Genomic DNA, 230,686 nt, shown 5'->3' on the forward strand with positions numbered 1-230,686 from the left:
CATGCGGCGCGCGCTAGTTGTACAAGATTCAAACGATGCTGCGGCGGGTGTCCGGTGCAGCATCGGCAGGTTTCGGAACGGTGTCCAGGCAAATGGGCGCCGATTCCTGAAAAGCGGCCGCCAGCAGCATCGGTGGTCTGCATACCAAGTGGAGTGGGTTTCGAAGGGCGGGTTGTGGCCATCTGGCCGACCGCACACCCATATCCATCTAATAATGGAGTTGTCATGCCGAAGATGAAGACCAAGAAGAGTGCTGCAAAGCGCTTCGTGGTGCGTCCGGGCGGTACCGTTAAGCGCGGTCAAGCCTTCAAGCGCCACATTCTTACCAAGAAAACCACCAAGAACAAACGCCATTTGCGCGGTTCGACGGCAGTTCATGATGCAGATATGAACTCCGTGCGCGCAATGCTGCCGTTCGCTTAACCCTTAACCGAAACTCATAGGAGCGAAACATGCCTCGAGTAAAACGTGGGGTTACCGCACGGGCCCGTCACAAGAAGATCATCAAGCTGGCCAAGGGTTACCGCGGCCGTCGCAATAACGTCTATCGCATCGCCAAGCAGGCGGTCATGCGCGCAGGTCAATACGCCTACCGCGATCGCCGCAACAAGAAGCGTGTGTTCCGTGCATTGTGGATCACGCGTATCAACGCGGCGGTGCGTCAGCACGACATGACGTACAGCGTGTTCATCAACGGCCTGAAGAAGGCCTCGATCGAACTCGACCGCAAGGTGCTGGCCGACATGGCTGTGTTCGACAAGGCTGCTTTTGCTGCGATCGTTCAGCAGGTGAAAGCCGCCGTTGCAGCCTGATTGCGCTTTTGGCAATTAAAACTGCGTGGTTCGTTGCAGCGAACATCCGGTAGTCTCGGTGACGCTGCAGCAAAAACGGGGCTCCTCACCGAGCCCCGTTTTTGTTGGTAGAACCAGTTTTGCTTCGATTGAACACTGACGTTGAAATGATGGGATCAATGGATCTGGACCAGATTGTCGCCGACGCGCAAAAAGCCTTCGCAGAAGCCTCCGACGTCACCACCCTCGAGAACGAGAAAGCCCGCTTTCTCGGCAAATCGGGTGCGCTGACCGAGCTGTTGAAGGGCCTTGGCAAACTCGATCCCGAAACGCGCAAGACCGAAGGCGCACGGATCAACCTCGTCAAGCAACAAGTGGAAGCCGCGTTGACGGCCCGCCGTCAGGCGCTGGCCGACGCGTTGCTGAACCAGCGCCTCGCCGCTGAAGCCATCGACGTCACGCTGCCCGGCCGCGGCACCGGTGCAGGTAGCCTGCACCCGGTGATGCGCACATGGGAGCGCGTCGAACAGATTTTCCGTACGATCGGATTCGACGTGGCCGACGGCCCCGAAATCGAAACCGACTGGTACAACTTCACCTCGCTGAACAGCCCGGAAAACCATCCGGCGCGTTCGATGCAGGACACCTTCTACGTTGACGGCAAAGATGCCGACGGCCGCCAGCTGCTGCTGCGTACGCATACCAGCCCGATGCAGGTGCGCTACGCGCGGACCAACACGCCGCCGATCAAGGTGATCGTGCCGGGCCGCACGTATCGCGTGGACAGCGACGCGACCCACTCGCCGATGTTCAATCAGGTTGAAGGCCTGTGGATCGACGAGAACATCAGCTTCGCGGACCTGAAGGGCGTCTATACCGACTTCCTCAAGAAATTCTTCGAGCGCGACGATATTCTCGTGCGCTTCCGTCCGTCCTACTTTCCGTTCACCGAACCGTCGGCCGAGATCGACATGCAGTTCGAATCGGGCAAGAACGCCGGCAAGTGGCTCGAAATTTCGGGTTCCGGCCAGGTTCACCCCACGGTGATCCGCAACATGGGCCTCGATCCCGAGCGCTACATCGGTTTTGCTTTCGGCAGCGGCCTCGAACGGCTCACGATGTTGCGATACGGCGTGCAAGACCTGCGTCTGTTCTTCGAAAACGACCTGCGTTTCCTGCGTCAATTCGCGTGAACTGACGCGTACGAACGCGACAAGCATAGAGCGCAGCACTGCACGCAGTGCCGCCAGCAGCGTCCCCGGCAGTGCCTGGTGCATCACTAGTACCGCAGCACGTAAAGCACCGCCGGACGTGGACCTAACCTGATCAGAACGTACACAGAACCATGCAATTCCCGGAATCCTGGCTGAGAACCTTTGTCGATCCGCAACTGACGACCGATGAACTGTCGCACGCGTTGACGATGGCGGGTCTCGAAGTTGAAGACCTGCGGCCGGCCGCGCCGCCGACCTCGAAGATCGTCGTGGGCCAGGTGCTGGAAGTCGTCAAGCACCCGGACGCGGACAAGCTCAACGTGTGTCAGGTCGACGCCGGCACGGGCGCCACGCTGAACATCGTGTGCGGTGCGCCGAATGTCGCGCCGGGCATCAAGGTGCCGGTCGCGCTGGTCGGCGCGCAACTGCCGCCGGCCGAAGAGGGCGGCGCGCCGTTCGCGATCAAGCTCTCGAAGCTGCGCGGCGTGGAAAGCCAGGGGATGCTGTGCTCGGCACGTGAACTGAAGCTTTCCGAAGATCATAGCGGCCTGATGATCCTGCCGGAAGATACGCCGATCGGCCAGGACATCCGCGCAACGCTAAACCTCGACGACACCATCTTCGAAATCAAGCTGACGCCGAACAAGGCGGACTGCCTGTCGGTGTTCGGTGTGGCGCGCGAAGCCTCGGCGATTACCGGTGCGCCGTTGCGTCCGCTCGAGATCAAGCCGGCCGAAGTCAAGCTCAACGAAACGTTGCCCGTCAAAATCTCGGCCCCCGATCTGTGCGGCCGTTTTTCGGGCCGCGTGATTCGCGGCGTGAACGCGCGCGCGAAGTCGCCGCAATGGATGGTTCAGCGTCTCGAGCGTTCGGGTCAGCGCAGCATTTCAGCACTTGTCGATATCTCGAACTATGTGATGCTCGAACTCGGCCGCCCGTCGCACGTGTTCGATCTCGACAAGATCCACGGCGGCATGGACGTGCGTTGGGGCCGCAAAGGCGAAACGCTCAAACTGCTGAACGGCAACACTGTCGAACTCGATGAAACCGTCGGCGTCATAGCCGATGACCGGCACATCGAGAGCCTCGCCGGCATCATGGGCGGCGACAGCACTGCCGTCACGCTCGATACCACCAACATCTATCTCGAAGCCGCGTTCTGGTGGCCAGATAGCATTCGCGGCCGCTCGCGCAAGTACAACTTCTCGACCGATGCCGGCCATCGTTTTGAGCGCGGCGTCGACTATGCGACCACCGTCGAGCATATCGAGCGCATCACGCAGCTGATCCTCGATATCTGCGGCGGCGAAGCCGGCCCGGTCGACGATCAGACCGTCAACGTGCCGCAACGCGCGCCGGTGAAAATGCGTGTCGCGCGTGCGAACCGCATTATCGGCATCAAGATCGATGCGGACGAAATCGCACAGATCTTCACGCGCCTCGGCCTCACGTTCGAACGCGACGGCGATACCTTCTCGGTGATGCCGCCGTCTTACCGCTTCGACATCGAAATCGAAGAAGACCTGATCGAAGAAGTCGCGCGTATCTACGGCTTCGAAAAGATCCCGGCACGTCCGCCGGTCGCGACCAGCGAAATGCGCGCGACCAACGAAACGCAGCGCTCGATCCACGTGATTCGTCACGCGCTCGCCGCGCGCGATTATGCGGAAACGGTCAACTTCAGTTTCGTCGATGCGCAGTGGGAGCAGGACTTCGCGGGCAACGACAAGCCGGTTCGTCTGTTGAATCCGATCGCCAGCCAGTATTCGGTGATGCGCACCACGCTGTTCGGCAGTCTGCTCGACGTGCTGCGCACGAACCTGAACCGTCGCGCGGCCGATCGCGTGCGCGTATTCGAAGCCGGCCGCGTCTTCCTGCACGATCCGTCGATCAAGGCAGGTGAGTTGACGGTCGAAGGTTTCGCACAGCCGAAGATGATCGGTGCGCTCGCCTACGGTCCCGCGCTCGAAGAGCAGTGGGGCGCGCAAACCCGTACGGTCGACTACTTCGATGTGAAGGGCGATCTGGAGGCGGTGCTCGCGCCGGCGGTGGCGCGTTTCACGAAAGCGGCGCATCCGGCACTGCATCCGGGCCGCAGCGCACGGATTGAACTGGATGGTCGCGCAGTCGGCTGGATTGGCGAATTGCATCCGCGCTGGATGCAGAAATATGATTTGCCGCATGCACCGATTCTTTTTGAAATCGAAGCGGAAGCATTAATGCAGCGCGTATTGCCGACTCCGGCGGAAGTGTCCAAATTCCCGCCGGTGCGTCGCGATATTGCTGTGGTCGTCGATCAAAAAATCGAGGTTCAGGCACTGCTGGACGAGCTGCAAAAGGCCCAGTCCGAAGAGGCCTGCAAGACTGTTCAGAGGGTTGCGCTTTTTGACGAATTCCGTCCAAAATCAAACACTTCCGGTGGTCTGGCCGCGCACGAGAAAAGCCTTGCGTTCCGTGTGACCTTGCAAGATACTGGCGGAACCCTTCAGGATGAAACGGTCGATCTGGCTATTCAAACTCTGGTGGAACGTCTGGCTCGAGTATATGGCGCACGGTTGCGTGGATAACCCGCATTTAACATTTGCACGGCAATTTTTCGCAACCTCCGTTTCTGCTTGGCGCGCCATTTGATAGATATGAATGAAATGAACTCGAGTGATTTCGAAGCCCTTCTTACGGCGCAACGCAGCGCCATGATTCGCGATATTCCGACATCACCCGCCGCCGTTTCCACCGAAACGCCGACGCTCACCAAGGCTGAACTTGCCGAGTTGCTGTTCGACAATGTCGGGCTCAACAAGCGGGAAGCGAAAGACATGGTCGAAGCGTTCTTCGAGGTGATCCGCGATGCGCTGGAGAGTGGCGATAGCGTGAAGCTGTCGGGGTTCGGCAACTTCCAGTTGCGCGACAAACCCCAGCGTCCCGGTAGAAATCCGAAGACCGGCGAGGCGATCCCAATCGCCGCGCGCCGCGTTGTGACGTTCCATGCAAGTCAAAAGCTGAAGGCACTGGTCGAGAACGGCGCTGAAGCGAGCTTCTCGCGCTGATCGACTGGCGCGTTCCTGCGCAACCCACCACGACGGCTAACTGACGATGACAGCGACGATCGAAAAAGTCGTCTTGCCTCCGATTCCGGCGAAGCGCTACTTCACGATTGGTGAGGTCAGCGAACTGTGCGGCGTGAAGCCGCATGTGCTGCGCTATTGGGAACAGGAGTTCACGCAGTTGAGGCCGGTCAAGCGGCGCGGCAATCGCCGGTACTACCAGCATCACGAGGTGCTGTTGATCCGGCGGATTCGTGAGTTGTTGTATGAACAGGGCTTCACGATCAACGGTGCGCGCAATCGGCTTGATTCACCTGGCGGCGGTGCGCACGGAGCGCCGGCTGATGTGGTCGAAGAAGGCGAGGGCGTGGCGGCGCCGGCTGCGTCGACGGCTGTTGTCGATGTCGACCAGTTACGTAAAGAGTTGCTGCATGTGATCGATTTGTTGAGCCACTAAGTTTGCTTTGTTGGTGTGCGGCGGTTCTAATCGAATGAAGTATCTGTTATAATTTTGTGCTGTTCGGGGCGTAGCGCAGCCTGGTAGCGTACCTGCATGGGGTGCAGGTGGTCGGAGGTTCAAATCCTCTCGCCCCGACCAGGAAATTCAACGGGTTACAGATTCGCGTCTGTAGCCCGTTTTCTATTTCTGGCTCTCCTACCCGAAATCTACCCGACATTGCGCGGGCTGCAACCGCATGGCATGAGCGCGTGGCAGGTGTCTTGAACGCGGGACACCAACTGTTCTTGTCGCAGCAGACGGCATCAGTGTCTCGCAGGCGCATTGCTCTCGAGTCATGTTCACCTTTGACGGCGGCATGCCCGGGATGGCACACTTTGGCCAGCCGTTCACTCGGCATTCACTCTTAGACGCCCAGGCCCGCGATGCAGGGCTCCTTCACGGGAGCGCGTCATGCTCCGGCACTCCCGATGATCCTGCACGTGTCACGCAGGCTCCTGGCGAGCGCCGCGGCTTGGTAGCCGTTGCGCCGTGCTCGCTACGGGCGGCGATTCCCTTCCGAAATTCCCGTCAAACAAAAACGCTGGTTCGACCATCCGTTCGCCGCGAGACCAGTGCTCGCATTGGCGTTGTCACATTAAAGTGTTGGAGCCGCAGTAGTTCGATAAACTGACCGTTCCTCAAAAGCCAGGCGGATTTTGGCTAAGCTCGGTGAAACGATGCCACGCGGCAAAGCGTTCTCCGAGTTGTTTGCGGTAGAGCGACGCACGCAGTAGATGTCGCTTCAGTGCGAAGTGCTGCCGGATCGGTCCAAAGCTCGACAAGAACGCCTGCGTGCGTTCGGGATCACGAAAGCCACGCATGCGTCGCTCGCGTTCGCGCGTCGGTTGATGACTGTTTTCGGCCCTGTTGTTCACCCGCGCGCTGGCTTTGACGGATACATGCTTGACGTGAGCCAGTTCGGGAATCTCGGCCTTTGCCGCCGGATAGCTACGCAGTTGGTCAGTCACGATCTTGCGCGGCTGCTGAGCACACGAGGCAAGCAAGCGCTTGAAGAAGCGTTTGGCTGCAGCCTTGTCACGGCGCTTCTGCGGCAGAATATCGAGCTCAACACCGTGCTGATCGACTGCCAGCCACAGCAGGTATGGCTCGCCGCGCAGCGTCATGAACACTTCGTCAAGATGCCATGTTGTGCTGGGTTTGCGCCGAGCTGCTTTGGCACGCTGTGCAAAACCAGCGCCGAATTTCTCGCACCAGCGCCGTATCGTCTCGTAGCTGACGGTCACGCCGCGCTCGAACAGCAACTCCTCGATGTCGCGCAAGCTTAACTGGAAACGGAAATACCAGCGCACTGCACAACTGATGACCGCCGCCGGAAAACGGTGGCCGTGATAAAGCGATTTAGAATTCTTCATCGCACGATCTTACGCGACGGCTCAGGTAATGTGACAAAGCCTCCCGAACTGAACCTGATCGAAATCGTCTGGAAACGCGCCAAGTATCACTGGCGGCGCTTCGTCACATGGACGAAGGAAATCATCGATACAGAGATCGCGAAGCTGCTCGGCGGCTATGGCTCGGAATTTGAAATTCGTTTCACCTGAACACTCACCATTTATGCCGGAGTCCGATCACCGCTGAGACTTGCGACTTGGTGGTGGACGGGGAAAGCGAATAGATCTGCGCGTACTGCGCGTCACCCGCCGCTTTCTGATAGATGCCGACGAGGAAGAGATCGGTGCGCTTGCTGAGCAGGTAGTCCACGCCGGTATTCACCTGATGCCATTTTGGACCGTTGTCCTGCGGGTGGTATTGCCCCGTGGTGAAGATATACGCGGCGCCAAGAATGAGTTGCGGCGTCACGTAGTCGGTCAGCGAAACCTCAAAATTCTGAAGCGTCAGACGCGACGTGTCGAGATAGTCGAATCGCGCGTTGGTATAAAGCAGCGATAGCTTCGCCGTCCCGAACGCGTAGGCGCCGCCCGCTCCATACATCCTCTGCTTGCTTACGCCTGCGTGGGTCGCCGGATTCGTGATGAACGGTGACGTGAAGCCATAGTCGTTGACCACCGCGCCGTTCGTGTTATTGGCGTCGTTCGGTGTATTGACCTGAAGGAACGCCAGGCCGGCTGATAGCGGCCCGTTGCGATACTGCACCGCGGCGCTATAGGCATTGTTGTCGGAGAAGCCGCCCGCCTTATTCGAAAAGCCGTAGAGCCCTTCAAACTGAAGACCTTTGTAGTCGATGCTCTTGTACTGGACCGCGTTGTTGATCCGGAACGAGTCGAACACGTTATCACTGTCGCCAATGTGCGCACCGTACGCCGCGAACTGACAAGCCGACGAGAAGACACACAGTGTGACTGCCTCGTCGTATTGACGGCCTAGTGTCACCGTCCCGAGAGTATCCGACGACAAGCCGACAAAAGCCTGCCGGCCAAACTCCCGGCCGCCTTGCGACAGTGCGCCAGTAGCGAGGCTGTAGCCATTTTCCAGCGTGAAGATGGCTTGCAGGCCCCCACCCAGATCCTCTACGCCCCTCATCCCCCAGCGAGGCGTCTGCATCGGGCCGCTCGCGAATTGCCACGTCGCGTGGCCTTGCTTGTCGGCTCCTTTCTGGTTGTTCGCATAGACGATGCCCGTCGAGATCAGGCCGTACAGGGTCACGCTGCTTTGGGCGGATGCCATCTGGCAGAACAGGGCCATGGCGGCGAGAACAAAGATGCGTCGGTTCATGATTTCCTTTGAACGCTTGTTTGGGGAAAGTGAAAGCGAATGCTTGAAGCTGTGTTGTAGTTAGGATGGCGAAGCAAATGCATTGTGCAGCTGAGTCTTTTTGCCGCCGATAACGGTCTCAGCTTTCTCTGCTGAATGGACAGCTCAGCAATGCGTTTGCGCATTGAGATCGCCCGCCATTACAACCGCCTTTCGGCAATCGCCCTGCGCGCTGATGCGAATCTGGTGCGATTGCTGGCGATTCTTGCGGAACAAAATTCGCGGCAGCTAGCACCGAATTTGACTCCCAGTGATCGAATTTTTAGTGCGTCGAGCCCGAACTGGTGCACGAATCGCGCACGCTTATGGGCATCTCGTCTGAAAGCTCGCACCGGTTCAGTGCTCTAATTTCGGCATCACTCATCTTCAAAATTGATGCTTGCGGGGACACTTTTGGCTTTTAATAATCGATTCGACCGGCAGCACTGAGCGTTAGACGACCGGCCCCTTGTATCCAGGAAGGACCAACGGAGAAGATGATGTCAGTAATCGAAAATGCCGGACGTCGGCGTTTGCTGCAGATGACACTCGCGGCGGGCGGCATGGCTGCAACGGGCGCACTGCTCTCGGTGCGCGCCTTTGCGGGCGAGAGGACAACCGTCAACATGCAACTGGGCTGGATTCCCGGCGGCAACCAGGTCGGGGAGGTCACGGCGAAGCGGCTCGGCTATTACGAGCAGGAAGGAATCGATTTTCACATTCAGCCAGGCGGCCCGAGCATTGACGGCGTCGCGATTGTCGCCTCGGGGCGATTCGAGGCCGGTGAGATTTCGTCGAGCCCGTCGATCATGCTTGCGGTCTCGGAAGGCCTGCCGATTAAGTGCATCGCGGTCGGGCTGCAGCAGCATCCTTACGCTTTCTTTTCGCTCAAGAAGAATCCCGTGCGCACACCGCACGACATGATCGGCAAGCGTATCGGTATCCAGTCGACGGGCATGGTGCTGCTCAAGGCGCTGCTCGCGAAGAATAAAATTCCGGAAAGCCAGGTCAACATTGTGCCGATCGGCGCCGACATGATGCCGCTTCTGAGTGGTCAGGTCGATGCGGTGACCGGCTGGCAAACCAACACCACGGCACTCAAGCCGCTCGGGGCAGATCGCGTCGACCTGCGCCTGTGGGACACCGGCGTGCGCCTCTACGCGCTGCCGTACTACGCGAACACCGCGACACTCAAGGAGCATCCCGACGTCATTACGCGTTTCATGCGCGCAACCGCGCGTGGCTGGCTCTACGCGAACGCGAATCGCGACCAGGCTGTCGATCTGCTCATCAAGGAATATCCGAACCTGAACCGCGCCGATGAGCGTGTCGCGATCGATTCGCTGATGGGCTACGCGTTCGATCAGACCACGCAGACCCAGGGCTGGGGCACGATGGACGCGAAGGTCTGGGAAGAGCAGATCTCGATGTACGGTCAATTGGGCCAGTTCCGCGGAAGTCAGCCAAAGGTCGATGACGTGATGACGATGGACGTTCTCAACGCTACCCGCTCCTCTCGCCTCAAGGTGTAATCCATGCATGCTGCCACTATCAATCCGCCGCACGCGGAAGGGGCCGGCCCGTCCGTCGCCTCGCTGCGAGACACGGATCTGTCTATTAGCTGCCGCAATATCAACGTGCGCTTCTTCACCGACCGGCGCAGCGTCACCGCGATCGAAGGTTTGAGCCTTGACGTCGCGGACGGTGAATTCCTCACGCTCCTCGGTCCCTCGGGCTGTGGGAAGTCGACGTTCCTGCGAGTCGTCGCGGACCTCATCAAACCGAGTCGCGGCGACATCAGCGTCCTCGGCGCGGCGCCCCGCGTCGCTCGTGAGCATCGGGACATTGGCTTCGTGTTTCAGGATGCGGCGTTGCTGCCGTGGCGCACGGCCATCCAGAACGTGCAGTTGCCGCTTGAAGTCGCGGGTGGCAAGGCGCGTGCGGGCCGCGCAACACCGCGCGAACTGCTCGAACTCGTCGGTCTCAAGGGTCGCGAGGACGCTTACCCGCACGAGATGTCAGGTGGGATGCGCCAGCGTGTCGCGATTGCGCGTGCCCTCGTCAGCGACCCGAAAGTCCTGCTGATGGACGAGCCTTTTGGCGCGCTCGACGAAATCACGCGTGACCGTCTGAACGAAGAATTGCGCCGCGTCTGGAAAGAGATGGGCCTCACGACGCTCTTCGTTACCCACAGCATCTATGAGGCTGCGTATCTCGGCCAGCGCGTACTGATGCTGGCCGCCAACCCTGGGCGTGTGAAAGAGATCGTCCCGGTCCGGCTGCCAGAAGATCGAACGCTCGATATCCGCGAGACCCGCGAATTCGTCGAACTCGCTGCCTATCTGCGACGCGTACTGGAGACCTGCTGATGACCACGTCCGAAATGCAATTGAGCCTGTCGTCGCAAGCGGCGGACCCTGAAGCGCAGGCCTGGCTTGCGCGTCGACGTCAGCGCCTGTGGCGCGCGCGCCTCTTGCCGGTACTTGGCGTCGCGGGCTTGCTGTTCGCGTGGTGGGCGGTCGTGGCGGGCTTTCATGTGAAGCCGTTTATCGCGCCGTCGCCGCTCCTGGTTCTGGAGACGCTTTTCCGCAAGAGCGATGTGCTGCTGCAGAACCTTGTGCCGACCGCGATCGAGGCCGCAGGAGGCTTCCTGCTCGGCAACCTTGCGGCGATCCTGATCGCCACCGTCTTCGTGCACAACAAGACGCTGCAGGACATCTTCTATCCGGTCGCCGTGATGATCAACTCGATTCCGGTGGTCGCGAAGGCGCCGATCCTCGTTCTCATCATGGGGAACGGTCTTGAGCCGAAGATCACGATCGCGGCGATTGTCTGTTTCTTCCCGACGCTCGTAAACATGGTTCGCGGGCTGCAGGCGGTGAACCCGCAGGCGATGGAGCTGATGCAGATCCTGTCGGCGAGCAAGCGCGAAATCTTCTTCAAGCTGCGCCTCTACGCTTCGCTGCCGTATCTCTTCTCCGCATTGCGCATTGCCGCGTCGATGTCGGTGATTGGCGCGGTGGTCGGCGAATGGATCGGCGCCACGCAAGGTATCGGCGCAATGATCATTCAGGCGACCTATAGCTTCGATTCGGCCCTGCTGTATACGGCGATCATCATGAGCGCCGTGTTGTCCGGCCTGTTTTTCCTGGTGATCGCGATCATCGAGCGCATGGTGGTCAGATGGCAGCCCGAAAGCACGCATTGAACCGAACACGAAACACCCGAATTCTCAGAGGCGAAAAATGAACATGATCAGCGATTGGATTCAGGAAAGTGCGCGCGATGTGCGCGTCGCGGCCAAGGCAAACGTCGTGGTGGTCGGCGGCGGCCCCGCAGGCCTGTCGGCAGCGATTGGGGCGGCGCGCAACGGCGCCGAGGTGATTCTGCTGGAGCGTTACAACCACCTGGGTGGCTTGGCATCCGGCGGCATGGTGCTGGTACTCGACGACATGTGGGACAACCACCTGCAGGAAATTTCGGTGCGCGGCGTCTGCATGACCTTCATCGAACGGATGGCGGCGCGCAAGCTGGCGATGTTCCCGCGCTCGGATGAATGGGGCGAGGATCCCGCGGCGTATCGCAAGTGGGGGCGCTGGGGCACGTTCGATTTTCACAGCCAGAAGACGCCCCACCCGGTGTGTTTCGCCGCAGCGTTCGATCCGGATGCGATGAAGCGCGTCGCGCTTGAGATGGTGGAATCGCTCGGCATCAAGTTGCGTCTGCACTCATGGTTCTCGCGCACGCTGGTCGAAGACGGTCAGGTGAAGGGCGTGATCTGCGAGACGAAGAGCGGCCGTGAAGCGATCCTCGCCGACGTGGTGATCGACGCGACGGGAGATCTGGATGTCGCAGCATCGGCGGGTGTGCCGCATGTCGGCGGCACCTATATCACGACGACCGTATTTCGACTCGGCGGTGTCGATACGGAGGCGGCCGAGCGTTTCGAAGCCGAAGAACCCGAGGCGTTTGCGGCACTGGATCGTCAGATCAAGCGCATTCTCGGCGGCTCGTGGGGCTACTGGTGGCTGAAGACACCGTTGCCCGGTGTGGTGTGGTGCAACTGCCCGCACATGGCCGGTCTCGATGGCCTCAAGCCTGAGGACCTGACACGTGCGGAAGTGCAGGGCCGGCAGCACATTCACGCGGTGGTCGAATTCGTGCGCGACAAGCTGCCGGGCTTCGAGCAGTGTTACGTGATCGATGTCGCGCCGCAAACCGGCGTGCGCCAGACGCGCCTGCTCGAAGGCGAGTATGTGATGACGAAGGATGACCTCGCGCAGCGTACCCGTTTCGACGACAGCATCGCGCGTGGTCGTGACTACTACATGCCGTATCGGGTGTTGCTGCCGAAGCAGATCGACAACCTGCTGGTCGCCGGCCGCCACTATTCGGCGACCTCGCAGGCGCAGAAGATGTCGCGCGAAATCCCGCCTTGCATGGCGATGGGCGAAGCCGCCGGTGTGGCTGCCGCGCTTGCGCTCGATGCGGGCGTGCGGGTGCGCGACGTCGACGTGCACGCGCTGCAGAAGACCTTGCGCGCGCAAGGCGCCGATCCGGGCGACCAGACCGGCTGCAACGCCGACGTGCCGCCGCTTGCCGCGCACATCGAGAAGCGGGAGGCCGCATGAGCGTCGTCGACAACGTTGCAAAGACGCCTGACCTGCCGCTTGCCGGCGTGCGTGTCGTCGATCTCACGCAGGTCATGATGGGCCCGGTCTGCACGCAGATGCTCGCCGACTACGGCGCCGACGTGATCAAGGTCGAGAGGAAGGGCGCGGGCGACTTGAGCCGCTCGACGTTCGAGCCGGTGGCCGGCGCGGACAATCCGATCTTCTGCAGTCTGAATCGCAACAAGCGCAGCGTGGCACTCGACCTGCGCGACGCGCAGCAGCTGGCTGATTTGAAGGCGCTGATCGCGGAGGCGGATGTGGTCGTCAGTAATTTCCGCGCGGGTGTGATGGACCGCATGGGCGTCGGCTATGAAGACTGCCGCCGGTTGAATTCGCGGATCATCTACGCGGTGGGCACGGGCTTCGGCGAAACCGGACCCTATGCGCACAAGGGCGGCCAGGACGTGCTCGCCCAGGCGATGAGCGGTGTGATGGCGCGCCGCGCCGATGAGTCGCTGCCGATTTCCGTTTACCCGACAGCACTCGCCGACTATTCGGCGGGCATGCACATGGTGCAGGGCATCCTGCTTGCGTTGCTGCATCGTGAACGCACGGGCGAGGGGCAGAAGGTCAACGTGTCGCTGTACAACTCGATGCTCGCAATGCAGATGCAGGAAGCCGCCATGATCATGATGGCCGACTCGGAAGTGAACTGGGCTGCGATGCCGCTTTCGGGTGTCTTCGAAACCCAGGATGGTGCGCTGGTACTCGTGGGTGCGTTCAAGGCGAATCCGCTGCGCGACATCTGCGCCGCACTGGACATCGAAGACCTGTCGCTTGACGCGCGCTTTTGCAATCTCAATCAGCAGTTCGTTCACAAGACCGAATTGCAGCGGATCTTCCGGGAGCGCTTTGCGAGCAACACGCGCGACTTCTGGCTCGCTCGCCTCGAAGAGCAGGACCTGTTGTGTGCGCCGGTGCGTGATCTGCGTGAAGCGCTGGTCGACCCGCAGACCCTGCATAACCAGCTGATTCTGGAAGGCGAGGGCGAAGGCCAGCCGGTGCGCTTCATCGGCAGCCCGATTGAGCTCTCGCTCGCACCGGTTGGCTTGCGGCGTGGGCCGCCGCGCCTCGGCCAGCATACCGAAGAGGTCCTTCAGCAATTGCGAAGCAAGGTCGCCACGGAGGCTGTATGAGCGTACGTCTTGCCATCGACCAGCACGTTGCCACGGTGACGCTGGCGCGGCCGGAAGCGCTCAACGCCGTGGACCTTGCCACCGAAGCCGAACTGCAACGCGTGTGGACCGAACTCGAGCGTAACTGTGACGTGCGCGTCGTGGTCCTGACCGGCGAGGGCGAGCGCGCGTTCTGCGTCGGCGCGGACCTGAAGAATCCGTCGGCGAGCGGCCTTGAATACTGGGCGGCGCCGCGCCCGGGTGGCTTTGGCGGTATTGCGCTTCGCGAGACGCTGAACGTGCCGGTAATCGCGCGGGTCAACGGCTATGCGCTGGGTGGCGGCTTCGAAATGGTGCTGGGGTGTGATCTGGTGGTCGCCTGTGACGAGGCGAGCTTCGGGCTGCCCGAGGCGCTGGTCGGGCGCATGCCGCTCGACGGCGGCATGACCCTGCTGCAACGCCAGATTCCGTACCGCCAGGCGATGGCGATGCTGATGACCGGCTGCCGGATTTCGGCACGCGAGGGGCTCGACATGGGCCTCGTCAACGAAGTCGTGCCACGTGCCGAACTGGACGCCGCCGTCGAGCGCTGGGTTCAGGCGCTGCTCGCGTGCGCCCCGCTGTCGCTGCGGGCGATCAAGCAGGTGGTCAAGCGCACGTCCACACTCTCGCCGGCGGACGCCCAGGCGTTGCGACTGCCCGCCGTAGTGGCCGCGCTGCAATCAGAGGACGCGAATGAAGGCGTGCGCGCGTTCCAGGAGAAGCGCAAACCGGTCTGGAGCGGACGCTGATGGCCTACGTCATCACTTCGCCCTGCATCGATGTCAAAGACGGCGCGTGTGTGCAATGCTGCCCGGTTGACTGTATCTACGAGGGCGAGCGCACGCTCTACATCCACCCCGAGGAATGCATCAACTGCGGGGTGTGTGTATCAGTGTGTCCGACCGAGGCGATCTTTCACGATGAAGAACTCCCGCAATCGGAGGCCATGTTCGCCGCCGTGAACCGGGATTTCTTCGGGCCGGATGCCAGCGCGCTCGGTTCCCCCGGTGGCGCATGCGACGTGGGTAAGGTAGCCTGCGATCATCCCGTGGTCGCGGCCTGGACGGTGCGGCCGATGAACTGAGAAAACACGATGCATGCGAATGTCCTGAAGTATTTTGTCGAAGTGGCTCGATGCAGTTCGATCCGCAAGGCCGCGCAGAACCTCTATGTCGCGTCGAGCGCGGTCAACCGGCAGATCCTGAAGCTCGAAGCGGAGATGGGGACTGAACTGTTCGACCGGCTGCCGAATGGCATCCGGTTAAACGCGGCCGGTGAGCGCATGCTGCAACACATTCGCGCGACGCTGAACGACTTCCACTTGATGCGCAGTGAACTTGACGACCTGAAGGGCGAACGCAAGGGACACGTGTCGGTGACGGCCATGGATTCGCTTTTCGTCGATTTTCTGCCGGCGACCGTCGAGGAGTTTTCGGACGCCTATCCGGCGGTCACCTATTCGATCGCCGCGGTGCCGCCGCACGACGTTCCGGCGCGGCTCGTCAGTGGCGAGTATGACGTCGGCATTTCGTATATTACGAAGCTGCCCGCCGGTCTCGATGTCGTGACCGAGGTCTCGTTGCCGCCGGGTGTGGTCATGGCATCGTCGCATCCGTTAGCGAAGACGGAGCGCATCAGCTTCGACGAATGCCGCAATCACGCGTTTCTGCGGCTCGAAGGACGATCGCCGATTCAGGGCGTCGTCACGACCGACTTTCCCGAGTACTGGGAGTCGCTGCAGCCGAGCGTCACCTGTAATTCGACGACATTGCTCAAGCGGTTGATTGCGTCAGGGCGGGGCATTTCATTTTTCTCCAAACTGGCTTTCCTCGATGAGCTGGCGCGTGGTGACGTGGTATGGAGGCCGCTCGACGACGTGAATGTCAACGCGCTGACCGTCGGCGTCATCACACCCAACCAGCGCGTGCTGCCTCACGTTACGCTGGAGTTCGTCGAACGTATTGTGCGGCGCCTGAAACACGTTGAACTGGCACTGCGCGACGTCTGATCTCTGCGTTGCCGCTGACTGCACTTTGCGGGGGAGCGCGGCGGGGCCGCATTCGGTTGCCTTCGCGCGCCTTCGTTGCGGGTGCTTTCCAGTAATCCTAAATGATTGACCGCGGTGTGGCAGTCCATTCTTGACCGCCCGCCAACATCCGGACTACGGTTGATCGTCTTCCAATCATCAGGAACACAACATGGTCACATCAGGCTATACCGATACCCGACTTCTGATCAACGGCGAGTGGTGCGACGCCGCCAGCGGCATGACCCTCGACGTCGTCAACCCCGCCACCGGCAAAGCCATCGGCAAGGTGGCCCACGCCGGCATCGCCGACCTGGACCGGGCGCTGGCCGCCGCGCAAAGCGGCTTCGAAGCCTGGCGCAAGATTCCCGCCAACGAACGCGCAACCACGATGCGTAAAGCCGCGGCGCTGGTGCGCGAGCGCGCGTCGGACATCGCCCGCCTGATGACCCAGGAACAGGGCAAGCCGTTCGCCGAAGCACGTGTCGAGGTGCTGTCCGCCGCGGACATCATCGAGTGGTTCGCCGACGAAGGCCGCCGCGTCTACGGCCGGGTCGTGCCGTCACGCAATCTGGCAGCGCAGCAACTGGTTTTCAAGGAGCCGATCGGCCCGGTGGCGGCGTTCACGCCGTGGAATTTCCCGATCAACCAGGTCGTACGCAAGCTGAGCGCGGCGCTCGCGAGCGGCTGCTCGTTCCTCGTCAAGGCGCCGGAAGAAACCCCGGCGTCGCCGGCGGCGCTGCTGCAGGCCTTCGTCGAAGCCGGTGTGCCGGCGGGTACGGTCGGCCTCGTGTTCGGCGACCCGGCCGAGATTTCGAGCTATCTGATCCCGCATCCGGTAATCCGCAAGGTCACGTTCACGGGCTCGACGCCGGTCGGCAAGCAATTGGCCGCGTTGGCAGGCGCGCACATGAAGCGCGCGACGATGGAACTGGGCGGTCATGCGCCCGTCATCGTGGCCGAAGACGCGGACGTCGCGCTGGCAGTCAAGGCGGCGGGCGGCGCGAAGTTCCGCAACGCCGGCCAGGTGTGCATCTCGCCCACGCGCTTTCTCGTGCACAACAGCATCCGCGAAGAGTTCGCGGCGGCGCTCGTCAAGCATGCGGAAGGCCTCAAGCTCGGCGACGGTCTTGCGGAAGGCACGACCCTGGGGCCGCTCGCCAACGCGCGCCGTCTCACCGCGATGGCCAAGGTGCTCGACGATGCGCGCAAGACCGGCGCCAAGGTCGAAACGGGTGGCGAACGCGTGGGCTCGGAAGGCAACTTCTTCGCGCCGACCGTGCTGACCAACGTGTCGCTCGAGGCAGATGTATTCAACAACGAGCCGTTCGGCCCGATCGCCGCGATCCGTGGTTTCGACAAGCTCGAAGAAGCGATCGCCGAAGCAAACCGTCTGCCGTACGGGCTCGCCGGTTATGCGTTCACGAAGTCGTTCAGCAACGTGCATCAGCTGTCGCAACAGCTTGAAGTCGGCATGCTGTGGATCAATCAGCCTGCCACCCCCACGCCGGAAATGCCGTTTGGCGGCGTGAAAGATTCCGGCTACGGCTCGGAAGGCGGACCGGAAGCCATGGAAGCTTATCTGGTCACCAAGGCCGTGTCGATCACGGCCGTGTAGTCGGAGCCAACCGCAGGCGTTGTCGCGCAAAACACGACCTCTTTGAATGGGATTGACTGCATGAGGCACCGGCGGTATGTTTTCTGGCGGGGTATCACGTCCCCTGCGCCGCCTCACAGTCCCTTTCGATTCCGCGCCGGCTGCGGAGGTTCGTCGACACAAAAACTCGGGCCGAATTCATGCGTATCTACTTCCAGAGCGCGTCTATCCCGACGCGAGCCGCCAATCGGCTCAAATACCGCCTTTCGCTAAAGGAATCCCAGGCGCGACAGGTAACGTCCAAAGTCTTCGGCTATAGAGACTGGACCGAGCTCCACAGCGAGCTGGGCAGCAATGCAGCTTCCGCGCTCGACGAGTCGTGTGACAGCGCGACACTAACCGAGCGACGCGTATATCAGGCGTCGCAATTGGTCGCATCGTCAGTTGATCTTCACGGTGAATCCGCGGACGACTTTATTCGATGGTGGCAACCATCGGCCGCGCATCCGCAAGAAGAGGGCGGGGGCTCGACAGAAACGCCGTTTGCCGGCTCAAAGGAAGATCTGAGTTTTCAAGAGGCGCTAAGCACGTTGGCTCACGCCGTGCACCATCCCGTTGGCCACTTCGAACAAGCGCTCATGACTGGCATACGTAGAACGAAAAGCGAAACGTCGCTGAGCTTTGCTGAAGCGATTACTGATGAGTTGCTAAGCGGCAACCGAAACCGAGAACCCGAAGTGGCGCGTCACCCCCTTGAGGCTTTGGCCTCGCGAGGGCTACCTCGGTCGATACTTAACCTGTCGACGAGTTTGGCGCTTGGCGATGGTGGACCGAAAGACGAAAAGAGAGCCACGGACTTGCTCGAGCAGTTGGCTGAATCTACTTCAACTCCCGATGATCTGAAGCGGATTGCCGAATCACGCCTAGGCGCCGCCTAGCAGGCTGTTGGGCTTTGTCAACTTGCCGTAGTCAGTCGGACTTCAGGATAACTTGCAATCGCTCAGAACAGCGATTTTGATTTCTTCATCGCCCTATCTTACGCGACGACCCAAACAACCTGACAACGCCCCCCAAACGCTTCAGATTGAGGCGTTTGCAGTCGGTGGCAATCAAAGATGGGGCTCGCTTCGCGGTAGCCTGAGATAATGAATGGCTGCGCCCGGGTGCCCGGCGAGACTCTTCGTCGTACCCGGACGATATACTCTACCAAACCATAAGTCGTCATGTGAAGACGTATTTTTAAAAGCGATGGACACAGGAGCGTCATGAAGGCCAAACCTAGGGATGTTGCAGAGCCGGACAGCAAGACCGTAGCGGGTCGCGGGCCGATCAAGCGGCCGATGAAGAAAGCACCTCAGCGTCTGCCACGCGCCGAGCGTCAGGCACGCGTGCTGGAGAAGGCCGCCGAATATTTCGCCGAACACGGCCTGAACGCGCAGACTCGCGCAATTGCCGAGGCTTGTGGCGTGTCACAACGTTTGCTGTATAGCCTGTTCCCTAGCAAGGCTGCGTTGATCGACGAAGTTTACAAGCGCGAAATTGTGGGGACCTTCAAGGCGATGTGGTTTGTTCAACTGAAAGACCGCAGTGTGCCCATTGAAAGCAGGCTCAATACTTTTTATCGCGAGTACTACGACACCCTCCTGACTCGGCAGTGGCTTCGCCTGTTCCTCTACTCTTCGCTTGAGGATCTGCAAATGGCGCCGACGTACACGAATGCCGTCGTGACGCATGCGCTTGAGATCATTGTCACTGAGACGGCGCACGAATTGGGACGCGGCGTGCCGGCCGATCCGGCTCATCTGACCGAGGTGGGCTGGCTGCTGCACGGCGCGGTATCCCACCTTGCGATTCGCCGCCGTATTTATTCGAACGACAACACAACGCCCAGCGACGCGGTGATTGCGATGCACGTGCGCGCCTTCCTCACGAGCGCGCCAGCGCTGCTTCCGGCGCTGGAAGGCACCTGAGCGTGACGCGCTAGCGGCCTTGTCCAGCGCGGAAGATAACCATCAACCGACGCGCGAACGCGCGCGTCGTGGACCGCTTCGCCGCACGGTACGAATTGACCGAAGTCGCCCGGAATCCATCAACTGGTTTCCAGGCGGTCGCCGCTGACGCTTCTTCAAGCGGGTGCTGCGCTCGAGCCGCAAGGGGTTTCGTGTTCAGTCACCGATCGCTTCGGCGTCCTGCTCCCGGTTCGTTTGCCCGCGCATCAGCAGGAGCAGCGCGATAAGAACAAGGACTATCGTCAAGCCGACAAAGAGCAGCGTCGCGCGTTGAATGTCGGCGAGTTGCACGGCGATGCCAAGGCCGATCACAGGTAGTGAGATCGCCACATAAAGCACGACGAAAAAGCTGGACGTGACTTCCGCTCGCCGGTGCACGGGCGCCGCGGACGCGATCTCGCCCAACCCTGCGCGGAAGCTGATGCCTTGCCCGATTCCTGCCAGGGCGGTGCCGAGCAAAAGCGTGCCGAGCGAGCGCTCCGGCACGCACAGGCCGACACACATCAGTCCCACGACGAGTCCAATGCAGCCGGCCGCTTGCCGCCACCGGGCAGCGATAATCGTCTGCACGATCTGCCCGAGGGCGGAGCACGCGAACAGCAGAAACACAATAGAGCCGGTCACGATGCCGCTGTGAAAGCCGAGCACGACCCGAATCAGTTGAGGGGCGACCGCCGCAAAGAAGCCCACCACGACGAAACCGGCAAACCCCGCTAGCGCGGCAGGAATGAACGCATGGCGTACCTCAGCAGGAAGCGAAATTTTCTGGATGCGGAGCTTCACTCGCGCAGGAATCGAGGCGGTCTCCGGCACGCCAAGGACGACTAGTGCGGCGACGCCCACCAGCGCGAGATGCGCCGCATAGGGCAAGCGCATCGGCCAGGGGAATAGTTCGACGAGGATGCCGCTTAGCAACGGACCGCAACCCAGCCCCAGCATATTGGAGGCGGTAGCCGCGAGCATGGCCTTGCCGCGCCACGCAGGCGGCGCGAGTTCGATCACGGCTACTGTGGCGGTTCCTGTGAAGATGCCGGCGGAAATTCCCGACAGCAGGCGGCCCAGCATGAGAAGCGCTAACCCGTCGCTGAGCATGAAGGTCAGCGCGGATGCGGCGGATGCACACAGGCCTGCCAGCAGCATGTGACGACGCCCTAGCTGATCGGACCAGTTGCCGATCAGCAGCAGCGCACCCAGCACCCCGATTGCATATGAGGCGTAGATCACCGTGATGGCGGTCGGTGTAAAACCGTACTGCAGTTGGTAGTACCGATAGATTGCCGTCGGTAGCGTTGTACCCATCATGTTGATCGCGAACGCCAACGCGACAGCCAGAAATGCGATCGGGGATTGCGGTGCGGCAGAAGCTGCTTTCATGAAACGTCCCAACGGTTGCTCGAAGACTGCGCGCAATTATGGGCAATTTCTCACGGCCTTGCTGGCAACTTGACGATCGTCCTCAGCGTCGATTTCGTCTTGCGGCGACTGCGCTACGCGATGGGCACATCACGCGGACGCAGATGATCGATCCGCTTTTCGCCGTGGTCGAACTCGCGTCGCGCCTGTTCCATTTCGCTCATGTGGACTTCGACCCAGTCCCATATTCCGCAGATCTTATCGAGCAGGCTACGCCCCAGTGGCGTCAGCTGATAGTCGACCCGCGGCGGGATCACCGGATGCACGTAGCGCGTAACGAGGCCGTCACGCTCGAGCTGCCGCAACGTCTTGGTGAGCATTTTCTGGCTCACGCCCTCAACCACTTCGCGCAGCCGCGAAAATCGCATCTCGCCGTGCGTGCCGAGCGCATCGATGACAAGGATCGTCCACTTGTCCGCGATCTGTTCGATGATGTTCCGCGCCAGGTCGTCGGTTCTTTTTTGCGGGTTGTCGTGCGCGTAAGCGCCGTCGTAGCAATTAGTTTCCATGGGGAAAGTATGAAACCTTCAGGTGCCTTCTTGTGATCGCCGGATGCCGCTGAAATAATCGGCTCGCCTGTCCGTCCAATGGGCGCGTCGCCGTTAGTCAGATCGCATTCGACCCGGATGCGGTGCTTTACGTAGTGCTTTGATTAGAGAGCTTCACATGACTATTGAAACAATCGCAATTGAAGGTTTAACGACCCCAGTCTCACGCATCGGCCTTGGCACCTGGGCGATCGGCGGTTGGATGTGGGGTGGCACCGACGAGAAAGACTCGATCGCGGTGATCCGCCGGGCGCTCGACAGCGGTGTCAATCTGATCGACACAGCGCCGGTGTATGGCTTCGGCGCTTCGGAGGAGATTGTCGGCAAGGCGCTGGCCGATGGATATCGACACAAGGCGGTCATCGCGACCAAGGTCGCATTGGAATGGCGCGACGGCGCAGTGTTCCGCAATTCGTCGCCAGAGCGCATTCGTCAAGAAGTAGAGGATACGCTTCGGCGCTTGCGGACAGATTACATCGACCTGTATCAGGTCCACTGGCCCGATCCACTGGTGCCGATCGAAGAGACCGCCGCGGTGCTCGACGATCTGCGCAAGGAAGGCAAGGTACGGGCGCTGGGCGTCAGCAACTTCTCGCCTGCGCAAATGGACGCGTTCCGCCGCGTGGCGCCGCTGTCGGCCACGCAGCCGCCGTACAACCTGTTCGAGCGCGATATCGACCGTGACGTGCTGCCGTACGTAAAACAGCATGGGCTCGTTGCGCTTGCCTATGGGGCGTTATGCCGCGGGCTGCTGGCGGGTCGGATCGGCGTCGAGACGCGCTTCGAGGGTGACGATCTGCGCCAGCGCGACCCGAAGTTTCGCGAGCCGCGTCGCGAGCAGTATGTCGCGGCGGTGAAGGCACTGAACGTGTTCGCGCGCGATAACTTCGACAAGTCGGTGCTCGCGCTGGCGGTGCGCTGGGTGCTCGACCGCGGCCCGACGATCGCGCTGTGGGGCGCACGCCGTCCGGCGCAACTGGACGGGATCGAGGATGTGTTCGGCTGGCGCCTCGACGGGAAGGCGTTCGAGCAGATCGACGCGATTGTCGCGCAGTTCGTCAAGGATCCCGTTGGGCCGGAATTCATGGCGCCGCCGCAACGCGTGCTCGTAGCGTGACAGGGAGCCATCGAACATGCGAACCCATCGACGCACCTTCATGCTTCGCTCAATCGGTGCCGCAGCGCTCGCGATTACCGGACGCTCTGTCTGGGCGGCGCCCCCGCAGCTTCAGGAGAGCGATCCCGCTGCGCAGGCGCTTGGGTACAAGACCGACGCAACCCATGTCGACCGCTCGAAATATCCCCATTTCAGCGTCAACCAGCGCTGCTCGAACTGCTGGTTCTTCCAGGGCAAGCCAGCCGACGCCAGCGCGCTCTGTGCGTTGTTCGGTGCAAAGCAGGCGAACGGCGCAGGATGGTGCAACGCCTATCAGGCAAGAGCATGAACAGCGTGCGCCGGTAAGGCGATGCCAATGCAGCGCCGACAGGTGCGGCGTGCGTCGACAACAAGGAGTGAACGGATGGAACTGATTGTATGGCGTGCATCACAACGTCGACGCCGATGCGAACATGCCGCTGCTGTGGGCGGTGCGGGACCTGTTGGGACTGCATGGCACCAAGTTCGGTTGCGGCGTGGGCGCATGCGGCGCGTGCACCGTCGATCTGGATGGCGTGGCAGTGCGCTCGTGCGTCACGTCGCTTGCGGATGTACAGGGCAAGTCCGTGACGACGATCAAAGGCTTGGGCAAAGGCGGCGAGCATGTCGTGCAGCGAGCGTGGAAAGCCGCGAACGTGCCGCAGTGCGGCTATTATCGCGTGATCGCGCAGTTCGAAGGGGCGGTGGTGATGGCGCTCGGCAACACGCTATACAGCGAACTGACGTGCAGTCAGGGTGCGGTCGAGCAGTCGAACTTCACCGACTGCCGGGTCGCCCGCCGCGACTCCGTGCCGGAAACTCATGTGTATATCGTGCCGAGCGCTGCGCCGCCCGGCGGTGTTGGCGAACCAGGTGTGCCGCCGACAACGGCTGCGATTTGCAACGCGATTTTCAATGTGACAGGCACGCGGATTCGGGCGTTACCGGTCGATAGCGCGCTATTGAAGCGGGCGTGATCAGCACAGGGGATAAGGGCCAGGTTGTGCGGGTATCGCGATCACTTGGTCTGCTGATGGTCGACGCGGCATAAGTGCTTGCCGCCAACATTTCCCGCCCCGCTGTCACCGGCCATGGAAACCCAGGCTACCTCCCGGCGCGCACTCGCCTTAGCGTCTTCAGTCGACGATACAGCGTGCGCTCACTCATCCCGAGGTACGCAGCGAGCGCGCTGCGTGTCCCTGTAAATCCCTCCACCAGCCGTACAAGCTCACGATCGGTGAGCTCGCCGGGCACCGAAAGCGACGTCGAGCCCGCGCTGCTTTCCAGATGCGCCGACTCTCCCGCCACCATGTCACCTGGCAGATGTTCGATCCGGATCACCCCGTCGTCGGCCAGCAGGCACGCCCGGTCGAGCACGTTGCGCAGTTCCCGGATATTGCCCGGCCAGGAATAGGCATGGAGCCTCGCGAGAGCGTCCGGCGTAACGCTGAACTTGCTGCCTGCCGCACCTCGCGCGCTACCAATACGCTGCAGTATCGAGTCGACAAGCAGCGCGATGTCATCTGGGCGCTCGCGCACCGCCGGCAAGTGAATCGGAAATGCGCTGATGCGGTAGTAGAGGTCCTGGCGGAATCGGCCGTCGTCGATCATTTCCCGCACGGGTTTGTGCGTCGCCGCCACCAGTCGGAAATCCGCGCGTAAGGTCTCGATGCCGCCGACCCGGCGGAACGTGCCGGATTCGATGAGGCGTAGCAGCTTGACCTGCATCGACAGTGGCACATCGCCGATTTCGTCGAGAAAAAGCGTTCCCCCTTGCGCGGTCTCGACCAGACCGGGTTTGCGCGCGGCTGCGCCCGTGAACGCGCCCTTTTCATAGCCGAAGAGTTCGCTCTCGAACAAGGTATCCGTGATGCCGGAGCAGTCGACGACGACAAAAGGGTGTTGCGCGCGCTCGCTTGCCTCATGAACGGCGCGCGCGAACAGTTCCTTGCCGGTTCCAGATTCTCCGAGCAGCAGGACCGGCAGCATCGAAGGCGCGACGCGATGCAGCGCCGAGATCGCCGCGTTGAACGCCGTCGAACGCCCGACCAGACCTTCCGCGCTCGGCTTGGCGGACGCGCCGCGCACCGTGGAGAGCCGCTCGACGTAAGCCACCACCTCCTGCTGCGCATTGAATATCGGCCGCAACTCGACATCGACATGCTCAGGCCCGCGAGGCGTGTGATGAATGTGGAGCACGCGGTCTGGGCCGCGCAGTTCAAACGCCCGCCTCATTGGGCAATGCTCGCCCGCCTGGTCGCACGGCACGTCGTAGTGATGCGAGACCTGGTAGCACTTGCGTCCGACATGAGGCTGGCTGGCGACGCCGAACTGACGTTGATAAGCGGTGTTGGCGGCAAGGATGCGGTACTCGGGATCGAGCACGATCATCGGTTGAGCGTCGTGCTCCAGATACGACACGAGGGCGTCGACATCCGGCGCTTGAGGCGACCCGGCCGAGGTCGTTGCGACGGGTGTGACGGATATGGACGGCTTTGGGGATTTCACGGTGGCGGCTCCAGTAGACCTCACTATACGTCGGCACTGCCACAACTGCCACCTGACTGCCAGAAATGGCAGCCTTCGCTCCCGGACGTCTTGGCGCGAGTGTGCGATTCAATCCGGCAGGACAGAAATTTTGATAAAAATCAAAGTGTTATGTAACAGAAATCAAATCAGACTGCGATGGCACGGTTCTTGTGTTGATTGGCCGGCCTTGCCGCTTCGCAAGATCCATTCGTTTGAGGAGAGGATGTTGAATACCACGAGCCCCATGCTGGTCGAAGGTTTCTTCGACCCCGGTACCTGGACGATCAGCTATCTGTTGCTGGATGTCCGCACCGGCGACTGTGCACTGATCGACAGCGTCCTCGACTATGACCCGAAGTCAGGCCGTACCTCCACGACGACCGCCGACAAACTCGTCTCTCGCGTCCAGGAGCTTGGCGTGAAGGTCCAGTGGCTTCTCGAAACCCACGTGCACGCCGACCATCTGTCTGCCGCGCCCTACCTCAAGGAAAGACTCGGCGGAACGATTGCGATCGGCGCGCAGGTGACGCACGTACAAGATGTGTTCGGCAAGCTTTTCAACGCCGGCTCGAGATTCGCGCACGATGGCAGCCAGTTCGATCACCTGCTCTCCGACGGCGAAACATTCGCCGTCGGAGCGTTGCAGGCGCGCGCCATCCATACCCCGGGCCATACGCCGGCCTGCATGACCTTTGTGGTCAGCGACGGCGTGCAGACCGCAGCCTTTGTCGGGGACACCCTGTTCATGCCCGACTACGGCACCGCGCGCTGCGACTTTCCCGGCGGCGACGCCCGTACGCTCTACCGGTCAATCAACAAGGTGTTGAGCCTGCCGGCGGACACGAAGCTGTACATGTGCCACGACTACCAGCCCGGCGGGCGGCCTTTGCAGTTTGTCAGCACGGTAGCCGAGGAACGCGAACACAACGTCCATATACGCAACGGTATCAGCGAGGAATCCTTCGTTGCGATGCGCACCGCGCGCGACGCGACGCTCAACATGCCGGTGCTGATGCTGCCGTCGGTGCAGGTCAACATGCGCGCCGGACATATGCCCGATCCGGAAGATAACGGAGTGCCGTATCTCAAGATTCCCCTCAACGCAATCTGAGCCGGCGCACGTAGTTAGTAGAAGCAACAGGAGAAGTCGATGGACATCAAGAAACTGACGGCTGAACTGGCGGTATCACAACAGATTGCCGCATCCGACCTGCGTGCGATCGCGGACGCTGGCTTTCGCGCTGTCGTCTGCAATCGCCCCGACGGCGAAGGTTCCGACCAGCCCAACTTTAGCGAGATCGAGGCGGCGGCCCGTGAACAGGGCATCGAGACCCGCTACCTGCCAATCGAGTCCGGCAAGGTCGGCGATGGCGAGGCTGCACAGTTCGGCGAACTGATGCAGGGACTGCCGAAACCGGTGCTCGCCTATTGCCGCACCGGGATGCGTGCCGCGACGCTGTGGGCGCTGTCCGAAGCGCCCCGCCGGGCGTTGCCGGACATCGTCGCCGCTGCCAAGGCAGCAGGCTACGATTTGTCTGCGCTGGCGCGGCGTATCGCCAACGGCGGCAAGGTGCCCGTCGAAATCGCCGTGGCCAGTCACGATGTTGTGATCATCGGCGCGGGCGCCGCCGGCGTGGCGGCAGCCGCGAGCTTGCTCGCGCGCGACCGCAACCTCGACATCGCGATCATCGACCCCGCCGACGTCCACTATTACCAGCCAGGTTGGACCATGGTCGGAGCCGGTGTGTTCGATCCCGAGACCACCGCCCGCGAGATGGCCGCCGTGCTCCCGCGCAAGGTGCACTGGATCAAGGCCGCGGTGGCTGCGTTCGAGCCGGAAAAGAATTCGGTTGTTCTCGAAGGATGCCGGGTGGTGAGCTACAGGCAGCTCATCGTTTGTCCGGGACTGAAGCTGGACTGGCATGCTATCGACGGGTTGCCGGAAACCCTTGGTCAGAACGGCGTGACGTCCAACTATCGCTACGATCTTGCGCCCTATACCTGGCAGCTCGTGCGCAAGCTCAGGGGAGGGCGCGCGCTGTTCACCCAGCCGCCGATGCCGATCAAATGCGCCGGGGCGCCGCAAAAGGCGATGTATCTGTCCTCGGATCACTGGCGGCGTTCAGGCCGGCTCGAGCAGATAGATGTCCAGTTCTTCAATGCCGGGGCTGTGTTGTTCGGCGTGGCCGACTATGTCCCGGCATTGATGGAGTACGTCAGGCGTTACGACATCGCGCTGAACTTCGGCTTCAACCTGAGTGCGATAGACGGGCCGGCCAAGCGCGCGATATTCAGGCGCACACTCGAGAACGGCAGCGTGGAATCGGTGACCAGTGAGTTCGACATGATCCACGTGGTACCACCACAGAAGGCACCGGACTTCATCCGCGTCAGTTCGCTGGCCGATAAGGCGGGCTGGGTCGACGTCGACCAGGCGACGCTGCGCCACAAGACCTACTCAAACGTCTTCGCGCTCGGCGATGCCGCGAACACGCCAAATGCGAAAACCGCCGCCGCCGCGCGCAAGCAGGCACCAGTCGTCGCCCATAACGTGCTTGCCGCTCTCGGGAAGGTCCGGGGCGAGGCAGCATACGACGGTTATGGATCATGCCCGCTGACCGTCGAACGCGGCAAGATCGTGCTCGCGGAATTCCTCTATGGCGGGAAGGTCGCGCCGACGCTGCCGTCCTGGCTGATCGACGGCAAGCACCCGTCGCGCCTTGCGTGGTTGCTGAAGGAGCGCATCCTGCCGCCGCTTTACTGGCAGGGGATGCTCAAGGGGCGCGAGTGGATGGCGCAGCCTGAACTCGTGGGCTAACGCAGCGGTGGCTCACAACCTATCGGATTCCTCATGCTAACTTCACTTATCCTCGGTGCCATCGTTGGCGCGGTGCTCGGCCTGACCGGCGCGGGTGGCGGCATCCTCGCAGTTCCGGCACTGGTGGCCGGCATGGGCTGGCCGATGCAGCAGGCGACGCCGGTTGCGCTGGTTGCCGTGGCGGGCAGCGCTGCGATCGGCGCGCTTGAAGCATTCCGGCAGCGGCTCGTCCGTTACCGCGCTGCGCTGTTCATGGCCGCAGCGGGTGTGCCGCTGACCTCGCTTGGCGTGCGCCTTGCCCACGCGTTACCGCAACGCGTGCTATTGGCGCTGTTTGCCACCGTCATGCTGGTGGTGGCCGGAAGGCTGTTATCACAGGCTTTGCGGCGCGCACGCCCGGACAGCGCGGACTCGCGGTTTTGCGTTGGCCACATCAATCCCGATACCGGGCGGCTGATCTGGTCGTGGACGACTGGGGCCGCGCTTGCGGCGACCGGCGCGTTGACCGGGCTAATGACGGGACTGCTCGGGGTGGGCGGCGGCTTCATCATCGTGCCAATGCTGCGCAAGCTGACCAACGTGTCGATGCATGGGATCGTCGCCACGTCGCTGATGGTGATCGCTCTGGTCGGCAGCGGCGGTGTTGTCGCGACGGTCCTGCACGGCGCGCCGCTGCCGCTCGAGCTGACGCTCTGGTTCAGCCTGGCGACGGCCGCCGGCATGGTGACCGGGCGGCTGGCCTCACACCGTCTCTCGGCGCTGCATGTGCAGGTGGGTTTCGCGGGGGTGTTGATCTGCGTGGCGCTCGGGATGATGGCAAAGGCCGCGCTAGGCGGGTGACTCTCGTTGGCAACACCTCGCACGGCATGTGCGTGGTCAACGCGGATCACGTCAACGCCGATCCATGCACGATTCAAACGGCAGCGGCTCACATGCTGGCTCGTTGTCATCCTGCCGCCCGGCCTGCTGACTGTGCCAATACCGGCTCCGCCGCGGTTCTGAAACGAGACCCATGCAATGTTCTGAATGAGGAACAGTCATATCTATCTAAATCAGGGCTTTACCATCTCTGATTACAACCCTTGCGCGACTGTAGTGAAGTCGCAATCAACCATGTACAAAGTTAAAACTTTCGCAGCTACCGCAGCGCTCGCTGCCGCTTCATTGTCCGCCCACGCAGGCACGATGGATTCACCCGACTTCTGGAACACACCGACCGTGCACGACTACGGCAAGATGCATTTTTTGCCGAACAGCGCTTTCAAGCCACAACCGGGTCATACCTACAAAGTTGTCTTCGCCTTGACGCAAGGGGGCCAGAAACCCGACGAGGTGAGTCCGGCGCTTGATCACGTTGCGCGCGCGGTGAATCTCTACGTGGCGTCGGGCGTGCCTTTGAGCAAACTCAAATTCGTCGCGGTCGCCTCTGGCTCAGCCACGTCGCTGGTGCTCGACGACGCGCACTACCGTGCGCAGTTCGGTGTGGCCAACCCCAATCTGCCGTTGATCGCGGAACTCAAGAAGGACGGCATCACGATCGCGGTGTGTGGCCAGGCCATGGCAGAACACCACTTCGAGGATGACTGGATCGCCCCTGGAGTAACGCTGTCGTTGTCCGCACTGACCACCGTGACAACCCTGCAGCAAGCAGGTTACGCGCTAATGCCGCTCTGACCGCCCAGCGCGCGGGATATGCCAGGGGCAGCACATCGCTCGATGTCGTTGTTCTCTGATTCCGACACCCTGGACTCCCCGCGAATCCTGCGTCCGAGGTCGACACCGTACCAACCCCCGACGGCGTATGCGCGCCGTGGACTGTCTCCATCCAGGAATCTGGAAATACATCGACATGGCAACCCTCCCACTAGATGCGACGACTGTCGGTGCTCAGCATAACGACGGATTTCGAAGCTGGCGACTGGCCGGTATCGTTAAGCCGCGATGTCGATCGAAGGGCGTTCATGCCTCTTCTGCTCGTGCAGAAAGAAAATGAAGCCGACGGCAGAGGCGAGGCCAATCGGGATATTGAGCATGACGCCGATAGCAGCCTCGGACTCTACATTGCGCGCATCACGGGCGGGATGCTTTCGTCGCGGACGTGCTCAAGGGTTGCTTGCGAACGCTTGGGTAGCGGACCAATATTTCAAGTTGGTAATCCATTCGTCACCGTGTGGTTGGGAACTGTGCGGTAGCGTGTCATTTTGAGTTCCGCTCCCTACCTACCCGACAAAAATGATGCCGACCACCGCCCGTCTACTTGCCCTTGCATGCCTCTGCTTTGCGTCGATATCCTTTGCAGCAAAACCATCAACCGGCCCCCTGACGGTTCTCTCGACCACGCTGCTGCCAGACGTCACCGGCGGCGACTTCGACCACTTTGCAGTCGATCTGGCTCATTCCCGTCTGTACGTGTCAGCCGAGAAGTATGGGTCCATTGAGGTTTTCAGATTGCCGGACGGCCAGCACCTTGCAAGTGTAAAGACGGTCGCGAGGGCTCCGCACAAGATAGTATTGGCGAACGACGGTAAGGAACTGCTTATAGCGGATGCGGGCGACGCGAACGTCAAGGTTGTCGACACGAAAACCTTCAAAGTCAAGAAAGTCGTTCCGCTCGAGCCGCAGCCGGATTCCGGCATCGCGGATCGACAGAGCGGCATTTTCTACGTCGGCAACGGAGGTGTGCAATCGCATAAGGGCAATGCCTACATCAGCTTGATTTCGCTTGCCGACGATTCCGTCGTCGGGAGAATCGATGTTCCTGCGGGACAACTGAAGGCGATGGTCATCGACCGTTCCACCCACCGCCTGTTCGTGAACATGCGCGAGAAAAACGAAATCGGCGTTATCGATCTGAATACCCGCAAATTGGCGAGTATCTGGCATGTTCCCGGCCCAAGCCTCAATTCGGCCATGGCATTCGATCCGACAACCAGGCGCCTGTTCATCGGGTCACGTAACCCCGGCAAGCTGTTCGTCATGGACACGAGTAACGGCTCGGTCATACAGTCTCTCGATATCGTGAACATCTCGGACGACATGACGTTCGACGCGCTGCATCATCGCCTCTACGTGACTGGCGCCGGCGGCCTCGATGTCGTTAAACAGGTCGATTCGAACCATTACGCCATTGAGCAGCATATCGACACTCTCGGTGGCAAGACCTCGATCTATATTCCGTCGCTACAGAGGCTGTACGTCGTTCACACGAAGGGCCCTCAGGCAGCGGAGGCCGGACTCCAGGTGCTCAGCGTCCGCTGACACGTGCGACATGAGGCGTCGAAGGCGGCGAGGATTCGTCGGTAGCGGCCGTGGCGCGGCGCTACATTCAAGGTTTCATGAAAGGCCCCGTCAGAAGCTCGATACCAGCGTTCGCTCGGCCGCTTGCTCATCCCGAGGTACGCAGCGAGGGCGCTACGTGTTCCTGAAAATCCCCACTACACCGCAAAAACGTCAGGATGAAACGCGTACCGTTTGCGTCGCTTTTGGCGTGAACGGTGCCGCCATGCAGTTCCATGACCGTGCGAACGATCGCGAGCCCAAGTCCGGCCGATCCGCTGTGGCAGCCCGACCCCGGCGATTGCGGCGGATTGGTGCGCGACGGGTCGACCCGATAGAAGCGGTCGAAGATCCGCTCGAGATGTGTGGCATCGATGGGCGTCCCCTGGTTCGCGACGAGGACGCGCAGTTCGTCGTTTGCATCCTTGGCTTCGAGCACGATCTCGCCGCCGCGCGGCGTATGGCGCAATGCGTTGGCGAGGAGATTGCTGACCGCGCGCCGGAACAGTTCGATGTCGGCAGTTAGCCGGCCGCCGCCGACCACCCGCACGATAACGCCTGCGTCTTCGGCGGGACCTTCGAAGTATTCGGCGATGCGCGTCAACTCCTGCCCGACGTTGAACACGCGCGTATTCTTGACAAACTGCGGATGCTCCGCGCGCGCGAGAAAGAGCACGTTTTCGATCATCCGAGAAAGGCGGTCGCATTCCTCGAGGTTCGACTCGAGCAGCGTCTGATATTCGTCGCTCGATCGTGGCCGCGCGAGCGCGACCTCGGTCGCGCCTCGCAAATTGCCGAGCGGCGTGCGCATATCGTGGGCAAGATCTGCCGTGAACTGGGACAGGTGCCGGAAGCCGCTGTCCAGCCGCGCGAGCATCTCGTTCAGCGAAGCCACTAGCATCTCGAGTTCCCGCGGCACGGATTCGGCGGCAATCCGAGTATCCAGGCGGTCGACGGTCACCCGACCCGCACTCGCCGCGATGTCGCGCAGCGGTCGCAACAAGGCGCGGATCAGCAGATAGCTCAAGAGAAAGACCAGTAGCACACCCAAGGCGCCGGCGACGTGGAGGTTGTCACGATAGTGATCCAGCAGAAGCCAGCGGTCCCTCATGTTACGCGCGACGAGCACGGTCGCTACTTCGCCGTCGCTCAACAGTACGTCCGCGACCACTCCGCGAATCGGCTCTCCGTTGCGGGCATGCCATTCGGCGATCGCCCCATCGGTGATGCGCTCCGACGCCGGGACTCGCTTGACGTTGGCGGCCGCGTTGCCGCGCGCGGTCGATGCTGCTGCAGCGCCGATCGTGTCCGCTGTGTTGTGTTCGATCAGGACCCGTCCACTGGAGTCTTTCATCTCCATCGCCATCGCCTGATTCCCGAGCACGATGCTGGTCAGGCGATCGGCATGCTCGCGGATGCCAGCGATGGTGTCGATTTCCTGCGCGAGTCGTCGCGTGTGACGCGCGGCGAGCACTATATCGAGATCGTCCTGCGCCTTGACCTGACGATCGAGCGCAATATACACAAAGCTGCCCACCAGCACGAACACCGCGAGCGTCGTGCCGCCGAACGCGAGAGAGAGCATCGCGGTAAGCGAGCGGCCCCGCATCAGGTCACGTCCTTCGACTCGAGCGCGTAACCGGCCCTGCGTACAGAATAGATCAGCTTCACGGGATAATTGTCGTCAAGTTTTGTCCGCAGCCGTCGAGTGGCGACTTCGACCACGTTAGTGTCGCTGTCGAAGTTCATGTTCCAAACGCAGGACGCGATTTTCTAGTCTGTCTGGGTGAAATCAAAGGACTGTTCGACGACAACCTGATCGTTGCCGTCGACCTTGCATTGGTACTGAGTCATCGCGCGTCGTACCGACTCGTCAAAAACCCCCGGGGGCGTCGACTTGACGATGTCGACACGGACGACCTTGCCGCCTTTGATCGTGGCGCGCGCCGTTACTGCGCCGACAATTCCCTCAGCGAGCGCTCGCGGCGGCATCTCCGGCTTGGCCTGGACGGGGCAAACGATTGCAATGTCGGCCGGCTCCGCAGGAGCAGCCGTCGTGTTGCCGGACGCCGCGGCTGTGGGGCCGGGCATGCTTGGCGCAGCCTGCGTATTGGAGGGCGCGTCCTGCGTTGCGACCGCGACCGGTGCGACGGTTGGCGAAGCAACGTGCTGTTGTGCTGGCGCGGCCGGTCGTGCAATGGGTCTGGGCGCCGGCACGTCCGATTGCTGCCTCACGATCTTCTTGATGACTGGCGGCGGTGGGGGGGGCGGAGGCGGTGTAACGGCTTTTACGAACCGCATTTGCATAACGGGCGTCGCGGGTGCTGGCGTAGGCGTCGGCACCCGCATCGACATCACGGCCGCTACTAGCGCGCCCTCGATCGCAAGCGCAGCGACTATCGCGATCGCCATTGCGTTGCTGGCTCGTGGCCGTGACGTCTCGGTCGGCCACAGCGCGCCGCGGGCTTTCCCGGGGATACTCATGTTCATTCTGATTGACTCCGGAGGCTAGTCCACATCGGTCGCGAGCGCGACTGAACTGATTCCCGCAGAGCGCACCAGATCCATGGTTTTGATGATCGTTTCATATTCGACCCCCTTGTCGCCTGCGATCGTGACATTGACCTGCTTTGTGGCCTCCATGTCCTTGAGGCGAGCGGTCAGTTGCGGCGCAGAGATGTCATTCCGGTCGAGGTGCAATTCTCCGTCCTTTTCCACGCCCACGGTCACGGTGACCGTGTCGAGTCGCGCAGCCGTGGACGATTGCGGCAATTCCAGTTTGAGGCCAGTGCCCTGGATCATCCTGAGCATGACCAGCATGAAGAAGACCAGCAGGAACATCATGATGTCGATCATCGGAATGATCTCGATCCGCGGTTTTTCGTCATTGCCAAAGTAGTGAGCCCGATGGTTCCTCACGGTGTTCTCCTGTATGTGGGGTGGTCGCGGTTCACGCGGCGAGCCGCGAGACGAGCATGGACTTGATGAGATCCATCTGCAGAAGAACCATCCGTACCCGCTTGTTCAGGTAGTTCAGCGCCACGACGCCCACGAGCGCAATCGTCAGCCCACAGGCAGTGGCGATCAGTGCGTGGGCAATGCCGCCGGACACAGCCATCGGGTCGCTGGTACCCGACGCGCCCAGAATGTTGAACGAACCGATCATGCCGATGATGGTGCCCAGCAGGCCCAGCAACGGCCCGAGCGTCACAGCGGTATCCAGCACCCACAGATTGCGGTCAAGCTTTCTCATCTGGAACATGATGCTTTCTTCGACTTCGCGCTCGAAGTGTTCGGCCGGTTGGCCCTGCAACTCGATCGCGGACTTCATCAGTTCGCTTTGTACCGATCCCTGGTAATGGTGAATCAGTTTCTGGACGTCGTCGGCCCTTGCCCGGCCGACCTGCTTGAGGTCGTATTCCAGGCTGCTGCCTCTGCGCACGGAGGTGCTAAAGAAAATCAGGCGCTCGATGATGATGGCGAGCGCGGCCAGAAAGATCAGTGCCATCAAAGGCAACAAGCCGAATGACTGAACCGATGAATCGATAATGCTGCGAAGCATGGTGCTACCCTCTACGTTGTGTCTTGAATGTGTCACCTTCCGACGTTACCGGCGGTATCGCCGTTGCGATGCCGCCGGTGGCGCGGTTGAGGCGGTGGCTATACGTTAGTTGCCGGCGCTCTGCGGCTTGCGTTGTGCGACCAGTACGTTGAACGTGTCGGGTACGACGCTCGCATGCGGATGCGGATTGTCGGCCGTCGCAGCGGGGGCCGAACCGAATTTCGAAGACACCAGGAATACGCGGTGAGTGTCGTCGTCGAGCGCCATCGACTTCGCGCCCACTTGTGTCGGCACGTTCTGCAGCACGGTGTAGTGATCCGCGTCGTCTTCATGCACCACGGTCAGCGTTCCATCCGCGCCGTTCGAACTGAACGCGGTTTTGAGCACCGGGTCGAAGGCGGCGGCATCTGGATGGCCGCCAATTGGCAACTGGGCCACCTGACGCCCCGAGCGAGCATCGATTACCATCATCCGGTTGTTGGCGCAGACGGTGAACAGCCGTTCGGTCTTCGTATCGATTGCGAGTCCGGACGGCCCTTCGCAAGGCGCGATCGACCAATGAGCGAGCACCTTGTTCGCTTTGCCGTCCATTGCCACGATCTCGCCCCTGTCTTCGACGTTGACGAAGATTCGACCGTCGTTGTCGACCGCGAGCGATTCAGGCTTGCCGCCGACAGGCAACGTCGCGACGACCTTGCGAGTGGCGGGGTCGATGGCGCTGACACTGTTGTCATGGCCATTGCTGACATAGAGGCGCTTCAGGTTGAGCGCATACATGATGCCGTCAGGGTCCGGGCCACCCGCTTTGATCGTGTCGATGGTTCGCAACGTGTTGAGGTCGACCACCGTAATGGTGTCGGCACGGCCGTTGGTGATGAAACCGAGCTTCTGGTCCTGGACAAACGCGAAGCCATGCACGCCGTCGGTGTTTTCGATCTCGCCGACCAGCCTGCCCGTGTCGGTATCAACGACCTGGACATGGCTGGCGCGGCTGATAAACAGGTGATGGCGAACCGGGTCATACCCCACGTAGTCCCAGCCGTCGGTGCCACCCAACGTATAGTGCTTCGCGACTTCGAACTGCGCGTGCTCGGCGACCGGTGCAGCGTGCAGCGCGCCGCACAACAACGTCGACGAAAGACCGACTGCCATTGCTGCTCGCAAAAAAGTTTTACGTTTCATTATTTTCAACCGTTTTAAGAAAGTTATTCGCGGATCGTCATGCCGACCATCACGGTCGGGCCGTAGAACTCGCGCTGGATCGGACGGTCCGGCGAGCCCTCGTAGAACTTCAACGGCGTGTTCAGGATGTTGCGCACATCGAGATAGATGCCCACATCCTTTCTGATCTGGTAGCTGCCGCCGAAGTCGAGCGAGAAGCGCGACGCGGTGTAGACGTCGGTTGCAGCAGAACTGCCCACTGCCCACAGGCTCTTGCCCACATAGGAGGCCGACAGGCGCATGTCCAACGGACCACGCTCGTAGAACACGCTGGCGTTATACGAATTGCGCGGAGCGGATGGCAGCGTGTGGTCGTCACCCGGGCGAATGTCCAGGTGTGAATTGGTCCATGTCCAGTTCGCGTCTGCGCCCAGGCCGCTCAGGAACCCCGGCAACTGCGTGAAGTGCTGCTCATAGTTGGCGGTGATACCTCGTACACGTGCCGACGAGACATTGGCAAAGCTTACGAGCTTGATGGGGCCCGAATACCCCGGAAGATACGGCGAGCTGAAGACGGTGGATGACTGGCCCACGACGTAGTCGGTCATCGACTTGTCGAACGCGCCGAGCGAAATGATCCCGCCATGCGGCAAATACTTCTCGAACTGAATATCGAAGTTCTGTGAAGTGGTCGGCTTGAGGTTCGGGTTGCCGGTGGTCACGGTTCCCGTTCCCGCATCGGCCAAGACCGACGCACTGCTCTGGGCAAAGCCCGGACGCGCGATCGTACTCGAATAGATCGCGCGACCCACCAGCGTCGGCGTGAAGTCGTAGCGCAACTGCACGGACGGAAACAGGTTGAAGTAGTTGTTCGCTGTCTGGTTTGGCGTGACGGAGCTGCCGTTGATCAGATTGCCGCTGAACGTATCCTGCGTCCATTCGCCGCGCAGACCCGCGAGCACGCCCAGGCGGCCCCAGCCGAACTGATACTGGCCATACATGCTGTAGATGTTCTCGTTGATCGCCGAGAACGCGGCGGCGTCCTTCAACGGGTTACCCGTTACGTTGCCGTTGGCCGCAGCGGCGCCGTAGAGGCCGCTCATGACGCCATCGCTGATGGACGGCCCGATGTTGTACATGCCGTTGTAGAAGACGTTCGGCGCGCCGAACACCGCCTGCGACAGCGGGATTCCCGCGGCCGGCGAGTACGTGTGGGTGCTCTGCGCGCTGGCGAAGGTCATTCGGCGCAGGCCAGCACCGAACTTGAACTGTTCGTCTTCGGCACTCGTGAAGTGAGCCGGCAGCGTGTAGTTGACGTTGGCCGACCACTCATTGGTCTTGACATACTGCGACGAGTTGACGATCTGGCCCAGCGTGTAGCCGGCGGGATCAGACGGGTTCGGACCGGACACGATCGATTGCGTCGCGTAGTCAAAGCCGGGGTAATACGTCACCGTGGCCGGGGCGCCGTTGTTGAACGTCGAATTCAGGTCGTACGGTTTGTCGTAGGTGCCACTGGTGAAGCCGGCGCGATAATCGATCTTGCCGGGCCCGATCCTGTTTTCGCCGCCCAGCGCAAAAAGTTGCGTTCGCAGCGTCTCCTTCTCGTCGCGCAATCCCTTCGCATAGGTCGCCGTATCCGTGAGCGTGCCGTTCGCATTCTGGACCGGATTGCCAGTGAAGTTGGTCTGGAGGTCTTGCCGGTTCACGTTCTCCGTATAGCCGAAGTTGTAGTAGCGGAAGTACCACTTGTTGTCGGCGTTAGGCTGAAAGTCCAGTTCGCCGCCGTAGCCAAGGCGCTTGCGATGATAGTTGTAGAAACGCGGGTCGGTTTGCGCGTACGCCTTGTTCGGTACGCCAGCAGCATCGACATAAGCGTTTTCTTCGTCGTCGACGCCGCGGTGGTCCTGGTTGTAGGCAAAGGTACCGATGAAGGTGAACGGCGCGTCGGAATATGACGTGATGCCGGAACCGAGACCGGCAATGCCATGCGCGCCGAAGCGCGCACCCGCTGTCACCTCGACGTCCTGAGTTGTGCTACCGCGCAGCGTCTCGACACCTGAACCGAGCTTGGCGTCCAAAAACGGCTTGCCCGAAGGGGGCAACGTGCGAGGCGAAATGTCGATCGTGCCGCCGAGCGCATCGGCATCCTGTTCGGGCGTGTTGGTGTCGGTCACGACGATCTTCCCGATCATGCCGGCCGGAATCGTATCGAGCGCGACCGCACGCCCCCCGTTCTGGGCCGAAGCCGGGTTGGTCGGCGGCAAATGGATGCCGCCGAAGGTGGTGCTGTTCAGGTTGGTGTCGAGGCCGCGGATGTTGACATAGCGGCCTTCGCCGGAGTCCGTCTCGAGCGACACGCCCGGCATGCGCGCAACGGCTTCAGCGGCGCTCACGTCGGGGGCCTTGCGGATGTCGTCGGCGGTCCGGATGGTCACCATGTTCGGAGCGCTCTGCTGAGTCGCGCGTGCGACGACATTTGCGGTGCGCTGCGACGCGACGGTCACGTGGTCGAGCGAGACAACGGGTGCGTCCACGATGACGTCGTCGTTTGTGGTGTTGTCCGCGCGCGCCACCACAGTCCGTTCGACCGCGGATGAGCGGGTAGGCGTGATGACCAGTGTGTATTGGCCCGCTGGAAGCCGGGTGAAGCGAAAAGCGCCGTCAGACGAGGTGATGGTGCTCGTTCCCGTCTCGCGAATCTGAATTTTAGCGCCAGCAAGCGGACGCTTGTCCGAACTCGACAACACGTGACCCTGCAATGTCGCCATATCCGCTGCATGTGCGACGGTCATAATTGTGCTACTCATCAATCCCACCAACAACCCTGCCATATGCCTGTGCGGCATGTTGATTCTCCATCAATCGTTGCAAACATCCCGACTGGTAACCCACGTTCGTAGTGTCAGGACCGTGAAAATTTCGGTACCTTATCGAAAATTGCGCCGTGTAAACAACTAGATAGGATGACTAAAAATGGTCCAAGCCGCCTAACTAGCGCAGGTACTCATCGACGTTGATCTGATCGACATCATGAATCGCATGTCCGACGCGCTCACCTTCGACGCGGGAGACGTTTTACGGAACCACTGTGACGCTAGCGTGTCATCATGGCGATAAGGATAGAAATGTAGTCGTCATGTGACGACATTTTATTGCGCTGATGCGCACTCTGTTTGCAGGCGTCAAATCCCCGAGAAACGGTGACTGGATGTCGTTTGGATGTGACTTCAGCATGAAATATGCATAATAGTGTACGATTGATATCGTCAGATGACGATCACTGATTGGGCTGACGAATGGTAGCCGGGGTTCGACGAAAGCTTAGGCGCCGCCGTGTTCCTATCGCGCATATGCTGGCGAGAGGAAGGTGCGGATATGCATTGGTAGCGTGGGTCACACGTCATCTCAGTCGCGCTGAGATGACGAATCCGATGGAAGATGACGAACTCGTAATCGTCGCTTAACAGTCACGACACCGGTGCAAGCGAGAATGGGCGTGTTCCGTTCGAAATGCGATGCATTGGGAAACACTTCAATAGGTAGACATAGACATGATGTTCGTTCGTCGGCAATTTCCCTTGGCAACTGCACTAGCGCTTTGCCTGTCTATCTCGCTCGGAGCGTATGGTGAGACCGGCGTCACATCGAGCGTCGCAACTGCCTCGGTACCGCGGCCCCGGGATGGAGTGCAGACGGCTACCCCGATCAAACATCTTGTCGTGATATTTGGCGAGAACGTTTCGTTCGATCACTACTTTGGAACATATCCGAATGCGCTGAACCCGGCCGGTGAGCCGACCTTCAGCGCATTGCCCAATACGCGACGGATCAACGGGCTACTGGACGGGCTACTCAGGTCCAATCCGAATTCGACGAACGCCGCCAACGGCTCCGACGCCGCAGATCCATTCCGTCTCGATCGCTCGCAGGCGCTTACGGCTTCACAAGATCACGCCTACAAGCCGGAGCAATTGGCATTCGATAATGGCGCGATGGACCTGTTTCCGAAATACACCGGCCGCACCTCGGCAACAGGCGGCTCGAGTGCCTTGTACACAAAGGGGCTCGTGATGGGGTATTACGACGGCAACACCGTTACCGCGCTGTGGAACTATGCGCAACATTTCGCGCTAAACGACAACTCGTTCGACACGACGTTTGGCCCATCCACGCCTGGCGCGCTGAACCTGATCTCCGGGCAGACGAATGGGGCGACGGTGGCGACCACCATGAATACGAACAATCGGAACCTCGTCAGCGACGGCGCCGACGGCCTGACAGTCGTCGGTGACCTCGATCCGACGGGCGATGTCTGCTCCAAGGGCACGACAATCAGTATGCAGGGGAAGAATGTCGGCGACCTGCTGAACGCGAAGAATATTTCGTGGGGCTGGTTTGAAGGTGGCTTTGACCTCAGCGCGAGGAATGCGAACGGAACGACAGGCTGCGCGCGTAGCTCACATTCGCCGGTGGTGCAGGGCTATAAGGTTGACTACGTGCCGCACCATCAGCCGTTCCAGTATTACGCGTCCACCGCTAATCCGAAGCACGAGCGTCCCGCGTCCGTTGCGGCAATCGGCACCAGTAGCGACGGCGGCGCAAACCATCAATACGACATCGACGACTTCTACGCGGCGGTGAGCGCGGGGAATTTTCCTGCCGTCAGTTTTCTTAAGGCGCCGGCGTACCAGGATGCACACGCGGGCAATTCGGACCCGCTCGATGAGCAGGCGTTCGTGACGAAGGTAATCAACTTTCTCCAGCAACAGGACGACTGGAAGAGCACGGCGGTCGTGCTCGCCTACGACGATTCGGACGGCTGGTATGACCATGTATCTCACGTCGTCAACGGATCGACAAGCACGCAGGACGCCCTCAACGGTCCGAATACTTGCGGCCGAGGCACACCGCTCGATGGGCTAACAGGTGTACCGGTGCAGGGCCGCTGCGGGTATGGTCCGCGTCTCCCGCTGCTTGTGGTCTCGCCGTACGCGAAGGCAAACTATATCGATCATACGCTGACCGACCAAACTTCCGTTCTTCGCTTCATCGAAGACAACTGGCTGAACGGGGCGCGCGTTGGGCAAGGTTCATTCGATGTCATGGCCGGCGCAATCAATAACATGTTCGACTTCGGCTCGCCTCAGAACTCCAAGTTGTTTCTTGACACAGTGACCGGCCAGCCACTGCGCTAGTCGATGGGTGTGTCGATGGCGGTTACAACGAAGCTCGCCGTAGCGTCGCCATCCCAGCGTGTTGCATGATGTCTACGAGGACACTCTCGATTCGGCAACGCGAGCCGCCACCTGACGATTGTGCGCGCCACGCTCGACCAGGCGTTCCTTCACTCTGAGTTGCGTGGCGTCGATGTGCGGGTTGCGTGGGCGCAGTTTTATCTCTCCATTTATCACGAGACTTAGCAGCACTATGAAAGTCTTGCGAAAACACCGGGGAAAGCGCGCTTGCAAAAGAAGTTGACGCGGGCGTCAGGCATTCGACCAACGCGTGTCTTTCCCGACGATGCCCGACAGCAAGATCGTCACGCCTGCGGCAAGTTGGCTGCGCCCTCAAAACGCTTAGCCACGGCTGATCCAACTCACATTTGTTGATTAGGATGGGAAACTAATGCTGCGCATCGTCGTGAGCGGAAAAGCTATCGACGACTAAAGCCAGGGAAAGCGCGATTTCTTTCTGCGCGTTGCTGTGGTGCTCGACTCCGCACGAGTGAAGGCGTGCCCGGTGGCGAGTTTAGAGATGAAGGTAGAGAGGAAGTACATGAATGGAGGGTTCCGGTTTAAATATCTGGCCTATGTGAGAAGCGGCCTGTCGGTAAGTCACTTCATCGTGCAGTAAGCAGGGCCACTCGAAACGGCGGGCACCACGGTTTCCGTGAAGCCCAGTTCCACAAAGTCGAATTGTCCTTTGCGGATGCGGTGCGCCGGCTCGGCGCCGGCAATGACCACTGTCGCGTTGCTGAACCGTTTGAAGCCGAACATGACAGACTGGCGGGTTGACAAAGACATGGGCAAAGAACCGGAAGCGGGTTGATCGACAGACCCGCAGACACCGCCGGTTGACGTGCATGCGGCCGTCAGCAGTCAAAGATGGGGCTCGCTTCGCGACAGCCTGAGACGGACTTGGCTATGCCGGGTGGCAGGCGGGGCTGCTTTTCACGCCCTGGCGATGTACTCTATCAAATCATAAGTCGTCATGTGAAGATATATTTGTTAAATGATAGGCACGGGGGAGTCATGAAGGCGACGCCCAGGCATGTTGCGGAACCCGGTCGCGGGCCGGGGAAGCTCGGGCCCCGGTCAAGCGGCCGGTGAAAGAGGCGCCGCAGGGCGTGCCGAGCGTCAAGCACGCGTGCTGGCCAAGGCTGCCGAGTATTTCGTGGAGCACTGGCTGAACGCACAAACCCGCGCGATTGTGGATGTGTGCGGTGTCTCGCGACGCTTGCTGTATAGCCTGTTCGCCAGCAAGGCCGCTTTGATCGACGTGGTTTATCGGCACGAGATCGTCGGGACCTTCAAGGTAATGTGGTTTGTTCAATTGAAAGGCCGCAGTGTGCCGATTGAAGGTAGGCTCAATACGTTTTGTCGCGAGTATTACGTCACCTTGCTGACGCGGCGTTGGCTGAGGCTGTTTCTCTATTCCTCGCTTGAAGACATGAAGATGGCGCCGACCTATGCCAACGCTGTTGTGACGCATGCGCTTGAGATCATCGTCTTGGAGGCGGCGTACGAATTGGGCCGCAGCGCGCCCTCCGATCCGGCGCACCTGACAGAGTTGGGCTGGCTGCTGCACGGGGCGGTGTCGCACCTCGCGATTCGCCACCGTATCTACTCGAACGACAATACGATGCCTTCCGGTGCCGTGATTGCGATGCACGTTCGTGCCTTTCTGACTGGCATGGGGCGTGCAACGGTACTTGCTGCGCCGCGGTCTGTTTGTGAGGTAATCAATGATTGAAGCTGATTTGGTCGACAAGATGGTGGCGTGGCGTCGTGCACTGCATGCGCACCCCGAGACCGCATTCGAAGAAGTCTCGACGGCGCGGCTGGTGGCATCGGCGCTGCGCGACTACGGTTTTGAAGTGACCGAGGGCGTCGGCAAAACCGGTGTGGTCGGTACGCTGCGAAGGGGGAGCGGTCCTGCGCTCGGATTGCGTGCGGATATGGATGCGCTGCCGATGGTGGAGTACAACGAATTCGAGCACCGTTCGCAACACAGCGGAAAAATGCATGCGTGTGGTCACGACGGCCACACCGCGATGCTGCTGGGCGCCGCCGCTTCGTTAAGCCGCGATACCGGTTGGCACGGTACGGCTCGCGCGACCGTCGGCGCGGCGAAGGTGACGTTAGGCTGTAAGCCGTCGATGGCCCCGGAAGACTTCGCGTTCATGGCGCAGGCCAAGCCGGGTGCGTATGTATGGATGAGGGTCGACGGGCCCGAGCCTGGCGCTCCGCTTCACAACCCGCACTACGACTTCAACGACGACGCATTGGCTACCGGTGCGTCGTATTGGGTGAACGTCGTGAAGGCGTTTGGCGCTGCGCGCGTGTGAACCCTCGAGACTGTCCTGTGCGGCTGCGTGGTCTGTAAGGGCTGCGCGGCGCCGAGCCCTTACGACACTATGACTTTCCGTGAGGCGGAGACTGGCCCGCCTGCTGCGACGCGGTTTCGATCGTCACTTCGCCGTGCAGCAGGAACGTTGCCAATTCCGGCGCGCCCGGTTGAGCATCGGTCACCAGGGTCCAGTCGCGCTCGAGTGGTGTCCAGTGCTGCTGGCTCGCGCGATCCAGTTTGTGCGACGTCACCAGCACGAAAACGCTGGCCGCCTGCCTGATGATGCATTCCTTCAGATAGGCCTGCTCGGCGGTCGCCTCGCAGAGCCCACGGCCGGCGACTACACCGTCCGCGCCAAGGAACGCCTTGTCGACGGACAGGCGGTTTAACGCGATCTGCGCGAGCGGCCCGAGTGTGCTCATGCTCGAGGGCCGTAGATCGCCGCCGATCAACGTGACCGGGACCTCGCTCGATGCAAGCAGGCCGATTGCCAGCAGGTTGTTAGTGACCACGCGAATATCGCGGCGGCCGGCCAGCAGCCGGGCCAATGCAGCGGTGGTGGTGCCGCCGTCGAGAAAGATGGTATCGCCGTCCTGGACGTGGCTCACCGCCACCTGCGCGATCGCATCCTTCTGCTCGCGGAAGCTTTCGCGCCGCAGATCGAGCGACTCCTCGGGTTCGTGAATCCCCACCGAGGCGGCCGCGCCCCCGTACGTGCGCACGACGAGCCGTTCGTCGGCGAGCGCGCGCAGGTCGCGACGCACGGTTGCTTCGGACATGCCGAAATGCTCGCAAAGGGCGCCTACGTCGTTCATGCCGGACAGGACGGCCTTCAGCATCGCCTCGCGGCGGTTCGTAACTTTCATGGTGATAGAGGGTAACGGGTCGTCCGAATGGTGCGCGCAATGGAGAGGAAAGGCGTCAACGGGCGTAAGTGTAATCAAACCAGTTGCCAGGGCAACGCCGGGGTGGGGCGCGCCGCACCCGCGGCGTCGTCACGGTACGCAAGTGTTTTAGCCTATTTTGATCGATTCGATCAATTTTGGCTCGCATCCCGCCTGGAACGCCGTATTGCGGCGAATCTATTAACCCCACGACTGACTGGTGATTGGATTGCACATAGTCGTTTCGTCACGTACACTCAGAATGATCGAATAAGTCAATTTTATGATTGCATCGATCATTTGCAAACAGGAGACAATGATGGCCCAACTTCCTATCAAGCGCGCGATCGAACGCGTCCCGGGCGGGATGATGATCGTCCCGCTACTGTTCGGCGCACTGATCGCCACCTTCTTGCCGAACATGCCGAAGTTCTTCGGCTCGTTCACGAATGCGCTGTTTACCGGTGCATTGCCGATCCTCGCCGTGTTCTATGTGTGCATGGGTTCGTCGATCGATGTGAAAGCAACGCCTTATCTGCTCAAGAAGGGCGGGGCGCTATTCGCGGCCAAGGTTGGGTCGGCGATTCTGGTGGGTGTCGTGCTGGGCCACTTCCTGGGTGAGCAGCCGGTTTCGTCCGGGCTGTTCGCGGGAATGTCGACGCTAGCGGTGGTCGCCGCGATGAACGACACGAACGGCGGCCTGTACATGGCGTTGATGGGTCAATATGGCAAGTCTGAAGACGTCGGCGCTTACACGATCATGTCGCTCGAATCCGGCCCGTTCCTTACGATGGTCACGCTCGGCGTGGCCGGGCTGTCGGCGTTTCCGTGGCAGACGCTGGTCGGCAGTATCCTGCCGCTCGCGGCCGGCATGCTGCTCGGCAATCTGGACCGTGAGATGCGCAACTTTCTCGGCCGCGCTGTGCCTGTGATGATTCCGTTCTTCGCCTTGGCGCTGGGCGCGAGCCTCGACCTGCACAAAGTATGGCAGGCCGGCTTGCTCGGCATGGGCCTCGGCGTCGCGGTGGTGATCGTGACCGGCATCCCCCTGTATTTGACCGATCGGCTAACCGGCGGCACGGGTGTCGCAGGCGTGGCGGCAGCCAACACGGCAGGCAACGGCGCGGCTGTGCCGGCGCTGATTGCAGCGGCCAACCCGGTCTATGCAGAGGCCGCGAAGAGCGCGACCTTGCTGGTCGCCTCGTGCGTCGTCGTGACTGCGATCGTGTCGCCGATTCTCACTGCGGCCGTCGCAAAGCGGGTCGGCAAGCACGCCGACGCCAGCCGCGCTGCTGCCTTGGAGGCAACCCGGTGAGCAACACGAGCATTCTGATCATCGCCGACGACCTGTCCGGCGCCGCCGACTGCGCGATTGCGTTTGCGGGCGCGGGGCGCAGTACGGCGGTCACGCTGAACGCGTCGCGCGCGATGGGCGCGGCGGAGGTGATCGCGGTGGACACGGACACGCGCCGCATGCCGCCGGCCGAAGCGGCGCACTGCACCCGCGCCGCGTGGCTGGCGCAGCGCCGGCCGGGGCGGCGTCTGTACAAGAAAATCGATTCGACCTTACGCGGTAACTGGGCTGCGGAAGTAGCCGCGTTGCAGCCGCTCGCGGGCCTCGCCATCGTCGCCACGGCCTTTCCTGCCACCGGGCGCACCGTGCGTGAGGGCCGCGTATTCGTGCGCGGCGTGCCGCTCGAAAACACGGAAACGTGGAAGCTCGAACATGCCGCGCGTTCCGCAGACCTCAACGCCATGGTCGAGGCGGTCGGCTTGCGTACCGCACCGTTGGGTGTCGACGCGCTGCGTGGCGATCCCGCAGCGTTGCGTGATGCCATTGCCGCGGAGGCGAGCAGCGGCGCGCAGGCGCTCATCGTCGATGCGGAAACAGATGCGGATTTGAGGGCGCTCGCGCAGGCGACGGCGTCGATGGACGAAGCCCTGTTCTGGGTTGGCTCAGGCGGTCTGGCTCGCGAACTGGCGTCGTTGAGCGACCTGTTCGATGTTGCCACGGAAGCCGCGCAAGACGTGCCGGTGGAGCCGGAGCAGCAGAGAAGCGCGATCCTGATTCTGGTGGGCAGCCTGTCGGCCGTCTCGGAACAGCAATGCGCGATGCTGCGCGAGCGTGCGGGTGTTGGGGAGCTGATCGTGCCGCCGGTCGTGCTGCGTGCGGGCGAGCTTCATCTGGAGTGGGCTGGCTGGCAAGCGCGCGTCGGCGCGCATCTGAGCGCGCACACCGACTTGCTGGTGCGAATTGGTCGCGACGATCTGTTCGATCCCGCCGAGGGCGCCCAATTGTCGGCGACGCTCGCTTCGCTCGTGGCACCGTTTTTCACGCATCTGAGCGGCTTGATCGCGACGGGCGGCGAAACCGCGCGCGCAATGCTCCGTACAGCCGGCATCGACAGCCTGCAATTGCTTTCGGAAATCGAGCCGGGCGTGGCGGTGGGCCGCCCGCACGACAACCCGCGCCTCACCGTCGTCACCAAAGCCGGCGCCTTTGGCAGCGAGCACGCGCTGTATGGCGCCTACCTTCATCTGCGGGGCACACCGGAGTTCGCTTACAGCGAGTCCGGATCGACTCACCCGAGCGGCACAACGATATCTTCGTCGGCGCGCGAAACGAACCAACGTCATTCAGGCAAAACATCATGAGCAACTATCTTCCAGTCATCGGCATCACGATGGGCGACGCAGCGGGCGTGGGTCCGGAAATCGTCGTCAAGAGCTTGACGCACGAGTCCGTCTACCGGCAGTGCCGCCCGCTTGTCATCGGCGATGCGGCGCGCCTTGAGCAGGCAAACCGGATTGTCGGCGGCAGCACGAAAGTGCGCCGCATCGCGAAGCCGTCGGATGCGCAATATGAACGGGGCACCATCGACTGCATCGACCTCGCGCTGATTCCTGCGGACTTGCCTTTCGGCGCACTGTCGGCGCTCGCAGGCGACGCCGCGTATCAGTACATCGCGCGCGCCGTCGAACTCGCTAAGGCCGACGAGATCGATGCGATCTGCACGGCGCCGCTGAACAAGGAAGCGTTGCACGCCGGCGGTCACAAGTATCCCGGCCACACTGAAATGCTCGCGCACCTCACGGGCATCGAGGAGGTGTCGATGATGCTGGTCGCGCCGAAACTGCGCGTGATCCACGTGACGACCCACATCGGCATTATCGATGCGATCCGCAAGATCGAACCGGGCCTCGTGCAGCGCACGATCGAGCGAGGTCATGCGACGCTGGTGAAGGCGGGCATCGCCAATCCGCGCATCGCCGTGTGTGGCATCAACCCGCATGCTGGCGAAAATGGCCTGTTCGGTTATGGCGAGGAAGAGGAAAAGATTGTTCCAGCCGTGCAGGTCTTGCGTGAACGCGGCTGGGACATCGAAGGCCCGCTCCCTGCCGACACGCTGTTCTTCCGTGCGGGACGCGGCGACTTCGATCTGGTGGTGGCGATGTACCACGATCAGGGCCATGGTCCGGTCAAGGTGCTTGGCCTCGAAGCCGGCGTCAACGTGACGGTCGGCCTCGATGTGATCCGTACCTCGGTCGATCACGGCACGGCGTTCGATATCGCAGGCAAAGGCATCGCTGACGAACGCAGCCTGCTCGAAGCACTGCGTCAAGGCGCCGAGCTCGCGACGCGCCGCATCTGACGCGGCTTGAGATCGATGGATGTGCACGGTGTCGCCCGCTCGCGCGTAGCGACAGCGTCGCCTTTTAGGGTTGTAGTTGTAATGCTCATGCACACACGACGCACTGAAGATTTTCGCGAAAGACTACTCGTAGCGGGTGTCGCGCTGTTCGCCGAAACGGGTTATCACGGCACCGGCGTAAAAGACATCGTCGAGCGTGCCGGCGTGCCGAAGGGGTCGTTCTACAACTACTTCGAGAGCAAAGAGGCATTCGGCGCGGCGATCCTGCACCACTACGCGCAGGAGCAGGCCGCTGAATGGAAGCAGTATTCGCTCGAAGCGGCGTCATCTGATCCGCTGCTTGCGCTTCGCGGCATCTACACGCGCATCGTTGCCGACTACGAAGACTGTGACGACCGCTACGGTTGTCTGGTCGGCAACTTTGCGGGCGAGATCGCGCAGTCGAGCGATCTGTGCCGGGTCGCTGCGCGCAGGACGGTCAACGAATGGCGTGTCGGCTGTGCCGATTATCTGCGGCGCGGCCAGGAATACGGCTGCGTGCGGCGCGATCTTTCAGCTGATGCAATGGCTGACCTTTTCTGGAGCGCGTGGGAAGGCAGCCTGCTGCGCATGAAGCTGGATGACTCGGTCGAGCCGCTTAAGGCTTGCGTGCATTCAATGTTCGATCTGTTTTTCAAATCCCGGCAGTAACGGCCGTAGCTGGTCTGAACGGCGTCTGGTTTTGATCCGGGCAACCGTTTATTCCGTTGTAAGACGACCGGTCATTTCAATGTAAGGAAACGAGATTCAATGCAGAACTTTACGTTTCATAACCCCACACGAATCATCTTCGGCGAAGGCCAGATTGCCGCACTTGATGCGCACGTCCCGCCCAACGCACGGGTGCTGATTACGTGTGGCGGCGGCAGCATCAAGAGCAACGGTGTGCTCGCGCAAGTGCAGGCGGCGCTCGGTGACCGCGCATGGCACGTGTTCGGTGGCATCGAACCGAATCCCACTTACGAAACGCTGATGGAAGCTGTTGCGCTCGCCCGCGAAAAGAACATCGATTTTCTGCTGGCGGTGGGCGGCGGCTCGGTGATCGACGGCACCAAGTTCGTCGCTGCCGCAGTGAAGTTCGACGGCGAACCGTGGGACATTCTGGCGAAGCAGGCCGAGATACACAACGCGATGCCGTTCGGCAGCGTGCTGACGCTGCCCGCCACCGGTTCGGAGATGAACAACGGCGGCGTTATCAGCCACCGCGGGAAAGGCGACAAGCTGCCGTTCCGTAGCGAGGCGACCTATCCGGTCTTCTCGGTGCTCGATCCGACCACGACCTATTCGTTGCCGCCGCGGCAGATTGCGAACGGTGTCGTCGATGCGTTCGTTCATATCGTCGAGCAGTATCTGACCTATCCGGTGGGCGCCAGGGTACAGGACCGTTTCGCCGAAGGCCTGCTGATCACGCTGACTGAAGTCGGCCCGCAAGCGCTTGCCGAGCCGCACAACTATGCGGTGCGAGCCAACCTGATGTGGACGGCAACACTGGCGCTGAACGGCCTGATCGGCGCCGGCGTGCCGCAGGACTGGGCGACCCACATGCTCGGCCACGAGATCACGGCGCTGCACGGACTCGATCATGCACAGACGCTCGCTATCGTGTTGCCGGCCATGCTGAGCGTGCGCCGCGAGTCGAAGCGCGCGAAGTTGCTGCAATACGCCGAACGCGTCTGGAACATTACCGAGGGCAGCGAGGACGAGCGTATCAGTGCGGCGATCACGGCGACCCGCGTGTTCTTCGAGCGCATGACGGTGGGAACCCGCTTGCGCGACTACCAGATTGGCGGCCAGACAATCGGCACGCTGATTGCGAAGCTCGCAGAGCACGGGATGACGGCATTGGGCGAACACGGCGACGTGACGCTCGACGTGAGCCGTCAGGTCTATCAATTTGCGGTCTGAACAGGCCCGCATTCGCGCGGCTGATCATTTGGAGTGTCGTTATGAAAATTGGATTTGTAGGGCTTGGCTCGATGGGCGCCGCGATTGCGAAGAATCTGATCGAGTCCGGGCATGACGTGCAGGTTTTCAACCGGAGTCCGGCCCGCGCCGAGCCGCTGCGCGAAGCAGGGGCGAGCGTTGCGTCGAGTCCCGCGCAGGCGGCGCTGGGGACCGACGTGGTGTTCACGATGGTGGCCGACGATGCCGCGCACGCAGCGGTCACGTTCGGCGAGGCGGGGATCGCCACCACGCTGAAGCCGGGTGCGCTGCACATCTCGATGAGCACGATCAGTGTCGCCACTGCGCAGGACCACGTAGCGAAGTACCGTGAAGCGGGTCTAGCCTTCGTGTCCGCACCAGTATTCGGCCGGCCCGATGCCGCGGCGGCGCGCAAGCTGTTCATCATGGCGGCCGGCGCGGAGGAGCACCTCAAGGTTGCCGTGCCGCTTCTCGAAACGCTCGGACAGTCGGTGGGTATTGTCGGAGAAGATGCTTCGCAGGCCAACCTGGTGAAGCTGATCGGCAATTTCATGTTGTCCGTGATCATCGAAACGCTGGGCGAAGCCTGTGCCGTAGCAGGCAAGGCCGGCATCGATCCGATGCGTCTGGTCGAGCTGTTGACGAGCGCAAACTTCAATGCGCCGCCATACAAGATCTACGGTCCGTTGATCGCATCGCAGCAATTCCAGCCGCCTGGCTTCTCGTTGCCGCTCGGCCAGAAGGACAACCGCCTGATGCTGGCAGCCGCTGAGGCACTTGGCGTTCCGCTGCCGCTGGCAAGTCTCGTCCACGACCGGTTCCTGACGTTGCGCTCGCAAGGGCTCGGCGCCGAGCATGACTGGTCGGCGGTGGCGCTTTGCGCGTTGTCCGATGCAGGCTTGAGCAAGGCGCTTCACGGCGGCTGAGCGCAATGGGGACGATGCCGCTCGCGATGAGCGGCATTCGACGTGTCGAACAGCGCGCGAGCGGGAATGTTTAGCAATCCAAGGTGCTATCCCGGGCTCAGGTACGGCCTATATTTTCGTGCTTACTCATCGCTAGTCCCTGGCTCGTCCGACGCGCGACTGTTACCGACTCGACTCGTTATTTGCACCGGAACCAACGCTTCTCCCGTGCCGTGCAGAGGCGTTCAATTAGCGCTGCGTTCCTTGGCTGTCGCGACGAGTGCAGGCGCTGCAGCCGCTTGAGCGAGTTCATCGCTCGACCATCCGCCGCCGAGCGCATGCAGGAGTTGCACATTCGCACTCAGCTGGCGTGTCTGGATATCGAGCACGCTGCGTTGTGCCTCGAGTGCGACGGTCTGCGCCTGCACGACATCGAGGTAGCCCACTGTGCCTTGGCGATATTGGCGTAACGCGAGTTCGACCGAGTACTGGGCGGCGTTTGCCGCATCCCGTTGCTCACTAAGCGCAGTGCGGAGATATGACAGCAGGGCAAGGTTGTCTTCAACCTGCTGGAATGCAGACAGCACCACGCCGCGGTAACGTTCTCGCGCTTCTTCGGTTGCCGCCTTGGCGGAGTCGAGTTGCGCACGACGATACCCGCCGTCGAACACGTACTGCACAAGCTGCGGGCCGACCGCCCAGAACAAGTTGGGCGCGCTAACCAGGCCCGCGTAGGCTGCGCTTTGCACATCACCCTGCAAGCTGAGCATGATGTCCAGGAAGTCCGGGAAGTAAGCCTCCCCGTGATTTCCATGCAGATTACGACGGTAGCGCGATCTAGGCGCGACAATGGTTGGCGGTCAGCCCCCAATATTATGTTTATATAGATCAAATAGTTACTGTTTGTGGTTCGCGCTCGGTCGCGTACTGGCGTGTTCCGACAATTGTCCGTTGATCTGCCAATTTTTTCCGGCTAGGCTGGTCGGTCCCTCTTTCGCTTCCGGAGCGGACGGCGATGGAACACTGGCGACTTGCCTATTTGGGCATGCCGCGCGATCTGAGCGAGTTCGAACTCGCCACGTTCTTTACGTTCCCCTGGCTTGGAGGAGGTACCGCTGCGCCCGCTGTCTGGAATGCCGTTCTTTCTGCATCTTGAAGCAACCCATCGACGAGCCGCGATTCCTCTCTCCCTTTTATTTGCACCACAGCCGTCACGTCCACACGCGCTGACAGTTGCGATTGCGTCTGCGGACCAAGGCGCGCGAGCGCGTCGTGGATGATGTGCGAGTTGGCGTATTCTCGTCGCTGTTCGCTCGTATCCGGCATGTCACGCCTCCGTGCTAGGATGATTTTCGCTCACCGTGCCGAGGAGACGAACATGGCAGCCCATGACTTCACCGAGTTTTCGTGGGACGAACAGGAGGACGTCAAGGCTGTCCTTGCAAGCCGTGGACTTGACCTGCGCGAATTCAAGATCACGGACAACGACGACTACCCGACGGGTGGAAGGAACGGAACTATCCGACAGATCTCCGTAACCCGTATCACCAACGGCAAGATGGCGATCTACGACACCGATCATTTCGCCCCGTGGATCACCGATTTCGACGAGGCGCTGGCAGCGGGATATTTCGACGACTGACGTTACGGTGTTCACCGCGGCACCCCTGCTGCAATAAGTGCGTGCCGAAGATCCTGAATTGCCCCGGCCAGCGTCTCGCTGAGATATCGGACGCGTATTCATCGCACACCTCGCCTTCGCGTTCACGCACATCAACCGGCGTATTCATCACGCGCAGACAGCGTTCTGAGGGAACGCAAAACACCCGCGAATCGATCTGTTTCAGCCAATGATCGGCGCGATTCGGACGTCCCGCGAGCCGCTCCTTGAGCCAGCGCATGACATAGCGGCGCTAATGTTCGGCCATCGGCACAAAGCCGAGCGCCTGATACGCGATCACCTGATGGTCGAAGAGCGTACGTTCGCGGGTTTCATAGAGGGTGCGCAGGGTGCCGAGGTCCGGCGGCTCAATCCCGAGGTGCTTGCCCAGATGGCTCCACAGGATCCGCGGCACATACTGGTAAGCATCGAGCGTGGCGCCGGTCATGCGCACGAAGCCGGTATGCAACGCGAGCGCGAGCCGGTAAAGGGGACCACGGCGCGCGTTGATCAATGCCCGCTTTTTGGACGAGACCCGCTTAGCATTAGCGGTTTGGGCCGCTTTCTTTTGCCTACTTTTCTTTGCGGCCGGCGCCCCGAAGGAAGTCCACTTGGTGGACAAAGAAAAGTAGGTGCCGCCCCGCACAGGGGCAACGCTAATAAACCAATAAGAAAAGAAAAAACCACCGCTGCAGGCACACGGACAAATGCCGCCGCCAAAGGCAAAATAATCCAGCAAAAAGCCAACGCCGCAGGCGTACTTCAACTACGCCCCAACGCGATATACCGTTCAAGATGATGATCCTCATCCCCAAGCTGATGATCGATCATCACCAGCCGCTTGGCATAGTGGGAAAGCGGCAACTCCCACGTCATACCGATACCGCCATGCAACTGAATACACTCCTCGGCAACCAGCGCGCCAATCCGCCCAATACTATATTTAGCCGCAGAAAGAGCCCGCTCCCGCACCTTGCGCTCAGCCGCAAGCCCAGCAGCGGCATTGATCACCGCTGAGCGCGCCTGTTCGATCTCGAGCAGCAGATCAGCCATCCGATGCTGCAACGCCTGGAAGCTGCCAATCGGCACACCGAACTGCTTACGGGTACGCAAATATTCGAGCGTGTACTCCTTAGCGACATCCATTGCGCCGATGGCTTCAGCACACAACGCCAGCACGCCGCAGCCAACGCCGTATTCGAGTGTCGCATAGCCTTCGCCGGCCACGCCGAGCAACGCGTTATCACCGAGCACGACATTGTCGAACGTGACCTCAGCCGCACGTCCTCCGTCGATCTTGCCGTAGCCGCGCACGCTCACGCCCGCTGCGTCGCGAGGCACGAGAAACAGCGTGATGCCGTCTTCGGCGTCGTCCGCGCTGCGCGTGCGCGCCGAGACCAAATACGACCCGGCGTGTTCGCCGTGCTGAACCACTGCTTTCGCGCCGTTCAGCCGCCATGATTCGCCGCTGCGCTCCGCACGCGTTGTCACGCGTGACAGTTCATAGTGACTATCAGGCTCGCCATGCGCGAGTGCGACGATCCGCGAGCCGTCGATCAACTCGGCAAGCGCAGCTTTCTGCGTATCGTTGCCGCTGTGTACGATGGCCTGGCCGACGATCAGCGTGTCGAGAAACGGCTCGACCACGAGGCCGCGGCCCAGGCTCTCGAACACGACGGCGATATCGAAACCGCCGCCGCCAAAGCCACCATGCGCTTCATCGAACAACGCGCCGATAATGCCAAGCTCTGCGAAGCGATTCCACAGCTCGGTACTGAATCCTTGCGCCGAGCGCGCGATCTTGTCGCGCGTCTCGAAGCCGTATTGCTCGCTGATGAAGCGATTAAGCGTATCCGCCAGCATGCGGCGGTCTTCGGTGTGCTGGAAATTCATGGAGTGCGCCCCTTACAGTCCCAGGATCATTTTGGAAATGATGTTCTTCTGGATTTCGTTGGAGCCGCCGAAGATCGACAGCTTGCGGTTGTTGAAATACAAAGAAGCGGCGCTCGCGGCCTCATCCGGGCCTACCGGCGTGCCTTCGTATCCGTCGTGCAATGCTGCCTCGATGAAGGGCTGCGCGTACGGTCCCATCGCGCGCCGCGTAAGCGACGAGATCTCCTGGCGAATCTCGGTGCCGCGAATCTTCAGCATCGAACTCTCCGCGCCCGGCACGCCGCCGCCGGCCACGGCCGCGATCACGCGCAGGTTGGTGGTCTTCATGTTCTCCAGATCGATCTCGACGCGCGCCATGCGAGCCGCGAACTGCGGGTCTTCCGCAAGCGGCCGGCCGTTGTGCAGTTGCTTCGCGGCGATCTTGCGCAGCCGATTGAGCGCGGCGACCGAGAAGCCGACGCCCGCGATATTGGTGCGCTCATACGTGAGCAGATACTTCGCGTAAGTCCAGCCCTTGTTCTCTTCGCCGACGAGGTTCTCAACCGGCACGCGCACGTCGGTGAAGAACACTTCGTTGACTTCGTGCTCGCCGTCGAGCGTGATGATCGGCCGCACTTCGACGCCAGGCGTATTCATGTCGATCAGCAGGAAGCTGATGCCTTCCTGCTTGCGCACGTCGGTGGCGCTGCGCACCAGGCAGAAGATCATGTTCGCGTAATGGCCGAGCGTGGTCCACGTCTTCTGGCCGTTGACGATGTAGTGCTCGCCTTGCGCATCGGCGCCGCGCACGGCGGTGGTCTTGACCGAGGCGAGATCGGAACCGGCGCCGGGTTCCGAGTAGCCCTGGCACCACCAGTCGGAGCCGTCGAGAATGCGCGGCAGCCAGTGGCGCTTTTGCGCTTCGTTGCCGTATTTGATCAGTACCGGCCCGAGCATGTTGACGCCGAACGGCACGACGCGCGGCGCACCCGCCAGCGCGCATTCGTTCTCGAAGATGAATTTCTGCACCGCGCTCCAACCCGGGCCGCCGTACTCTTTCGGCCAATGATTGGCGAGCCAGCCTTGCGCGTTGAGGATCGCGTGCCACTCGGCCATGTCGGCGCGCGTCAGGCGGCGGCCGCCGTGCACTTTGTCGGCGAGTCGCTGCGGGAGTTTGTCACGCAGGAAGCCGAGCACTTCAGCGCGGAAGGCTTCTTCTTCGGGGGTGAAGTTCAGATCCATAGCGGGTTCTTCCGTAGATATTGAACGGACAGACGGCGAGCGCGTCGCCGCCTGTCGATGTGTTGTCAATGACGCGTCGTCTTAACGAGCCGTCTCAAACTGTCTGATTGAGGCTCGCGAAATCGGCGCCGCGTTCGACCAGTTCCACGAGCAACGGCGACGGCTGCCAGAACAACGGGTCTTCTTTGGCGAACTCGCGGATGTCGGCGAGGATCGTCGGCAGACCCACCATGTCCGCGTATTTCATCGGACCGCCGCGATAACGCGGAAAGCCGTAGCCGTACAGGAAGGTGACGTCCACATCGAGCGGCCGTAGCGCGATGCCTTCATGCACGACGTTGGCGCCTTCGTTGATCATCGCGGCCATATAGCGGCGCATGATTTCTTCGTCGGTGAAACTGCGCGGCGCGATGCCGGCGCGTTTGCGTTCGGCGTCGATGATTGCTTCGACTTCAGGATCGGGCATGCCGCTGCGTGAACCTTCGGCATACAGATAAAAACCGCGGCCGGTCTTCTGACCGAACCAGCCGCGTTCGCACAGACGGTCGGCGATCTGCACGTAGCGAGCTTGCGGATTACGCGTGGCGGCGCGGCGCTTGCGCGTGGCCCAACCGATGTCGCCGCCCGCCAGATCGACCACTTGAAACGGTCCCATCGGAAAGCCGAAGGCGCGCACGGCCTGGTCGATCTGATAGGGCGACGCTCCGTCTTCCATCATCGCGTCGGCGGCGGCACGATACACGGCGAGCGCGCGGTTGCCGATGAAGCCGTCGCACACGCCCGCTCGCACCGGCGTCTTCTTCAGCTTTTTCGCAAGTTCGAACGCGATGGCGACCACGTCCGCGCTGACTTGTCCCGGCACCACCACTTCCAGCAGCTTCATGATGTTGGCGGGGGAGAAGAAGTGCAGACCGATCACGTCCGTGGGACGCGAGATGCTGGCAGCGAGCGTGTCGATGTCGAGGTACGACGTGTTGGTTGCAAGCACAGCACCGGCTTTGCAAACGCGGTCGAGTTCGGCGAACACAGCCTGCTTGACCGACATGTCTTCGAAGACGGCTTCGATCACCAGATCGGCGTCGGCGAGCGCGTCGTATGACGTGCTGCCGCTCCAGCGCGTCATCACGTCCGCTTTCGCCGCGGCATTCATACGACCTTTGGAAATCAGACCGTCGTAGACTTTTTCGATGTGCGCAAGGCCGCGCGCGAGCGACGCGTCGTCGCGTTCGATCATCGTCACCGGCAAGCCCGCGTCGAGCACCGCGACCGCGATGCCCGCGCCCATCGTGCCGCCGCCCACCACGCCGATCTTGCCGAGCGCACGCGGTTTCGCGTCGCGCGTTTCCGGCGCCTTGAGTACTTCACGTTCGGCAAAGAACGCGTGAATCAGACCCGCGCGCTGCGGGCTGTCGATGCACTGCAGAAAGAGCTTGCGCTCAAACCGCAGGCCGTCTTCGAAAGGCTGTTCGATGGCGGCTTCGACGGCGTCGACGATTTTCATCGGTGAGAACAGGCCGCGCGACTTCTTTGCCGTTTCCGCGCGGGCCGTCGCGACTGCGGCGAGGCCGGCGGCGCGGTCCGTCAGCGCGTTGGCGTCTCGCGTGCGTCGTGCCGGCGCGTGCGCGGCCAGCAGTTCGTGCACATAGGCGAGCCCCTCGGCGAGGATGTCGCCACTGCTGCCGAGGCGGTCGACGAGCCCCAGCGCGTGCGCTTCCTTCGCGCCGACGTGGCGGCCGCTCAAAATCAGCTCCAGCGCGGCCTGCGCGCCCACCAGACGCGGCGTGCGTTGCGTACCTCCCGCGCCGGGCAGTAGACCGAGTTGCACTTCCGGCAAACCGAGCTTCGCGCCTTCGACGGCGAGCCGATAGTGGGCTGCCAGCGCCACTTCCAGGCCACCGCCAAGCGCGGCGCCGTGAATCGCCGCCACGACCGGCTTGCTGCATGCTTCGATCCGGTTGCACACGTCCGGCAGCGAGGGCGGTACCGGCGGCTTGCCGAACTCGCGAATATCCGCACCGGCAATGAAGTTGCGGCCGGCACCGACGATCAGCACCGCCTCGACGGCTTTGTCGGCGTCCGCGGCTTCAATCGCGGCGAGCAGGCCGCGCCGCACATCGGCGGAGAGGGCATTGACCGGCGCGTGGTCGATCGTCACCAGCAGCACTTTGCCGCGCAATTCGCGCGTCACGACGTCGGCCGAAGGTGTGAGGGTCATGGTCTTGTCTCCTGACTGTTATCCAGACATGCCGGTCTGGCGAATTCTCCGATTGTCCTGATTGTCGGTTGGACAAGGTTTATTGACAATGACATGGACCGTTGACAGACTGTCAAAATTATTTTGACAAAGGCATCGTCATGGACGTCAATTCGCTGACCTTGCTGGTGGACATTCTCGATGCAGGCAACCTGAGCGAAGCTGCACGCCGGCTGAAAATGAGCCGCGCGAACGTGAGTTACCACCTGAACCAACTTGAGCGCTCGATCGGGCTGCAACTGGTGAGGCGCACCACGCGCCGGGTCGAGCCGACTGAAATCGGTCTGCAGTTGTATGAGCACGGCCGCACGATTCAAAACGCGCTGCTGGCTGCGCACGAATCGGTTACTACGCTCGGGCAAAGCTTGCAGGGGCGGGTGCGGTTAAGTGTGCCTAGCGGTTATGGGCAACTGGTGATGTCGGAGTGGCTGATTGCGTTCAAGCGTCTTTATCCGGGAATCGTGCTGGATGTGATGTTCGAGAATCGCGTCGAGGATTTGATGCGCGATGAGGTCGATATCGCTGTAAGGGTGATGTCGGAGCCGCCGCAGAACCTTGTCGCGCGCGATATGGGGTCGGTGAGTTATGTCGCTTGTGCTTCGCCGGCTTTTGCTGAGAGCCATGGCATGCCGGAGAAGCTTGACGATCTGCGGACCGCGCCGCTGATTACCGCGGCAGTCGTCGGCAAGCAGTTGCGCGTGGCGGCTTATCTGCGCGATGAGCGGCATGAGGTGCTGCTGGAGCCTGCGATTATTTCCGAGAATTTTTTGTTTTTACGGCAGGCAGTGCTTGCTGGTCTCGGTGTGGGGCTTGTGCCCGATTATGTGGTGCAGGAGGATTTGCGGCGCGGTGATGTGGTGACTGCACTCGATGAGTGGCGGTTAAGCATCTTCGGCACGAATATGTACATGCTGTATATGCCTAATCGGCATCACACTCGGGCTGCTGCGACTTTTATTGAGTTTGTGTTGGAGCAGGCGAGGGGGAGCGGGAGAGGGTGATCGTTTGAGACGCAGTGGGGAGGCGGTTTTTTGTTTGCCTGTGCGGCGCGTATGTCTGTGTGCCTGCGGCGTTGGCCTTTCCTTGTTTTCTTAGCGGTCTATTAGCGTCGCCCCTGTGCGGGGCAGGCACTTACTTTCTTTGCCGCCGCAAAGAAAGTAAGCAAAGAAAGCGGCTCAAACCGCTAACGCTTAAGCGGGTCCCTCGCGCGGTCACGGTAGTGGAGCATCTGGAATCTGTGTCATCGCACACTCCGCCTTCGTGACAAGGCAGTCATACTTCCGGCGGCGCTGCGCGCGCCGATGGGTACTTCCAAAACCGTCTGATGTTCTGCGGCTGTCTGGTTTCCCCGACTGCACCGTGTGCGTCGCGCACAGGTATGCTTGGGAAACTAATGGGGTTGTTCGTCGGGGCAGCTCGGCGTAGTACTTCAGAACATTCGGGGTGGAGGGGGCGATGAAATTGATGGTCGGATTTCTAGCGATGCTCGCACTAGCCGTCGTCGTTGTGCTGATCTCCCGCCTACCCAGCGAAGACGCTATTCGGCTCGCCGGCTATGCGGCCACCGCCGCGTTCGCGGCTCTCGTCGGGTTGCTACTTCGGTGGCGCGCCAGTCGGGCCCAACGGAACAAGCGTGCAGGGTGAAGTAGCGCCGCCTCGAACCGCCGCGCGCCTCGCACGGCGTGAGCGCGGCCGGTCCCGCATGCTACGATGCTCCGCACATTGCGCAGAACGCCGGAGACATCGATGAGTCCAGAGAGTGCCGCCCAGTTCGATCAACAGTTCGCGCCTCGCATTGCCGAGGCTATCGCGGCCTGTTTCGCCACGACTGTGCGCACCGAGGTGCTGCCTTATCGCGGGCACGGACGCCCGACGCGCGTGCGCATTCACGCCGCACCGCTCGAAGGCCTGCGCCACTATCCTCATCCGCTGAACCTGTATTTGACGTGGGATAGCGACGAGATCGAACGGCTGATGGGGACGGGAGGGCAGGCGCGCTTCGCCCGCTATCTGGCAGCGCTGCCGCGCAAGCTCGAAGCATGGCGCCATGTGCGCGAACTGGATTTTCTCTCACATACGCAGGCTGAAGCGGTGACGCTGATCGGCGGACTCGACTTCGAGTCGTAAGCGCCGCGCGAGCAACGCACGGCGCTCGAGCCTTTACGCTCTTACGCTGTTAAACCGCCGCGCCGAGCCGGAAGAAGCTCACACTCTGCACCAGACACGCTGCTTTGCCCTGCACCGCGTCAGCCGCCGCGGCGGCTTGCTCGACGAGCGCCGCATTGCTCTGCGTCACCTGATCCATCTGCGTGATCGCATCGTTGACTTCGGCAATACCGGCTGCCTGATCGACGCTGGCAGTCGCAATTGCCTCGACGATGCGCGTCACGCTGCCGGCGCTTTGCATCACGCCGTCCATCGTATGGCTGGCGTGGTTGATCAATTGCGTGCCGGCGTCGATCGTCGCAACCGACTCGCGAATCAGCGCCTTGATTTCGCGCGCTGCATCGGCCGAACGTTGCGCGAGACTGCGCACTTCGCTCGCGACCACCGCGAAGCCGCGCCCCTGGGTGCCGGCACGAGCGGCTTCAACCGCCGCGTTGAGCGCCAGAATATTGGTCTGCGCGGCGATCGCCTCGACCACGGCGATGATATCGACGATGCGTTTGGAGGCGGCGTCGATCTGTCCCATCGTGCGCACCGCGTCGGTCATCACCGCGCCACCATCACGGGCCGCTTGCGCGGCGGTCCGGGCGAGCGTGGTGGCTTCATGGGCGTTGCTGGCGTTGCGCTGAACCGAGTCGGTGAAATGCTGCATCGACGCGGCGGTTTCTTCGAGCGAGGCAGCCTGCTGTTCGGTGCGCGCCGACAAGTCGAGGTTGCCCGCGGCGATCTCCTGCGTCGCCGACGAAATCGTGTTCGCGCCTTCGCGGATTTCGCTGACGATATGCCGCAAGCGCTGGTTCATTTCGTTGAGGGCGACGAGCAGTTGACCGGTTTCATCGCGACTCACGACGCTCACGATCCTTGAGCCGCAGCACAAGCGCTGTATTCGTCTGACGATAACGTTGCCTGGCGCTAACGTCGGATCGCCTTACATCACCGGCGAATGCAGATGATGCGGATGGTCGAGCGTTTCGCCCACGATGCGCAGCGCTTCTTCGCACTCGTCGCGCGTCTTCGAGCCGCCGAGACACACGCGCATCGCGTTGGGCGGATTGCCGTCGGTAGAAAACGCCGCGCCCGCGACCGCAGCGATGCCCTGATTGCGCAGTTGCAACGCGAGTTCGGAGGCACTCCAACCGCTTTCGACCAGCACCGGCAACCATAGATGAAAGCCGTCTGGATGCGCTTCGTAAGGCCATGCTTCGAGCATGCGCGAAGCAATCGCCTGGCGTGCGCGCGATTCATTGCGGATCGCGTTGAGCATATCGAGCGCGGTCCCGTCGGCGAGCCATTGCGTCGCGAGCGTGACGGTGAATGGGCTCGCCATTACGGTTGTCGCGCGTAGCGCACCGGCCAGACGCTGCGTCTGGCGCGGCGTCGGCGCATGCAGATGCGCAACCCGCAAACCGGCGCCGAGACTTTTCGACAAACCCGTCACGTAGTAGGTGAGTTCGGGCGCGAAGCTCGCGAGCGCATCGGGCGCGCTCTGCGGCAGCATCGCGTAGGCGTCGTCTTCGATGATCGGGACGCTATAGCGCAGCGCGACATCGGCCAGCGCTTCGCGGCGTTTATGCGTGAGCGTCAGCGTGCTTGGGTTTTGCAGTGTCGGATTGCAGTAGAACGCGCTCGGTTTGTCGGTCTTGCAGAGCGCTTCGAATGCATGGGCGAGCGGACCCTCGTCGTCGCGTGGCAATGCTTGCAGACGCACGCCGAGTTGCGCGGCGATTGCCTTGATGCCGGGATAGGCGAGGGTGTCGAGGCAGATCGTGGCGCCGGGGCGCGCCAACTGCGAGACGAGCGCCACCAGTGCGCTGTGGATGCCGGGACACACCAGCACGTTCTGCGCGTCGCAATGCGGCACGCGCCGCTTCAGCCACTCGGCGCCGGCGTCCTTGTCGGCGGGCGAGCCGCCGAAGTCCTGATAGCGCAGCAACGCGTACGGATCGCTGTCGGTCATCAGCCTGGCGGCCGAGTCGCGCAAACGCGCGGCGTAGTCGGGCGGTTCGGGCGGCGTATTCATCGACATCTCGATGCTGCTGCCGCCGGTCAGCGGCAAGGTGGCCGTGCGGCCGCGCACGAAAGTGCCACTGCCGGCGCGCGAGTCGAGCAGGCCGCGCTTTCGCGCTTCGGCATACGCGCGCGCCACGGTGGTGTAGTTCAGCGCGAGTTCCAGCGCGAGATCGCGCAGGCCCGGCAAACGGTCGCGCGGACGCAGGCGTCCGGTGGCGAGATCTTCTTCGATCAGATCGGGAATCGCGAGGTAAGCCGGTTTGCGGATATCGGCGAGGCGTTTGATCCAATGGTGTGTCGGGCTGCTCATTTTTGGCTTCGGCTGGAGGTCGATAAAAGTGATCGCATGTTGAGTCGATCAATGATCGGATTGATCGTCCGTGGTGAATGAGTGCACCACGCCGACACATTCGCAGCGGCAAACCGCACCCGGCTGGTGCGATTGCGCGGTGCCAGGCGTCGTTGCTCGCGACGCCTCGGCTCCATGCAAGCTTCGCGCCCAAAAAATTTTCGAGTCGCACTTCGAATCGAGGCGGAATTGATTGCTGATTGATCGCATTGGCGTGACCGATCAATGGCACGGGCGTTGCGTTAGGAGAAGCGCGCACAGCTTGAATGGCGCGCCATCTTTTACTTAGCAAACCTGATCGGAGAGTGTCATGCCAGCCGTCAACAAACCGCTGCATCAGAAAGGCGATTACCTTGTCGACTACGAAGAGAAAGTCTTCGAAGACGTGAAGGCCGAACCGGGCGAGAAGGCGCTCGTCACGTTTCACACGGTCGCCTTCGAAGGGTCGATCGGCTTTGTCAATCTGTTGCAGGCCACGCGTCTGCAACGCAAGGGCTTCGAGACTTCAGTTCTGCTGTATGGGCCGGGCGTCACGCTCGGTCTGCAACGCGGCTTTCCGACGCTCGGCGACGAAGCGTTCCCCGGCCATCTGAACTTCAACAAGCAGTTGATGAAGTTCATGGAAGAGGGCGGCAAGGTGTACGCATGCCGCTTCGCATTGCAAGCGTTGTACGGGCACGGCGAGGCGTCGCTGATCGAAGGCATCCGTCCGATCAGTCCGCTCGACGTGCTCGACATCCAGCTTCTTCATCGCAAGGACAACGCGCTGATCATCCACACGTGGACGGTTTGACGAGAGGCGGGTGACCACTATGTCCGACAAACGCATCGTGCGTGCCGCCGCGGTCCAGATCGCACCGGACTTCGAACGCAGCGGCGGCACCCTCGACAAGGTGTGCGAGGCCATCGAGCAGGCGGCGCGCGAAGGCGTGCAACTGATCGTCTTCCCCGAAACCTTCGTGCCGTACTACCCGTACTTTTCTTTTGTGCGGCCACCGGTCGCCTCCGGCGCCGATCACATGAAGCTTTATGAGGAAGCCGTGATCGTGCCGGGTCCGGTTACGCAAGCGGTGGCCGAACGGGCGCGTTTGCACCGGATGGTGGTGGTGCTCGGCGTCAACGAGCGCGATCACGGCAGCCTCTACAACACGCAACTGATTTTCGACGTGGACGGCCAACTGCTGCTCAAGCGCCGCAAGATCACGCCGACGTTTCATGAGCGGATGATCTGGGGCCAAGGCGACGCAGCCGGTTTGAAGGTGGCGCACACGGCGGTGGCGCGCGTCGGCGCGCTAGCCTGCTGGGAGCATTACAACCCGCTCGCCCGCTATGCCTTGATGACACAGCACGAAGAGATTCATTGCAGCCAGTTTCCCGGCTCGCTGGTGGGGCCGATCTTCGCGGACCAGATCGAGGTGACGATCCGGCATCACGCGCTCGAGTCGGGCTGCTTCGTGGTCAACGCAACGGGTTGGCTGAGCGAAGCGCAGATCGCCTCGGTCACGGCAGACCCGAATCTGCAGAAGGCGCTGCGCGGCGGCTGCAATACCGCGATCGTCTCGCCGGAGGGACAGCATCTGGCTGAGCCACTGCGCGAAGGTGAGGGCATGGTGATCGCCGATCTCGACATGAGCCTGATCACCAAGCGCAAACGCATGATGGATTCGGTCGGCCATTACGCGCGGCCCGAATTGCTGAGCCTTGCGATCAACCGGCGGCCTGCGGAAACCGTGGCGCCGATGCCGTCGTGGTCCGCTACATCGAACACCGATTTCAACTCAACCGTGGAATGGCGCGATGAACTCCAGCGAGACGCTGTCGGCAGCGAGCCGGCAATTGATGACTGAATTGCAGTCGGCGGGTTTGCGGCTGGTCGCACCGGATGCGGGCGCCGCGAGCCGGCGTGGCGGCGCCGGGCCGTCGGATCACAAAGCAGTGACGGTGGACGGCGTGACGATCATGGTGCCGGTGCATACGAGTACCGCCTGGCACTCGCCGTTCGTCGCGCAGACGCCCGACGCGAATGGTTCGAGCGCGTTGCTGCGTGGCACGATTCCGATTGCCAATATCAGCTTTCCAAAAGCACCGCGCTTTTACGCCATGCAGACGCTCGACGGCGTGCCGTATTCGCACATCGCCGCGTTGCATAGCGCGGACGTGCTCGCCACCACGGTGTTGCAAACCTGCATCCGCTACGAGAGCCGTCGCAAGAGCTGCAAGTTCTGCGCGATCGGTCAGTCGCTGGCGGCGGGACGCACGATCGCGCGCAAAACGCCGGAGCAACTGGCCGAAGTGGCGCGCGCGGCGGTGCTGCTCGACGGCGTCAAGCATATGGTGCTGACCACCGGCACGCCGCCCACGCCCGATCGCGGCGCGCAGATCCTCTGTGAAAGCGCGTTCGCGATCAAGGCCGCGGTCGATCTGCCGATCCAGGCGCAATGCGAGCCACCCGACGACGACCGCTGGTTCGCACGCATGAAAGCGAGCGGCATCGATACGCTGGGCATGCATCTCGAAGTGGTGACGCCCGCGCTGCGCGAACGCATCATGCCGGGCAAAGCGGGCGTGCCGCTGTCGCGCTACATGGAAGCGTTCAAGGCCGCGGTTGCCGTGTTCGGACGTGGACAGGTCAGTACTTACATCCTCGCGGGGCTGGGCGATAGCGCGGAGGCGATTCTTGCGATGTCAGGTGAGCTGATCGAACTCGGCGTTTATCCGTTCGTGGTGCCGTTCGTGCCGATCAGCGGCACGCCGCTCGAAGATCACCCGGCGCCGACACCCGAATTCATGAAAGCCGTCTTGCAACCGCTCGGCGCGATGCTCAACGCCGCCGCGATGCGCTCGAGCGATATCAAGGCGGGCTGTGGCAAATGCGGCGCGTGTTCGTCGCTGTCATCGTACGAGGAGTGATCATGTTCGGCGAAGCGATTGCGGGCGTTGCACTGGATGGCGAGATCATTGCCACGCCCTATGCGCCCAGCGAATTCCGCATCAAGTGGACCACGCTGGATTGGGAAGCCGACGAAGCGTACAAGCTGCGGCGCGCGGTGTTCTGCATCGAGCAGGGCATTTTCGTCGGCGACGATCGCGACGACAAAGATGAACATGCGCAACAACTGGTGGCAGTGAGTTGTGTGGCCGGCCTGCCGGAGCAGGTGGTCGGCACCGTGCGCATCCATCAGGAAGAGCCGGGCGTCTGGTTTGGATCGCGGCTCGCGGTGCACGCCGCGTTTCGCCGGCACGGCAAGATCGGCGCGACGCTGATTCGTCTCGCAGTGAGCAGCGCGCATGCGCTTGGCTGCGAGACTTTTCTCGCGCACGTGCAGAGCCAGAATGTGCCGCTTTTTCGCGCGATGCATTGGGACGTGCTTGCCGAAGAAATGTTGCTCGGGCGGCCGCATCATCTGATGCAGGCGCAATTGGACCGGTATCCGCCTTGTACCGCGCCATGCAGTGGTTTTGTTACGCATGCGCACGCTTCGGCGCGGAGTGCGGCATGAGCGTGGCCGATCTTGTCGCCAGCTTGCGCGCGAGCCGAGGGTTTGGGCACAAGACCGATATCGTCGATGTCGTCAGCTCGCTGGCGCGGCGTTTGCCCGGCGGCACGCGCGATCTTGCGCAGGCGGTCGCGCTCGGCGACGATTGCGCGGCGCTTGCCGATGGTGAAGGCTATTTGCTGTTCGCGATCGAAGGCATGGTCAGCGATTTCGTGAGCGCGATGCCGTGGTTCGCCGGCTACAGCAGTGTGATGGTCAACGTCAGCGATATCTATGCGATGGGCGGCCGGCCGTTGGCGGTGGTCGACGCACTATGGAGTCGAGGAATCGAGCCGGCGCATGAGGTTCTCGCCGGCATGGCAGCGGCTTCGGTTGCATATGGCGTGCCGATCGTCGGCGGCCATACGAATACGCGCAGCGATGCGGCGCAGCTGGCGGTGTCGATTGTGGGGCGCGCGAAAGCGTTGCTGTCGAGTTTCAACGCGAAACCGGGCGACCGCCTGATGATGGCGGTCGATTTGCGCGGCCGCTTCGAAGAACCCTATCCGTTCTGGAATGCGTCGGTGGATGCGCCGGGTGAGCGTTTAAGGGCCGATCTCGAATGTTTGCCGCAATTGGCGGAAAGCGGGCTATGCGACGCCGCGAAGGATATCAGCATGGCCGGCACGCTCGGCACCGCGTTGATGTTGTTCGAGTGCTCGCAAGTCGGCGCACGGATCGATCTCGATCGCATTCCGAAACCCGTCGACGTGCCGTTGCAGCGCTGGGTCACCGCGTTTCCCAGCTTCGGGTATTTGCTGTCAGTGCGCGCAGAACATGTCGAAGCGGTGCAGTCGCTATTCGACTCGCGGTCGCTGGCTTGTGCGGTGATCGGCTCGGTCGATGCGACGCGGCGGGCGGTCGTGCACCAGCGTGATGACGCAGCGGTGTTGTGGGACTTCAATCGCGAGCCGTTCATCGCCGCGAATGGCGGTGCGCGATGAACACCTTGCGTATCGCGTTGCTGACGCATTCAGTCAACCCGCGCGGCGGGGTGGTGCATACGCTTGAACTGGCGACGGCGCTTACCGCGCTCGGACATGACGTGACGGTATTCGCGCCGGCAGCACCGGGTGAAACGCTATTTCGTTTGCCGCCATGCCGCGTGGTTTATGCGCCGATCACGCTTTCACAGGCCGATACGGTAGCCATGGTGGAAGCGCGGATTCATGCATTCAAGCATGCATTGATCGAGCACGACGCGGCGTCGTTCGATGTGCTGCATGCGCAGGACAGCATCAGCGGCAATGCGCTCGCCGAACTCAAGGCGCGAGGACTCATTCACAGCTTCATGCGCACCGTGCACCACCTCGATCATTTCGACGATCCACGTTTGGCTGCGTGGCAGCGGCGCGCGTATTGGGACGCGGACCAGGTGCTTTGCGTGAGCGAGATGTGGACGCGCGAAATGCACTTGACCCACGGCATCGATGCGATGACGGTGCCGAATGGCGTCGACGTCGCACGCTTCACACCTCGCACGGATTCGCATGATGTGCAACTGAAGCAGCGCTTCGGCATCGACGGCGGACCGATCGTGCTTTCGGTCGGCGGTATCGAAGCGCGCAAGAACACGCTGGCTTTGCTCGAAGCGTTTGCTTCCGTGCGGCGTACGTTGCCGCGTGCGCAGCTCGTGATCGCCGGCGGCGCAAGCCTGCTTGATCACGACGCCTACACCCGCCGTTTGCTTCAGCGAGCGATGGAATTGGGGCTGTCTGTCGGTCCGAATGAAAGTGTGGTGGTCACCGGGCCGCTCGAAGACGCTGCAATGCCCGCGCTATTTCGCAGCGCTGACGTGTTGTCGATGGTGTCGTTGCGGGAGGGCTTCGGTCTCGTCGTGCTGGAAGCGCTCGCGAGCGGCACAGCGGTTGTGGCGTCGGCGATCGCACCGTTTACCGAATACCTCGACGACACCACCTGCTGCTGGGCCACACCTACTGAGATCGAGTCGATCGCGTCGGCGTTGCTGCGCGCGCTGGCTGGAGGTGACGTCGATTTCGAGCACGCCGTGCCGGCTTTGCTCGCGCGCTTCAGCTGGCCGGCGAGCGCGCGGCTTCACGTCGATGCATACCGCCGCTTCCTCGCGAAGCGCGCGCCGGTTTTTCATTGATTGGGGATTTGCGATGCCTGTTATGCACTTTCGGATTCAATGGCCCGATGGCGACGAAGCGAACTGTTATTCGCCGTCGCTCGTCATCGGCGATTTCTTCACACCTGGCGAGGCCTACGCGCTGGGCGATTTCGTCGAACGTTCGAGGCAGGCGTTAGGCATCGCGTCGGAGCGCGTGCGCGAAAAATACGGCTTTGCCTGCTCGGCGGCGATGGATCAGCTGGCGCAGATCGAGCGTAACGCCGAGCGGTTTCGCGACCAGCCTGAAGCAACCGTCAAGGTTATCGAATTCAGCTAAACGCTTACCTTTTGCAGAGGATGCATCATGTCTAATCCAACACCTCACGCGAGGACTGATGGGCACTATGACGTGCTCATCGTCGGCGGCGGGCAGGCGGGCTTGTCGGTCAGCTACTACCTCAAGCACGCCGGCATCGACCATCTGGTCCTGGAGAAGAACACCGTGACGCACACGTGGCGCCAGCAACGCTGGGATGCGTTTTGTCTCGTGACGCCGAATTGGCAATGCGCGTTGCCGGACTACCCGTACAGTGGCGACGATCCACACGGCTTTATGAAAAAGGACGAAATCGTCGAGTACCTCGACGGCTTTATCGCGCACGTCGGTGCGCCGGTTATCGAACATGCGGAAGTCAAACGCGTGAAGCAGCGCGACGATGGCATCTATGCGATCGCGACCACGCAAGGCGATTTCACTGCCGATCAGGTGGTGGTCGCCTCGGGCGGTTATCACACACCGATCGTGCCGCGCCTCGCCGAGCGCCTGCCCGCGCGGATCCTGCAGTTGCAATCGTCCGCGTACCGTAATCCCCAGGCGTTGCCCGAAGGCGCGGTGCTCGTAGTCGGCACCGGGCAATCCGGCGCGCAGATCGCAGAGGACCTGCATCTCGCCGGACGCAAGGTGATCCTCGCGGTGGGCGAGGCGCCGCGTTGCGCGCGCTTCTATCGGGGCCGCGATGTGGTGGACTGGCTCGCCGATATGCGGTATTACGACATGCCGGTCGAAAAGCATCCGTTGCGTGAAGGCGTGCGCGACAACACCAATCACTACGTGACCGGCCGCGACGGTGGGCGCGATATCGATCTGCGCAAGTTCGCCGCCGAAGGTATGGAACTGTATGGCAGGCTCGACGATCTGCGCGACGGTCAATTGCGCTTTGCGCCGACGCTCGCCGCCAGTCTCGACGCCGCGGACGATACGTATAACCGCATCAACGCAAGCATCGACGGCTTTATCGAAAGGCATGGTATCGCCGCGCCGGCCGGCGGTGTCTATGAACCGCTCTGGCAGCCGGCTGAGGAACGTACGACGCTCGATGTCGACGCGAGCGGCATTTCGTCGATCATCTGGTGCATCGGTTTTACGCCGGACTTCAGCTGGCTCGACGCGCCGGTATTCAACGGCCGCGGCTATCCGGCGCATACGCGCGGCATTACGCCGATCGACGGTTTGTATTTCGTCGGCTTGCCGTGGTTGCATACGTGGGGGTCCGGGCGCTTCTCCGGCGTCGCACGCGATGCCGAGTTCATCGTGCAGGCGATTCGCGGGAAGGAGACACAACGCGCGTCGGTGACCGCAGCGGTGGCGGCTTGAGGCGGATGCCCGCCAGCGCCTGGTGAGTGAATAAAAAAACGGCCGTTGCTGTTAATCGCAACGGCCGTTCCTTTTACAGACGCGTCTTGCTGAATTAACTGCCCAGTGCCGGATCGCTCATGCTGCTATTGCCGGTTTCCACGTGTCCGGCGAGGCGCCGCGCGAACGTCGGATCCGTATCGACCGTGATCGCCAGGTCATACCAGCCATGCGCATTGCGCAGATCGAGGTACAACTGCTCGGTATCGCCGCCGCGCACCGAGTGCCTGATCACGTTGTTCGGGTCATACGCATTGACGATGTTGAACTCGCAACGCTCACTGCCCACATTCTCCAGACGCAGTTGCAGATTCCCGTTCGCGACGTCATAGCCTTCGGTGACTTCGGGCCGCGCGATACTGGACCCGTTCCACCAGCTTCTGGCAATCGGCGTGCCCGAGAAGCGCCGCAGAAAACCGTTCGGGCCGTGCACCGTGAAATCGTATGAGCCGTCGGGATTCAGCGGCAACTGGTCCTGAAGGCGCTTGCCCGCTTCGACCGTGTAGGTGCGCGGCACGTCGGGGCTATACGCCGTATAGACGAGAAACACCGCGCCGGCGCGGCCCGTGTTGACGAAACGCATCGCCAGCTTACCGGCCGCGCCCTCGCCGTGTACCCGCACGAACAGTTCGTACGGCAGCGCGCGCGCCGGGCGCACGCCGGGCTCCTGCCTGGGCACCGCCTGGACGGCCGGCGGCAGCGGAACATAGTCCGGATGCCGATTCTGATCGGGCGGCACGTAACCGCTGGTGCTCGGCAGCGTCGGGAATGCATCGTTCGGGTTACTGAAGTTGAACGCGGACATCAGGTCGCCGCACACCGCGCGACGCCACGGCGTGATGTTCGATTCGCCGAGATTGTGCTGCTGGCCGAAGCGCTTTTCGATGAAGCGGATCACCGACGTATGGTCGAACACTTCGGAGCACACGTAGCCGCCTTTCGACCACGGCGAGACGACCAGCATCGGCACGCGCGGTCCGAGACCGTACGGGCCGGCGGCCATTTTCGCATTGCCGGGATAGTGTTCATTGCTGGTATCGACCGTCGACAAACCGTTCGCACTCGATGCCGGCGCGAACGGCGGCGCCATGTGGTCGAAGAAGCCGTCGTTCTCGTCGTAATTGATCAGCAGCACCGTCTTGCTCCACACCTCCGGATTGGACGTGAGAACCTGCAAGACCTGATCGATGTACCACGCGCCGTAGTTGGCGGGCCAGTTCGGATGTTCGGAATACGCTTCCGGCGCGACGATCCACGAGACTTGCGGCAGTGCGTTGTTCTGCACGTCGCGCTTGAGGATGTCGAAATAGCCGTCCCCCTTCGCCGCGTTGGTGCCGGTGCGCGCGTTGTCGTACAGTGGATTGCCCGGCTGCGCGTTGCGGTACTGGTTGAAGTAGAGCAGCGAGTTGTCGCCGTAATTGCCGATGTACGCGTTTTGTGTCCAGCCCCACGAGCCGTTCGCGTCGAGCCCGGTGCCCATGTCCTGATAGATCTTCCACGAAATGCCTGCGTTTTGCAGCACTTCAGGATAGGTCGACCAGCCGTAGCCGAGTTCGGAGTTGTCGATCACCGGACCGCCACCGCTGCCGTCGTTGCCGACCCAGCCGCTCCACATGTAATAGCGGTTCGGATCGGTCGGGCCCATCAGCGAGCAGTGGTAGGCGTCGCAAATCGTGAAGGCGTCAGCGAGCTGGTAGTGAAACGGGATGTCGTCGCGCGTGAGGTAGGCCATCGTCGTGGCGCTCTTGGCGGGCACCCATTGATCGTAGCGGCCACCGTTCCACGCAGCGTGCGTGCTGTTCCAGTCATGCGCGAGGTCTTGCAGGAATTGCAGGCCGAGGTTCGGCGCGCTCGGGCGGAACGGCAGCACGTAGCCGAGATCCGCGGCGAGCGGCTGATACCACACGGGTTTGCCGTTGGGCAGCGTGATCGCGCGCGTATCGCCGAAGCCACGCACGCCTTTGAGCGTGCCGAAATAATGGTCGAACGAGCGGTTTTCCTGCATCAGCACGACGATGTGCTCGACGTCGCGAATGCTGCCGGTTTGATTGTTGGCGGGGATCGCAAGGGCATTGCGAATGCCCAGCGGCAGCATGCTCAACGCGGTCGCGGAACCGGCGGCGTGCGCAGCGGAGCGCAGAAAATCACGGCGATTTTTTGAGGTCATGGTTTTGGCTTTCGATCTTCAGTAGAGGAACGATACGCGTAGCGCGAGTGTGAGCCGCGCGCCGCGAGGGTCACGGAACTCAATCTACGGTGTGAATGACAGGTGTGGCGAGTGGTGCGGATGCGGCGGCCGACAGAGCAGTGTCGGCGCCTGTTGCGAGTTGCGCTGGGGTTTGAATCGTGAGAGCGGGTGACACGGGCGAGGCAGAAGACGGATTCGCCGACAAGACCTGCGCGGTACTGCTGTCGTGATCGGCGGTGCCGTTCGAACTAACGGTGTTCGTGCCGGGCGCCTTGTCGTCGTCGTTGCTGCATGCACCGATCAGCGTGCAGAAGAACACGGCAATCAGCGCGCCTGCCAAACGTTTGCGACGCGATGCGGCAACTGGCTTCGACACGACGGACATGGAATGTCTCCGGCACGGGGGACGGTGCGCCAGAGCATCCATGTGCCCAGGTCAGCGATCAGAAGAATAAACGCTTACCTGTGTAAGTTTTGTGAAGGTTCGGTGAGTTCAGCGCTGCCGCAAAACAAACGCCGCAATCGCCTCATTCAACGCCTCCGGCGCGTCGCGATGCGGGGAGTGTCCGCAAGCATCGAGTTTGACCAATTCGGCATGTGGCACGCGCTCCGCGATTCTTTCGATTTGCGCCATCGTGCCGTAGTTGTCGTCGTGGCCTTGCACCGCGAGCAAGGGCTTGCGGATACCCGTGAGTTCCCCGGCGATATTCCACTCCCTGAACGCCGGATTCAACCAGATATCGTTCCAGCCGTAGAACGCGGAATCGACGTCGGCGTGATAACGGCTGAGCTTGCTGCGCAGATCAGTGGTCTCGTACAGTTGCCTGGTTTGCGCGATGCTCTCCACTGAAATATCTTCGACGAATACGTGCGGTGCGATTGCCACTGCGCCCGCCAATGCATCCGGAAACAGCGCCGCATACAGCAGTGTGATCGAGCCGCCGTCGCTATGGCCGATCACCCACATGCGCCTGCGTTCCTGCATGTCGATATCGAGTGCATCGAGCAACGCAGGCAAGGTCTCGCGCGCTTGCGCCGTCATGAAATCGACCGGCCACTTCACATGATGCGGACGTGGCGTCGAGCGTCCATAGCCCGGACGCGAATACACCAGTCCACGCATGCCGAGCCGCTCGCACAACCGCTGAGGCCAGTCGCGCCACATTGCAATCGAACCGAGTCCTTCATGCAGGAACACGGCGATCGGGGCGCCGCTAGCCGCCTCGTTCACCCAGCGATATTCGATACTCAACGGCCCATGCGTCGCCGTAGCGGGCAGTTCAGCGAAGTCGCCAGCCGTGGTTGCGGTTGCGGGGTTCTGCATGGATCACCTTATGACTGTTCGCGCAGTTTGAAGCGTTGAATCTTGCCGGTAGCGGTCTTGGGCAGGTCGTCGACGAACACGATGTCGCGCGGATATTTATGCGGTGCGAGCCGTTCCTTGACGAAGGCCTTCAACTCATCCGCGAGTATCTCAGACGGCGCGAATTCACGCTGCAACACGACGAACGCGCGCGTCTTGACGAGTCCGCCATGATCCACGCCGACCACGGCCGCTTCCAGCACAGCATGGTGCTGCACCAGCACCATCTCCACTTCGACCGGCGACACATACTGACCGCTGACCTTCAGCATGTCGTCGCTGCGGCCCGCATACACATAGCAGCCGTTCGCGAGGCGGTAATACTTGTCGCCGCTGCGAATCCATTCGCCGAGGAAGGTGGCGCGCGACTTCTCGCGATTGCTCCAGTACATCAGCGCCGCGCTCGGCCCCTTGATATACAGGTCGCCGACTTCGCCGTCGGGCACCGGGTGGCCGGCTTCGTCGCGTAGTTCGACTTCGTAGCCGGGCACGGGGCGCCCGGTGGTGCCGTATTCGACAGCGCCTGGGCGATTGGACAGAAAGATATGCAGCATTTCGGTGGAGCCGATACCGTCGAGAATGTCGCAGCCGAAGTGCGCGGTAAAGCGCTCGCCGATTTCGCGCGGCAATGCCTCGCCCGCCGACGTGCACACGCGCATCGCGACATCGGTGCGCGCGGGCAGATTGGGCGACACGAGCATGCTGGCGTAGAGCGTCGGCACGCCATAGAACACGGTCGGGCGATGTCGCACGAGGCGCGTGAAAATCGCGTCGGGGGTGGGGCGCTCCGCCATCAGCACGGCGGTCGCGCCGACCGAAAGCGGGAACGTCAGGCCGTTGCCGAGACCGTAGGCAAAGAACAGTTTGGCCGCGGAAAACACCACATCGCTTTCCACGATGCCGAGAATCGGCTTCGCATACAACTCAGCGGTCCAGTACAGATTCGCATGCGTGTGGACCGTGCCTTTCGGCTTGCCGGTCGAGCCCGACGAGTAGAGCCAGAAGGCGATGTCGTCGCAACCGCTCGCGGCCGTTTTGGCGGCGGGCGTGGCGGCGTCGAGCAGATCTTTCAGTAACGGTGCCGGTATAGGCTCGCCTGCGGGCGGCTGTGAGACGATCAGCTGACAGCCGTCGTGTTCGGCGGTATCCAGCGCTTCCTTGACAGTCGGCAACAGCGCGCCTGATGCGATTACCGCACGCGCATGACTATGCGTGAGCATGTAGACGTAATCGGCGGCGGTGAGCAGCGTGTTCGCCACCACCGGCACGACGCCCGCATACAGCGCGCCGAGAAAGGCGATCGGCAGCTCGACGGTATCGAGCATCACCAGCAGGACGCGTTCTTCCGGATGCACGCCGAGCGTGCGCAACGCACTCGCGAAGCGCCGGGCGCGTTCTTCGAGTTCGCCGTAGGTCGTGGTGCCGGTGTCGTCGATATAAGCGACCTTGGCCGCGCGCGCTTCATTCAGGTGAAACAGCCGGGCTGCGAAATTGAATTGCGCGGGCGGTGGCTCGACCGTCGGGGCGGGCCGACCCGCAGCGGGTTCCAGCAGGGCTTCCATATGTCTCCTCCATCGGGTGAGGGCGGTCCGGCTGTTATGTGCTCGTGATCCGCTCGATGCTTGCTTGCCGCTTGTGTGTATCTCGTGCCACTAGGCTGTCGGCAAATTCGTTGTTTGCGTCAGTGCGTCGATTGCCGCGCTCGATGCCTGAACCGCCGAGCGCCTGTGATAGAAACCCAGCGCGCGCAAGCCGCCGAGTTCTTCGCCGCCGCCCGCGCGCCCCGGGCCGCCGTGCAGCGACATCGGCATCACGTTGCCGTGACCGGTCTGACTCTGCTGGACGACTGGCGAGATCGCATGCACGCGGCCGTGCGAATCGGCGAGCTCCAGTGCGAGGCGGCCGAGATGGGCGTCGTCGTTCGAATAGATCGAGGCGACGAGCGAACCCTGGCCGCGTCGCGCGAGCGCGATGGCGTGGGCCTCGGGCAGGGCGTTGCCGGCGTTGGCGTTGTCATTGAGGACACGATAGGGCGCCACGGTCGCCACCGGCCCGAACACTTCGACGTCGTGCAGCAGCGTCGCGTTATCAGGATCGTTGACGACGAACAGATGCGGCGCGACGCAAGCCGCAATCGTTGCGTCCGCATCGATGAGCGGCGTGGCCGAACCGTCATAGGCGAGCACGGCTTCTTCGCGCAGTGCTGCGATGCCGGCCAGCACGTTATCGTATTGCTCGCGGCTCACCAGCGAGCCCATCCGCACCGCTTCGTTACGCGGATTGCCGACGGTGATCTTCGCGAGTTTCGCTTTGAGCGTTCCGAGCACCGCTTCGAGCGATGTCTCCGGTACGAACGCGCGCCGGATCGCCGTGCATTTCTGACCGGACTTCACGGTCATTTCGCGTACCACTTCCTTGATGAACAACTCGAACGCCGGTGTGTCAGGCGTTGCATCGGCGCAAAGAATCGCGCTATTCAAACTGTCGGCTTCGACATTCAAACGTGCGCCGCGCTGCACGAAAGCCGGATGCGCACGCAGGGTCGCGGCGGTTTCGGCGGAGCCGGTGAAGGACACCACATCGAATGCCCGCACCTGATCGAGCAGACCCGCCGAGCTGCCGCAGATCACCGACAACGCGCCGGCCGGCAGAATGCCCGCGTCGACCACGTCGGCGACCATGCGCTGCGTGAGCCACGCCGTCGCCGTGGCGGGCTTGATGATCACAGGCACACCGGACAGCAAGGCAGGCGCCGCTTTTTCCCACAAGCCCCACGACGGAAAATTGAAGGCGTTGATAAAGAGCGCCACGCCGCGCGTTGGCGTGAGCACGTGCTGCACGCTGAACGACTGGTCCTTGCTCAACGATGCGGCGTCACCGTCTCGCAGCGCATGCACGTCGCCGAGCGATGCACCGAGTTTCGCGTAATACGACAGCGTAAAAATCCCACCGTCGATATCGATTGCCGAATCGTTGCGCGTGGTGCCCGAGTTGGCGGTGGCGATCGCGTAGTAGTCGTCGCGCTTCGTTTGCAGCAGCTTGACGAGTTCGGCGAGGCGGGCAGCGCGTGCGGAGTAGGTCAGCGCACGCAACGCGGCGCCGCCATTTTCACGGGCGAAACCGAATGCTTGCGCGAGATCCAGGCCCTGGCTTGAAACACGCACGAGCGATTCGCCAGTGACCGGATCGGTCAGCGTGACGCCTTCGCCGCTGCCTGCGACCCATTGGCCTGCAACGTAGTTCTTCAATAGTTCGGTCATGGCGCGGATCTCGCGGTAGTCAGGCAGGAGTGAATTCGATGGCGCCTTGCGGCAGCAGATACAGCACCAGCGCCTCACCGTTCGCAACGGTCGGACGATGCGCGCTACCGGGGCCGTACACGCACCAGCCCGCCGGATGGCCGTCGAAGGTGGCGCCTTCGGTGAGCGGCATGATCAGATCGATCTCGCCGTTTGGATGAATGTGATGTGGACCGGCAATATCCTTCATGTCGACCACGTCGACGGAAAAGCCGTGGGTCTCGGGCAGCGCCTTGAAGATGCGGCCGTAGCGGATGCCGCCGCCTTCGCGATTGCACAGCCAGCCTTCAGCGACGCCGATGCGGCAGGCATCCGCGAGTTCGCGAAAAGTCGCGCCGCCGGCCGGATACGTGTCGTTCAGCCACGCGGCCAGCGTGCCGTCGAGCGGCCGGCCGGCGAGTTGCTCTGTGACGCCTGCAATCAGGCGTTGGAAGTCATGTGGGGACATGCGAGCCTCCAGATCAGCGCGCTCACGCACCTTGGTTCATGCGTGTTCGAGCGCCGTCTCCGTTGCGCCGCCGAACAATCTCGACGGCGTTTGTTATTGGATCAATATTTGGCGAAAATTAACCGTTCACCAAGTGCGTGTCAAGCACTATAGTACATATATCGCAGTCGATAGGTAGTTAAACATGAACCAAAATTACTCTCCCGCACCGCTGGACGAGCCGGCCAATAACGACGCAAGCCGCGCGGGCCGGGCCGACAGCGGGGCCGAGCGCGAGGAACGCGATCCTTTTCTGACTGCGATGGGCGAACGGGTGCGCCTGCTGCGCGCGCGCCGCGGCATGACCCGCAAGACGCTGGCGACCGAAACCGGCCTGTCCGAGCGGCATCTGGCGAATCTGGAATCGGGCGTGGGCAATGCGTCGGTGCTGGTGCTGCGGCAGATCGCGACGACGCTGAACTGCCCGCTGGCCGAGGTGATCGGCGATGAAACCACCGCTTCCGCCGAATGGCTGCTGATTCGCGAACTGCTGCAAGGGCGCGACCAGGCGGCGTTGCAGCGCGCCCGCGTGGCGCTTGCCGAGATGTTCGCGCAAGCGCCGCGCGACCCGCATCGCAAGGACCGGATCGCGTTGATCGGCCTGCGTGGCGCGGGTAAATCCACCTTCGGCCGGATGCTGGCGCAGGAGCGCAAGGTGCCGTTTGTCGAGCTGACGCGCGTGATCGAGCAACTCGCGGGCTGTCCGCCGTCGGAGATTCATTCGCTTTATGGAGCGAGCGCTTACCGGCGCTACGAGCACCGCGCGCTCGAGGCGGTGATTCAGGAGCATGAGCGCGCCGTGATTGCGTCGCCGGGTGGGCTGGTGTCGGAGTCGGGCACCTTCAACGCGCTGCTGTCGCACTGCTTCACGGTGTGGCTGCAGGCCACGCCGGAAGAGCATATGCGCCGGGTGGTCGCGCAAGGCGATCTGCGGCCGATGTCGGGCAACAAGGAGGCGATGGACGACCTGAAGCGCATCCTGGCGGGGCGTAGCGAACTATATGGCCGCGCCGACATGACCTTCGACACCAGCGAGAAAACGCTTGCCGACGCCTATCTGCAACTGCGCGACCGGCTTGCCGCAAGGCTCGCGGCCGAAACGCCGGACGACGCGCGGGTGCGTTGAGATGCAGTCGCGCGCTAGGGGTTTACTAGCAAACATGCACTAAAGTGCTTTACATGGGTATGACGATGCACTATTGTTCAAAAAACAAGTTTTGCTTCGTCCAGTCAGGAGACGCCCCATGTCCACAGCAGAAACCGCCGTCGCGCCGGTCGATTACCGCACCGATCCCTCGCAGTACAAGCATTGGCAATTGACCTTCAACGGTCCCGTCGCGACGCTCGGCATCGATATCGCCGAGGACGGCGGGATTCGTGACGGCTACAAGCTGAAGCTGAATTCGTACGACCTCGGCGTCGATATCGAACTGCATGACGCGATACAACGCATCCGTTTCGAGCATCCGGAAGTCAAGACAGTAGTGCTGACGAGCCTGAAGGACCGCGTGTTCTGCTCGGGCGCCAACATTTTCATGCTGGGTTTGTCGACGCATGCGTGGAAGGTCAATTTCTGCAAGTTCACCAATGAAACGCGTAACGGTCTGGAAGACTCGTCGCGGCATTCTGGTCTGAAGTTTCTCGCTGCCGTGAACGGCGCGTGCGCCGGCGGCGGTTATGAACTCGCGCTGGCTTGCGACGAAATCTATCTGGTCGATGACCGCTCGTCGTCGGTGTCGTTGCCGGAAGTGCCTTTGCTTGGTGTGCTGCCGGGTACGGGCGGCCTGACGCGCGTTACGGATAAGCGCAAGGTGCGCCACGACCGTGCCGATATCTTCTGCACGGTGGTCGAAGGGATTCGCGGTGAACGCGCGAAGGAATGGCGTCTGGTGGATGAAGTCGTGAAGCCGAACCAGTTCGATCAGGCGATCCAGGCACGCGCGCTCGAACTCGCCGCGCAAAGCGATCGTCCGTCGGACGCGCAAGGCGTGACGCTCTCGCGTATCGAACGCACCAATCGCGAAGACGGCCTCACCTACAAAACGCTCGACGTCACGATCGATCGTGCTAAACGCATCGCGACGTTCACTGCCAAAGCGCCTCAAGCAGAACAACCCAGCGACGCCGACGCAATCGTCGCCGCAGGCGCGAACTGGTGGCCGCTGCAGTTTGCCCGCGAACTCGACGACGCGATCCTGTCGATGCGCACCAACGAGCTCGAGGTCGGCACGTGGGTCTTCAAGACCGAAGGCGATGCGCGCAACGTGCTCGCGGCGGACGCGACGCTGATGCAACACAAGGACCACTGGTTCGTGCGCGAGACGATCGGGCTGCTGCGCCGCACGCTGGCGCGCATCGACGTGTCGTCGCGCTCGCTGTTCGCGTTGATCGAGCCCGGCTCGTGCTTTGCCGGCACGTTCGCGGAACTCGCGTTCGCCGCTGACCGCACGTATATGGCCGCGCTGCCGGCCAATGAAGACGAAGAGCCGGCAATCACGCTGTCGGAAGTCAACTTCGGTCTCTATCCGATGGTTACGCATCAATCGCGTCTTGCACGCCGCTTCTATGAAGAAGCCGGGCCGCTCGACGCCGTGCGCTCGAAGATCGGTCAGGCGATCAAACCGGTCGAAGCAGAACGTCTGGGTCTCGTGACCGCGTCGCCCGACGACATCGACTGGGCCGACGAAATCCGCATCGCGCTTGAAGAACGCGCGGCGATGTCGCCGGATGCGTTGACCGGTCTCGAAGCGAATCTGCGCTTCAACGGTCCGGAAACGATGGAAACACGCATCTTCGGGCGGCTTACCGCATGGCAGAACTGGATCTTCAACCGGCCGAACGCAGTGGGCGAGAAGGGCGCGCTCAAGGTGTACGGCAAGGGCAGCAAGGCGCAATTCGACGTCTCGCGCGTTTGACGCGCGTTGGGACGTGCTCAACGCGGCATAAAGAAACGCCACCTGCTCCGATACGCGCCTCTCACACTTAAGCACTGCTGTTTCCCGTCCGGGTATCGACCCAGGACTCGACCAAGGAACCGACCATGTCAACGATCAACTACAGCGAAAAGATTCCGAACAACGTCAATCTCGCCGATGACCGCGCGCTGCAACGCGCGCTCGAACAATGGCAGCCGAATTTTCTGTCGTGGTGGGGCGACATGGGCCCGGAGGGCTCCCACGGCTATGACGTGTATCTGCGCACCGCGGTGAGCGTCGATGCGGGCGGCTGGGCGCATTTCGATCATGTGAAGATGCCGGACTATCGCTGGGGCATTTTCCTCACGCCCGGCGAGCAGGACCGCAAGATTCACTTCGGCGAGCACAAGGGCGAAGCCGCGTGGCAGGACGTGCCCGGCGAGCATCGCGCGAATCTGCGCCGCATTATCGTCACGCAAGGCGACACGGAACCGGCCTCGGTCGAGCAGCAGCGGCACCTGGGCTTAACCGCGCCTTCGATGTACGACCTGCGCAACCTGTTCCAGGTGAACGTGGAAGAAGGGCGTCACCTGTGGGCGATGGTGTATCTGTTGCATCGATACTTCGGCCGTGACGGCCGTGAGGAAGCCGAAGCATTGCTCGGCCGCCGTTCGGGCGACGAAGACAATCCGCGAATTCTCGGCGCCTTCAATGAGAAAACGCCGGACTGGCTTGCGTTTTACATGTTCACGTACTTCACCGATCGCGACGGAAAATTCCAGTTGTCGGCGCTCGCCGAGTCGGGTTTCGATCCGCTCGCGCGTACGACGAAGTTCATGCTGACCGAAGAAGCGCATCATATGTTCGTCGGCGAATCGGGTGTGTCGCGCGTGATCCAGCGCACCGCGCAGGTGATGAACGAACTGGGCACGGATGACGTCGCCAGGATTCGCGCGGCGGGCGTGATCGATCTGCCGACCATCCAGCGCTATCTGAACTTCCATTACTCGGTGACGATCGACCTGTTCGGCGCCGATCATTCGTCTAATGCAGCCACGTTCTATAGCTCGGGTCTGAAGGGCCGCTATGAAGAGAACAAGCGCGACGACGATCATCAACTGAACGGCCAGAGCTACAAGCTGCTCGACGTGCAGGACGGCAAGCTGGTCGAGCGCGAAGTGCCCATGCTCAACGCCATGAACGAAGTGCTGCGCGACGATTACATCAAGGATTCGGTGGCGGGCGTCGGGCGCTGGAACAAGGTGCTCGAGAAAGCTGGTATCGACTTCCGCATGACGGTGCCGCATAAAGCGTTCAACCGGCAGATCGGCACGTTTGCGGGCACCCGTGTGTCGCCGGACGGCCGCGTGGTGAGCGAGACCGAATGGGCCGCCAACGAAGCGAAGTGGCTCGCGACACCGGAAGACCGCGCGTATGTCGCCTCGCTGATGGGCCGCGTCACGGAGCCGGGCAAGTTCGCGAACTGGATCGCACCGCCGGCGATGGGTGTGAATCGTCAGCCGATCGATTTCGAATACGTGCGCTTCAACTGAGCGTCAGCGGAAGAAGTGCGCGGCGAACGCATGCGCGGTAATACACGGTGGAGGAAGTCATGAACGGCCCAGTATCGATCGAAGTCCTCAGGCAGCATCTGATCGATCCGGAAATCTGCATTCGCTGCAATACCTGCGAAGAGACTTGCCCGGTCGATGCGATCACGCACGACGAGAACAACTATGTGGTCAAGGCGGATATCTGCAACGGCTGCATGGCGTGTGTGCCGCCGTGTCCGACCGGCGCGATCGACAACTGGCGCACCGTGTTGAAAGCCGACGCGTATTCCATCGACGAGCAGTTCACCTGGGACGTGTTGCCGGAACAGAACACGATGGCAGTACCCGCTGCCGATGAGGCGGCGGCCGGAGCATCAGGCGACACGACGGCGGAGGCGAGCGGCATCGAAGTCGATACCGTGCGCGGTTCGGTCGTGCCGCCGTGGTCCGCCGCGAAGCCGTATGTGAATCTCTACACGCATAAGGATCCGACCACGGCAACGGTGGTCGGCAACTACCGGCTCACCGACGGTTCGACCGATAGCGATATTCATCACATCGTGCTCGATTTCGGCTCGATGCCGTTTCCGGTGCTGGAAGGCCAGTCGATCGGCATTCTGCCGCCGGGCTCGACCGCCGACGGCCGCACGCATCATGCGCGGCAGTATTCGATTGCCAGCCCCCGCGACGGCGAGCGGCCCGGCTACAACAACGTCTCGCTGACCGTGAAGCGCGTGACCCAGGAGCATGGCGATGCGACCGATGGCGTGTGCTCGAACTATCTGTGCGATCTGAAGAAGGGCGACGTGGTCAAGGTGATCGGGCCGTTCGGCGGCACCTTCCTGATGCCGAATCATCCGAACTCGCATCTGTTGATGATTTGCACGGGCACCGGTTCGGCGCCGATGCGCGCGATGACCGAGTATCGCCGGCGGCGCCGTCTGAAAGGCGCGACCGGCAAACTGATGCTGTTCTTCGGCGCGCGCACGAAAGAAGAATTACCTTACTTCGGGCCGCTGACGAATCTGCCGAAGGACTTCATCGATACGAATCTGGCGTTTTCGCGCACGGTGGGGCAGCCCAGGCGGTATGTGCAGGACGCGATGCGCGAACGCGCGGTCGATGTCGCGCACATGCTCAAGGACGACAACACGCATATCTACGTGTGCGGATTAAAGGGCATGGAAGATGGCGTGTTGCAGGCGCTCAGGGAAATCGGCGAACAGCATCAGATGGATTGGGAAGCGCTGTGGGCGAAGCTGAAACGGGAGGGGCGGTTGCATCTGGAGACTTATTGAACGCCGGCGCTTTCGATCGCGTCATGTCATAGCGAAACGGCCCCGCTGCTTCCCGGAAGCAACGGGGCTGTTCTTATCTTGCCGGGTCTGCGCCGTCTTCATGCTGCGCCGGCGACACCGCCCCGCACGCCCGAATCACCAACTGCACGACTTCCTCTGTCGTCGCCTCGAACGCCTTCTGCGACAACGCGCGCTTGCCCTTGAGCGCGCGAATCTGCGCGTCGAAGTCGGCGTAATGCTGGGTGGTCGCCCAGATCATGTACATCAGCGTTTGCGCGTCCACGGGCGCCAGCAGGCCGCGCGCGATCCAGTTGTCGATCACCGTTACCCGGCTGTCGAGCCACGGCTTCACGCGCCCGGTGAGGATGTCCTGCATATGCTCCGCGCCGTGGATGATCTCGCTCGCCCACACCTTCGAGCCGAGCGGCCGGCGGCGCGACAATTCCATTTTTGCGCGCACGTACCCGCCAATCGCGACGACCGGATCGTCGTTGCATTCGAACGTATCGGCGGCGCGATACCAGTCTTCGAACAGATCTTCGAGCACGCGCCGATACAGCGCGAGCTTGGTCGGGAAGTAGTAATGCAAGTTAGCTTTCGGTAAGCCTGCACGTTCCGCGATCATTGCGGTGCTGGTGCCGTCCAGCCCGCGCTCCGCAAAAACCGCCTCGGCGCACGCCAATAAATGCGCTTCATTCGACTCGCGAATGTGCGCCTTGCGCCGCCGCAAAGGTGTGCGGGTTTCATCGTTTATTTCGTCGCTTTCTGTGATGTCGGCAGCCACGTCGTCGTCTCTCATGTTCGCCCTGAGCGGCATGTGTGCCGCGTCGCGCTTCATTCTAGTCGTTTGGACGCCGATGGACACGCGCATTCTCGACGTCCTATAAACGCATGTTGCAACGCAATGGCACGCTTCTCGCTATGTTTCCCACCGTACGAAAAGCATTGATTTGGCGGCTTTAATCGTCTACAACCTGTCCAACTGGACAGGATTGGAAGAGCGGGCGATGCCCCAGGGTTTGCCCTCTGTATAAGAGGCGATCGAAGGCATCGAGTGTGCACCGCCGCCGTGCGGCCACGCCCCAAAACCGCCGCCGATGCACCAGTTTCATGTCGGTTCACCGAAAGGAGCGAGACGAATGACCGCAGTATCCGAAGCGCTGAAGCACTCAGAACCCGCTACATCGATCAAGGTCGATGGCAAGCGGCTGTGGGACAGCCTGATGACGATGGCGAAGATCGGCGCGACGCCGAAAGGCGGTGTCTGCCGCCTGGCGCTGACCGACCTCGACAAAGAAGGGCGCGACCTGATCGTCAGTTGGGCGAAGGAAGCGGGGTGCACTGTCTCAGTCGATCAGATGGGCAACGTGTTCATGCGCCGTGCCGGGCGCAACCCCGATGCGTTGCCGGTGATGACCGGCTCGCATGCGGATTCTCAGCCTACCGGCGGCCGTTTCGACGGCATTTACGGCGTGCTGGGCGGACTCGAAGTGATCCGCAGCCTGAACGACCACGGCATCGAGACCGAGCATCCGGTCGAAGTGGTGATCTGGACCAACGAGGAAGGCTCGCGCTTCGCGCCGGCGATGGTCGCCTCAGGCGTATTCGCTGGCGTCTTCACGCTGGAATACGGCCTCTCGCGCAAGGACGTGGACGGCAAGACGATCGGCGAGGAACTCAAGCGTATCGGCTATGCAGGCGATCTTCCGTGCGGTGGCCGCCCATTGCATGCGGCGTTCGAATTGCACATCGAACAAGGGCCGATTCTCGAAGCGGAGCAGAAAACCATTGGCGTCGTGACCGATGCGCAAGGTCAGCGCTGGTACGAAATCACCCTGACGGGACAGGAAGCGCACGCGGGTCCAACGCCGATGCCGCGTCGTCGCGACGCACTGCTCGGCGCCGCGCGCGTGGTCGATCTGGTCAATCGCATCGGTCTCGACAACGCGCCGTTCGGCTGCGCGACGGTCGGCATGATGCAGGTCTATCCGAACTCGCGCAACGTGATACCGGGGCGTGTGTTTTTCACCGTCGATTTCCGTCATCCGGACGATGCGGTGCTCGCGAAGATGGATGCCGCGTTGCGCGAAGGCGTGGCGGCCATTGCGAGCGGCATCGGTCTGGACACCGAGCTTGAGCAAATCTTTTACTACGCACCGGTCGCTTTCGATGAAGCCTGCGTGAAGTCTGTGCGCGCCGCGGCAGAACGCTTCGGCTATTCGCATCGCAACATGGTGTCCGGTGCGGGACACGACGCCTGTTATCTGTCGCAAGTCGCGCCGACCTCGATGGTGTTCGTGCCTTGCATCGACGGGATCAGTCACAACGAGATCGAGGACGCCACCTTCGAATGGATCGAGGCAGGCGCCAACGTGTTGCTGCACGCGATGCTGGGGCGTGCATGCGAGCCGGTTTCATAACGCTTCGGCGGTAGCGGTCGATTCACTAGCCTCACCGTAGTGCCCATAAAACATGCCGTCCCGGCTCCGCTCCAGCGCAGCCGGCAGGTACGGCTACGTCCTCACATCGAAGAAGGAACGTGTATGGCTATCAAGCAAACCGGCGACATTGCCGCTCAGCGCCTGTCGCCCGATCAGCTCTCGTGCGAGTTTGCCGACATCGCGCCGTTGCTCGACGCGAGCGCCGCGGCCGCGGCGGCGAGCCGTTGTCACTACTGTTACGACGCGCCTTGCGTGAATGCGTGTCCGACGCAAATCGACATTCCCAGTTTCATTCGCAAGATCAGCAACGGCAATCTGAAGGGTGCGGCCGTCGACATTCTGTCGGCGAATCCTTTGGGTGGCATGTGCGCGCGCGTTTGCCCGACCGAGATTCTTTGCGAGGGCGCTTGCGTGCGTAACCATCAGGACGCGAAGCCGGTGGCGATCGGCGCGCTGCAACGTCATGCGACCGATTGGGCGATGGCGCGCGGCGAGGTGCTGTTCAAGCGCGCGGCTGAAACGGGCCGGCATGTCGCCGTGGTCGGCGCGGGGCCGGCGGGGCTCGCTTGCGCGCATCGTCTCGCTTTGGCTGGTCATCGCGTGACGATTTTCGATTCGCATGAGAAAGCGGGCGGTCTCAACGAATACGGCATCGCAGCTTATAAAACAGTCGATGATTTCGCACAGCGTGAAGTGGAATGGCTGTGCTCGGTCGGTGGCATTGAAATCAGACACGGCGTGACGTTGGGGCGTGATGTGAGCCTCGATGCGTTGCGCCACGAACATGATGCGGTGTTTCTCGCGATTGGCCTGAGTGGCGTGCGCGCGTTGGCGATGGAAGGCGAAGACCTGAGCGGCGTCATGAACGCGGTGGATTTCATCGAACAGGTGCGCAGCGCAAGCAATTTCGGCACGGTGCCGGTGGGCCGGCGCGTCGTCGTGATCGGTGGCGGCAATACCGCGGTGGATGCGGCGGTGCAGAGCCACAAGCTCGGTGCGACGTCGGTGACGATGGTGTACCGGCGCGGCGTCGAATCGATGAGCGCGACGTGGGTCGAGCGTGAATTCGCGCAAACCAATGGCGTCACGCTTATTACACATGCAAAGCCGATGCGTTTGATTGGCGAAGGCGGCGTGGTCACGGGTGTCGAATTCGAGCGCACGTCGAGCGAAGGCAATCAGGAGCGCTTTGTGGTCGAAGCCGACATGGTGCTCAAGGCGATCGGCCAGACGCTGGTGCCGGTCGGTATCGAGCGGGAGCTTTTGACGCTGGACGGCAGCCGTATCGCGGTCGATGCAAACGGGCGGACCTCGCTGCCCGATGTGTGGGCAGGCGGCGATTGCGCGGCTACGGGCGCCGTCGATCTCACGGTGCAGTCCGTGCAGGACGGCAAAGTCGCCGCTGCCGCGATCGACGCTTTGTTCGCCCGCACGGCGATCAAAGCTGCATAAGCGACCTTCACACCAAGACAGAAACTGCTGTCCCCAAGGAGCCGAACATGGCCGATTTGCGCTGTACGATTGCCGGCATCACGTCGCCGAACCCTTTCTGGCTCGCCTCCGCGCCGCCGACCGACAAAGCCTATAACGTGAACCGCGCGTTCGAAGCGGGCTGGGGCGGCGTGGTGTGGAAGACGCTGGGCCTGGACCCGAATGTAGTGAACGTCAGCTCGCGCTATGGCGCGGTGCAATGGAACGGTCAGCGCATCGCCGGGCTGAACAACATCGAACTGATTACCGACCGTCCGCTCGATATCAACTTGCGCGAGATCACGCAAGTCAAACGCGACTGGCCGGACCGCGCGATGATCGTCTCCCTGATGGTGCCGTGCAACGAACGCGACTGGAAATGGATCCTGCCGCTTGTCGAAGACACCGGCGCCGATGCGGTCGAACTGAACTTCGGCTGCCCGCACGGCATGAGCGAACGCGGCATGGGCGCGGCGGTCGGCCAGGTGCCCGAGTATGTCGAGATGGTCACGCGCTGGGTCAAGGAAGGCACCAGGCTGCCGTGCCTCGTGAAGCTCACGCCGAATATCAGCGACATTCGCCTCGGCTCGCGCGCGGCCTATAAAGGCGGCGCGGACGGCGTGTCGCTGATCAACACGATCAACTCGATCGTCGCGGTCGATCTCGACGCGATGTCGCCATTGCCGATGGTCGACGGCAAAGGCACGCACGGCGGCTACTGCGGCCCGGCGGTGAAGCCGATCGCGCTGAACATGGTCGCCGAAATCGCCCGCGACGTGGAAACGCCGAATCTGCCGATCTCCGGCATCGGCGGCATTTCGACGTGGCGCGACGCGGCCGAGTTCATGGTGCTCGGCGCGGGCAGCGTGCAGGTCTGCACGGCGGCGATGCACTACGGTTTCCGGATCGTCTCCGATCTCGCCGACGGCCTGTCGAACTGGATGGACGAAAAAGGCTACGCGACGCTCGACGACATTCGCGGCCGCGCCGTGCCGAACGTCACCGACTGGAAGTACCTGAACCTCAAGTACGACATCAAGGCGCGCATCGATCAGGACAAGTGCATCCAGTGCGGGCTGTGCCACATCGCCTGCGAAGACACGGCGCACCAGGCGATCATGAAAGAAAAAGATGGCGTCCGGCATTTTGAAGTGATGGACTCCGAATGTGTCGGCTGCAATCTGTGCATGCACGTGTGCCCTGTCGAGCAATGCATCACGATGGAGCGCGTGGACAGCGGCGAGTACGCGAACTGGACCACGCATCCGAACAACCCGTCGCGGGTGACTGCCGGCGAGAGCGACGCCGTGGAAACCGCAGAAACCGCTGAGCACGCACATGCTCACGCGGCAGCGGCGAAAGCGGCCTGAAACATGAAGTCCCTATAAAAACGATGCGCTTGTACTGAACCCTTGTTTTCCCCAAAAGGCCTGACGCGCCACCAGAAGATGCGCAGGCCTCAACGATCCAGTGGAGATCTTTCGATGAAGCAGACAGCGCAACCCGTCGAACCGCACTTTGCGGCCGGCGCGCAGGGCAGCAGTCTTTACAACGACGACCTTGCGCCGACCGGCGCCGCGCAGCGTACATGGAGGTGGTATCACTTCGCCGCGCTCTGGGTGGGGATGGTGATGAACATTGCGTCGTACATGCTCGCCGCCGGCTTGACGGAGGAGGGCATGTCGCCGTGGCAGGCAGTGGTGACCGTGCTGCTCGGCAATCTGATCGTGCTGGTGCCGATGCTGCTGATCGGCCATGCGGGCGCGAAGCACGGCATTCCGTATGCGGTGCTGGTACGCTCGTCGTTCGGCACGCAAGGGGCAAAACTACCGGCGATGCTGCGCGCGATCGTCGCGTGCGGCTGGTACGGCATTCAGACGTGGCTCGGCGGCAGCGCGATCTACACGTTGCTGAACATTCTCACCGGCAACGCGCTGCACGGCGCGGCCTTGCCGTTTCTCGACATCTCGCTCGCACAATTGGCGTGCTTTCTCGTCTTCTGGGCATTGCAGATCTACTTCATCGTGCACGGCACCGATTCGATCCGCTGGCTCGAAAGCTGGTCCGCGCCGATCAAGATCGTGATGTGTATCGCGCTGGTGTGGTGGGCGACCTCGAAAGCGGGCGGTCTCGGCACGATGCTGTCGGCGCCGTCGCAGTTCGTCGCCGGCGGGAAGAAGGAAGGACTGTTCTGGGTAACGTTCTGGCCGGGGCTCACAGCGATGGTCGGCTTCTGGGCCACGCTCGCACTGAACATTCCGGACTTCACGCGCTTTGCCAGATCGCAGCGAGACCAGATCGTCGGCCAGTCGATCGGCCTGCCGGTACCGATGGCGTTGCTCTCGGTGATTTCGGTCGTGGTGACGTCGGCTACCGTGGTGATCTACGGCAAGGCGATCTGGGACCCGATCGATCTGACGAGCCGCATGACCGGTATCGGCGTCGGCCTCGCGCTGATCATTCTGACGCTCGATACGATGTCCTGCAATCTCGCGGCGAACCTGGTCGGCCCCGCCTATGATTTTTCCAGCCTGTGGCCCAAGGGTATTTCGTATCGCGCGGGCGGCATGATTACCGCGACGATCGCCATCGTGATGATGCCGTGGAAGATTCTCGCCACCACGCAAGGCTATATCTTCACGTGGCTGGTCGGGTACTCCGCGTTGCTCGGGCCGGTGGCGGGCATTCTGATGGTCGACTACTTCCTGATTCGCGGCACCCGCCTTGATGCGCGCGAACTGTTCGACGAAAACGGCGAGTACAGCTACACGGGCGGGTGGAATATCGGCGCGGTGGTCGCGTTGCTGGTCGGTGTGCTGCCGAATCTGCCGGGCTTCCTGCACACCGCGTTTCCGGCATCGTTTCCGAATGTGCCGGCGTTCTTCAATACGCTTTATACGTATGCCTGGTTTGTCGGACTCGCGTTGGCGTCGATCGTATATAGCGCCTGGATGAAGTTCAGTAAGGGACCGAGTGCGAGAGTGGCGAGCGCATGACACGAGCGCATGAAGCAAGCGAAGTACGTAACACCGAAACCAGCAGTTGATAAGGAGGCGGCAACATGACGACCCTGATTCGCGGCGGCACGGTTATCGACGCGGAGCGCACCTATCGTGCGGACGTGTTGTGTGCGGACCCGCAAGACGGCGGCACGATCCTGCAGATCGGCGCGGACCTCGAGGCGCCGGCGGGCGCCTCGATCGTCGATGCGGGTGGGCAGTATGTGATGCCCGGCGGCATCGATCCGCATACGCATATGGAATTGCCGTTCATGGGCACCACGGCCAGCGACGATTTCTATACCGGCACGGCGGCTGGTTTATCCGGCGGTACGACCAGCATCATCGATTTCGTGATTCCGAGCCCGAAACAGCCGTTGATGGATGCGTTCAAGGAATGGCGCGGCTGGGCTGAAAAAGCGTCGGCCGATTACGGTTTTCACGTTGCGGTGACATGGTGGGACGATTCGGTCTATCGCGACATGGGTACGCTGGTGCACGAACACGGCGTATCGAGCTTCAAGCACTTCATGGCCTACAAGAACGCGATCATGGCCGACGACGAAGTGCTGGTGAACAGCTTCTCGCGTTCGCTCGAGCTCGGCGCGTTGCCCACCGTCCATGCGGAAAACGGCGAACTGGTGTTCCAGTTGCAGCGTCAGTTGCTTGCAAAAGGCTTTACAGGTCCTGAGGCGCATCCGTTATCACGGCCGCCCGAAGTGGAAGGCGAGGCGGCTAATCGCGCGATCCGCATCGCGCAAGTGTTGGGCGTGCCCGTTTATATCGTTCACGTGTCGGCTAAAGACGCGGTCGATGCCATCGCGCGTGCCCGCAGCGAAGGCCTGCGTGTGTTCGGCGAAGTGCTGCCGGGGCATCTGGTGATCGACGAGGCGGTGTATCGCGATCCCGACTGGACCCGGGCAGCGGCGCACGTGATGAGCCCGCCGTTCCGTTCCGCCGAGCATCGCGAGGCATTGTGGCGTGGTTTGCAAGCGGGCCAGTTGCACACCACGGCGACCGACCACTGCGTGTTCTGTGCGTCGCAGAAGGCAATGGGCCGTGAGGACTTCACGAAGATTCCGAACGGCTGCGGCGGTGTCGAGGACCGGATGGCGGTGCTCTGGCATCACGGCGTGAACTCGGGACGTCTCACGCCGAACGAATTCGTGCGCATCACGTCGGCCAACGCCGCGCAGATTTTCAACCTGTATCCGCGCAAAGGCGCGGTGCAGGTCGGCGCGGATGCCGATCTGGTGGTTTGGGATCCGGCGGCGAGCAAAACCATTTCGGTGAAGACGCATCATCAAAAGGTCGACTTCAATGTGTTCGAGGGCATGACGGTGCAGGGCGTGGCGATGCATACGCTCACGCGCGGTGCGCTTGCATGGACCGATGGCGAGCTGCGGGCGGTGCGCGGCGCGGGGCGTTATCTGAAGCGGCCGCCCAATCCGGCTTACTTCGATGCGATCCGGGTTGCCAACAAGCTGAAGGAACCGCATCCGGTGGAGCGGTAAGCAGTTTGCAATCAAACGGGCGGCCTTGGTGCCGCCCGTTTTTCGACGCCGTGCGCTCGCCGCGGCGACACACTTCTCGCGTTTTCCCCGATGGCGCCCGGCACGTGTTCCGTGTTGCGATGCATGCCGCATCTGTCTTATCTGCTGTAGAGTCTATTTCCGCGTCGCATAAGATGCTTTGGCTGTCCGCTTAGCACGCAAGCGCATATTGATCGGAAACCTGATCCTTTGTAAAAACACAGACCGTTTGCTACAGTCCGGCCACTCTGCCGGGCTCGACGGCCGGCGGAAAGTGCCGAACACAAGACCAAGCAACCGACGTAGCAAACTTTACGGAGCCACCTGATGAAGTCGATTCGTTCCATTCTGCTGATCGCGCTGCTGCAAGCGGTGACCCTGAGCTCGGCATTCGCCGCCGAAGGTCTCGCGCAGATCAAATCCGCCGGCGTATTCAAGATCGGCACCGAAGGCACCTATGCACCGTTCACGTATCACGACGAATCCGGCAAGCTGACGGGCTTCGACGTCGAGATCGGCACGGCGATCGCGCAGCGTCTCGGCGTCAAACCGCAATTCGTCGAAGGCAAGTGGGATGGCCTGATCGCGGGCCTCGACGTGAACCGCTACGACGCGGTGATCAACGAAGTCGCCGTCACTGACGCACGCAAGGCCAAATACGATTTCTCGGACCCGTACATCACGTCGCACGCGGCGCTGATCGTGCGTTCCGACAACGCCACGATCAAGACCTTCGACGACCTGAAGGGCAAGAAGTCGGCCAATACGCTGACCAGCAACTTCGGCAAGATCGCGGCCGCGCATGGCGCGGAAGTGATCCCCGTGCAAGGCTTTAACGAATCGATCGATCTGCTGACGTCGGGTCGAGTGGATGCCACCGTCAACGATTCGTTGTCTTTCCTCGACTTCAAGAAGCACAAGCCGGATGCGAAGGTGAAGATCGCCGCGCTCGATACGGCCTCCGACAGCAGCGACAAGTCCGCGGTGCTTATCCGCAAGGGCAACCCGGAGTTGCAGGCAGCGATCAACAAGGCGCTCGCGGACATCAAGAAGGACGGTACCTACGAGAAGATCTCGCAGAAGTATTTCGGCAAAGACGTCTCCCAATAAGCGTCATCTGCGAGTCTGAACCATGCCAGCCTGGTTGCATTTGATGGCGCAGTCGCTGTGGCCCCTGCTGTATGCGGGGCTCGTGTTCACAGTGCCGCTGACGCTGGCATCCTTCGCGATCGGGCTCGCGCTCGCGTTCATCATCGCGCTGGTCCGGTTGTTCGGACCGTCGTGGGCAGTGGCGATCGTGCGCTTCTACGTGTGGTTGTTTCGCGGCTCGCCGCTGCTCGTGCAGCTGTTCGTGATCTTCTATGGACTGCCCAACGTGGGCATCGTGCTCGATCCGCTGACGGCGGCGATCATCGGCTTTTCGCTGAACGTCGGTGCGTACAACTCCGAAGTGATTCGCGGCGTGATCGAATCGATTCCGAAAGGGCAGTGGGAGGCGGCGTATTCGATGGGGATGACGCGTGCGCAGGCGCTGCGTCGCGCGATCCTGCCGCAAGCGGCCCGCGTTGCACTGCCGCCGTTGTCGAATTCGTTTATTGCGCTGGTGAAGGACACCTCGTTAGCTGCCGTACTGACTGTGCCCGAAGTATTTCAGGCCGCGCAGCGGATTGCGTCGGTGACCTATGAACCGCTGATTCTCTATACCGAGGCCGCGCTGGTTTATCTGGTGTTCAGCTCGGTGTTGTCGACGGCGCAAGTCAGGCTCGAGCGCAAGTTCGGCCGTCACGCACTTTTCCAGGCAGGCAACTGATGATTCGACTGGAAAAAATCGACAAGTATTTCAGCGGCCACCAGGTGCTCAATTCGGTGGATTTGCATCTGGTGCAGGGCAACGTTACGGCGTTGATCGGACCGTCGGGCAGCGGCAAGAGCACGCTGTTGCGCTGCGTGAATCTGCTGGAAATTCCTGAGGCCGGCACGCTCGAACTCGGCGATCAGCGGCTCGAATTCAGCCGCGAGCACAAACCGTCACGCGAGGCAGTGCTGACGATTCGGCGCCGCACCGGCATGGTGTTTCAGAACTTCCAGCTATTTCCGCATCTGACCGTGCGGCAGAACGTGATGGAAGGCCTGTTGACCGTGCTGAAGTGGGACAAGGAAAAAGCCCGCGCACGGGCGGACGAATTGCTGGAGAAGGTCGGCATCGCGCACAAAGCGGACGTGTGGCCCGCGACGCTTTCCGGTGGGCAGCAGCAACGCGTGGCGATTGCGCGGGCGTTGGCGCCGTCGCCGGAAGTGCTGCTGTGCGACGAGCCGACGTCGGCGCTGGACCCAGGCCTCGCCGCGGAAGTGGTGGACGTGCTCAAGCAACTCGCCAAAGAAGGCATGACGATGCTGATGGCGACACACGACTTACGGCTCGCCGCGACGATTGCGCGTGACGTGGTGTTTCTGAATAACGGCGTGGTGGTGGAAGCGGGCGCTTCGCGCGACGTCTTCATGCGCCCGCGTGAGGAGGAAACGGCGCGTTTCGTTTCGACGCTCACACACAGTCTGCCTGACGAGTGGACCGCATGAAATCAACTCGTCTCCGCGAAACGCAGGCACTGAAACTGGCAGATGGCCATATGAAGTGCGGCGATCGCCGAAACCGGTAACCAGTTTAGTGAAGTACCGCCGAACGCTAAAACTGCCAGGCGGTTTTATGAAGTACCGCCACGGCGCGCGCAGCGCCGCCGGAAGTATGACTGCCTTGTCACAAGCGCGGAGTGCGCGAGAACACCGATTCCAGATGCTCCACTACCTCCTCCAAGCCAGGGGACCCGCTTAAGAGCTGGCGGTTTGAGCCGCTTTCTTTTGCCTACTTTTCTTTGCGGCCGGCAAAGAAAAGTAGGTGCCCCCCGCACAGGGGGAACGCTAATAAACCGACAAGAAAAGAAAGGCCAAAGAAGCCCGAGCAAGGAAAGGCCAACAAAAAATCAAACAACAGCCTGCTCAACTTCCCCATTCAAAGCCACATCAAAAAACCGCCCCTGCGCGGCAACATCACACCGGGCGTAGGCACGATTAACCCCACTAATAACAGCCCGAATAGAAGCAGTCACCAGATTGGCATCGATCCCAACCCCAAACGCGCTACCCGCCACATCGGCCCCGGCCATCTCAGCAACAGCCACAGCCCTAGCATCGGCGCCCTGAGCCAAAGCCCGCTCTTCATAGTGCTGAATCCGCACCGGCACGCCCATCGCATGCATCAGCGCGTCGAGAGGCCCATTGCCCTCTCCAGTGAGAACGTGCCGCGAGCCGTTAATCTCGACTGTGAGCTTGATATGCTCCCGCTCGCCGCGCTCAGAGAGGCTATGCCCAACATACCGCACCGGCGAATCGTTCTGCACATACTCCTGCTGAAACAACGCCCATATCTGGGAAGGCGTCACCTCAGAACCACTATCGTCAGTCAACCGCTGCACAGCGGAGCTGAAATCCACTTGCAAGCGCCGCGGCAACACCACCCCATAACCCTGCTCGAGCAGATAAGCAATCCCACCTTTTCCAGACTGGCTATTCACCCGAATAATCGAATCGTAGGTACGCCCAAGATCGCTGGGATCGATCGGCATATAAGGCACTTCCCAGATGGTGTCGGGTTTTTGGGCGGCAAAGCCCTTCTTGATAGCATCCTGATGCGAGCCGGAGAAAGCGGTGAACACCAGATCGCCTACATAAGGATGGCGCGGATGCACCGGCAACTGCGTGCATTCCTCAGCGGTACGCGCGACTTCGTTGATGTTCGAAAAATCGAGACCCGGATCGATACCTTGAGTGTAGAGATTCAAAGCGAGCGTCACGAGGTCCACATTGCCAGTACGCTCGCCGTTACCGAACAAACATCCTTCGACACGATCGGCGCCGGCCATCACTGCGAGTTCAGCCGCAGCCACCGCGGTGCCGCGATCGTTATGCGGATGCACGGAGACGATCAACGAATCCCGTCGTGCGAGATTGCGGTGCATCCATTCGATCTGATCCGCGTACACATTCGGCGTAGCCATTTCGACCGTAGCGGGCAAGTTGACGATCGCTTTGTGCTCGGGCGTCGGTTGCCAGATATCGAATACCGCATCGCACACTTCCTTCGCGAATTCGAGTTCGGTACCACTGAATACTTCCGGGCTGTATTGCAGCGTGAAGTGGGTTTCCGGCGCGGCGTCGGCGAGACGCTTCATCGTGCGCGCGGCATTTTGCGCGAGCTCTTTCACGCCGCTCTTTTCCAGGCCGAACACGATGCGGCGGAATTCAGGCGCGGTCGCGTTGTACAAATGGACGATTGCGCGCGGCGCACCACGCAGCGATTCGAAGGTGCGTTCGATCAGATCGTCGCGCGCTTGCGTCAAGACTTCGATGGTGACGTCGTCGGGAATATGGCCGCCTTCGATCAACTCGCGCACGAAATTGAAGTCGGTTTGCGAGGCGGACGGAAACGCGACTTCGATTTCCTTGAAACCAATCTGCACCAGCGTCTTGAACATGCGCATCTTGCGTTGCGCGTTCATCGGCTCGAACAGCGCCTGATTGCCGTCGCGCAGGTCGGTGCTCATCCAGATCGGCGCGCGCGTGATGGTGCGCGACGGCCACTGGCGGTCCGTCAAATTGACGGGTTTGAACGATCGGTATTTGGCAGCAGGGTTTTTCAACATTTTCATCATCCTGGGTTTCGACAAAGCTGGGTAGTCGACCGGACGACGAAAAAGACAAAAGCATAGCCGCCGGTCGGGAACCGGGGCTGGGTCAGTTACTGGGGAATTGAGCGGTGCTTCAGGTGTATCAGACGGAAGCGCGCAGCAGCAGACCTAGCCCGGTAGAGCGGGCTAGTAGTAGCGATAGGATGGTCTGGGCGCGGTACATAGTGCGCAATAGGACCACATTATCTGGATGGCGTCAAGCTTGGGATGCGGCAATCCCGGCTTACTTCGGTTTCATGAACCGCAAGGTCATGCGATCCGATTCGCCGATCTCCGCATATTTCGCTCGGTCGACGTCGCCACCTTCGTACGTGGGCGGCAGTGACCACACGCCGTTCGGGTAGTTCTTCGTGTCGCGCGGATTGTCGTTCACTTCGCTCTGGCCGAGCAATTCGAAGCCCGCCGCGCGCGCATGTTCGATCACATAGGTTTCGGTCACGTAACCGGTGTCGATGGTCTGCTGCAACGAGGTGCCCGGCGCCGCGCGATGTTCTTCGACGCCGAGGATGCCGCCCGGTTTCAGCGCCGCATAGAAGGCGCGCAGATTCGCGTCGATCTGGCCGTCCTTGATCCAGTTATGGATATTGCGGAACGTCAGCACCCGGTCGATGCTGTTGTCCGCCGGGAAACCGCTGAACTGGCCCGCTCGCAGCGTACCGACCACCACGTTGCCGTAGACGGCGGGCGTGGCCGCCAGCTTGCGCTCGAATGCCGCTCGTCCCGCCTGTTCTTCTTCCGCCGCGGACGCGAGCGGGCTGTCGTATTGCGCCTCGTATAGTTTGCCGTGGTCGTGCAGATAGGGTGCAAGGATGTCCGTGTACCAGCCGCCGCCCGGCGCGATCTCGAGCACGCTCTGCGACGGCGCGACCTCGAAGAATTGCAGCGTCTCCTTCGGATGACGGTACACGTCGCGTGCGCGGGCCTTATCGCTGCGCTGCGCTCCGGAAATCGCGGCGTCGAGCGAAACCGGATCAGGCGCGGCCGACGATGTCGACGCTGTCGGTGCGGCGCATGCTGCCAGCAGCAGCGCGGCGCTCAATGCCGCGAGCGTCTGACGCCGCGCGCGGGCTTTGGAGGTGGAGTGGGCGTTCATGATCCCGATTATCGGGCGCGTTCGTCCCGGAAAGAAATCGGGAATCGGTATAACGATATGCTTCAGATACCGAATACGGCCCGCAGCGTATCGTTCTGCACGATCACCGAGACGCCGATCACCAGCAGGATCAGCGGCAACAGCGCGGTGCCGTAGCGCCGGATCGGCGCGCCCAGCAGCGGATGCGCGACCAGCCATACCGCACCGGCACACCACAGGCCGATCATCGCGACGAACACCAGCGAGATCAGCGCACCATCACGGTGCGAATGGCTCGCGTACAACGGCACATAGACGGCGATATTGTCCGAGCCGTTGGCGACGGCCACGCACGCCACTGTCCACCACGACGAGCCGTTGTTCGATACAGGCGTGCAAGCGGCGGCGTGCGCTGCTTCTTCTTCGTCCCATGCGTTGCCGGGACCCAGGCGCGTCCATGCTTTGCTCAGACCCACACCGATCGGCAAGAAACCGAGCAGACCGACATAGCCAAACGGCAAACGCGTCAACAACGCGGCGAGCAGGATCGACACCACGATCAGTGCTATCGAGCCGGCGAACTGGCCGGCGATCACGCGACGCCGGCGGCCGCGCGCTTCCGCAAGGAAGGCGAGCAGCACGAACAGGTTGTCCACGTTGGTGGCGGCGTAGGCCGCGACGGCGAGCAGGGCGAGGCTGAGCATGCAGGAAAGCCGATCGGTACGGAGTGGAAGACGAAGCCGGACCGTCAAGCTGGACCCAGGCAGAGGTGGCAGCAGCACATTGAGGCAATGCGGCCGGTCAACACGATGCCGATGCGCGGCGTTGCGGTCAAGGCGTCGCGTTGTCTTGCCTGATATTCGCGCCGGCGTTTGACCTCCGTGCACGTGCGGTGCCGCGCCGCCCCGGTGCCGATGGAGCGGGCCGTAAGCTACAATTGCCGACGGCCTGAAAAACGGAACATCAATGAAGATTCGGATTCTCTCTATCGCCTGCGTCACGACCGCTGCCGCGCTGCTGGCCGCCTGCACGGCCGTCTACAAGAACTCGGACGCGTGCGAGCAGTTGATGCGAAACAAGCTGGCTGAAACGTCGTCGGATACGCTGAAGATCGCCCATACGGGCGCCGGCATCGACGGTTCGCGAGTGGTTGTCGAAGGGGCGATCGAGCATGTAATCACCGCGTCGGAAGTCGCGGCGGCCTCGGCAGCGTCCGCCGCTACGGCCGCCTCTGCCGCGCGGGTGGCGAATGCGCCTCACGCGGCGTCGGGTGCGCGCGCGGCTTCTGCGGTGTCTTCCGCTTCGGGGGCATCGGCGAGCTTGGTCGGGTCGCCGGCTTCTGCGTCCGGGGCCGAGGCTGTCTCGCTCAAACCCGCCAAGCCGAAGAAGACCATCAAGGCGGCCGCCGCCGAGTGCACGTTCCAAGGCTCGGCGCTGAACGTATTCAGCTGGCTGGCGCCGGAATCGCTGGCCGCGCCCGCCAATGGCGCCGCCAGCGAAGCCGCGGAGTAGCGTTTCCCGCTGCGCCTGGTTCTCCGGGCAGTGCTCCGCTTAGGCTCAGTGCTCAACGAGCACGGTCGAATCTGGCTAGACCCTGATCAATCTCAAGCCGCCGCCTACGCGTGGCGGCTTTTGTTTTTGCGTACCAGTTTCAGCACGCTTTCGCCGAATGCCTGCGGCCGTCCTTCGAAGCAACGGTCCACGGCCCGCGTATCGATCAGGCGCTGCCGCAACTCGGTGCGTTCATCGTGCTCGTCGATCAGCCGCACGGCTGCCGTAACGGAACGCGTGGTGGCGGGGTGGCCCAGCCCCGCGATCTACAACGGCGCGATGCGCAGGTTCGACATGAACACCGTCATCACGAATATGCCCACGCTGGGCATATACAGCACGTCCGGCTGTTCGGCCTCGGCAAAGTCGCGAATCGTTTTCAGCAATTCGCCGATATAGTCAGGCTGCTCGAACTCGATGAAGCGGTCAAAGATCGCCCGCCCGGCGTCGTCGAGCGCATAACCGAAGCCCACCACCTCGAAATGTTCGCGCGCGGCTTCGAGCGTGCGCGAGTGCGTGCGATTGATCGAGTGCGCCGCTGAACCACTCCAGCACTACCACATGAGCGGCTTCTTGCCGCGCCGCGCGCGCCCCTTGGTAGGCGCCGGCTTCGGCGCGGGCAGGTCGGTCAGACCCAGTTGCGTCAGCTTGCGGCGCACCAGCACATTGATGTCCTGCTTGATCGCATGCCGCAGCGGGGTGTCGGCGTAGCTGCAGAACATGTATGCGTTGTGCAGTAAGGCGGTCGGCAGGGCGTCGAGGTCGTCGATTTGCTGCAGCTTGCCGGGCAGCCATTCCAGCAGCGCTTCACGCTTGCCGTGCGCGCTCTGCGAACCCTTGAAGACCGGCGCCAGCAAGACGAGGGCGAGACAGGCGGCGATGGTTTTGTCGTACGCCCAAAGCGCGGCGAAGTCGAGTTCCAGCTCGGATTCGGTCGAGTAGAGCACGCAGAGCTTCTCGATGAAGCTGTCCCCGGGTAGAAACTGCGCATTCTCCGGGCCGCGGGGATTCAGGTAACGGGTGACATGATCTGCATTGCCGAACGCGGTGGTGGAGAACAGCAAGACGATCCATTCATGTGGCGTGAGGAACAATCTGAAGCACTCGGTGGACGGCCGGAAATCCAGGTCGGCGAACAACGTCGACATGGCGCTCGTCAGGCGCGTGCAGAAACGTTTACGTTGCTCGCGGGGAGGCAGATTGACCATGCCCGAAGCTTTGAAGCTGCCGTCCAGCTCGCCACGGTTGTGCTGAAGGAGCGCCAGCGCCGCGATGAAGTGTTCTCTTCGTTCAGTGTGGCGAATTTGAAATTTGATGTGGAAGTGCGATTCAGCGCCGGGCTGAGCGCGTCTTACGGCGTTGTCTATTGGAAGGTGGGTCCTGATGCCTGGCGCTCAGAACGCATAAAAAGGACCGGGCCCGGCCGACGTGACGCGCGACGCGATCGCCGTGTAGACGCGCCGTCCGAAAAAGAATGGCAGGCCCCAACCGAAGCTGTTGCTGGCAATCCCTGCCAGATTGTTGAACGCATTATTCGACGATGCGAACAGTGCGCGTGAATTGCCGACCGCAAACGACACCGTGCTCGACGCGCCATCGATGCCCATCATCGCGGCGCTCACCGTTTGCGTCGAACTCGGGCAGTACCAGTAGCCGCATTGCGGAAACTGGGTGCTGGCGAAAAACAGCCCGTTCGAGCCGCTGTCGACGTAACTTTGCGAATAGGCCTGGCCGGCGCTGGTGGTGCGCACATAGCCCGTCTGCTGATTCGCCTTGACGACGGTCGCACTGCCGAGCGTGTTGTTCGCCTGGGTGCCGATGCCGAAGATCATCGAGCCTGACACGCTGGCCGCGCCGCCGTCTGCAATCGCCGGGAGGTCGATCACGACGCCGTTGTTGTCCAGCGCGAAGCGGCTGACCGGATTGGTCACTTGTTGCGCGAGGGCATGCGCACTGGCGAGGCAGGCGCCGCTGGCGTCGCACCTGTAGTACCAGCGGGGCAGCGCCGCATTGGCGCAGCCGCTGCCGCAGTCGGCCGCGAACAGGCCGACGCCGAGAATGCCGTTGGCGCGCAGGCTGTCCACTGTCAGCATCGCCGGCCCTGAGCCCGCGCAGTCGGTGGGCACGTTCGGCAGCGCGGAGTCCGCGATCAGCTGGATCGGAAGCGACGCGGCCAACTGACCGGCCATGCGAACGTCCGCACTGCGCACCGAGCCCCACGCATAGCCGCCACCGAACACCGCGCACTCGCCGGCGATGCCGCGGCCCGACGCGACGGCCGCGAGCGACAGGCTGGCCGGCAGCGCCGACGCGAGAATCCGCAAGCCGTGCGAGCCGGTATCGACCTGAATGTTGTCGACCGTCGCGCAATTGCCGGTGCCGGGCTGGCAGACGGTGACGCTGGTCGTCAGCATGTTGCGCGTCAGGCCAGGCGCGGTGCTGACCGTGATCGGCTGGACGTTGGGCGTGGTCGACTGCGGCACGGAGGCGGACCTGCCGGTTACCGCCGTTCCGGATGATGACGAGGCGGGCGTGGCGGCCGCTGGCACGCTCGCGGCACTGGCCAGGGTTGGGGTAGCCGAGGAGCTGCTGCTGCCGCCACCGCCGCAACCCGCAAGTGCAGCGCAGATCAGGAGCAGGGTGTGGAAATGAAAGGGTGTCTTCATGGTTTTTTATAGTGTCCCTTGACGGAGCCGGCCAATCAGCGGAAGTCGTTGGACGTGATGCCGGGCGGCAGGGCCGCCGGCAGCCACGCGCGCCCGGCATAGCCGCGCATCGGCCCGCCGGATTCAACGATCACGTCCGGCCGGACCACCCGCGAAGTGTGCAGATTGCCGCCCGCCGTCAAAGCGGCAGCGCCCGCCCGGTAGGAATCGACGTACTTTCCTAGCAGCGCGCGCAGATCGGGCATCGTCGGGCCCTGCCACGTGTAAGCGATGATCTGGCCCGTGCTCGACGCGTATTCGTTGAGGGTGGTATTGCCCGCATCGGTCAGCGTGCGCATGCGCAGTGCGCCGTTCAGCAGGGTTTGCGGCGAGGCCCCGGCAACCGCCGGATCTGCCTCGTTGGGCATCGTCCCGCCCAGTTCGGCGCGCGCGTCGGCGTTGCCTAGCAGCAGAATGAGCACCGTCACACAGGCGTTGACGGTCGGTCGGAAAGAAGGGTTTGGCATGGCAGTGTGCTTCGCAGGCGGTCCGCGAATTTTTATCAAGATGGCCAATTCAAGATAACACCCAGGGTTCCTGACCTTTGTAGGGCGGAGCATGCGTCGCTTTCCGTAATCTCAAAATCGGCGGGCGGCGAGACCGGGAAGCGTCTTTTAAAATAAGGCTCTGACGACGATGTAGGGGGGGGGCTGACATGCTAAAAGGAAGTGTTGTGAACTGTTAAATTTCGCCGCTCGATGAAGCGACCGAGGTAACCGGCGAGCTCGGCATCGGACCGTTTTGGGATGCCGGCAAGGTCGCCGGACACGGCGACTCGACGGCTTGCTCGAACGCCATCACCCCGTGTGTTTCGCCCGCCTCGCGCAGTCCAATTCGCCGGCAAACCCCACTTTTTGCACATGTGCCGCCGGGATCGGTAAAATGTTGGGTTGATCCACGGAAACTTGCCGTGGCGTAGCGGAAGGATTCCCCGAACATGACTGATCTTCGTCTTACCAAGCGGTTTGCAGTAATGCTGATGGCAGGCGGGCTGGTCGCCGGCTGCGGTACCTCGTCGCCGACCAAAATCGACTACAAGAGCGACTCGAAATCGAAGCAAGTGTCACTTGCCGTACCGCCGAACATGATCGATGAGACGGCCGATCAGCGTTCGTTGCCCCCGCAAGGCGGCGAAACCTCGCTGTCCACGCTCAAGCAGGTGCAGGCACAAGCGCCGGCCGCGAACACCCTGGCCGTCGTGCCGGCCGTTACCGGCATGCATATCCAGCGCGACGGCACCGAAAGCTGGCTGGTGATCGACAACAAGGCGCCCGACCAGGCGTGGGCGCAAATCCGCCGCTTCTGGCAGGAACAGGGCTTCCTGCTGGTGGTCGACCAGCGCGACAAGGGTGTGATGGAAACCGACTGGAACGAAACTCACGCGCAAATCAACGAGGGCCTGATCCGCAGCACGCTGTCGAAGGCGATGGGCAACAGCTATGTGACCTCGGAGCGCAACAAATATCGCACGCGTCTCGAAGTGGCGCCCAACGGCGGCACCTATGTGTTCATCAGCCAGAAAGGCATGCGCGAGGCGCTTACCGGCCCGAACAACGATTCGAGCAAGTGGGAACCGAAGCCGAACGATCCCGGCCTCGAAACGGAATATCTGAAGCGCCTGATGGCTTCGCTGGCGCTCGCCGATTCGCGGGCCAAGTCGGGCGATACGCTGGCCGACCTGTCGCCGGCCGGCGCGCAAACGGCGCCGAATGCCGCCACGGCGGGGGCGAAGTCGGCGGCTGCGGCCACAGCGGCGCAAAACGTCGCGCTGTCGGCGCAGCAGCCAATGCCTGACGCAGACTCGGCGAATACCGCGGCGCAGTTCTCGTCCACCGAGTTGACGCTCGGCGAGCCGTATGACCGTGCCTGGCTGCGCGTGGGCCTCGCGCTCGATCGCAGCAACTTCACCGTCGACGATCGCGATCTCAACCGCGGGCTGTACTTCGTGCGCTACGTCGATCCGAAGGATATGACCTCGGCGGAGCAAGGCTTCTGGAGCCAGGTGTTCCACGGCAAGAAGGAAAAGGTCGCCAAGCAGTATCGCGTGAACGTGCGCGCGGTGACGCCGAACCAGACCCGTGTGGCAGTGGTCGACGACAAGGGACAGATTGATCAGAGCGCGCCGGCCAAGCAGATCATGAGTCTGATGGTCGACCAGTTGCGCTGAACGAAGCCGTAGTACGCAAAGGCGCTGTCTGAAAACCCGCCCGGAATGCAAACCGGGCGGGTTTTTTTATGCTTCGCGCCATCGGCCGTAGACGTGTGCCTTGCTGCGCACGCGTTTTGCTTCCGTGCGGGCATGCCGTTACAAACCGGCTTATCAACGGGGGGTGGCCATGTTTGACGTGATTCCTTACTGGATGTGGGTGGCGAGCTTGCTCGCCCTGGCAATCGTGTGCGGCGCAGCACTGGCGCCGCCTGAACCGCGGCGGCCGAACGGCCTGCGGATGCGGCCTCCGGCGCAGCGTACGAAATGACCGGCGCCTTGAAATCAAAGCGGTTCACAAGCGCTTAAAGCAGCGCCTCGCGGCCGCTGCGTGTGGCCGCATGTAACGTGACGTTACGCCGGTGACGTAACTCTCCAAGCGCTCGAAGCGCCTTCCATCGCTCCTCGCCAAACTCTCGGGTCGCAGGGAATTCTAATAATAATCAATGCCTTGCGAACCATTTCTCGTGGTGTTCCACAGTTGGCACGCAAGCTGCTTACTAAAGCTCATGGGGCCGGATGAGCATGCCCGACGTGAGCTTTGTGGCGAGTCTCAGCCCGGCGGTTCCCAGACCATTCCAGCACCGGCCGACGAGCCGGTGCTTAGCCCGATGACGGCCTGCGCGCGTGGCGCGCGGCCTCGGTGGCCCCGTCGCCTATCCTCGTAGGGCGACGGTTTTGCCCGCACTCCATTGGAGTGCGGGCTATTTTTTTGGGACGCGGGAATTGATGCGATCAGCAGATGGGGCGACGCTGAGGACGTCGCCGAGGCGGGAGTTCAGGTGTCGGCGCGGCGCGGTCCGACCCACGGCAGCCGTTTGACCACGCCGGTAGCGAGCGCGGTGCCGACCAGAATCACGCCGCAGCCTTCCAGCATGCCGGGCGACACGCTTTCGTTGAGGAACAGCGCGCCCCACAGAATGCCGAAGATCGGGATCACGAAGGTCACCGTGATTGCACGTGCCGGTCCGGCCACAGCGATCAGGTGGAAGAACAGCATGTACGCGACGCCGGTACACGCGACACCCAGCGCGATCACCGCTCCCCATGCATGCAGCGAGATCGGCGCGGCCGGCCAGTAGATCACGGCGAGCGGCAGCAAAACGATGGTAGCGCCGGTCATCGTGCCGGTTGCGACGGTCAATGCGTCGACGCCGGTCAGATGCCGCTTCGTGTAACTGGCGGCGACTCCATACAGCAGCGTGGCGCCGAGCGCGGCGCCGGCCGCGAGCGCGGTCGTCAGCGGCGTGGCGGCCGAGCCGTTCGGCGCGGCGATCTGATCCCACACCAGCATCAATACGCCGAGAAAGCCGATCACGAGACCGAGCGTGCGCAGCGCGCTCAGGCGATCGCGCAGCCATAGAAACGCGACGAGCGCGCCCCACAGCGGCGTGGTTGCATTGATCACCGACGTGACGCCCGCCGACAGCGTCAACTCCGCATACGCGAAGAAACAGAAGGGCGCCGCCGAATTCAGGATGCCGACTACCAGCAGCGGAAAGGCCCGCGTGCGCAGCGTCGTTGCGGACTCGCGCAGCGGCCGTCGCGCGATCAGCACGATCGCAAGGAAGGCCGCGCCGATGCCGACACGCAGCGCCATCAGCGGCGCGACACCGAAGTCGGTCACGCCGACGCGGATAAACAGAAACGACGCGCCCCATAGGGCGGCAAGGATCAGCAACTGCAACAGGTTTCTAGTATTCATTGTGGTGGCGCCGCGCGCGGTTGAGTCGAGACGCCAGCGCATCGTAGCAGCGCAATCGCACGAAACGTTTCAGGCTGGAATGAAACGGCAAGATTCGGGAGATGAAAGGCGTCTGGTGGTGTGATCGTAAGCGCGGTCGGGGCGCGCGCAAAGCGAGTAATTCTCACGCTGATGTGAGAAAAATTGCGATGAACGTGAGGCGGAGCGGCGGGCAAGGCAGGCGTGATGGGGTGGGCGCTGGGTGCGCATGAATTTTATTGCGGCAGCGCACCGCTTGCGCAAACCTTCCGGGCGAGACAAACATACGGCCCAAAACAAACCGGGCGCGCCATCCGAAAAGCCCGCCCGCCGATGAACACATGCAGCATTCAGTGCGGAATCATCCCCTGCAAGACGTTCTGCTGCAGCCAGACGAGCAGGCCGAGTATCACCGTCAACAGAATCGAATGCTTGAAGGTCTTCGCGAACACGACGCCTTCCTTGCCTTTGAGGTCCGTGGTCGCCACCCCTGTCGAGATGTTTTGCGGTGAGATCATCTTGCCCATCACGCCGCCGGACGAGTTGGTCGCCGCCATCAAAATCGGGTTGAGGTTCAACTGGTTAGCGGCCACCACTTGCAGGTTGCCGAACAGCGCGTTGCCCGACGTATCGCTGCCGGACAGGAACACGGCGACCCAGCCGAGGAAGGCGGACACCAGCGGAAAGAACGGTCCAACCGACGCGACACCGAGACCGAGTGTGTAGTTGAGGCCCGAGTAGTTCATCAGATACGCGAGCCCGACGATCGTCGCCACCGTAAGAATGGCGATGCGCGTCTGAACCCAGGTATCGACGATCGCCGCGCCGAATTCGCGCACGCCCGATCCCACCGCCAGCGACGTGATGATGGCGGCCACCAGAATCGCCGTGCCGGTGCCAAGCGGCTGGAAGTCCCACACCGCGCTGTACGGCGTGTTGTACAGCGTAATGAAGACGGCTTTGTCGAGCCCCGGCCACGGCACCTTGACGTCGCCGATCAGGAAGATCTTGGTGACGGTCCAGACGATCACCACCACCGAGACGATGATCCACGGATACCAGCCCTGGCCGCCGCTGATCTTGCCGCGCACCTCGCCGACGCGGTCGATGTTGATGGCGAATGTCGGATCGGCGGCGGGTTTCCAGACGCGCAGGAACGCGATCGTCAGGACCAGCGACACCAGTGACGACAACACATCGGTCAGGCTGTAGTTCACGTAATTCGACGCGACGAACTGCGTCAGCGCGAAGCTCGCGCCCGACACCAGCAGCACTGGCCACACGCGCAGCATGTTGCGAATGCCCGCATATATGCCGATCACATAGAACGGCAGCAGGAGGGCAAAGAACGGCAACTGGCGGCCGACCATCTTGGCGAGCGAGTCGGCCGGCAGGTGCGTGACCGCGCCGAGCACCGTGATCGGCACGCCCAGCGCGCCGAACGCGACCGGCGCCGTGTTGAAGATCAGCGTGAAGGTGAGCGCCTCGAGCGTCGGAAAGCCGAGCAGGATCAGCAGCGAACTGGTGATCGCGACCGGCGTGCCGAAGCCTGAGATTCCTTCGAGCAGCGCACCGAACGAGAAGCCGATCACCACCAGCACGACGCGCCGGTCGTTCGGCAGGTTGTCGATCATCCACATGCGGAATGCCGCGAAGCGGCCTGAGCGCTGCGAGATGTTGTAGAGCAGGATCGCCGCGAACACGATCCACATGACCGGCCAGCAGGCGAACACCGCCCCCGCGACCACCGAATCGACCGCGAGCTTCACCGGGAACTGCCAGACGAAGATCGCGACGATCAACCCGACGATCAGACCTGCGAGCGAAGCCTGCCACGCCGGCCGGCGCGCCCAGCCGAGCAACAGCAGCACGACGACGATCGGCAGTGCGGCGACGAGGAACGATGGCAATGGCGAATTGCCGACGGGCGTGAGTAGTTGGTGAAACATCGCGTCTCCTTCGTTGTTATTCGATCTCGACGCGGGACTACGCACTACCGGGCGCGTCGCTCTGGTCTGACGGATGAGCGTCGGCGGCACGTGTGAAAGGCGCGCCGGGGCGCTTATTTAAACGAATACTGCGTGTGGCAACCCCAAGCATAGAGCCCGGGCGCGGCGCGTCAAGAAGGGAAACTACGGGCGAAACGCGCTTCAGTGATGGCGGCCGTGCCCGCCCCCGTGGCCGCCCCACCAGCCGAAGCCGATCGACAGGGACGGTCCATACCAGCCGGGATAGCCGTAGTAAGCCGGATACACGGGCGGCGGATAGTAAGCGGGGTAGACCGGCGCAACGTAGACGGGCGGCGGTTGCGCGACCACATAGGCCGGCGGCCAGTATTGCGCATCGGCTTCCGCTGTCGTGCCGTTAGTTCCCACTGGCACTTCGCGTTGTGCCGCAGCGGCGGGGACGGTAGCGTAGTAAGGGTAGTAGCCGTACGGGTAATAGCCGTATGGGTAATAGCAGCCGGACAAGGTCAAAACGCAGACCGCGCCGGTAAGCGCAATGCCCATCTGTGAAAGACGTGGTGTGCGGCGGGGCAGCCGCTGGCTCATCGCGCTGAGGGTATTGATGACGCGGGACTTCATGACGCGCTCCTGTTTGCATCGGACGCCGCTGTCTGGGCGCCATGCCATGAGCTTACGCCGCGGTCGCCCGCGCAGGATTGCAGAACCGTAACGGCTTATTTCACGTCATTGCACAGCGTGTTTGAAGCGGCCGGCGTCATGCTCTCGCCAGTAGTCGCGGCGCTTGCAGCCGTTCGCGAGCCGCAACCACGAGCGCGGCTCGCTTCGCGTTATTTACTTGCCGACCTGATTGCCGATAATGCCGCCTGCCGCTGCACCGCCGAGAGTCGAAAGCGCGTTGCCGCCGATCGCCGCACCCGCCACGCCGCCGATGCCTGCGCCGATTGCCGTATCGCGCTGCCGTGTGGTCATGCCGTCACACGCCGAAAGACTCGCGACAACCGCGACGATAGCCGCGAAGGTACCGATCTGACGAATCGATTTCATGATCCCTACTCCAGTGGTTATTCAGAACAGGACAGGCTCTCGCCGTCCTTTATTTGATCTTATCGCCGCAGCCCGTATCCAGATGTGTGCGCTTGTCAGCAGACTGTCGGTTTCGTAATCAAATGTTTCCCATGGAGCAGCATGCGCCGTGCCCGCTCTTGCAGAAACGCAAAAGCCCGCCGGTGGCGGGCTTCGACGCTGCAACGCAGCGGTTCAGGTGGTTCAGGTGATTTGGGCGGTTCAGCAGCGGTCGCGCGAAACTGCGCCCGCCTTTCCGACCCTTACTGCCGCTGATAAATCTCGGCGCCTTTCTTCATGAACTCGATCGACTTCACTTCCATGCCTTTGCGCAGCGCTTCGTCGTCGGTGACACCCTGTTGCGCGGCGAACTCGCGCACGTCCTGGGTGATCTTCATCGAGCAGAAGTGCGGCCCGCACATCGAACAGAAGTGGGCGACCTTCGCCGAATCCTTCGGCAGCGTTTCGTCGTGGAATTCGCGTGCCTTGTCCGGGTCGAGACCGAGATTGAACTGGTCTTCCCAACGGAATTCGAAACGCGCCTTCGACAACGCATTGTCACGCACCTGCGCGCCCGGATGGCCCTTTGCCAGATCGGCCGCGTGCGCGGCGAGCTTGTACGTGATGATGCCGGTCTTGACGTCGTCCTTGTTCGGAAGCCCAAGGTGTTCCTTCGGCGTGACGTAACAAAGCATCGCCGTACCGAACCAGCCGATCATCGCCGCGCCGATGCCCGACGTGATGTGGTCGTAGCCGGGGGCGATATCGGTGGTCAACGGTCCCAGCGTGTAGAACGGCGCTTCGTCGCACCATTCCAGTTGCAGGTCCATGTTTTCCTTGATGAGCTGCATCGGCACGTGGCCCGGGCCTTCGATCATTGTCTGCACGTCGTGCTTCCACGCGATCTGCGTCAGTTCGCCGAGCGTCTTCAGCTCGCCGAGCTGCGCTTCGTCGTTCGCATCGTAGATCGAGCCGGGACGCAGACCGTCGCCGAGCGAGAAGGCCACGTCATACGCCTTCATGATTTCGCAGATGTCTTCGAAGTGCTCGTACAGGAAGCTTTCCTTGTGGTGCGCGAGGCACCACTTGGCCATGATCGAGCCGCCGCGCGAGACGATGCCGGTCATGCGCTTAGCCGTCAGCGGCACGTATTGCAGACGCACGCCCGCGTGGATCGTGAAGTAGTCGACGCCTTGTTCGGCCTGTTCGATCAGCGTGTCGCGGAAGATTTCCCACGTCAGATCTTCCGCCTTGCCGTTGACCTTTTCGAGCGCCTGATAGATCGGCACCGTGCCGATCGGCACCGGGCTGTTGCGGATGATCCATTCGCGCGTTTCGTGGATGTGCTTGCCGGTCGAGAGATCCATCACCGTGTCGCCGCCCCAGCGGATCGCCCAGGTCATCTTGTCGACTTCTTCGCCAATCGACGAAGTCACCGCCGAGTTGCCGATGTTCGCATTCACCTTCACGAGGAAGTTGCGGCCGATGATCATCGGCTCGCTTTCCGGGTGGTTGATGTTGTTCGGGATGATCGCGCGGCCGCGCGCGACTTCTTCGCGCACGAATTCAGGCGTGATTTCCGTGAGGCCGTTCGGACCGAACGCGCTCGCGCCGAACGCCTGGCCCGGATGCTGGCGGCCCATCATCGCCGCGAGTTTTTCGCCGTTCGGGCCGCTTGTCTTCAGGCTTTCCAGATACGCGGCGCGCTGCTGGTTCTCGCGGATCGCGATGTATTCCATTTCCGGCGTGATGATGCCGCGACGCGCGTAGTGCATCTGCGACACGTTCTTGCCGGCGATGGCGCGGCGCGGCGTGCGGTGCAGGCCCTGGAAGCGCAGATCGGCGGTGGCGATATCGGCGGCGCGTTCGCGGCTGAAGTCGCTGGAGAGGCCGGTTAGCGCTTCGGTGTCGCCGCGTTCTTCGATCCAGCGCTGACGCAGTGCCGGCAGACCCGCGCGAATGTCGATTTTTGCGTCCGGATCGGAGTAGGGGCCCGACGTATCGTAGACGAAGACCGGCGGATTCTTTTCGCCGCCGAAGCTATCCGGCGTATCGGCCTGGGAGATTTCGCGCATCGGCACGCGGATATCGGGGCGCGAGCCGCTCACGTAGACCTTGCGGGAATTCGGCAGGGGGGCGACAGCGGCTTCATCGACGTGAGCGTCGGCGGAAAGAAACTTCGGATTGGCGTTCATGCATATCTCCTGTGTCGACCCGAGTTGACGCTTTAGCGGCTTACTCGGGTCCCATGCAATTTATTGCAGTCGACCCGAGTTGATGCAAAGCACTTACTCTGGTCCCAAAGCAATGTGGGGCCGCTAAGCAGGAGACGAGATGGAAGTTGTCGGATTCGCGATGGATGAAACGGTAGACCTGGGTGCGAAATCCGTACGCTTCCCTGCGCTGGCATTATCCAGATCAGGTTCAAAGGGTATTTCTCACCCACGCAACACGGACCTCCAACCTCCGTGCGACGCAGGACCCCCGCGTTAGCAGCGCACACGATACACCGGCCGGACGCTGCTTGGCAACCTGTCTTGAAATTATGAATGGAGGATATAACTAACACACCGGCAGGCTGTGGACTATTCTTATGTTGATTGGGCTGCCAGGGTTGATGCGATGCAACAGCGGCGATGCAACAACGGCGCGCCGCGAAAGCGCGTTCGTGTTTGTCTGTGTTGGTTGCTTACAGCGTGAAATCGTCAGCGGCTTCGGGTTGAAACAGGATCTGTTCGAGTTTCAGCACTTTTTCCGTACCGCTTGGCGGCGTGAAGCGGATGCGTTCGCCGCGTTTGGCGCCGAGCAAGGCGAGGCCGACCGGCGAAAACACGTTCAGGCGGCCCTGCGCGAAATCCGCGTTGGGCGGATAGACGACCGTCCAGGTCATGTGCTCGCCGCTGGTTTCGTCGACTAGCGTGGCCTGCGAATTCATCGTGACGACATTCGCCGGAATGTCGCGCGAGTCGACGATGACGGCGCGTTCCAGGACGTCGTCGAGCATGCCTTGCAACTTGGCGTCGGCGCCGGGCGCGGCCGCGTGCTTTTCAAGGCGGGCGACGTCGAGTTCGGTGAGGTAACAGGTTTTCGTCTTTTTCATGACGGGTTCTCCAAGTCGATCTGCATGTAGGGGACAGCGTGCGGATGAGATCGGCCCGGAGCCCGACGACGAGGCTCTGGTGAAGGGGGAGCAGCGTTCAGATCGGGCGCCGGGCGGCGGGAAGCGGGAGCGTTCGGGTCGGCTGGCCGTGGTGATGCGGTGATACGTCCGCGCGTGCGCAACCGGTTGCACGGCACAGGCGCAAGCGGGTGAAGACACGGGAGATCGGAGAACGCATCGGGAACGGCGAATAAAGAAGGAAGTTCGGGTGAGCGCCGGATGTAAGCGAAATCGGCGCCTTCGAAAGGTGAATGCTAGCACGAGCTGGGACGTCTCTTTGTTCGGTGCTGGGCGCGGGCGGGGCGGTAGAGGTGTTTCTCACTGCTGCGCGTTCAAGGGCGCCGCGGCCTGTGCCGTTATCCCGCTGGTAGGGGGGGTCGCCACCCGGTAGCGCGATGGGTGGCATTGATTGGCGCGATGCCGTTTTGAGACGGCGTAAGGGGGTGCTGATGAAAACGAGAGCATGGCGGTTTGGAGCGCTGACCACGGTGGCGGTGATGGCCGCAATGTTTGCCGGACCGACTGTGGCGACGGCTTCGAGCGGTGGGACGATTGCCGTTTCGGGGGCGATTGTGGCGCCGCAGCTTGAGATTTCTGCCGCGTCGGCCGCGGGCGTTGGCTTGGCTGGTGCGCAGGTTAAGCATGGGGCGTCGGCAGTGACGCTGACTTTCAATGCGCCGCCGGGGGTGGCGAGTGGTGCTGATGTTGCGTTGCAGGTGAACGGCGGCGCGGCGGCGCGTGACGATGCGATTGCTGCGCGGTTTGTCGATCGCGCTGGACGTGTTTTTGCCGCTGCGCGGGATGGGCATTATCGGGTCGACCGCGATGGTGGGGTGCTGTCGCTTTCTGCTAAGAAGGGGAATGGGGTGGATGCGGAGACGCGGGTGATTGTGGTTGTTAGCTACGATTGATTGCCTGCGGCGGTGGTCTTTGCTTGTTCTTTTTGCCTTTGGCGGCGGTATTGTTGGTGTGCCTGCGGTGGTGGCCTTTCCTTGATTTGTTATTGGTCTATTAGCGTCGCCCCTGTGCGGGGCAGGCACTTACTTTCTTTGCCGCCGCAAAGAAAGTAAGCAAAGAAAGCGGCTTCACACCGCTAATTCTTAAGCGGATCCCCTGACTTGGAGGAGGTAGTGGAGCATCTGGAATCGGTGTTCTCGCACACTCCGCGCTGGTGACAAGGCAGTCATACTTCCGGCGGCGCTGCGCGCGCCGTGGCGGTACTTCACCAAACCGCCCGCCGGTTTTTAGCGCCGGCGTTTCGCTTGGTGCGGTGGCTCGCAGTCGCACCATCCGAAGCAGTATTCTGCGTCTCGCTGAATTAGCCGCCGGGCGCTATTTTTGCCGCAAACCGCAAACCATTTCGGCGCCTTGCCGAGGCGAAGCCGATGGCCCACACCGCGCACAGACGAAACCACTTGTGTCCCTTGCAGACCGTTCCTGCGAGCACGCAGTGCGAGGCGGGAAGCGCGTACGTCCAATTGGTTTTGAGAAGTACCGCTACGGCGCGCGCAGCGCCGCCGGAAGTATGACTGCCTTGTCACTCACGCTGAATGTGCGAGAACACAGATTCCAGATGCTCCACTGCCTCCTCCAAGCCCTCAGGATTACCCACATCTGTGCCGGGATAGCGCTTGTAAACAGCTTGAGGTGGTGTTAACTTGAGGCACCGCCACAGGAACCAGACGCAATTGCCTTCGACCGAGAATCAGGATGACCAGGACGACTGGGCCGACATCGAATTCGGTGCGGCAAATCTGGGCGATGCCCGTTTGACGAATCGGCTCGTTGCACTGGCACGCCGGCTTGCCAGCACACCGGACTGCTCGTTTCCACGCTCCATGGATGCCGCCGAACTCAAGGCGGCCTATCGCTTCTTCGATAACGACCAGGTCGATACGGACGGTGTGCTTGCACCTCACGTAGACCAGACGCTCAAGCGCATGACCCAGGTGCCAGTCGTGCTCGCGGTGCAGGACACAACCGAATTCAACCTGACGCATCTGGGCGCGACCGAAGGCCTGGGCTACGGCACGGGCAACCAGTCGCGCGGCTTCATGCTGCACAGCCTGCTGGCCGTGACACCGGAAGGCCTGCCGCTCGGCGTGCTGGGCATGAAGACGTGGGTGCGCGATGACGCAGATCTGGGCCGCAGGCGTCAACGCTCAAAGCGCGACTTCAATGACAAGGAAAGCGTTAAATGGGTTGAGGGTCTGAACCATCTGGCAGCCCTTAAGACCCGATGTCCCGATACGCGCATGGTGGGCGTGGGCGACCGCGAAAGCGACGTCTATGAAGTGTTCGTGGCCGAGCGGCCTGCTGGCGTAGACTGGCTCATTCGTGCGGCATGGGACCGTCGGACGGCGCACCCCGAGCGTTATCTCTGGGACACGGTGACGGCGAGCGCCCCCTTGGGCGAAATCGAGCTGGAGTTGCCGGCACACCGCAACATGGCCCGGCGCATTGCGCGTCTGACGCTGCGTTGCACGCAGGTCAGCCTGATTGCACCACCCAGAGCGTCGACCAAAGGCACCGGGCGCGCCCGGCTCACCCCGGTGGAGGTGTTTGCAATCCACGCACTTGAAACCGATCCGCCAGCGGGCGTCGAGCCGCTCGAGTGGATGCTGCTCAGCTCTGTGCCCACGCTCACGCTGAGCGATGCACTTGAACGACTCGAATGGTATGCACGTCGCTGGACGATCGAATCGTGGCATCGTGTGCTCAAAAGCGGCTGTCGGATCGAGGCGCGCCAGTTCGGCAATCTTGAACGGTTCGTCCGCGCGACCGCGCTATTTGCAGTGATCAGCTGGCGAATCATGTACGCCACGCTGCTGGGTCGGGCCGACCCGGATCTGTCGTGTGAAGTGCTACTTCAGCCCGACGAATGGCGCGCGCTTTACTGCCGCGCCAACCGCACCTCAAAACCACCGGTGGCAACGCCTTCGCTAGGCGAAGTCGTACTGTGGATCGCCAAACTCGGCGGTTATCTGAACCGTAAGCATGATCACCCGCCCGGGCCCACCGTCATGTGGCGAGGGTTCCTGGTCCTTCACGAAATCACCGAGATGTACCGGATCTTTAGCCAGGACGGGTGATTCACATCACGAGATGTGGGTAATCCTGAGCTCCAAGCCAGGGGACCCGCTTAAGAATTGGCGGTTTGAGCCGCTTTCTTTTGCCTACTTTTCTTTGCGGCGGCAAAGAAAAGTAGGTGCCCCCCCGCACAGGGGGAACGCTAATAAACCAATAAGAAAAGAAAAAGCCACCGCCGCAGGCGTACAGACAGAAACCGCCGCACGGGCAGAAGAAACCGAGAAAAGGTCACCGCCGAAAAAGCACAGAAGAATGCCGTCGCCAAAGACAAAAAAACAAAACCAAACCCCACAAGGCGCACAATAAACAACACCAGCCACGGAAGGTGGCAAAAACACCAAAGCTCAGGCGCTTGCCAACCACCCCGTGCAACGAGCACAAAGAAACCCCCTCCCGCACCGCACCGAAAGAAAAAAACAAAAATATTATCCAACCGGTTGTCATAACCGGCCCCCACCTTCGACAAACGTGCAGATCCAGATGGAGCACGCCATGCAAACCGCATCGACCCGCCGAGCCAATCGGCCCTTCACGCGAGCGATCGCGCTAACAATCGCGTTGGCAACACTCGCCGCCAGCGGCGGCATGGCACAAGCAGCCACCGCAATGTGCACATCCCACAGCCCATCTCACCGCGTAGCGCTAGTGGAGCTTTACAGCAGTGAAGGCTGCAGCAGTTGCCCTCCAGCCGACAACTGGCTGAGCCAATGGAAAAACAGCGGCGCCACCCAAAGCATCGTGCCCTTGGCACTACACGTCGACTACTGGAATAGCCTGGGCTGGACCGACCGCTTCTCGCAGCATCGTTTCACCGAACGTCAGCAAACCCTGACTGACCTGGCCGGCGGCCACACGATCTACACGCCCGAAATCTTCGTATCAGGCCGTGAGCTACGCAGCTGGCCGCAACAGGCCAGTTTCCAGAACCGAATCGAGAAGGTCATAGCCGAACCGGCACAGGCCAACGTCGCCCTGGAACTGAAACCACAAGCGACAGGCGCATTCAACGTCAACGCACAATTCACCGCCAAAGGGGCTAACTCCGCGACCAAACCTGCGGACACGCTAAACGCCTACATAGCAGTCTATGAAAACGCGTTGACCTCACAAGTGCGCGCCGGCGAAAACAGCGGCGTAACCCTGCATCACGAAAGAGTGGTACGGCAATGGATCGGCCCAGTGCCGCTGGTAGCCGGAACCGCGCAAATCCACCGCGACATCCGTATCGACGACGCAGACGTCAGCACCACCGCATCGGCTGACCGCTTCGGCGTCGTCGCCTTCGTCGAAAACGCCGCGACCGGCGACGTATTGCAAGTGGCCGAACTGGCCGCCTGCCATTGATCGCGTTGCGGCTGCCGCGCCTCTATTCAAGGGAGATTCTCATGGCAACCCCTCACACACCAAGCAAAACCGCGCCGCCCGCGGCGCCGCTCAGCAGCACGATTCATCCGGTGTGGGTGCGTGTCACGCATTGGCTCAACGCCTTGGCGGCCATCGTGATGATGCTGTCAGGCTGGCGCATCTACGATGCCTCGCCGATCTTTCCAGGCTTCACCTTTCCGCCGGCGATCACCCTCGGTGGCTGGCTCGGCGGCGCGCTGCAATGGCATTTCGCTGCAATGTGGCTGCTGGTCTTCAACGGCCTGCTGTACCTCGCGCTGAACCTGATAAGCGGACGCCTCGTGCGCAAGTTCCTACCGATTTCACCGCGCGCCATCCTGCACGACTTCGTCGCCGCGCTGACCGGCAAGCTCTCGCACGCGGATCTGCGCGTCTACAACGCGGTGCAGAAATTCGCCTACCTGTTTGTTGTCTGCGATCTGATCGTGCTGGTGCTGTCGGGCCTCGCGATCTGGAAGTCGGTGCAGTTCCCGCTACTGCGCGAATTGATGGGCGGCTACGACAACGCGCGCATCGTGCACTTCTGCGCGATGTCGCTGATGGCAGCTTTCATCGTCGTGCATCTGGCGATGGTGGCGCTCGTGCCGCGCTCGCTTCTCGCAATGTTGCGCGGACGCTAAGCAAAGCTTAAGGACATCCAATCATGAAACCCGCTACCAAACTCGACCGCGACTCAATCCTGATCGACGCGCGACGCGAACTCGCGATGCCGTCGCGGCGACTGTTCGGCAAACGGCTGCTGACACTCGGCGGTCTGTCGCTACTGACCGGCTGCTCGCTGACCGACGACGAATCGGTCAACAAATTTCTGATGATGGTGTCGCGCCTGAACGACCGCGCGCAAGCCGCGCTGTTCGATCCGAAGCAACTCGCGCCGACCTACACCGAAGCGCAGATCACGCGGCCGTTTCCGTTCAACGCGTTCTACAGCATCGACGAAGTACCCGACGTCGACGCTTCGGACTACAAGCTGAAGATCAGCGGCCTCGTGACCGGCCAGCGCGTCTGGACCTTGCCGGAGTTGTACGCGCTGCCGCACGCGGAGCAGATCACACGGCATATCTGCGTGGAAGGCTGGAGCGCGATCGGCCGCTGGGGCGGCACGCCGTTCGCCGACTTTTTGCGGCGCATCGGTGCGGACACCAGCGCGAAGTATGTCGGCTTCAAATGCGCCGACGATTACTACGAAAGCATCGACATGCCGACCGCGCTGCATCCGCAAACGCTGCTCACATTCTCGTACGACGGCGAGCGTCTGCCCGCGAAATACGGTTTTCCAATGAAGCTGCGCATGCCGACCAAGCTCGGCTACAAGAATCCGAAGCACATCGTCGAGATGTTCGTCACTAACACGTATCCCGGCGGCTATTGGGTCGACCAGGGCTACAACTGGTTCGGAGGCTCCTGACGCGCGCGGGTCGGGCATACGGAGTCAAATGCGCGACCCCGAGCGGCAGACGCTTCGGAAACATGCCGGCCCAGGCCGGTTCTGATACATCCACAACAAACGGAGTTACCCCATGAAAAAATTCGCAATCGCAGCAATGGCCGTCGCCCTCCTGACCAGCGGCGGCGCCGCGTTCGCGCAGGCAAGCGGCGCGATGTCCAACGATTCGATGTCGAAAGACACGATGTCCAAAGACAGCATGTCGAAGGACAACATGAAGAAGGGCACGATGAAGCACGACAAGATGAAAAAAGGTAGCGACGCGATGAAACACGAAGCGTCGGGCGCCATGGGCAATTGAGGCATCGCGCGATGCTGATCGCATAGCGCGAACGCAGCAAGTGGCAGCACGTAAAAGCCGGGGAGACGTCCCCGGTTTTTTGTTGCAAGTACGCCAAAAAGTTACGATTCTTTCAAGCAGCGCGGTGTGCGCTTACTGCATAATGCGACGTCGCGCCAGACGTTTGGCGCGGGTCAGCCGTGGATCGATTCCTGTCGAGCGCCGCGGCGTTGTGGCCCCATTGGCCATCTTTCGTCCTTCCGTTCCACCGACATGTCCGCCAGCCTCGCCCGTCAGACCGCATCGCCGATGCGGCGTCCGCCATCCCGCCACAGGGTCTTCAGCGGAGGCGCAGCGCCTCGAGCGGCATTGGCGGGCTGAACGCATGTCGCTGCAATTTCCCAGTCTCCTCTCGCGTATTTCCCTACGCCTCCCGCGTGGTTTTGGCATCCGTTTGCCGCAGTCCCGCAACGGACAGATCGCGCTCGCGCTCGCCGTCGTCTATCTCGTGTGGGGCTCGACTTATCTTGCCGTGCACGTGGCGCTCGGGTCGTTTCCTCCGTTGTTGCTCTCCGGCTTGCGCAACCTGTTTGCCGGGATAGGGCTGTTCATCTTTGCGGCGCGCCGCGACCCGGTCTGGCCGAGTTTCGCTGAAATCCGCAACGCGGGCATCGTCGGCACGATGCTGGTCGGCTTGTCGAGCGGCATGCTGGCCTACGGGATGCGTACCGTGGGCACCGGCACCGCCGCGGTGATGGTCGCCACCGTGCCGTTATTCGCGACGGTGATCGCGGCGGTGGCGGGGCGGCAGATCGCCAGGGGTGAGTGGTTCGCGATCGGTCTTGGGCTGGTTGGCATCGCGATCCTGAGTCATGGCGACAACGCGCCGGGCTCGGCGGGCGGCAGCCTCGCGATTCTGTGCGGCGCACTGTTCTGGGCCGGCGGCGCGCATCTGGCCGGGCGGTTGAAGATGCCGTCGGATCTGTTTCTATCGACGTCGTTGCAGATCGGCCTCGGCGGTGCGATGTCGACTATAGTCGCGTGGGTATCGGGCGAACGGATGCTCGAGGTGCATTTTCTGCCGGTGCTGGCGTTCATCTACCTCATGCTGATCGGGACGATGACCGCGTATGTCGCCTATGGCTTTCTGATCCGGCATACCAGTCCGATCATCGCCAGCAGCTGCATGTACGTGAATCCGGTGGTCGCGGTGGCGCTCGGCGCGCTGCTGCTCGGCGAGCCGGTCACGCATTCGACGGTGATCGCCACCGTGGTGATTCTGGCAAGCGTCGGCCTGTCTTTCTGGTTCGATTACCGGAAGAAGAGTCCCGCTTGAGTCTCGCTTGAGGCGGGCGCTAGAGCGCCGCCGCGACTTCCGCGCCTTCGCGAATCGCGCGTTTCGCATCCAGTTCGGTTGCGACCTTGGCGCCGCCGATCACGTGATAGCGCGGACCCTTTGTTGCGTTGTTCACGTTGGTCGCGTTCGCCGTTTTGGCGGCATTCTTTTGCGCCGTGACCGGAAGCAGGTCGCGCAACGATTCCTGCCCCGCGCACACGACGATCGTGTCCACCAGCAGCCATTCTTCGACGCCTTCACGCGCAATCTTCAAGCCGCGCTCGCTGATCTCCAGATACGACACGCCGCCAAGCATCTTTACGCCGTTTCGCGCCAGCGTCGCGCGATGCACCCAGCCTGAGGTCTTGCCGAGCCCCATGCCGAGCTTGCCCGCCTTGCGCTGCAACAGCCAGATCTCGCGGACCGGCTGGACCGGCGCAGGCGGCTTCAAGCCGCCGCGCTCCCGCACCGCGAGGTCGACGCCCCATTCATCGAGCCACGCATCGCGTGATATCGGCAGCGGTTCGCCCGGCCGATGCAACAGGAACTCGCTGACATCGAAGCCGATCCCGCCCGCGCCGATCACGGCGACGCGGCGTCCCACCGGCGCACCGCGCAGCACGTCCACGTACGAGAGTACGTTCGGCCCGTCGATGCCGGCGATCGCCGGCCGTCGCGGCACGATGCCTGTCGCGATGATCACATCGTCGTAAGCGCCTGCCGCGAGCAGCGCCGGATCGACGCGCGTGCCGAGCCGCACGTCGACGCGATGCCGTTGCAACTGGCTCTGAAAATAGCGGATCGTTTCGCTGAACTCTTCCTTGCCCGGCACGCGCATCGCCAGATTGAACTGGCCGCCGATCGTTGCGCTCGCATCGAACAGCGTCACGCGATGCCCGCGGGAAGCCGCGACCGTCGCCGCCGACAAGCCTGCCGGCCCCGCGCCGACCACCGCCACCGAACGCGCTGCCTGCGGGCCGGAGACCGGCCGATAGACCAACTCGGTCTCACGTCCCGCGCGTGGATTCACCAGACAGCTTGCGCGCTGGTTCTTGAACGTGTGATCGAGGCAGGCCTGATTGCAGGCGATACAGGTGTTGATTTCGTGCACGCGGTTCTCGGCGGTCCTCAGCACGAACTCGGGGTCGGCAAGCAGGGGCCTTGCCATCGAAACCAGGTCTCCCGCGCCTTGCGCAAGCAGTTCTTCCGCGACCTCGGGCGTGTTGATCCGGTTCGACACGATCACCGGCACCTTGACGGCCGCCTTCAGCCGCGCGCTCAGCGATGCGAAGGCCGCGCGCGGCACCGAGGTCACGATGGTCGGCACACGCGCCTCGTGCCAGCCGATCCCGGTGTTGAACATCGTCACGCCGGCGGCTTCGAGCGCTTGTGCGACCTGCACGGTTTCGTCCCATGTGTTGCCGCCTTCGACCAGATCGATCAGCGAGAGGCGGTAGACCACGATGAAGCGCTCGCCACATGCCGCGCGCACCTGCTCGACGATTTCGCGCGCGAGCCGCATGCGGTTTTCGATGCTGCCGCCATAGCGGTCGGTGCGCCGGTTGGTGCGCGGGCACAGGAACTGATTCAGCAGATAGCCTTCGCTGCCCATGATCTCGATGCCGTCGTAACCGGCACGCTGTGCGAGCCGTGCGCAACGTGCGTAGTCGCGCACAGTCTTTGCAATACCGGCCTCGCTGAGCGCACGTGGTTTGAACCTCGAGATCGGTGATTTGAGCGCCGACGCCGACACCACGAACGGCTGGTAGCCATAGCGTCCGGCATGCAAAATCTGCAACGCGATTTTGCCGCCTTCTGCGTGCACGGCCTCGGTCAGCAGCCGATGATTGCGCAGGTCGAACACGGAATTCAGCGTGCCGCCGAACGGCAGCAGCCAGCCTTGCCGGTTCGGCGAGATTCCACCGGTCACGATCAGCCCGACGCCTCCTTTCGCGCGCTCGCGGAAATAGGCGGCCAGTTTCGGGTAATTCCAGAAACGGTCCTCCATGCCGGTATGCATCGAACCCATCACCACGCGGTTGGAGAGGCGAGTGAAGCCGAGATCGAGTTCGGCCAGTAAGTGTTGATAGGACATGCAGAGGACCGTGGAAGTATTGGCGTTGGATGCGGACGAAACAATACACCGCTAATTGGGCCCTCCTTCCGAGGGAAAATTCTAATCCTTATGGGTTGTTGCTCCGCAAGGTATGTTTTTTTGGTTTTTCCTTGCTCTGGGTGCCTACGGCGTTGGGTTTTCCTTCTGTATGTCTGCGGTGTTGGCCTTTCCTTGATTTGATATTGGTTTATTAGCGTCGCCCCTGTGCGGGGCGGCACTTACTTTCTTTGCCGCCGCAAAGAAAGTAAGCAAAGAAAGCGGCTTCACACCGCTAATTCTGAAGCGGGTCCCCTGGCTTGGAGGAGGTAGTGGAGCATCTGGAATCGGTGTTCTCGCGCACTCCGCGCTGGTGACAAGGCAGTCATACTTCCGGCGGCGCTGCGCGCGCCGACGCGGTGCTTCACAAAACCGTCGGGCGCTTCCGGCGCCCACGGTCGTTCAAGCGTAACGGCTTGCCGTTGCTGCGCTAGGGTAACTCGTGGCCGCGTTTCGTTTGGCGAAGTGGTTTGTAATTCGCGCCTGCGTTTTGTTCATCGAAGTGGCCCGCATTTCCACAATTCAGCGCTTCGCCGAGGCGAAGCCGACGGCCCCCGCCGCCCGCAAACGAAGCCTCTGGTTTCCCAGACAGACCCGTCCGCGACGCACGCAGTGCGGAGCGGGAGGAATGATGCCGGAAACGCATACGCCCCATCGGTGTCGTGAAGTACCGCTACGGCGCGCGCAGCGCCGCCGGAAGTATGACTGCCTTGTCACTTACGCCGAATGTGCGAGGGCACAGATTCCAGATGCTCCACTACCTCCTCCAAGCCAGGGGACCCGCTTAAGAGCTGGCGGTTTGAGCCGCTTTCTTTTGCCTACTTTTCTTTGCGGCCGGCAAAGAAAAGTAGGTGCCCCCCCGCACAGGGGGAACGCTAATAAACCAATAGAAAAAGAAAAACCCACCGCCGCAGGCACACAGAAGGAAAACCCACCGCCGTGGGCACACAGAAGGAAAACCCACCGCCGCAGGCACACAGACAATAAGCGCCGTGCAGGCAAAAACCCCCAATAAAATCCCCACACCGCAGGCCCACAACCCCCGCCCACCGGGCGTCAACCCGATTGTTCGCGCTGGCAAACAAGTGACTTCGCGTTCGCAGTATTTATCCATGGCCGCCGCCTCCCTAAAATCCCTCCATCGAAACGTATTTTTCAGCGCTGCGCCGAAGCGGCGTCGTGCAACAGGAGCGGCCATGCCAGCCTTGATCAGGAACCAGCTTTATCGACCATCGGTGGTCCTGCCGATGGTCGCCCTCATGCAAGTGATGGTGTCGCAGGACTTCAATCTCGGCCAGGTCGGCTGGGTAGTCGCGACGCGCGGCGCGCAGGCCGCACTGCAACGCTCGCGCGAGCTGATCTGCGCAGCGCACTGCCACGCCTGAGCGCAACCAAGGACAATCAGAAGCAACCAGACAGCACCGCTCCCGACGGGGCAAAAACAGATCACAAGCCGGCACACGGCGGAGGTACCGGCGCGCGACAAGAAGGGCACCGATCAAGGCGCCGATAAGGGCAACACGAGACGTAAGGGTAAGATGCTACGACCTGCCCCCACGCCTCGGGAGATTTGCCATGCCACAGCACTTCGACGCAGTTGTGATCGGCACCGGACAAGGCGGCTCGCCGCTCGCGGTTCGTCTCGGTCAAAGCGGCCGTAAAACCGCCGTCATCGAACGCGCTGCGTTTGGCGGCACCTGCGTGAACGTCGGCTGCACGCCGACCAAGTCATATGTGGCAAGTGCCCGCGCGGCGCACGTGGCGCGCCACGCTGCGGCGCTGGGCGTGCAGGTGAGCGGGGCAATCGGCGTCGATCTGGCCGCCGTAAAGGCGCGCAAGGACCGGATCATCGGCCAATCGCGCGACGGCGTCGAGAAATGGCTGCGCGGCACGGATAACGTCACCGTGTTCAACGGCCACGCACACTTTACCGGCGCGCATACGCTGTCCATCGGCAGGCCGGGCGGTTCGGTGCTCGCCGAACTGAGCGCCGACGAAATCTTCCTCAATACCGGCACGCGCGCAGTCGTGCCGCCGCTCGAAGGCCTCGAGCGGATTCGCTATTACACGAATTCCTCCCTGCTCGAACTCACCGAATTGCCGGCGCATCTGGTGATTGTCGGCGGCAGTTATATCGCGCTCGAATTCGCGCAGATCTTTCGCCGCTTCGGCAGTCGCGTAACGGTGCTGGTACGCGGCGAACGCGTGCTGACCCGCGAAGATGCCGATTTCGCGCAGTCCGTCGAAAAAGTGCTGACGCGCGAGGGCGTCGAGTTCCGCTTCGGCGTCCAGCCGTCGCGAGTAGAACCGCATCCGCAACGCGAGGGCGAAGTGTGCATCGGCTTCGAGCAGAACATCCCAGTTCTCGAAGCATCGCACCTGCTGTTCGCCACCGGCCGCGTGCCGAATACCGACTCTCTCGGCCTCGCGGCCGCCGGTATCGCTGCAGACAGGCACGGTTTGATCCACGTCGACGGCCAGTTGCGCACCAATGTGCCGGGCATCTGGGCAATCGGCGACATCAACGGCCGTGGCGCTTTTACCCACACTTCATACGATGACTTCCAGATCGTCGCGGCCAATCTGCTCGACGGCGGCACGCGCAGCGTCGATACGCGAATCATGGCGTATGCGGTGTTCGTCGATCCACCACTGGCACGCGTCGGGCTCTCGGAAGACGACGTGCGCAAGTCCGGTCGTGACGCGTTGATCTCCACCATGCCGATGACGCGCGTGGGCCGCGCACGTGAACGCGGCGAGACCGACGGCTTCATGAAGGTGCTGGTCGACGCCAGGAGCAAGCAGATTCTCGGCGCGGCGATCCACGGAATCGAGGGCGACGAAGCGATACATACATTCATCGACATCATGACGGCCGGCGCGCCGTATCCGACGCTGCAGTACGCCATGCATATCCATCCGACCATCGGCGAACTGGTACCGACCCTGCTCGATGGACTGAAGCCGATGAAGTGAACGGCGAGCTCGAGTAACAACCATAAGTGACGAGCCCGGCGATGAAGCGCGCAATCAGCAGCGGCAATCTGTTCGACATCGGCAAACCGACAGGTCCCGGCGAGCAGGTCGATACGCTAGTGCAACGGGCCGGCGTCACCATCGAGCGAATCGTCTCGACGGGCCAGGCGAGTGCGCCCGGCTTCTGGTACGACAGTCCGCGCGCGGAATGGGTCGTGCTGCTGAGCGGCGCCGCGGCGCTCGAATTCGAAGGCGACCCGCAGTTGCATCCGATGAAGCCCGGCGATCACGTGCTGATCGAAGCGCATTGCCGTCATCGCGTGGCATGGACGAGCGAGGCGGAGCCGAGCGTGTGGCTCGCGGTGCATTACCCGGGCGGCGCGAGTTGACCATCCCGGCATCGGCCAGCATCGACAAAGCGCCGCGCCATCGCCGATAATCGGCAGCGGCGCGGGCCGTCGGCGGGATAACAATAGCGGATAGCGGCGAGCCGCGCGCCTAACCACATTCATCATCAGGAAACCGAGCGATGGGCAAAGGACGCGTCGAAGCCTTCAGCGATGGCGTGATCGCCATCATCATCACGATCATGGTGCTCGAATTGAAGGTGCCGGAAGGCTTCGATCTCGCCGCGCTGCGGCCGTTGATTCCGGTGTTTCTCGCCTACGTGCTGAGCTTTATCTACGTCGGCATCTACTGGAACAATCATCACCACTTGTTCCACACCGTGCAGAAGGTCAGCGGCGCGGTGCTGTGGGCCAATCTCCATCTGCTGTTCTGGTTGTCGTTGCTGCCGGCGGTCACGCATTGGGTCGGCAAAAACCATCTGGCCTCGTGGCCGACTGCGATGTACGGCGTCGTGCTGTTCATGGCGGCGATCGCGTATTTCATTCTGACCCAGGTGCTGATCCGTCACCACGGCAAGGATTCGACGCTCGCCAAAGCGGTCGGCAACGACTTCAAGGGCAAGGTCTCGGTCGTGATCTACCTCGCGGGCATCGTATTGGCGTTCGTCGCGGCGTGGGTTTCGGTGGCGCTTTATACGTTGGCCGCCGCGTGGTGGCTCGTGCCGGACCGGCGCATCGAACACCTGATCGAGGCATAAGCATGCTGCTCGCGCTCAAGCTGGCGCTGGTGCCCGCGTTTCTCGCTGCATTGACGATGGCGGGGCGCATATGGGGGCCGTCGGTGGCGGGGTGGCTGGCGGGACTGCCAGTGGTCGCTGGGCCGATCGTGTTGCTGCTCGCGCTGGAGCGCGGCCCGGCGTTCGCGGCACAGGTGTCGGCGGCGTCGATCGCGGCAATTGCCGCATCGGAAGCGTTTAATTTTGCTTACGCGTGGAGTTGCCGGCGCTTTGCGTGGCCGCTTGCTCTGGTCGCCGGGTTGGCGGGGTGGGTCGGCGTCGCAATGCGGCTCACGTATCTGCGCGGTGGACTCATGTGGGCGGTCGCGGTGGCCGGTGTGGCCGTCGCCATTTCGCAAAGCGGCTTGCCGCGTATCGCGGGGCACGTGCCGGCGACGCGGCTCGGCCTCGGCGATCTCGCATTGCGCATGCTTGCCGGTGCGCTGCTGACCGTCGCGGTGACGACGTTGTCCGCGTCGATGGGCGCAACCTGGAGCGGGCTGCTGTCGGTGTTTCCTTTGCTCGGCATCGTGCTCGCAGTCTCGGCACAGCGTGCGCACGGCGCGGACTTCGTGGCGTTGCTGATGCGCGGCATGGTGATCGGCCGCGGTTCGTTCGCCGCATTCTTCGCCGTGACCGCAATGATGCTGCCGCATGACAGCATATTGCTGAGCTTCGCGTGTGCGTCGGCGGTGTCGATGGTCGTGCAAGGCGCGACCAAACGGATGCTCGGTGCGAAGCGGCCGGTGCGGGCACTGCGGCGCGAGCTGGCCGAGCAGCCGCAAGCGGATTGAACGCGCTCAGTTGATTCAGTGGATACTGCCACCATGACTTCGCACGCGAGAACCACCCGCATCGGTTTGATCTCCGACACGCATAACCTTGTGCGTCCGGAGGCGCTGCAATTTCTCGCGGGCTGCGATGCGATCATTCACGCCGGCGATATCTGCAATCAGCCGGTGCTCGATGCACTCGCGCAGATCGCACCGGTCACGGCCGTGCGCGGCAATAACGACACCGGCGAATGGGCCGCCGCCTTGCCGGCCCACGCCAGGCTGACCGTCCAACAGGTGACGATCCTCGTCGTGCACGATATCGCCGACGTCGGTGGCTTCACCAACGATCCGCGCAGCGAAGGCATCGGCGTCGTGGTCACAGGCCACTCGCACAAACCGTCGATTGCCGAGCGCGACGGCGTACTGTTCGTCAATCCAGGCAGTGCCGGACCGCGGCGTTTCAAATTGCCGGTTTCGGCGGGCATGCTGGTCGTCGAAGGCGCGCACGCAACGGCTACGCTTGAACCGCTGCTGACATAAAAAAACGGGCCGGCAAATAGGCCGGCCCGTTTTCTAGCTTGGCGACTCCGTTGCGCAGTACAGGATCAATACAGGATCAAGCGCGCGCGGTTGCTGCCGCGGCGTAACGCTCATCCATCTCCGCCGCTTCACGTTCGCCGCGCAGCACAGCGTGCGCTTCTGCGCGCGTCGCCACACACGGACCGGAGCCGAGCAGGGGTTTCTTCGCCGTTTCGTGCAGCGCGAATACCGACACGATGCCGATCAGCGACGCACCCATCAGGTAGTACGCGGGCATCATCAGATTGCCTGTGCTGTCCACCAGCCATGCCGTGACGAGCGGCGTCGTGCCACCGAACAGCGACACGGAAATGTTGAAGCCGATCGCGAGCGCGCCGTAGCGGATCCTGGTCGGGAACAATGCCGGCAGCGCCGACGGCATCACGCCGGTAAAGCACGACAGCAGCGTGCCGAGAATCATCAGACCGCCGAACACCGGCAGCATTTCACCCGTGCGGATCAGCAGCAAGGCCGGAATCGACAGCACGAACAGACCCACACAACCGAACAGCATCACCGGCTTGCGGCCGATCGTGTCGGACAGGTGGCCCGCCGCCAGGGTCATCGGCATCATCAGCACCATCACGAGCAGCACGAGGAACAGGCCGTGCGTTTCGTTGAAGTGCAGCGTGGCCGACAGATAGCTCGGCAGATACGACAGCGCCATGTAATCGGTGACGTTGAAGATCAGCACGAGGCCGACGCATAGCAAGAGCGGCTTCCACTGTTGCACGAGCAACTGGCGGAACGATTGCTTCGGCAGCGCTTTGTCTTCGGCTTCGCGTTGTTCGGCCTGCTTCCTGAACGCAGGCGTTTCTTCGAGCTTCATCCGGATGTACAGACCCACCAGACCCAGCGGACCCGCGATCAGGAACGGTACGCGCCAGCCCCACGACAGCAGCGCGTCGTGCGACAGCGTGGCGGTCAGCAGCGCGACCGTACCGGCGCCGAGCACGTAGCCGATCAGCGTGCCGAACTCGAGGAAGCTGCCCATGAAGCCGCGGCGCTTATCCGTCGAGAATTCAGCGATGAAGGTGGCGGCGCCGCCGTATTCACCCCCGGTCGAGAAGCCTTGAACCAGACGCGCGACCAGCAGCAGCACCGGCGCGAAAATGCCGATCGTTGCGTAGCTTGGAATCAGGCCGATCGCGAAGGTGCCGATTGCCATCATGATCATGGTCATCGCCAGCACCCGCTGACGGCCGATGCGATCGCCCAGCGGCCCGAACACCATGCCGCCGATCGGCCGCACGAGGAACGCCGCGGCAAACGTGCCGAAGGTGGCGATCAGCTGGGCGGACGGGCTCGACGAGGGGAAGAACACTTTGCCGAGCGTGACAGCGATGTAGCTGTACACGCCGAAATCGAACCATTCCATTGCGTTGCCGAGCGCCATCGCGCCGACGGCCCGCTTGAGGAGAGATTTGTCGACGATCGTGATGTCGTCGGGAGAGAGGCGTTGTTCTTCTTTGTGGTGTCGCCAGAAGCCGTTGCTGGAAGCGGTCAAGGTGAAAACTCCAATGACTGCGACGAAACTCATGAATGCGCATGAACGTTCCGCCACGGGTGCTGGGGAAGTGCAGTGTCGCGAGCAGGGCGATGGCGCATTTTTTGCCCAATACCGATGGCAAAAAATCAGGGCGCAAAAAAGAAAACAGAACGCCCGTGCCTCGCGAACGATTCGCGAAAAAACACTCGTCTAGATTGTGCTGACTGTTGCATCTGCGTGGCCGTGGAAGGGGGGCAGATGCATGAGGACGCTGGGGTGGCTGAAAGCTGGCCCACGCGCCGCTGGAAGGCTCGAAACGAAAAAGGCCGGTGCTGGATCGCGGCTTATGTAGCGAGATCAAGCGGTGAAACGACCGACAAGCCTTCTTGTATAAAAACTGTTCGATCCAGTGGGCCGTACGCACGGCGCGACACAATGAACTGAACGCGAATGAAGGTGAATTACTGTTGGAACGGCGCACATAGTAGCACGATGACGGAGGATCGTGCAAATATGGTATTTTGCAAGGGGCCGGCGGCGAGCGCTCAATCCCTTGCGGGGCGGGGGATTGCGCCGATTGCGGCGGTATGTGGAGGCGGCTCGAAACGTACCGTTCGGCGAGTCGGTGGCAGGATCGGAACGGAAGGGAGGGACGAAAAAAATCCGCGCACGCGGCGCGGATTTTTGTCTGGTCGGCTTGCGGCCTAAAGCGCTTATTCAGCCGTCGGCGGCACGTAACCCTGCGCCGTGTCCGCGCCTTCGCCGAAGAAGAACTTTTCGGTTTGCTTCATCAGGTATTGGCGTGCGCGCGGATCGGCCATGTTCAGGCGGTTTTCGTTGATCAGCATGGTTTGCTGCTTCAACCAGGCCTGCCAGGCTTCCTTCGAAATGCTTTCGTAGATCCGCTTGCCGAGTTCGCCCGGCAGCGGCGGAAAATCGAGACCTTCGGCTTCCTTGCCGAGCTTCGCGCATTGAACCATCCGAGTCATGCTGTGCTTCTCCTTCCTGTAATCGATGTGGGGGCGGGCAGGCGCTTATATTGGAGCGCTTAGAGCTGTTTCATCAGCACGAGCGACTTACGCTGCCAGTTATAGAGCCGGCGGCGGTCTTCCGGCAGGTCGTCGACCGTGACCTTGACGAAGCCGCGCTTGAGGAACCAGTGTTCGGTGCGCGTGGTGAGCACGAAAATCCGCGTGAGGCCGCGTGCCCGCGCGCGTTGTTCGATGCGCTTGAGCAGGCGCTCACCGTCGCCTGTGCCTTGCGCTTCAGGGGCGACCGTCAGACACGCCATTTCGCCGATGCGCTCCTGCGTGTACGGATACAGCGCCGCGCAGCCGAACAGCACGCCGTCGTGCTCGATCACCGAGAAATGGTCGATGTCGCGTTCGATCTGGTGGCGGCCTCGCCGCACCAGCGTGCCGTCGGATTCGAGCGGCTCGATCAGCGCGAGAATGCCGCCGACGTCGTCCGGCGTGGCTTCGCGCAGGCTTTCGAGGTTCTCGTACGAGATCATCGTGCCGACGCCGTCGTGCAGGAACAGTTCGAGCAGCAGGCTGCCGTCGAGCGCATAAGGGATGATGTGCGCCCGCGCCACGCCGCCGCGGCAGGCGCGGATCGAATGTTTCAGGTAGAAACCGGCGTCGCCGGTGACTTCGCCGCTTTCATGCAGTTTGTACGCATCGTCGAGCGACAGTTCGCGGATCAACTCCGGACCGTTTTCGCCGGCTTCCATCAGGCCCGGCGTTTCGGTCAGGAACACGATCTTGTCGGCGCGCAGCGCGATCGCGGCAGCCGAGGCGACGTCTTCCATCGACAGATTGAATGCTTCGCCGGTGGGCGAGAAGCCGAGCGGCGACAGCAGCACCAGCTTGCGGCTCGCGAGCGAATGACGGATCGAATCCGCGTCGATCTTGCGCACCACGCCGGTGTGGGCGAAATCGACGCCGTCCAGAATGCCGACCGGCCGTGCCGTCACGAAGTTGCCCGACACCACGCTGATGTGCGCGTGCGCCATCGGCGTGTTCGGCAGGCCCTGGCTGATCGCGGCCTCGATGTCCAGACGCACCTCGCCGGCCGCTTCTTTCGCGGACTCCAGCGCGCGCGCATCCGTAATACGCATGCCGTGCGAAAACTCGGATTCCACGCCGTGCAGGCTCATCTGCTCTTCGACCTGCGGTCGCGAGCCGTGCACCAGAACGATCTGGATGCCCATGGCCTGCAACAGCGCGATATCCGACACGAGCGCATTCAGGAGCCCCTGATGCACCACCTCGCCGCCGAACCCGACGACGAACGTCTTGTTGCGGAACGCATGGATGTAAGGGGCGACTGAGCGCATCCAGTCGACAAATTGCGCGTGCTGTGCGAGGTCTTCCGTTGCTCCGGCGGGGGCCGGAGCGCTCGCGGGCGCGGGGACGAGGTCGGTTTGGGAATTCATGCCGGGGATTATAATGCGCCCCCATGTCGAATGTACCCAAAAGTCCCGCTACGGCGAACGAGAATGTCGTGCCGGCCGCCGATCAGGTGAACGCCGGCGACGCCGCGCGCCGTATCGTGCAGGACGCTACCCACAACACGCCGCCGGCGGCGCGTGAAGAGCGGCGTGCCGCGCAGGGCACACAGGCGTCTGCGCAGAAAAAAAATCCGCCGCGCCCGCCGCGCGTTCCGCGCGCCGTCGAACCGAACCCGATCCCGCCGATCACGTTCCCCGAAGCGCTGCCGGTCTCCGGCCGCCGCGACGAGATCGCGCGCGCCATCGCGCAGAATCAGGTGGTGATCGTCTGCGGCGAGACCGGCTCCGGCAAGACGACGCAGTTGCCGAAAATCTGCCTCGCTTTGGGGCGCGGCCTCGGCGCCGGCGGCGCCGGTCTGATCGGCCATACGCAGCCGCGCCGGATCGCCGCGTCGGCGACGGGCCGCCGCATCGCCGAAGAACTCGGCACGCCGTTCGGCGAAGTGGTCGGCTACAAGGTGCGCTTTACCGACAATCTGTCGCCGGGCGCGTCGGTCAAGCTGATGACCGACGGTATTCTGCTCGCCGAAACGCAGACCGATCCGCTGCTGAAAGCCTATGACACGCTGATCATCGACGAAGCGCACGAGCGCAGCCTGAACATCGATTTTCTGCTCGGCTATCTGAAGGAAATTCTCGTCAAGCGTCCCGATCTGAAGCTGATCGTGACCTCGGCGACGATCGACGCGGACCGCTTCGCGCGCCATTTCGGCAGCGAGGAGAAACCCGCGCCGGTGATCGAAGTGAGCGGGCGTCTCTATCCGGTCGAAGTGCGTTACCGGCCGGTGGCGGAGGACAGCCCGGCGGTGAAGGCGGCGGAAGGTTCTTCCGCATCGTCGCGTGAAAGGCCGAAAACCCAGCGCGAGACTGACCGTGATCTGATGGAAGCAATCGTCGACGCTGTCGACGAACTGTGCCGCGAAGGTCCGGGCGATGTGCTCGTCTTCCTGCCCGGCGAGCGCGAGATTCGCGACGCCGCCGAGGCGCTGCGCAAGCACCATCCGCCGCATACGGAAATTCTGCCGCTGTTCGCGCGCCTTTCCGCTGCCGAACAGGAGCGCGTGTTCCGCACCTCGAACGCGCGCCGCATCGTGCTGGCGACCAACGTCGCCGAAACCTCGCTGACGGTGCCGGGGATTCGCTATGTGGTCGATACCGGGCTCGCGCGCGTGAAGCGTTACTCGTATCGCAACAAGGTCGAGCAACTGCAGGTCGAGTCGATTTCGCAGGCTGCCGCCAATCAGCGGGCGGGGCGTTGCGGCCGCGTCGCCGATGGCGTGTGCATTCGTCTGTATGAAGAAAGCGACTATCAGGGCCGCGTGCGTTTCACCGATCCGGAAATCTTGCGCTCGTCGCTGGCGTCGGTGATTCTGCGGATGAAGTCGCTGCACCTGACCGCGATCGAAACGTTCCCGTTCATCGAGCCGCCGCCGGGCCGTGCGATCGCCGACGGCTATCAACTGCTCAACGAACTCGGCGCGGTCGACGACGACAACCAGCTCACGCCGCTTGGCCGTGAACTCGCGCGCTTGCCGCTCGATCCGCGGGTCGGCCGGATGATTCTCGCCGCGCGCGATCAGCAGGCATTGAAGGAAGTGCTGATCATCGCCAGCGCGCTGTCGGTGCAAGACCCACGCGACCGGCCGATCGAAGCGCAGGAGCAGGCCGATCAGGCGCATCGCCGCTTCGCCGACGAGCGTTCCGAATTCCTCCAGTGGCTGAAAATCTGGAACTGGTTCGAAGAAGCGATCGCGCACAAGAAGTCGAACAGGCAGTTGCAGGACGAGTGCCGCAAGAATTTTCTGTCGCAACTGCGGCTGCGTGAATGGCGCGACGTGCATTCGCAGCTGCTGACGGTAGTGCGCGAGCACGGCTGGCGTCTGAACGAGACCGAAGCGACCTTCGAGCAGATTCACCTTGCGTTGTTGACCGGCTTGCTCGGCAACATCGGCCTGAAGGCCGACGACGAACCGTATTACCTCGGCGCACGGGGCATCAAGTTCTATCTGTGGCCGGGTTCCGCGCTGGTGAAGAAGGCGGGTAAGTGGGTGATCGCCGCCGAACTGGTCGAGACGAGCCGTCTGTACGCGCGTTGTATCGCGAAGATCGAGCCGGAATGGATCGAGCGGATCGGTGCGCACTTGCTGAAAAAGTCGCTCTCCGAACCCCATTGGGAGAAGCGCGCGGCGCAGGTGTCGGCGTTCGAGCGCGCGATGCTGTACGGCCTGCCGATCTATCACCGGCGGCGCGTGAGCTTCGGCAAACAGGATCCGGCGCGCGCGCGCGAGTTGTTCATTCGCGGCGCACTGGTCGAAGGCGAATTCGATACGAAGCTCGCGTTCTTCGCGCATAACCGCAAGCTGCTCGCCGATATCGAGCAACTGGAACATAAGTCGCGCCGCCAGGACGTGCTGGTCGACGACGAACTGATCTTCGGCTTCTACGATCAGGCGTTGCCGCAGGGCATTTACACCGGCGCGTCGTTCGAGCGCTGGTATCGCGACGAGGTGAAAAAGAGCGGCCAGCCAGAGGACAAACTGCGCCTGTTGTATCTGTCGCGCGACGATCTGATGCGGCACGAAGCAGCCGGCGTGACGACCGATCTGTTTCCGAAGCGGATGACCATGGCGGGTGTCGAGATGGCGCTCACCTATCACTTCGAACCCGGTTCGCCGCGCGACGGCGTGACGCTCGCGGTGCCGCTCTATGCCCTCAATCAGGTCGATGCGCGGCGCTGTGAGTGGCTTGTGCCCGGCATGCTGAAAGAGAAGACGCAACTGCTGCTGAAGTCGCTGCCGCAGAAGCTGCGGCGTCATTGCGTGCCGCTGCCCGAGTACGCGGCAGGCTTTGTCGACCGGCATAGCGGTCCGCGTTTCGGCGCGGGCGGCGTGCTCGAGTCGCTGATCGCCGACATTCGCGAGCAGACCCAGGTCGCGATGAAGCAATCGGACTTCAAGCTCGAGACGCTGACGCCGCATCTGTTCATGAATTTCAAGGTCGTCGACGAGCATGGGCGGCAGCTCGCGATGGGCCGCAACCTGTCGCAACTGCGCGCCGAACTCGGCGGGCAGGCGCAACAGCATTTTCAGAAGATCGCCTCCAGTGCGGCTGGGGCGGCGTTGGCGGATGCGGGTGGCGGCAGTGTCGCGGCCGCGGCAGCAGGCGCTGCGCCGAGAGGCAAGGGCGCGGCACCCGGTCCGCAAACCGCGCCGCAAGATGGTGCGCCGGCCACTGCGCTGTACGAGAAGCTCACCACCTGGAATTTCGGCAAGCTTCCCGACTTGCTCGAAATTCGCCGCGGCGGGCAGACGCTGTTCGGTTATCCGGCGCTGGTGGATCGCGGCACGCACTGTGACGTCGAAGTGTTCGATTCGCCGGACGAAGCCGCGCGCATTCATCGCGCGGGACTGCGGCGCCTCTTCGCGTTGCAGTTGAAGGAGCCGATCAAGTACCTGGAAAAGAATCTGCCGGGCCTGCGCGAAATGGCGATGCAGTTCATGCCGCGCGGCACCCAGGAAGAACTGCGCGATCAACTCATCGACACCGCGCTCGACCGCGCGTGCCTGCAAGACCCGCTGCCTGCCGACGACGTCAGCTTCCACACGCGCCGCGACGAAGGCCGTAGCCGCCTGACTTTGTTGGCCCAGGAAATCGCCCGGCTGGTCGGTCAGATACTCACTGAGTACGCGACCGTGACGAAGAAGCTGGTGCAGGCAAAGTCGTTCACGGCGGCGCATGCGGACATGCAGAACCAGTTCGATGGACTGATCGGCAAGCGCTTCGTGGTCGACACACCGTATTCTCAGCTGGCGCATTTTCCGCGCTATCTGAAGGGTATCGCGCTGCGCATCGACAAGCTCAAGGCGGATTCCGCCCGCGACGCAAGGCAGTTCGCCGAATTCCAGCCGCTGTTGCAGAACTACCAGCGCGCGCTGGCGCAACGCGGCGGCGTGCTGGATCCGCGCTTGTCTGAATTCCGCTGGCTGTTGGAGGAGTTGCGGATTTCGCTATTCGTGCAGGAGTTGCGTACGCCGATGCCGGTATCGGTGAAGCGTCTCTACAAGGTGTGGGAATCGATGCAGCGCTGAGCGGCGCGTGGGGCGGGGCGCCGCGCATCCCCGTTTTTCCGCGTACCACACCCGCATCCACGTCAACCGCTGCCCCCGGCAAACGTTCTACAATGACGGCCGTTCTCCGAAGTGAGTTTTCATGCGTAAATTTCTTCTTCCCGGCGTGACTGCCACGTTCGCCGCAGGCGCTGCGCTGGTCGCCGCCGCAGGCTTTTTTTCTCCGGCCGCCCACGCCAACAGCGTGATCGTGCTCAATTCCGGCGAAGCCACGCTGAGCCTGATCGACGAGACGACTCGCCAGGTCGTCGGCACGGTGCCGACGGGCAAGGAACCGCATCACCTGATGGCCACGCCGGACAATTCGTCGCTGATCGTCGCGAATTCGGTGTCGAACAACCTGATGTTCGTCGATCCGAAGTCGGGCAAGGTGCAGCGCTGGGTCGAGAATATCGAGGATCCGTACCAGATCGGCTTTTCGCCTGACCGCAAGTGGGTCGTCACCACCGGTCTGCGTCTGGACCGCCTCGACATCTATCACTATGACGCCCAGAACAACATGACGCTGGCCTCGCGCCTGCCGCTCGCGGTCATGCCGAGCCACATGGCGTTCACCAACGACAGCAAGACGGTGTTCGTCACACTGCAGGTTTCGGGTGAGCTGGCCGCGATCGATCTGGCCACGCAAACCGTCAAATGGAAGATGAAGGTCGGCAAGGTGCCGGCCGGCCTGTGGATGACGCCCGGCGAAAAGTACCTGCTGATCGGCATGACCGGCGCGGATTACGTCGCTGTGGTCGACTGGCGCAATCAGAAGATCGTCAAGACGATCCAGACAGGCAAGGGGGCGCACAACTTCCGCTCGCTGGCTGACGGCAAGCACGTCGCGGTGTCGAACCGCGTTGCGAGCACGATCAGCATCATCGACGAAGACACGCTCACCAACGTCGGCGACATCACCGGTTTGATGCCGGGGCCGGACGACATGGAACTTTCCGCCGACAAACGCTATCTGTGGGTTACCTTCCGCTTCGCGAAGCACGTGGGCATCATCGACCTGAATTCGCGCAAGCTGATCCAGACGATTGCCGTCGGCCGTTCGCCACACGGTATCTATTTCTTCAATCGCGCGCCGGTGACGGCGCCGAACGGCGCGTAATGCAGCAGCGAGGCAGTACATCAACGGGCCGTCACGAATGAAATAACCAGGCTAGCACCATGTTCCATCTGATTTTTTCTTCCCTCGACAGCTTCGTCTCAGCCGTGCAGACGCTGCTGTACGTCGACGTGGTGCAGCCGCTGCTGTTCCGCTTCGACCTGATGGATTACGACGAAGACACTTTCGACAGCCTGTATTGGGTGCTCGTCGGCGTCTTCGAGGTGCTGGCGATGTACGCGGTGCTGCGCCCGCTCGAGGCGCTGCGCCCGGTTGAGCAGTGGGAAAACCGCAAGGCGGTACGGGTCGACGTGATCTACACCTGGATCGCCAAGCTCGGCATCCTCAACCTGTTCTTCTTTTTCGCGCTGCAGCCGTTCTTCGACAACGTGCAGGCCTGGCTGCGGCTGCACGACATCGCGAATATCGACTTCGACAATCTGTGGCCGGGCGTCACCACGCAGCCACTCGTCACGTTCGTGATGTATCTGCTGGTGCTCGATTTCGCCGGTTACTGGTATCACCGCTGGGAACATCGGTTCGGCGTGTGGTGGGAGCTGCACGCGGTGCATCACAGCCAGCAACAGATGTCGCTATGGTCGGACGACCGCAACCATCTGCTCGACGATTTGTTGCAGGCGTCGTTTTTCGCGGCGATCGCGCTGGTGATCGGCGTGCCGCCGTCACAATTCGTCGTGCTGGTGGCGATCACGAATCTCGCGCAGAGCGTGCAGCACGCGAACATCCGCCTGTACTTCGGCTGGCTCGGCGAGCGTCTGCTGGTCAGCCCGACCTTCCATCGCCGGCATCATGCGATCGGCTACGGCCACGAAGGGCTGAAGTACGGTTGCAACTTTGGAGTGCTGTTCCCGTGGTGGGACATGCTGTTTCGCAGTGTGTCGTGGAGCCGCGAAATGGAGCCCACCGGCATCCGCGATCAACTCGAAGGCCGCCGCTATGGCGACGGTTTCTGGGCGCAGCATTGGCTCGCTTTTGTGCGGATCGCCGGGCGGCTCTCGTCGAAGCGCCGCGTCGAAGGCAGCGGCTCCGCTGCAGTCTGAGTATTCTTCCTCCCGCGCCGCCGGTTTCCCCGGCGGCGCGTCGCGTGGTTTATCCTGTCCACGTTTTCGCGTGCGTTCCTGGTGCGCTTGTTGGACCGTGTCCTGGTCCGCATTCCGGTTCGTTTCGCTGTTCGGTTCCCCTTGTCCCATTGTTTTGTTCACCGGCACTGGCTCGCATGAATGATTTGTTGCGCTCGTTCGGACGCGCGCTCACAAGCGCGCTCCACCCGCGCATGCTCTGGCTGACCTTCATGCCGTTTCTCGCGGCAACGGTCGGGTGGGGCGTGATTCTCTGGTTTTCCTGGCAGACGCTGATCGGCGCGACCCGCACGTGGCTCGAAAGCTGGTCGTTTACCGTCACGCTTTATCATCTGTTCGACTGGCTCGGCTTTTCGGCGCTGCACACGGCAATCGCGCCTTTTATTGTGATTGCGATGGCGATTCCGCTGATCGTCGTCAGCGTGCTGCTGCTGATCGCCACAGTGTCGATGCCGGCGGTGATCCGCTTTCTGTCGGCACGGCAATTCGCGAGCCTTGAAATGCGCCGTGGCGGAACGTGGTACGGTAGTCTCGGCCAGGCGCTGTGGACCACGCTGGTGTGTCTGGTGCTGCTGATCGTCACGTTGCCGCTCTGGCTGGTGCCGCCGTTTTTTGCGCTGATTCCGCCGCTGCTGTGGGGCTGGCTGACCTATCGCGTGATGAGCTACGACGCGCTCGCGTTGCACGCGACGCGCGACGAACGGCGTGAGCTGGTGCGGCGTTTCCGGCTGCCGCTACTGCTGATCGGCATCGCCAGCGGTCTGCTGGGTTCGCTACCGACGCTGCTGTGGGCGTCGTCGGTATGGCTGATCGTGCTGTTCCCGGTGATCACCGCGGTGACGATCTGGATCTACGCGTTCATCCTCGTGTTTTCGGCCCTGTGGTTCGGCTACTACTGTCTGCGCGCGCTCCAGCGCATGCGCGCGGAAGAGCACGGCGCGCGGCACGCGGCGCCGGTTCCTTACTGATTAAACGGAAGAGGCGACAATGGCATTTGGCGTCATCATCATCGGCGATGAAATCCTGTCGGGCAGACGTATCGACAAGCATCTGCCGAAGGTCATCGAATTGCTGGGCGCGCGTGGGCTCTCGCTCGGCTGGGCGGAGTACATCGGCGACGATCCGGAGCGCATCACGGCGACGCTGCGCCGCACGTTCGCGTCGGGTGACATCGTGTTTTCGACGGGCGGCATCGGCGCCACGCCGGACGACCACACGCGCCAATGCGCGTCGGCCGCGTTAGGCGTGCCGCTCGAGCTGCATCCGGAAGCCGCCAGATTGATTCAGGAGCGCATCCGCGACATGCATCCGGCTAACTCGGCCACGCCGCTCGATCTCGATTCGGCGGAAAACCGCCATCGTCTGAACATGGGCACGTATCCGCAGGGCGCGTCGATCATTCCGAACGGCTACAACAAGATTCCGGGATTCTCGATCAAGGAGCACTACTTCGTGCCAGGCTTCCCGGTGATGGCGTGGCCGATGATCGAGTGGGTGCTGGACACTCAGTACGCGCACCTGCATCACGCAATGCCGCATGCGGAAAAGTCGCTGCTGGTGTTCGAGTTGCCGGAGTCACGCCTCACGCCGTTGATGGAAAAGATCGAGCACGACTTTCCGGGCGTGCGGGTATTCAGCTTGCCGAGCGTCGGCGATGCCGAGCGCGGTGGCGTGTATGCGCGGCATCACATCGATTTGGGCGTGAAGGGTGAACCCGAAGCGGTGGCGGCGGCGTTCGTCAAACTGCGCGAGGGCGTGCATCTGCTGGGCGGCGATATCGTCGAGCCGGAGGCTGCAGCTGCAGCTGCGGTTGCGGCTAAAGCGCGCGGTTGATCCACGCCACGCAAGCCATCTGCGCCGCGCGCCAAACCTCGGGCGCGCTCGCGCCCACGCCTGACCAAAGGCTCAGACGCAAGACTCGACGCATCATCGGCCTGTCACATCCAGCGCCGACGATGCGTACTTACACCGCGCGAACCACGCGCCGTCAAAAGCGATTCTGACGGACGCGAATCTTCTTTAGGCGCCAATCCACGGCAAGCCGCGAAAACACCAGCCCGACACCGTCTTCCGATGCCCCTGGCCGTCCTTGTCGCCCTCGAAGCCTTCCAGCAGGTCGTACGCCTTCGTGAAGCCAACCTGGGTGGCGGCGATCGCGGCGAGCTTGGAGCGCGCGGCGCTGCGGCACAGAAACAGCACCGGCGTATCGGGCGAGGCAGCCTGGCTCAGTTGTTCGAGGAATTCCTGGTTCGGCACGGCACCCGGGTAGCGAGTCCATTCGATATGCACGTATTGACCGTCGCCAATTACCGGCCGGCCAACCCAATCGAGTTCGGCGCGGGTGCGCACGTCGACGAGACGCGTGCGCGGGTCGAGTTGCAGCAGTTCGAACGCCTCCGCTGGCGACACCGCGCCCGCATAGGGCAACTGGTTCTCGGTGCGGCGTTTTTCCGCCTGGGCGTACAACTGTTCGAGCGTGCTCATGAGCGCAAATCTCCTTCCGTCCAAATGACCATTCTAGCGCGCGGCGTGCGGCGCGGATGCCGCCCACAGTCAGAGTCAGGGATGCGCACACGGCTGCCCATAAAATGCCCTGAACTGGTGCAAATCATTGAAAATGCACCAAAATAAAGATTAACTCGGCCTTCGCATTTGCGATGGCACTTATTTGGTGCATTGTTCCGTTCAAAGATATCGGGGCTGCATGCCATTCGGTGCGTGCATTCCCCGCAAACGCGCGCACAATATAGTTCTGCGCCTGCTTGGCGCATACGTGGCACAGAAGCTGCTTTATTGGTCCCGATCGACTTGTCCCAGCAAAATCTTTATGCCCCCTTCAACGATCCGGGGTGGACGCGCCGGGACGGGTCAGCTAGATTGGGCGGCGGCTGAACCCGCCGAATTCGTTAATCAGGAGATAGGTTATGAGTAAATCCGTGGCCGACGTCGTTCAACTCGTCAAAGACGAAGACGTCAAGTTTGTCGACTTCCGTTTCACCGACACGCGCGGCAAGGAGCAACACGTTTCGGTGCCGGTGTCGGCATTCGATGAAGACAAGTTCGAAAGCGGCCATGCGTTTGACGGTTCGTCGATTGCCGGCTGGAAGGGCATCGAAGCATCGGATATGTTGCTGGTCCCGGACGCGAACACGGCCTTCATCGACCCGTTCTACGAAGAGTCGACCCTCGTCCTGACCTGCGACGTCGTCGAACCGGCTGACGGCAAGGGCTATGAACGCGACCCGCGTTCGCTGGCAAAGCGCGCTGAAGCGTATCTGAAGAGCACCGGCCTCGGCGACACGGCCTACTTCGGTCCGGAACCGGAATTCTTCATTTTCGACTCGGTCCAGTGGAACACGGATCAGTCGGGCTGCTTCATCAAGATCGGTTCGGAAGAAGCACCGTGGTCGTCGGCGAAGGAATTCGAAGGCGGCAACACCGGCCACCGTCCGGGCACGAAGGGCGGCTACTTCCCGGTCGCTCCGGTCGACACGTTCCAGGACATCCGTTCGGAAATGTGCCTGTTGCTCGAACAGATCGGCATCCCGGTCGAAGTGCACCACCACGAAGTCGCGGGCCAGGGCCAGAACGAAATCGGCACGAAGTTCTCGACGCTGGTGCAACGCGCCGACTGGCTGCAGCAACTGAAGTACATTGTCCACAACGTCGCGCACACGTACGGCAAGACGGCAACGTTCATGCCGAAGCCGGTGGTCGGCGATAACGGTTCGGGCATGCACGTTCACCAGTCGATCTGGAAGGACGGCCAGAACCTGTTCGCAGGCAACGGTTACGCAGGTCTGTCGGAATTCGCGCTGTTCTACATCGGCGGCATCATCAAGCATGCTCGCGCGCTGAACGCGATCACGAACCCGTCGACGAACTCGTACAAGCGCCTTGTGCCGCACTTCGAAGCACCGGTGAAGCTGGCTTACTCGGCACGCAACCGTTCGGCATCGATCCGCATTCCGCACGTGTCGAACCCGAAGGGCCGCCGTATCGAAACGCGTTTCCCGGATCCGATGGCGAATCCGTACCTGTGCTTCTCCGCGCTGATGATGGCGGGTCTGGACGGCGTGCAGAACAAGATTCACCCGGGCGAAGCTGCCGACAAGAACCTGTACGACCTGCCGCCGGAAGAGGATGCAAAGATCCCGACCGTGTGTGCCGGCCTCGACCAGGCGCTGGACGCGCTGGACGCGGATCGCGAATTCCTGACGCGCGGCGGCGTGTTCACGGATGCGATGCTCGACGCGTACATCGAACTGAAGACGGGCGAGCTGCAACGCTATCGTCAGTCGGTGCACCCGATCGAGTTCGAAATGTACTACTCGCTGTAAACGGCAATGACGCTTCGCCCTTCAAACGGCGAAGCGCTTGCCCGACGCTCGCGATCGGTCACGAAGGGACGGCGGCGCCGTCCCTTTTTTGTTGAACCCGAATGAGTCGACTCGCAATGTTGGCGGCGTGCGGGCGTCGAGCAAGGCAACAAACGGTACATCTGATTTATCACCATCTCCTATCGGCCAGACTGCAAGATGGTTCTCAAGAATCTGATCAAGGCAAGGAAAGGGCACGAGCAGACGTTGTCGGATGACGCTCAGCTTGTCAGCTCCGGTTTGCTGCCCGGCTTAGAGGCGTTGCCGACGGTCGTGCTGGTGCTCGAAAAGCGCACGCTGCGCGTCGTGTTCGCGAACCCGTCGGCGGAGTCGATGCTGGAGCTCTCGCGCCGGCAACTGACGCAGATGGCGTGGCCGGACATCTTCACGAATGCGGACGAACTGCTCGCGACCATTTCCGCGATCGCCGCGCACCGTTTTCACGCGACGCATCTGGACGCCGTGCTCGAGCGTCCGGGCCACGAGCCGCTGCATGTGCATGCGATCGTCGGTTTTCTGGAAAGCGCGCAAGACTATGTGCTGCTCGAACTGTTCGAGAACGAGCGGCATTTACGCACCGACCGCGAGGAGCGCATCAACGACCTCACGGCGGTCAACAAACAACTGATCCGCAATCTCGCGCACGAGATCAAGAATCCGCTTGGCGGGATTCGCGGCGCGGCGCAATTGCTCGAATTCGAACTCGGCGAGCGCCAGCGCGACGAGTTGCGCGAGTACACGCAGGTCATCATCAAGGAATCGGACCGGCTGCAAACCTTGGTCGACCGCTTGCTCGAGCCGCACCGTCATCCGCATATCGTCGGCGACGTGAATATTCACGAGGTGTGCGAGCGCGTGCGCCAGGTGATTCTCGCGGAGTTTCCGCGCGGTCTGACGATCGAACGCGATTACGACGTGAGCGTGCCGGATTTGCGCGGCGACAAGGAGCAACTGATCCAGGCGCTCCTGAACATCGTGCGCAATGCGGCCGAAGCGTTGCGCGAACGTATTTCGCAAGGCGACGCGCGCATCGAATTGCGCACCCGCGTTGCCCGCAAGATCACGGTGTCGAAACGCTTATGTAAGCTGGCACTGGACTTGCATATCATTGATAACGGCCCAGGCATTCCCGAGGAAATCCGTGACCGCATTTTCTATCCGCTCGTGTCGGGGCGCGAGGACGGCAGCGGTCTCGGTCTGACGCTTGCGCAGACCTTCGTGCAACAACACGACGGCCTGATCGAAGTGGATAGCCGGCCGGGCCATACCGAGTTTCAGATTCTGCTGCCGCTCGACTGCTAACACCAAACGCACCTCAAGACTTCTGACCGAACTATATGAAGCCGATCTGGATAGTAGACGACGATCAATCGATTCGCTGGGTGCTCGAAAAAGCGCTCGCCCGCGAAAACTTCGCGACGCGCAGCTTCGCGAATGTGCGCGAGGCATCGGCCGCGCTCGATCACGACAGCCCACAAGTGCTGGTGTCCGACATCAGGATGCCTGGAGGCTCCGGCCTCGAATTGCTGCAAACCGTGCGTGACAAGGTTCCCGGCTTGCCGGTCATCATCATGACGGCGTTCTCGGACCTGGATAGCGCGGTCGCCGCGTTCCAGGGCGGTGCGTTCGAGTATCTCGCCAAACCGTTCGACGTCGACAAGGCGGTCGAATTGATCCGCCGCGCCGTCGACGAAAGCATGCGCGGCGAACAGACGTGGGACGACCGCGTCGCCGATGCACCGGAAATGCTCGGCCAGGCGCCGGCGATGCAGGATATGTTTCGCGCGATCGGCCGCCTGTCGCATTCGGCTGCCACCGTGCTCATTACCGGCGAATCAGGCACCGGGAAGGAACTGGTCGCGCGTGCGTTGCACCGACATAGCCCACGCGCGAACGGTCCCTTCATCGCTTTGAACACGGCGGCGATTCCGAAGGATCTGTTGGAATCCGAACTGTTCGGTCATGAGCGCGGCGCATTTACGGGCGCGCAGGCCATGCGCCAGGGGCGCTTCGAACAGGCCGAGAACGGCACGCTGTTTCTCGACGAAATCGGCGATATGCCGTTCGATTTGCAGACACGCCTGTTGCGCGTGCTGTCGGATGGGCAGTTCTATCGCGTCGGCGGCCACAATCCGTTACGCGCCAATGTGCGCGTGATCGCGGCGACGCACCAGAATCTCGAATCGCGCGTGCGCCAGGGGCTGTTCCGCGAGGACTTGTATCACCGGCTCAATGTGATCCGCTTGCGTTTGCCCGCCTTGCGCGAGCGCAGCGAAGACATTCCGCTGCTCACGCGCCACTTCCTGCAAAAGAGTGCGCGCGATCTGGGCGTCGAACCGAAACGTGTGTCGGAGGAAGCGCTCGCGTATCTGGCGTCGTTGCCGTTTCCGGGCAACGTGCGGCAACTGGAGAATCTCGCCAACTGGCTGACGGTGATGGCGCCGGCGCAGACCATCGAGATCAAGGATTTGCCGCCGGACCTCGGGCCGGCGCAAGCGGGCGTGACCGACCTCGCGGGTGGCGGCGGCGTGCTCGGCACCGGCGAAGCCGGCCTTGCCGGCGGCGCTCCGGTCAACGGGACCAGCGCGTCGACACTGCCGGCCACGGCAGGCGGCATGCCGGTCACGACACCCGTCAGCGCCTGGGAAGGCGGCTTGCGTACCGAAGTCGCGCGGATGTTGCGTGAGAACGCTGCGGATGTGATGGACGAACTCGCGCGCCGTTTCGAAGCCGCGGTGATTCGCGAAGCGCTGGATTTCACGCGTGGGCGCAAGGTCGAAGCGGCGGAACGGCTCGGCATCGGCCGCAATACGATTACCCGCAAGATTCAGGAACTCAACCTCGAGCCTTGAGGTTTGTATCGCCGGCCGGGGCGGCTCGAATGTCGCCCCGGCTGCTCGTCAAAAAGCCTTTGGGCTCCCGCAAGGCATAATCGACGCTGTTTTCATTCGACAGTTCGCGATGCCTGCTTCTCCGGTTCCCTTTTCCTGGCCGCTTTCCCCCGATCCCTTTTTGTCGCTCGAGGCGCTCGACGACCCTGACGCGCTTGCGTGGGTCGAAGCGCAGAATGCCCGCACGCGCGCGGCATGGTGCGGCAGCGCGGCGTTCGACACGCTCAAGCAAAAGCTCGCGGATGCCTATCTGCCGCGCGAGCGCCCGGTCATCCCCGATCGCTGGATGGATTGGGCCTACGATCTATGGCAGGACGAGCGCAATCCGAAAGGTATCTGGCGGCGCACGCCGTGGGCCGCCTGGCGTAGCGGCGTACCCGTCTGGCAGAACCTGCTCGACTTCGACGCGCTCGGCGCCGCGGAAGGCATGCCATGGGTTTGCGTCGAACTCGATATTCTTTATCCGGACGGCGATCGTGCGCTGATCACGCTGTCGCCGGGCGGCTCGGATGCGCTGGTGGTGCGCGAGTTCGACATCGATGCCCAGCGGTTTGTCGACGATGGTTTCGTCATCGGGAAGGCCGGCAAGCATACGGCTTCATGGATCGATCGCAATACGCTTTACGTCGGTTGGGACAATGGCCGCAAGACGCTGACGCGCTCCGGCTATCCGCGCGACGTGCGGCGCTGGACGCGGGGCAGTGCGCTGGCTGCGGCGCCGGTCGTGTTCAAAGGCACGTTCGACGATATCGGCGTCGAAGCGCACTACGATCCGGTCGAGCAGCGCCACACGGTGGTGAGCAGCGTCGATTTCTTCGATTCGCATACGTATTACCTCGCCGCCGCCGATGCTGTCGATGTCTGGCGGCAGTACGACGTGCCGTCGCACGTGGCGGTCGGCGGCTGGCAGGGCTGGTTGCTGCTGGAGCCCCGGTTCGATTGGGATTGCAATGGCGTGCGCTTTTCCGGCGGCGCGTTGCTGGCGATCCGCGAAGCCGCCTTTTTGCGCGGCGAGCGCGAGATGGTGCCGCTCTTCACGCCGACGCCGCAAACGTCCGCCTGCGAGTGGACCCATACGCGTCGCCATCTGATCGTTTCATACCTTGAGGACGTGCAGAGCAGGACCGTCTTGTGGGCCCCGTCACAATCCGCCGATGAAACGTGGCAATGGACTCAGCGCCTCTTTCCGTCGCGCGGCGACGAGCAAGCCGACGTCTCGCCGGTCGAACCGACGTTGAACGACGAAGTGTTCGTCGATACCGACGATTACCTGCAACCGCCCGCGTACTGGCTCGCCGATCTCGCCCGTGACGATCTGACCGACTGGGAATTGCTCGACCGCTGGCCGACTCAGTTCGACGCGGCGCCGTTCGCCGTGACGCGCGGCCATGCGGTGTCCGCCGACGGCACGCGGGTGCCGTACACCGTGATCGCGCCACGTGCGGCGCAACCCCATATGCAACAGCACACGCGGCCTTGCCTGCTCAACGGCTACGGTGGCTTCGCGATTCCGCTGACACCGAACTATCTGGCCGGGCCGGGCATCGGCTGGCTGGAGCGGGGCGGCGTGTATGTGGTCGCGCATATTCGCGGCGGTGGCGAGTTCGGCACGCAGTGGCACACGGCGGCGCAAGGCGAGCATCGTCAACGCGCGTTCGACGACTTCATCGCAGTCGCCGAGGCGCTGATCGACAGCGGCGTGACGAGCGCCGCGCAACTCGGCATTCAGGGCGGCAGCAACGGCGGCTTGCTGGTGGCGGCGTGTATGGTGCAGCGGCCCGAGTTGTTCGGCGCGGTGGTCTGCGAAGTGCCGCTGCTCGATATGAGCCGCTATCACCTGCTGCACGCGGGCGCGTCTTGGATCGACGAATACGGCGATCCGGACGAGCCCGACGAAGCGCGCGTGCTGGCCGCCTATTCGCCCTATCATCGCGTCGCTTCCGATGTGGCGTATCCGCCGGTGCTGTTCACGACATCGACTGCCGACGACCGCGTGCATCCGGGCCATGCGCGCAAGATGGCCGCGCGGATGCAGGCGCTCGGCGCCGACAAGGTTTGGTATCGGGAGAACACGGAAGGCGGGCACGGCGGCTCCGATGAACTGGAGCAGGCCGGGCATGATGCGATGGTGTTCGAATTCTTGTGGCGCTGTTTGAGCGGCCCGGCCGCCTGATAAGGCTCAGCCCTTGTGTCCGGCCGGGTATGGGCAGACTCGGCTGGATCAGTCGATCTGCGCCACGACCGGCGCATGGTCCGACGGCTGCTCCCACTTGCGCGGCGTCTTGTCGACTTCGCAAAGCGAGCAGGCTTGCGCAAGCGCTTTCGACAGCAGAATGTGGTCGATCCGCAACCCGGCGTTGCGGCGAAACGCCATCATCCGGTAGTCCCACCACGAGTAGATCTTTTCCGGCTGGTCGAACAGACGGAACGCATCGGCAAGACCGAGATCGATCAGCCGCACGAACTCGGCACGCTCTTCAGGCGACACCAGATTCTGGCCTTCCCATGCTTTCGGATCGTGCACGTCGCGATCTTCGGGCGCGATGTTGTAGTCGCCGAGTAATGCGAGTTTCGGAGACAACGCCATTTCGCTCGCGATCCAGTCGTGCAGCGCGGCCAGCCAGCGCAGCTTGTACGCGAATTTATCGGTGCCCGGCGCCTGGCCGTTCGGGAAGTACGCGGAGATGATGCGCACGCCTTCGACGGTCGCGGCGATCACACGTTGCTGCGGGTCTTCGAAGCCAGGAATATTGCGCACGACGCTGGTTTCGTCGACGTTCAGGCCTTCGCGCACCAGGATGCCGACGCCGTTATACGTCTTCTGGCCCGCGTACCAGCTCCGATAGCCTTTCGCCTTGAGCTCGGCGCGCGGGAATTTATCGTCGGTCAGCTTCAGTTCCTGTAGACACAGGACGTCGGTGTGACTGGTTTCGAGCCAGTCGATCACGTGCTGCTGGCGGACTTTGAGGGAATTGACGTTCCAGGTGGCGATTCGCATGTCGTTCGGTAAATTGTGTTCGCCAGGCGGCGAGAGGGTGCCGGTTAGCCGGCTTCAGCGCTGCAATCGCCGCTATCATGCACCGGTTTGCAAATTCAGGTCCAGCGCAGTGCAGCAAAACCGCTAATCCGGCGTCCCCGACAGCCCCAAAATATTTACGCGTCCGCCACTTGCCGCAGCGTATAGTGGGACCACACTCACGCGCATCGGGGAAGCATCATGGCCGAATTTTATCCAGCCCTTTATAAGGACTTCGAAGTGCATCCGTTGGTGTTTTCGCGGGAGTTCGACAAGTTCGACGGCCACAAGCGTTACGCCGAAGGTTACGACGTCGCGGTGCGTGTCTGCCGTCCGGGCGCAATCAGCGGTTCGAAGGCAAGCCGTGTGTTCCGGCTTGTGTTGCCGGCTACGTTCTCCGATTTCGGCGTCGCCAAACGCAGCGCAAGCCAGTACGGCGCGGATATCATCGACGGCAAAGTGGAAGGCGCAACAGTCTCCGATCTTTAAGCGCGCAGGCGCACTGTCTGTGTCGTTCGAAATAATTTCGCACGATTGTTTGACGCTTCGCGAACATCTCTATACAATCCGGTTTCTCTGACGCGGGGTGGAGCAGTCTGGCAGCTCGTCGGGCTCATAACCCGAAGGTCGTAGGTTCAAATCCTACCCCCGCAACCAAGCATTGTTGAAAGCCCGCTGGCGTAAGCCACGCGGGCTTTTTAACTTCTGGCATCGCTCACGTTGTCGTGTCGCTCACTCGGAATCGATCGCCCATTGCACCGCCGCTTGCGCATGCAACGCGGTCGTATCGAACACTGGCAGCGCCGAATCCTCCGGCTTGATCAGCAACGTGATTTCGGTGCAGCCGAGAATCACCGCCTGCGCGCCACGCGCGGCAAGCCCTTCGATCACACGTTGATACACCGCACGCGAGCCGCCATTCACGTTGCCGTGACATAGCTCGTCGTAAATGATGCGGTGCACGTCCGCGCGCTCGGCTTCATCGGGAATCAGCGTGTCGAGGCCATAGCGCTCGCGCAGGCGCCCCGTGTAAAACGTCTGCTCCATCGTATAGCGCGTGCCGAGCAAGCCCACTCGCTCGATGCCGGCGGCCCGCAGCGCCGTGCCGGTCGGATCGGCGATATGCAGAAACGGTACCTTGATCGCCTGTTCGATCGCTTCATACACGCGGTGCATCGTGTTGGTCGCCAGCATCACGAGATCGGCGCCGCCTCGTTCAAGGTGCCGCGCGGCATCGGCCATCTGTTCGCCGAGCGCGGCCCAGTTGCCGGCGCGCTGGTTCGCTTCGATCGACGCGAAGTCGACCGTCAGCATCAGGCTGCGTGCGTTGTGGTGGCCGCCAAGCCGCGCCTTCGCGTGGCGATTCATGAGCCGGTAATACTCGGTGGACGATTCCCAACTCATCCCGCCGATCACGCCGATCGTTTTCATCCGCTTGCTCCGCTGTTCGATGATGTGCGCCGTTGCGCGTCGAAGTCGAAGGCCGAGTATAGGCGGGCGGCAGGGTGCGCAGCCGGTACGGATTTGCAGCTGCGCGCCGGTACGGCGCCTTGATAAAACGCCGGCACGCGCATTCTGACGCCGATAGAATCGATATCAGTCAAAGAGGGTCGAAGAAGCTTAAAGGGAGCGATACATGGATCTGATCATCCGCCGCGCAATGCTGCCGCCTGGCGCCGCACTGCAGCAAAAGCAGCCGGTCGACATCGGCATCGAAGCGGACCGCATCGTCGCTGTCGAGTCGAATCTGGTAGCGGCCGCGCGCGAAGAAATCGACGCGGCCGGCTTGCTCGTCACGCCGCCGTTCGTCGATCCGCATTTCCACATGGACGCGACGCTGTCGTACGGACTGCCGCGCGTGAACGCGTCCGGTACGTTACTGGAAGGCATCGCGCTGTGGGGTGAGCTCAAACCGGACCTGACGCAGGAAGCACTGATCGAGCGCGCGTTGCAGTACTGCGACTGGGCAGTCGCGCGCGGTTTGCTGGCGATCCGCAGTCATGTGGATGTGTGCGATCCGCGTTTGCTCGCGGTCGAGGCGCTGGTCGAAGTGAAGCGCCGCGTCGCGCCGTATCTCGACTTGCAACTGGTCGCGTTTCCGCAAGATGGCCTCTTGCGCAGTGCCGGCGCATTCGAGAATCTCAAGCGTGCGATTGCGATGGGTGTCGACGTGGTCGGCGGGATTCCGCATTTCGAGCGCACGATGGCCGACGGCGCTCAGTCCGTGCGCCTGTTGTGTGAATACGCGGCGGAGCAAGGCTTGCGCGTCGACATGCATTGCGATGAGTCGGACGATCCGATGTCGCGCCATATCGAAACGCTCGCGGCCGAAACCCATCGGCTCGGTTTGCACGGGCGCGTGACCGGCTCGCATCTGACCTCGATGCATTCAATGGACAACTACTACGTCAGCAAGCTATTGCCGCTGATGCGCGAGTCGGGCGTCGCCGCGATCGCCAATCCGCTGATCAACATCACGTTGCAGGGCCGCAGCGACACGTATCCGAAACGGCGCGGCATGACGCGCGTGCCCGAGATGATGGCGGCCGGCATCAACGTCGCGTTCGGTCACGATTGCGTGATGGACCCGTGGTACAGCCTTGGCTCCGGCGACATGCTCGAAGTCGCGCACATGGGCTTGCACGTGGCGCAGATGACGGGTGTCGAGGGCATGCATGCGTGTTTCGATGCGGTCACGGTGAACGCCGCGCGCATTCTCGGCCTTGAAGGCTACGGCGTCGCGCCGGGCTGCGCGGCGAATCTCGTGCTGCTCGATGCACGCGATCCGGTCGAAGCGATTCGCTTGCGCGCCGCACGGCTCGCCGTGGTGAGTCGTGGCAAAGTGGTGAGCCGCGCGCCTGCTGCACGCGCGGCGCTGTCGCTCGAAGGGCGTCCGTCGCAGGTGGACTTCAAACTGCACCGCGGTTAGCCGCAGCGCCGAGCGCTCGACTCGAATAAAAAAAGCCGGTGCTTGCTCGCGCAAGTCACCGGCTTTTTTATCGGCGCTAACTAACAGACCAAACTCGAGACCAAACCCGAGACCCATCCCGCCGATATTTCAACTCATCAATGCGCCGCCGGCGTCATGCCGTTGTGCCGCAACAGCGCGTCGATGTTCGGCTCGCGGCCGCGGAACGCCTTGAACGATTCCATCGCCGGGCGGCTGCCGCCCACTTCCAGAATCTCCTTGCGATAACGCATGCCGGTTGCCGCATCGAGCACGCTGCCGCTGGCCGCTTGCGCCGCTTCTTCGAACGCGGCATACGCATCGGCGGACAAGACTTCGGCCCACTTGTAGCTGTAGTAGCCGGCCGCATAACCGCCCGCGAAAATATGGCTGAACGTATTCGGCCAACGCGAAAACTCGGCTTGCGGCACCACATGGAAGCGCTCGTTGATCTCGCGCGCCAGATCGGTGGCGTTCTTTGTACCTGAAGTATCGAAATCGACGTGCAGTTGCATGTCGAACATCGAGAACACGATCTGCCGCAGCGTGCCGAGACCGCTCTGGAAGTTCTTCGCCGCCAGCATCTTGTCGAACAGATCGCGCGGCAGCGGCCTGGCGGTTTCGACGTGTGACGTCATGTCGCTCAACACGTCCCACTCCCAGCAGAAGTTTTCCATGAATTGCGACGGCAACTCGACCGCGTCCCACTCGACGCCGTTGATGCCCGACACGCCCAGTTCGTCGACACGCGTGAGCATGTGATGCAGACCGTGGCCGAACTCGTGGAACAGTGTGATCACTTCGTCATGCGTGAAGCAGGCGGGCTTACCGCCAACCGGCGCCGAGAAGTTACAGGTCAGATACGCGACCGGCGATTGTACGCCGCCATGCGTGTGCTTGTGACGGCCGCGCGCATCGTCCATCCAGGCGCCGCCGCGTTTGCCTTCGCGTGCATACAGGTCGAGATAGAACTGCGCGACGAGGCCGCCGTCCTGATTCTCGACGCGGAAAAAGCGCACGTCCGGATGCCATACGGCCGCTTCGTCGCGACGGATGCGCACGCCGAACAGCGTCTCGGTCACCTTGAAGAGGCCCTTGAACACCGCGTCTTCCGGGAAGTATTGTTTGACTTCGTTCTCGGAGAACGAATAGCGCTTCTGACGCAGACGTTCGGCGGCGAACGTCATGTCCCACGGTTGCAGCTCGGTCATGCCCAGTTCGTTAGCCGCGAATTCGCGCAGTTCCTTCCAGTCCTGTTCGGCATGCGGACGCGCGCGCGTGGCGAGGTCTTCGAGGAAGGCCATCACTTGCGCGGGCGACTCGGCCATCTTCGGCGCGAGCGACACTTCGGCGAAGTTGTTGAAGCCGAGCATGTGCGCCTCTTCGGCGCGCAGCTTCAGCTGTTCGGCGAGGACCGCCGTGTTGTCCCATTCGGGTTTGCCGTTGCCGTATTGCGGGCCGAGTTCGGATGCGCGCGTCACATAGGCGCGGTACATCGCTTCGCGCATCGGACGATTTTCCGAGTACTGCATGACCGGAAAATACGAGGGGAAGTGCAGCGTGAATTTATAGCCGGTCTTGCCGTCGCGTCCGGCGGCTTCTTTCGCGGCTTCGATCACGTCTTCGGGCAGGCCGGCCAGTTCGGCCTCATTGCCGGCTCCGACGAGGTACGCGTAGGCGTTGGTCGCATCGAGCACGTGATCCGAAAACGCCTTCGACAAGGCTGCCTGGCGCTCCTGCAATTCGGCGAAATGCGGTTTCTGGTCTTCCGGCAATTCCGCGCCGGACAAACGGAAGTCGCGCAGCGCATTGCTAAGGATTTTCTTGCGCTCGCCGGTCAGCGATGCAAAATCGCCGCTCGCGTTGAGCGCCTTGTACTTCTCGTACAGCGCGAGATTTTGTCCGACGCTCGACCAGAATTCGGTCACGCGCGGCAGATTTTCGCCGTACACGGCACGCAGCTCCGGCGTATCGGCAACTGCGTTCAAATGGCCGACCACGCTCCAGGCGCGCGAGAGCGGCTCGGTGGCGCGCTCGACCGGCTCGACCACGTCGGCCCATGAGGCGGGCGTAATGGGCTGGGCGGCGCGTTCGACGGCGGCGCTCGCATCGGCAAGCAGCACGTCGAGGGCGGGCGTGACGTGTTCGGGGCGGATCTCGCCAAAGCGCGGCAGGTCGGAGAAATCGAGGAGCGGATTGTCGTGTGTCGAGGGGGTGGTGGACATAAGGCTTCCTGTCTGACGCGGGTGAACGGGTAATCTCGGTGAATCGACGCAGTGAATCGGCGGGCGCGCTGACAACCCAAGCACGCCCGATATAGCCATTATTGGGGCGGGGCGCGCCGATTCCAATCCGTCGACAGACAAATTATCAGATGTCGCGGCGCTGTGCGCGGGCGCGAGGTGTCGCGCGGGTGCTTGCGCGTCGCTTGGGTGTCGCGTGTGTGTCGTTTAGGCGTGCGGACTTGGCCGCTTCACTTTGTGCGAAAACGAACGGTGAAAATTGCTGCCGCGCCGCATTGTGGAGAGTCGCCGTCCGCCAGCAGCACTCTCTGCAAGAGGTATCGATGAATCCGCTTTCGCATGCTCTATCGCGCAACGGCAACAATTTCGACCTCGTGCGGCTGCTTGCCGCCGTCGCCGTGGTGTATGGCCATTCGTATCTGCTGCAAGCGCCCGACGGCACGACCGATTGGGTCCAGAACGCGCTCGGCTTCGACGGTTTCGGGGCGCTCGGCGTCTACGCGTTCTTTCTACTGAGCGGCATGCTGGTGACCGCCAGCTTCGACCGGCAACGCTCGGTGCCGCGCTTCGTCGCGTTGCGCATCGCGCGTCTGTGGCCGGCGGTGGCGGGCGGCTCACTGGTGACGGTGCTCCTGATTGGGCCACTCTTTACAACGCTGCCGCTGCGCGACTATTTCGCCTCCAGCGTGACGTGGGCCAACCTGGACAACTTCTCGACCATCGTGCTGAAAACAGGCTGGGTGCTGCCCGGCGTATTCGAGCACAACCGGTTTGTTTTCGACGTCTGCGCGCCGCTGTGGACGCTGCCGCTCGAAGTGCGCTGCTATCTGATCGTGCTCGTGACCGGCATGCTGGGGTTGCTGTCGAGCCCGCGCGGCGTCGTGCTGGCAGTGGCGCTCGGTTGCGCCGCGTTCGTCCTGCGTGTGCATGCGCCGCATTTGCAGGTCGGGTTGCGTGATTTCAGTGAAACGCCCGGCGGCTATTCGTTCTGGCCGGAGCCGTTTTTCATGGTCGGGATGCTGCTGTATGGCTGGCGTGAGCGGATCGACATTAATGGGCTGATGGCCTTCGCGCTGCTGATGGTCTTTCTCGTCTTCCGCGATACGGCCGGCGCACAGCCGCTGTTCTATCTGGCCTTTGTGTACGGCGTGCTGTGGGTGGGCACGACGCCGCTCCTGCGCCGCTTCGTGCCGCGCCACGATTACTCGTATGGGATCTATCTGTATGGCTTCATGATGCAGCAATGCGTCGCGAGTATCGCGCCGCACTTGAGCCATGTGACGGCCGTGCTGATTGCCGCGCCGTTTATCTTGCTGTGCGCGGCGCTGTCCTGGCACTTCGTGGAACGGCCGGTGCTGAAGTGGTGCCGGCGGCGTCTCGCGCGTTCAGACGCGCCGAGCGCCGCGGGCATCTCTCCACGTGATCACGTCGCGCGTTGAGCGTGTCGGAGGCGTTGTTGACCGGCATGATTCGATGTCGATGGATAAGGCCTAAAAAAACCGCCTTAAAAGCCGGCGAAAAGCGTTTCGCCGGCTTTGCGCTATCTTTGCAGCGTTTAAGCTTTCGCGGCTTCGCGTTCGGCGGCTTCGATCGTGTTGACGAGCAGCATCGTGATGGTCATCGGACCGACACCGCCCGGCACCGGCGTGATGTAGCCGGCTACTTCCTTGACGCCCGCGAAATCGACGTCGCCGCACAGCTTGCCGGCCTCGTCGCGATTCATGCCGACGTCGATCACGGCCGCGCCCGGTTTCACCATGTCCGCCGTGAGAATGTTGCGCAAGCCGGTGGCGGCGACCACCACGTCGGCGTGACGCGTATGGGCGGCCAGATCGCGCGTCTTGCTATGGCAGATCGTGACGGTCGCACCGGCTTCGAGCAGCAGCAGCGCCATCGGCTTGCCGACAATGTTCGAGCGGCCGATCACCACCGCATTCGCGCCTTTCAGCGGAATTTCGTAGGCGGCCAGCATCTTCATCACGCCGTACGGCGTGCACGGACGGAACAGCGGCTGGCCGGTCATCAGCGCGCCGGCATTGGCGACGTGAAAACCGTCGACATCCTTTTCCGGGGCGATCGCCTCGATCACCTTGTGGCTGTCGATATGCGGCGGCAACGGCAGTTGCACCAGAATGCCGTGGATCCGCGGATCGCGGTTCAGTTCGTCGATGCGCGCGAGCAGATCGGCTTCCGGCAAATCGGCCGGATAGCGGTCGAACGACGAGCCGAGGCCGTTGTCGTTACACGCCTTGACCTTGTTGCGCACATACACTTCGCTGGCCGGATTATCGCCGACCAGCACCACGGCGAGGCCAGGCTGATGCCCGCGGGCGGTGAGGGCGGCGGCGCGCGTGGCGACTTCGGCGCGCAGGGTCTTGGAAAGGGCTAGGCCGTCGATCAGTTTGGCAGTCATGGTCGGTCGAGATGGGCGGTTTGGAAAGCGGGACGACGCTGGCGCGCGGCACGCCCGGTGGCGCTTTTCCGCGAACCTGTCGGTTTGGGAAAAGCGCGCGGCGCGAATCGGAAAGACGCGCGCCGCTGCGAAGTCCAACATTATACCGGCGCGGCCCTCGCGCGCCGCGCGCGCCTTGCATTGCGGGAGAAAGAGCAGAAAGCGGAGGGAGATGGCGGAAGGAATGCGGGAGGGCCGGACTTTCGATAGTCCGGCCGCGCTACGCCTCAAAGACGATCAGGTGCGTACAACGCCTGTTGCACGCATCGCCTTTATTGCGCTTGCTGTGGCTTGTTCGACAACGCGAGGCGCAGCAGATCGGCGACCGTGTTGACGTTGAGCTTTTCCATAATGTTCGCGCGGTGTGCTTCGACCGTCTTGATGCTGATGCCGAGATCGTCGGCAATCTGCTTGTTCAGGCGGCCGGCGATGATGCGCTCGAGCACCTGATGCTCACGCGCGGTCAGCTTGCCCAGTCGCTCGGCGGCAGCGCGCTGTTGCTGCACGCTGCTGCTTTCGCTGCGCGCCTTGTCGAGCATGCGCTCGACCAGCTTGCGCAACTCGGCTTCGTCGAACGGCTTTTCGATGAAGTCCATCGCACCTTTTTTCATCGTCGACACGGCCATCGGCACGTCGCCGTGACCCGTCACGAAGATGATCGGCAGCGACGCGTTGTCGGCGATCAGGCGTTCCTGCAACTCGAGCCCGCTCATGCCGGACATCCGCACATCGAGAATCAGACACGCGATCTGGCCCGGATGCTGATGCGGCTGCCATGCGTCGATGAACTGCTCGGCGCTGGAGAAGCATTGCACGCGGTAGCCGTTCGCCTCCAGCAGCCAGCGCAGCGAATCTCGCACGGCCTCGTCGTCGTCGACGACAAAGACTGTTTCCTGTGTGGTGACTGGGCTGTTCATAGCTCTCCCGTAACGGTTTGTGGTGTCGGCGCCTCTGACCCGCCGTTGCTCGGGCCGTCAGGCTCTCCAATAGGCAGACTGCAATGGAACGTGGCGCCTATGACGTGGCCGTCAGATTCGACGTTGTTGACCACCCACAAGCGACCGCGGTGCGATTCGATAATCGAACGGCAGATGTTCAACCCCATGCCCATACCATCGGACTTGGTGCTGTAAAACGGTTCGAACAGCCGCTCGGCTGTCGCTTCGTCGACGCCCGGTCCCTGGTCGACGACGCTGATGCAAACAAACCCGCCTTCCAGCCGTACGACCACGCGAATCACGGGATCGACCGCATTCGGGCGCGCCTCGTGCATGGCCTCGGCGCCGTTCTTCAGCAGGTTGACCAGCACCTGCTCGATCAGCACCGGATCGACATAGATCACCGGCAGGCGCGAGCGCAGATCGGTGACGATGCGAATGCGCCGCTTGCGCGCTTCGAGTTCGGCGAGACCCACCGCGTCCGCGACGATATCGGCCACGCGCGTCGCCTGCCGTTTCGGCTCGCTGCGTTTGACGAACTCGCGAATGCGCTTGATGATCATGCCGGCCCGCACTGCCTGCTGAGCGGTTTTTTCGAGCACGGGCAGCAGGTTGTCCGGGGTCGTTCGACCGGATTTAACCAGTGCTACGGTTCCGGAGCAATAGTTATTGATCGCGGCGAGCGGCTGGTTCAGTTCGTGCGCGAGCGATGAGGCCATTTCGCCCATCGTCATCAGACGGCTGGTGAACTGCAGCTTTTCGTCCTGCTGACGCGAGAGTTCCTGAGCCCGCTTGCGCGTGGTGATGTCGGTCGCGATCTGCATCTGCGCGAGGTGGCCGTCCACCCACTGAATGTACTGGCGGCGCACTTCGAACCATTTCTGGATGCTTTGCACGTAGATTTCCTGCGCGTCGGCGGTGCTTTCGGTCAACGCGGCGGCGGGCAGGCCTGCGTATGTATCCACCATATCGATCGAATCGGACGACGCCTGTGCGCTATCGAACCCGCCGCCCGCCAACTCCAGGTGACCGTCCGGGCGGATGCCGAACAGGTGGCGGTAATAGCGGTTGGCGAACAGCAGTTCGGCCTCGTCGGCGGCCAGCACCGAGACGGCGGCGTCGAGACTTTCGAGCACGGTGGTGAAGCGCTCGTGCGCGGCCGCGAGTTCCTCGCGCGCGCGTTTCGGCTCGGTGATGTCAGTCATCGACGACATCCAGCCGGTCTGGCGGCCCGAGCTGTCGATCAGCGGCGACACGTACAGACGCGCGTGGAACAGCGAACCGTCTTTGCGGCGCACTCGCAGTTCGAAGCCCGAGGAGGGCGCCTTGCCGCGCAGCGTCATGTCGAGCTGGCGTTGCATCTCAGGGTAAGCGTCGCGCGGCCAGTAGGCGAACGGCGCGTTCTTGCCCACCAGATCGCTTTCGTCCCAGCCGGTCATGCGGCAGAACGCCGGATTGACGTGGGTAATGCGGCCGTGCATGTCGAGCACGCGCATACCGATCAGCACCGAGTTTTCCATGGCGCGCCGGAAGAACGCTTCGGCGTACAGCGCCTGCTGCGCTTCGAAACGTTGCCGGGTGTGTTTCCACAAGCTCCACAGACTCCACAACACGAAGCACGACAAGCCGGCCACCAGCCAGACCAGCGTGTTGTTCGTGAAGTTGGTCATCTGCGGGAACGCGTAGACGCGCACCGAGACGCCCTGGCCCGGCGGGTCCAACGGCAGGTCGTAGAACATGTCGCGCGGCAGGCGCGGGCGGGTCGACGTGGTGGTCAACTCGCGGTTGTTCACGTCGATGATCGAGATTTTGTATTTGGCCGACAACTCGGGCGGAATGTCGTGCTTCAGGATTCCTTCTACCGAGAACACGGCGGCAATCGTGCCGAGGAAGTCGCGGTCGCGGTACACCGGCGTCTGCAGCGTGATATAGCCGTTGTGGAGGTCGTCGTAAATGAGCGGGGAGTACACCTGGCGGCGCGTGTTGCGCGCCTCGGCGAACGCGGCTTTGACGGCCTCGTCCATTTGCGAGTCGTTCGGTTTGGCGAGCCGCTGGCCGAACACCGGCAGCGCGGTATTGGGCCAGCGCGGCAGCTGCTGGCTCGTGTACCAGTTCATGTAGAGGATCTCGGGATGCCCCTGCATGATGTCCGTGGTGGACACCTGAAACGAATGCGGATCGGCGTGGCCGGCGGCGAGGTCGCGGGCGAGCGCCTGGATCTGTTCCTGCGCGCCCGTCATGGACAGGCGGATCTGCTGCTGCGCCCACGCGACGTTGCGGTAGAGCGTGTCTTCCTGCTGCTGCTGTTCGCGCCGGTTCAAGCTCCACAGAATCAGGCTCATGACGACCAGAAAAACCAGGATCGACAGGAGCGGCGTCAGCAAATACGAGTTCGACCACCATGGTCCATGGTGCCAGCGGGAGGACGGCGTCGAATCCGCCGGCGAACCGGCGGTGCGCGCCGAGCGTGCGAAAAGCCGTTCGGTCAACATGCGTGGCATTGTAGCGCAGCGTGTCACTAGAAAATGGCGCAAAAAAGCGCTGAAAGTAGCGTTAATCGGCGCAAACTAGCCGACGTATCCGTCGCTAGGCAGTCAGATCAGGGTGCGCCGCAACAATTTTCCGCATTATGAGAAGTGATCTCGTAATTTGAAAATTATGTTGCACGGACGTCGGGACCCTTATTACAATCGGCCGAAAGCTGCCGCGGCCGTGCTTCGTCCGCGTCGTCTGTCCAAAGAGCGTTCCTCTACATCCAGGAGACGAGCATGTCCGCTGTACCCGACGAAGTCATGAAATATGTCGCCGCTGAAAAAGACGACGATCCCCAGGAAACCGGCGAATGGCTGGAAGCGCTGGATGGCGTGATTTCTGCTGTGGGCCCTGACCGCGCTCACTACCTCATCGAGAAACAGATCGAATTCGCCCGCGTGCACGGCGAACACCTGCCGTTCTCTGCCAACACTCCGTACATCAATACGATTCCCGTGTCGCGTCAGGCGCCGATCCCCGGCGACCAGGACCTCGAACACCGCATCCGCTCGTACACGCGCTGGAACGCCATCGCCATGGTGCTGCGTGCGGGCAAGGACACCAACGTCGGCGGCCACATCGCCTCGTTCGCGTCGGGCGCCACGCTGTATGACGTCGGCTACAACCACTTCTGGCACGCAGCCTCGGACAAGCATGGCGGCGACCTCGTGTTCGTGCAGGGCCACTCGTCGCCGGGTGTCTACTCGCGCGCGTTCCTGCTCGGCCGTCTGACCGAGAACCAGCTCGACAACTTCCGTCAGGAAGTGGGCGGCGAGGGCATCTCGTCGTATCCGCACCCGTGGCTGATGCCGGACTTCTGGCAATTCCCGACGGTCTCGATGGGCCTCGGCCCGATCATGGCGATCTATCAAGCCCGCTTCATGAAGTACATACAGGCGCGCGGCATCACGAAGACCGAAGGCCGCAAGGTCTGGGCCTTCCTTGGCGACGGCGAAACGGATGAGCCGGAATCGCTCGGTGCAATCGGCATGGCCGGCCGGGAACGTCTCGACAACCTGGTGTTCGTGATCAACTGTAACCTGCAGCGCCTCGACGGTCCGGTGCGCGGTAACGGCAAGATCATCCAGGAACTCGAAAGCGAATTCCGCGGCGCCGGCTGGAACGTCATCAAGGTGATCTGGGGCAGCCGCTGGGATGCGCTGTTCCAGCGCGACAAGTCGGGCGCGCTGATGCGCCGGATGATGGAAGTCGTGGACGGCGAATATCAGACGTACAAGTCGGAATCCGGCGCGTACGTGCGCGAGCACTTCTTCAATACGCCGGAACTGAAGGCGCTGGTCGCCGACTGGTCCGACGACGACGTGTGGAACCTGAATCGCGGCGGCCACGACCCGCACAAGATCTACGCAGCGTTCACCGAAGCCACGCAAGCCAAGGGCCAGCCGACCGTCATTCTCGCGAAGACGATCAAGGGCTACGGCATGGGCGAAGCCGGCCAGGCGATGAACATCACCCACCAGCAGAAGAAGATGCAGGTGGAGCAGCTGAAGAAATTCCGCGACCAGTTCCGTCTGCCGATCGCCGACGAAGACCTCGTCAACGTGCCGTACCTCAAGTTCGAAGAAGGTTCGAAGGAACTCGAGTACATGCGCGCTCGCCGTCAGGACCTCGGCGGCTATCTGCCGGCGCGCCGTCAGAAGGCCGAGTCGCTGCCGGTGCCGGATCTGGCTGCATTCGAGCCGCTGCTCAAGGGCACGGGCGAAGGCCGCGAGATCTCCACGACGATGGCGTTCGTGCGGATCCTGAACATCCTGCTGAAAGACAAGGCGCTCGGTAAGCGCGTCGTGCCGATCGTGCCGGACGAATCGCGTACCTTCGGTATGGAAGGTCTGTTCCGTCAGATCGGTATCTGGAATCAGGAAGGCCAGAAGTACGTGCCGGAAGATTCCGATCAGCTGATGTTCTACCGCGAATCGGAAACCGGTCAGATCCTGCAGGAAGGCATCAACGAAGCCGGTGGTATGTCTGACTGGATCGCAGCCGCGACGTCGTACTCGACGCACGGCGAGATCATGATCCCGTTCTACATCTTCTACTCGATGTTCGGCTTCCAGCGTATCGGCGATCTGGCATGGGCGGCGGGCGACATGCGCTCACGCGGCTTCCTGCTGGGCGGCACCGCGGGCCGCACGACGCTGAACGGCGAAGGTCTGCAACACGAAGACGGCCACTCGCTGCTGTGGGCCGCTTCGGTGCCGAACTGCATCAGCTATGACCCGACCTTCGGTTACGAACTCGCGGTCATCATGCAAGACGGTCTGCGCCGCATGGTGCAGGATCAGGAAGACGTGTACTACTACATCACGGTGATGAACGAAAACTACGAGCACCCGGCGATTCCGCAGGGCGATGCTGTAGCGGCCGACATCATCAAGGGTATGTACGCCTTCAGGAAGGCCGAAGCCGACACGAAGGCGCCGCGCGTGCAACTGATGGGCGCGGGCACGATCTTCAACGAAGTGATCGCCGCTGCCGACCTGCTGAAGAACGACTGGGGCGTTGCGGCCGATCTGTGGAGCGTGCCGAGCTTCACCGAACTCGCGCGCGAAGGCCACGAAGTGCAGCGCTGGAACCTGCTGCACCCGACCGAAGAGAAGAAGCTCTCGCACGTCGAGAAGCTCTTGAAGGACGCACAAGGTCCGGTCATCGCATCGACCGACTACGTCCGCGCGCTGACCGAGCAGATCCGCGCGTTCGTGCCGCAGAAGTTCGTCGTGCTGGGCACGGACGGCTACGGCCGTTCGGACACGCGTGAAAAGCTGCGCCACTTCTTCGAAGTCGACCGCTACTGGGTCACGGTTGCCGCGTTGAATGCACTGGCAGATGAAGGCACGATCGAACGCAAGGTCGTCGCCGAGGCGCTCAAGAAGTACAACCTTGATCCCGCCAAACCCAACCCGATGACCGTCTAAGGCATCATTCCCCGTGTGCCACGGCGTGCGCGCCTGCCCCTGATCGACAGGGGCAGGTTGCGTGCGCGGCCCAGGAGACACTAACAATGAGTCAAGCGATCGAAGTCAAGGTGCCGGACATCGGCGATTACAAGGACATCCCTGTGATCGAGGTGCTGGTGAAGGCGGGTGATACCGTCGAGAAAGAGCAGTCGCTCGTTACGCTGGAGTCCGACAAGGCGACCATGGATGTGCCGAGTTCGGCGGCCGGCGTCGTCAAGGAAGTGAAGGTCAAGGTTGGCGACAACGTGTCGGAAGGCTCGTTGATCGTCGTGCTGGATGGGGCGGCAGGCGGTGCCGCTGCTTCGCCCGCGCCGGCGCCTGCCGCCACACCAGCTCCCGCGCCGGCCCCGGCTGCAGCTCCAGCACCGGCTGCAAGCGGTGGCGGTCTGCAAGAAGTCAAAGTGCCGGATATCGGCGATTACAAAGACATTCCCGTGATCGAAGTCTCCGTGAAGGTCGGCGATCGCGTCGAGAAAGAGCAGTCGCTGGTGACGCTCGAATCCGACAAGGCGACCATGGACGTGCCGAGCTCGGCCGCCGGCGTCGTCAAGGAACTGAAGGTCAAGGTGGGCGATACCGTGTCGGAAGGCTCGGTGATCGTCGTGGTGGAAGCTGACGGTGGTGCCGCTGCACCGGCTGCCGCGCCGAAGCAGGAAGCACTTGAGAAGCCGTCGGATGCGCCGGCTGCACCGTCGCCCGCTCCGGCGTCGCCGTCAGCGCTTGCGCAAGCGCCGCTGATTCCGGCCGGCGAGGGGGGGACACGGCATGCAAGCCATGCGTCGCCGTCCGTGCGCAAGTTTGCGCGCGAACTCGGCGTCGATGTGACGCAAGTGCAGGGCACGGGTCCGAAGGGCCGTATTACGCAAGCAGACGTGACGGCCTTCATCAAGGGTGTGATGACGGGCCAACGTGCGGCACCCGCGGGCGTTGCGCCGGCTGCGGCAGGTGGCGGCGAGTTGAACCTGCTGCCGTGGCCGAAGGTCGACTTCACCAAGTTCGGTCCGGTCGATCCGAAGCCGTTGTCGCGCATCAAGAAGATTTCGGGCGCGAACCTGCATCGCAACTGGGTCATGATTCCGCACGTCACGAACAACGACGAAGCGGACATCACCGAACTCGAAGCGCTGCGCGTGCAGTTGAACAAGGAACACGAAAAAGCCGGCGTGAAGATCACGATGCTGGCGTTCGTGATCAAGGCTGTCGTCTCAGCCTTGAAACAGTTCCCGACGTTCAATGCCAGCCTCGACGGCGATAACCTCGTGTTCAAGCAGTACTTCCACATTGGGTTTGCTGCCGATACGCCGAATGGTCTGGTCGTTCCGGTGATTCGCGATGCGGACAAGAAGGGTTTGATCGATATCGCGAAGGAAATGACCGAGCTTTCCAAGGCTGCGCGGGATGGCAAGCTGAAGCCGGATCAGATGCAAGGTGGGTGCTTCTCGATTTCGTCGTTGGGTGGGATTGGCGGCACGAACTTTACGCCGATCATCAATGCGCCTGAAGTCGCCATTCTCGGGTTGTCGCGTGGCGCGATGAAGCCGGTTTGGGATGGCAAGCAGTTTGTTCCGCGTCTGATCCTGCCGTTGTCGTTGTCGTATGACCATCGGGTGATCGATGGCGCTGCGGCCGCGCGGTTCAATGCTTATCTGAGTTCGATTCTTGCCGATTTTCGGCGTGTGATTCTTTGATCTTTTGATGATTGCCTGCGGCGCGGATTTTTTTGTCTGTTATCCGCGTCTCTTCGTTGAACCTGCTTTCTTATCGGTCTATTAGCGTCGCCCCTGTGCGGGGCGGCACCTACTTTTCTTTGCCTTGCCAAAGAAAAGTAGGCAAAAGAAAGGCGCGTCCTTGGGCGGACAGCAAAGGCTGATTCTGTCCAGAGCGCTACCACCTTTTAGGCTGTATTTTTCCGGTTCTTCGCCTCATCAACGATCAATAAGAGAAGGGGACACTATGAGTCTCGTCGAAGTAAAAGTGCCGGATATCGGTGACTTCAAAGACGTCGATGTCATCGAAGTCAATATCAAAGCGGGCGACGTCATCGAGAACGAACAGGCGCTGATGACGCTCGAGTCCGATAAGGCTTCCATCGAAGTGCCGAGCGATACCGCCGGCACCGTCAAGGAAGTCCGCGTCAAAGCCGGCGACAAAGTCTCGCAAGGCACGGTCATCGCGCTGGTCGAAACGTCAGCGAGCGCAGCTCCGGCTAAAGAGCCTGAGAAAGCGCCCGCTCAAGTGGAAGCAAAACCACAGGCTGCACCTGCACCCAAGGCGGCAGGTCCTGCTCCGCAAGCCGGTAGTTTCTCCGGCAGCGCGGACATCGAGTGCGACATGCTCGTGCTCGGTTCGGGTCCCGGCGGTTATTCGGCCGCGTTCCGCTCGGCCGACCTCGGCATGAAGACGGTGCTCGTCGAACGTTATGCAACGCTTGGCGGCGTCTGTCTGAACGTCGGTTGTATCCCGTCGAAGGCGCTGCTGCACACTGCTCTCGTCATCGACGAAGCCGAAGCGCTTGGCGCTCACGGCATCACATTCGCCAAGCCGCAAATCGATCTCGACAAGCTGCGCGACTTCAAGTCGAGCGTCGTCAAGAAGCTCACCGGCGGTCTCGCCGGCATGGCGAAGATGCGCAAGGTCGAAGTCGTGACGGGCACCGGCACGTTCGTCGATCCGCATCACATGGAGGTTCAGACCGACGGCGGCAAGAAAGTCGTCAAGTTCAAGCAGGCGATCATCGCCGCGGGCTCGGAATCGGTGAAGCTGCCGTTCATTCCGGAAGATCCGCGTGTGGTCGACTCGACCGGCGCGCTCGAATTGCGTCAGATCCCGCAGCGCATGCTGGTGATCGGCGGCGGCATCATCGGTCTCGAAATGGCGACGGTGTATGCGACGCTTGGCGCGCAGATCGACGTGGTCGAAATGCTCGACGGTCTGATGAACGGTGCGGATCGCGATCTGGTCAAGGTCTGGGAGAAGTACAACAGCAAGCGTTTTGCCAACGTCATGCTGAAGACCAAAACCACCGCGGCGCAAGCGAAAGACGACGGCATCTACGTGTCGTTCGAAGGCGAAAAGGCTCCGCCCGAAGCGCAACGCTATGACCTCGTGCTGGTCTCCGTCGGCCGTACGCCGAACGGCAAGAGGATCGGCGCGGACAAGGCCGGCGTCGCGGTAACGGATCGCGGCTTCATCGACGTCGACAAGCAGATGCGCACCAACGTGCCGCACATCTTCGCAATCGGCGATATCGTCGGTCAGCCGATGCTCGCGCACAAAGCCGTGCATGAAGCGCACGTCGCCGCTGAAGTCGCACACGGCGAAAAGGCGTACTTCGACGCGCTGCAGATTCCGTCGGTCGCCTACACCGATCCGGAAGTGGCGTGGGCCGGCAAGACGGAAGACCAGTTGAAGGCGGAAGGCATCAAGTACGGCAAGGCAGTGTTCCCGTGGGCCGCGTCAGGCCGCGCGATCGCCAACGGCCGCGACGAAGGCTTCACCAAGCTGATCTTCGACGAAGAAACGCATCGCGTGATCGGCGGCGGGATCGTCGGTCTGAATGCGGGCGACCTGATCAGCGAAATCTGTCTCGCGATCGAAATGGGTGCGGACGCAACGGATATCGGTAAGACGATTCACCCGCATCCGACGCTCGGCGAATCGATCGGTATGGCCGCAGAGTTGTACGAAGGCGTCTGCACCGACTTGCCGCCGCAGAAAAAGAAGTAACGCTAAAGAAAGAACCCGTTCGAATCTGGACGGGCAACGCTCAAGCGAACGCAATAAAAAACGGCGCATCCTGTAAAGGGATGCGCCGTTTTTCTTTCTATCGCAGCAGCAGAGCAGAGCGTTCGCCGGCCAGGACGTAAAACACACATCAATCAAGCCGCGGGAAAAAAAATCCCGGCCTTGCGCCGGGCAAACGATACGCTGTTCAACGTATCGGAGCGTTCGGCCGTGCAGCGCCGCGTAAGACCACGCGGCCACCGCCCGACGCTGCTGCTTTCGATACGGGCCGGCCTCGCTCGCGCCAGGCCGGCTCGTTGTTGAAACTTAAACCGTCTTCTTGGCCGAGCGCGATGCTTGCGCAGCGGCTTGCGAAGCTGCCTTCGATGCGGCTGTAGCAGCTGCATTGAAGTTGCTTTCAGCAATTTCGACAGCTTGCTTGGTCGCCTTGTGAACCGTTTCGTACGTGGTGTTGGCGGCGGTAATAGCCGACTTCATCACGGCGACGGCGGTTTCCGAGCCGGCCGGTGCGTTCTTCGCAACGTTTTCGACGAGCGATTGGATCTTGCGGTTCTGCTCTTCGAATTGCGCTTCCGCGACGCGGGTGAATTCACCTTGCGTAGCCGAAACGATCTCATACACGTGACGGCCGTACGACAGCGCCTTTTCAGCCACCGGCTGTGCGAGGCTGGCTTGCAGCGCCAGCAGTTCCTGCGCGTCCTTTACCGACAGTGCACGTTGTGCATTTTCCTGGCTTTCCGCGAGCGTTGACTTCACGACTTGCAGGTTAAGCTCAACCAGCTTTTCGACGCCTTCAAATGCTTTGGTCGTCAGGCCGAACAACGTTTCAAAGTTGGCTTTCTGGGCTGCGGCGAATTGCTCAGGGGTCAGCAGAGTCATGGTTTACGCTCCTGGATTACGGTCTGTCTGTGCGGACCGCATTGGGTTGATGGCGAGACGCGTTAGATCGTCTCCTCCGGGCCGCGATGTTTGTGCATCGCAGCAATGGTTCCCATTTTAGAATGCTAGCGGGGAATGTCAAGCGCTTTTTGTGCGTTGCACAATATTAAAAAATTGCTTATAAAACAGGACGTTATGCGGCGCGCATGACATCCATATGACGCAAGTCAATTTGACTGCCGCACCGCACTGGTGCGCAAGGAAACCGCATTTTTTTCCGAATAAGGGGCAGATTCTGGCCGGTGCTCACGGGAAGGAGAGCAGGGTGTAGCGTCTTGTGAGGCTGACAAAAATTCACGCTGTTGCACATTCGATGTAAACCGGAAAGTGTCACGGAACGTTAGTGCTCTATGCCGGTCGAATGCGCGTCGGTTGGTCCCCAGCAGGTATTTAACAGCCTGCGGCGAGTCCCCGGCGCCGTCCCGTTGCGCCGGTAACGCTTTGCATTTCAGCGCGCCGACCGTATTTCCCCTGATCAAGGTTGTCTCGAAATTGCCGTTATGCTGAAAGGATCATGTCGATTCCGGCGTATGGCGGCAGCGGCGAGACCAGATGCGCGGCGATCGTTTTTTTCGATCGATGCGCGGCACTTATTCGTGTTTTTGCGATCGGAGCTTACAAGCCGGTTTAAGGAGCGCGTATAAGTGCTTAATATTGCTAATTTTTCGTTGTTTTACTACACTTGCGGAAACCTCTCGCCGCTCACTAACGAACACCAATGAAAACCGACATGTTTTCGTCGCTTAAAGTGATCCACGGCGCGGCCCGCAGCACCGCTCTGTCGGTGGCCATCTCCATGGTCATCGCAGCGGCGTTCGCCACGCCTGTCACCGCTTTTGCCGCAACGCCCGCCGCAACTGCAAAATCCCCTAAACACGCGAAAGCGGCCAAGAAGCCGGCAGCGGCCACCGCCAAGGTGTCGAGCCAGTCGGCGAAGGTCACCGCTGCCGCCGCCGCTGGTGACGACGCGCCGCGCGCAAGCGTCAAGCGCAAACGCGTGACTTACTCGTCGAACGGACGCCACCACTCGGTGATGCGCCGCGTCGCGTACGAACCGCGTCAACCGACCGTCGGCCAGGCTTTCGGTCTGCACGACACGCCCGACGCGCTGATGTTGCGCTCGAGCGTGGCTTACGTGATCGATCAGAACACGGGCGAGTCGCTCTTCGACAAGAACTCGCGCGCCGTGGTGCCGATCGCGTCGATCACCAAGCTGATGACGGCGATGGTGGTGCTCGACTCGAAAGAGCCGATGACCGACCAGATCGAAGTCACGGACGAAGACCGCGACTATGAGAAGAACACCGGCTCGCGTCTGTCGGTGGGCTCGGTGCTCTCGCGCGAAGACATGCTCCACATCGCGCTGATGGCGTCGGAAAACCGCGCGGCGGCGTCTTTGTCGCGTTATTTCCCGGGCGGTCGCCCGGCGTTCCTCGCGGCGATGAACGCCAAGGCCAAACAACTTGGCATGACCGACACGCACTTCGAAAACCCGACGGGCCTGACGAGCCAGAACGTGTCGAGCGCTCGCGACCTCGTGAAGATGGTCAACGCGGCGTATCAATATCCGATAATCCGCAAGTTCTCGACCGACCATAGCTACGAGGTGTACACCGGCAAGCGTTCGCTGGCGTATAACAGCACCAATGCACTGGTGCGTAATCCGACGTGGGACATCGGCCTGCAAAAGACCGGTTTCATCAACGAAGCGGGCGAGTGCCTCGTCATGCAGACGACCATTCATGGCCGTCCGATGATCATTGTCCTGCTCGACTCGTTCGGTAAGTACTCGCGCTTTGCGGACGCAACGCGTCTGCGGACGTGGCTCGATAACGGCGGCGACCAGCCGCGCATTACCAGCGCGGATGCCGGCGGCGCGGGCACCTGAAGCACCTCGGCAGCCGATTTTCGGATCGGCGCTCAGCGCCACAATCAGGGAAACAAAAAAGCCTCGCAGATGCGAGGCTTTTTTATTGATCGGAACGTCCGGCTCATGCGTGCTGCGAGTGCGGCTGCTCTTGCGGTGTTTGCGGCCGATAACCGAGCGACTCGGAAATCATCAGCGCCGTCTGGCTGAGCTGCCCGAGCCACGAATCCTGCAAACGATCCGCCGGGGCGGACAGCGACAGACCCGCAACCAGCTTGCCGGTGTCGTCATAAATGCCGGCCGCGATGCAGCGCACGCCGAGTTCCAGTTCTTCGTTGTCGCGCGCGCAGGCTTGCTGGCGCACATGCGACAGTTCGCGCTCCAGTTTGGTCAGATCGGTGATGCTGTTTTGCGTGTGACCCGACAGCCCGGTGCGGGTGGCGTAGGCCCGCACGCGGGTCGATTCGTCGGCGGCGAGGAACAGCTTGCCCACTGAGGTCAGATGCAGCGGCGCCCGGCCACCGATGGCCCGCACCACCTGCATGCCGGAGCGTTCGGAATAGGCGCGTTCTATATAGACGATCTCGTCGCCCTGGCGTACCGACAGATTGACCGTCTGGCCAGTTTGACGATGCAGCTCGCGCATCGGCGTGAGCGCCGCGTCGCGCACAGAGAGCCGCGCCTTCACCAGGTTGCCCAGTTCGAGCAGGCGCATGCCGAGGCGGTAGGTGCCGGGGTCCGACCGGTCGACCAGCCGGCACATCACCATGTCGTTCAGGATGCGGTGCGCGGTGGACGGATGCAGCTCCGTGCGGATGGCGAGTTCTTTCAGGCTGACCGGGTCGCTATGCGCAGCAAGTGCGTCGAGCAAGCGCATCATGCGTTCGATCACCTGGATCGAAGTTTTGGGATCCGGGTTCGTATCGCTCATGGGAGGAATCGGTTGACGCGTCAAACAGCGGAAATTGATTGTATCTCGTATCGTGAAAAAAGCGAACGCCGTTGGAAGGTCCGTTCCAATTTAACGTAGCGTTCGTCTTATGCCCTCCGGCCGTTGGTATTGTGCGGCAAACAGCGGATAATCAGGGACGTTTTCCCGAAGGAGGGCCCATGCGAGTCGGATTGTTCGTCACCTGCCTGATCGACCTGATGCGTCCGGAGATCGGCTTTTCGGTTATCAAGCTGATCGAGGGCGCCGGATTCGAGGTGGTGGTGCCGCCCGCGCAAACCTGTTGCGGGCAGCCCGCGTACAACTCGGGCGAACGGCGCATTGCGCGCGATCTGGCCGAAAAGACCCTGCGCGAATTCGAACAGTTCGACTATGTGGTCGTGCCGTCCGGCTCGTGCGGCGGCATGATTCGCGAGCACTACGGCGACCTGTTCGCCGACGATCCGGAGTTGATGGGCCGCTTCGGCCGGCTGCGGCCCAAGGTGTTCGAGTTGACCGATTTCCTCGTCAACGTCGCCAAGGTGCAATTGCAGCCGGGCGAGTTCGCGGGGCAGGTGACGTACCACGATTCCTGCTCCGGGCTGCGCGAACTCGGCGTCAAAACTCAACCGCGCGCGCTGCTTGCGCAGGTTGGCGTGGCGGTGACCGAAATGAAGGATTGCGAGCACTGCTGCGGCTTTGGCGGCACGTTCGCGGTCAAGTACGGCGACATCTCGACGGCGATCGTCGACGAAAAATGCGCGAATATCAGTGCGAGCGGTGCTGGCACGGTCGTGCTCGGCGACCTCGGCTGCATGCTCAACATCGAAGGCCGCTTGCGGCGCACCGGCGATACTGCCACGCGCGTGCTGCACATCGCCCAGGTGCTGGCCGGCGACGCCTGAAGGCGCTCGCCGCATTTCGTTTCGCGCACATCTCGAATAAGCACAAGGCCGCCATGCAAGTCCAATCGATGCAATTCAAGGCCCGCGCGGGTCAGAAACTCGCTGATCAGCGTCTGCAGCAGAACCTCACCAAGCTGTCGACCAAATTCGTATCGGCCCGCGCCGCGGCCATTACCGCGATCAATTTTCCCGCCACCCGCGCGGCTTTGAAGGAGCGCCGCGATCGCGCGCTGGACAATCTCGATGTCTGGCTCGAAACCTTCGAACGCGAAGCTGCCCGGCGTGGCGTCACGGTGCTGTTTGCCGAAACGACCCAGGAAGCGGCGCGTCTGGTCGGCGACATTGCGCGCCGGCACGATGTAAAAAAGGTGATCAAGACCAAGTCGATGGTCACCGAGGAAATGCGCCTGAACGAAGTGCTCGGGCAGATGGGCGTGCAGTCGATCGAAACTGACCTGGGCGAATATATTCTGCAGATCAACGGCAACGAGCCGCCAAGCCACATCATCGCGCCGGTCGTCCATAAAGATAAGGACGAGATCGCCGACCTGTTCGCGAAGACGCACGATCGGCCGCGTCTGACCGAGATCACCGACATGACTCGCGAAGCGCGCGAGATGCTGCGTCCGCACTTCATGACCGCAGATATGGGCGTGACGGGTGGCAACTTCGTGGTAGCGGAAACCGGTTCGGTGGTGCTGGTCACGAACGAGGGTAACGAGGGCATGTGTACGGTGATGCCGCGCGTGCATGTCGCGGTCACCGGTATTGAGAAAGTGCTGCCTACGCTGGAGGATCTGGCCACCGCAATGCGTCTGTTGCCGCGCTCGGCAACCGGTCAGGCGACATCGAACTATTTTTCCGTTCTGACCGGGCCGCGCGGTCCGGGCGATCAGGACGGCCCCGAGCACATGTACGTGGTGCTGGTCGACGGAGGGCGTACTGGACTGATCGGCGGTGACTTCCAGGAGATGCTGCGCTGTATCCGTTGCGGTGCGTGTATGAACCACTGTCCGGTGTATCAGAAGGTGGGCGGCCACACGTACGGCTGGGTCTATCCGGGGCCAATGGGATCGGTGTTGACGCCGAGTTATGTCGGACTCGACAAGGCGCTGGATCTGCCACAGGCCGCGACCTTGTGCGGCGAGTGCAATAGCGTTTGCCCGGTGGGGATTCCGTTATCCGATCTGTTGCGCAAGTTGCGCGAGAAGCAGGTGGAGCGGCGGCTGCGGCCTTGGCGAGAGCGGGTGGGGTTGGCTGTCTGGGGCTTCCTCGCGTTGCATCCGGATGTGTATGCGCTCTTCACGAAGCTCGCCGTGCGCGTGCTGGAGCAGATGGGCGGGCGCAATCGTTCGATTTCGAAGTTGCCGCTGGGTGGCGCGGGCTGGACTAACACGCGCGATATGCCTGCACCGGTAGGGCGCACGTTCCGTGAGCTTTATGCGGCGCAGCGCAGCCATATTGGGTGAGTCAGCGGCTCTGTTGCCGTGCGCGAGCCGAGTGGCGCGCGGCGTCACTGGAGTGCGAGGCATTGCGCCGTACTGGTGATGCTTCTATCGCGATGCCCGTCCGGCAGTGGTGCCGCGGGCTTGCGCGCCACGGCACCATGCAATGTGACGGATCAATGGTCCGTCATCCCCCCTGACTGACGGCCGGGAACGCCTCGCCTTGCATCCGTGCTGCCGCCGTTACCGCGTCCACCGCCGTTGCCTGCTTGTTGCGGCGGCGGGCTGCTCGGGCCCGGGCGTCCCGCATTCGACCCGCCAGGCCCCCCGGGACCTCCGGCAGCACCTTGCGGCGGAGGACCGCCGCGCTGGCCGCCGCCATTCGGCTGACCATGCCAGCCGCCGTTATCGCCACGGTTCCCGTGGTTGCCGTTATCCGGCCGATCCCGATCCCGGTCCCAATATCCCGGATAACCTCGATAGCCCGGACCCGGCCCATAGTAGCGGTCCGGGCCGTCGTAGTAGCCCGGACCCCAGTAGTTGCCATAGCCCATGTAGACATTGGTTTGCGGCACGACGGGCACCCCGTTGGCATAGCCGTCGTAACCGTCATAGCCGTCATAGCCGTTGTAACCGCCGCCATAACCGTTGCCATACATCGGCGTGCCGTCCGGATAGACGGCACAGCCGCCGAGCAAGGCAGCGACGGCGAGACCGACGAGGGGAGCAATGCGTTTCATTTTGTGGATCACTTGCGAAAGTGCGTGACTATAAGACAATTATTATCGCCAACCGTCGCATCAGCTTTGTATGTGTTTGTAAGGATTTATTTTCTGTGCCACGACGCATGTCAACGAGATGCGCCGCGAAACAGTCAAAGGACTGTTCCTCCCAGCGCAACGCTGTATCTCGCGCCAGTGGGTTTTTCACGATTGTTTCTTTCTATAGAATTTCGACTGGGCATAGTGGGTCACGAGCTCATGAGCCCCTAATCGGAAGAAACGACATCATGAAAAAGACAATATCGGTGTACTGGCCATTCGCCATCGTTGTGCCGCTTGCTGCGGCAGCTTACCTGCACATTTGTGGCGATGCCGCCTCGCGCGCGCCGCAAGCTCCGCTCGCTGCGGATCAATTGACTGCTGAACTCGCGCGCGCCGTCTCGTACGGGATGGTTGGCGACGCCGCGACGCTGCCGGCCAAACCCGTGCGTGCAGTCACGTCGCTGCCCCTTGCGCAAGCGTCGTAAGCGCGCCGGCGTTGCATTATCGGGTGCCGCACACGCATCGCGGCGGGCTGAGCGGGATGCTGCGCAGCGCCCGGCGCGATCCGGCCCAGCTTTGTATAATCGCGGCACCGTTTCCTAACCTGTCGATCCGCGCGAGCGTCGCGCCAGAAAGCCCCTGATGAAAACCGTGTCTATCTGCTTCGTCTGCCTCGGGAACATCTGCCGTTCGCCGACCGCGGAAGGCGTGATGCGGCATCTGGTGGCCGAGGCGAATCTCGCGGAGCGCATTTTGATCGATTCCGCCGGTACGGGCGACTGGCACATCGGCCAGCCACCGGACGACCGCGCGCAGCATGCCGCCGGCCAGCGCGGCTACCAACTGGCCGGCTTACGCGGGCGCCAGATCGCCGCGGCTGATTTCGAGCGCTTCGATCTGCTGATCGCGATGGACGACAAAAACGTCGCCGCGCTAAGCCAAATCTGCCCGCCGGCGCTGCGGGACAAAATCCGTCTGCTGATGGAATTTGTGCCGGAAACGGACAGCCGCTGGGGTGGTGCCCGCGAAGTCGTCGATCCGTATTTCGGCGGCGCGGAAGGCTTCGAGCAAGTGCTCGATCAATGCGAAGCAGCCTGCCGTGGTTTGATCGCAGCGCTCCGTCCCCAGTTGGTGCCCTGAAAGCGCACCAAGGCTTCGTTGGGCGTATCTGGTAATTAAGCAAATGACCCAAATTGCAATAGGGATACTTGACTAAATCGCTCATGTATTTATACTTGACCAAACTTGTCGAGAATTGCGGTTCCCACACCATATGAGACTCACCACGAAAGGCCGTTTCGCCGTCACGGCGATGATTGACCTGGCACTGCGCCAGGAGCAGGGCCCGGTGACGCTTGCGGGTATCAGCCAGCGCCAACATATCTCCCTGTCGTATCTCGAGCAGCTGTTTGGCAAGCTGCGTCGTCACGAAATCGTCGAGTCCGTGCGCGGACCGGGCGGTGGCTACAATCTGGCCCGCCGCGCTGAAGACGTGACTGTGGCCGACATCATCATCGCTGTCGACGAGCCGCTCGATGCCACCCAATGCGGCGGTAAGGGCTCGTGCGAGGGCACCAAACAGCATGACGGCCACTGCATGACGCACGAATTGTGGTCGACGCTGAACCAGAAAATGGTCGAGTACCTGGATTCGGTCTCCCTGAAAGATCTGGTCGATCAGCAGCGTTCGCGCGAAGGCTCCCCGGCGGTGTTGCGCGACCGGCGCAACGAGGCGCCGGCGGTCGAACCCGCGCGCGTGGTGCCGAAAGGGCCCAATTCCGTTTTCAACATGGCCGGTTCCTAGGGCGCGGCGAGTCGATTACTTGCGACCTCGCCGCAGCCTGATCAAGAATCCAGAAGCCAGAGCACATGACGTCCCCGGAGCGATAGATGAACAACGACATTCCCCACCTGCCCATTTACATGGACTACAGCGCCACGACCCCGGTCGATCCGCGCGTGGTGGACAAAATGATTCCGTACTTGCGCGAGCAGTTCGGCAACCCCGCATCGCGTAGCCACTCGTATGGCTGGGACGCGGAGCGTGCGGTCGAAGAAGCGCGCGAGAATGTCGCTGCGCTGGTGAATGCCGATCCGCGCGAAATCATCTGGACCTCGGGTGCAACTGAATCGGACAACCTCGCGATCAAGGGTGCCGCGCACTTCTACAAAAGCAAGGGCAAGCACATCGTCACGGTGAAGACCGAGCACAAGGCTGTGCTCGACACTTGCCGCGAACTCGAGCGCGAAGGTTTCGAAGTCACCTATCTGGATGTGAAGGACGACGGCCTGATCGACCTCGACGTGTTCAAGGCCGCGCTGCGTCCGGACACGATCCTTGTCTCGGTGATGTCGGTGAACAACGAGATCGGCGTGATCCAGGACATCGAGGCGATTGGCGAAATCACCCGTGAAAAGGGCATCATTTTCCACGTCGACGCGGCGCAAGCCACCGGCAAGATCGAGATCGATCTGCAAAAGCTGAAGGTCGACCTGATGTCGTTCTCGGCGCACAAGACGTACGGTCCGAAGGGTATCGGCGCGCTGTACGTGCGTCGCAAGCCGCGTATCCGTATCGAGGCGCAGATGCATGGCGGCGGTCACGAGCGCGGCATGCGTTCGGGCACGCTGGCCACGCACCAGATCGTCGGCATGGGCGAAGCGTTCCGTATCGCACGCGAAGAAATGGCGACGGAAAATGAGCGCGTCCGCATGCTGCGCGACCGCCTGCTGCGCGGCCTGTCGGAAATGGAAGAAGTGTATGTGAACGGCGACATGGAAAAGCGCGTGCCGCACAACCTGAACATCAGCTTCAATTTCGTCGAAGGCGAATCGCTGATCATGGCGGTGAAGGACGTGGCGGTGTCGTCGGGGTCGGCTTGCACGTCGGCGTCGCTGGAGCCGTCGTATGTGCTGCGCGCATTGGGTCGTAACGACGAACTGGCGCACAGTTCGATCCGCTTCACGGTGGGCCGCTTCACGGCCGAGCAGGATGTCGATTACGTGATCAACCTGCTGAAGACCAAGATTTCGAAGCTGCGCGACTTGTCGCCGCTGTGGGAAATGCACAAGGACGGGATCGATATTTCGACCATCCAGTGGGCAGCGCACTGACGCGCCAGTTTGTGGACGTCGAATTCATCGAATGCAGATTGAAACGAATCAAGGAGTGTAATCATGGCTTATAGCGACAAGGTTCTGGACCACTACGAAAACCCGCGCAACGTCGGTTCCTTCGCGAAGGACGACGATGCGGTCGGCACCGGCATGGTTGGCGCGCCGGCGTGCGGCGACGTGATGAAGCTGCAGATCCGCGTGGGCGCGGACGGCATCATTGAAGACGCGAAGTTCAAGACGTACGGCTGCGGTTCGGCCATCGCGTCGAGCTCGCTCGTCACTGAATGGGTGAAGGGCAAGACCCTCGACCAGGCCATGTCGATCAAAAACACGCAGATCGCCGAAGAACTGGCGCTGCCGCCGGTGAAGATCCACTGCTCGATTCTCGCGGAAGACGCGATCAAGGCAGCGGTCGCCGACTACAAGCAACGCCACGGCGAAGCTGTCGTCGAAGCTGACAAGCAGCACGCTTAAGCGCGCCGTTGAGTGTGAATCGAAGCGGACGGCGCAGCGCAACAACGCACCGTCCGGCATGAGCGATATTTGAAGCAGGCAGGGTAGCAGCGCGGAAGTCATCACACCGGTGATAAGCACACGAGTGACGAACACGCACTGCGCAATGAGAAACGCTATGGCAATTACGTTGACCGAAAAGGCAGCACAGCACGTCCAGAAGTATCTGATTCGTCGCGGCAAGGGTGTCGGGCTGCGGCTTGGCGTGCGCACGACCGGTTGCTCGGGTTTGGCCTACAAACTCGAGTACGTGGATGAACTCGCGCCCGAAGACGAAGTGTTCGAATGCAACGGCGTGAAGATCATTGTCGACCCGAAGAGCCTCGCCTATATCGACGGCACCGAACTCGACTTCGCACGTGAAGGGTTGAACGAAGGCTTCAAGTTCAACAACCCGAACGTGAAGGACGAGTGCGGTTGCGGCGAGTCGTTCCGCGTGTAAATAGGTTCACTTCCGCGTGCAGCGGAAAAAAGGCGGCGCGGGCCGCCTTTTTAGTTTCATCCGCGCCTATTTGATCTGCATTGATCTGCGCTTTTTGACTGCACTCCGGTGCGCTTCCTGAACGGACTCCTTCTATCCGATGGCCTCGCTGAACGACAGCCACTTCGACTTGTTCGATCTGCCCGCGCAATTCGCGCTCGACGCGTCCGCGCTCGACCACGCGTACCGCACGGTGCAGGCGCAAGTGCACCCGGACCGCTTCGCGGCGGCCGGCGACGCGCAAAAACGCATTGCGATGCAATGGGCGACGCGCACCAACGAGGCGTATCAGACGCTGCGCGATCCGCTGAAACGCGCGACCTATCTGCTGCATCTGCGCGGCATCGACGTCGGCGCGGAGAACAATACGGCGATGGAGCCGGCGTTCCTGATGCAGCAGATGGAGTGGCGCGAAGGTATTGAAGACGCGGCCGCGGCGAAGAACGTCGATGCGCTCGACGCCCTGCTCACGGAACTGTGCGACGAAGAGCGCATGCGTTTCGACAAACTCCGCGCCTTGCTCGACAGCGGCGCGAATCAGGCGGCGGGCGAGGCGGTGCGGCAGTTGATGTTCATCGAGCGGGTGGCGTCGGAAATCGGCACGCAGATCGAGCGGCTCGAAAACTAGCACCGCGCGCAGTGCTACCGACGCACGACGATACACAAACGCAGCCGTAGCATTAACATCCAGCAACGCGAAATTTCAGGACGGGGCCATGCGGCCCCGAGAAGATCCAGATGGCCTTACTGCAAATCTCCGAACCCGGCATGGCGCCGGCGCCTCATCAGCGGCGTCTCGCGGTCGGTATCGATCTCGGCACCACCAACTCCCTCGTCGCCGCCGTGCGCAGCGGCGTGCCCGACGTGCTGCCCGATGAGGACGGCCATGCGCTGCTGCCGTCGGTGGTGCGTTACCTCGAAAAGGGCGGCCGCCGTATCGGCCGCGCCGCCAAGGCAGAAGCCGCGACTGATCCGCGGAACACGATCGTGTCGGTCAAGCGCTTCATGGGCCGCGGCAAGGCGGAAGTCGAAGGCGCCGAAAACGCGCCGTACGATTTCGTCGACGCGCCTGGCATGGTGCAGATCCGTACCGTCGACGGCGTGAAGAGCCCGGTCGAAGTGTCGGCGGAAATTCTCGCCACGCTGCGCCAGCGCGCGGAAGACTCGCTCGGCGACGAGCTGGTCGGCGCGGTTATCACCGTGCCCGCGTATTTCGACGAAGCGCAGCGCCAGGCGACCAAAGACGCCGCGCGTCTGGCCGGTCTGAATGTGCTGCGCCTGTTGAACGAGCCGACCGCGGCGGCGATCGCCTACGGTCTCGATAACGGTTCCGAGGGTCTGTACGCGGTGTACGACCTCGGCGGCGGCACCTTCGATCTGTCGATTCTCAAGCTCACCAGGGGCGTTTTCGAAGTGCTCGCGGCGGGCGGCGATTCCGCGCTCGGCGGCGACGATTTCGACCACGCGCTATATCGCCATGTGCTCGAACAAGCCGGCATCGCGCCGCAGACGCTTGTTCCGGAAGATGTGCGCCTGCTGCTGGACAGCGTGCGCGCGACCAAGGAAGCTTTGTCGGACGTGCCACGTGCGAAGTTGCAGGCAACGCTCTCGAACGGCACTGCGATCGATCTGACGATCGACGAAGCCACTTTCGAAACGATCACCCAGGCGCTCGTTCAGCGCACGCTCGGTCCGACGAAGAAAGCACTGCGCGACGCCAAGGTCGCCACGAAGGACATCAAAGGCGTGGTGCTGGTCGGCGGCGCGACGCGCATGCCGGTGATCCGCCGCGCGGTCGAGTCGTTCTTCGGCCAGCCGCCGCTCACCAATCTGGATCCGGATCAGGTCGTCGCGCTCGGCGCGGCGATCCAGGCCGATCTGCTCGCGGGCAATCGCGGCGCCGACGGCGACGACTGGCTGCTGCTCGACGTGATTCCGCTGTCGCTCGGCGTCGAAACGATGGGCGGCCTGACCGAGAAAATCATCCCGCGCAATTCGACGATTCCGGTCGCGCGCGCGCAGGATTTCACGACCTTCAAGGACGGCCAGACAGCGATGGCGATCCACGTCGTGCAAGGCGAGCGCGAGCTCGTCAGTGATTGCCGCTCGCTCGCGCGTTTCGAGCTGCGCGGCATTCCGCCGATGGCCGCCGGCGCCGCGCGGATTCGCGTTACGTATCAGGTCGACGCGGACGGTTTGCTGTCCGTGTTCGCGCGTGAGCAGGGTTCGGGCGTCGAGGCGTCGGTGGTGGTCAAGCCGTCGTACGGTCTCGCCGACGACGACATTGCCAGGATGCTCGAAGACAGCTTCTCGACCGCCGAAGTCGACATGCGCGCCCGTGCGCTGCGTGAAGCGCAAGTCGAAGCGCGGCGCCTCGTCGAAGCGACCGACGCCGCGCTTGCCGCTGACGCCGAATTGCTCGACGACAGCGAACGCGCCGAACTCGACGCGCTGCTTGCCGCTTTGCGCAATATTGCGCAAAGCGACGACGTCGACGCGATCGAAGCCGCGACCAAAACGCTCGCCGAAGGCACCGACGAATTCGCTGCCCGCCGCATGAACAAGGGCATTCGCCGCGCGCTGGCCGGCCGCAAGCTCGACGAGATCTGAGCCTTGCGGTAGCGGCATGCGAGCCGGTACGCCCGCAGCCGGTCGCCCGCAGCCGGTCGCCCGCAACAAACGAATACGCGCCGCGCGTCTTAAAAACGGCACGCGGCGTTAGTAAAATGGTACGGAGCCGGACTGCGGCAGCCGTGCCTCAGACCGAAACGGAAAATGTATGCCTCAAATCGTTGTGCTGCCTCACATTGAACTGTGCCCGGAAGGCGCGGTGATCGATGCCGTGCCCGGCAAGAGCATCTGCGACAGTCTGCTCGATCACGGCATCGAAATCGAGCACGCGTGCGAGAAGTCCTGCGCGTGCACGACCTGCCACGTGATCGTGCGTGAGGGTTTCGCCGCCTTGACGCCGTCCGAGGAAGACGAGGACGATCTGCTGGACAAAGCGTGGGGGCTGGAACCGGCCTCGCGTTTGTCGTGCCAGGCGATGGTGCCGGCGGAGCAGGATCTGGTCGTCGAAATCCCGCGTTACTCGATCAATCACGCGAAGGAAAACCACTAACAGGAGGATGCAGCCATGAAGTGGACCGATACGCAAGACATCGCGATGGCCCTGACCGACAAGCACCAGGACATCGATCCGCAGCAGGTGCGCTTCACTGATTTGCACCGCTGGGTTACCGAGCTGGAAGGTTTCGACGACGACCCTAACCGGTCGAACGAGAAGATCCTCGAGGCGATTCAGGCTGCCTGGATCGAAGACGCGGATTATTGAGTTTTGTGCCCGCGGCGCGCGATTCGTTTCTGTTGCGACAAAGAAAAAGGCGATTCCAATGGAATCGCCTTTTTTAACGCCTGTGAGAATCTTCAGGCTGGCATCGGTCAGCTTGCCACCAGCGTGCCGTTTTCGACCCGCACGCGCTGACCTTGCTGGAACGGCGGCGCTTCATGGTATGTGAAGTAGCGCATCTTGCCGTTTTCCATGCGCACGCGCACCGAATACGACGTGCTGCTGCGCAGATGTTTTTCGACCGAGTTGCCGGCGAGACCACCGCCGAGCGCGCCGAGAATCGTCATTGCGGTACGGCCGTTGCCGCTACCGAACTGGTTGCCGACCACGCCGCCGGCCACTGCACCGCCGACCGCGCCGATGCCAGTGCCATGACCTTCCTGCTTCACCGCCGAGATGCTGACCACCGTGCCGCAAGTCGAGCAGTAAGCCGGTTGCGAAGGTTGCTGCTGCGCATATTGCGGGGCCGGCTGCGCTTGTTGCTGCTGGGCGTATTGCGGTTGTTGCACAGGCGCCGGGGCTGGCTGGCGTTGAACCGGTTGCTGAGCCTGCTGTTGGGCGGCCTGTTGCGCCTGTTGCTCCGCTGCTTGTTGGGCGGCCTGTTGCGCCGCCAGGTTCGCCGGAGCGGCGGAATCGACCACCGCCGGTTGCGTAGTCACTTGCGCGGCCTGGGTCTGGTCGGTTTGCACGCCGTTGCTCGAGGCCTTCGGGAACAGGCCTGTGATCGCCGCCGTCGCGGCAAGGCTGGCGATGATGAGGGCGCCCGCAGCGGTCGCTACGAGCGGGTGGAGACGGCGTTGTTCCGTGGGCTTGGTATCCGGGTTGTCCATATTGGCCTCCGTCTGAAGCAGAGTCGACTTTATTGAGACAAAGTGTCGGGCAAATTGATCTCCGGGAGGTTTCAATTTGTAACCATTTCCGGGCAATCATGTTGCACGAGAGGCGTCGAAGGGCCCGCGGACTGTGGAAGCCCTTGGTTCGCGTAGCGCCCAGCGGGGAGCGAAAAGGGCCGTCGCCGACGATGATGTGCACCTTTTACCGATGGTTACAAACTGTCAGCTTCGGGTCGCCCAGTTTTCCCGCCTGAAAATGAAAAACGCCCGGTATCGATCCGGGCGCTTTCGGGTGTTTTCTGCAGGTTAACGCAGCGAGCCAATCAGTCTTCGCGGCGCAGATGCGGAAACAGAATCACGTCGCGGATGCTCGGGCTGTCGGTCAGCATCATCACCAGACGGTCGATGCCGATCCCGCAACCGCCCGCCGGCGGCATGCCGTATTCCAAAGCGCGGATGTAGTCGGCGTCGTAGAACATTGCTTCTTCGTCGCCGGCGTCTTTCTGGTCGACCTGCTTCTTGAAGCGCGCGGCCTGGTCTTCCGGATCGTTCAGTTCAGAGAAGCCGTTGGCGATTTCGCGGCCAGTAATGAACAGCTCGAAACGCTCGGTGATCCCATCGAACTTGTCCGATGCGCGCGCGAGCGGCGACACTTCGATCGGGTAGTCGATGATGAAAGTCGGCTCCCACAACTGCGACTCGGCGGTTTCTTCGAACAGCGCTAGTTGCAAGGCGCCGATGCCCGCGTTCAGGAACTGCGGCTGCGACGCATCGACGCCGAACTTCTTCAATTCCGTGCGGAGGAATGCGTCGTCGCCGAGTTGTGCGTCTGTGTACTGCGGCGCGTACTTCTGGATCGCCTGGCTGATCGTCAAGCGATGGAAGGGCTTGGCCAGATCCAGTTCCCGGCCCTGGTAGCTGATCGTCGCGCTGCCGAGCGCATCGACCGCCGCCTGGCGGATGAGCTGCTCGGTGAAGTCCATGATCCACTTGTAATCGGTGTAGGCCGCGTAGAACTCGATCATCGTGAATTCCGGATTGTGGCGCACCGACACGCCCTCATTGCGGAAATTCCGGTTGATCTCGAACACGCGCTCGAAGCCGCCGACCACTAGCCGCTTCAGATACAGTTCCGGCGCGATCCGCAGGAACATTTGCATGTCGAGCGCATTGTGGTGCGTGGTGAACGGCTTGGCCGCGGCGCCGCCGGGGATCGGGTGCAGCATCGGCGTTTCGACTTCCATGAAGTCCGCGTCCGCCATGAACTTGCGGATCGACGAGATCGCCTTGGTGCGCGCGACGAAAGTCTTGCGCGTTTCCGGCGTGACGATCAGATCGACATAGCGCTGGCGATACTTCATTTCCTGGTCAGACAGACCGTGGAACTTGTCCGGCAGCGGACGCAGCGACTTCGACAGCAAACGCAGTTCGATACAACGCACCGACAGCTCGCCCTTGTTGGTGCGGAACAGCACGCCGCGCGCCGCGACGATGTCGCCCATGTCCCACTTCTTGAACGCGTCGTACGTGGGCTGGCCGACGTCGGCCGGCGTGATGAAGAACTGGATCTGACCCGAACCGTCGCGCACGGTCGCGAAGCTTGCTTTGCCCATCACGCGCTTGAGCATCATGCGGCCGGCAATCGCAACTTCGAGCGGCGTGGCTTCGAGCGCTTCCTTGTCGGTATGCTCGTATTGCGCTTGCAGATCTTCGGCGTGGTGCGTGGGGCGGAAATCGTTCGGATAGGCGATGCCTTGCTCACGCAGCTCGCGCAGCTTTTCGCGGCGCTCGGCGATGATCTTGTTGTCGTCCACCTCGGGCACGACATTCGGCTGGATCTGTTCGTTCATGATGGTTTGTATTCGGTGGTCCGCATGCGGTGGCTTGCATTCGGGTGGCCTGCGAGTAGGTCAACCACAGGCGCTATAACAAAGATGCGGCGCGGCGATGCACTGCATGCCGCGCCGGTCGCGCTTAGACGCCCTGTTTCAGGCTGGCGCTGATGAACGGATCGAGGTCGCCGTCGAGCACGCTCTTGGTATTGCTGATTTCGACATTAGTGCGCAGATCCTTGATACGGCTGTTGTCCAGCACGTACGAGCGGATCTGATGACCCCAGCCCACATCGGTCTTGCCGGCTTCGAGCTTGTCCTGCTCGGCCTGACGCTTGCGGATTTCCGCTTCGTACAGGCGCGACTTCAGCATGGCCATGGCTTCGGCACGGTTACGGTGCTGCGAGCGGTCGTTCTGGCACTGCACCACGATGCCCGACGGCATGTGCGTGATCCGCACCGCGGAGTCGGTCTTGTTGATGTGCTGACCGCCCGCGCCGGACGCGCGGTACGTGTCGATGCGCAGATCGGCCGGGTTGATGTCGACTTCGATCGAATCGTCGATTTCCGGATACACGAACACCGACGAGAACGATGTATGACGGCCGCCTGACGAATCGAACGGCGATTTGCGCACGAGGCGGTGCACGCCGGTTTCAGTGCGCAGGAATCCGTAGGCGTATTCGCCCTCGATTTTGATCGTTGCGTTCTTGATGCCGGCGACGTCGCCTTCGGTCTGTTCCAGCACTTCGGTCTTGAAGCCCTTGCGTTCGCAGTAGCGCAGGTACTGGCGCAGCAGCATCGAGGCCCAGTCGCACGCTTCGGTGCCGCCGGCGCCGGCTTGAATGTCGAGGAAGGCGTTGTTCGGGTCGGCCGGGTTCGCGAACATCCGGCGGAATTCCATATCGGCGACGCGCTGTTCGAGGCCTTGTGCATCCGCCTCGCAGGCGACGAGCGTTTCCTCGTCTTCTTCTTCGCGAGCCATTTCGAACAGATCCTGCGCGTCACGCAGGTCGTTATCGAGCGCCGTGAGTTTGCCGACGACGTCGTCGAGCAGCTTTTTTTCCCGGCCGAGGGCCTGGGCGTGCTTCGAGTCGTTCCAGACGTCCGGGTCTTCGAGTTCCCGGTTGACTTCGATTAGACGCAGTGCTTTGTCGTCGTAGTCAAAGATACCCCCGTAGGTCGGCCGCGCGCGTGCGCAGGTCCGCCAGAGAGGCTTCGATCGCGTTGAGACGTTCCGCTTCCATGTCGATCTTTTATAGCTTCGTAAAAAGGGGAAATTATAGCCGATCGGCGCGCCGCGCCGGAGTCTTGTGAGCGATCCGGCGCGTGTTCAGGACTGATTTTGCGGTGATTTTCGACGCTTTTGAGCGTCTTGAACGGCGTCTAGCCCACCGCGTGTTCTACGATCAATTGCACTCGCGACACGCCGTTCCACGTGTCGCTCGCGAGCCGGTAAGCGACGGTGGTGCGTGCGGGCAGCGTGTCGGTATGGTTGAACCAGATCGCGTTGAAGCGCTGTCGGCCGCGCACCAGTTGCAGCTTCAGATGCTTGTCCTTGACCAGCGCCTGTGACGCGATATCGAATTCGCCGGAAAATACCGGCGCCGGGAAGCCCTGGCCCCAGACGGCGGCGTCGAGCATTTCGACGAATTGCGGTGTGAAGTACGCGTCTTCGAGTTCGCCGTCCGTTTCGACGGTGCGCGCGAGCGCGTCGTCAGAGAGCCATTCGCGGCCGACCGCTTCGAACGCGGCAGTAAAGCGCGGCACGTCGGCGGCGGCGATGGTGAGGCCCGCCGCCATCGCGTGGCCGCCGAATTTGACGATCAGCCCAGGCTCACGTTTGGAAATCAGGTCGAGCGCGTCGCGCAGATGGAAGCCTGCGATCGAGCGGCCCGAGCCTTTGACCAACTGGCCGCTGTCGTCGGCGAGCGCGAAGGTGAACGACGGCCGGTGGAATTTTTCCTTCAGCCGTCCGGCGACGATGCCGATCACGCCCTGGTGCCAGCCCGGATTGAACAGCGTAATGGTGGTCGCGCCGTCGGGATTGATCGCCGAGAGGTCCTCGAGCGCCTGCTGCTGCATGCCGGCTTCGATCTCGCGGCGCTCACGGTTCATCGTGTCGAGTTGCTGCGCGAGTTCCCACGCGCGGCCGATGTCGTCGGTGGTCAGGCATTCGATGCCGAGCGACATGTCCGACAGGCGCCCAGCCGCATTGAGCCGCGGGCCGAGCGCAAAACCGAGGTCGAAGCCCGACGCGCTGCGCGCGTCGCGCGCAGCAGCGCGAAAGAGGGCGGCGATGCCCGGCTGCATCTTGCCTTTGCGAATCCGCTGCAAGCCTTGCGCAACCAGCACGCGATTGTTGCCGTCGAGCTTGACCACATCGGCGACCGTGCCGAGCGCGACCAGATCGAGCAGGCCGTCGAGGCGCGGTTCGGGAAATGCGTCGTTGAAGGCGCCGCGGCGGCGCAATTCCGCGCGCAACGCCAGCAGCACATAAAACATCACGCCGACGCCCGCGATGCATTTGCTCGGAAACGTGCAGCCCGGCTGATTCGGGTTGACGATCGCACGGGCGGCGGGGAGCTCGTCGCCGGGCAAGTGGTGATCGGTCACCAGCACGTCGATGCCGAGCGCGTTGGCCGCTTCCACACCGTCGACGCTGGCGATGCCGTTATCCACCGTGATCAGCAGTTCCGGCTTGCTGGACGCACTGCGCGCGGCCAGCGCGACGATCTCGGGTGTCAAACCATAGCCGTACTCGAAGCGGTTCGGCACGAGGTACTCGATCTGTGCGCCGAACATCCGCAGGCCGCGCACCGCGACCGCGCAGGCGGTGGCGCCGTCGCAGTCGTAGTCGGCCACGACCAGCATGCGGCGCTTGCCCTGAATCGCGTCGGCGAGCAGCGCGGCGGCGTCTTCGCAGCCTTTGAGCCCGGCGGGCGGCACGAGCCGGGCGAGGCCGGTTTCGATTTCATCGGGCATGCACACGCCGCGTGATGCGTACAGACGCGCGAGCACCGGATGCAGGCCGTGGCGGGTGAGGACTTCGGCGTCGACCGGAGAGCAGGCGCGCGTAACGATTCGAGTCATTCGGAAAGGCCGTTGAACAGGCGGTAAATCATTCGATGAAAAGCGAGGCGAGCACGCGCCGCCGCCAGAATTTACGCAGATCGCCGCGCGTGACCGACAGCGTCACCGAGCCGGTGTCGCCGCACAGCGTCAGGCCGAGTTCGCCGAGCCGGCCCGCTTGCAACGCTTCCAGTGCCGGTTCGAACCAGTCCGTTTGCAACGCGGCGAAGGCGTCGTTCCAGCGCGCCCAGTCCTGCTCGATGTAGGGCGCGGAGAACGGATCGAGTTCGACCAGCGTGACGCCGCCGGCGCTTCTATTTGCGTGTGCGTTCGCGCCGTCAGAAGCGGCAGGCAGTGCCCCGAACGATGCAGGCGGCGCGCCGGTCTCGACGCCTGCAGTCAGCGCGAGGCCGCGCGTGGCCGCCGCGTCGGAGAACACCCGGGCGAACGGGCTCGTCACCGGTTGCGCCGCGCCTTGGGCGTGAAACCAGATCGAGTTGACCGCCGGCAAGCCGCGCGCCTCGCGCGCTTCGTTGACCGGATGCTCGAACCACGCCATTTGCACTTCGTTTTGCAGCTTCATCCATGCGCGCGAACGCTCGCCGGAATGCGCTTCGTGCGGCAGCCAGATTTCGATGTTGCGGCCGCTCGCGCGCAGCGGCGAGGCGCCCGCCAGCGTGCCGAAGCCTTCGCCCGACAAGTACCAGCGCGCGGGCTTGGGCGCTTCGATGCGCACGCCGAGTTCCTCGATCAACGGCCGGGCGACCGCCAGCAGCGCGGCGGCCTCGTCGTCCGATAATTCGAGCGAGGCCGGATCGATCAGCACCAGATGGTCATGCGCAATGCGCACATGCACCGGCTGCACGCAGGCCCACGTCGCGTTGCCGGGTTCGCCGCCGTCCGCGCGCAGCATGTACGGAGCGAGCGGGGCTTCGTCGGCGGCCGCGGCGCCGCCCGGCAGCGTGCCGAACTGGCGCGCCACCCAGCGTTCGTGCGGCAGCGTGCGCTGAAAATCCTCGCCGACCACCCGTTCGACCAGCGTCGCGCGGGCGATCAGCCGGTCGAGGGCCGGACTCTGGATGTCGTGCAGTGCGGTGGAGGCGTCGGCTGCGGCGGGCAGCGCGAAGGGTAGAAGAAGATGAAGGCGGTTGACGTGCATGATGCTGCGCATTGTAGGGCAAAGAGTGCGAGTATTCCGACCATATCGACGGATTCCGGGGCACCGCACCCAGCCCCGCCGATAGCAGCAAGAGCCGCGCGCGGCGGCACCGCGCACATGACGATGGAGACATCCGACATGCCGCGTGAACTGAAAACCGAGCAGGAACTGCTTGCGCTTGTCGTGAAAGCGCTCGACGCCAACCCGGAGACCGCCGGCTGGATTCCGACCGGGTTCCACGAGACCGTCGAAGACGAGGAAGGCTGCAATTGGGATATCACCCACCTGCATCGCGACCGCAAAGACGCAGACGTGCGCGAAGCCGCCACCAGCGCGGCGGCGCGCATCATCAACGATCTGCGCAGCCGCTATAACCTGCGTTAAGCGGGAGCGTCCGCCGGTCCGTCCGCCGGGCGTCTCCGGTGCCGCTGCGAGCCCCGCACGAAAGGCCTTTGCGCGAGTCCGCGGCATTGTATGGCAAACTTCGCGCTTGATTGACGGCGGCAGCGCCGGTGGGGCGGCTGCATCAGTGGCGCGGGCTTTGCTGAGGGCGCCGGAACGTCATGCCGGAACCATCGGCGCCGCCGCGACACCAACGATCACGACGCTCGGGCCGCATGACCGATGCCGCTTATGCGGCCAGCCGCTTCCATGTGCAGCACGAAGCCGAAGAACGCAGAAAAGGATTCGCTTGAAATTTCCCTACGAATGGCAGATAGGCTGGCGCTACACCCGCGCCGGCAAACGCACGACCGGCAACGGCTTCATTTCGTTCATCGCGTTGGTGTCGATGTCGGGCATCGCGCTCGGCGTCGCGGCGCTGATCGTCGTGTTGTCGGTGATGAACGGCTTCCAGAAAGAGGTGCGTGATCGGATGCTGTCGGTGCTGGCGCACGTCGAAGTGTTTTCGCCGACCGGTTCGATGCCCAACTGGCAGTTGACGGCCCAGGAAGCCCGCCAGAACAAGGAAGTGATCGGTGCGGCGCCGTATGTCGAAGCGCAGGCGTTGCTCACGCGCCAGGACGCCGTGAGCGGCGTGGCGCTGCGCGGCGTCGAGCCGACGCTCGAGCCACAGGTGTCCGACATCGGTCGCGAAATGAAGGGCGGCAAGCTGACCGACCTCGTGCCGGGCGAGTTCGGCATCGTGCTCGGCGCGGACCTCGCCACCAACCTCGGCGTGACAGTCAGCGACAAGATCACGCTCGTCGCGCCCGAGGGCACCATCACGCCGGCCGGCATGCTGCCGCGGCTGAAGCAGTTCACCGTGGTGGGCGTCTTCGAGTCGGGGCATTACGAGTACGACAGCACGCTTGCGCTGATCAACATCAAGGACGCGCAGGCGCTGTTCCGGCTGCCCGCGCCGACCGGCGTGCGCTTGCGCCTGACGGACATGCAGCGGGCGCCGGAGGTGGCGCATCAGCTGGCGCGTAGCTTGTCCGGCGATTTGTATATCCGCGACTGGACCCAGCAGAACAAGACCTGGTTCTCGGCGGTGCAGATCGAAAAACGCATGATGTTCATCATCCTGACGCTGATCATTGCGGTGGCGGCGTTCAATCTGGTCTCGTCGCTGGTGATGACGGTGACCAACAAGCAGGCCGATATCGCGATTCTGCGCACGCTCGGCGCGCAGCCTGGCTCGATCATGAAGATTTTCGTCGTGCAGGGCGTGACGATCGGCTTTATCGGCACGGCGACCGGCGTCGCGCTCGGCTGCCTGATCGCGTGGAGCATTCCGTGGCTCGTGCCGATGATCGAGCATCTGCTCGGTGTGCAGTTCCTGCCGCCGTCGGTGTATTTCATCAGCGAACTGCCGTCCGAACTGGTTCCCTCGGACGTCGTGCGAATCGGCGTCATCGCGTTCGCGATGTCGGCTCTTGCGACGCTGTATCCGAGCTGGCGCGGTGCGAAGGTCCGCCCTGCGGAGGCGCTGCGCTATGAATGACCGTTCCGCTACCTTGAATATGTCCAACGAGACGACGCTGCATCCCTACGTGCTGGAAGCGACCGGCATTTCGAAGTCGTTCGTGCAGGGCGGCCTCAATGTGCAGGTGCTCAACAACACGCAACTGAGCGTGCGGCGCGGGGAAAAGCTGGCGATCGTCGGCGCGTCGGGTTCCGGCAAGAGCACGCTGCTGCACGTGCTCGGCGGCCTCGACGATCCGAGCGCGGGCCAGGTATCCGTGATGGGCAAGCCCTTTACGAAGCTCTCCGAGCGCGAGCGCAACGATTTGCGCAATCGCGCGCTCGGTTTCGTGTATCAGTTCCACCATCTGCTGCCGGAGTTTTCCGCGCTCGACAACGTCGCGATGCCGCTGCGGATTCGCCGCATGACGACCGAAGCCGCGCGGCGCCAGGCGCTCGAGGTGTTGGAGCGCGTTGGCATGGGGCATCGGGCGAAGCATCGTCCCGGTGAGTTGTCCGGCGGCGAACGTCAGCGTGTGGCGATCGCCCGGGCACTCGTCACGAAACCGGCTTGCGTGCTGGCCGACGAACCGACCGGCAACCTCGACGGCGGCACCGCCGACACCGTGTTCAACCTGATGCTCGAACTGTCGCATACGCTTGAAACCAGCTTCGTGATCGTCACGCACGATCCGGAACTGGCCGGCCGCTGCGACCGCATCATGCGGTTGCGCGACGGCGTGCTTCACGAAGAGCCGCCGGTGCCGGTGTAATCGCCGCGCGAAACTCAAACGACACCCCAAGCGAAACCCTGCCGCTAACAAGGCGCGCCATGTGGATCGATACGCACTGCCATCTCGACGCTGCGGAATTCGACGCCGACCGCGACGCGGTTGCGGCGGCGGCGCGTCGCGCGGGAGTGGGGCGCATCGTGATTCCCGCGATCGGTCGTGAGAACTTCACGGCGGTGCGTGAACTGGCGCACCGGACCGACGGCGGTGCGTATGCGCTCGGCATCCACCCGCTCTACACGCCGGGCGCGCAGGAGAGCGATCTTGAACTGCTGCGCATGGAGATCGAGGCGAGCCTCGACGATCCGCTGTTCGTCGGCATTGGCGAGATCGGGCTGGATTACTTCGTGCAAGGTCTCGACGATGCGCGTCAGCAGTTCTTCTATAACGGTCAGCTGCAACTCGCTCGCGAATTCGATCTGCCGGTGATTTGCCACGTGCGCAAATCGCAGGATCAGGTGATCAAGGGGCTGCGCCGGCACCAGATTCATCGTGGCATCGCGCACGCATTCAACGGCAGCTTTCAGCAAGCTCAGGCGTATATCGATCAGGGCATGCATCTGGGCTTCGGCGGCAATCTGACCTTCGAACGGGCGCGGCAAATCCGGCGCCTCGCCGAGCAATTGCCGTTCGACGCGCTGGTCGTCGAGACCGACGCTCCGGATATCGCGCCTTCCTGGATGTACAGGCAGCGCAACACGCCGGATCAGATTCCGGCCATCGGCGCGGGCCTCGCACAACTGCGCGGCATCGCCGCGGAAGAAGCCGCCCTAGGCACAACGGCTAACGCGCTCGCCGCGCTGCCGCGGCTCGCTCTTTCCTCTGCATAATCAGGCTTGATGGTTCAAGTGGTTCGCGTCGGGCGGAACACGCGCCCGGCGGGCTTGCGGCTGCCTGCGCGGTGAGCGTTGCGTCGTCCGGCGCCGGTCGGGCGGAGGGCGAATGCGGGCATGGTGGTGTGGGTTTGCGTTGGGTGTGGTCGGTTTGCAGCGGCAGGCGGCATTGCCGGGTTGGGGCGGCTGGAGCGCGTTGGTTCTGCTCGCATGCATGGCGGGCGGTGCGGCGGTGTGGGCGTTGCGCGGTGCTCGTTCCGTGACGGCGGGCGGCGGCTCGATTCCGGATTGGCTCGATCGTTGGGTCTGGCTCAGCGCAACTTTCAGCGCGCATACGCGCTCACGGATCGGCTGGAGCGCGGTGTGGATTGCGGCCATTTGCGCGGGTTTCGGCTACGCGGCCTGGCGCGCGGAAGCGCGGCTCGCCGTGAGCATGCCGAGCGCATGGGAGGGGCGCGATATCGACGTCGTCGGCAGCATCAAGGGCCTGCCGGCGCGCGACGATAAGGGCGCGCGTTTTCTGTTCGAGGTCGAGTCGGCCGACGCGCCGATAGCCGCCTTTCCGCGTGTGATTCAACTGTCGTGGATTGCCCGGGATGCGCCGGCGCCGTTGTTGGAGCCTGGCGCTCGCTGGCAATTGACGGTGCGGCTCAAGCGGCCGCACGGCAATGCGAACTTCGGCGTCCGCGATGCCGAAGCAAGCCTGCTCGCGCGCAATGTACGCGCCACCGGTTATGTCAGCGCGCCCGCTACGGCAGTGCGCTTGCCGGGCAACGCGCGCGGCGTGGGCGTCGTCTTCGATCGCTGGCGCGCCGCGCTGCGCGCACGCATCGACAGGGTGCTCGCCGACGCGCCGCATCGCGGGATCGTAGTGGCGCTGGCGATCGGCGCGCAGGATGAAGTCAGCGCGGCGGACTGGCTGCTGATGCGCGGCACGGGCACGAGTCATCTGGTGGCGATTTCGGGGTTGCATATCGGCTTTGTCGCGGGACTTGCGGGTTGGCTCGCCGGGGCAGTGTGGCGGCGCTCCGGGTTCTTCGGCAGCAACTGGCCGTTGCGGTTGCCCGCGCAGGTCGTTGCGGTGACGGGCGGCGCGTTGTTTGCCGGCGTGCACGCTGCGCTGGCCGGTTTCAACGTGCCGGCGCAGAGGGCGCTGTGGATGGCGGGTGTGGTCGCGCTTGCGTTTATCAGCGGGCGCAATATCGCGCGATCCGCCGTGCTTGCGTGGGCGCTGGGGCTCGTATTGCTGATCGATCCCTGGGCGGTCGTGTCGGCGGGATTCTGGCTGTCGTTCTGCGCGGTGGCGGCGATTCTGTTCGCGATGTCAGGACGGCCCCGCGTGCAGGACCATGCACAGCATCGCGAGGAAGACGGCGAGGACGGCGAGTCGTCCCGCTTCATGCGCCTGCGGTCCGCTTTGCGCCGTCGTGTACGCGCCTTTGTCGAACGCTTGCGCAGTGCCGCGCACGTGCAGTTCGCGGTGACGATCGCGCTCGCGCCGCTCACCGTCTACTGGTTCGCGCAGATTCCGCTGATCGGTCCGCTCGCCAACGCCTTCGCGATTCCATGGGTGAGCCTGCTGGTCACGCCGGCCGTGTTGGCCGGCGTCGCGCTGCCCGCGCCGTTCGATGCCTACGCGTTCCAGACAGCGCATGCCTTGCTCGAACTGCTGGCCGCGGGCTTGCGGATGCTCTCGGGTCCCGCATGGACGCTCTGGCGTTTGCCGCAGCCGCATGCGTGGGCGCTCGCCGCGGCGGTGGTCGGTGTGCTCTGGTGTCTCGCGCCGCGCGGCTGGCCGCTGCGCTGGGCCGCGCCGCTGACCTGGCTGCCTTTGCTGATGCCGGCGCCGCCCGGGCCGCCGCACGGCAGTTTCCGGCTGACCGCGCTGGATGTCGGCCAGGGCACGTCGGTGCTGGTCGAGACGGCGCATCACGCGCTGCTGTTCGATGCAGGACCGGGCCCGGAATCGACGCATGCGGGCGAGCGCGTCGTCGTGCCGTTTTTACAGGCGCACGGCGTCACGGCACTCGATACGCTCATTATTAGCCACGCCGATTCCGACCATTCGGGCGGCGCGCCCGCGGTGCTGGACGCGATCGAGGTACGTCAAATGGTGGCGGCATTGGCGCCGGCGAACGCGTTATGGCGTAGTGCAAGGCAACGCGGTGCGGATACGCTGCCCTGCGCGGCGGGGCAGCGCTGGCAGTGGGACGGCGTCGGGTTCGAGATGCTCTGGCCGGATGCCGGGCCGCTGCAAGGCAAACCGAACGCGCATTGCTGCGTATTGCGCGTGAGCACCTTGCCGCCCGCCGCGCTTGCGTCAGCCGCGGATGTTCGAGCAGATGCACCCCGCATGAGCGCCTTGCTGACGGCGGACATTGAAGCGCCGGCCGAACGCACGCTGCTTGCGCGCGATCGCGCCGCGTTGCGCGCGCAGGTGCTCGTTGTGCCGCATCACGGCAGCAAGACCTCGTCGACCGAACCGTTCCTCGACTCTATCGACCCGCTGGTCGCGCTATTTCAGGTAGGCTATCGCAACCGTTTTCATCATCCGAACGCGGGGGTGTTCGAGCGTTACACGGCGCGGCATATCGAACTCGCGCGTAGCGATACGGACGGCGCGGTGCGGGTTGACGTCAACCCGGACGCCGCCCCGGACCTGAATGGGGCTGCGCTCACGCTCGAGCGCTATCGCGACACGCAGCGCCGCTACTGGATGGATCGCTGACGGACTGCCGAGGGTTGTCCAGGATTGTTGAGCGGATAGACAAGAGACAAATAAGAAGCAGGTAAAAAGCGCGCCGCCGGGCCGGCAGCCTGCACGCAAATCAGAATGGAGATAGCCGCAGTTGAAAAACATCATCCACTTCTCGCATGCGAACGGTTTTCCCGCGTCGACGTACCGGACCATCTTCGCCGAACTCGCGGACGACTACGAACTGCGTTCCATCGAGCGCATCGGTCACGACGCGCGGTATCCGGTCACCCAGGACTGGCCGCATCTGGTCGAGCAGTTGCTCGACGACGTCGGCCGTTCGTACGAGCAGCCGGTGTGGCTGGTCGGCCATTCGCTCGGTGGTTACCTGTCGTTGATGGCCGCGCTGAAAAAGCCGCAGTGGGTGAGGGGCGTGGTGATGCTGGATTCGCCGGTGATCGCCGGCTGGCGCAGCAGCATGCTGCGCGTGTCGCAATGGACCGGACTCGACGAGCGGCTCTCGCCGGCGGCGGCTACGCGTGCGCGCCGTACCCACTGGGCAAGCCGCGACGAGGCGTGGCGGCATTTTCATTCGAAGCCGGCGTTTGCTCGCTGGGATGAGCGGATGTTGTCCGATTACATCGACTTCGGCATTCCGCAGACTTCACCCGACGGTTCGCGTTCTTTGGCCTTCGACCGGCGTACCGAATACCAGATCTATAAGACCTTGCCGCATACGCTCGGCTCGCGCCTTGCGCGTGGCGCGCCGGTACCGGTCGGTTTTATTGCCGGCACGCATTCGAAGGAAATCCGCCAGGCCGGACTCGACGCAACCCGCCGCGCGACCGGCGGTCATGTGGAATGGATCGAAGGCAGCCATCTGTATCCGATGGAAAAGCCGCTCGAAACCGCGCGCGCGGTGCAGCGGATGTTGCGCGAGTTGGAGCGCCACGCCTAACGCCACGCATCAGTTCGACGGCGCGGTCGCTGGCACATAAGGGGCGCCGCTGCGATGGCGCTGGCGGCGCGGCTCGCCAGGTCCTGCCGCAAAAACGGTGCGTGATGCGCTCGCGGCGAGCGCCGCCGCAGCGGCATGCATTCGTGCGCATGTCGCTCGTATTTTGCTGGGTCGAGACCCTGCTTTACGGTATAATCCGTTTTTCCCGCGAGCATCCAGCGATGACCAAATATGTTTTCGTCACCGGCGGCGTAGTATCTTCCCTCGGCAAGGGTATTGCCGCCGCTTCCCTCGCCGCGATCCTCGAATCGCGCGGTCTTAAAGTCACCCTCCTCAAGCTCGATCCCTACATCAACGTCGACCCCGGCACGATGAGCCCGTTTCAACACGGCGAAGTGTTCGTGACGGAAGACGGGGCGGAGACTGACCTCGACCTCGGCCACTATGAGCGCTTCATCAGCACGAAGATGCGCAAGGCCAACAACTTCACCACGGGCCAGATTTACGAATCGGTGATCCGCAAGGAACGCCGCGGCGACTATCTCGGCAAGACGGTGCAGGTCATCCCGCACATCACGAACGAAATCCAGGCATTCATCGAGCGCGGCGCAGCGTCGGCGACATGCGGTGAGCCGGACGTCGCGATCGTCGAGGTGGGCGGCACGGTGGGCGACATCGAATCGCTGCCGTTCCTCGAAGCCGCGCGTCAGATGAGCCTGCGCATGGGCCGCAACAGCGCATGTTTCGTGCACCTCACGCTGGTGCCGTGGGTCGCCACCGCCGGCGAACTGAAAACCAAGCCTACCCAGCATAGCGTGCAGAAGCTGCGTGAAATCGGCATCTCGCCGCACGTGCTGCTGTGCCGTGCCGACCGCCGCATTCCGGACGACGAACGCGCGAAGATCTCAATGTTCTCGAACGTCCCGGAAGACGCAGTGATTTCCGTGTGGGACGCGGACAGCATCTACAAGATTCCGCAGATGCTGCACGACCAGGGGCTCGACGCGATCATCTGCGAAGAACTCAAGCTCACGCCGAAGGCGGCCGATTTGTCGATGTGGTCGAACCTCGTCGAAAAGCTCGAGAATCCGCAACACGAAGTCACGATCGGCATGGTCGGCAAGTATGTGGATCTGACGGAATCGTACAAGTCGCTGATCGAAGCGTTGCGCCATGCGTCGATGCACACGGCGACCCGTGTCAACATCGAATACATCGATTCGGAAGAGGTCGAGACGCAAGGCGTCGAGAGCCTCAAGCATCTGGATGCGGTGCTCGTGCCGGGTGGCTTCGGCCGTCGCGGCACCGAAGGCAAGATCGCCGCGATCCGCTATGCACGCGAAGCGAACGTGCCGTATCTCGGCATCTGTCTTGGCATGCAGCTGGCCGTGATCGAATTCGCCCGCGACGTGGTTGGCCTGAAGGGTGCGAACAGCACCGAGTTCGATCAGGAAACCGAAAACCGCGTGGTCGCGCTGATCACCGAGTGGTACGACCGCGAAGGCCGTGTCGAGAAGCGCACTGAAGAATCGGATCTGGGCGGCACGATGCGCCTCGGTTCGCAACGCTGCCCGATCAAGCCCGGCACGATGGCCGAAGAGATCTATGGCAAGGACGTGAACGAACGCCACCGTCACCGTTATGAAGTCAATAACCGCTTCGTGCCCCAGCTCGAAGCCGGCGGCCTTATCATCAGCGCCCGTACCCCGAGTGAAGATCTGCCGGAAATGATGGAATTGCCGCGCAGCATGCACCCGTGGTTCGTCGGCGTGCAGTTCCACCCGGAATTCACGTCCACGCCGCGTGACGGCCATCCGCTGTTCAAGTCGTTCGTCGAAGCGGCGCTCGCGCATCAGCAGTCGCGCGTCGAGGAGAAAGCATGAAACTGGGCGATTTCGAAATCGGGCTCGACAAGCCGTTTTTCCTGATCGCAGGCACCTGTGTCGTCGAATCCGAACAGATGACGATCGACACGGCCGGCCGGCTCAAGGAAATCTGCGCGAAGCTGAACATTCCGTTCATCTACAAATCTTCGTACGACAAGGCCAATCGCAGCAGCGGCAAGTCGTTTCGTGGTCTGGGCATGGACGAAGGTTTGCGTATCCTGTCGGAAGTGAAGCGCCAGCTCGGCTTGCCGGTGCTCACCGACGTGCACGCCGAGCACGAGATCGAGCAGGTCGCGTCAGTGGTCGACGTCCTGCAAACGCCGGCTTTCCTGTGCCGTCAAACGGATTTCATCCACGCTTGTGCGCGTTCGGGCAAACCGGTCAACATCAAGAAAGGCCAGTTTCTCGCGCCGCACGACATGAAGAACGTGATCGACAAGGCGCGCGACGCTGCGCGCGAAGCCGGTCTGTCGGAAGACCGCTTCATGGCGTGCGAACGCGGCGTGTCGTTCGGCTATAACAACCTCGTGTCGGACATGCGTTCGCTCGCGATCATGCGCGAAACCAACGCGCCGGTCGTGTTCGACGCGACCCACTCGGTGCAGTTGCCGGGCGGGCAGGGCACGAGCTCGGGCGGTCAGCGCGAATTCGTGCCGGTGCTGGCACGCGCGGCCGTGGCAACGGGCGTGGCGGGTCTCTTCATGGAAACCCATCCGAAGCCCGCGGAAGCCAAATCGGACGGCCCGAACGCGGTGCCGCTGCATCGCATGGCCGATCTGCTCGAAACGCTTGTTACGCTCGATCAGGCCGTCAAGCGCGCGCCGTTCCTCGAAAGCGATTTCAATTGATTCAGGCGTTCGCGGCGTGTCACGATAGGCCGGGCCACGAATGGCTTGCATAATCGGCACGATCGGTATCATCGACACGCGGCGAATGCACGCAATGGCCGTCGAAAGCATCAAGGCGCGAGTAGTCTGCTGGGGAGACCGCTGCTCTGCATGGGACCGGAGTAAGCGCTGCAGCACTAACTCCGGATCGACACATGCGCCGGGTGCCGTTTCACAGTAAAGAATTCAACGTCATTTCTTGAGGAAACCATGAGTGCTATCGTAGATATCATCGGTCGAGAGATTCTCGATTCGCGAGGCAACCCCACCGTCGAATGCGACGTGCTGCTCGAGTCGGGCACGATGGGCCGCGCAGCGGTGCCGTCGGGCGCATCGACGGGTTCGCGCGAAGCGATCGAACTGCGCGACGGCGAAACCGGCCGTTACGGCGGCAAGGGCGTGCTGAAGGCCGTCGAGCACATCAACACCGAAATCTCCGAAGCGATCATGGGCCTCGACGCTTCCGAGCAGGCGTTCCTCGACAAGACCCTGCTGGAACTCGACGGCACGGACAACAAGTCGCGCCTCGGCGCCAACGCGATGCTGGCTGTTTCGATGGCCGTCGCGAAGGCCGCTGCTGAAGAAGCCGGCCTGCCGCTGTACCGCTACTTCGGCGGCTCGGGCGCGATGCAACTGCCGGTGCCGATGATGAACATCGTCAACGGCGGTGCCCACGCGAACAACAGCCTGGACATCCAGGAATTCATGATTGTGCCGGTCAGCCAGCCGACCTTCCGCGAAGCACTACGCTGCGGCGCGGAAGTGTTCCACGCGCTGAAGAAGATCCTCTCCGACCGCGGCATGAGCACGGCAGTGGGCGACGAAGGCGGCTTCGCACCGAACTTCGGCAGCAACGACGAATGCCTGTCGACCATCCTGCAAGCCATCGAAAAAGCGGGCTACCGCGCTGGTGAAGACGTGCTGCTGGCGCTCGACTGCGCAGCGAGCGAGTTCTACCACGACGGCAAGTACCAGTTGGCAGGCGAAGGCCTGCAACTGTCGTCGACGGAATTCGCAGACTACCTGGCGAACCTGGCAGACAAGTTCCCGATCGTCTCGATCGAAGACGGTATGCATGAAAGCGACTGGGCGGGCTGGAAGACGCTGACTGACAAGCTCGGCAAGAAGGTCCAGCTGGTGGGCGACGACCTGTTCGTCACCAACACGCGCATTCTGAAGGAAGGCATCGAGAAGGGCATCGCCAACTCGATCCTGATCAAGATCAACCAGATCGGCACGCTGACGGAAACCTTCGCCGCGATCGAAATGGCCAAGCGCGCCGGCTACACGGCGGTGATCTCGCACCGCTCGGGCGAAACCGAAGATTCGACGATTGCGGATATCGCAGTCGGCCTGAACGCCGGTCAGATCAAGACGGGTTCGCTGTCGCGTTCGGACCGCATCTCGAAGTACAACCAGTTGCTGCGTATCGAAGAAGACCTCGGCGATATCGCCAGCTACCCGGGCAAGTCGGCGTTCTACAATCTGCGCTAAATGGCCGGTTTGTTAGCGCTGACCGATGACCCGGTTCACCTTCGTTTCTGATTGACCTCGCCGCCCTGCGTATAGCGCAGGGCGGCGTGTATTTATTGTGCTTACTTCATGCGGCTTGTCACTGCTGTCCTGATCGTTCTGCTGGCGCTGATCCAGTACCCGCTCTGGTGGGGGCACGGCGGATGGTTGCGCGTGCACGAGTTGCAGCAGCAACTGGCGCAGCAACAACAGAAGAACGTCGATGCGAAGCTGCGCAACGAGCGTATCCAAGGTGAAGTGCAGGATTTGCAGAACGGCACGGCCGCTGTCGAAGAACGGGCGCGCTACGAAATGGGCATGGTGAAGGACAGCGAAGTGTTCGTGCAATTCGTGTCGCCGAACGCGCCGTTGCCGACTGCGAATATGCCCTCGGTCACCACGTCGACGCGCGGTGAGATGTCGGCCGCGCCGCTTCACGTGGTGCCGAATCCAGAGTCGCGTGCGAAGGCGGATCGCAAGCACGGCGGTAAGGTGGCGAAAGACAAGAAGGCGGCACACTAAACCTTGCTACGTACGCCGGGTTCAGGGCGCAAAAAAGGCGCGGTGAAAACCGCGCCTTTTTGTTTGGGCCGTCATGCCAGTATGTCAGCCCCTTGCCGTATCGGCATATATCTCCGCATATGTCCGCTTCGAGTTACCAGCCCCAGTACGGTCCGTAACCGACGCCGACCCCGGTGCCCCAGCCGTGTCCCCAACCGCCGCCGTAATAACTGCCGTACATGCTGACGGGCGGCGCGTAATAACGCGACCACGTTTGCGCGGCGTTCTCAGCGGCAATTGCCTGATTCTGTTCGGACAATACTTGCTGATCGATTGCGTCATAGCGCTGGCGCTCTTCAGGCGTCAGCGGACGGCCCGTGCTGGCGATACCCGACTGGTCAGCCGGCAGGCGGCTATAAATCGGTGACGGGCCCGGTGGGTCCATCACGCAACCGGTCAGCGCGGCGCTGCCTGCGATGGCGGACAGTACGGCTAACGTGCGTGCGTAATGTTTCAACGAAGTAGGGATGTTCATTTTCGATCTCCATCGGTCGGACGCCTAAGCAAACCATGCGCGGCGCGCATCGCCAATGATCCAACGCAATGATCAAAGATACCGCGCCGCCCGGCCCATGAAAAGGTAGTGGGCGGCGCGGTATTTTACTGCCGTAACACCGGCGTCATGAGCCAGCGTCGCTGAGCGGGTCAGTGCCGCTGGTCGGCAGCAGGCGTCACGCCTTGTGAGAGCGCGCTGGCGACAAAAAGTTGCGCCACGTCGACCGGATCGAATTCATACCGTTGGTTACAGTATTCGCAATGGATCTCCACGTGACCGCGTTCTTCGATCACGCCGTCCACTTCGTCGCGGCCCAGCATCTTCAGCATGGCGCCGACTTTTTCACGCGAACAGGTGCATTCGAAGCGCGCCTTGGCCGGTTCGAAGTGCTGGACGTTTTCCTGCCAGAAGAGGCGCCGGAACACCGTTTCGGGCTCCTCCTTCAGCAGTTCGTCTTGCGACAGCGTGCCGCCGAGCGTGCAGACGCGCTCCCACGTATCCGCGTCCAGGTCGCCCGGATGCGGGACGATGCCGCCGTCGCCGGGAAGCTTTTGCAGCAGCATGCCGACCGCGCGCTCGGTATTCGCAGCAAGCCACAAACGCGTGTCGAGCTGCTCCGAGTGATGCATATAGTGCTCGAGCACTTCGGCCATCGATTTGAGCGGGCCGTCCACGCCTGACAGCGGCACGATACTTTGATACGGCTGCTGACCGGGCTGCTTGTCCTGCGGATCGAGCGTGATCACGCAACGGCCGTGACCGCTCGCGTTGACCAGTTCGATCATGGTGGCGTCGTCGCCGATCGTGTTGTGCGCTTCGCCGGAAAACTTGGCGGTCGCGCGCATCGACAGGTCGGAACTGCACTGCACCACCAGCATTTTGGCCGGGCCGTCGCCGAAGATCTGCATGATGAGCGTGCCGTTGAACTTGAGGTTCGCCGACAGCAGCGCGCACGCCGCCATCATCTCGCCGAGAATCGTCCGCACGGGCGCGGGGTAATCGCGGCGCGTCAGCACTTCCTGCCACGTATTGCGCAGCGAAACGATTTCTCCGCGCACCGGCGCCGCGCTGAACATGAATTTTTGCAACTGGTCGCTCACAACTTTTCCTCGGTCGAATGACGCAGCCTGATGCTGCGTCTTGCGCGCCGTGCGCTACGGCTGGTTAGCCGATGCGCACAAGCTGCGCCTTGAAATATTCGCGGCGCTCGGCGTAGCTCGCCGTGCCGCGCTGCATATTGGCGATGTCCGTCCCGGTCAGTTCGCGCACCACTTTGGCGGGCGCGCCGAGAATCAGCGAATTGTCGGGAAACACTTTGCCTTCTGTGACGATGGCGCCCGCTCCGACCAGACAGTTGCGGCCGACTACCGCACCATTCAAGACCACCGCCTGAATTCCGATCAGCGAGCCTTCCTTGATGGTGCAGCCATGCAGCATGACCTGGTGGCCGATTGTCACGTTCGGCTCGACCGTCAGCGGAAAGCCAGGGTCGGTGTGCAGCACCGCGTTTTCCTGGACGTTGCTGCCGGCGCCGATGGTAATCGGCTCGTTGTCGCCACGAATCGTCGCGCCGAACCAGACGCTCGAATTTTCCTCGAGCGTCACATTGCCGATAATGTTCGCCGAATCCGCGACGAACACGCTTTCATGGATGGTCGGGGCGGCTTCGCCAAGCTTGTAGATTGTCACAGTGTCTCCTGTTGATCGGTCGCCGCGAGCGCTGGCTGGGGCTGGAGGCCACCGGAAACGTCCAATCGGGGCCGGTTGCCTGCCGAGCCGGCACAACAGGCGCGCGCGAAAGTCGAATCGAGTATTGTAAACGTTTGTGTGGTTGGGTCGCTCGGCGTTGCCGCGGGGCTGTCCGACGCGCTGCCGTGCCCGCCGTGTCCTCGCCGTTTCCTTAGCGCACACTTTGCCGTGCCAATTGCCGATCTGCCTGCCATGATTTCCGCTGCTCCGTCCGTTGCCTTTGTACCGTCCCTGTCGAACTGCGTGCGTACAGGCGCTCTTGTCGCGTTGCGCGAAGTCGACCCGGCAAGCAAGGCTGCCGCGGCCCGCGCTCTGTATGTTGCAGTGCTCGACGGCAGCCTGGGATGCGCTGAAAACCTCGAACTCGAAGAGCCATCCGGTTTGCCCGGCCGTCCCGCGCGGCCCGAGTTGGTCGAGCCGCGCAAGCTGGGGCGGCGCAGCATGCAATCGCCAGAAGGGCGCGCCGTCTTGCTGCACGCGCTCGCGCACATCGAATTCAACGCGATCAACCTTGCGCTCGACGCCGTCTGGCGCTTTGCCGGTATGCCTGCTGCGTTCTACGTCGATTGGCTCAAAGTCGCGGCCGAAGAGGCGCATCATTTCTCGCTGCTGGTCGCGCGGCTTGCGGAATTCGGCCATACCTACGGCGATTTCCCCGCACACGACGGTCTTTGGGACATGTGCGAGCGCACTCGAGACGACGTGCTCGCGCGCATGGCGCTGGTGCCGCGCACGCTCGAAGCGCGCGGTCTCGACGCCTCGCCGCCGATCCGCGCACGCTTGCAACAGGCCGGCGACCACGCGTCCGCGGCGATTCTCGACGTGATCCTGCGTGACGAGATCGGCCACGTGCTGATCGGCAATCGCTGGTTTCGCTATCTGTGCGAGCAGGGTGGTCTCGATCCGCACGTGACCTACACGCGTCTTGCCGAGCAGTATCACGCACCGAAATTACGTGGTCCGTTCAATTTCGAAGCGCGCCGCGACGCCGGTTTCGACGAAACCGAGTTAGCCGCGCTGGTCGCTCTGGCGGGATTGGATCAAGCTCGGCCCACCGCGGACTGAGGCGTTCTTCCAGACATCACCCAAGCGCGTCGTCCGGCTATCTCGTTATAATCGAACGACCATTCTTTTTTCAGGCGCGTCGTTCATGAATACCTCTCAGTCTGAGTTCATCGCCGTGCGCGGCGTCCGTCTTCACGTGCGACGCTGGGGCAATCCGGACGCGCCGAAGTTGTTCATGCTGCACGGCTGGATGGATGTGGCGGCGTCGTTCCAGTTCGTCGTCGATGCGTTGGGCGGCGACTGGCAGGTGATTGCGCCTGACATGCGCGGCTTCGGCTTGTCCGACTGGCCGGTGGCCGAGCGTGGTGGAGGCAACTACTGGATTCCGGACTATCTCGGCGATCTCGACGCGCTGCTCGACCACTACGCGCCGACCGGCGAAGTCAATCTGGTGGGCCACAGCATGGGCGCGAACATCGTCTGCCTGTATGCGGGCGTGCGGCCGGAGCGGGTGCGGCGCGTGGTCGACCTGGAAGGCTTTGGTCTCGCGCCGTCGCACTCGGCGCAAGCGCCCAGGCGCCTGCGCAACTGGCTCGACGAATTGCGCGACCCACCGCAACTGAAGCGCTACGCGTCGCTCGACGAGGTCGCCGGCCGTCTGATCAAGACCAATCCGCGCCTTGCGCCGCAGCGCGCGCAGTTCCTCGCCCAGCATTGGTCGAAGCCGGACGAAGAAGGGCGCTTCATGTTGCTCGCCGATCCGGCGCACAAGCTGCGCGGGCCGACGCTATACCGGATCGACGAAGTGATGGCCGTATGGCGCAAAGTGAGCGCGAAAGTGTTGCACGTCGAGGCGGCCAATTCGCCGACGCTCGCGCAGATCGCCGGTGAAATTCCGCTCGACGAATTCAAGGCACGCTTTCAGGCGTTTCCGAACTGGCGCGAAAAAATCATCGACGAAGCGGGGCACATGGTGCACCACGACCAGCCGGAGCAGGTCGCAGCCTTGATCGAAGGGTTTTGTGCCTGAGTTTTTTACAAAAAGTTTAAGGAAGAAGGTCGGCTCCGAGAGATAGCGCTGCGGCCACTTACTGCGTTGCAGTAAAATGGCCTCAGAACCTTTTCAAAACACCGATGAACGCTGACCTCCACTGCCACTCCACCGTTTCCGACGGCCAGTTCGCGCCGGCCGATGTCGCGCGCCGCGCGCACGCGGGCGGCGTGACGCTGTGGGCATTGACCGACCACGATGAAATCGGCGGCCAGCAGGAGGCGCGTAGCGCCGCGCAAGCGCTGGGCATGGATTACCTGAGCGGCGTGGAGATTTCGGTGACGTGGGCCTCGCGCACGGTGCACATCGTTGGGCTCGGCATCGATCCGACCAGCGCGATCCTGATCGACGGCCTCGCGCGCACGCGCAACGGCCGCGCCGCGCGGGCCGAAGCGATTGGCGAACAACTGGCCACGCTCGGCATTCCGGATGCCTATCAAGGCGCGCTGAAGTACGTTTCCAACCCGGACATGATTTCGCGCACGCACTTCGCGCGCTTCATGGTCGAAAGCGGCTACGCCAGCTCGACGCAAGACGTTTTTACCCGCTTTCTCGGCGATGGCAAGCCCGGCTACGTGCCGCATCGCTGGGCCAAACTGGCCGACGCGGTCGGCTGGATTAAGGCAGCCGGCGGCGAAGCGATCGTCGCGCACCCGGGCCGGTATGCGTACACGCCAGTCGAATTCGACGCGTTTTTCGCCGAATTCATCGATCTGGGCGGCAAGGCGATCGAAGTGGTGACGGGCAGCCACACGCCGGATCAGTATCGCGAATACGCGGACGTCGCACGCCGTTTCGGCTTCGAGGCGTCGCGCGGTTCCGATTTTCACGGGCCCGGTGAGGGCCGTATCGAACTCGGCATGCTGCCGCCGCTGCCCTCCGATCTCAAGCCCGTCTGGGAACGTTGGCTGTGATCGCGCGCCGTGCCACGGCGGCACGACACGTGAAGCAGCCGTCATCCCGGGCGCGTGCGCCCGCCCGATTCCTCCCCTGAAGTGACCGTTAGTCATCATATGTCCCAATACTTTCGGCTTCACCCGGATAATCCGCAGCCGCGCCTCGTCAAACAGGCGGTACAGATCATCAACGACGGTGGCGTCGTCGCGTTGCCGACCGATTCGAGCTACGCGATCGCCTGTCATCTCGACGACAAGGACGCGGTCGAGCGTTTGCGGCGGATTCGCGGGCTCGACGAGAAGCAATTACTGTCGCTGCTGGTGCGCGATCTGTCGGAGCTGGCGAACTTCGCGATGGTCGATAACCGCCAGTACCGGCTGATCAAATCGGTGACACCCGGGCCTTACGTGTTCGTGTTGCAGGCGACCAGGGAAGTGCCGCGGCGCCTGTCGCATCCGTCGCGTAAAACGATCGGCTTGCGGGTGCCCGATCACGCGATCACGCTGGCGATTCTCGAAGAGCTCGGTCAGCCGCTGCTCGGCTCGACACTGATCATGCCGGGCGAAACCCAGCCGCTGAACGATCCGGAAGAAATCCGCGTGCGCCTCGAAAAGCAGCTCGATCTGGTGATCGACGGCGGCCCCTGCGTGTGCGAGCCGTCGACCGTGATCGATCTGACCGGCGCCGAGCCGGTGCTGGTGCGGGCAGGGCGCGGTTCGCTCGCGCCATTCGGTCTCGAAGAGACGGCATGAGCGAAAGCGGACAGACGCACGCAACCACGTTGTTACAATAGAGAGATATGGATTCTTCCCTGATACAAACCATTGCGGTGTACGCGTTGCCGGTGATTTTCGCGATCACGCTGCACGAAGCCGCGCATGGCTACGTCGCGCGCTGGCTCGGCGACAATACCGCGTACGTGCTCGGCCGTGTCTCCATCAATCCGATGCGGCACATCGATCCGCTCGGCACGATCGCGATCCCCTTGCTGCTGTACTTCGCGACCAGCGGCGCGTTCATGTTCGGTTACGCGAAGCCGGTGCCGGTCGCCTTCGGCAATCTGCGCAATCCGCGCTGGGGCAGCCTGTGGGTCGCGGCGGCGGGCCCGCTGTGCAATTTCGTACAGGCGCTGGTGTGGGGCTTGATCGGCGTCGCGCTCGCGGTGCTGCGCGTCGATGAGCCGTTCTTCACGCGTATGGCCGCAGCCGGTGTCGGCGTGAACCTCGTGCTCGGCGTGCTCAACCTGTTTCCGTTGCCGCCGCTCGACGGCGGCCGCGTGCTGATGGCGCTGTTGCCGCCGCGGCAGTCGATCGCGCTGTCGCGCCTCGAACCGTACGGCTTTTTCATCGTCATGGCGCTGGTGATGACGGGCACGCTGACGCGTTATTGGTTGAGCCCGCTCGTCACGCTCGGCTACGGTGCGATCACCGCAATTCTGACTCCACTTGTTTCGCTATTCTAAATAACCATGTTCCCAGACCGTATCTTCTCCGGCATGCGGCCCACCGGGTCGCTGCACCTCGGCCACTACCACGGCGTGCTGAAAAACTGGGTGCGGCTGCAGTCCGAATACCCATGCTTCTTCTGTGTGGTCGATTGGCACGCGCTGACGACGCACTACGAAACGCCCGAAGTGATCGAAAAGAACGTGTGGGACGTGCTGATCGACTGGCTCGCTTCCGGTATCGATCCGGCACAGGCGACGCTGTTCATCCAGAGCAAGGTGCCCGAGCATGCCGAACTCGCGCTGCTGCTCGGCATGAGCACGCCGCTCGGCTGGCTCGAACGCGTGCCGACCTACAAGGAGCAGCAGGAGAAGCTCAAAGACAAGGACCTGTCCACTTACGGTTTCCTCGGCTATCCGGTGCTGATGGCGGCGGACATTCTGCTGTATCGCGGCTCGCTCGTGCCGGTCGGCGAAGATCAGGTGCCGCACGTCGAGATGACGCGTGAAATCGCGCGCCGTTTCAACTATCTGTACGGCCGCGAGCCGGGCTTCGAAGAGAAGGCCAATGAGGCGGCGAAGAAACTCGGCGGCAAGCGTGCCAAGCTCTATCACGAACTGCGCAACGCCTATCAGCAGGAAGGCGACGACGAAGCGCTCGAACAGGCACGCGCGATGTTGCAGGAGTCGCAGAGCCTGTCGATGAACGATCGCGAGCGGCTGTTCGGCTACCTCGAAGGTTCGCGCAAGATCATTCTGGTCGAGCCGCAGGCCATGCTGACGGAAGCGTCGCGCATGCCGGGTCTGGATGGCCAGAAGATGTCGAAGTCGTACGGCAACACGATCGGCCTGCGCGAAGACGCGGAAACGATCACAAAGAAAGTCCGCACCATGCCGACCGACCCGGCGCGCGTGCGCCGCACCGATCCGGGCGATCCGGACAAGTGCCCGGTGTGGCAGCTGCACCAGGTCTACACCGACGAAGCCACGCACGAGTGGGTGCAGAAGGGCTGCCGTTCGGCGGGGATCGGTTGCCTCGAGTGCAAGCAGCCGGTGATCGAAGGCATCCTGCGTGAGCAGCAGCCGATGCTCGAGCGCGCGCAGAAGTATATGGACGATCCGTCGCTGTTGCGCGCGATCGTCGCCGACGGCTGCGACAAGGCCCGCAAGTTCGCCACGGAAACGATGCGCGACGTGCGTGAGGCGATGGGCCTGTCGTATAACTGACGCGCACGCTTGCGTGATGAGCACTCCCGGCATTGCATCGTACGGAAACGGCGAACCGTCGCGCTGGGTGAGCCATTGGGCGCATCTGGTCGCGGCGGGCGGCGCGGTGCTCGACGTCGCGTCGGGAGCAGGGCGGCACGCGCGTTTCTTTGCGTCGCTGGGTCATCCGGTGACCGCTCTCGACCGCGATGCGGCAGCGCTTGCCGCGATGCGCGACGAGCCGCTCATCACGACACTCGCGGCTGACATCGAAGGCACAGCGTGGCCTTTGCCTGACGACGCGAAATTCGCCGCCGTCGTGGTCACGAACTACCTGCATCGGCCGCTTTTCCCGCAGCTTTTGCGCTCGCTCGCGCTGGGTGGCGTGCTGATTTACGAGACTTTCGCGCAAGGCAATGAAAGGGTCGGCAAGCCGTCGAATCCGGTGTTTTTGCTGGCGCCCGGCGAGTTGCTCGACGTCGTGCGCGGCCACCTTCGCGTGGTCGCGTTTCAGGACGGTTTTCTCGCGCAGCCGCGCCCGGCTTACGTCCAGCGGATTTGCGCAATTCTGGAGGCGGAGCGCTCAGCCGGCCTTGCAGAGGCGGCATCCCCGCCTTGTTACGAGTTGGCTGGCTAATCCGCTACAATCGCGGTTTACCTGATCAAATTCATGGCGTTTCATGACTAACGGCAACCAAAGCGGCATTCGCAACAGCAACGACGGCGTCCAGATTCGCGGCAGCATTCCTGCCATCATCACCCCGATGCTTGAAGACGGCAGCCTCGATCTGCCGGCGTTTCGCAAACTGATCGACTGGCACGTTGCAGAGGGCACGAACGCACTGGTCGTGGTCGGCACGAGCGGCGAGTCGGCCACGTTGTCGGTCGAAGAACACGTGTTGATGGTCAAGACCGCGGTCGAGCACACGGCGGGCCGGATTCCGGTGATCGCGGGCTCGGGCGGCAACTCCACCACCGAGGCGATCGAGCTCACGCAGCAGGCCAAAGCGGTCGGCGCGGACGCCACGCTGCAGGTCGTGCCGTATTACAACAAGCCGACTCAGGAAGGCATCTATCGCCACTTCGCGAAGATCGCCGAAACCGTCGATCTGCCGGTGATCCTGTACAACGTGCCGGGCCGCACCGTCGCGGACATGAGCAACGAAACGATCCTGCGTTGCGCGCAGGTGCCGGGCATCATCGGTGTGAAAGAAGCCACCGGCAACATCGATCGCGCCGCACATCTGATCAAGTCGGCGCCCGCGCATTTCGGCATCTACAGCGGCGACGATCCTACCGCGATCGCGCTGATGCTGCTCGGCGGCCACGGCAACATTTCGGTCACCGCGAACGTTGCGCCGCGCGCAATGAGCGAGCTATGCAAGGCCGCGCTCGCCGCGGACGCCAAGACCGCCCGTGAGATTCATCTGAAGCTTCTGTCACTGCATAAGAACCTGTTCATCGAATCGAACCCGATTCCGGCGAAATGGGCGTTGCAGCAACTCGGCCGTGTGCAGGGCGGGATCCGCCTGCCGCTCACGCCGCTCGACGCGCAATACCACGAAGTGGTGCGCGCCGCGCTGCGCGAAGCGGGCCTGCTGGGCTAAGCGGATCGAGCCGCAGCCCTCACCAGCGCTAAACCAGGCCCGCCACGGCACTCCCTTAACCGACGTCGATCCAGCCCACGTTCCCGGCACACAGAACCAGGCACCGCGTTCCAGCATCACGAAGGACCACATGAAACGTTCCGCACTTTCCCTCCACGCAACCCGCATGGCGGCGTTGGCGCTTGCCCTCACGACGCTCGCCGGCTGTGACACGCTGAACGACTGGTTCGCTTCAGACCGCGTCAACTACAAGGGTGCGGGCAGCGCACCGCCGCTCGCCGTTCCGGGCGATCTGACAACCACCCCGACCAACCAGCGCTACATCGCGCCGCCGGCCAATCTGGCGCTGGGCGGCGCGCAGCAACGCGCGGTGACGGCTGCCGGCAATTCCACCGAAGGCCAGCCGACTGCGCAGGATCCGTACGGCATGCACATCGAGCGCGACGGCGACCGCCGTTGGCTGGTGGTCGACGGCCGCTCGCCGGAACAATTGTGGTCGCAGTTGCAGGAGTTCTGGCAGGAAAACGGCTTCGCGCTGAAAACCGACGCCCCGGCCACCGGCATCATGACGACCGACTGGGCCGAAAACCGCGCGAACATTCCTGACGACTGGTTCCGCCGCACGGTCGGCAAAGTGATCGATTTCGCGTACTCGTCGGGTACCCGCGACAGCTTCCGCACGCTCGTGTCGCGCGGTCCGGCCGGCGCCACTGACATTTCGATCACGCATAGCGCGATGGAAGAAATGCTGACGGGCCAGGACAAGACGTCGTCGCGCTGGGAAGAGCGTCCGCGCGATCCGGCACTCGAAGCGCTGTTCCTCACCAAGCTAATGCAGAAGTTCGGCCTGACCGAAGCCCAATCGAAGCAGTTGTTGACCGAGGCCCGCCCGGCTACCGCGCCGGCCACGATCGATCAGAGCGCGGGTGCATCGACGCTCGACTTGCAGGAATCGTTCGACCGTGCGTGGCTGCGTGTGGGCCTGGCACTCGATCGCACCAACTTCACGGTGGACAACCGTGATCGCGCGAAGGGCATCTACTACGTGCGTTACGCGGATTCGATGGCGGAACTGAAGAAGGAAGGGCTCTTCGGCAAACTGTTCTATAGCGGCAATTCGTCGAAGAAGCCGGGTCAGGAATTCCTCGTCAACGTGCGCTCGAAGGGCGACACAGTGACGCAGGTGGCGGTGCTGGACGCGAACGGGCAGGTGGATAACTCGTCCGACGCGCAGCGCATCGTGTCGCTGCTGCACGCGCAACTGAACTAAGCGGACGGTGCGGTTCGCCAGTCTCGGCAGCGGCAGTGAAGGCAATGCCTTGCTGGTGGAGGCGCAAAGCGGTACGACCACCACCCGTGTGCTGCTCGACTGTGGTTTTTCGGCCAGAGAAGTCGAGCGGCGTCTGACGCGGCTCGGCGCGGGCGTCGAAGGTCTCGACGCCATTCTGATCACGCATGAACACAGCGACCACATTGGCGGCGCGTTGACGCTGGCGCGCAAGTGGTCGATTCCGCTGTACATGAGCTGGGGCACCGCGCGCGCGGTGGGCGCCAACGAGGCCGATATCGACCTGCAGGTGCTGTGGGGCGACGAAGCGGTGGCGATCGGCGACCTCAGCATCCTGCCTTATACCGTTCCCCATGACGCCCGCGAGCCGCTGCAATACGTGCTCTCCAACGGCGCGAGCCGCCTCGGCGTGCTGACCGATGTCGGCACCTCCACGCCGCACATCAGCGCCGTGCTGAGCGGTTGCGATGCGCTGGTGCTCGAATGCAATCACGATGTGCGGATGCTGGCGGGCAGTCGCTACCCGCAGTCGCTGAAGGCGCGCATCGGCGGCGATCACGGGCATCTGAACAACGAGGCGGCGGCTGAAATTCTGGCTTCGCTCGACCGTTCGCGCTTGCGCCATCTGGTCGCCGCGCATCTGAGCCAGCAGAACAACTTGCCGGAACTGGCGCAGGCCGCGATGGCGGCTGTGCTGGGTTCAGCGCCGACCGAGGTGGTAGTGGCTTCGCAGGATGATGGCTTTGCGTGGCTGAGTCTTTAGCGCTGCTTGGGCTGCTGGCGCTGTGATCGATGCCTGACGCGGCGGCGCCGTGCAAAAAAATGCCCATGACGATTGCTCGTCATGGGCATTTTTTTCGAGGCGGGCGCCTTTTAGCGCCGCGCCCCAAGGTCAAACCTTAGTTGCGGTTGCCGCCGAAGATGCCGAGCAGCGCGAGCAGGTTAACGAACACGTTGTACAGATCCAGATAGATCGCTAGCGTGGCGGTGATGTAATTCGTCTCGCCGCCGTTCACCACGCGCTGCACGTCGAACAGCATGTAGGCCGAGAAGATCGCGATCGCCATTACCGAGACCGTCAGCATCAAGGCCGGCAGATGCAGGAACACGTTCGCGACCGACGCCAGTAGCAGCACGATCACGCCCATGAACAGCCACTTGCCGAGGCCCGAGAAATCGCGCTTGCTGACCGTGGCGATCGTCGCCATCGACGCGAAGATCACACCAGTGCCACCGAAGGCGAGCATGATCAGCGACGGGCCGTTCGAAAAACCGAGCACGAAGCTCAGGATGCGCGACAGCATCAGGCCCATGAAGAACGTGAAGCCGAGCAGTACGACGACGCCGATGGCGCTGTCTTTGGTTCTCTGGATCGCGAACATGAAGCCGAAGGCGATCGCGAAGAACGCCAGCATGCTCATGCCGGGGCTGGTGGCGGCGAACAGCGAAAAACCGGTTGCTACGCCCACCCACGCGCCGAGCACTGTCGGAATCATAGACAGCGCGAGCAGCCAGTAGGTGTTCCGTAGCACGCGGTTGCGTGTTTCGACCGTGCTGACCGCGCCAGTGCGGCCAAAGCTATACGGATGTTCGTTCATGGTCTCTCCTTGCGTCAGAAGCATGTTGCGTCGTGGTTTATGCAGCGCCGGCCGGGATTTTTGCCGCCAGTCGCGTGGTGCGTCCATTCCTAAGATTGGCGCGGACGCAGGGAGTTTCAATGCCCCGAAAATGTCCACACGACCTACGCTACCAGCAATCAGAAAGTCCTGCTTGAAGTCTTTCAGTGCTGTAAGGGTTCAATCGCAATCATACACGGGAACATGCTACAATAGCGGATTCATTTAAATCTGTAACCTCTTAATTTTTTGGAGTTTTTATGGCGATCGAGCGCACCCTGTCGATTATCAAGCCGGACGCAGTGGCCAAGAACGTGATCGGTCAGATCTACACCCGCTTCGAAGACGCTGGCCTGAAGATCGTTGCTTCGCGCATGGTTCACCTGTCGCGCGCTGACGCAGAGAAGTTCTACGCCGTGCACGCTGCACGTCCGTTCTTCAAGGACCTGGTCGATTTCATGATCTCGGGCCCGGTGGTCGTGCAAGCGCTGGAAGGCGAAGACGCGATCCTGAAGCACCGCGAACTGATGGGCGCCACGGACCCGAAGAAGGCAGAAAAGGGCACGATCCGCGCAGATTTCGCCGACAGCATCGACGCTAATGCGGTACACGGTTCGGACGCAGCTGAAACGGCTGCTGTCGAAATCGCGTTCTTCTTCCCGCAAGTGAACGTCTACTCGCGTTGATGCCTGAATGGCCTCGTGCAATTCGTGCAGCCGATTTGATTAATCGCACGAATCGCCCGGCAAAGTAGTAAGGTAAAGCAGCAGGAATGGGCGCGAACGGCATTGCGTTCATGCAGCTTGTTGCATGAACGTAGTCTCGCACTGAAATGGCAGGATTCGATATGACGAGCAGTCCCTCCGTCAACCTTCTCGACCTCGACGCCCAAGGGCTTGTCGCTTACTGCGACAGCCTGGGCGAGAAGCCGTTTCGCGCCAAGCAATTGCAGCGTTGGATTCACCAGTACAACGCCGCCGACTTCGACGGCATGACCGATCTCGCGAAGTCCTTGCGCGAAAAGCTCAAAGGGCGCGCAACCATCACGATGCCCGGCATCGTCAGCGACCATATTTCGACCGACGGTACACGCAAGTGGCTGATCGACGTCGGTAACAGCAACGCGGTCGAGACCGTTTTTATCCCCGAAGAAACCCGCGGCACGCTGTGCGTGTCGTCGCAGGCCGGGTGCGCGGTCAACTGCCGTTTCTGTTCGACCGGCAAACAGGGTTTCTCCCGCAATCTCACCACCGGCGAAATCATCGGCCAGCTGCGTATGGCGGAGTTTGCGCTGCGCGCGTCGCTCGGCGCGGCCGGCGGCCGTGCTACCGGTGGCGAAGGCAAGGGCGAGCGCGTCGTCACGAACGTCGTGATGATGGGCATGGGCGAGCCGCTGCTGAATTACGACGCGGTGGTGCCCGCCATGCGCCTGATGCTCGACGACAACGCGTACGGCCTCTCGCGCCGGCGCGTCACGCTGTCCACCTCGGGTGTGGTGCCGATGATGGACCGGCTCGGCGCCGATCTGCCGGTGGCGCTCGCGGTCTCGTTGCATGCGCCCAGCGACCCGCTGCGCGACATGCTGGTGCCGCTGAACAAGAAGTATCCGCTTCGCGAACTGATGGCGGCTTGCCAGCGCTATCTGAAAGTCGCGCCGCGCGATTTCATTACGTTTGAATATTGCATGCTCGACGGCGTGAACGACAGCGAAGCGCAAGCGCGCGAATTGCTCGCCGTCACGCGCGACGTACCGTGCAAATTCAACCTCATTCCGTTCAATCCGTTCCCCGAGTCGGGCCTCATCCGTTCGAAGCCGGAACGGATCAAACGGTTTGCGCAAGTGCTGATGGACGCGGGCGTCGTCACCACGGTGCGCAAAACACGCGGCGATGATATCGATGCTGCCTGCGGTCAGCTGGCCGGTGCGGTGAAAGACCGCACGCGCCTCGCTGAGCGCACCGGGAAGGCAGCGAAGATAATCGAGGTTCGCGCCGTGTAATCGCACGAGGCGGCAGGACGCAGGTGTTCGGCGGAAAGCGCCGCGCAGATGCAAAAACCCTCCGCACCACGGGCGATTGAAAAGAAAGTTTGCAGAAGCGATCGGAAGCGGCGCACAGGGCCGCACATTTTGTTATAAACGGTCTGCGATTCGGACGTGAGGCAGCTCGCCTGGCCCAGTCGCACAAGTGAAAAAGAATCGACGCGAAAGGATTTGGGATGAGTGAGCCGCAGCACCCGCAGCCGCATGAGGCAGACACGAACGCAGACCAGCCGGCGCCGGTCGCTCGGGCGGTGGTGCAGCCTATTGCTCAGACCGGCTTGGATTCGTTGGCGGCAGTGGGCGCGCGCTTGACTCAATTGCGCGAATCGAAAGGCTGGACGATCGACGACGTGTCGGCGCGTCTGAAAGTGTCCGCGATAAAATTGCGCGCGCTCGAGTCGGGCGATATCAGCCATCTGCCGGATACGACGTTCGCGCTCGGCGTGGTGCGCAGCTACGCGAAGATGCTCGGCGCGGATCCCACGCCATTCACGCAGGCGCTGCGCCGCGAGAAGGGTGTGCCAGCACCGGATCTGTCGATGCCGGCGTCGTCTGGCAAGGATTTGCCGCGCGGCCGGGTGTCGCTGTCGCTCGGCGGCAGCGGACAAAAAAGCCGCTCGTGGCTGTGGGGCATTGCAGCGGTCATCGTCGCGGTGATCGCGCTGGGTATGTGGCATACCAATGGCGGTGATTCGTCGGCGTGGCTCGCGCGTTTGAAGGCGAGCGCGAACGGCGCGGCTGGCGGCGCGACCGGAGCATCGGGCGCGGTGGCGCAAGGGCCGGCGGCTGGTTCCGAGGCGGCGGTCGAGGTTGCGTCCGAAGCTGCGTCCGCGCCGGCAAAGCAGGCCGCAGTGGACAACGCAGCGCCGGCTACGCCGATGCCCGCACCGCTGGCGACCGGTACGGCGCCGTCGTCTGCGCCGCCGGTGACGGCAGCGACCGCGGTCGCTGCGGCGCCGAAGGCTGGTTCGCAGGTCCAGGTCGCCGCGCAAGGCGCGAGCGCCGCGGCCGGAGCAACTGCGGAACAGGTGGCAACCGCAGGCGAGGCGATCGTCGCGCTGCGCGTGACACAAGACAGCTGGTTCAGCGTGCGCGGCAAGGACGGCAAGGAGGTGTTCTCCGGCATCGTGCACGCAGGCGATACGAAGGAAGTAACAGGCGCGGCCCCTTTCAAGGTCACGATTGGCAACAAGGCCGGTCTCGAGTCGATTACGCTCGACGGCCAGCCGGTCGATCCGTCGAAATATTCGGCAGCCAAGGGTAATGTGGCACGCTTCGCGCTGCCTTAATAGATATGGCATGCGTCGCGGCCAAGCGGGCCGCGGCGCTTTCTCAATTCAGGCGCGACGGCTTTTGTGTGGCGCCTGCGGCGTAAATGGGTTTTTCGATGCAATCCGAAGCTCAATCCCAATCCAGTAGCAAGATTGTTTCAAACGAGCCGGTGTTCGGCGGCCAGGCTGCGCGGCGAGTGTCGCACGCAGTCGACGTCCGTTGGGGCGGCCAGCTCGTCACGATCGGTGGCGATGCGCCCGTGCGCATCCAGTCGATGACCAACACCGATACCGCGGACGCGATCGGCACCGCGATCCAGATCAAGGAACTGGCGCAAGCCGGTTCGGAACTGGTGCGTATCACGGTCAACACGCCGGAGGCGGCGGCGGCCGTGCCGGCCGTGCGCGAGCAGCTCGACCGCATGGGCGTGTCGGTGCCGCTGGTCGGCGATTTTCACTACAACGGTCACTTGCTGCTGCGCGATTACCCCGCGTGCGCGGAGTCGCTGTCGAAGTACCGGATCAATCCGGGCAACGTCGGCCACGGCGCGAAGCGCGACACGCAGTTCGCGCAGATGATCGAAGCGGCGGTGAAGTACGACAAGCCGGTTCGTATCGGCGTGAACTGGGGCAGTCTCGATCAGGATCTGCTCGCGAAAATGATGGACGAAAACGCCGCGCGTTCCACGCCGTGGGAAGCGCAGAGCGTGATGTACGAAGCGCTGATCCAGTCGGCGATCGGTTCGGCGGAGCGCGCGGTCGAACTCGGCTTGGCTCGCAACAAGATCATTCTGTCGTGCAAGGTCAGCGGTGTGCAGGATCTGATCGCGGTGTATCGCGAACTGGCGCGCCGTTGCGAATTCGCGCTGCATCTGGGCCTGACCGAAGCGGGCATGGGGTCGAAGGGCATCGTTGCGTCGACGGCTGCGTTGTCCGTGTTGCTGCAGCAAGGCATCGGCGACACGATCCGTATTTCGCTGACGCCGGAACCGGGCGCGTCGCGCACCGGTGAAGTGATCGTTGGCCAGGAAATCCTGCAGACCATGGGCCTGCGCTCGTTCACGCCGATGGTGATCGCGTGCCCCGGTTGCGGCCGTACTACCAGCACGCTGTTCCAGGAACTGGCCTCGCAAATCCAGACCTATCTGCGCACGCAGATGCCGGTGTGGCGCGATCAATATCCGGGCGTCGAGAAGATGCACGTCGCGGTGATGGGCTGCATCGTTAACGGTCCGGGTGAATCGAAGCAGGCGAACATCGGTATCAGCTTGCCGGGTTCGGGCGAAAATCCGGCCGCGCCGGTGTTCATCGACGGCGAGAAGGTCAAGACGTTGCGCGGCGATAATATCGCGCAAGAATTCCAGCAAATCGTGAGTGACTACGTCGAGCGCCGCTATGGTCGCGCCGAAGCACTCAACTAAACACCGTCAATCGAAGACAGATGACTGAACAGAAGAAAAAGCTCGAGAAGTTGTCCGGCGTGAAGGGCATGAACGATATCCTTCCGCAGGAAGCCGGGCTGTGGGAATTTTTCGAAACGACCGCCAAGTCGATGCTGCGTTCGTACGGATACCAGAATATTCGTACGCCGATCATCGAGCATACGCAGTTGTTCAAGCGTGGTATCGGCGAAGTGACCGACATCGTCGAGAAAGAGATGTACAGCTTTACCGACGCGTTGAATGGCGAAAATCTGACGATGCGCCCGGAAAATACCGCAGCTGTCGTGCGCGCGGCGATCGAACACAACATGCTGTACGACGGCCCGAAGCGCCTGTGGTACATCGGCCCGATGTTCCGCCACGAGCGTCCGCAACGCGGTCGTTACCGGCAGTTCCATCAGGTCGGCGTCGAAGCATTGGGCTTTGCGGGCCCGGACGCGGATGCTGAAATCATCATGATGTGCCAGCGTCTGTGGGACGACCTCGGCTTGATGGGCATCAAGCTCGAAATCAATTCGCTGGGTCTCGCTGAAGAGCGCGCGGCCCATCGCGTCGAGTTGATTGCGTACCTCGAAAAGCACATGGACGTGCTCGACGAAGACGCGAAGCGCCGTCTCTACACGAACCCGCTGCGCGTGCTGGATACGAAGAATCCAGCGTTGCAGGAAATCGCGCAGAACGCGCCGAAGCTGATCGATTTTCTCGGCGAAGAATCGCGCGCGCATTTCGAGGGTTTGCAGCGCATTCTGAAAGCGAACAACATTCCGTTCACGATCAATCCGCGTCTCGTGCGCGGTCTCGATTATTACAATCTGACCGTGTTCGAATGGGTCACCGACAAGCTCGGCGCACAAGGCACCGTCGCGGCCGGCGGCCGTTACGATCCGCTGATCGAACAACTCGGCGGTAAACCGACGGCCGCGTGCGGCTGGGCGATGGGCGTCGAACGTATCCTCGAATTGCTGAAAGAAGACAAGCTCGTGCCGGAAGATGAAGGCTGCGACGTGTACGTGGTCCATCAGGGCGACGCGGCGCGCGAGCAGGCCTTCATTATCGCCGAGCGTTTGCGCGATACGGGTCTCGACGTGATCCTGCATTGCAGCGCCGACGGTCAAACCGCCAGCTTCAAATCGCAGATGAAACGTGCCGACGCAAGCGGTGCGGCATTCGCGGTCGTGCTCGGCGAAGACGAGATCGCCAACGGCACGGTCGGCGTCAAGCCCCTGCGGGATACAAGTTCTAACGGTGGTAAAAACGAGCAACATAACGTGCCCGCCCAAGACTTGACCGAATTTCTAATCAATGCGATGGTTGCAACCGCCGAAGACGGCGACGACTGATCGCGATGTCGTCGAGCCCATCGGCTCGACACGCACACGTATCAAGAAAGAGGAAATCGCCGGGCAATGAGTTACCACGACGAACAAGAATCGATTGAAAGTCTGAAAGCATGGTGGACGCAGTGGGGCAATGCAACCACGTGGATCGTGTTGGTGGCGCTGGTTGCCGCAGCCGGCTGGAACGGCTGGAATTTCTGGCAGCGGCGTCAGGCGGCGGAAGCCGCGGTGCTGTATGACCAGGTGCAGCAAGCCGTTGCATCGGGCGACAAGGCGAAGATCACGCGCGTCGCCACCGACATGGAAGACAAGTTCGGCAGCACCGCGTATGCGCAGATGACCGCGCTGGGCGCCGCGAAGGCGCTGTATGCCGCGGGCGACGAAGCTGCTGCGAAGGTCCAGCTGCAATGGACCATCGATCACGCAAAAGACGACGAGTTCAAGCAGATCGCCAAGCTGCGTCTCGCTTCGCTGCTGCTCGACGACAAAGCTTACGATCAGGGTCTCGCGCTGCTCGCCGAACCGCAGTCCGATGCGTTCAAAGGCATTGTGGCGAACAGCCGCGGTGACTTGCTCGCCGCTCAAGGCAAGCGTGACGATGCGCGCACGGCTTACAAGCTCGCGCTCGATTCGCTGTCGAAAAACGATAGCTCGGCACGCCAGTTGATTCAGTTCAAGCTGGACGCGTTGGGCGGCTAATCGTTGCAGGCGGTGCGCCGCGTGCAACGACCAACCGGTCCCCTTTAATTAATTTCCTGAATGCTTCGTCCACCGATGAATCTGCTGAAACGTTACGCTGTGCCCGTTGCCTGTGCGATGACTGTCCTCACCATGGCGGCTTGCTCATCCACGAAAGACGAGCGCCGCGTGCCGACGCCGCTCACCGAGTTCAAACCCGTGCTCGACGTGCAGCAGGCGTGGAAGACGAGCGTGGGCAAGGCCGGTCGTTACCTGTTCTCGCCGGTCGCGGTCGGCAATGCGGTGTACGCAGCCGGCACGAACGGCTCGGTCGCGAAGATCGACGCACAAACCGGAAAGGATATCTGGCGCGTCAAGCTGCACGATGACCTCTCGGCAGGCGTCGGCAGCGACGGCACGTTGACGGCGGTCGGCGGTCTGAAGGGCGATGTCTACGTGCTGGGCGCCGACGGCAAGCAACTGTGGACCGCGAAGGCGCCTGGAGAAATCATTTCGCCGCCGCTGGTTGGCAACGGCCTCGTGGTCGTGCGCACGGTCGACGGTCAGATCGTGGCGTTCAATGCGCAAACCGGCGAGCAGAAGTGGAATTACCGCAATCGCGCGGTGCCGCTGAATCTGCGTGTGTCGTCGGGCATGACGTTCGCGGGCGACGCGGCGGTGCTGGCCGGCTTCCCGGGCGGCGCGTTCGCTGCGATCAACCTGCAAACCGGCGACAACTACTGGCAGACGCCGGTGTCATATCCGAAGGGCGTGACCGAAGTCGAACGGATCAACGACGTGACGGGGCCGCCCACGCTGGTCGGTTCGCAAACTTGCGCCGTGACTTTCCAGGGCCAGATTGGCTGCTTCGATGCGAATTCCGGGCGCGCGGTGTGGGAGAAGGCATTCTCGAGCACGAGCGGTCTGGCGCAGGATGATCGCGCCGTGGTGGCGGGCGACGACTGGTCGGTGGTGTCGGCGTTCGACGTCAACACCGGTGCGCCGCTGTGGCAAAACGACAAGCTGAAGAACCGCGAGGTCAGCGTGCCGTTCCTGCTGGGCCACGCCGCGGTGCTGGGCGACTATCAGGGCTACGTGCACTTCCTGTCGCGCGACGACGGCACGCTCGTGGCTCGCGTGAAGACCGACGGCAGCGCGATCACCGCGGCACCGGTGCTGGCGGGCGACACGCTGGTAGTGTTGACGCACGACGGCGATCTGTACGGCTACCGCCCGCGATAATCTCGCAGTCTCATCGGTAGCCAGGCGCCGTCGAGCGCGCAGGCCGGCTTTGCCGGCCGCGCGCGTTTTATAGAGAAAAATATTCCGCCGGACTGGCTGGTCCGGCAAGTCGGATCAGAAACGGCCCACGTGGCCATCGGTGGCTGCTTGCGGCGCCATCTTCGACGGCAATTGCAGGGAATCGCATGAACTGGCGTGCGGGCCGTCGAGCAAGAAAGACTGAATCTGGCAGCCCATTGGCGCTGCCCATACAGCCAAACCCCCGTCCGCTCGGGTGCGCATATTGACAGCGCATCCGGGGCTGGCCGAATTCGTGATAATTTTCGTCAAACGCTGCCGTGTAGCGGCCGCATGGCGTCGCTACGCGGGCGGTCGATTTCGATCCCGCGTTTCACCGTGAACAACATCTGATGAAACCCGTTATTGCCCTGGTTGGGCGCCCCAATGTGGGGAAATCCACGCTGTTCAACCGTCTCACGCGCACGCGTGATGCGCTGGTTGCCGACTTGCCCGGTCTCACCCGCGATCGCCATTACGGCGAAGGGCGCGCCGGCGAGCGGCCGTATCTGGTCGTCGATACCGGCGGCTTCGAGCCGGTCGCAAAAGACGGCATCCTGCACGAGATGGCGCGTCAAACCCGCCAGGCGGTCGAAGAATCGGATATCGTCGTGTTCATCGTCGATGGCCGCAACGGTCTCGCGCCGCAAGATAAGTCGATTGCCGACTATCTGCGCAAGACCGGCCGGCCGATCTTCCTCGTCGTCAACAAAGCCGAGGGGATGAAGTACAGCACGGTCGCGGCCGATTTCTACGAACTCGGTCTCGGCGACCCGCGCGCCATTTCGGCGGCGCACGGCGACGGCGTGACGGAAATGATCAACGAGGCGCTCGGCGTCGCGTACGCGGGTCAGCCGGAAGAGGGCGACGAGGAGAAGGAAGCGCGCGGCGTGAAGATCGCGATCGTCGGCCGGCCGAACGTCGGCAAGTCGACGCTGATCAATGCACTGGTCGGCGAAGAGCGCGTGATCGCATTCGACATGCCGGGTACTACGCGCGATTCGATCTACGTCGATTTCGAACGGCAAGGCAAGCCCTACACGCTGATCGACACGGCCGGCTTGCGCCGTCGCGGCAAAGTGTTCGAAGCGATCGAGAAATTCTCGGTGGTGAAGACGCTGCAATCGATCTCGGACGCGAACGTCGTGATCCTGCTGCTCGACGCGCGCCAGGACATCTCGGAACAGGACGCGCACATTGCCGGTTTCGTCGTGGAGCAAGGCCGTGCGCTGGTAGTGGGCGTGAACAAATGGGACGGCCTCGATCCGCATGTGCGCGACCGCACCAAGGCGGACCTCGAACGCAAATTAAAATTTCTCGACTTCGCCAAATTCCATTTCATTTCCGCTGCGGAAAAAACCGGCATTGGCCCGCTGATGCGTTCGGTCGACGACGCCTACGCCGCGGCCATGGCCAAGCTGCCGACGCCGAAGCTCACGCGCGCGCTGATCGACGCGGTCGAATTCCAGCAGCCGCGCCGGCGTGGTCCGGTACGGCCGAAACTGCGTTACGCGCACCAAGGCGGACAGAATCCGCCGATCATCGTGATTCACGGCAACGCGCTCGACGCGATCACCGAAACGTACAAACGCTACCTCGAAAACCGCTTCCGGGAAACTTTCAAGCTGACTGGGACTCCATTGCGCATAGAGTTCAGATCATCGACGAACCCTTACGCGGACAAAGGCTGAAACCCGTGTGTGTGTTGGGTTTGGCCCGGCGGCCGGGGCCCTCGCGCAAAAATGAAAATCGGCTATAGTGTAGCGGTTGACGGCGGATCTCTTTTTCCTTCGTCGTCAATTCAGTCAACCTGCAAAAAAATACGGAGTTTGCTATGAGCAACAAAGGGCAATTGTTACAAGACCCGTTTTTGAACGCACTGCGTAAAGAGCATGTGCCGGTGTCGATCTACTTGGTCAACGGCATCAAGCTTCAAGGGAACATCGAATCGTTCGACCAGTACGTCGTGTTGCTCCGGAATACGGTCACCCAGATGGTCTATAAGCACGCAATTTCGACGGTCGTGCCTGCCCGTCCGGTGAATTTCCACCCGGATTCCGAACAGTCCTAACCCCAGTCGCGGCCGGCGTAGCGTCGCCCGTTGGCGATTACCCCCGGCCGCCTCATTTTGATACCCTCCAATTTGATCAATGCAGCACTTGTCGGCATCGACTTCGGTAAGATCGATTTCGAAGCCAGTCTCGAAGAACTCTCCCTGCTCGCGCAAAGCGCGGGTGCGAATCCCTTAGTCACCCTCACCGGACGCCGGGCCAGTCCCGATGCGAAGATGTTCGTCGGCAGCGGCAAGGCCGAAGAACTGCGTCTTGCATGTGAGGCGAACGACATCGAACTCGTCATTTTCAATCACGCTCTAGCTCCTGCGCAGCAGCGCAATCTGGAGCAGGCGCTTAATCGCCGCGTGATTGATCGCACCAGTCTCATCCTCGATATTTTTGCGCAACGCGCCCGCAGCCACGAAGGCAAGCTGCAGGTGGAGCTCGCGCAGCTGCAGTATCTATCGACGCGGCTAATCCGCGCATGGACACACCTGGAGCGGCAAAAAGGCGGTATCGGTTTGCGCGGCCCCGGCGAAACGCAGCTCGAAACCGACCGCCGTTTGATCGGCGAGCGCATCAAGGCGCTCAAAACCCGGCTCGAAAAACTGCGCCGTCAGCACGGCACGCAGCGCCGCGCGCGCAGTCGCAACCAGACGATGTCCGTCTCGCTGGTCGGCTACACGAACGCGGGCAAATCCACGCTCTTCAACGCGCTCACCAAAGCCCAGGCGTACGCCGCCGACCAGCTGTTCGCCACGCTGGATACCACGTCGCGGCGCGTCTATCTCGGCGACGAAGCCGGGCAGGTGGTGGTGTCCGATACGGTCGGTTTTATCCGCGAATTGCCCCACCAACTGGTTGCGGCATTCCGCGCGACGCTCGAGGAAACCATCCACGCGGACCTGCTGTTGCATGTGGTCGATGCATCGAGCGCGGTGCGGCTCGATCAGATCGACCAGGTGAACGAGGTGCTGCACGCAATCGGTGCGGACACCATCCGCCAGGTGCTGGTGTTCAACAAGATCGATGCGGTGCCGGAGCTGGCGGCCCGTGGCGACGCGGTCGAGCGGGATGAGTATGGTAATATTTCGCGCGTCTTTTTGAGCGCGCGCACGGGGCAAGGGCTGGATGCATTGCGCGCTGCCATCGCTGAAATCGCTACTGCCGAACCTCTTCCCGACATGCTGGTCGATCTGTCGGAAGAAGACCGGTCGGCGGCACCACGCGAGGACCGCAAGGTCTCAGAACTCGGGCACTGACCCGTTCCAATTGCACTGACCCGCTGTCTACTCTGGTGAACGAACACAGGTGAACGATTACAACGAGCGGAGTATCTGGCTGCGCATGCGCACCATGCTTTCACTGAACGATCCGCGCTGGGGGCGGGGTGACGGCAATGGCGATCGCCAACGGCCCAACGAACCCAAGCGTCCGCAGAACGGCAAGGACGGCGAAGGCCCGCCCGATCTCGACGAAATGTGGCGCGATTTCAATCGCCGCCTGAGTCGCGTGTTCGGCCGCAAAAGCGGAGGCGTCGGTGGCGGACGCCCGGACAACGGCCGCGGTGCGCGCATCGGCGTCGGGATCGTGATCGGCGTGCTGATCGCGATCTATCTCGGCAGCGGCGTGTTCGTCGTGCAGGATGGCCAGGCCGGCGTCGTCATGCAATTCGGTCAGTATCGCTACACCGCCGGGCAGGGTGTGCATTGGCGTTTGCCGTATCCGTTCGAAGCGCACGAGCTCGTCAATGTCGGCCAGATCCGTCAGGTTGAGATCGGCCGCAACAACGTGGTGCGTCTCGCGAACGTGAAGGACGCGTCGATGCTCACGCATGACGCCGATATCGTCGACGTGCGCTTTGCCGTGCAATACCAGGTGAAGAAGCCGACCGACTACCTGTTCCGCAGCGTCGATCCCGATCAGAGCGTGATGCAGGCCGCGCAAGCGGCGGTGCGCAGCATCGTCGGTGCGCGCAGCACCAGTGACATCCTCTCTGAGGATCGCGAATCAATTCGTCAGCAACTGATGGCCGCGATCCAGCAATCCCTGGATGAATACCAGTCCGGTCTAGCCGTGACGGGTGTGACGATCCAGGGCGTGCAGACGCCCGAGCAGGTGCGCGCCGCGTTCGACGAGGCCGCCAAAGCACGTCAGGATAACGAGCGCGCCAAACGCGAGGCGCAGGCTTATGCGGCGGAACTGCTGCCGCGCGCGCAAGCCGACGTGGCGCGCCAGATCGACGAAGCGAAAACGTATAGCGACAAAACGGTCGCTCAGGCGCAAGGCGATGCCGAGCGCTTCAAGCAGGTCTACGCACAGTACTCGAAGGCGCCCGCGGTGATTCGCGAGCGCATGTACCTGGAAACCATGCAGCAGATCTATTCGAATACGGCCAAGGTGTTTGTGGACAGCAGGAGCGGCAACAACGTGCTGTATCTGCCGCTCGACAAGCTGGTCGATCAGACTCGCCAGCGTGTCGCCGACGCCGCTGCCGCCGCGTCGGGTGCCGCCGGAGCTATTGGTGCTACGTCCGCTGCCGCGCCGCAGGCCGCGAGCGGCGCTGCCGCATCGTCCGCCGCAACGCCGGGCACCGCTGCCTCCGCGCCAGCCGCGGTCGCGACGCCAGCCAGCCAGCCAGCCGCCAGCAGCGACGCACTGCGTTCACGCGACTCCTTCCGCAGCCGTATGCGCGAAGACGACGTTCAATAAGGGGCGCAGAACATGAACAGGATCATTGCGCTCGTCGTTGCTATCGTCATCGTGCTGTTTGTCGCGGCGTCGATGGTGTTCGTCGTCGATCAGCGGCATATGGCGGTGCTGTCGTCGCATGGCGATACCGCGTCCACCTTGCTCGGCCCCGGTCTGCACGTGAAGCTGCCGCCGCCCCTGCAAACGGTCACGCTGGTCGATAACCGCATCCAGACGCTCGACGCGCCGGACGAAGACCGCTACGTCACGTCCGACAAAACCGATCTGCTGGCCAACCCGGTTGTCAAATATCGCGTCACCGATCCGCTGAAACTGCTCGCCGAAACCAGGGGCGACGTGCAAAGCCTGCCTGACCGGTTGGCCTTGCTGTCGCGCAGCGCGCTCGGCGACGCGTTCGGCAAGTACACGCTGTCTGACGCGCTTGCCAAGCAGCAGAACATCGCTGACGAAGCGCGCGGCACGATGGAAAAGGCCGCCGCCTTGCTGGGCGTCTCGGTGCTCGACGTGCAATTGACGCGCGTCGATTTTCCGGCGGCAATGGCCGATTCGGTCTACAAGCGCATGATCGCGGCGCGCCAGCAGGTCGCGAGCGAAGAGCGCGCAAAGGGCGCCGCCGAGGCCGACCAGATCAAGGTTGATGCAGTCGGCCAGCAACAGGCGATACTCGCGGACGGCTACCGTCAGGCGCAGACCATCAAGGGCGAGGGCGACGCCAAGGCCGCGGAAATCGCCGCCGACGCGTTCGGCCGCGATCCGCAGTTCTACCAGTTCTATCAAAGCATGCAGGCGTACAAGAACACCTTCAAGCCGGGCGATGTCATCGTGGTCGACCCGAGCAATGAGTTCTTCCGCTTCATGCGTAGCCCGACCGGTGGCGGTGCCGCCCCGGACGCCGCCGCGGCACCGCGCAAACACTGATAACCGGAGCGCCGCGGCATCCGCATCGCGGCACCTTCACTCGCATGGACATAGCCGGCTCGTTACTGCTCGCGATCGCATTGATGCTGATTATCGAGGGGATGTTCCCGTTCGTTTTTCCGAGCGCATGGAGCGACACGTTTCGTAAAATAGCGGAACGGCCATCGCATCAGATTCGTATCGGCGGGCTGATCGTGATGGTGCTCGGGCTGATCCTGCTGTTTATCGTGACCTGACGGGGCGCCCCCCGTTGTGACCTGACAGCGCGCGCCATTGCGTAACAGCAGCGGGAGCGTTGCGACGCGGGCCGAGGCCGGCGGCGACGGGCAGAGGGCAGTCCAGATGCCCCGCGATAGCCGCCAGAATCGAGTCGCCGTCCGCCATTCACTTTCACTTACCGGCGCACCCAGCCGCCGTGTGCAACGTCGTAGGACTGTATCGATGTCGACCTGGTTACTTCCCGAGAATATTGCCGACGTGCTGCCGTCGGAAGCCCGCAAGATCGAAGAGTTGCGGCGCCATTTGCTGGACCGTTTCCGCTCGTACGGCTACGAGATGGTGATGCCGCCGCTGATCGAGTACATCGAGTCGTTGCTCACGGGCGGCGGGCACGATCTGGATCTGCGCACCTTCAAGCTCGTCGATCAACTGTCCGGCCGCACGCTCGGTCTGCGCGCCGATATCACGCCGCAGGTCGCGCGTATCGATGCGCACTTGCTGAACCGTCAGGGCGTGACGCGCCTTTGCTATGCGGGCAACGTCGCGCATACGCGTCCGCGCGGCTTGCACGCGACGCGCGAGCAGATCCAGATCGGCGCGGAAATCTACGGTCACGCGGGCCTCGAAGCGGATCTCGAAATCCAGCAACTGATGCTCGATGCGCTGCGTCTGGCCGGCCTCGCGAAAGTGCGGCTCGATTTGTGCCACGCGGGCGTGCTCGCCGCGCTGATCGACGGCGAGCACGCCGCGGCCGAACTGGGTCAGTCGCTCTACGATGCGCTCGCGGGCAAGGACGTGCCGCGTCTGGTCGAATTGACCGCCGATCTTACGCCGGTCACGCGCGACGCACTGCGCGCGCTGCCCACGCTGTACGGCGACGCTTCGGTGCTTGACGAAGCCCGCGCGCGTTTGCCGAACGCGCCGGCCATCGCCCGCGCGCTCGACGATCTCGCGTTCCTCGCGAGCCAGGTGGACGGCGCCGAAGTGATGATCGACCTCGCCGATCTGCGCGGCTACGCGTACCACAGCGGCGTGATGTTCTCGGCGTATGTCGACGGCGTGCCGAATGCGGTTGCACGCGGCGGCCGTTATGACCACGTCGGCCAGGCTTACGGCCGGGCGCGCGCGGCAACCGGCTTCTCGCTCGATCTGCGCGAAATCGCACGCATCTCGCCGGTCGAAGCGCGCAGCAGTGCGATTCTCGCGCCGTGGCAGCACGACGAAGCGCTGCGCGCGAGCGTCGCCGCGCTGCGCAATGCCGGTGAAGTCGTGATCCAGGCGCTGCCTGGCCACGAACACGATCTGGACGAGTTCGCTTGCGACCGCGTGTTGGTCGAGCGCAACGGCGCGTGGGTCGTCGAACCCCGTCCCTGAGCGCGTATCGCCAGACCGCCCGAGGGCCATCCCAAAGGCATTTCAAAAGGCGCCGGCGCACGACACCGGCGCGGCCATCGGCCGCGCTATTTCGAAATACCCAACATAACGTGCATGCCGTTGAGCGGAAACGGAAAAATTCGGAAGGTTCCGCGAACATAGGTAGAATACGTTTTTAACCAGCTTACGAAACAACATGTCTGCCAGCGCAGTGAATGTGAATCCCGGGCGTAACGTCGTCGTCGTGGGGACCCAGTGGGGTGATGAAGGCAAGGGCAAGATCGTCGACTGGCTGACGGACCACGCTCAAGGCGTCGTTCGCTTCCAGGGCGGTCACAATGCCGGTCACACGCTTATCATCGGCGGCAAGAAAACCATCTTGCGTCTGATTCCGTCGGGCATCATGCATCCCGGCGTCGCGTGCTACATCGGCAATGGCGTCGTGTTGTCGCCGGAAGCGCTGTTCAAGGAAATTGGCGAGCTCGAAGCCGCCGGGGTCGATGTTCAGAATCGCCTCTTCATTTCCGAAGCCACCACCCTGATCCTGCCGTACCACATTGCCATCGACCAGGGCCGCGAAGCGCGCCGTGGCGCGAGCAAGATCGGCACGACCGGCCGCGGCATCGGACCGGCCTACGAAGACAAGGTGGCACGCCGCGGTTTGCGCGTGCAGGACCTGTTCGAGCCGGAAAGCTTCGCCGAACGTCTGCGTGAAAACCTCGACTATCACAACTTCGTGCTCACGCAATATCTGGGCGTCGCCGCGGTCGACTTCCAGCAAACGCTCGACACGATGCTGAGCTATGCCGACCGTCTGAAGCCGATGGTGACTGACGTGTCGCGCCGTCTCTACGACGAAAACGCTGCCGGCAACAACCTGCTGTTCGAAGGCGCGCAAGGCACGCTGCTCGACATCGACCACGGCACCTATCCGTTCGTCACGTCGAGCAACTGCGTGGCCGGTGCGGCCACCGCGGGCGCGGGCGTCGGTCCGCAAAAGCTGAACTACATTCTCGGCATCACCAAGGCGTATTGCACGCGCGTCGGTTCGGGCCCTTTCCCGAGCGAACTGTACGACGCGGATAACGCTGCCCGTCAGGAAGCGATCGGCCTCGAACTCGCCACCGTCGGCAAGGAATTCGGCTCGGTCACCGGCCGTCCGCGCCGCACCGGCTGGCTCGATGCCGCCGCGCTGCGCCGCTCGATCCAGATCAACGGCGTGTCGGGTCTGTGCATGACCAAGCTCGACGTGCTCGACGGCCTTGACGAAGTGAAGCTGTGCGTCGGCTATACGGTCGGCGGCAAGAATGTCGACCTGCTGCCGCGTGGCGCATCGGAAGTCGCGCGTTGCGTACCGGTGTACGAGACCTTCGCGGGCTGGAAGGAAAGCACCGTCGGCATCAAGGAATGGGACAAGCTGCCCGCCAGCGCGCGTGCTTACCTGTCGCGCGTGCAGGAAGTTGCGGGTATTCCGATCGACATGGTGTCGACCGGTCCGGATCGCGACGAGACCATTCTGCTTCGTCATCCGTTCAAGGTTTAAGCCATGGTGCAGGGTGTACCCATGATTGCGATGAAAGATCCGCGCAACGACGACAAGAACCTGTGGGTCGGCTGGGACGAGTATCACCGGCTGATCGAACTGCTGGCGCTGGCCGTGCATGAATCGGGCTGGAAGTTCGACAAAATCCTCTGTCTCGCGCGCGGCGGCTTGCGCGTCGGCGATCAGCTGTCGCGCATCTACGATCTTCCGCTGGCGATTCTGGCCACCAGTTCGTACCGTGAAGCCGCCGGCACGGAGCAGGGTGATCTCGACATCGCGCAATACATCACGATGACGCGCGGCGAGCTGTCGGGCAACGTGCTGCTGGTCGACGACCTGGTCGATTCGGGCGTGACACTGGCGCGCGTGCAGCAGCATTTGAAGGAACGCTATCCGGCGATCACGTCGGTGCGCTCGGCAGTGTTGTGGTACAAGGGCTGCTCGAAAGTGAAGCCCGACTATCACGTGCAGTATTTGCCCACGAACCCGTGGATTCATCAGCCGTTCGAGGAGTGGGACACGGTACGTCCGCACAACCTCGGCGCGTGGATCAAGCGCGGCACTGCGCAGGCGCAGGAGTCGTCGGGGGCGTGATGTGCGCCGCGATCTCGTGCATATCGATTCGTATCCAGAAAACGGAGCCCAGTTGGGCTCCGTTTTTTTGTGTGCGCGGCGTGCGAATGGCGCTTCGCAAGCGTCGCGATACCCGTGCTGGCGAAAGCCCAAATGCAGCAGACGCCCCTGGAGCGCAGTGCTACACTGCGCGGACCATCCACGTGGTGTATCCACAACAAGCCGGGCGGCGCTAAGCGGGCAGTTTAGAATAGCGCTCGTTTTTTTTCCGCTCAAGGAACGGATTTCCTCGCGTTTATGACAGATACCAATCACGTGCACAAACAGCCTCTGCCTTCCCTCGCGATTGCCGCGATCGGAGTGGTGTTTGGCGATATCGGCACGAGCCCGTTGTACTCGCTGAAAGAAGCATTCAGCCCGGCGCACGGTATCCCGCTGACCGATCAATCGATTCTTGGCGTGATTTCGCTGCTGTTCTGGGCAATCGTGATCGTGGTCGGCATCAAGTATGTGTTGTTCGTGATGCGTGCCGACAACAACGGCGAAGGCGGTGTCCTCGCGCTGATGGCGCTGGCGCTGCGCTCTGTCGATCAAAAATCGAAGATGGCCGGCATGCTGATGATGCTCGGTATCTTCGGCTCCTGCATGTTCTATGGCGACGCGGTGATTACGCCCGCCATCTCGGTGATCTCGGCGGTCGAAGGTTTGGAGATCGCCGCACCCAATCTGTCGCATCTGGTGTTGCCGCTGACGATGGTGATCCTCGTGTTGCTGTTCTGGATTCAGCGGCACGGCACTGCCACCGTCGGCCGCCTGTTTGGGCCGATCATGGTGCTGTGGTTCGTGGTGCTCGCCGCACTGGGTCTGTGGCACATCCTGCAGTCGCCGAATGTGATCCGCGCACTGAACCCGTATTACGCCTACACCTTTATGGCCGCGCACGTGCTGCAGGCCTACGTGGTGCTCGGCTCGGTCGTGCTGGTGCTGACCGGCGCCGAAGCACTGTACGCCGACATGGGCCACTTCGGCGCGAAGCCGATCCGTATGGCCTGGTACGTGCTGGTGATGCCTTCGCTGGTGCTGAACTATTTCGGCCAGGGCGCGCTGCTGATGCACGACCCGAAGGCCATCGAAAATCCGTTCTTCCTGCTCGCGCCCGATTGGGCGTTGCTGCCGCTCGTCGTACTGTCTACGGTGGCGACCGTGATTGCGTCGCAAGCGGTAATTTCCGGCGCGTATTCGCTGACGAGCCAGGCTATCCAGCTCGGCTATGTGCCGCGTATGAAGATCCTGCACACCTCGGAACTGGCGATCGGCCAGATCTATGTGCCGGTGGTGAACTGGATGCTGCTGTTCATCATCCTGTGCATCGTGATCGCGTTCAAGAGTTCGGATAACCTCGCCGCTGCGTACGGTATCGCGGTGACCGCGACGATGGTGATCACCACGATCCTCGCCTGCGTCGTGATGGTGAACGTGTGGAAGTGGAACAAGTTCCTCGTGGCGCTGATCATCGGTGTGTTCATGGCGGTCGACTTAGGCTTTTTCGGCGCCAACCTGCTCAAGGTCGCGGAAGGTGGCTGGCTGCCGCTCTGCATAGGCGCGCTACTGTTCTTCCTGCTGATGACATGGTTCAAGGGCAGGATGATCGTCAAGGAACGCACGGCCGCCGACGGTATTCCGCTGATGCCGTTCCTGCAGGGCTTGCTCGCGCATCCGCCGCATCGTGTGTCGGGTACGGCGATCTATCTGACCGGCAGCGATTCGCTCGTGCCGGTGAGCCTGCTGCACAATCTGAAGCACAACAAGGTGCTGCATGAGCGCACCATTTTCCTGACCTTTGTGACGCGCGATATTCCGTACGTGAACGATGCGGAGCGCGTCACGGTGAAGGATTTGCAGGGCGGCTTGTACCTCGTCAAGGCGGTGTATGGTTTCAATGAAACGCCCGACGTGAAGGCCGTGCTGCTCGATGTAGGCCGCACGCACGATATGACGTTCGAGATGATGGACACATCGTTCTTCCTCGCGCGTGAAACGGTGGTGCCGACGCAATTGCCGGGCATGTCGGTGTGGCGCGAGCGCGTGTTCGCGTGGATGCATCAAAACGCCGCGAAGCCGACCGACTTCTTCAGCATTCCAGCGAATCGGGTAGTGGAGTTGGGTACGAAGATCGAGATCTGACAGACCTCGGTTCGTGCCTCGCATGTTGAGGCGCGATAAAAAAGCCCACGCGAATGCGTGGGCTTTTTGTTTGGTGCTTCGTATCGTGCGTTCAGCGCGTGAGCGAATCACGCGCTGAAC

At 62.3% G+C, this 230,686-nt stretch carries 204 protein-coding genes, 2 tRNA genes, 3 pseudogenes and 1 riboswitch; of the genes and pseudogenes, 143 read left to right on the forward strand and 66 right to left on the reverse strand.

Translation table 11 applies throughout. The features are described from left to right. Nucleotides 1–225: 225 nt before the first annotated feature. The 7 genes from rpmI (at nt 226) to WN982_RS06295 (ending at nt 5,647) form a co-directional block, all read left to right on the forward strand. Nucleotides 226–423 (forward strand): 50S ribosomal protein L35, encoded by a 198-nt coding sequence (gene rpmI / locus WN982_RS06265; RefSeq protein ID WP_012433738.1) that lies wholly within the window; start codon nt 226–228, stop codon nt 421–423. A 29-nt stretch (nt 424–452) separates the two neighbouring features. Next, nucleotides 453–812 carry a 50S ribosomal protein L20 gene (gene rplT, locus WN982_RS06270; protein ID WP_006052502.1) on the forward strand — a complete coding sequence of 120 codons (360 nt, stop codon included), beginning with the start codon at nt 453–455 and terminating at the stop codon, nt 810–812. Between the two features lie 158 nt (nt 813–970). Beyond that, nucleotides 971–1,984 carry a phenylalanine--tRNA ligase subunit alpha gene (gene pheS, locus WN982_RS06275; protein WP_341314883.1) on the forward strand — a complete coding sequence of 338 codons (1,014 nt, stop codon included), beginning with the start codon at nt 971–973 and terminating at the stop codon, nt 1,982–1,984. Nucleotides 1,985–2,136: 152 nt separating this feature from the next. Continuing rightward, entirely contained in the window at nt 2,137–4,572 is a 2,436-nt protein-coding gene (gene pheT / locus WN982_RS06280) for a phenylalanine--tRNA ligase subunit beta (protein ID WP_341314884.1), read from the forward strand. Nucleotides 4,573–4,641: 69 nt separating this feature from the next. Then, nucleotides 4,642–5,052, forward strand: coding sequence for an integration host factor subunit alpha (locus WN982_RS06285; protein WP_341314885.1), 411 nt, complete (start codon nt 4,642–4,644; stop codon nt 5,050–5,052). A 46-nt stretch (nt 5,053–5,098) separates the two neighbouring features. Continuing rightward, nucleotides 5,099–5,506: a MerR family transcriptional regulator gene (locus WN982_RS06290; RefSeq protein WP_341314886.1), complete on the forward strand. Its 408-nt coding sequence runs from the start codon at nt 5,099–5,101 to the stop codon at nt 5,504–5,506. A 64-nt stretch (nt 5,507–5,570) separates the two neighbouring features. Beyond that, a tRNA-Pro gene (locus tag WN982_RS06295) sits at nt 5,571–5,647 on the forward strand. A 539-nt stretch (nt 5,648–6,186) separates the two neighbouring features. Here the strand turns inward: WN982_RS06295 and WN982_RS06300 are convergent. Beyond that, nucleotides 6,187–6,921, reverse strand: coding sequence for an IS6 family transposase (locus WN982_RS06300; protein WP_341314887.1), 735 nt, complete (start codon nt 6,919–6,921; stop codon nt 6,187–6,189). Nucleotides 6,922–6,951: 30 nt separating this feature from the next. Here WN982_RS06300 and WN982_RS06305 point away from each other — a divergent pair, with 30 nt between their 5' ends. Beyond that, nucleotides 6,952–7,110 (forward strand): hypothetical protein, encoded by a 159-nt coding sequence (locus WN982_RS06305; RefSeq protein WP_341314888.1) that lies wholly within the window; start codon nt 6,952–6,954, stop codon nt 7,108–7,110. Between the two features lie 4 nt (nt 7,111–7,114). Here the strand turns inward: WN982_RS06305 and WN982_RS06310 are convergent, their stop codons facing one another. Beyond that, nucleotides 7,115–8,242 (reverse strand): porin, encoded by a 1,128-nt coding sequence (locus tag WN982_RS06310; protein WP_341314889.1) that lies wholly within the window; start codon nt 8,240–8,242, stop codon nt 7,115–7,117. Nucleotides 8,243–8,760: 518 nt separating this feature from the next. On the opposite strand from WN982_RS06310, the gene WN982_RS06315 reads away from it, so the two are divergent. The 11 genes from WN982_RS06315 (at nt 8,761) to WN982_RS06365 (ending at nt 19,683) form a co-directional block, all read left to right on the forward strand. Further along, on the forward strand, nt 8,761–9,792 hold the full coding sequence (locus tag WN982_RS06315) for an ABC transporter substrate-binding protein (RefSeq protein WP_341314890.1): 1,032 nt from the start codon (nt 8,761–8,763) through the stop codon (nt 9,790–9,792). Between the two features lie 3 nt (nt 9,793–9,795). Then, on the forward strand, nt 9,796–10,629 hold the full coding sequence (locus WN982_RS06320; protein WP_341314891.1) for an ABC transporter ATP-binding protein: 834 nt from the start codon (nt 9,796–9,798) through the stop codon (nt 10,627–10,629). After that, nucleotides 10,629–11,468: an ABC transporter permease gene (locus tag WN982_RS06325; RefSeq protein WP_341314892.1), complete on the forward strand. Its 840-nt coding sequence runs from the start codon at nt 10,629–10,631 to the stop codon at nt 11,466–11,468. Before WN982_RS06320 ends, WN982_RS06325 begins: the two co-directional genes overlap by 1 nt. A gap of 37 nt (nt 11,469–11,505) precedes the next feature. Beyond that, nucleotides 11,506–12,891 (forward strand): FAD-dependent oxidoreductase, encoded by a 1,386-nt coding sequence (locus WN982_RS06330; RefSeq protein ID WP_341314893.1) that lies wholly within the window; start codon nt 11,506–11,508, stop codon nt 12,889–12,891. Then, the gene (locus tag WN982_RS06335; protein ID WP_341314894.1) at nt 12,888–14,069 is read left to right on the forward strand and encodes a CoA transferase; all 1,182 of its coding nucleotides are present in this window, start codon (nt 12,888–12,890) and stop codon (nt 14,067–14,069) included. The genes WN982_RS06330 and WN982_RS06335 overlap by 4 nt, the downstream gene beginning before the upstream one ends. Then, entirely contained in the window at nt 14,066–14,839 is a 774-nt protein-coding gene (locus WN982_RS06340) for an enoyl-CoA hydratase-related protein (protein ID WP_341314895.1), read from the forward strand. The genes WN982_RS06335 and WN982_RS06340 overlap by 4 nt, the downstream gene beginning before the upstream one ends. Continuing rightward, nucleotides 14,839–15,174 carry a ferredoxin gene (gene fdxA, locus WN982_RS06345; protein ID WP_341314896.1) on the forward strand — a complete coding sequence of 112 codons (336 nt, stop codon included), beginning with the start codon at nt 14,839–14,841 and terminating at the stop codon, nt 15,172–15,174. Before WN982_RS06340 ends, fdxA begins: the two co-directional genes overlap by 1 nt. 9 nt (nt 15,175–15,183) lie before the next feature. Then, nucleotides 15,184–16,098 (forward strand): LysR family transcriptional regulator, encoded by a 915-nt coding sequence (locus tag WN982_RS06350; RefSeq protein ID WP_341314897.1) that lies wholly within the window; start codon nt 15,184–15,186, stop codon nt 16,096–16,098. Between the two features lie 190 nt (nt 16,099–16,288). Then, nucleotides 16,289–17,734: an NAD-dependent succinate-semialdehyde dehydrogenase gene (locus WN982_RS06355; protein WP_341314898.1), complete on the forward strand. Its 1,446-nt coding sequence runs from the start codon at nt 16,289–16,291 to the stop codon at nt 17,732–17,734. A gap of 179 nt (nt 17,735–17,913) precedes the next feature. After that, nucleotides 17,914–18,651, forward strand: a complete 738-nt coding sequence (locus WN982_RS06360) for a hypothetical protein (protein WP_341314899.1) — start codon at nt 17,914–17,916, stop codon at nt 18,649–18,651. A gap of 327 nt (nt 18,652–18,978) precedes the next feature. Beyond that, on the forward strand, nt 18,979–19,683 hold the full coding sequence (locus WN982_RS06365; RefSeq protein ID WP_341314900.1) for a TetR/AcrR family transcriptional regulator: 705 nt from the start codon (nt 18,979–18,981) through the stop codon (nt 19,681–19,683). Nucleotides 19,684–19,878: 195 nt separating this feature from the next. Here WN982_RS06365 and WN982_RS06370 read toward each other — a convergent pair whose 3' ends face one another. Both WN982_RS06370 and WN982_RS06375 read right to left on the reverse strand, forming a co-directional pair. Then, entirely contained in the window at nt 19,879–21,096 is a 1,218-nt protein-coding gene (locus tag WN982_RS06370; protein ID WP_341314901.1) for an MFS transporter, read from the reverse strand. Nucleotides 21,097–21,209: 113 nt separating this feature from the next. Then, nucleotides 21,210–21,644: a helix-turn-helix domain-containing protein gene (locus WN982_RS06375; RefSeq protein ID WP_341314902.1), complete on the reverse strand. Its 435-nt coding sequence runs from the start codon at nt 21,642–21,644 to the stop codon at nt 21,210–21,212. A 157-nt stretch (nt 21,645–21,801) separates the two neighbouring features. Here WN982_RS06375 and WN982_RS06380 point away from each other — a divergent pair, with 157 nt between their 5' ends. From WN982_RS06380 to WN982_RS06390, 3 genes and pseudogenes are all read left to right on the forward strand, one after another. After that, a complete protein-coding gene (locus tag WN982_RS06380) occupies nt 21,802–22,800 on the forward strand; it encodes an aldo/keto reductase (RefSeq protein ID WP_341314903.1) in 999 nt (332 codons plus the stop codon). A gap of 16 nt (nt 22,801–22,816) precedes the next feature. Next, a complete protein-coding gene (locus tag WN982_RS06385; RefSeq protein ID WP_341314904.1) occupies nt 22,817–23,128 on the forward strand; it encodes a high-potential iron-sulfur protein in 312 nt (103 codons plus the stop codon). Between the two features lie 124 nt (nt 23,129–23,252). After that, nucleotides 23,253–23,492 (forward strand): annotated as a pseudogene (locus WN982_RS06390) (2Fe-2S iron-sulfur cluster-binding protein); the annotation flags it as partial. A 430-nt stretch (nt 23,493–23,922) separates the two neighbouring features. Here WN982_RS06390 and WN982_RS06395 read toward each other — a convergent pair. Next, nucleotides 23,923–25,209 (reverse strand): sigma 54-interacting transcriptional regulator, encoded by a 1,287-nt coding sequence (locus WN982_RS06395; RefSeq protein WP_341315731.1) that lies wholly within the window; start codon nt 25,207–25,209, stop codon nt 23,923–23,925. A gap of 361 nt (nt 25,210–25,570) precedes the next feature. Between WN982_RS06395 and WN982_RS06400 the strand changes: the two genes are divergently transcribed. The 5 genes from WN982_RS06400 to WN982_RS06420 all read left to right on the forward strand — a co-directional run bounded on the left by WN982_RS06400 (nt 25,571) and on the right by WN982_RS06420 (nt 31,423). After that, nucleotides 25,571–26,458, forward strand: coding sequence for an MBL fold metallo-hydrolase (locus tag WN982_RS06400; RefSeq protein ID WP_341314905.1), 888 nt, complete (start codon nt 25,571–25,573; stop codon nt 26,456–26,458). Nucleotides 26,459–26,497: 39 nt separating this feature from the next. Continuing rightward, nucleotides 26,498–28,165 carry a TIGR01244 family sulfur transferase gene (locus WN982_RS06405; RefSeq protein WP_341314906.1) on the forward strand — a complete coding sequence of 556 codons (1,668 nt, stop codon included), beginning with the start codon at nt 26,498–26,500 and terminating at the stop codon, nt 28,163–28,165. A 33-nt stretch (nt 28,166–28,198) separates the two neighbouring features. After that, nucleotides 28,199–29,005: a sulfite exporter TauE/SafE family protein gene (locus WN982_RS06410; RefSeq protein ID WP_341314907.1), complete on the forward strand. Its 807-nt coding sequence runs from the start codon at nt 28,199–28,201 to the stop codon at nt 29,003–29,005. A 186-nt stretch (nt 29,006–29,191) separates the two neighbouring features. After that, a complete protein-coding gene (locus WN982_RS06415) occupies nt 29,192–29,839 on the forward strand; it encodes a DsrE family protein (RefSeq protein WP_341314908.1) in 648 nt (215 codons plus the stop codon). A gap of 558 nt (nt 29,840–30,397) precedes the next feature. Further along, nucleotides 30,398–31,423, forward strand: coding sequence for a hypothetical protein (locus WN982_RS06420; RefSeq protein WP_341314909.1), 1,026 nt, complete (start codon nt 30,398–30,400; stop codon nt 31,421–31,423). A gap of 127 nt (nt 31,424–31,550) precedes the next feature. Here the strand turns inward: WN982_RS06420 and WN982_RS06425 are convergent, their stop codons facing one another. The 7 genes and pseudogenes from WN982_RS06425 to WN982_RS06455 all read right to left on the reverse strand — a co-directional run bounded on the left by WN982_RS06425 (nt 31,551) and on the right by WN982_RS06455 (nt 38,974). Then, nucleotides 31,551–33,050, reverse strand: a complete 1,500-nt coding sequence (locus WN982_RS06425) for a heavy metal sensor histidine kinase (RefSeq protein WP_341314910.1) — start codon at nt 33,048–33,050, stop codon at nt 31,551–31,553. Beyond that, nucleotides 33,050–33,214 (reverse strand): annotated as a pseudogene (locus WN982_RS06430) (winged helix-turn-helix domain-containing protein); the annotation flags it as partial. The pseudogene WN982_RS06430 and the gene WN982_RS06425, both read right to left, overlap by 1 nt. Next, the gene (locus WN982_RS06435; protein WP_341314911.1) at nt 33,215–33,931 is read right to left on the reverse strand and encodes an energy transducer TonB; all 717 of its coding nucleotides are present in this window, start codon (nt 33,929–33,931) and stop codon (nt 33,215–33,217) included. An 18-nt stretch (nt 33,932–33,949) separates the two neighbouring features. Continuing rightward, on the reverse strand, nt 33,950–34,297 hold the full coding sequence (locus WN982_RS06440; RefSeq protein ID WP_341314912.1) for a biopolymer transporter ExbD: 348 nt from the start codon (nt 34,295–34,297) through the stop codon (nt 33,950–33,952). Between the two features lie 94 nt (nt 34,298–34,391). Next, nucleotides 34,392–35,003, reverse strand: coding sequence for a MotA/TolQ/ExbB proton channel family protein (locus WN982_RS06445; protein WP_341314913.1), 612 nt, complete (start codon nt 35,001–35,003; stop codon nt 34,392–34,394). 105 nt (nt 35,004–35,108) lie between these two features. Then, nucleotides 35,109–36,155 carry a hypothetical protein gene (locus WN982_RS06450; RefSeq protein ID WP_341314914.1) on the reverse strand — a complete coding sequence of 349 codons (1,047 nt, stop codon included), beginning with the start codon at nt 36,153–36,155 and terminating at the stop codon, nt 35,109–35,111. Nucleotides 36,156–36,208: 53 nt separating this feature from the next. After that, entirely contained in the window at nt 36,209–38,974 is a 2,766-nt protein-coding gene (locus WN982_RS06455; protein WP_341314915.1) for a TonB-dependent receptor, read from the reverse strand. 747 nt (nt 38,975–39,721) lie between these two features. Between WN982_RS06455 and WN982_RS06460 the strand changes: the two genes are divergently transcribed. Beyond that, entirely contained in the window at nt 39,722–41,362 is a 1,641-nt protein-coding gene (locus tag WN982_RS06460) for an alkaline phosphatase family protein (protein WP_341315732.1), read from the forward strand. A gap of 639 nt (nt 41,363–42,001) precedes the next feature. On the opposite strand, the gene WN982_RS06465 is transcribed toward WN982_RS06460, so the two are convergent. Next, nucleotides 42,002–42,163 (reverse strand): hypothetical protein, encoded by a 162-nt coding sequence (locus tag WN982_RS06465; protein WP_341314916.1) that lies wholly within the window; start codon nt 42,161–42,163, stop codon nt 42,002–42,004. A gap of 274 nt (nt 42,164–42,437) precedes the next feature. Here WN982_RS06465 and WN982_RS06470 point away from each other — a divergent pair, with 274 nt between their 5' ends. Both WN982_RS06470 and WN982_RS06475 read left to right on the forward strand, forming a co-directional pair. Continuing rightward, entirely contained in the window at nt 42,438–43,139 is a 702-nt protein-coding gene (locus WN982_RS06470) for a TetR/AcrR family transcriptional regulator (RefSeq protein ID WP_341314917.1), read from the forward strand. Next, on the forward strand, nt 43,132–43,734 hold the full coding sequence (locus tag WN982_RS06475; protein ID WP_341314918.1) for a M20/M25/M40 family metallo-hydrolase: 603 nt from the start codon (nt 43,132–43,134) through the stop codon (nt 43,732–43,734). Before WN982_RS06470 ends, WN982_RS06475 begins: the two co-directional genes overlap by 8 nt. A gap of 67 nt (nt 43,735–43,801) precedes the next feature. On the opposite strand, the gene WN982_RS06480 is transcribed toward WN982_RS06475, so the two are convergent. Next, entirely contained in the window at nt 43,802–44,602 is an 801-nt protein-coding gene (locus WN982_RS06480; RefSeq protein WP_341314919.1) for a DeoR/GlpR family DNA-binding transcription regulator, read from the reverse strand. Between the two features lie 337 nt (nt 44,603–44,939). Between WN982_RS06480 and WN982_RS06485 the strand changes: the two genes are divergently transcribed. The 6 genes from WN982_RS06485 to WN982_RS06510 all read left to right on the forward strand — a co-directional run bounded on the left by WN982_RS06485 (nt 44,940) and on the right by WN982_RS06510 (nt 51,161). Then, on the forward strand, nt 44,940–45,935 hold the full coding sequence (locus WN982_RS06485; RefSeq protein WP_341314920.1) for a 2-keto-3-deoxygluconate permease: 996 nt from the start codon (nt 44,940–44,942) through the stop codon (nt 45,933–45,935). Continuing rightward, a complete protein-coding gene (locus tag WN982_RS06490) occupies nt 45,932–47,275 on the forward strand; it encodes a four-carbon acid sugar kinase family protein (protein WP_341314921.1) in 1,344 nt (447 codons plus the stop codon). Before WN982_RS06485 ends, WN982_RS06490 begins: the two co-directional genes overlap by 4 nt. After that, nucleotides 47,272–48,273 (forward strand): 4-hydroxythreonine-4-phosphate dehydrogenase PdxA, encoded by a 1,002-nt coding sequence (gene pdxA / locus WN982_RS06495; RefSeq protein WP_341314922.1) that lies wholly within the window; start codon nt 47,272–47,274, stop codon nt 48,271–48,273. Before WN982_RS06490 ends, pdxA begins: the two co-directional genes overlap by 4 nt. Nucleotides 48,274–48,360: 87 nt before the next feature. Further along, the gene (locus tag WN982_RS06500) at nt 48,361–48,963 is read left to right on the forward strand and encodes a TetR family transcriptional regulator C-terminal domain-containing protein (RefSeq protein ID WP_341314923.1); all 603 of its coding nucleotides are present in this window, start codon (nt 48,361–48,363) and stop codon (nt 48,961–48,963) included. Nucleotides 48,964–49,062: 99 nt separating this feature from the next. Next, the gene (gene yqhD / locus WN982_RS06505) at nt 49,063–50,217 is read left to right on the forward strand and encodes an alcohol dehydrogenase (protein ID WP_341314924.1); all 1,155 of its coding nucleotides are present in this window, start codon (nt 49,063–49,065) and stop codon (nt 50,215–50,217) included. 41 nt (nt 50,218–50,258) lie between these two features. Beyond that, nucleotides 50,259–51,161, forward strand: coding sequence for an NAD(P)-dependent oxidoreductase (locus WN982_RS06510; RefSeq protein WP_341314925.1), 903 nt, complete (start codon nt 50,259–50,261; stop codon nt 51,159–51,161). A 224-nt stretch (nt 51,162–51,385) separates the two neighbouring features. Here WN982_RS06510 and WN982_RS06515 read toward each other — a convergent pair whose 3' ends face one another. After that, nucleotides 51,386–51,910 (reverse strand): TolC family protein, encoded by a 525-nt coding sequence (locus WN982_RS06515; RefSeq protein WP_341314926.1) that lies wholly within the window; start codon nt 51,908–51,910, stop codon nt 51,386–51,388. Nucleotides 51,911–52,518: 608 nt separating this feature from the next. Between WN982_RS06515 and WN982_RS06520 the strand changes: the two genes are divergently transcribed. Continuing rightward, nucleotides 52,519–52,782, forward strand: coding sequence for a hypothetical protein (locus WN982_RS06520; RefSeq protein WP_341314927.1), 264 nt, complete (start codon nt 52,519–52,521; stop codon nt 52,780–52,782). A 271-nt stretch (nt 52,783–53,053) separates the two neighbouring features. Here WN982_RS06520 and WN982_RS06525 read toward each other — a convergent pair whose 3' ends face one another. The 4 genes from WN982_RS06525 to WN982_RS06540 form a co-directional block, all read right to left on the reverse strand. Continuing rightward, nucleotides 53,054–53,566: a DUF4158 domain-containing protein gene (locus WN982_RS06525; protein ID WP_341314928.1), complete on the reverse strand. Its 513-nt coding sequence runs from the start codon at nt 53,564–53,566 to the stop codon at nt 53,054–53,056. Beyond that, nucleotides 53,563–54,693 carry an acyl-CoA dehydrogenase gene (locus WN982_RS06530; RefSeq protein ID WP_341314929.1) on the reverse strand — a complete coding sequence of 377 codons (1,131 nt, stop codon included), beginning with the start codon at nt 54,691–54,693 and terminating at the stop codon, nt 53,563–53,565. Before WN982_RS06530 ends, WN982_RS06525 begins: the two co-directional genes overlap by 4 nt. Nucleotides 54,694–54,705: 12 nt before the next feature. Further along, the gene (locus WN982_RS06535; RefSeq protein WP_341314930.1) at nt 54,706–55,914 is read right to left on the reverse strand and encodes an acyl-CoA dehydrogenase family protein; all 1,209 of its coding nucleotides are present in this window, start codon (nt 55,912–55,914) and stop codon (nt 54,706–54,708) included. Between the two features lie 94 nt (nt 55,915–56,008). Continuing rightward, nucleotides 56,009–58,129, reverse strand: a complete 2,121-nt coding sequence (locus WN982_RS06540; protein WP_341314931.1) for a 3-hydroxyacyl-CoA dehydrogenase NAD-binding domain-containing protein — start codon at nt 58,127–58,129, stop codon at nt 56,009–56,011. Between the two features lie 140 nt (nt 58,130–58,269). Here WN982_RS06540 and WN982_RS06545 point away from each other — a divergent pair, with 140 nt between their 5' ends. Together WN982_RS06545 and WN982_RS06550 are read left to right on the forward strand one after the other, a co-directional pair. Beyond that, the gene (locus WN982_RS06545) at nt 58,270–59,169 is read left to right on the forward strand and encodes a LysR family transcriptional regulator (RefSeq protein ID WP_341314932.1); all 900 of its coding nucleotides are present in this window, start codon (nt 58,270–58,272) and stop codon (nt 59,167–59,169) included. Nucleotides 59,170–59,914: 745 nt separating this feature from the next. Further along, entirely contained in the window at nt 59,915–60,295 is a 381-nt protein-coding gene (locus WN982_RS06550; RefSeq protein WP_341314933.1) for a DUF5594 family protein, read from the forward strand. A gap of 49 nt (nt 60,296–60,344) precedes the next feature. Here WN982_RS06550 and WN982_RS06555 read toward each other — a convergent pair. Then, nucleotides 60,345–61,184, reverse strand: a pseudogene (locus WN982_RS06555) (methyl-accepting chemotaxis protein); the annotation flags it as partial. A gap of 78 nt (nt 61,185–61,262) precedes the next feature. Beyond that, a complete protein-coding gene (locus tag WN982_RS06560; protein ID WP_341314934.1) occupies nt 61,263–62,654 on the reverse strand; it encodes a PLP-dependent aminotransferase family protein in 1,392 nt (463 codons plus the stop codon). Nucleotides 62,655–63,003: 349 nt separating this feature from the next. Here WN982_RS06560 and WN982_RS06565 point away from each other — a divergent pair, with 349 nt between their 5' ends. Genes WN982_RS06565 through WN982_RS06600 form a run of 8 tightly spaced genes read left to right on the forward strand, consistent with a single transcriptional unit; the run spans nt 63,004 to nt 69,954 of the window. After that, nucleotides 63,004–63,486 (forward strand): MSMEG_0572/Sll0783 family nitrogen starvation response protein, encoded by a 483-nt coding sequence (locus WN982_RS06565; protein ID WP_054040483.1) that lies wholly within the window; start codon nt 63,004–63,006, stop codon nt 63,484–63,486. Between the two features lie 19 nt (nt 63,487–63,505). Next, the gene (locus WN982_RS06570; RefSeq protein ID WP_341314935.1) at nt 63,506–64,540 is read left to right on the forward strand and encodes a Nit6803 family nitrilase; all 1,035 of its coding nucleotides are present in this window, start codon (nt 63,506–63,508) and stop codon (nt 64,538–64,540) included. After that, nucleotides 64,533–65,603 (forward strand): MSMEG_0568 family radical SAM protein, encoded by a 1,071-nt coding sequence (locus WN982_RS06575; protein ID WP_341315733.1) that lies wholly within the window; start codon nt 64,533–64,535, stop codon nt 65,601–65,603. The genes WN982_RS06570 and WN982_RS06575 overlap by 8 nt, the downstream gene beginning before the upstream one ends. 2 nt (nt 65,604–65,605) lie before the next feature. Next, entirely contained in the window at nt 65,606–66,193 is a 588-nt protein-coding gene (locus tag WN982_RS06580; protein WP_341314936.1) for an MSMEG_0567/Sll0786 family nitrogen starvation N-acetyltransferase, read from the forward strand. After that, nucleotides 66,190–67,173: a sll0787 family AIR synthase-like protein gene (locus WN982_RS06585; protein WP_341314937.1), complete on the forward strand. Its 984-nt coding sequence runs from the start codon at nt 66,190–66,192 to the stop codon at nt 67,171–67,173. The genes WN982_RS06580 and WN982_RS06585 overlap by 4 nt, the downstream gene beginning before the upstream one ends. Further along, a complete protein-coding gene (locus WN982_RS06590; protein WP_341314938.1) occupies nt 67,170–68,339 on the forward strand; it encodes an MSMEG_0565 family glycosyltransferase in 1,170 nt (389 codons plus the stop codon). Before WN982_RS06585 ends, WN982_RS06590 begins: the two co-directional genes overlap by 4 nt. Before the next feature lie 13 nt (nt 68,340–68,352). Next, the gene (locus WN982_RS06595) at nt 68,353–68,637 is read left to right on the forward strand and encodes an MSMEG_0570 family nitrogen starvation response protein (protein WP_341314939.1); all 285 of its coding nucleotides are present in this window, start codon (nt 68,353–68,355) and stop codon (nt 68,635–68,637) included. A 27-nt stretch (nt 68,638–68,664) separates the two neighbouring features. Next, nucleotides 68,665–69,954, forward strand: a complete 1,290-nt coding sequence (locus tag WN982_RS06600) for an MSMEG_0569 family flavin-dependent oxidoreductase (RefSeq protein ID WP_341314940.1) — start codon at nt 68,665–68,667, stop codon at nt 69,952–69,954. Nucleotides 69,955–70,048: 94 nt separating this feature from the next. Here WN982_RS06600 and WN982_RS06605 read toward each other — a convergent pair whose 3' ends face one another. The 6 genes from WN982_RS06605 to WN982_RS06630 all read right to left on the reverse strand — a co-directional run bounded on the left by WN982_RS06605 (nt 70,049) and on the right by WN982_RS06630 (nt 77,291). Further along, the gene (locus WN982_RS06605; RefSeq protein ID WP_341314941.1) at nt 70,049–72,160 is read right to left on the reverse strand and encodes a phospholipase C, phosphocholine-specific; all 2,112 of its coding nucleotides are present in this window, start codon (nt 72,158–72,160) and stop codon (nt 70,049–70,051) included. Nucleotides 72,161–72,239: 79 nt separating this feature from the next. Next, nucleotides 72,240–72,566 (reverse strand): hypothetical protein, encoded by a 327-nt coding sequence (locus WN982_RS06610; protein ID WP_341314942.1) that lies wholly within the window; start codon nt 72,564–72,566, stop codon nt 72,240–72,242. Between the two features lie 108 nt (nt 72,567–72,674). Continuing rightward, nucleotides 72,675–73,505: an alpha/beta hydrolase gene (locus tag WN982_RS06615; protein WP_341314943.1), complete on the reverse strand. Its 831-nt coding sequence runs from the start codon at nt 73,503–73,505 to the stop codon at nt 72,675–72,677. An 8-nt stretch (nt 73,506–73,513) separates the two neighbouring features. Further along, nucleotides 73,514–75,106: a benzoate-CoA ligase family protein gene (locus WN982_RS06620; protein ID WP_341314944.1), complete on the reverse strand. Its 1,593-nt coding sequence runs from the start codon at nt 75,104–75,106 to the stop codon at nt 73,514–73,516. 90 nt (nt 75,107–75,196) lie between these two features. Then, entirely contained in the window at nt 75,197–76,804 is a 1,608-nt protein-coding gene (locus WN982_RS06625; RefSeq protein ID WP_341314945.1) for a 3,4-dehydroadipyl-CoA semialdehyde dehydrogenase, read from the reverse strand. A 19-nt stretch (nt 76,805–76,823) separates the two neighbouring features. Next, a complete protein-coding gene (locus WN982_RS06630; RefSeq protein WP_341314946.1) occupies nt 76,824–77,291 on the reverse strand; it encodes a DUF4863 family protein in 468 nt (155 codons plus the stop codon). A 184-nt stretch (nt 77,292–77,475) separates the two neighbouring features. On the opposite strand from WN982_RS06630, the gene WN982_RS06635 reads away from it, so the two are divergent. From WN982_RS06635 to boxA, 4 genes are all read left to right on the forward strand, one after another. After that, complete coding sequence (locus WN982_RS06635) at nt 77,476–78,456, forward strand: helix-turn-helix transcriptional regulator (RefSeq protein WP_341314947.1); 981 nt, start codon at nt 77,476–77,478, stop codon at nt 78,454–78,456. A 118-nt stretch (nt 78,457–78,574) separates the two neighbouring features. Then, nucleotides 78,575–80,245, forward strand: coding sequence for a 2,3-epoxybenzoyl-CoA dihydrolase (gene boxC, locus WN982_RS06640; protein ID WP_341314948.1), 1,671 nt, complete (start codon nt 78,575–78,577; stop codon nt 80,243–80,245). Between the two features lie 125 nt (nt 80,246–80,370). Continuing rightward, nucleotides 80,371–81,798 (forward strand): benzoyl-CoA 2,3-epoxidase subunit BoxB, encoded by a 1,428-nt coding sequence (boxB, locus tag WN982_RS06645; RefSeq protein WP_341314949.1) that lies wholly within the window; start codon nt 80,371–80,373, stop codon nt 81,796–81,798. A 59-nt stretch (nt 81,799–81,857) separates the two neighbouring features. After that, nucleotides 81,858–83,096, forward strand: a complete 1,239-nt coding sequence (boxA, locus tag WN982_RS06650; RefSeq protein WP_341314950.1) for a benzoyl-CoA 2,3-epoxidase subunit BoxA — start codon at nt 81,858–81,860, stop codon at nt 83,094–83,096. A 73-nt stretch (nt 83,097–83,169) separates the two neighbouring features. On the opposite strand, the gene WN982_RS06655 is transcribed toward boxA, so the two are convergent. Next, nucleotides 83,170–83,934 (reverse strand): TetR/AcrR family transcriptional regulator, encoded by a 765-nt coding sequence (locus WN982_RS06655; protein ID WP_341315734.1) that lies wholly within the window; start codon nt 83,932–83,934, stop codon nt 83,170–83,172. A gap of 301 nt (nt 83,935–84,235) precedes the next feature. Between WN982_RS06655 and WN982_RS06660 the strand changes: the two genes are divergently transcribed. The 8 genes from WN982_RS06660 to WN982_RS06695 all read left to right on the forward strand — a co-directional run bounded on the left by WN982_RS06660 (nt 84,236) and on the right by WN982_RS06695 (nt 94,115). Beyond that, entirely contained in the window at nt 84,236–85,516 is a 1,281-nt protein-coding gene (locus WN982_RS06660; protein WP_341314951.1) for a Zn-dependent hydrolase, read from the forward strand. Between the two features lie 123 nt (nt 85,517–85,639). Further along, nucleotides 85,640–86,989 (forward strand): NAD(P)-dependent oxidoreductase, encoded by a 1,350-nt coding sequence (locus WN982_RS06665; protein ID WP_341314952.1) that lies wholly within the window; start codon nt 85,640–85,642, stop codon nt 86,987–86,989. A gap of 47 nt (nt 86,990–87,036) precedes the next feature. Further along, nucleotides 87,037–88,377, forward strand: coding sequence for an NAD-dependent dihydropyrimidine dehydrogenase subunit PreA (preA, locus tag WN982_RS06670; protein ID WP_341314953.1), 1,341 nt, complete (start codon nt 87,037–87,039; stop codon nt 88,375–88,377). Between the two features lie 114 nt (nt 88,378–88,491). Then, nucleotides 88,492–90,003: an NCS1 family nucleobase:cation symporter-1 gene (locus WN982_RS06675; protein ID WP_341314954.1), complete on the forward strand. Its 1,512-nt coding sequence runs from the start codon at nt 88,492–88,494 to the stop codon at nt 90,001–90,003. Nucleotides 90,004–90,068: 65 nt separating this feature from the next. Beyond that, nucleotides 90,069–91,520 carry a dihydropyrimidinase gene (gene hydA / locus WN982_RS06680; protein ID WP_341314955.1) on the forward strand — a complete coding sequence of 484 codons (1,452 nt, stop codon included), beginning with the start codon at nt 90,069–90,071 and terminating at the stop codon, nt 91,518–91,520. 345 nt (nt 91,521–91,865) lie between these two features. Continuing rightward, complete coding sequence (locus WN982_RS06685; protein ID WP_341314956.1) at nt 91,866–92,648, forward strand: amino acid ABC transporter substrate-binding protein; 783 nt, start codon at nt 91,866–91,868, stop codon at nt 92,646–92,648. Nucleotides 92,649–92,670: 22 nt separating this feature from the next. Then, complete coding sequence (locus tag WN982_RS06690) at nt 92,671–93,348, forward strand: ABC transporter permease subunit (RefSeq protein ID WP_341314957.1); 678 nt, start codon at nt 92,671–92,673, stop codon at nt 93,346–93,348. Beyond that, a complete protein-coding gene (locus tag WN982_RS06695) occupies nt 93,348–94,115 on the forward strand; it encodes an amino acid ABC transporter ATP-binding protein (protein WP_341314958.1) in 768 nt (255 codons plus the stop codon). The genes WN982_RS06690 and WN982_RS06695 overlap by 1 nt, the downstream gene beginning before the upstream one ends. A gap of 401 nt (nt 94,116–94,516) precedes the next feature. Here the strand turns inward: WN982_RS06695 and leuA are convergent, their stop codons facing one another. The 3 genes from leuA to WN982_RS06710 all read right to left on the reverse strand — a co-directional run bounded on the left by leuA (nt 94,517) and on the right by WN982_RS06710 (nt 98,056). Next, nucleotides 94,517–96,235 (reverse strand): 2-isopropylmalate synthase, encoded by a 1,719-nt coding sequence (leuA, locus tag WN982_RS06700; protein ID WP_341314959.1) that lies wholly within the window; start codon nt 96,233–96,235, stop codon nt 94,517–94,519. Between the two features lie 268 nt (nt 96,236–96,503). Beyond that, nucleotides 96,504–97,373: a methyltransferase gene (locus WN982_RS06705; protein ID WP_341314960.1), complete on the reverse strand. Its 870-nt coding sequence runs from the start codon at nt 97,371–97,373 to the stop codon at nt 96,504–96,506. Nucleotides 97,374–97,435: 62 nt separating this feature from the next. After that, nucleotides 97,436–98,056, reverse strand: coding sequence for a cadmium resistance transporter (locus WN982_RS06710; RefSeq protein WP_341314961.1), 621 nt, complete (start codon nt 98,054–98,056; stop codon nt 97,436–97,438). A gap of 262 nt (nt 98,057–98,318) precedes the next feature. On the opposite strand from WN982_RS06710, the gene WN982_RS06715 reads away from it, so the two are divergent. Beyond that, nucleotides 98,319–98,864, forward strand: a complete 546-nt coding sequence (locus WN982_RS06715; RefSeq protein WP_341314962.1) for a hypothetical protein — start codon at nt 98,319–98,321, stop codon at nt 98,862–98,864. Nucleotides 98,865–98,968: 104 nt separating this feature from the next. Here WN982_RS06715 and WN982_RS06720 read toward each other — a convergent pair whose 3' ends face one another. The 4 genes from WN982_RS06720 to WN982_RS06735 form a co-directional block, all read right to left on the reverse strand. After that, nucleotides 98,969–99,121: a hypothetical protein gene (locus WN982_RS06720; protein ID WP_341314963.1), complete on the reverse strand. Its 153-nt coding sequence runs from the start codon at nt 99,119–99,121 to the stop codon at nt 98,969–98,971. Nucleotides 99,122–99,169: 48 nt separating this feature from the next. Beyond that, nucleotides 99,170–99,376: a hypothetical protein gene (locus WN982_RS06725; RefSeq protein ID WP_341314964.1), complete on the reverse strand. Its 207-nt coding sequence runs from the start codon at nt 99,374–99,376 to the stop codon at nt 99,170–99,172. A gap of 81 nt (nt 99,377–99,457) precedes the next feature. Beyond that, entirely contained in the window at nt 99,458–100,288 is an 831-nt protein-coding gene (locus WN982_RS06730) for a hypothetical protein (RefSeq protein WP_341315735.1), read from the reverse strand. Between the two features lie 9 nt (nt 100,289–100,297). Continuing rightward, nucleotides 100,298–101,317, reverse strand: a complete 1,020-nt coding sequence (locus WN982_RS06735) for a DUF3443 domain-containing protein (protein ID WP_341314965.1) — start codon at nt 101,315–101,317, stop codon at nt 100,298–100,300. Between WN982_RS06735 and WN982_RS06740 the strand changes: the two genes are divergently transcribed. Then, nucleotides 101,253–101,555, forward strand: a complete 303-nt coding sequence (locus tag WN982_RS06740; protein ID WP_341314966.1) for a hypothetical protein — start codon at nt 101,253–101,255, stop codon at nt 101,553–101,555. The genes WN982_RS06735 and WN982_RS06740 overlap by 65 nt on opposite strands. Nucleotides 101,556–101,604: 49 nt before the next feature. On the opposite strand, the gene WN982_RS06745 is transcribed toward WN982_RS06740, so the two are convergent. After that, entirely contained in the window at nt 101,605–102,075 is a 471-nt protein-coding gene (locus WN982_RS06745; RefSeq protein WP_341314967.1) for a DUF2844 domain-containing protein, read from the reverse strand. 470 nt (nt 102,076–102,545) lie between these two features. On the opposite strand from WN982_RS06745, the gene bamC (WN982_RS06750) reads away from it, so the two are divergent. Next, on the forward strand, nt 102,546–103,775 hold the full coding sequence (bamC, locus tag WN982_RS06750) for an outer membrane protein assembly factor BamC (protein WP_341314968.1): 1,230 nt from the start codon (nt 102,546–102,548) through the stop codon (nt 103,773–103,775). A gap of 169 nt (nt 103,776–103,944) precedes the next feature. Beyond that, nucleotides 103,945–104,085 carry a hypothetical protein gene (locus tag WN982_RS06755; RefSeq protein ID WP_341314969.1) on the forward strand — a complete coding sequence of 47 codons (141 nt, stop codon included), beginning with the start codon at nt 103,945–103,947 and terminating at the stop codon, nt 104,083–104,085. Nucleotides 104,086–104,592: 507 nt separating this feature from the next. On the opposite strand, the gene WN982_RS06760 is transcribed toward WN982_RS06755, so the two are convergent. From WN982_RS06760 to WN982_RS06785, 6 genes are all read right to left on the reverse strand, one after another. After that, nucleotides 104,593–105,519, reverse strand: a complete 927-nt coding sequence (locus WN982_RS06760) for a DMT family transporter (protein ID WP_341314970.1) — start codon at nt 105,517–105,519, stop codon at nt 104,593–104,595. 368 nt (nt 105,520–105,887) lie between these two features. Next, nucleotides 105,888–107,486, reverse strand: a complete 1,599-nt coding sequence (locus WN982_RS06765) for an L-lactate permease (protein WP_341314971.1) — start codon at nt 107,484–107,486, stop codon at nt 105,888–105,890. Between the two features lie 201 nt (nt 107,487–107,687). Then, nucleotides 107,688–108,122 (reverse strand): hypothetical protein, encoded by a 435-nt coding sequence (locus WN982_RS06770; RefSeq protein ID WP_341314972.1) that lies wholly within the window; start codon nt 108,120–108,122, stop codon nt 107,688–107,690. A 213-nt stretch (nt 108,123–108,335) separates the two neighbouring features. After that, entirely contained in the window at nt 108,336–108,548 is a 213-nt protein-coding gene (locus WN982_RS06775) for a glycine zipper 2TM domain-containing protein (RefSeq protein ID WP_341314973.1), read from the reverse strand. A 281-nt stretch (nt 108,549–108,829) separates the two neighbouring features. Continuing rightward, entirely contained in the window at nt 108,830–110,761 is a 1,932-nt protein-coding gene (thiC, locus tag WN982_RS06780; RefSeq protein ID WP_341314974.1) for a phosphomethylpyrimidine synthase ThiC, read from the reverse strand. A 182-nt stretch (nt 110,762–110,943) separates the two neighbouring features. Then, nucleotides 110,944–111,062, reverse strand: a riboswitch (TPP riboswitch). 193 nt (nt 111,063–111,255) lie between these two features. Beyond that, nucleotides 111,256–111,666, reverse strand: a complete 411-nt coding sequence (locus tag WN982_RS06785; protein WP_341314975.1) for a GreA/GreB family elongation factor — start codon at nt 111,664–111,666, stop codon at nt 111,256–111,258. 455 nt (nt 111,667–112,121) lie between these two features. Here WN982_RS06785 and WN982_RS06790 point away from each other — a divergent pair, with 455 nt between their 5' ends. Both WN982_RS06790 and WN982_RS06795 read left to right on the forward strand, forming a co-directional pair. Further along, nucleotides 112,122–112,637, forward strand: coding sequence for a hypothetical protein (locus WN982_RS06790; RefSeq protein WP_341314976.1), 516 nt, complete (start codon nt 112,122–112,124; stop codon nt 112,635–112,637). A gap of 777 nt (nt 112,638–113,414) precedes the next feature. Further along, nucleotides 113,415–114,818, forward strand: coding sequence for an IS4 family transposase (locus tag WN982_RS06795; RefSeq protein ID WP_341312775.1), 1,404 nt, complete (start codon nt 113,415–113,417; stop codon nt 114,816–114,818). 140 nt (nt 114,819–114,958) lie between these two features. On the opposite strand, the gene WN982_RS06800 is transcribed toward WN982_RS06795, so the two are convergent. After that, nucleotides 114,959–115,282, reverse strand: a complete 324-nt coding sequence (locus WN982_RS06800; protein WP_341314977.1) for a hypothetical protein — start codon at nt 115,280–115,282, stop codon at nt 114,959–114,961. 26 nt (nt 115,283–115,308) lie between these two features. On the opposite strand from WN982_RS06800, the gene WN982_RS06805 reads away from it, so the two are divergent. The 5 genes from WN982_RS06805 (at nt 115,309) to WN982_RS06825 (ending at nt 119,283) form a co-directional block, all read left to right on the forward strand. Beyond that, nucleotides 115,309–116,160 carry a DUF1223 domain-containing protein gene (locus tag WN982_RS06805; RefSeq protein WP_341314978.1) on the forward strand — a complete coding sequence of 284 codons (852 nt, stop codon included), beginning with the start codon at nt 115,309–115,311 and terminating at the stop codon, nt 116,158–116,160. A 41-nt stretch (nt 116,161–116,201) separates the two neighbouring features. Further along, nucleotides 116,202–116,840 carry a cytochrome b/b6 domain-containing protein gene (locus WN982_RS06810; protein ID WP_341314979.1) on the forward strand — a complete coding sequence of 213 codons (639 nt, stop codon included), beginning with the start codon at nt 116,202–116,204 and terminating at the stop codon, nt 116,838–116,840. A 23-nt stretch (nt 116,841–116,863) separates the two neighbouring features. Then, on the forward strand, nt 116,864–117,628 hold the full coding sequence (locus WN982_RS06815; RefSeq protein WP_341314980.1) for a molybdopterin-dependent oxidoreductase: 765 nt from the start codon (nt 116,864–116,866) through the stop codon (nt 117,626–117,628). A gap of 112 nt (nt 117,629–117,740) precedes the next feature. After that, complete coding sequence (locus WN982_RS06820; RefSeq protein WP_341314981.1) at nt 117,741–117,968, forward strand: pentapeptide MXKDX repeat protein; 228 nt, start codon at nt 117,741–117,743, stop codon at nt 117,966–117,968. A 364-nt stretch (nt 117,969–118,332) separates the two neighbouring features. Continuing rightward, nucleotides 118,333–119,283: an EamA family transporter gene (locus WN982_RS06825; protein ID WP_341314982.1), complete on the forward strand. Its 951-nt coding sequence runs from the start codon at nt 118,333–118,335 to the stop codon at nt 119,281–119,283. A 19-nt stretch (nt 119,284–119,302) separates the two neighbouring features. Here the strand turns inward: WN982_RS06825 and WN982_RS06830 are convergent, their stop codons facing one another. Beyond that, nucleotides 119,303–121,378 (reverse strand): NADPH-dependent 2,4-dienoyl-CoA reductase, encoded by a 2,076-nt coding sequence (locus WN982_RS06830; protein ID WP_341314983.1) that lies wholly within the window; start codon nt 121,376–121,378, stop codon nt 119,303–119,305. Nucleotides 121,379–122,631: 1,253 nt separating this feature from the next. On the opposite strand from WN982_RS06830, the gene WN982_RS06835 reads away from it, so the two are divergent. The 6 genes from WN982_RS06835 (at nt 122,632) to WN982_RS06860 (ending at nt 126,850) form a co-directional block, all read left to right on the forward strand. Continuing rightward, nucleotides 122,632–122,820 (forward strand): hypothetical protein, encoded by a 189-nt coding sequence (locus WN982_RS06835; protein WP_341314984.1) that lies wholly within the window; start codon nt 122,632–122,634, stop codon nt 122,818–122,820. Between the two features lie 190 nt (nt 122,821–123,010). Beyond that, nucleotides 123,011–124,411 carry an FAD-containing oxidoreductase gene (locus WN982_RS06840; RefSeq protein WP_341314985.1) on the forward strand — a complete coding sequence of 467 codons (1,401 nt, stop codon included), beginning with the start codon at nt 123,011–123,013 and terminating at the stop codon, nt 124,409–124,411. A gap of 41 nt (nt 124,412–124,452) precedes the next feature. Continuing rightward, nucleotides 124,453–124,800 (forward strand): cupin domain-containing protein, encoded by a 348-nt coding sequence (locus tag WN982_RS06845; RefSeq protein WP_341314986.1) that lies wholly within the window; start codon nt 124,453–124,455, stop codon nt 124,798–124,800. A gap of 140 nt (nt 124,801–124,940) precedes the next feature. Next, nucleotides 124,941–125,516 carry a TMEM175 family protein gene (locus WN982_RS06850; RefSeq protein WP_341314987.1) on the forward strand — a complete coding sequence of 192 codons (576 nt, stop codon included), beginning with the start codon at nt 124,941–124,943 and terminating at the stop codon, nt 125,514–125,516. Nucleotides 125,517–125,518: 2 nt separating this feature from the next. Next, entirely contained in the window at nt 125,519–126,328 is an 810-nt protein-coding gene (locus WN982_RS06855) for a hypothetical protein (RefSeq protein ID WP_341314988.1), read from the forward strand. Between the two features lie 33 nt (nt 126,329–126,361). Then, a complete protein-coding gene (locus WN982_RS06860) occupies nt 126,362–126,850 on the forward strand; it encodes a metallophosphoesterase family protein (protein ID WP_341314989.1) in 489 nt (162 codons plus the stop codon). Nucleotides 126,851–126,926: 76 nt separating this feature from the next. Here WN982_RS06860 and proP read toward each other — a convergent pair whose 3' ends face one another. Continuing rightward, on the reverse strand, nt 126,927–128,429 hold the full coding sequence (gene proP, locus WN982_RS06865; protein ID WP_341314990.1) for a glycine betaine/L-proline transporter ProP: 1,503 nt from the start codon (nt 128,427–128,429) through the stop codon (nt 126,927–126,929). Here proP and WN982_RS06870 point away from each other — a divergent pair. Further along, the gene (locus WN982_RS06870) at nt 128,410–128,592 is read left to right on the forward strand and encodes a hypothetical protein (protein ID WP_341315873.1); all 183 of its coding nucleotides are present in this window, start codon (nt 128,410–128,412) and stop codon (nt 128,590–128,592) included. The genes proP and WN982_RS06870 overlap by 20 nt on opposite strands. Before the next feature lie 499 nt (nt 128,593–129,091). Here the strand turns inward: WN982_RS06870 and WN982_RS06875 are convergent, their stop codons facing one another. After that, nucleotides 129,092–129,367: an oxidative damage protection protein gene (locus WN982_RS06875; RefSeq protein WP_035546551.1), complete on the reverse strand. Its 276-nt coding sequence runs from the start codon at nt 129,365–129,367 to the stop codon at nt 129,092–129,094. 59 nt (nt 129,368–129,426) lie between these two features. Continuing rightward, nucleotides 129,427–130,815, reverse strand: a complete 1,389-nt coding sequence (argA, locus tag WN982_RS06880) for an amino-acid N-acetyltransferase (RefSeq protein WP_341314991.1) — start codon at nt 130,813–130,815, stop codon at nt 129,427–129,429. 23 nt (nt 130,816–130,838) lie between these two features. Between argA and hrpA the strand changes: the two genes are divergently transcribed. The 5 genes from hrpA (at nt 130,839) to WN982_RS06905 (ending at nt 139,046) form a co-directional block, all read left to right on the forward strand. Continuing rightward, nucleotides 130,839–134,978, forward strand: a complete 4,140-nt coding sequence (hrpA, locus tag WN982_RS06885; protein WP_341314992.1) for an ATP-dependent RNA helicase HrpA — start codon at nt 130,839–130,841, stop codon at nt 134,976–134,978. A gap of 121 nt (nt 134,979–135,099) precedes the next feature. After that, a complete protein-coding gene (locus WN982_RS06890; protein ID WP_341314993.1) occupies nt 135,100–136,116 on the forward strand; it encodes a beta-propeller fold lactonase family protein in 1,017 nt (338 codons plus the stop codon). 59 nt (nt 136,117–136,175) lie between these two features. After that, nucleotides 136,176–137,174 (forward strand): sterol desaturase family protein, encoded by a 999-nt coding sequence (locus WN982_RS06895; RefSeq protein WP_341314994.1) that lies wholly within the window; start codon nt 136,176–136,178, stop codon nt 137,172–137,174. Nucleotides 137,175–137,350: 176 nt separating this feature from the next. Further along, a complete protein-coding gene (locus WN982_RS06900; protein ID WP_341314995.1) occupies nt 137,351–138,181 on the forward strand; it encodes an EI24 domain-containing protein in 831 nt (276 codons plus the stop codon). Between the two features lie 19 nt (nt 138,182–138,200). Continuing rightward, nucleotides 138,201–139,046 (forward strand): molybdopterin-binding protein, encoded by an 846-nt coding sequence (locus WN982_RS06905; protein ID WP_341314996.1) that lies wholly within the window; start codon nt 138,201–138,203, stop codon nt 139,044–139,046. 186 nt (nt 139,047–139,232) lie between these two features. On the opposite strand, the gene WN982_RS06910 is transcribed toward WN982_RS06905, so the two are convergent. Further along, the gene (locus WN982_RS06910) at nt 139,233–139,697 is read right to left on the reverse strand and encodes a rhodanese-like domain-containing protein (protein WP_341314997.1); all 465 of its coding nucleotides are present in this window, start codon (nt 139,695–139,697) and stop codon (nt 139,233–139,235) included. A 440-nt stretch (nt 139,698–140,137) separates the two neighbouring features. On the opposite strand from WN982_RS06910, the gene glnA reads away from it, so the two are divergent. The 4 genes from glnA to WN982_RS06930 all read left to right on the forward strand — a co-directional run bounded on the left by glnA (nt 140,138) and on the right by WN982_RS06930 (nt 146,656). After that, nucleotides 140,138–141,553 (forward strand): type I glutamate--ammonia ligase, encoded by a 1,416-nt coding sequence (glnA, locus tag WN982_RS06915; protein WP_341314998.1) that lies wholly within the window; start codon nt 140,138–140,140, stop codon nt 141,551–141,553. 198 nt (nt 141,554–141,751) lie between these two features. Then, the gene (gene glnL, locus WN982_RS06920; protein WP_341314999.1) at nt 141,752–142,894 is read left to right on the forward strand and encodes a nitrogen regulation protein NR(II); all 1,143 of its coding nucleotides are present in this window, start codon (nt 141,752–141,754) and stop codon (nt 142,892–142,894) included. A 35-nt stretch (nt 142,895–142,929) separates the two neighbouring features. Next, entirely contained in the window at nt 142,930–144,444 is a 1,515-nt protein-coding gene (gene ntrC, locus WN982_RS06925; protein ID WP_341315000.1) for a nitrogen regulation protein NR(I), read from the forward strand. Nucleotides 144,445–144,553: 109 nt separating this feature from the next. Then, complete coding sequence (locus WN982_RS06930) at nt 144,554–146,656, forward strand: prolyl oligopeptidase family serine peptidase (RefSeq protein WP_341315001.1); 2,103 nt, start codon at nt 144,554–144,556, stop codon at nt 146,654–146,656. Between the two features lie 48 nt (nt 146,657–146,704). Here WN982_RS06930 and xth read toward each other — a convergent pair whose 3' ends face one another. Continuing rightward, complete coding sequence (gene xth, locus WN982_RS06935; protein ID WP_341315002.1) at nt 146,705–147,481, reverse strand: exodeoxyribonuclease III; 777 nt, start codon at nt 147,479–147,481, stop codon at nt 146,705–146,707. A gap of 219 nt (nt 147,482–147,700) precedes the next feature. On the opposite strand from xth, the gene WN982_RS06940 reads away from it, so the two are divergent. Together WN982_RS06940 and WN982_RS06945 are read left to right on the forward strand one after the other, a co-directional pair. Continuing rightward, nucleotides 147,701–147,988, forward strand: coding sequence for a hypothetical protein (locus tag WN982_RS06940; protein ID WP_341315003.1), 288 nt, complete (start codon nt 147,701–147,703; stop codon nt 147,986–147,988). Between the two features lie 91 nt (nt 147,989–148,079). Beyond that, a tRNA-Met gene (locus tag WN982_RS06945) sits at nt 148,080–148,156 on the forward strand. A gap of 75 nt (nt 148,157–148,231) precedes the next feature. Here WN982_RS06945 and WN982_RS06950 read toward each other — a convergent pair. Further along, entirely contained in the window at nt 148,232–148,930 is a 699-nt protein-coding gene (locus WN982_RS06950) for an aspartate/glutamate racemase family protein (protein ID WP_341315004.1), read from the reverse strand. A 205-nt stretch (nt 148,931–149,135) separates the two neighbouring features. On the opposite strand from WN982_RS06950, the gene WN982_RS06955 reads away from it, so the two are divergent. After that, a complete protein-coding gene (locus WN982_RS06955; RefSeq protein WP_341315005.1) occupies nt 149,136–150,428 on the forward strand; it encodes an amidohydrolase family protein in 1,293 nt (430 codons plus the stop codon). 137 nt (nt 150,429–150,565) lie between these two features. Here WN982_RS06955 and WN982_RS06960 read toward each other — a convergent pair whose 3' ends face one another. Then, the gene (locus WN982_RS06960; protein ID WP_341315006.1) at nt 150,566–152,671 is read right to left on the reverse strand and encodes a M3 family metallopeptidase; all 2,106 of its coding nucleotides are present in this window, start codon (nt 152,669–152,671) and stop codon (nt 150,566–150,568) included. A 341-nt stretch (nt 152,672–153,012) separates the two neighbouring features. Here WN982_RS06960 and WN982_RS06965 point away from each other — a divergent pair, with 341 nt between their 5' ends. After that, complete coding sequence (locus WN982_RS06965) at nt 153,013–154,128, forward strand: acyltransferase (protein ID WP_341315007.1); 1,116 nt, start codon at nt 153,013–153,015, stop codon at nt 154,126–154,128. 116 nt (nt 154,129–154,244) lie between these two features. Here the strand turns inward: WN982_RS06965 and folD are convergent, their stop codons facing one another. From folD to fixL, 3 genes are all read right to left on the reverse strand, one after another. Further along, nucleotides 154,245–155,102 (reverse strand): bifunctional methylenetetrahydrofolate dehydrogenase/methenyltetrahydrofolate cyclohydrolase FolD, encoded by an 858-nt coding sequence (gene folD, locus WN982_RS06970; RefSeq protein WP_341315008.1) that lies wholly within the window; start codon nt 155,100–155,102, stop codon nt 154,245–154,247. Nucleotides 155,103–155,413: 311 nt separating this feature from the next. Then, nucleotides 155,414–156,058 carry an oxygen response regulator transcription factor FixJ gene (gene fixJ, locus WN982_RS06975; protein WP_341315009.1) on the reverse strand — a complete coding sequence of 215 codons (645 nt, stop codon included), beginning with the start codon at nt 156,056–156,058 and terminating at the stop codon, nt 155,414–155,416. Further along, nucleotides 156,055–158,571: an oxygen sensor histidine kinase FixL gene (gene fixL, locus WN982_RS06980; protein ID WP_341315010.1), complete on the reverse strand. Its 2,517-nt coding sequence runs from the start codon at nt 158,569–158,571 to the stop codon at nt 156,055–156,057. Before fixL ends, fixJ begins: the two co-directional genes overlap by 4 nt. Nucleotides 158,572–158,847: 276 nt before the next feature. On the opposite strand from fixL, the gene aceE reads away from it, so the two are divergent. From aceE to lpdA, 3 genes are all read left to right on the forward strand, one after another. Beyond that, nucleotides 158,848–161,544 carry a pyruvate dehydrogenase (acetyl-transferring), homodimeric type gene (aceE, locus tag WN982_RS06985; protein ID WP_341315011.1) on the forward strand — a complete coding sequence of 899 codons (2,697 nt, stop codon included), beginning with the start codon at nt 158,848–158,850 and terminating at the stop codon, nt 161,542–161,544. Between the two features lie 86 nt (nt 161,545–161,630). Beyond that, nucleotides 161,631–163,274, forward strand: coding sequence for a dihydrolipoyllysine-residue acetyltransferase (gene aceF / locus WN982_RS06990; protein WP_341315012.1), 1,644 nt, complete (start codon nt 161,631–161,633; stop codon nt 163,272–163,274). Nucleotides 163,275–163,539: 265 nt separating this feature from the next. After that, on the forward strand, nt 163,540–165,312 hold the full coding sequence (gene lpdA, locus WN982_RS06995; protein WP_341315013.1) for a dihydrolipoyl dehydrogenase: 1,773 nt from the start codon (nt 163,540–163,542) through the stop codon (nt 165,310–165,312). A 324-nt stretch (nt 165,313–165,636) separates the two neighbouring features. Here lpdA and WN982_RS07000 read toward each other — a convergent pair whose 3' ends face one another. Further along, nucleotides 165,637–166,209 (reverse strand): phasin family protein, encoded by a 573-nt coding sequence (locus tag WN982_RS07000; RefSeq protein ID WP_341315014.1) that lies wholly within the window; start codon nt 166,207–166,209, stop codon nt 165,637–165,639. Nucleotides 166,210–166,987: 778 nt separating this feature from the next. On the opposite strand from WN982_RS07000, the gene pbpG reads away from it, so the two are divergent. Beyond that, nucleotides 166,988–168,157, forward strand: coding sequence for a D-alanyl-D-alanine endopeptidase (pbpG, locus tag WN982_RS07005; RefSeq protein ID WP_341315015.1), 1,170 nt, complete (start codon nt 166,988–166,990; stop codon nt 168,155–168,157). 103 nt (nt 168,158–168,260) lie between these two features. Here pbpG and WN982_RS07010 read toward each other — a convergent pair whose 3' ends face one another. Continuing rightward, a complete protein-coding gene (locus tag WN982_RS07010) occupies nt 168,261–169,067 on the reverse strand; it encodes an IclR family transcriptional regulator (RefSeq protein WP_341315016.1) in 807 nt (268 codons plus the stop codon). Between the two features lie 179 nt (nt 169,068–169,246). Here WN982_RS07010 and WN982_RS07015 point away from each other — a divergent pair, with 179 nt between their 5' ends. Both WN982_RS07015 and WN982_RS07020 read left to right on the forward strand, forming a co-directional pair. Further along, entirely contained in the window at nt 169,247–169,969 is a 723-nt protein-coding gene (locus tag WN982_RS07015) for a (Fe-S)-binding protein (protein WP_341315017.1), read from the forward strand. 53 nt (nt 169,970–170,022) lie between these two features. Next, the gene (locus WN982_RS07020) at nt 170,023–171,438 is read left to right on the forward strand and encodes a lactate utilization protein B (RefSeq protein ID WP_341315018.1); all 1,416 of its coding nucleotides are present in this window, start codon (nt 170,023–170,025) and stop codon (nt 171,436–171,438) included. Nucleotides 171,439–171,590: 152 nt separating this feature from the next. On the opposite strand, the gene WN982_RS07025 is transcribed toward WN982_RS07020, so the two are convergent. Beyond that, complete coding sequence (locus WN982_RS07025) at nt 171,591–172,154, reverse strand: hypothetical protein (RefSeq protein WP_341315019.1); 564 nt, start codon at nt 172,152–172,154, stop codon at nt 171,591–171,593. A 269-nt stretch (nt 172,155–172,423) separates the two neighbouring features. On the opposite strand from WN982_RS07025, the gene WN982_RS07030 reads away from it, so the two are divergent. The 10 genes from WN982_RS07030 to iscX all read left to right on the forward strand — a co-directional run bounded on the left by WN982_RS07030 (nt 172,424) and on the right by iscX (nt 179,623). Then, nucleotides 172,424–172,663 (forward strand): hypothetical protein, encoded by a 240-nt coding sequence (locus WN982_RS07030; protein ID WP_341315020.1) that lies wholly within the window; start codon nt 172,424–172,426, stop codon nt 172,661–172,663. Between the two features lie 157 nt (nt 172,664–172,820). Further along, on the forward strand, nt 172,821–173,318 hold the full coding sequence (locus tag WN982_RS07035) for a low molecular weight protein-tyrosine-phosphatase (protein ID WP_341315021.1): 498 nt from the start codon (nt 172,821–172,823) through the stop codon (nt 173,316–173,318). Between the two features lie 133 nt (nt 173,319–173,451). After that, on the forward strand, nt 173,452–173,982 hold the full coding sequence (iscR, locus tag WN982_RS07040; RefSeq protein WP_341315022.1) for a Fe-S cluster assembly transcriptional regulator IscR: 531 nt from the start codon (nt 173,452–173,454) through the stop codon (nt 173,980–173,982). 86 nt (nt 173,983–174,068) lie between these two features. Beyond that, entirely contained in the window at nt 174,069–175,292 is a 1,224-nt protein-coding gene (locus tag WN982_RS07045; protein ID WP_341315023.1) for an IscS subfamily cysteine desulfurase, read from the forward strand. Nucleotides 175,293–175,355: 63 nt separating this feature from the next. Further along, on the forward strand, nt 175,356–175,769 hold the full coding sequence (gene iscU, locus WN982_RS07050) for a Fe-S cluster assembly scaffold IscU (RefSeq protein ID WP_341315024.1): 414 nt from the start codon (nt 175,356–175,358) through the stop codon (nt 175,767–175,769). 157 nt (nt 175,770–175,926) lie between these two features. Further along, on the forward strand, nt 175,927–176,250 hold the full coding sequence (gene iscA / locus WN982_RS07055) for an iron-sulfur cluster assembly protein IscA (protein WP_029967490.1): 324 nt from the start codon (nt 175,927–175,929) through the stop codon (nt 176,248–176,250). Between the two features lie 139 nt (nt 176,251–176,389). Next, the gene (gene hscB, locus WN982_RS07060; protein WP_341315025.1) at nt 176,390–176,917 is read left to right on the forward strand and encodes a Fe-S protein assembly co-chaperone HscB; all 528 of its coding nucleotides are present in this window, start codon (nt 176,390–176,392) and stop codon (nt 176,915–176,917) included. Between the two features lie 110 nt (nt 176,918–177,027). Beyond that, nucleotides 177,028–178,899: a Fe-S protein assembly chaperone HscA gene (hscA, locus tag WN982_RS07065; RefSeq protein WP_341315026.1), complete on the forward strand. Its 1,872-nt coding sequence runs from the start codon at nt 177,028–177,030 to the stop codon at nt 178,897–178,899. Between the two features lie 169 nt (nt 178,900–179,068). Then, on the forward strand, nt 179,069–179,410 hold the full coding sequence (fdx, locus tag WN982_RS07070) for an ISC system 2Fe-2S type ferredoxin (protein ID WP_341315027.1): 342 nt from the start codon (nt 179,069–179,071) through the stop codon (nt 179,408–179,410). A 15-nt stretch (nt 179,411–179,425) separates the two neighbouring features. Beyond that, nucleotides 179,426–179,623 (forward strand): Fe-S cluster assembly protein IscX, encoded by a 198-nt coding sequence (iscX, locus tag WN982_RS07075; RefSeq protein WP_007181290.1) that lies wholly within the window; start codon nt 179,426–179,428, stop codon nt 179,621–179,623. A gap of 107 nt (nt 179,624–179,730) precedes the next feature. On the opposite strand, the gene WN982_RS07080 is transcribed toward iscX, so the two are convergent. The 5 genes from WN982_RS07080 to WN982_RS07100 all read right to left on the reverse strand — a co-directional run bounded on the left by WN982_RS07080 (nt 179,731) and on the right by WN982_RS07100 (nt 186,546). After that, nucleotides 179,731–180,468 carry a glycine zipper 2TM domain-containing protein gene (locus WN982_RS07080; protein WP_341315028.1) on the reverse strand — a complete coding sequence of 246 codons (738 nt, stop codon included), beginning with the start codon at nt 180,466–180,468 and terminating at the stop codon, nt 179,731–179,733. Nucleotides 180,469–180,794: 326 nt separating this feature from the next. Continuing rightward, complete coding sequence (gene lysS / locus WN982_RS07085) at nt 180,795–182,321, reverse strand: lysine--tRNA ligase (protein ID WP_341315029.1); 1,527 nt, start codon at nt 182,319–182,321, stop codon at nt 180,795–180,797. 124 nt (nt 182,322–182,445) lie between these two features. After that, a protein-coding gene (prfB, locus tag WN982_RS07090) for a peptide chain release factor 2 (RefSeq protein WP_341315030.1) occupies nt 182,446–183,550 on the reverse strand; the annotation gives its coding sequence in 2 pieces (ribosomal slippage) (nt 182,446–183,468 and nt 183,470–183,550; 1,104 coding nt in all). 139 nt (nt 183,551–183,689) lie between these two features. After that, nucleotides 183,690–185,396 (reverse strand): single-stranded-DNA-specific exonuclease RecJ, encoded by a 1,707-nt coding sequence (gene recJ / locus WN982_RS07095; RefSeq protein ID WP_341315031.1) that lies wholly within the window; start codon nt 185,394–185,396, stop codon nt 183,690–183,692. A gap of 28 nt (nt 185,397–185,424) precedes the next feature. Then, nucleotides 185,425–186,546, reverse strand: a complete 1,122-nt coding sequence (locus tag WN982_RS07100) for a regulator (protein WP_341315032.1) — start codon at nt 186,544–186,546, stop codon at nt 185,425–185,427. A 111-nt stretch (nt 186,547–186,657) separates the two neighbouring features. Between WN982_RS07100 and WN982_RS07105 the strand changes: the two genes are divergently transcribed. The 10 genes from WN982_RS07105 to ftsB all read left to right on the forward strand — a co-directional run bounded on the left by WN982_RS07105 (nt 186,658) and on the right by ftsB (nt 198,523). Then, entirely contained in the window at nt 186,658–186,918 is a 261-nt protein-coding gene (locus WN982_RS07105) for a hypothetical protein (RefSeq protein ID WP_341315033.1), read from the forward strand. 307 nt (nt 186,919–187,225) lie between these two features. Next, nucleotides 187,226–188,479: a lipoprotein-releasing ABC transporter permease subunit gene (locus WN982_RS07110; RefSeq protein ID WP_341315034.1), complete on the forward strand. Its 1,254-nt coding sequence runs from the start codon at nt 187,226–187,228 to the stop codon at nt 188,477–188,479. Then, the gene (gene lolD / locus WN982_RS07115) at nt 188,472–189,212 is read left to right on the forward strand and encodes a lipoprotein-releasing ABC transporter ATP-binding protein LolD (protein ID WP_341315035.1); all 741 of its coding nucleotides are present in this window, start codon (nt 188,472–188,474) and stop codon (nt 189,210–189,212) included. The genes WN982_RS07110 and lolD overlap by 8 nt, the downstream gene beginning before the upstream one ends. 59 nt (nt 189,213–189,271) lie before the next feature. Continuing rightward, nucleotides 189,272–190,060 carry a TatD family hydrolase gene (locus WN982_RS07120; RefSeq protein ID WP_341315036.1) on the forward strand — a complete coding sequence of 263 codons (789 nt, stop codon included), beginning with the start codon at nt 189,272–189,274 and terminating at the stop codon, nt 190,058–190,060. A gap of 112 nt (nt 190,061–190,172) precedes the next feature. Beyond that, on the forward strand, nt 190,173–192,791 hold the full coding sequence (locus tag WN982_RS07125; protein WP_341315037.1) for a DNA internalization-related competence protein ComEC/Rec2: 2,619 nt from the start codon (nt 190,173–190,175) through the stop codon (nt 192,789–192,791). 121 nt (nt 192,792–192,912) lie between these two features. Next, a complete protein-coding gene (locus WN982_RS07130; protein ID WP_341315038.1) occupies nt 192,913–193,716 on the forward strand; it encodes an alpha/beta hydrolase in 804 nt (267 codons plus the stop codon). Between the two features lie 221 nt (nt 193,717–193,937). Next, entirely contained in the window at nt 193,938–195,599 is a 1,662-nt protein-coding gene (locus WN982_RS07135) for a CTP synthase (protein ID WP_341315039.1), read from the forward strand. Then, nucleotides 195,596–196,450, forward strand: a complete 855-nt coding sequence (gene kdsA, locus WN982_RS07140) for a 3-deoxy-8-phosphooctulonate synthase (protein ID WP_341315040.1) — start codon at nt 195,596–195,598, stop codon at nt 196,448–196,450. The genes WN982_RS07135 and kdsA overlap by 4 nt, the downstream gene beginning before the upstream one ends. 249 nt (nt 196,451–196,699) lie before the next feature. Further along, nucleotides 196,700–197,983, forward strand: a complete 1,284-nt coding sequence (gene eno, locus WN982_RS07145) for a phosphopyruvate hydratase (protein ID WP_012433549.1) — start codon at nt 196,700–196,702, stop codon at nt 197,981–197,983. 108 nt (nt 197,984–198,091) lie between these two features. Further along, complete coding sequence (ftsB, locus tag WN982_RS07150; RefSeq protein WP_341315041.1) at nt 198,092–198,523, forward strand: cell division protein FtsB; 432 nt, start codon at nt 198,092–198,094, stop codon at nt 198,521–198,523. A 133-nt stretch (nt 198,524–198,656) separates the two neighbouring features. Here the strand turns inward: ftsB and WN982_RS07155 are convergent, their stop codons facing one another. The 3 genes from WN982_RS07155 to WN982_RS07165 form a co-directional block, all read right to left on the reverse strand. Beyond that, nucleotides 198,657–199,037 (reverse strand): hypothetical protein, encoded by a 381-nt coding sequence (locus tag WN982_RS07155; protein WP_341315042.1) that lies wholly within the window; start codon nt 199,035–199,037, stop codon nt 198,657–198,659. Between the two features lie 170 nt (nt 199,038–199,207). Beyond that, nucleotides 199,208–200,158: an Hsp33 family molecular chaperone HslO gene (hslO, locus tag WN982_RS07160; protein WP_341315043.1), complete on the reverse strand. Its 951-nt coding sequence runs from the start codon at nt 200,156–200,158 to the stop codon at nt 199,208–199,210. A gap of 64 nt (nt 200,159–200,222) precedes the next feature. Continuing rightward, nucleotides 200,223–200,747 carry a gamma carbonic anhydrase family protein gene (locus WN982_RS07165; RefSeq protein WP_341315044.1) on the reverse strand — a complete coding sequence of 175 codons (525 nt, stop codon included), beginning with the start codon at nt 200,745–200,747 and terminating at the stop codon, nt 200,223–200,225. Nucleotides 200,748–200,999: 252 nt separating this feature from the next. Between WN982_RS07165 and WN982_RS07170 the strand changes: the two genes are divergently transcribed. The 10 genes from WN982_RS07170 (at nt 201,000) to WN982_RS07215 (ending at nt 210,068) form a co-directional block, all read left to right on the forward strand. Further along, on the forward strand, nt 201,000–201,872 hold the full coding sequence (locus WN982_RS07170; RefSeq protein ID WP_341315045.1) for a ferritin-like domain-containing protein: 873 nt from the start codon (nt 201,000–201,002) through the stop codon (nt 201,870–201,872). 85 nt (nt 201,873–201,957) lie between these two features. Further along, nucleotides 201,958–202,842, forward strand: coding sequence for an alpha/beta hydrolase (locus WN982_RS07175; RefSeq protein ID WP_341315046.1), 885 nt, complete (start codon nt 201,958–201,960; stop codon nt 202,840–202,842). 104 nt (nt 202,843–202,946) lie between these two features. Next, the gene (locus tag WN982_RS07180; protein ID WP_341315047.1) at nt 202,947–203,777 is read left to right on the forward strand and encodes a 3',5'-nucleoside bisphosphate phosphatase; all 831 of its coding nucleotides are present in this window, start codon (nt 202,947–202,949) and stop codon (nt 203,775–203,777) included. 99 nt (nt 203,778–203,876) lie between these two features. After that, nucleotides 203,877–204,512 carry an L-threonylcarbamoyladenylate synthase gene (locus tag WN982_RS07185; RefSeq protein ID WP_341315048.1) on the forward strand — a complete coding sequence of 212 codons (636 nt, stop codon included), beginning with the start codon at nt 203,877–203,879 and terminating at the stop codon, nt 204,510–204,512. A gap of 47 nt (nt 204,513–204,559) precedes the next feature. Continuing rightward, nucleotides 204,560–205,222 (forward strand): site-2 protease family protein, encoded by a 663-nt coding sequence (locus WN982_RS07190; protein WP_341315049.1) that lies wholly within the window; start codon nt 204,560–204,562, stop codon nt 205,220–205,222. 6 nt (nt 205,223–205,228) lie between these two features. Beyond that, a complete protein-coding gene (locus WN982_RS07195) occupies nt 205,229–206,431 on the forward strand; it encodes a tryptophan--tRNA ligase (protein ID WP_341315050.1) in 1,203 nt (400 codons plus the stop codon). Between the two features lie 16 nt (nt 206,432–206,447). Then, complete coding sequence (locus WN982_RS07200) at nt 206,448–207,047, forward strand: methyltransferase domain-containing protein (protein WP_341315051.1); 600 nt, start codon at nt 206,448–206,450, stop codon at nt 207,045–207,047. A 43-nt stretch (nt 207,048–207,090) separates the two neighbouring features. Further along, entirely contained in the window at nt 207,091–208,017 is a 927-nt protein-coding gene (gene dapA, locus WN982_RS07205) for a 4-hydroxy-tetrahydrodipicolinate synthase (protein ID WP_341315052.1), read from the forward strand. Nucleotides 208,018–208,147: 130 nt separating this feature from the next. Further along, complete coding sequence (bamC, locus tag WN982_RS07210; protein ID WP_341315053.1) at nt 208,148–209,287, forward strand: outer membrane protein assembly factor BamC; 1,140 nt, start codon at nt 208,148–208,150, stop codon at nt 209,285–209,287. A 7-nt stretch (nt 209,288–209,294) separates the two neighbouring features. Beyond that, entirely contained in the window at nt 209,295–210,068 is a 774-nt protein-coding gene (locus tag WN982_RS07215; RefSeq protein ID WP_341315054.1) for an MBL fold metallo-hydrolase, read from the forward strand. A 136-nt stretch (nt 210,069–210,204) separates the two neighbouring features. Here the strand turns inward: WN982_RS07215 and WN982_RS07220 are convergent, their stop codons facing one another. Beyond that, nucleotides 210,205–210,903, reverse strand: coding sequence for a Bax inhibitor-1/YccA family protein (locus WN982_RS07220; RefSeq protein ID WP_341315055.1), 699 nt, complete (start codon nt 210,901–210,903; stop codon nt 210,205–210,207). A gap of 278 nt (nt 210,904–211,181) precedes the next feature. On the opposite strand from WN982_RS07220, the gene ndk reads away from it, so the two are divergent. The 17 genes from ndk to WN982_RS07305 all read left to right on the forward strand — a co-directional run bounded on the left by ndk (nt 211,182) and on the right by WN982_RS07305 (nt 230,566). Next, a complete protein-coding gene (gene ndk, locus WN982_RS07225; RefSeq protein ID WP_341315056.1) occupies nt 211,182–211,607 on the forward strand; it encodes a nucleoside-diphosphate kinase in 426 nt (141 codons plus the stop codon). Nucleotides 211,608–211,768: 161 nt separating this feature from the next. Continuing rightward, nucleotides 211,769–212,920: a 23S rRNA (adenine(2503)-C(2))-methyltransferase RlmN gene (gene rlmN, locus WN982_RS07230; RefSeq protein WP_341315057.1), complete on the forward strand. Its 1,152-nt coding sequence runs from the start codon at nt 211,769–211,771 to the stop codon at nt 212,918–212,920. Between the two features lie 218 nt (nt 212,921–213,138). Further along, a complete protein-coding gene (locus WN982_RS07235) occupies nt 213,139–214,251 on the forward strand; it encodes a helix-turn-helix domain-containing protein (protein WP_341315058.1) in 1,113 nt (370 codons plus the stop codon). An 86-nt stretch (nt 214,252–214,337) separates the two neighbouring features. Continuing rightward, nucleotides 214,338–215,654: a flavodoxin-dependent (E)-4-hydroxy-3-methylbut-2-enyl-diphosphate synthase gene (ispG, locus tag WN982_RS07240; protein WP_341315059.1), complete on the forward strand. Its 1,317-nt coding sequence runs from the start codon at nt 214,338–214,340 to the stop codon at nt 215,652–215,654. A 20-nt stretch (nt 215,655–215,674) separates the two neighbouring features. Further along, nucleotides 215,675–217,015: a histidine--tRNA ligase gene (gene hisS / locus WN982_RS07245; RefSeq protein WP_341315060.1), complete on the forward strand. Its 1,341-nt coding sequence runs from the start codon at nt 215,675–215,677 to the stop codon at nt 217,013–217,015. 66 nt (nt 217,016–217,081) lie between these two features. Then, the gene (locus tag WN982_RS07250; RefSeq protein ID WP_341315061.1) at nt 217,082–217,711 is read left to right on the forward strand and encodes a tetratricopeptide repeat protein; all 630 of its coding nucleotides are present in this window, start codon (nt 217,082–217,084) and stop codon (nt 217,709–217,711) included. A gap of 75 nt (nt 217,712–217,786) precedes the next feature. Next, nucleotides 217,787–218,932 (forward strand): outer membrane protein assembly factor BamB, encoded by a 1,146-nt coding sequence (bamB, locus tag WN982_RS07255; RefSeq protein WP_341315062.1) that lies wholly within the window; start codon nt 217,787–217,789, stop codon nt 218,930–218,932. A gap of 410 nt (nt 218,933–219,342) precedes the next feature. Beyond that, entirely contained in the window at nt 219,343–220,680 is a 1,338-nt protein-coding gene (gene der / locus WN982_RS07260) for a ribosome biogenesis GTPase Der (protein WP_341315063.1), read from the forward strand. A gap of 143 nt (nt 220,681–220,823) precedes the next feature. Continuing rightward, on the forward strand, nt 220,824–221,060 hold the full coding sequence (gene hfq / locus WN982_RS07265) for an RNA chaperone Hfq (RefSeq protein ID WP_006051315.1): 237 nt from the start codon (nt 220,824–220,826) through the stop codon (nt 221,058–221,060). Nucleotides 221,061–221,090: 30 nt separating this feature from the next. Next, nucleotides 221,091–222,305, forward strand: a complete 1,215-nt coding sequence (gene hflX / locus WN982_RS07270; protein ID WP_341315064.1) for a GTPase HflX — start codon at nt 221,091–221,093, stop codon at nt 222,303–222,305. Between the two features lie 49 nt (nt 222,306–222,354). Next, nucleotides 222,355–223,755 (forward strand): FtsH protease activity modulator HflK, encoded by a 1,401-nt coding sequence (hflK, locus tag WN982_RS07275; protein WP_341315065.1) that lies wholly within the window; start codon nt 222,355–222,357, stop codon nt 223,753–223,755. A 12-nt stretch (nt 223,756–223,767) separates the two neighbouring features. Further along, nucleotides 223,768–224,673 carry a protease modulator HflC gene (locus tag WN982_RS07280; RefSeq protein ID WP_341315066.1) on the forward strand — a complete coding sequence of 302 codons (906 nt, stop codon included), beginning with the start codon at nt 223,768–223,770 and terminating at the stop codon, nt 224,671–224,673. A 44-nt stretch (nt 224,674–224,717) separates the two neighbouring features. Further along, nucleotides 224,718–224,909 carry a DUF2065 domain-containing protein gene (locus WN982_RS07285; RefSeq protein WP_341315067.1) on the forward strand — a complete coding sequence of 64 codons (192 nt, stop codon included), beginning with the start codon at nt 224,718–224,720 and terminating at the stop codon, nt 224,907–224,909. Nucleotides 224,910–225,114: 205 nt separating this feature from the next. Beyond that, nucleotides 225,115–226,266, forward strand: a complete 1,152-nt coding sequence (locus WN982_RS07290; protein WP_341315068.1) for an ATP phosphoribosyltransferase regulatory subunit — start codon at nt 225,115–225,117, stop codon at nt 226,264–226,266. 196 nt (nt 226,267–226,462) lie between these two features. Beyond that, on the forward strand, nt 226,463–227,809 hold the full coding sequence (locus WN982_RS07295) for an adenylosuccinate synthase (protein WP_341315069.1): 1,347 nt from the start codon (nt 226,463–226,465) through the stop codon (nt 227,807–227,809). Nucleotides 227,810–227,812: 3 nt separating this feature from the next. Continuing rightward, nucleotides 227,813–228,403 (forward strand): phosphoribosyltransferase, encoded by a 591-nt coding sequence (locus WN982_RS07300; RefSeq protein ID WP_341315070.1) that lies wholly within the window; start codon nt 227,813–227,815, stop codon nt 228,401–228,403. Between the two features lie 276 nt (nt 228,404–228,679). Beyond that, nucleotides 228,680–230,566 carry a potassium transporter Kup gene (locus WN982_RS07305; protein WP_341315071.1) on the forward strand — a complete coding sequence of 629 codons (1,887 nt, stop codon included), beginning with the start codon at nt 228,680–228,682 and terminating at the stop codon, nt 230,564–230,566. Nucleotides 230,567–230,686: the final 120 nt, after the last annotated feature.

Source organism: Paraburkholderia sp. IMGN_8 (genome assembly GCF_038050405.1).
GTDB lineage: Bacteria > Pseudomonadota > Gammaproteobacteria > Burkholderiales > Burkholderiaceae > Paraburkholderia.

Coding starts and splice junctions, on each gene's coding strand:
- rpmI (WP_012433738.1), top strand. CDS start 226: ATGCCGAAGATGAAGACCAAGAAGAGTGCTGCAAAGCGCTTCGTGGTG.
- rplT (WP_006052502.1), top strand. CDS start 453: ATGCCTCGAGTAAAACGTGGGGTTACCGCACGGGCCCGTCACAAGAAG.
- pheS (WP_341314883.1), top strand. CDS start 971: ATGGATCTGGACCAGATTGTCGCCGACGCGCAAAAAGCCTTCGCAGAA.
- pheT (WP_341314884.1), top strand. CDS start 2,137: ATGCAATTCCCGGAATCCTGGCTGAGAACCTTTGTCGATCCGCAACTG.
- WN982_RS06285 (WP_341314885.1), top strand. CDS start 4,642: ATGAATGAAATGAACTCGAGTGATTTCGAAGCCCTTCTTACGGCGCAA.
- WN982_RS06290 (WP_341314886.1), top strand. CDS start 5,099: ATGACAGCGACGATCGAAAAAGTCGTCTTGCCTCCGATTCCGGCGAAG.
- WN982_RS06300 (WP_341314887.1), bottom strand. CDS start 6,921: ATGAAGAATTCTAAATCGCTTTATCACGGCCACCGTTTTCCGGCGGCG.
- WN982_RS06310 (WP_341314889.1), bottom strand. CDS start 8,242: ATGAACCGACGCATCTTTGTTCTCGCCGCCATGGCCCTGTTCTGCCAG.
- WN982_RS06315 (WP_341314890.1), top strand. CDS start 8,761: ATGTCAGTAATCGAAAATGCCGGACGTCGGCGTTTGCTGCAGATGACA.
- WN982_RS06320 (WP_341314891.1), top strand. CDS start 9,796: ATGCATGCTGCCACTATCAATCCGCCGCACGCGGAAGGGGCCGGCCCG.
- WN982_RS06325 (WP_341314892.1), top strand. CDS start 10,629: ATGACCACGTCCGAAATGCAATTGAGCCTGTCGTCGCAAGCGGCGGAC.
- WN982_RS06330 (WP_341314893.1), top strand. CDS start 11,506: ATGAACATGATCAGCGATTGGATTCAGGAAAGTGCGCGCGATGTGCGC.
- WN982_RS06335 (WP_341314894.1), top strand. CDS start 12,888: ATGAGCGTCGTCGACAACGTTGCAAAGACGCCTGACCTGCCGCTTGCC.
- WN982_RS06340 (WP_341314895.1), top strand. CDS start 14,066: ATGAGCGTACGTCTTGCCATCGACCAGCACGTTGCCACGGTGACGCTG.
- fdxA (WP_341314896.1), top strand. CDS start 14,839: ATGGCCTACGTCATCACTTCGCCCTGCATCGATGTCAAAGACGGCGCG.
- WN982_RS06350 (WP_341314897.1), top strand. CDS start 15,184: ATGCATGCGAATGTCCTGAAGTATTTTGTCGAAGTGGCTCGATGCAGT.
- WN982_RS06355 (WP_341314898.1), top strand. CDS start 16,289: ATGGTCACATCAGGCTATACCGATACCCGACTTCTGATCAACGGCGAG.
- WN982_RS06360 (WP_341314899.1), top strand. CDS start 17,914: ATGCGTATCTACTTCCAGAGCGCGTCTATCCCGACGCGAGCCGCCAAT.
- WN982_RS06365 (WP_341314900.1), top strand. CDS start 18,979: ATGAAGGCCAAACCTAGGGATGTTGCAGAGCCGGACAGCAAGACCGTA.
- WN982_RS06370 (WP_341314901.1), bottom strand. CDS start 21,096: ATGAAAGCAGCTTCTGCCGCACCGCAATCCCCGATCGCATTTCTGGCT.
- WN982_RS06375 (WP_341314902.1), bottom strand. CDS start 21,644: ATGGAAACTAATTGCTACGACGGCGCTTACGCGCACGACAACCCGCAA.
- WN982_RS06380 (WP_341314903.1), top strand. CDS start 21,802: ATGACTATTGAAACAATCGCAATTGAAGGTTTAACGACCCCAGTCTCA.
- WN982_RS06385 (WP_341314904.1), top strand. CDS start 22,817: ATGCGAACCCATCGACGCACCTTCATGCTTCGCTCAATCGGTGCCGCA.
- WN982_RS06395 (WP_341315731.1), bottom strand. CDS start 25,209: ATGATCGTGCTCGATCCCGAGTACCGCATCCTTGCCGCCAACACCGCT.
- WN982_RS06400 (WP_341314905.1), top strand. CDS start 25,571: ATGTTGAATACCACGAGCCCCATGCTGGTCGAAGGTTTCTTCGACCCC.
- WN982_RS06405 (WP_341314906.1), top strand. CDS start 26,498: ATGGACATCAAGAAACTGACGGCTGAACTGGCGGTATCACAACAGATT.
- WN982_RS06410 (WP_341314907.1), top strand. CDS start 28,199: ATGCTAACTTCACTTATCCTCGGTGCCATCGTTGGCGCGGTGCTCGGC.
- WN982_RS06415 (WP_341314908.1), top strand. CDS start 29,192: ATGAGGAACAGTCATATCTATCTAAATCAGGGCTTTACCATCTCTGAT.
- WN982_RS06420 (WP_341314909.1), top strand. CDS start 30,398: ATGATGCCGACCACCGCCCGTCTACTTGCCCTTGCATGCCTCTGCTTT.
- WN982_RS06425 (WP_341314910.1), bottom strand. CDS start 33,050: ATGCGGGGCCGCTCGCTTACCGCGATGCTCTCTCTCGCGTTCGGCGGC.
- WN982_RS06435 (WP_341314911.1), bottom strand. CDS start 33,931: ATGAACATGAGTATCCCCGGGAAAGCCCGCGGCGCGCTGTGGCCGACC.
- WN982_RS06440 (WP_341314912.1), bottom strand. CDS start 34,297: ATGATCGACATCATGATGTTCCTGCTGGTCTTCTTCATGCTGGTCATG.
- WN982_RS06445 (WP_341314913.1), bottom strand. CDS start 35,003: ATGCTTCGCAGCATTATCGATTCATCGGTTCAGTCATTCGGCTTGTTG.
- WN982_RS06450 (WP_341314914.1), bottom strand. CDS start 36,155: ATGGCAGTCGGTCTTTCGTCGACGTTGTTGTGCGGCGCGCTGCACGCT.
- WN982_RS06455 (WP_341314915.1), bottom strand. CDS start 38,974: ATGAGTAGCACAATTATGACCGTCGCACATGCAGCGGATATGGCGACA.
- WN982_RS06460 (WP_341315732.1), top strand. CDS start 39,722: ATGTTCGTTCGTCGGCAATTTCCCTTGGCAACTGCACTAGCGCTTTGC.
- WN982_RS06465 (WP_341314916.1), bottom strand. CDS start 42,163: ATGTTCGGCTTCAAACGGTTCAGCAACGCGACAGTGGTCATTGCCGGC.
- WN982_RS06470 (WP_341314917.1), top strand. CDS start 42,438: ATGTTGCGGAACCCGGTCGCGGGCCGGGGAAGCTCGGGCCCCGGTCAA.
- WN982_RS06475 (WP_341314918.1), top strand. CDS start 43,132: ATGATTGAAGCTGATTTGGTCGACAAGATGGTGGCGTGGCGTCGTGCA.
- WN982_RS06480 (WP_341314919.1), bottom strand. CDS start 44,602: ATGAAAGTTACGAACCGCCGCGAGGCGATGCTGAAGGCCGTCCTGTCC.
- WN982_RS06485 (WP_341314920.1), top strand. CDS start 44,940: ATGGCCCAACTTCCTATCAAGCGCGCGATCGAACGCGTCCCGGGCGGG.
- pdxA (WP_341314922.1), top strand. CDS start 47,272: ATGAGCAACTATCTTCCAGTCATCGGCATCACGATGGGCGACGCAGCG.
- WN982_RS06500 (WP_341314923.1), top strand. CDS start 48,361: ATGCACACACGACGCACTGAAGATTTTCGCGAAAGACTACTCGTAGCG.
- yqhD (WP_341314924.1), top strand. CDS start 49,063: ATGCAGAACTTTACGTTTCATAACCCCACACGAATCATCTTCGGCGAA.
- WN982_RS06510 (WP_341314925.1), top strand. CDS start 50,259: ATGAAAATTGGATTTGTAGGGCTTGGCTCGATGGGCGCCGCGATTGCG.
- WN982_RS06515 (WP_341314926.1), bottom strand. CDS start 51,910: ATGCTCAGCTTGCAGGGTGATGTGCAAAGCGCAGCCTACGCGGGCCTG.
- WN982_RS06520 (WP_341314927.1), top strand. CDS start 52,519: ATGGCAGCCCATGACTTCACCGAGTTTTCGTGGGACGAACAGGAGGAC.
- WN982_RS06530 (WP_341314929.1), bottom strand. CDS start 54,693: ATGAATTTCCAGCACACCGAAGACCGCCGCATGCTGGCGGATACGCTT.
- WN982_RS06535 (WP_341314930.1), bottom strand. CDS start 55,914: ATGGATCTGAACTTCACCCCCGAAGAAGAAGCCTTCCGCGCTGAAGTG.
- WN982_RS06540 (WP_341314931.1), bottom strand. CDS start 58,129: ATGACCCTCACACCTTCGGCCGACGTCGTGACGCGCGAATTGCGCGGC.
- WN982_RS06545 (WP_341314932.1), top strand. CDS start 58,270: ATGGACGTCAATTCGCTGACCTTGCTGGTGGACATTCTCGATGCAGGC.
- WN982_RS06550 (WP_341314933.1), top strand. CDS start 59,915: ATGAGTCCAGAGAGTGCCGCCCAGTTCGATCAACAGTTCGCGCCTCGC.
- WN982_RS06560 (WP_341314934.1), bottom strand. CDS start 62,654: ATGAGCAGCCCGACACACCATTGGATCAAACGCCTCGCCGATATCCGC.
- WN982_RS06565 (WP_054040483.1), top strand. CDS start 63,004: ATGCCAGCCGTCAACAAACCGCTGCATCAGAAAGGCGATTACCTTGTC.
- WN982_RS06570 (WP_341314935.1), top strand. CDS start 63,506: ATGTCCGACAAACGCATCGTGCGTGCCGCCGCGGTCCAGATCGCACCG.
- WN982_RS06575 (WP_341315733.1), top strand. CDS start 64,533: ATGACTGAATTGCAGTCGGCGGGTTTGCGGCTGGTCGCACCGGATGCG.
- WN982_RS06580 (WP_341314936.1), top strand. CDS start 65,606: ATGTTCGGCGAAGCGATTGCGGGCGTTGCACTGGATGGCGAGATCATT.
- WN982_RS06585 (WP_341314937.1), top strand. CDS start 66,190: ATGAGCGTGGCCGATCTTGTCGCCAGCTTGCGCGCGAGCCGAGGGTTT.
- WN982_RS06590 (WP_341314938.1), top strand. CDS start 67,170: ATGAACACCTTGCGTATCGCGTTGCTGACGCATTCAGTCAACCCGCGC.
- WN982_RS06595 (WP_341314939.1), top strand. CDS start 68,353: ATGCCTGTTATGCACTTTCGGATTCAATGGCCCGATGGCGACGAAGCG.
- WN982_RS06600 (WP_341314940.1), top strand. CDS start 68,665: ATGTCTAATCCAACACCTCACGCGAGGACTGATGGGCACTATGACGTG.
- WN982_RS06605 (WP_341314941.1), bottom strand. CDS start 72,160: ATGACCTCAAAAAATCGCCGTGATTTTCTGCGCTCCGCTGCGCACGCC.
- WN982_RS06610 (WP_341314942.1), bottom strand. CDS start 72,566: ATGTCCGTCGTGTCGAAGCCAGTTGCCGCATCGCGTCGCAAACGTTTG.
- WN982_RS06615 (WP_341314943.1), bottom strand. CDS start 73,505: ATGCAGAACCCCGCAACCGCAACCACGGCTGGCGACTTCGCTGAACTG.
- WN982_RS06620 (WP_341314944.1), bottom strand. CDS start 75,106: ATGGAAGCCCTGCTGGAACCCGCTGCGGGTCGGCCCGCCCCGACGGTC.
- WN982_RS06625 (WP_341314945.1), bottom strand. CDS start 76,804: ATGACCGAACTATTGAAGAACTACGTTGCAGGCCAATGGGTCGCAGGC.
- WN982_RS06630 (WP_341314946.1), bottom strand. CDS start 77,291: ATGTCCCCACATGACTTCCAACGCCTGATTGCAGGCGTCACAGAGCAA.
- WN982_RS06635 (WP_341314947.1), top strand. CDS start 77,476: ATGAACCAAAATTACTCTCCCGCACCGCTGGACGAGCCGGCCAATAAC.
- boxC (WP_341314948.1), top strand. CDS start 78,575: ATGTCCACAGCAGAAACCGCCGTCGCGCCGGTCGATTACCGCACCGAT.
- boxB (WP_341314949.1), top strand. CDS start 80,371: ATGTCAACGATCAACTACAGCGAAAAGATTCCGAACAACGTCAATCTC.
- boxA (WP_341314950.1), top strand. CDS start 81,858: ATGAACGGCCCAGTATCGATCGAAGTCCTCAGGCAGCATCTGATCGAT.
- WN982_RS06655 (WP_341315734.1), bottom strand. CDS start 83,934: ATGAAGCGCGACGCGGCACACATGCCGCTCAGGGCGAACATGAGAGAC.
- WN982_RS06660 (WP_341314951.1), top strand. CDS start 84,236: ATGACCGCAGTATCCGAAGCGCTGAAGCACTCAGAACCCGCTACATCG.
- WN982_RS06665 (WP_341314952.1), top strand. CDS start 85,640: ATGGCTATCAAGCAAACCGGCGACATTGCCGCTCAGCGCCTGTCGCCC.
- preA (WP_341314953.1), top strand. CDS start 87,037: ATGGCCGATTTGCGCTGTACGATTGCCGGCATCACGTCGCCGAACCCT.
- WN982_RS06675 (WP_341314954.1), top strand. CDS start 88,492: ATGAAGCAGACAGCGCAACCCGTCGAACCGCACTTTGCGGCCGGCGCG.
- hydA (WP_341314955.1), top strand. CDS start 90,069: ATGACGACCCTGATTCGCGGCGGCACGGTTATCGACGCGGAGCGCACC.
- WN982_RS06685 (WP_341314956.1), top strand. CDS start 91,866: ATGAAGTCGATTCGTTCCATTCTGCTGATCGCGCTGCTGCAAGCGGTG.
- WN982_RS06690 (WP_341314957.1), top strand. CDS start 92,671: ATGCCAGCCTGGTTGCATTTGATGGCGCAGTCGCTGTGGCCCCTGCTG.
- WN982_RS06695 (WP_341314958.1), top strand. CDS start 93,348: ATGATTCGACTGGAAAAAATCGACAAGTATTTCAGCGGCCACCAGGTG.
- leuA (WP_341314959.1), bottom strand. CDS start 96,235: ATGTTGAAAAACCCTGCTGCCAAATACCGATCGTTCAAACCCGTCAAT.
- WN982_RS06705 (WP_341314960.1), bottom strand. CDS start 97,373: ATGAACGCCCACTCCACCTCCAAAGCCCGCGCGCGGCGTCAGACGCTC.
- WN982_RS06710 (WP_341314961.1), bottom strand. CDS start 98,056: ATGCTCAGCCTCGCCCTGCTCGCCGTCGCGGCCTACGCCGCCACCAAC.
- WN982_RS06715 (WP_341314962.1), top strand. CDS start 98,319: ATGAAGATTCGGATTCTCTCTATCGCCTGCGTCACGACCGCTGCCGCG.
- WN982_RS06740 (WP_341314966.1), top strand. CDS start 101,253: ATGTTGTCGACCGTCGCGCAATTGCCGGTGCCGGGCTGGCAGACGGTG.
- WN982_RS06735 (WP_341314965.1), bottom strand. CDS start 101,317: ATGCTGACGACCAGCGTCACCGTCTGCCAGCCCGGCACCGGCAATTGC.
- WN982_RS06745 (WP_341314967.1), bottom strand. CDS start 102,075: ATGCCAAACCCTTCTTTCCGACCGACCGTCAACGCCTGTGTGACGGTG.
- bamC (WP_341314968.1), top strand. CDS start 102,546: ATGACTGATCTTCGTCTTACCAAGCGGTTTGCAGTAATGCTGATGGCA.
- WN982_RS06755 (WP_341314969.1), top strand. CDS start 103,945: ATGTTTGACGTGATTCCTTACTGGATGTGGGTGGCGAGCTTGCTCGCC.
- WN982_RS06760 (WP_341314970.1), bottom strand. CDS start 105,519: ATGAATACTAGAAACCTGTTGCAGTTGCTGATCCTTGCCGCCCTATGG.
- WN982_RS06765 (WP_341314971.1), bottom strand. CDS start 107,486: ATGTTTCACCAACTACTCACGCCCGTCGGCAATTCGCCATTGCCATCG.
- WN982_RS06770 (WP_341314972.1), bottom strand. CDS start 108,122: ATGAAGTCCCGCGTCATCAATACCCTCAGCGCGATGAGCCAGCGGCTG.
- WN982_RS06775 (WP_341314973.1), bottom strand. CDS start 108,548: ATGAAATCGATTCGTCAGATCGGTACCTTCGCGGCTATCGTCGCGGTT.
- thiC (WP_341314974.1), bottom strand. CDS start 110,761: ATGAACGCCAATCCGAAGTTTCTTTCCGCCGACGCTCACGTCGATGAA.
- WN982_RS06785 (WP_341314975.1), bottom strand. CDS start 111,666: ATGAAAAAGACGAAAACCTGTTACCTCACCGAACTCGACGTCGCCCGC.
- WN982_RS06790 (WP_341314976.1), top strand. CDS start 112,122: ATGGGTGGCATTGATTGGCGCGATGCCGTTTTGAGACGGCGTAAGGGG.
- WN982_RS06805 (WP_341314978.1), top strand. CDS start 115,309: ATGCAAACCGCATCGACCCGCCGAGCCAATCGGCCCTTCACGCGAGCG.
- WN982_RS06810 (WP_341314979.1), top strand. CDS start 116,202: ATGGCAACCCCTCACACACCAAGCAAAACCGCGCCGCCCGCGGCGCCG.
- WN982_RS06815 (WP_341314980.1), top strand. CDS start 116,864: ATGAAACCCGCTACCAAACTCGACCGCGACTCAATCCTGATCGACGCG.
- WN982_RS06820 (WP_341314981.1), top strand. CDS start 117,741: ATGAAAAAATTCGCAATCGCAGCAATGGCCGTCGCCCTCCTGACCAGC.
- WN982_RS06825 (WP_341314982.1), top strand. CDS start 118,333: ATGTCGCTGCAATTTCCCAGTCTCCTCTCGCGTATTTCCCTACGCCTC.
- WN982_RS06830 (WP_341314983.1), bottom strand. CDS start 121,378: ATGTCCTATCAACACTTACTGGCCGAACTCGATCTCGGCTTCACTCGC.
- WN982_RS06835 (WP_341314984.1), top strand. CDS start 122,632: ATGCCAGCCTTGATCAGGAACCAGCTTTATCGACCATCGGTGGTCCTG.
- WN982_RS06840 (WP_341314985.1), top strand. CDS start 123,011: ATGCCACAGCACTTCGACGCAGTTGTGATCGGCACCGGACAAGGCGGC.
- WN982_RS06845 (WP_341314986.1), top strand. CDS start 124,453: ATGAAGCGCGCAATCAGCAGCGGCAATCTGTTCGACATCGGCAAACCG.
- WN982_RS06850 (WP_341314987.1), top strand. CDS start 124,941: ATGGGCAAAGGACGCGTCGAAGCCTTCAGCGATGGCGTGATCGCCATC.
- WN982_RS06855 (WP_341314988.1), top strand. CDS start 125,519: ATGCTGCTCGCGCTCAAGCTGGCGCTGGTGCCCGCGTTTCTCGCTGCA.
- WN982_RS06860 (WP_341314989.1), top strand. CDS start 126,362: ATGACTTCGCACGCGAGAACCACCCGCATCGGTTTGATCTCCGACACG.
- WN982_RS06870 (WP_341315873.1), top strand. CDS start 128,410: ATGACTGCGACGAAACTCATGAATGCGCATGAACGTTCCGCCACGGGT.
- proP (WP_341314990.1), bottom strand. CDS start 128,429: ATGAGTTTCGTCGCAGTCATTGGAGTTTTCACCTTGACCGCTTCCAGC.
- WN982_RS06875 (WP_035546551.1), bottom strand. CDS start 129,367: ATGACTCGGATGGTTCAATGCGCGAAGCTCGGCAAGGAAGCCGAAGGT.
- argA (WP_341314991.1), bottom strand. CDS start 130,815: ATGAATTCCCAAACCGACCTCGTCCCCGCGCCCGCGAGCGCTCCGGCC.
- hrpA (WP_341314992.1), top strand. CDS start 130,839: ATGTCGAATGTACCCAAAAGTCCCGCTACGGCGAACGAGAATGTCGTG.
- WN982_RS06890 (WP_341314993.1), top strand. CDS start 135,100: ATGCGTAAATTTCTTCTTCCCGGCGTGACTGCCACGTTCGCCGCAGGC.
- WN982_RS06895 (WP_341314994.1), top strand. CDS start 136,176: ATGTTCCATCTGATTTTTTCTTCCCTCGACAGCTTCGTCTCAGCCGTG.
- WN982_RS06900 (WP_341314995.1), top strand. CDS start 137,351: ATGAATGATTTGTTGCGCTCGTTCGGACGCGCGCTCACAAGCGCGCTC.
- WN982_RS06905 (WP_341314996.1), top strand. CDS start 138,201: ATGGCATTTGGCGTCATCATCATCGGCGATGAAATCCTGTCGGGCAGA.
- WN982_RS06910 (WP_341314997.1), bottom strand. CDS start 139,697: ATGAGCACGCTCGAACAGTTGTACGCCCAGGCGGAAAAACGCCGCACC.
- glnA (WP_341314998.1), top strand. CDS start 140,138: ATGAGTAAATCCGTGGCCGACGTCGTTCAACTCGTCAAAGACGAAGAC.
- glnL (WP_341314999.1), top strand. CDS start 141,752: ATGGTTCTCAAGAATCTGATCAAGGCAAGGAAAGGGCACGAGCAGACG.
- ntrC (WP_341315000.1), top strand. CDS start 142,930: ATGAAGCCGATCTGGATAGTAGACGACGATCAATCGATTCGCTGGGTG.
- WN982_RS06930 (WP_341315001.1), top strand. CDS start 144,554: ATGCCTGCTTCTCCGGTTCCCTTTTCCTGGCCGCTTTCCCCCGATCCC.
- xth (WP_341315002.1), bottom strand. CDS start 147,481: ATGCGAATCGCCACCTGGAACGTCAATTCCCTCAAAGTCCGCCAGCAG.
- WN982_RS06940 (WP_341315003.1), top strand. CDS start 147,701: ATGGCCGAATTTTATCCAGCCCTTTATAAGGACTTCGAAGTGCATCCG.
- WN982_RS06950 (WP_341315004.1), bottom strand. CDS start 148,930: ATGAAAACGATCGGCGTGATCGGCGGGATGAGTTGGGAATCGTCCACC.
- WN982_RS06955 (WP_341315005.1), top strand. CDS start 149,136: ATGGATCTGATCATCCGCCGCGCAATGCTGCCGCCTGGCGCCGCACTG.
- WN982_RS06960 (WP_341315006.1), bottom strand. CDS start 152,671: ATGTCCACCACCCCCTCGACACACGACAATCCGCTCCTCGATTTCTCC.
- WN982_RS06965 (WP_341315007.1), top strand. CDS start 153,013: ATGAATCCGCTTTCGCATGCTCTATCGCGCAACGGCAACAATTTCGAC.
- folD (WP_341315008.1), bottom strand. CDS start 155,102: ATGACTGCCAAACTGATCGACGGCCTAGCCCTTTCCAAGACCCTGCGC.
- fixJ (WP_341315009.1), bottom strand. CDS start 156,058: ATGAACAGCCCAGTCACCACACAGGAAACAGTCTTTGTCGTCGACGAC.
- fixL (WP_341315010.1), bottom strand. CDS start 158,571: ATGTTGACCGAACGGCTTTTCGCACGCTCGGCGCGCACCGCCGGTTCG.
- aceE (WP_341315011.1), top strand. CDS start 158,848: ATGTCCGCTGTACCCGACGAAGTCATGAAATATGTCGCCGCTGAAAAA.
- aceF (WP_341315012.1), top strand. CDS start 161,631: ATGAGTCAAGCGATCGAAGTCAAGGTGCCGGACATCGGCGATTACAAG.
- lpdA (WP_341315013.1), top strand. CDS start 163,540: ATGAGTCTCGTCGAAGTAAAAGTGCCGGATATCGGTGACTTCAAAGAC.
- WN982_RS07000 (WP_341315014.1), bottom strand. CDS start 166,209: ATGACTCTGCTGACCCCTGAGCAATTCGCCGCAGCCCAGAAAGCCAAC.
- pbpG (WP_341315015.1), top strand. CDS start 166,988: ATGAAAACCGACATGTTTTCGTCGCTTAAAGTGATCCACGGCGCGGCC.
- WN982_RS07010 (WP_341315016.1), bottom strand. CDS start 169,067: ATGAGCGATACGAACCCGGATCCCAAAACTTCGATCCAGGTGATCGAA.
- WN982_RS07015 (WP_341315017.1), top strand. CDS start 169,247: ATGCGAGTCGGATTGTTCGTCACCTGCCTGATCGACCTGATGCGTCCG.
- WN982_RS07020 (WP_341315018.1), top strand. CDS start 170,023: ATGCAAGTCCAATCGATGCAATTCAAGGCCCGCGCGGGTCAGAAACTC.
- WN982_RS07025 (WP_341315019.1), bottom strand. CDS start 172,154: ATGAAACGCATTGCTCCCCTCGTCGGTCTCGCCGTCGCTGCCTTGCTC.
- WN982_RS07030 (WP_341315020.1), top strand. CDS start 172,424: ATGAAAAAGACAATATCGGTGTACTGGCCATTCGCCATCGTTGTGCCG.
- WN982_RS07035 (WP_341315021.1), top strand. CDS start 172,821: ATGAAAACCGTGTCTATCTGCTTCGTCTGCCTCGGGAACATCTGCCGT.
- iscR (WP_341315022.1), top strand. CDS start 173,452: ATGAGACTCACCACGAAAGGCCGTTTCGCCGTCACGGCGATGATTGAC.
- WN982_RS07045 (WP_341315023.1), top strand. CDS start 174,069: ATGAACAACGACATTCCCCACCTGCCCATTTACATGGACTACAGCGCC.
- iscU (WP_341315024.1), top strand. CDS start 175,356: ATGGCTTATAGCGACAAGGTTCTGGACCACTACGAAAACCCGCGCAAC.
- iscA (WP_029967490.1), top strand. CDS start 175,927: ATGGCAATTACGTTGACCGAAAAGGCAGCACAGCACGTCCAGAAGTAT.
- hscB (WP_341315025.1), top strand. CDS start 176,390: ATGGCCTCGCTGAACGACAGCCACTTCGACTTGTTCGATCTGCCCGCG.
- hscA (WP_341315026.1), top strand. CDS start 177,028: ATGGCCTTACTGCAAATCTCCGAACCCGGCATGGCGCCGGCGCCTCAT.
- fdx (WP_341315027.1), top strand. CDS start 179,069: ATGCCTCAAATCGTTGTGCTGCCTCACATTGAACTGTGCCCGGAAGGC.
- iscX (WP_007181290.1), top strand. CDS start 179,426: ATGAAGTGGACCGATACGCAAGACATCGCGATGGCCCTGACCGACAAG.
- WN982_RS07080 (WP_341315028.1), bottom strand. CDS start 180,468: ATGGACAACCCGGATACCAAGCCCACGGAACAACGCCGTCTCCACCCG.
- lysS (WP_341315029.1), bottom strand. CDS start 182,321: ATGAACGAACAGATCCAGCCGAATGTCGTGCCCGAGGTGGACGACAAC.
- recJ (WP_341315031.1), bottom strand. CDS start 185,396: ATGACTCGAATCGTTACGCGCGCCTGCTCTCCGGTCGACGCCGAAGTC.
- WN982_RS07100 (WP_341315032.1), bottom strand. CDS start 186,546: ATGCGCAGCATCATGCACGTCAACCGCCTTCATCTTCTTCTACCCTTC.
- WN982_RS07105 (WP_341315033.1), top strand. CDS start 186,658: ATGGAGACATCCGACATGCCGCGTGAACTGAAAACCGAGCAGGAACTG.
- lolD (WP_341315035.1), top strand. CDS start 188,472: ATGAATGACCGTTCCGCTACCTTGAATATGTCCAACGAGACGACGCTG.
- WN982_RS07120 (WP_341315036.1), top strand. CDS start 189,272: ATGTGGATCGATACGCACTGCCATCTCGACGCTGCGGAATTCGACGCC.
- WN982_RS07125 (WP_341315037.1), top strand. CDS start 190,173: ATGCGGGCATGGTGGTGTGGGTTTGCGTTGGGTGTGGTCGGTTTGCAG.
- WN982_RS07135 (WP_341315039.1), top strand. CDS start 193,938: ATGACCAAATATGTTTTCGTCACCGGCGGCGTAGTATCTTCCCTCGGC.
- kdsA (WP_341315040.1), top strand. CDS start 195,596: ATGAAACTGGGCGATTTCGAAATCGGGCTCGACAAGCCGTTTTTCCTG.
- eno (WP_012433549.1), top strand. CDS start 196,700: ATGAGTGCTATCGTAGATATCATCGGTCGAGAGATTCTCGATTCGCGA.
- ftsB (WP_341315041.1), top strand. CDS start 198,092: ATGCGGCTTGTCACTGCTGTCCTGATCGTTCTGCTGGCGCTGATCCAG.
- WN982_RS07155 (WP_341315042.1), bottom strand. CDS start 199,037: ATGAACATCCCTACTTCGTTGAAACATTACGCACGCACGTTAGCCGTA.
- WN982_RS07170 (WP_341315045.1), top strand. CDS start 201,000: ATGATTTCCGCTGCTCCGTCCGTTGCCTTTGTACCGTCCCTGTCGAAC.
- WN982_RS07175 (WP_341315046.1), top strand. CDS start 201,958: ATGAATACCTCTCAGTCTGAGTTCATCGCCGTGCGCGGCGTCCGTCTT.
- WN982_RS07180 (WP_341315047.1), top strand. CDS start 202,947: ATGAACGCTGACCTCCACTGCCACTCCACCGTTTCCGACGGCCAGTTC.
- WN982_RS07185 (WP_341315048.1), top strand. CDS start 203,877: ATGTCCCAATACTTTCGGCTTCACCCGGATAATCCGCAGCCGCGCCTC.
- WN982_RS07190 (WP_341315049.1), top strand. CDS start 204,560: ATGGATTCTTCCCTGATACAAACCATTGCGGTGTACGCGTTGCCGGTG.
- WN982_RS07195 (WP_341315050.1), top strand. CDS start 205,229: ATGTTCCCAGACCGTATCTTCTCCGGCATGCGGCCCACCGGGTCGCTG.
- WN982_RS07200 (WP_341315051.1), top strand. CDS start 206,448: ATGAGCACTCCCGGCATTGCATCGTACGGAAACGGCGAACCGTCGCGC.
- dapA (WP_341315052.1), top strand. CDS start 207,091: ATGACTAACGGCAACCAAAGCGGCATTCGCAACAGCAACGACGGCGTC.
- bamC (WP_341315053.1), top strand. CDS start 208,148: ATGAAACGTTCCGCACTTTCCCTCCACGCAACCCGCATGGCGGCGTTG.
- WN982_RS07220 (WP_341315055.1), bottom strand. CDS start 210,903: ATGAACGAACATCCGTATAGCTTTGGCCGCACTGGCGCGGTCAGCACG.
- ndk (WP_341315056.1), top strand. CDS start 211,182: ATGGCGATCGAGCGCACCCTGTCGATTATCAAGCCGGACGCAGTGGCC.
- rlmN (WP_341315057.1), top strand. CDS start 211,769: ATGACGAGCAGTCCCTCCGTCAACCTTCTCGACCTCGACGCCCAAGGG.
- WN982_RS07235 (WP_341315058.1), top strand. CDS start 213,139: ATGAGTGAGCCGCAGCACCCGCAGCCGCATGAGGCAGACACGAACGCA.
- ispG (WP_341315059.1), top strand. CDS start 214,338: ATGGGTTTTTCGATGCAATCCGAAGCTCAATCCCAATCCAGTAGCAAG.
- hisS (WP_341315060.1), top strand. CDS start 215,675: ATGACTGAACAGAAGAAAAAGCTCGAGAAGTTGTCCGGCGTGAAGGGC.
- WN982_RS07250 (WP_341315061.1), top strand. CDS start 217,082: ATGAGTTACCACGACGAACAAGAATCGATTGAAAGTCTGAAAGCATGG.
- bamB (WP_341315062.1), top strand. CDS start 217,787: ATGAATCTGCTGAAACGTTACGCTGTGCCCGTTGCCTGTGCGATGACT.
- der (WP_341315063.1), top strand. CDS start 219,343: ATGAAACCCGTTATTGCCCTGGTTGGGCGCCCCAATGTGGGGAAATCC.
- hfq (WP_006051315.1), top strand. CDS start 220,824: ATGAGCAACAAAGGGCAATTGTTACAAGACCCGTTTTTGAACGCACTG.
- WN982_RS07280 (WP_341315066.1), top strand. CDS start 223,768: ATGAACAGGATCATTGCGCTCGTCGTTGCTATCGTCATCGTGCTGTTT.
- WN982_RS07285 (WP_341315067.1), top strand. CDS start 224,718: ATGGACATAGCCGGCTCGTTACTGCTCGCGATCGCATTGATGCTGATT.
- WN982_RS07290 (WP_341315068.1), top strand. CDS start 225,115: ATGTCGACCTGGTTACTTCCCGAGAATATTGCCGACGTGCTGCCGTCG.
- WN982_RS07295 (WP_341315069.1), top strand. CDS start 226,463: ATGTCTGCCAGCGCAGTGAATGTGAATCCCGGGCGTAACGTCGTCGTC.
- WN982_RS07300 (WP_341315070.1), top strand. CDS start 227,813: ATGGTGCAGGGTGTACCCATGATTGCGATGAAAGATCCGCGCAACGAC.
- WN982_RS07305 (WP_341315071.1), top strand. CDS start 228,680: ATGACAGATACCAATCACGTGCACAAACAGCCTCTGCCTTCCCTCGCG.